The organism is Micromonospora chokoriensis, from assembly GCF_900091505.1.
GTDB classification, from domain to species: Bacteria; Actinomycetota; Actinomycetes; order Mycobacteriales; family Micromonosporaceae; genus Micromonospora; species Micromonospora chokoriensis.
On the sequence record NZ_LT607409.1, the window covers coordinates 800779 to 1030265 of the forward strand.

The following is a 229487-nucleotide window of genomic DNA, read 5'->3' on the forward strand; positions in this document are numbered from 1 at the left end:
CCATCGCGCTGGCCGCCACCGTCTTCCTCACCGCGCTGCTCGACCCGGTGCTGCTCCTGTTGCGTCGGCTGCGTCTGCCGGCGGCACTGGCCGCGCTGTGCACGGTGCTGTTGCTGCTCGGCATCCTGGTCGGTGTCGGTGCGCTGGTGTGGAACCTGACCGCGAGCCAGTTCGACCAGCTCAGCCAGGAGTTGACGCAGGGCGTCGAGCGCAGCCGGGACTTCGTGACGTCGACGCTGCCGGTCAGCGAAGCGCAGTTGGACCAGCTGGTCAGCCAGGTCCGGGAGGGGTTGAGCGGCAGCTCGCCGGACCCGGTGTCGGGTGCCCGGACGGCCACCGAGGTGTTCGGTTCCGCGCTGCTCGCCCTGGTGCTGCTCTTCTTCCTGCTGAAGGACGGCCGTTCGATGTGGCACTGGGTGCTGGCGCGGGTGTCCGGCGCGAACCAGAGTGTCGCGGCCGAGGCCGGCCGGGCCGGTTGGCAGACGTTGGGCGCGTACAGCCGGGGCACCATGCTGATCGCCGCGATCGACGCGATCGGCATCGGCCTGGCCCTGGTGGTGCTGCGGGTGCCACTCGCCCTGCCGCTGGCACTGATCACTTTCCTCGGCGGTTTCGTGCCGATCATCGGGGCGACGGTGGCCGGCGCGGTGGCGGTGCTGGTGGCCCTGGCCGCGAACGGCCCCACCACCGCACTGCTCACTCTCGCCGCGGTGATCGCGGTGCAGCAGATCGAGGGCAACCTGCTGGAACCACTGGTCATGAAGAGGCAGGTACGACTGCACCCGGCGGTGATCCTGGTGGCGGTCACCGCCGGCACGCTGATCGCGGGGATCGCTGGCGCCTTCGTCAGCGTCCCGATCACCGCCGTCCTCTGGCGCGTCATCGACACCGTCCAGCAGCGCCGGTCCGTCTCGGCCCTCGTGCCGACGGAGTGATCATCGGTTGAGGTGGGTGGTGAACCAGGCACCCGCCTGGTCGGCCACCTGCTCAAGCGTCCCGGGCTCCTCGAAGAGGTGGGTGGCACCGGGGACGATCCGCAGCTCGGCGACGTCCCCCAACTCAACCGCCGCCCGCTCGTTGAGGGAGATCACCTCCTCGTCCAGGCCACCGACCAGCAGCAACGTCGGGGTACGCACCTGGGCCAGGGCGCTCCCGGCCAGGTCCGGTCGACCGCCTCGGCTGACCACGGCACCCACCCGGTTCGCGCGCGACGACGCCGCGACGAGTGCGGCGGCGGCGCCCGTACTGGCCCCGAACAGACCGATCTTCACGTCACCGGCCGGTCGTTGCACCGCCAACCAGTCGACGATCCCGGCCAGCCGGCTGGCCAGCAGCCCGATGTCGAACCGGAGTTCGGCGGTGCGCGCGTCCACCTCGTCCTCGGCCGGGGTGAGCAGGTCCACGAGCACCGTGCCGAGCCCTCGACCGTTCAGCGCACGGGCCACCGCCACGTTGCGCGGGCTGTGTCGGGAGCTGCCGCTGCCGTGCGCGAAGAGGACCACACCAGTCGGCTCAGCCGGCAGCATCAGGTCAGCGGGCAGGTCCGCGTCCCCGACCGGAATCGTCACCGCTGCCTGTTCGTCCATGCCCCACCTCCGCGTGATCGTCGACCGCCCGCGTACCCCGCCGGCCGCGCCGCACGCCGCGTTTGCCCGCTGCGGCGTCGGGTACGCGACGAGCGACCGCAGACCGTGTCGGCGCTACCGCGCCCCGACGGATCGCGAGGATCGTCATGGCCAAGCAGCAGATCTCCGAGCAGCAGCAGAAGACCGAGCGGGCCCGGCGGGAACAGGACACCGAGCGCGACCAGGACTTCGGGGACCAGGCCGCTTCGGCGCGGCTGCCCGACGATCCCAAGGCGGCGGCACCCCGGGACGCGATCGGACGTCCGTCGACCGGCGAGCCGGTCTGAGACACACTGACCGGTGAACCGGTCTGAGACACACTGACCGGCGAGCCGGTCTGAGACACGCGACCGGTGAACCGGTCTGACAGACGGTGCGAGGCGGTCGGGGCGGTCATTCCGCCCCGACCGTCACTCTTCGTGCTCAGGCAGACGCATCAGCGGAGACCGGCCGAGTGGCTGCTCGGGCGGCGGGCCGGACGGCTCGGCCGGCGGCACCGGCACCGTCACCGGCTCGGCACACGTCACCCGGATACGTTGATCGTGGTGGCGCAACTCCACCACGTCGTCCGGGCCACCGTGGCGCAGCGAGTACGTCGTCTGGTGCGGCCGGACATCCACCCGCAGCGCCAGCCCACGCCACTGCAGGGAGAACTCCAGCCTGTTGAGTCGGCTGGAGAGCCGGGGCGCGAAGGACAGCTCACCGTCGTGGTCGCGCAGGCCGCCGAACCCACTGACCAGGGCGAGCCACGCGCCGGCCAACGACGCCATGTGCACGCCGTCGCGGGTGTTCTCGTTGAGGTCGTGCAGGTCCATCAGCGCTGCCTCACGCAGGTAGGTGTGCGCCAACTCCGGGTGGCCCACCTCGGCGGCGAGCACCGCCTGGGTGCACGCCGACAACGACGAGTCGCGGACGGTACGGCGCTCGTAGTAGAGGAAGTTGCGCAGCTTCTGTTCGCTGGTGAACGCGTCCCCCCGCCAGTGCATCGCGAGGACCAGGTCGGCCTGCTTGACCACCTGTTTGCGGTACAGCTCGAAGTACGGGTAGTGCAGCAGCAGCGGATACTTCTCCGCCGGCGTGTGCGTGAAGTCCCACTCCTGGAGCCGGGTGAAGCCCTCCACCTGCTGGTGGACGTCGAGCTCCTCGTCGTACGGGACGTGGATGGAGGTGGCGGCGTCCCGCCAGCTCGCGGCCTCCTCGTCGGTGACCCCGAGGTGGAGCGCCTCGTCCCGGTAGCGCATCACCACGTCGGCGGCGCTGAGCAGGTTCCGTTGCGCCATCAGGTTGGTGTAGGCGTTGTCGTTCTTCACGGCGGTGTACTCGTCCGGGCCGGTGACACCGTCGATGTGGAACCGCCCGTGCCGGTCGTGGTGGCCGATCGAGCGCCACAGCCGGGCGGTCTCCACCAGCAGTTCCAGGCCGATCTCCCGTTCCAGCTGAGTGTCCCCGGTGACCATCACGTAGCGGCGCAGGGCGTCGGCGATGTCGGCGGCGATGTGGAAGGCCGCGGTGCCGGCCGGCCAGTATCCGGACGATTCCGGCCCTTCGATGGTCCGCCAGGGGAAGGCCGCGCCCCTGAGGTTGAGCGTCTCGGCCCGCTCCTTCGCCGAGTCCAACGTGCTGTACCGCCACTGCAACGCGCTGCGCACCGCGCTCGGCTGGGTGTATGTGAGCACCGGCAGCACGAACATCTCGGTGTCCCAGAACGCGTGCCCGTCGTAACCGGGGCCGGTCAGTCCCTTCGCCGAGATCGGCCGCTGCTCCGCCCGTGCTCCGGCCTGCAGCACGTGGAAGAGACCGAACCGGACCGCCTGCTGCACCTCGGGGTCGCCCTCGACCAGCACGTCGGACGCGTCCCAGAACTCGTCGAGGTAGTTGCGCTGCTCCCGGTGCAGGCCGTCCCACCCGTCGAGCCGGGCGCCGGCCAGGGCCGCGCCGACCTGGTCGCGCAGCGCGGGCAGCGACCGCCGACTCGACCAGCCGTACGTCAGGTACTTGATCACCCGCAGCTTCTCACCGGGCTTGAGCACGCAGGCGATCGTCGTGCGCACCCAGTCCTGGTAGCCCTCGGACTCGATGGTGGTGTGGTCCGGGCCGTGCACCTCGTGCTCCATCGCGGCGGCGACCCGCAGCCCGGAGACCTTGGTGCGGTGGATCAACTGCCCGCCGTCCGGGGTGGTCAGCTCCTCCTCGGCCTGCAGGGGCGACTCCAGCACCGCCGCGACCCGGGGGTCGTTGCTCTGCGCCGGCAGCGACTCGTTGGCCACCAGCTCGGACTGCACGATCAGCCGCAGTGGGCCGTCGACGGCCTCCACCTCGTAGCTGATGGCGGCGACCGACCGCTGGGTGAACGAGACCAGGCGGGTGCTGCGGACCTTGACCTCCCGACCGGCCGGTGAACGCCAGTGCAGCTCCCGGTGCAGGGTGCCGGCCCGCAGGTCGAGCACCCGCTCGTGGGACAGCAGCTCCCCGTAGCGCACGTCCAGCGGCTCGTCGTCGACGAGCAGCCGGAGCAGTTTGCCGTTGGTGACGTTGACGATCGTCTGCCCGGACTCGGGGAAGCCGTAGCCCGCCTCCGCGTAGGGCAGCGGACGCAGCTCGTAGAACGAGTTGAGGTAGGTGCCGGGCAGGCCGTGCGGCTCACCCTCGTCGAGGTTGCCCCGCAGGCCGACGTGCCCGTTGGAGAGCGCGAAGACCGACTCGGACTGGGCCAGCACGTCCATGTCGAGCCGGGTCTCCCGGACGTGCCACGGCTCGACCGGATAGGCCCGCTCCCGGATCACGCGGGACCTCGTCCACCGGTGGACTGGTGGGTGGCGGTGCGGGCCGGCGACGGCGGGTCGGCGACGGCGAGCAGGTCGGCGAGGTCCCTCACCACGACGTCGGCGCCGTGCGCCAGCAACTCGTCGGCCTGCCCGACCCGGTCGACGCCGACCACGTAGCCGAAGCCACCGGCGCGGCCGGCGGCCACCCCGGACAGCGCGTCCTCGAAGACGGCGGCGTGCGTCGGGTCGACGCCGAGCAGCCTGGCCCCGGCCAGGAAGGTGTCGGGGTGCGGTTTGCCGCGCAACGACTGGGCGCGGGCGACCAGCCCGTCGACCCGGGCCTCCAGCAGTGGTTCCAGCCCGGCGGCGGCGACCACCTCACCACCGTTGGCGCTCGCGGTCACCACGGCCCGGCGTAGCCCGGCCTCGCTCGCGGCCTTCAGGTAGTGCACCGAGCCGGGGTAGACCTCGACGCCCGAGGTGCGCAGGCGCTGCAACAACAGGACGTTCTTGCGGTTGCCCACGCCGTTGACGGTGTCGGCGTCCGGCGGGTCGTCGGGGCTGCCCTCGGGCAGCACTATCCCCCGGGAGGCGAGGAACGACCGGACCCCGTCGGCGCGGGGTCTCCCGTCGACGTAGCGGTTGTAGTCCGGGCCCGGGTCGAACGGTTGGAACGGTTCACCCGAGCGGACGGCCCGCTGGTGGAGGAACTCGTCGAACGTCTGCTTCCACGCGGCGTTGTGGACGCGGGCGGTCTGCGTCAGCACACCGTCCAGATCGAAGAGACAGGCGGTCACGTGAGCAGGTAGGCCCAGCACGGTACGAATCTATCCACCCTGCTGGGCCCGCAAACCGGTTTCGCCCGGCCCGGTTCGGTTCAGTTCGGCCGTAGCGTCCAGATCACGGTCATCGCTGAGGTCGGCTTGCCGTCCTCGGTCGTGATCTCCACCTCCACGGGGAACTCCGGCCGCTGGCCGGACTCCAGTTCCTCGATCACCTCAAGCGCCGGCCGGCCCAGGCGCGCGGTGGCCAACACCGCGCCCATGGCGAGCTTGCGGTAGGCGATGTCGGCCCGGACGGCGAGCGGCACGGCCCGGTCGAGCAGCTGCCCGAACGCGGCCATCACGACCGCGCCGGAGGCTGTCTCACCGAGACTGAACATGGCACCGGCGTGGGGACCGCCGATGTGGTTGTGGGTGGCTGACGAGTCGGGCAGCCGGACGACTGCTCGTACCCCGCCCGCCGCCTCGGGTGCCACCTCGACGAACTCGAGGCCGAGCGTACGGGCGAAGGGCACCGCTTGCAGCATGCCGGCGGCCACCTGGCGGGAGTCGATGGTCATGGCCTGACGCTACTCGTCGGTAACCAGGGCGGCAACCAGCGGTTTCCCCGGTGACCGCAGGTCGTCAGAGGTTGGCGATCGTGCGCAGGATCTCCGCGTAGAAGTTGCCGTCGATGCTGCGGAAGAAGGAGAAGTCCTGGCCCGGGTCGCCGAAGAAGGGGCGCAGCGTCCAGGCCAACTGGGTGCCGACGAAACCGAAGAGCAGGATCCAGATGTAGAGCAGGGTCATGCTCGCCGGCCGCTGGGTCGGCTCGCCGCGCCGCACCGGCGGCCGCTCCCACGGGCGCTGCACCGGGCCGTAGCCGGGAGGCACCATGCCGGGCGGGAACGCGGCGACGGCCGGCTGACCGCTCGGCTGCGCCGCAACCGGCGGGGTAGCCGCGGCACCGTTCGCGGTCGACCCGGCCGCCGTGGCTCCGGCCGGCACGGCTCCGGCCGGCACGGCCACCGGCTCGGCAGCCGGAACGGCGACCGGCGCCGCAGCCGGGGCCGGGTCGGCGGGTACGGCCGCGGGCACGGCCTGGGCCGGGACGTTGACCTGGGCGTACGCGTCGGTCTGGGCCCTGGTGGCCTCCGGCGCGAGCAGGCCGTGGTCGTTGAGCACCTGCATGCCGCCGGTCAGGAACCGCAGCCCGACCAGCGCCGACAGGGTCAGGATCGCCACGTTGAGCAGCTTGAAGAACCCGTAGTCGGGTGCGGTGATGAGGAAGAAGAGGCTGATCGGTGCGAACGCCACGGCGAGCATCGAGGTGACCGTGATCGCCACCATCACCAGCGCCAAGGACTGCCGCACCGAGAGCCGGGCGCCGAAGACCAGGTTGAACAGGTAGAGCGTGGGCAGGCAGATGGCGAGCGTGACCAGGAACAGCAGTGGCAGCTTCAGCGCCGAGGTCAGCGCCATCAGCGGGCTGTGGAAGGCCCCCAGCACCGCCCCGTAGCAGGCCAGCGCGATGGCGGAGCTGGCGAGCATCCGCCCGGTCAACGCGTTGAGGTCACCCTCGGCCACGATCTGCTGCCAGATGCCCGCGCGATCTCGCAGGATGCGCTCGATGACGAGCGGACTGGGACGGTCACCCGACACGGATGCACCCCTCTCGGTGGTCTTGCACGGTGGACTAGGTGCGCAGACGGTAGGACACCGGGTGGCCGAACCGCCACCCCGTCACGGCGAGTCGTCAGCGCCAACCCACGTCGATCCGGGCGCCGCGCTCGTCGAAGAAGTGCAGCGCGTCCATCCGGACCGAGACGGCGAGCGGGTGACCGGCGCTGACCGCCGGATACGGCGCGAGCCGCACCGCCAACTCCGCCGGGCGACGGTGGTGCCGGCCCGGGTCGGGGAGCACGCTGGTCTGGGCGTCACCAACGGCGGGTGCCGGCGACTCCACCGGCTTGCCGGTGAGCCGCTGCATCACCGATCCGAACCGGCGCAGACCACGCTGGCCGACCGGCGGCGGGTCGAGCGATGTGCCCATCTCGTCGACCATGATCGCGGTCGCGCCGATGTCGAGGAACGCCAACGACTCGTGCCCGTGGTGCTCCAGGTAGCGGATCCGCCCCCGCAGCACGTCGCCAGGGCTGTCCGGGGAGACCGGAGTGAGCGCCTCGGCCCGCATACCGACCACGATCCGCTCACCGTGGTAGTGCGCCACCGCCCTGCTGCGGATGTCGTTCCACGGCAGGTAGAGCGACTGCTCACCGAGGTTCAGCGTGACGTACCGGTCGAGGTGGACGTAGACCGACGCCTCCAACAGGTTCATCCGCGGGCTGCCCAGGAAGGCGGCCACGTAGAGCGTCGCCGGCCGCCCGTACACCTGGGTGGGTGTGCCCACGTCCTGGAGCACGCCACGGCGCATGATGGCCACCCGGTCGGCCATGGTGAGCGCCTCGGCCTGGTCGTGGGTGACGTAGACGGTGGTGACGCCCAGCTCCCGGGTCAGGCCCGAGATCTCCGCGCGCAGCTCGGCGCGGAGGCCGCTGTCCAGATTCGAGAGCGGCTCGTCCATCAGGAACAGACCGGGCCGCCGGACGATCGCCCGGCCCATCGCCACCCGCTGCCGTTGGCCGCCGGAGAGTTGCCCCGGCTTGCGGGCCAGCACGTCACCGATGCCCAGGGCGCTCGCCACGTCGCTGACCCGCTCGCCCCTCGGCTCCGGCTCGACCCCGGCCAGCCGCAGCGGAAAGGCGATGTTGTCACCGACGGTCATGTGCGGGTAGAGCGCGAAGTCCTGGAAGACCATGGCGATCTTGCGGTCCCGTGGGGGCAGGTCGTTCGCCAGTTCCCCGTCGAGCATGACCGCGCCGTGGGTCGGGTCCTCCAACCCGGCGATCATCCGCAGCACCGTCGACTTGCCGCAGCCGGACGGCCCGAGGAGCACCATGAACTCGCCGTCGTTCACGTCGAGATTGATGCTGTCGACGGCCAGCGTGCCGTCCCTGAAGACCTTGCTGACATCCTTGAGCGTGACGGTGCTCACCGTCGTCCCCCCCAGCTAGTCCCTGCCGACCCAGAGACTGTGACCAGGATCATTCGGTTCGCACATCGGGTAAACGTCTCATGTTTGGTTCATGACGCTGCTATTACACGACACAAGCGATCAACAGGGCGAAGAGCGCCCGCTCGGCTCCCCCAGGAAAACCTGACGCACCACCCGTTCCGCCGCGTGCCCGTCGTCCAACGTGCAGAACCGGCTTCGGAAATGTTCGCGGGCCTTACTCGCGGCGTCCGAGCGCACCTCGCCGCTGCGGAACACATCGACCAGCTCAGCGAAGGTGGTGGCCACCGCGCCGGGCGGCTCGGCCGTCACGTCGAAGTAGACCCCCCGAGCCAACCGGTACGCCTCCCAGTCCGGGGCGTAGAGCACGATCGGCCGGTCGAGAACCGCGTAGTCGAACATCGCCGACGAATAGTCGGTCACCAACACGTCGGCGACCAGATAGAGGTCCTCCACCCGCTGATGACCGCTGACGTCGCGAACCCGTTCCCAGTCCGCCGGCCGACCGGGACGCCGCTCCCGATCGTGGAAGTAGTGGCTGCGCATCAGCAGCCGACCGGAGTCACCCAACGCCCGCACGAACCGGTCCGGGTCGAACGGCGGCCGGTAGCCGGGGAGGTGTTCACGGTGCGTCGGGGCGTACAGCACGACCTGCTCGTCGGGCCCGACGCCGAACTCGGCGCGCAGTCGGCGCACCTCGTCCGGGCCGGCCGTGACCAGGCGGTCGTTGCGGGGGTAGCCCACCTCCAACGTCGTGTACGTGGCCGGGTACGCCCGGTCCCACATCTGCGTGGAGAAGCTGTTCGCGCTGACGCTGTAGTCCCACCGGTCCACCCGGCGCAGCAGCCCGGCGAAGTCCATCCGGCCCGCGCCGATCGGGTAGCGCTGCTGGTCCAGGCCCATCACCTTGACCGGGGTGCCGTGGTGGGTCTGCACGTGCACCTGCTCGGGCCGCTTGCGCACGAAATCCGGGAAGTTGACGTTGTTGACCAGCCACCGGGCGCGGGCGAGCACCCGGTAGTACGCCGGGGTGCCGGCAACCACGTACTCCACCCCGGCCGGCACGGTATCCACCCGGTCCCGGCGCACGATCCACACCCCGCGCACCCCGGGCGCCAACCGGCGGGCGACCTCGTAGATCGCCGCCGGGTTGCAGGAGTATCCGCGGTACCAGTACGCGGCGTACACCGCGAGCGTCGGGTCGACCGGCCGACGCAACTCGGCCCGGTAGTACTCACGCAGCAGCCCGTCGCGGGTCAGCCGGGCGCCGCGCCGCGCGACCGGGCCGACCCGCCGGCGGGCGGTTCGGGCCTGCCTGCGGGCGACGTCGCGGGCCCGGCCGGCGGTCCGCAACGCGCTGAACGTGCGCCAACGGCCGGAGGCGACCAGCCGGTGCTTGAGCCCCTCCACCCCGCCCGGCACCGGATAGCCGCCGGGCGGCAGCCACCGATCGTAGTCGGCGGTGATCTGCGCGAAGAACGTCTGCCGCAGCTCCGGGGCGATCCGCTGACCGTTGCCGAGCACCGTCAGGTAGTGCCAGATCATCCGCTCGAAGACCGCCGGCCGCAGGGCGTCCGTCGCCGGCCCCCACTCGTCCATCAGGTGGAAGACCCGATGCCACTGTGGGAAGACCTCGAAATGGCGGTCACCGCGGGTCCGGGTGATCGCGCCGGCGCGGCGTTGCCGGTAGTTGACGCACACCCGGTCGAGTACGCCGATCCGCTGCGCCGCCATCAGCACCGGATAGCTGAACGAGACGTCCTCGTACCAGCCGGGGGCGAAACGCAGGCCCAGGTCGACCAGGAACTCCCGGCGCACCAGGCGGTTCCACGCGGTGTGCAGCAGGTGCATCGCCTCCGGCCGGTCCCGCAGCCGGAAGGTCTCCGGGCCGGGCGACTCCGGGAACACCTCGGCCATCGCGCTACGGGTGGCGGTGTCGTTCCAGTGGGTGCGCACGTGGTCGACGAGCAGCACGTCCGGGCGGGTCGCCCGCAACCGCTCGGCGACCTCAGTCAGACACTCCGGGGTCAGCCAGTCGTCGCCGTCGAGGAACCACACGTACTCGCCGGCGGCCCGGTCCAACCCGATGTTGCGGGCCGGACCGAGGCCGACGTTCTCCGGCAGCCGAACCGAACGGACCCGCCGGTCGCGGGCCGCGTACTCGTCGATGATGTCGCCGCCGGCGTCCGGCGAGCAGTCGTCGACGGCGATCACCTCGATGTCCGTCTCCGGCTGGCCGAGGACGGAGTCCAGGCACTCACGCAGGTATCCCTGCACGCGGAAGGCCGGCACCACGAAGCTGATCAGGGTCATCCGGCCGTCCCTCCGTCAGTGCGGCGCGGCACCTCCAGCGCCCACCGGCGTAACCGACGCCCGCGCGCTACGGGCCGGTCGCACGAACCAGGCCAGGACGACGCTCACCACGAAAACCACGAGAAGGTACGCACCGAGTGTAGCTAGACCGCTACCCGCCACGCCGACAATCGCCGTCAGGGCCAGCAGTGCCGAGCGCACCTCCCAGCCCAGCGTGGCCGCGTGCAACGGCGGTGCCGCCTGCCGCTTCTCCAACCGGGCGGTCAGGTCGTAGTGGTGCACGGTGAGCACGAAGACGTACCCGAAGATCAGCCAACCCGGCACTCCGCCGACCACCCCGACCGCGATGGCGAACAGGTACTCAGCGGCCCGCAACGCGGCGGGGACCAGCCAGTCCAGCGGACCGTTGTGCGCGGCCCCCGCACCCAGACCACCGACCAGTAGCACCAGCAGCGCCACCGGCACCGCCCAGCGCAGCCCGTCCGGCGTGTCCGTCAGCAGCGCCGCGACCAGCAGCACCGCCGGGCCGAGCGCGGCGGTCACCGCGAGGGTGAGCGGCCCCATCGGGCGGAACACCGGCAGCAGGCGGGCCAACGGGCCGTCGTCGCGGTGCAGGGTGGCGTCGACAGTGTCCAGCACCGGCACCCACATCCAGCGGGCCCGCAACGTGCGCAGCGCCCCGGTGTACGCGAACGCCAGAACCCCCCACACCAGCACCGCGATCAGGCTGACCAGCGGGTTGAACAGGGCCACGGTCAGCGCGATCAGCGCCCACCGCTCGCCGATCGGGAAGACCACGGTCCGCTTCAGCCAGTACGACAGCGAGCCGGTGTCCGCCTGCACCCTCGTCGATGCCGCGTTGAGCCGGTCACCGATCCCGCCGCCGGCACCCGTCGCCGTACGAGGTCGGCGGGCCGCCTCGTCGTGCAACACCCCGTACCAGGTGTCGGTCATGTGCCGGACGGTCTGCAGGGTCATCGCGGCGATGGCGAGGGCCCAGCCGTTGCCCAACCCGGCGTGGCTGACCCCGAACCCGAGCCCGGCGTAGACCAGGTACTCCTTGGCCCGGTCCGCCATCGTGTCCAGCCAGCCACCCCAGGCGCTGAAGTTCCGGGTGTAGCGGGCCAACTGGCCGTCCACGCAGTCCAGCACGAACCCGAGGTAGAGCAGCACCGCGCCACCGACCAGCGCGGGCCGCCCACCGATCCCGAACAACACCGCCGCGGCCAACGCGAACAGCACCGAGATCACCGTCACCCCGGTCGGGGTGAGCCGCAGCCGGGCCGCCAACCGGACCAGGTACGGCGACCAGGTGCTGACGAAGTAGGTGGAGAAGAAGTCGTCCTTCTCCTTCACCGACAGCCGCAGCTCGGCCCGGTCCTCGTCCACCGCCGTCACCGCCGCCTCGGCAGCGGTCAGCTCGTCGGCGCTCTCGACCCGGCGGGCGACGAGCAGGCGTACCCGCTGGGCGAAGATCAGGCTGCCGAGCGCCGCGAGGCCCGCGAAGAGCCGGTCCACGGCGGACCCGGGGGCACCCGCCGCGGCCCGGGCGGCGGCGGCGAGGGTCGGCAGGTCGTCCACGCCGACGCGCAGCGCGCCGCCGAACACGCCGGTGGCGTCCCCGTCGAGGGCGTCCAGCGCGCCGGCGTCGACCACCTGGCCGCGTTCCTCCCGCACGGCCGCCCGCCCGGGGACCGGTGGGTCGCCGAGCACCAGCGCCACTGTGGGCCCCACCGGGCTGGTGGCCAGGTGCCGCAGTACGGCGGTGTGCGCCACCAGGTCGGCGCCGGTGACCAGCACCGGGGCGGTGGCACCGGCGACCAGCGTGGTCACCTCGTCGAGGGTGGCCGCGAAGCGCACGTCGTCCGCCCCGGCCCGGCGCAACTGGGCGGCCAGGCGGTCGGCCAGCGGCTCCCCGGTCGCAGTGGTCAGGCCCGCCGCCGACGACCCGGCGGCGAGCACGATCGCGAGCGTCACCGCTGGACCGCGGCGTGGTACGCGTCGAGCGCCTCGGCGATGGTGCCGTCGAGCGTCAACCGGCCCGCGTCGAGGTACAACCCCCGACGACAGAACCGGGTCAGGTCCTTTTCGTTGTGTGACACCAACACGAGCGTGCGCCCCTCCCCGAGCAGACGATCAATCGTCGCGTAACACTTCTTGCGGAACTCCGCGTCGCCGACCGCGGTCACCTCGTCCATCAGCAGGATCGGGTGCGGCAGGTGCGAGATGATCGCGAAACCGAGCCGCACCTTCATGCCCGACGAGTAGTGCCGCACCGACGTGTCGATGGCCCGTTCCACCTGCTCACCGGCGAACTCGACGATCTCGTCGAAGTGCCGCTTCAGGTAGCCCGTCGACAGCCCGTGCAGCCCACCGACCAGGTGCAGGTTCTCCCGCCCGGTCAGGTCGTTGGAGAAACCGGCGGACAACTCCAGCAACGGCGCCACCGCGCCGTGCACCCGGATGTCGCCCTCGTCCGGGATGAGCACACCGGCGATCAGCCGCAGCAGGGTGCTCTTGCCGGTGCCGTTGCGGCCGATCACCCCGACGGTCTCGCCGGGCGCGACGGTGAACGACACGTCCCGCAGCGGCCAGAACTGGCCGGGCAGCGCGCCACGCTTCCCGCGATGGATGAACAACTCCCGCAGCCGCAGCTGACGGCGACGGTTACGGACGAACCGGATACCCAGCCCGTCGGCCTCGATGATCGGGGCGGCCACGTCAGAGTTCCTTGAGCACGGCGGGCTCCAACCGGCGGAACGACCACCAGCCCGCGGTCAGCACCAGCAGGCTGCCACCGACGGTGGTGGCGAGCAGCCGGGCGTCGGGAAACTCGTCCGGGTACCAGATCGCGTGGTGCAGTTGGAAGATCCCGACCAGCGGGTTCAGCTCGTACACCACCTTCAACCAGTCGGGCAGGCTGGACTCCCGGACCAGGCTGAGCGGATAGATGATCGGCGTGGCGTAGAAGAGCACCCGAATGATCAACCGCATCAACCGCTCGACGTCGCGCATCAGCACGTTCCACGCGGACAGCAGCAGGGCCAGCCCGGTCAGCAGGACGGCCTGGACCAGCACCGCCAGCGGGAGGGAGAGCAACGACCAACCGGGATGGATCCGACCGTGCGCCGCGTAGATCACCGCGATGGCGATCAGGATCGGCAGGCCGGCCGCGTACTCGGCGAACCGGCCGGTAACCCGACCGATCGGGAAGACCTGACGCGGCACGTTCATCGTGGTGATCAGCCGGGACTGGCCGGTCAGCGCGTTGGTCGCCTCACTGAGCGCGGAACTGGTCCACATCCACGCGAAGATCCCGGTGATCAGGAACAACGGGTACGACTCGGCGGCCTCGCCGAGGTGCCGCCCGGTGTCGCGGGAGTACAGCACCCCGAACACGAACCAGTAGATCGCGCCCATGCCGAGCGGCTCGATCAACGACCAGAAGTAGCCCAGCACCGACTGCTGGTACTTGACCGCCAGGTCCCGTCTGACCAGGATGCGCAGCGAGTTGCGGTGCGACCACAGGGCCGCGACGCCAGAGGTCACCGCAGCCTCCCGCCTCCTGAAACGGACGCCAGGTTAGCAGTCGGTGAACGAATGCCCCGAATCGACCGGGCTCAGCACTCGATCACGTTGACGGCCAGGCCGCCACGCGCCGTCTCCTTGTACTTGATCTTCATGTCGGCGCCCGTCTCCCGCATGGTCTTGATGACCTTGTCCAGCGACACCTTGTGCACACCGTCGCCGCGCAGCGCCAGCCGGGCGGCCGTGATCGCCTTGATGCTAGCCACCGCGTTCCGCTCGATGCAGGGAATCTGCACCAGGCCACCCACCGGGTCACAGGTCAACCCGAGGTTGTGCTCCATCCCGATCTCGGCCGCGTTCTCCACCTGCTCCGGCGTGCCGCCGAGCGCCTCGGCCAGCCCTGCCGCCGCCATCGAACACGCCGAACCGACCTCACCCTGACAGCCGACCTCCGCGCCGGAGATCGAGGCGTTCTCCTTGAACAACACGCCGATCGCGCCGGCCGTCAGCAGGAACCGCACCACGCCGTCGTCATCGGCGTTCTCCACGAAGCGGCTGTAGTAGTGCAGCACCGCCGGGATGATCCCGGCCGCGCCGTTCGTCGGCGCGGTGACCACCCGGCCGCCTGCCGCGTTCTCCTCGTTGACCGCGAGCGCGAACAGCGTCACCCAGTCCATCGCGTGCAACGGGTCGGCGGTCCCGGCGTCCGCCTCCAGGCCGCGCCGCAGCTCCGCCGCGCGCCGCCGAACCTTCAACCCCCCGGGGAGTACGCCGTCGCGCTCGCAACCGCGCTGCACGCACTCCCGCATCACCCGCCAGATCTCCAACAGGCCCGCCCGGATGTCCGCCTCGCTGCGCCAGGAACGCTCGTTGGCCAGCATCACCTCGCTGATCGACAGGCCGGTGCGGGACGTGACGTCGAGGAGCTGCGCCCCGGTCAGGAACGGGTACCGCACCTGCGTGCTGTCCGGCTTGATCCGGTCCGCGCCCGCCGCCTCTTCGTCCACCACGAAACCGCCACCGACGGAGTAGTAGGTGCGGGTCCTGACCTCCTCACCGGCCGCGTCGAAGGCCGCGAAGGTCATCCCGTTCGGGTGGTACGGCAGCGACCGGCGCCGGTGCAGCGTCAGATCCCGGTCCGGGTCGAAGTCGATCTCGTGCGCGCCGAGGATGCTGATCCGCCGCTCGGCCCGGATCCGCTCGACCCGAGGAGCGACGGTGTCGGTGTCGACAGTCTCCGGCGACTCCCCGGCCAACCCGAGCAGCACCGCCGGACCGCTGCCGTGACCGTGCCCGGTGGCCCCCAGCGACCCGAACAACTCGGCCTGCACCCGCGCGACGTCACTGAGCAACCCGTCGGCCTTCAGCCCGCCGACGAACGTACGTGCCGCCCGCATCGGCCCCACCGTGTGCGAACTGGACGGCCCGATACCGACGCTGAAGAGGTCGAAAACACTGATCATGGCTGCGCTTCCTCGCCGTCGCCCCGGCGTACGGGACCCGGCCGGGTCGTGACCACCGATCTGGCGGCCCCGATGGTGACCGTCCGGGGTATGGGGTGCCGGCCCTCCGGGGTGTGGAAGGCCGATCAGCCAGCCTACCCGCCCAGTTCACAGCCCACCCGGTCCGGGACGTGAACACCCGATCACCGTCCCCCGCCCCCGCACGCTCGCCGGCGGGTGGCGACGGTTCGGAGGCGTCAGCGGAGGGCTGCCCGGGTAAAGCACCTACGGGTCCACGGGTCGCCGCTCCTCCTCGGGACCGAGGGCGAGGTGGCCATCCCTTTCTACCGTGGATTGCAGACGCGGCGCACCGCCGCAGAGTGGGAGTACGACGATGAGTCGCAAACTGGTCCGGCCCCGCGAGGGGCGCATGATCGCCGGTGTCTGCGCCGGCCTCGGACGGCGGTTCGGCATGTCGGCCGGAATGGTCCGGCTGCTGTTCCTGCTGTCGCTGCTGCTGCCCGGCACGCAGGTGATCGTCTACCTGATCCTGTGGGTGCTGATGCCGAACGAGGACCGCTACCTCGCCTCCACCGGCCACTGATCCCGCCCCGCACACCCACGTAATCAGAGATCTTGGACAGTTTCCGTCAGCACCTGACGGAAACTGTCCAAGATTGCTCGTATCGCAGCCCCACCGGCGTCGCAGATCCAGTGGATCCGTGATCGACTTCGGCCAGGGCGGCCGCCCGGGACCGCCGGGACCCCCCCCGAGGGCGAGAACCTCAGGCGGCGGACCACCCGCGGACATCCGAAAGGCACAAGACGGAAGCGCCCGCTCCGACGGAAGTCGGGGCGGGCGCTTCCGCGTACGAGGGATCGAGTGGGTCAGGGAGCGATGTAGGTGACCGTGATCTGCTGGTAGCCGAGGGAGCGGAGCAGCCCCTCCAGCATCTTGCGGGTGTTCTCCTCGGCCCGGGCGGAGAGACCGCTGTCGCGGGCGGCGGCGGTGATCCGCTCCTCGGCGAGCTTGTAGACCTGCTGCTGCCGGTTGGGGTCGTTGCCGACCAGGTCACCGAGCCGGTTGAGCAGACCGCGCTGCTCCGCGAAGACGTAGCTCTTGTCCATGTCGAGGTTGGTCTCGCCGAGCTGCGGCGCCGGCAGTTTGATCTCGACGGACTTGCCGTCGGCCGACTGGACGATGGCGCCGTCACCGATCTTGGTGAAGTCGACGTACGCCTCGACGCTGCCGGCCCCGACGAACAGGGTGCGCTCGTTGAGCAGGAAGTCGGGGACGTTGCGCCGGTCGTTCTGGGTGTCGACCACCACCTGGAAGTTGCCCTCGGCGGCGACGTAGCGGCTGAGGTCCTGGATCGACTTCAGCAGCGGTGGCTGGCTGCGGTCGGTCTGCTCCTTGGCGAACGGGTTGCGGAACTCCGGCAGGAAACCGGTCGCCTGGATGCCGAGCAGCACCACCACGGCCAGCGCCGCGGCGCCGAGCAGCAGGAGCAGGCCTCGGGCCGCCCCACCACCGCCGCCAGGCTCCGGGCTGCCGGGGCCACCGAAGCCTCCGGAGCCGTCGCCCGGTGTGTCACTGGTCGGCTCGGGTGTCGCGGCCGACCGCTCCTTGAGGTTGTCACCGGTCGGGTAACCGGGGAACTCCCTCGTGGGCTCGTTGGTGCCAGCGTCGCGGGCCATCACGCTCACCGTCCTTGTCAGACACGTCGTCTGTCAATGACGGTACGGCCCCCGTGCGACAGTCGCGCGCCGAGCGCCCCGAAAGCACAAACGGGCAGGTCAGGCGAACGCGGAGAGCCCGGTGAGCCGCTGCCCCACGACCAGTTGGTGGATCTCGGAGGTGCCCTCGTACGTCAGCACGCTCTCCAGGTTGTTGGCGTGCCGCATGATCGGGTATTCGCCGGAGACACCGTTGGCGCCGAGGATGGTGCGGCACTGTCGCGCGATGGCCAGGGCCTCCCGGACGTTGTTCAACTTGCCCACGCTGACCTGGTCGGGCCGCAGCCGGTGGGCGTCGGCGAGCCGACCCAGGTGCAGCGCGAGCAGTTGCGCCTTCACCAGCTCGACGGCCATGTCGGCGAGCTTGGCCTGGGTGAGCTGGAACCCGGCGAGCGGACGACCGAACTGGGTGCGGGTGCCCGCGTACGCCAGTGTGGTTTCCAGACAGTCACGGGCGGCGCCGACAGCGCCCCAGACGATGCCGTACCGGGCCTCGGTGAGGCAGCTCAGCGGCGCCTTGAGCCCGGTCGCCTCGGGCAGGCGGGCGTCCGCCGGGAGCCGGACGTCGTCGAGCGCGATCTCGCCGGTGACCGACGCGCGCAGCGACATCTTCCGGCGGATCTCCCGGGCCGTGACACCGGGCGTGTCCATGGGTACGGCGAAACCGCGCACCCCTTCGTCGGTGCGCGCCCAGATCACCGCGACGTCGGCGATCGGCGCGTTGGTGATCCACATCTTGGCACCGGTGAGCACCCAGTCGTCGCCGTCGCGGCGGGCCCGGGTGGTCATCGAGGCGGGGTCGGAGCCGTGGTCCGGCTCGGTCAGACCGAAACAGCCGATCGCCTCACCGGTGGCCATCGACGGCAGCCAGCGTTGCTTCTGCTCCTCGCTGCCGTAGCGCCAGATGGCGTACATGGCGAGCGAACCCTGCACCGAGACCAGCGAGCGGAGGCCGGAGTCGCCGGCCTCCAGTTCCTGGCAGGCCAGCCCGTACGCGACGGCGGAGGCGCCGGCGCAGCCGTAGCCGGTGAGGTGCATGCCGAGCAGGCCGAGTTTGCCGAACTCCCGGGCCAGTTCGCGGGCCGGCACCTGGCCCTGCTCGTACCAGTCGGCGACGTGCGGGCGCACCCGGTCGTCGACGAGCTGGCGGACGACGTCGCGGATCTGCCGCTCTTCCTCGCTGAGCGACGGGTCCAGGTCGAGCAGGTCCAGCGGAGCGGTCATGGACGCCACCTTAACGAAGGCTCAGCGCGCGACAGAAGGGCTCGTCACTCGATCGGCTCGGAGAGCACCAGCACCCGGGCGTGGATCTGGTTGCGCTGCTGAAGGGCGGCGCGCAGCGCACGGTGCAGCCCGTCCTCCAGGTAGAGCCCACCGTTCCACTGCACGACGTGCGGGAAGAGGTCTCCGTAGAAGGTCGAGTCCTCGGCGAGCAGCTTGTCCAGCGCCAGCTCCCGCTTGGTGGTGATCATCTGGTCCAGGCGCAGTGGCCGGGGCGGGATCTCCGCCCACTGCTTGAGCGTCAGATTGTGCTCCGGATAGGGACGCCCGTCCCGGACCGCTCTGAAGATCACGACGGCACGCTCCCCTCCCCGTGGCCGGGCCGACCGACGGCGCCGAGCCGGGCCGCGGCGGGCACCGCGCGGCGCGGCACCGATGACCGTGCCAGCCTAGCCGCCCACCGCACGCTGCGTTTCGCTCCCTGATGTCAGTTTCACTACCGGTCGTCCGATCCTCAAGCGGACAAACGGGACGGCGCGCTCAGCTCCACCGGCCGCGCCGCACCACCTCGTCCATCGGACGGCGCCCCCGACGCAACGACGGTGACCTATGGTCGGCCGCCCGGTAACCGATTGTGACGGCACCGACGGGTTGGTACTCCTCCGGCACGCCGAACGCCTGCCGGTAGGTGGCCAACCGCTGCGGCGGAATGCCGAAGAAACAGGCCCCCAACCCCTCGTCCACCGCGGTGAGCAGCATCAGCAGCGCCGCGAAGCCGGTGTCCACATGCCAGTACGGCACCGGCCAGCGGTCGACGGACTGGTCCGTCCACCCCTTGTCCGGCTCCGCGTACCGCCGCAGGTAGACCGACTCGTTGGCGTGCGGCACCACGATGAGCGGCGCCCGGCGCATGCCGGTCAGCCAGCGTTCCCGACCACCACCGTCGGGGGTGGTGGCGGCCCAGAACCGTTCCCGGTCGGCGGGTTCGTCCAGGACCAGGAAACCCCAGCCCTGGGCGAAGCCGGCCGACGGTGCCCGGACCGCGTGGTCGAGCAACCGGTCCACCACGTCGGGCGGGACCGGGCGGTCCGGGTCGTAGTTGCGCACCATCCGCCGACGCCGGACGACCTCGGCGAACTCCATCAGGCCCCGGGCCGGATGCCCCAGGCACCCCGCCAGGTCGTACCGGGCTTGAGGGTCAGCAGGTCCCGGCCCGAACGGAACGCGTCCGGCGGGCAGGTCATCGGCTCGATCGCCACCGAGCGGCGGTGCCGGTCACCGACGAGGGCGTCCCCGGTGAACACCTGCCACCAGCCGAACTCGGCGTCCGCCCAGATGCTGACTCCCGCCGAACCGTCCGGCGCGGCCAGGCTCACCGACGAGCCGCCGTCGGCGTCGCGGATCACCTCGCCGAAGCACAGATCCAGCTCGGCGGCGCCGATCCGGCGCGGGCTGGTCCAGTCGTACTCCGTCCCGGTCACCGGTGTCACGCCGACCGGCAGCAACCGGCCGTCCACCAGCATCCGGGTACGGGTCGGCAGCCGCATGACCAGGTCGTCGACCGCGACCCCCGGCAGTTGCAGGTACGGGTGCACGGAGAAGCCGAACGGTGCGGCCTCCTCACCGGTGTTGGTCACCTCGTGCTCGACGCGCAGCCCGTCCGCGCCGATGCTCCACCGGCTGAGCAGCCGCAGCGGCCACGGGTAACCGGGCTGCGGCGGAAGGTCGTAGCCGACGGTCACCGCGTCCTCGGACTGCTCCAGCAGCCGCCACGGCACCCAGTTGACCAGGCCGTGGATGGCCACGTGCCGTTCCGGCTCGGTCAGCGGGAGCTGGTGCGTCCGCTCCCCGAACGAGTAGCGGCCGTCGCGGATCCGGTTCGGCCAGGGCGCCAGCACCTGCCCGGCGCAGCCCGGGCTGACCTCGTCGGTCCGGTATCCGTCGACCAGGTCGACGCCGTCGTGCCGGTACGTCCGGAGCCCGCCGCCCACCTCGACGATGACGGCCTCGTGGCCGGCGGCGGAGATGGTCCACTGGGCGCCGGAGAACGGGCGCTGATCGGGGCTTTCCATGTCGGCGACCCTAACCGGTCACGTCCGGTCGCCGCTCGACGCCGTCGCCGCCCGGTAGCGCAGCAGCGCCGGGAACGCGACAGCGAGCACCACCACGAGCACCGCCGAGGCGAGCCCGCCGGCCACCCAGGCGACCCCACCGCCGAAACCGGCCGCCATCGTGCCGGCGCGAAGGTCGCCCAGGCGTGGGCCACCGGCCACCACCACCGTGTTGACGCCCTGGAGTCGGCCACGCATCCGGTCCGGGGCGTAGACCAGCAGCATCGACTGGCGCAGCACCGCGCTGATCAGGTCGGCGGCACCGGCCACGGCGAGCAGGAGCACCATCAGCCAGAGCTGGTGGGCGAGACCGGCCGCGGCGATCGCCAGGCCCCAGCCCACCACCGCGAGCACCAGGCCGACGCCCTGCCGGCGGAGTCGGCCGATCCAGCCGGAGGTCAGGCCGCCGAGCATCGAGCCGATCGCGATGGCGCTGTAGAGCAGACCGACCGACCCGCCACCGCCGAACCGCTCGTGGGCGATCTCCGGGAAGAGCGCCCTCGGCATGGCGAGGATCATCGCGATCAGGTCCACGCCGAAGGACAGCAGCAGCACTGGTGTGCTGGCCAGGTAACGGAATCCGTCGACGACGCTGGCCAGGCCGGCCCGGCGGACCTGACCGTCCTCGGTCGGCTCGGGCGGCAGCTTGGGCAGTCGCAGCGCGGCCCAGAGCATCGCGGTGAACAGCACCGCGTCCAACCCGTAGGCGATCGGCAGGACCACGGCGGTGTCCGGCGACGCGGAGAGGATCAGACCGGCGGCGAGCGGCCCGGCCACCGAGGCGGCGGTGAACGTCGTGTAGTTCAGGGTGGTGGCGGACGCCACCAGGTCCTCCGGCACCAGGCGGGGCAGCATCGCGCTGCGGGCCGGCGAACTGATCGCGAACGCCACCGACTGCACCGCCATCAGCGCCAGCAGCAGCACCGGGCTGCCCACATCCAGCACCGCCTGGAGCAGCAGCCCGAGAGTGGATGCCCAAAGCAACAATGAACCACCGAGCAGCACGGCACGCCGGTCGCGGGCGTCGGCGACCGCGCCGCCCCAGAGCCCGAAGACCAGCAGGGGTACGAAGGCAGCGACGCCCAGCAGACCCACCCAGAACGAGTCCCGGGTCAGGGCGTACATCTCCACCGGCACCGCGACGGCGGTGAACTGGAAGCCGAACATCGCCACCGTGTTGCCGAGCCACAGCCGCCGGTACGCGGGCACCCGCAGCGGCCGTACGTCGATCGCCCAGCGGCGCGCTCCGCGCGGCCGGGCCTCCTGCACACCGGTCACGGCGCCAGCCGCTCGACGACCCAGCCACCCTCGTCGAGGCGGCGGAAGCGGAGCCGGTCGTGCAACCGGCCGGACCGGCCCTGCCAGAACTCCACCGACTCGGGGTGCACCCGCAACCCGCCCCAGTGCGGCGGGGTGGGGACCTCCGCCGTGCCGGCGAACCGCTCGGTCACCTCCCGGTACCGCTCCTCCAGCACCGACCGGCCCGACACCACCTGGGACTGTGGGCTGGCCCAGGCGCCCAGTTGGGAGCCGCGCGGCCGGCTGGCGAAGTACGCCTCGCTCGTCGCCCGGTCGACCGGCGCGATCCGCCCGGCGACCACCACCTGCCGCTGCATGGGAAACCACGGAAAGACCAGACTGGCGTACGGATTGGCGGACGCCTCGACGCCCTTGCGCGACAGATGGTTGGTGAAGAAGACGAAGCCCTCCCTGTCGTACCCCTTCAACAGCACCGTGCGGCCACTCGGCCGGCCGGCCGGGTCCGCAGTGCCCACCACCATCGCGTTCGGTTCGGGTAGCCCGAAGGCCACCGCGTCGGCGAACCACCCGTCGAACTGGGTGTGCCAGTCGGTGGCCAGGTCAGCCTCGGTCAGGCCCAGGTCCGCGGCGTACTCGTTACGCATCGCAGCCGGGGCGGGTGTGTCGCCCGTCACGTCCCCACTCCTTCTCGGCGCGCCCGCCTTCGCCCTCCCGCGCTGGCCAGCCCGCACCGCCCAGTCTCACCGAGTCCAGCGGAGATTGCGCGCCTGGGGATGTCGCGTGCAGCACAGTCGCAGCGGGTCGCGTATCCCTTACTCAGCAGGCAAGATGTTCCGAACACATCCCTGAGGGTCGCCTAAGGCGCTCGGCCGACCAGGCCGGATGAGCTGTTCGGGCGCACCGACCAGATCCAGGAGAGCGACATGGCCGACTTCAAACCCGGGCTGGAGGGCGTCGTCGCCTTCGAGACCGAGATCGCCGAACCTGACCGCGAGGGTGGCGCGCTGCGCTATCGCGGGGTCGACATCGAGGATCTGATCGGCCAGGTGTCGTTCGGCAACGTATGGGCGCTGCTGGTCGACGGTCGGTTCGGGCCGGGTCTGCCGCCGGCGGAGCCGTTCCCGGTGCCGGTGCACTCCGGTGACATCCGCGTCGACGTGCAGTCGGCGGTCGCCATGCTGGCCCCGTACTGGGGGCTGAACCAGCTGTTGGACATCTCCGACGAGCAGGCCCGCGAGGATCTGGCCCGGGTCTCGGTGACCGCGCTCTCCTTCGTCGCCCAGTCCGCCCGGGGCCTCGGCCTGCCGGCGGTGCCGCAGAAGGAGATCGACAAGGCGCAGACCATCGTCGAGCGGTTCATGAAGCGCTGGCGCGGTGAGCCCGACCCCCGGCACGTGAAGGCCGTCGACGCGTACTTCATCTCGGCCGCCGAGCACGGCCTGAACGCGTCCACGTTCACCGCTCGCATCGTCGCCTCGACCGGTGCGGACGCGGCCGCCTGCATCTCCTCCGGCATCGGCGCCCTCTCCGGTCCGCTGCACGGCGGCGCCCCGTCCCGGGTGCTCAGCATGTTGGAGGCGGTGGAGCGCAGCGGCGACGCGGAGGGCTACGTCAAGGGCGTACTCGATCGCGGCGAGCGGTTGATGGGCTTCGGCCACCGCGTCTACCGGGCCGAGGACCCGCGCGCCCGCGTGCTCCGGCGCACCGCCAAGGAGCTGGGCGCGCCGCGCTTCGAGATCGCGGAGGCACTGGAGAAGGCCGCCCTCGCCGAGTTGCAGGCCCGCCGCCCGGACCGGGTGCTGGCCACCAACGTCGAGTTCTGGTCGGCCGTGGTGCTGGACTTCGCCGAGGTGCCGGCGCACATGTTCACCTCGATGTTCACCTGCGCGCGGATGGGCGGCTGGAGCGCGCACATCCTGGAGCAGAAGCGCCTCCAGCGGCTGGTGCGCCCGTCCGCCCGCTACGTCGGCCCGGAGACCCGCAAGCCGTCCGACGTCGAGGGTTGGGGCGCGGTCCCGCACGGCGTCTGAGCTGTGCAGGGGCCTCCGGTCGACGCCTGGCGTCGACCGGAGGCCCCTCGCTTCACCACCGGGCGGAGGCGACGTCGAGGTGTGGCGAAGGCCTCAGACCTGCCCGCGGGGGCCCGGCTTCCACCGATGGGTCCGGGTGCGAGGATGAGGGCCGGCAGTGTCGCCGGGCCCGCCCTCGCCCCTGTGGAAGGATCTTGAAGACCGTGGCTGACGCACCGACCATCCGGATTCCCGATGACATCAAGCCCGCCGACGGACGTTTCGGCTGCGGCCCGTCCAAGGTCCGTCCCGCGGCGGTGTCCGCGCTGGCCGAGGTCGCGACCAGTTACCTGGGCACCTCGCACCGGCAGAAGACGGTCCGTGACCAGGTGGCCCGGCTGCGCTCCGGCATCGCCGAGTTCTTCTCGCTGCCCGAGGGCTACGAGGTCGTGATCGGCAACGGTGGCACCACCGCGTTCTGGGAGGTCGCCACCTTCGGCCTGATCCGCGACCGGGCCCAGTTCGCCAGCTTCGGCGAGTTCGGCGCCAAGTTCGCCAAGTCGGTCGCCGACGCGCCGTTCCTGGGCGAGCCCACCGTCCGCAAGGCCGAGGCGGGCAGCGCGCCGGCCCTGGTCGCCGAGTCCGGCGTGGACGCGTACGCGACGCCGCAGAACGAGACCTCGACCGGTGTGGCGGTCCCGATCAGCCGGGTGGCCGGCGCGGACGAGGGCGCGTTGCTGCTGGTCGACGCGACGTCCGGCGCGGGTGGCCTGGAGGTCAACGTCGGCGAGACCGACGTCTACTACTTCGCCCCGCAGAAGTGCTTCGGCTCCGACGGTGGCCTCTGGTTGGCCCTGATGTCGCCGGCCGCGCTGGACCGGGCCGCCGAGATCAAGGCGTCCGGGCGTTACATCCCCGCCTTTCTCGACCTGGTCACCGCGATCGACAACTCGCGGCTGGAGCAGACCTACAACACCCCGGCGCTGGCCACCATCTTCCTGGCGGCCGAGCAGACCGACTGGATGAACGCGCAGGGCGGCCTGGCCTGGGCGGCGAAGCGCACCGCCGAGAGCGCCGCCACGGTGTACGGCTGGGCGGAGCGGTCCACGGTGGCCACCCCCTTCGTGACCGACCCGGCACTGCGCTCCAACGTGGTCGCCACGATCGACTTCACCGACGGCGTGGACGCCACGGCCATCGCGAAGGCGCTGCGCGCCAACGGCATCGTCGACACCGAGCCGTACCGCAAGCTCGGCCGCAACCAGCTCCGGGTGGCGCTGTTCCCGGCCATCGAGCCGGCCGACGTCGAGGCGCTGACCGCGTCCATCGACTACGTGGTCGAGCGCCTCTGAGCTTCGTCACGGTCGGTGTCCGTCGGGGCCTCCACGGACACCGACCGTGATCATCGCCGCAGCTCAGTCACGACATGCGGGGTGTCGCTTCCCCCACCCCGAGGCAGATGCGCGTACGGTGGTCGGAGACGCCTGGGTGGCCGACTCGTGGCGTGCGGCCAGCGAAGCGGGACGGAGGCAACGCAATGCGCCCAGTACGCTTCGTCGCCCTCTCCGAGGACGGCCATGCCCTGGTTCTCGCCGACGAGGTCGGGCGGTTGCTCGCGCTGCCGATCGACGAACGGATCTCCGGCGCGCTGCACGCCGAGCCGGGCGCACCGCCGCTCGCGGTGGCGCCGACCGCGGCCGACCCGACTCCCTCACTGTCCCCTCGGGACATCCAGGCCCGCATCCGCTCCGGCGAGTCCGCCGAGGATGTGGCCCGGATCGCCGGCGTGCCGGTCGACCGGGTGCTGCGATACGCCGGCCCGGTGTTGCAGGAGCGGGCGATGCTCGCGCAGCACGCCCGCCGCACCCGCCTCAAGGGAGCGGAGAAGCCCACCCCGCTCGCCGAGGTGGTCAACGGCCGGTTGAGCCAGCACGGCATCGACACCGAGAAGATCTCGTGGGACGCATACCGGCGTGACGACGGCACCTGGCGGATCATCGCCACCTGGCCGTCCGGCAAGGCCACCGCGCAGGCCGTCTGGGATCTCGACAAGACCCGGCAGCAGGTCACCCCGCACGACGACATGGCGCAATACCTGTGCGCGGAGCGGCCCACGCCGATCCTCGGCCAGGAGCCGGCGCCTGAGCGGGGCGGGCACGGCCTGCCCGGTCCGTCGCGTGGTGAGCCGAGCCGTGGTGGGCACGGCCTGCCGGCGGCCTCCGAGCACCCGCGCCCCGGCCGGGATCCCATCCGGGCCGGCCGCGACGCGCTGCTCGCCTCGCTGGACCGTCCACTCGGCGCGTCGTCCGGCCGTGGGCTGGAGCCACGCACTCCGGCTGCTCTCGCCGGGTCGGACGCCCCCCGGCAGCGGCCGGTCGGTGGGGGCGCCGCCGCGCTGCTCGGCGGCGGCCAGGGGTCGGCCTTCGACGACGACTCGGACGCGCCCAAGGAGGTGCCGGCCGTGCCGTCGCTGGCAGTGCTACGGCCTCGCCGGACGGGCGCCGCGGCGGCGGCTGCCGGCGGTGGCGAGTCCACCGACGCGAACGGCAAGCCGCGTAAGCGGTTGCCCAGCTGGGACGACGTCCTCTTCGGCAGCGGCCCGGCAGCGCGCGAGTCCTCCTGACGCTTCGCGTTGACGGGTGGCGGTTCACCACCCGTCAACGCGGGACAGCCGGCTACACCGACTGCCGGTCGTGCTTCTGGTGCGGCGCGGCGACCTCGCGGACGGCCTCGGCAACCGCTCGGAAGTCCTTCTTGAGGATTGCGCCGTGGTTGCTGGTGACCTTCGCCGCGATGCGGATGTGCGGGTTGCGGGCGATGGTCGTGTCGAGATCGGCACGGATTTTCTCCTGCTCGTCGCCCCGGCTGCCCAGCGACGCCCCGGAGGCGACCACGTACCGCACCGGAACGGCGATGGCGTCGAGCACCGGGCCCAGCTCGCTCGCACGGGAGAGCCTGCCCAGCTCGATGTTGCTGTTCGCCATCTGTTCGGCGTTCATCCGTGGGGTCAGACCGGTCGGGCGTAGCAGCGGCATGAACAGGTTCAGCCGCCGGAACAGTTTCCTGATCCGCTGCTCTATCGCCTCGTCGAGCCAGTCGGATGGGAAAGCGCCGTCGACCAGGACCACCCCGAGCGCCCGCTCCGGGTTCCGGTTGGCCCAGTGCGCGCCGACGACCGCCCCGTACGACCAGCCCACCACCATCGCCTGGTCGACGCCCCGGGCTGCGAGGACGGCGTCGACATCCCGCACGGCGGCCTCGAACGAGTAGTCTGCCGAGCGTTTCGACTTCCTGCCGCGGGCCCGCTCGTCGTAGCTGATGTGCCGGAAATCTGCGCCCAGTTCGGCGATGACCCGCCGCCAGTAGCCCTGGGTGGCGAACTGGCCGTTGAGGTAGATCACGGGGATTCCGGGACCGCCGGTGTCGGTGACGGCCAGGGCCGTGTCGTCGACCGGCACCATGCCGGTCCAGGTCGAGCTGGTGGAGATGGTCATGTCGTACTCCTGTCGCGTTGGGGGTTCGATCGAGCTCAGCGGCTGCGGGCGGTGATGTCGCCGTACGAGGTGGTAGCCCGGATGTCGAGTGTGGTGCTCCCGTCGTTCCTGAGGGAGTTGGTGATCCGGCCGGAGCCGGTGCCCCCGTCCAGGGCGGCCGACACACCGGCGGCGGCGGTGACCGAGATGTCGCCGGACTGAGTACGCAGCACGACGGTGCCGTGCACGGCTTCGGTGATCCGGATGTCGCCCCGTGCGGTGCTGATCTCGGCGGGTCCGTTGAGCCGGCCGATCTCGACGTCGCCGTCGATCGCGGTGAGGCGGACGCTCGCCGCCTCATCGATCTTGATCTGGCGGTACGCGCCGTCGAAGGTGATGTCGGCGAGGCGTCCGACGCTACGAAGCTCGGCGGCGGCGGACGTGGCCTGGATGCGGGAGTCGGCGGGCAGCCGGACGGTGACCTGCAGGGATCCGGACGGGCCGAGGAGGGCGTTGCCGGGCGTCGCGGCCGTGATCCTCAGGACGCCGTCGGCGTACGTGACGGTGGTCCGCTCAGCGGCCCTGCTGTCACGGTTCTTGGCGGGGTCGGTGGGCAGCACCTCGACGGTGGTGTCGGAGCGGTCGGCGGCGATGACCTGAACGCGCCCGGCGGGGATGTCCAGGACGGCGGAGATCGGGGTGGGGGTGTCGAAGGTCTTCATCGGGCTCTCCCGTGTTGGCGCGTCGTTTCTGATGCTGGAAACGCTACGTTGCTTTCCATTTCAGGGCAACAAGCTTGTTGCATTCTCATGTCAAACATCCAGTTCAGAGCACCTAAATCGTTGCGTCGACCTGCCGTCTAATGCAACGACGACGCCTCACCTTGTTGCAATGGATGAGAAGTTAACGCTATGGTGGGGGCGTCTTGGACCGCCTGAAGGAGCACCGAGGGAGATCGCGATGCCGGGAGGCAGGCTCAGCCAGCAGGAACGCCAGCAGATCGCGCTGGGGCTGGGCGACAGCCTCCCCTACGCGGAGATAGCGCGGCGGATCAACCGTCCCACCTCGACGGTCACGCGGGAGGTCATGCGCAACGGCGGCCCCACCGCGTACCGCGCCGATCTGGCCCACCGCGCCACCGAACGCCGCGCCCACCGGCGCAGGCAGGTCTCCGCCGGTGCGGAGTCGGTTCTCCAACCGCGTGGACGGGACGCCGAGGCGGTTGCCGAATACGAGGAAACCTTCACCACAGTCCTCATGGCGTCGGGCCTGACCAAGATGGCGGCCCGCGTGCTGACCTGCCTGTACACCACCGACGCGGGCAGCCTCACCGCCTCCCAGCTCGCCCAGCGGCTCCAGGTCAGCCCGGCGTCGATCTCCAAAGCGATCACGTTCCTGGAAGGCCAGAGCCTGGTCCGCCGGGAACGCGACGAACGTCGCCGCGACCGCTACCTCGTCGACGACGAGCTCTTCTACCAGGCCACCATCACCAGCGCCCGCGCCAACGACCAGCTCGTGGAGACAGCGCGGCGGGGCGTCGCCCTGCTCGGCCCGCACACCCCCGCCGCGGCCCGCCTGGAGAACATCGCCCGCTTCCTCGACTTCATCAGCGAGAGCATGGTCCGCGCCGCCGAACAGGCCCGCGAGATCCTCCACACCAGAGCGGAGAGGACAACCGGCGACGCTGCCCGACCACGTCCCGGCCAGGGATGAGAATGGTCGTCAGGCCGGTCGCGTCGCGGTCAGAGCGGCCAGGCGGCGAGTCGCTCGTAGCGTGCCGGCCGCGCGTCGAGGTGGCTGCGCACCAGCAGCAGCTCGGGCACCGGCCACTCCGGGCCCTGATAGTCGTCGAGGTTCGCCCGGTCGGCCTCGACATCGGCCGGGGTCATCCGGTCGCCGGGCCGGGCGACGGTGAGGTGCGGCCGGAACGGCTTCTCGTCGTACGGCAGCCCGGCGTGCCGCAGTCGGGCCCGGATCTCCCCGGCCAGCACGTGCAGGGCCTCGACGTCACCCCGTAGGTCCACCCAGAGCACCGTGGACCGACCCTCGCCGAACCGGCCGCCGCCGCCCAGACTCAGCCGGGGCGGGGCGTCGCGGCCGTCCCGGAACCACGCGGTGGCCAGCCCGAGCGTGCTCTCCACCTCGACCAGCCGGGCGGCCTCGACCGCACCGAGGAAGGCCACTGTGACATGCAGGTGGGCCGGCTCGGCGAGCCGGACGTCGACACCGGCGGCGGCCGCCGCCGTGACGCGCAGCCCGGTCAGCCGAGCGCCGAGATGGTTGACCGCCGCAACGGACGGGTCGACCGCGACGAACAGCCGCACGCTCAGCGGTGCCGCTGCCAGTGCCCGGCCCTCGCCGCCGGCAGGCTCAGCCCGGCGGCGTGCAGCACACCCTCCACCCGGACCCGCTCGATCTCCTGGTCGACGCCGTCCAACTCGCCGAGGTGCTCGGTGATGTCGAGGGCTCGGCAGGCGAGGCGAAGACGATCGTCGTACGCCTGGAGCAGCGCGCCGTGCCAGACCATCGGTCGGCCGGGGCCACCGAGTCGCTGACCGCCCAGCCGCCGCAGATCGGCGGCGAGCTGTTCCAGGGGCCGACGGTCGATGCGGTCGAACGCGCTGAGGTCGATGTCCCGGGTCAACGCGTCGGCCTCGACGGCCCGGTCGAGGCGCTCGATGGTCCGCCTCTCCCGCCGGCGCTCACGCCACTCGGACCAGCCGCAGACCATCCGGTCGAGAATCTCGTCGTAGCAGAAGAGCAGGGCGAACACCGCCGGAAGACTGGCCATGGCGAGCAACGCCAGGGTCAGCATCAGCGCGCGTTCGACTCCCACACATCGACGCTAAGCCCCTTCGTGCCCCCTCGCCAGCGGTTTGCGCGCATCCGCGCCATCCGCCGAAGACGGCGCGGATGGCGCGGAAAGCGCGGAGCACCGGTCAGCAGTCGGCGGACGTGACGTAGAAGCGGGGCATCGGCAGCACCCGGAAACGCAGCCGGGCGCCGGAGCGGCGCAGCTGCCAGGTGAGGGCGACGAGCGCGGCGGCCAGCGAGATCAGCCCACCCATCCAGATGCTGGCGCCGGCGCCGAAGTGTTCCGCGACCCAGCCGATCAGCGGCGCGCCGACCGGGTTGGTGCCCAGGAACACCAGCACCCACAGCGCCATCACACGGCCTCGGAAGGCCGCGTCCACACCCAACTGGACCCGCTGGTTGGCGGCCTGGGCGAAGAAGACCATGAAGAAGCCGGTCGGCACCAGCAGGGCCACGACCAGCCAGTACGTCGAGGCGAGACCGACCAGGGTGCCGAAGCTGGCGCAGGCGATCGCCGCACCGAGGACCAGCCAGACCGACGGCCGGCTGCGCCGACCGGTGCCGCTCAGAGCACCGCCGAGCGCGCCAACCGCCAGCGCCGTGCTGAACAGGCCGAAGGAGGCGGCACCGGTGTGGAAGACCGTCTTCGCCAGCGCGGCCAGGGTGAGCTGGAAGTTGAACAACGACATGCCGATCACCGACATGACAGCCATCGGCAGCAGCAGGTCGGGGCGACGCCACACGTACCGCAGCCCGTCGACCACCTTCGCGGACGCCCGCTCGTCGCGCGGCAGCAGGGCCTCGCGGTGCAGGTCGGCCGTGCGCATCCGGACCACGTTGACCAGCGGCGCGACGGAACTGAGGGCGGTGAAGAGGAACACCGGGCCGACGTCGAACGCGGCGATGGCCAGGCCGGCGACGGCCGGGCCGACGATCCGCGCCGAGTTGAACACGGCCGCGTTCAGCGACAGCGCGTTGGGCAGCAGGGGCGTGCCGACGAGTTCGGAGACGAACGCCTGACGGACCGGGGTCTCCACGGCGTTGGCGGTACCGAGCAGTGCGGCGAAGGCGAAGACGTGCCAGAGCTGCACCAGGTCGGTGAGGACCAGCACGGACATGCCGAGCGCCAGCAGGCTCCAGAAGGCGTTGGCGACGAAGAGCAGCACCCGCTTGTCGTACCGGTCGGCGAGCCTGCCGGAGAACAGGGTGAGCAGCAGCACCGGTGTGAACTGACACGCGGTCACCACGCCGAGCGCGGTCGCCGAGTTGTCGGAGAGGTCGAGGACGAGCCAGTCCTGGGCGATGAACATCATCCAGACGCCGATCAGTTTGATCAGCTGCCCGGATGCGAAGAGGCGGTAGTTGCGGACCTGTAGGGACTGGAACATCGTGCTCAGCTTGGCCTGCACTCTTGGTGCGCCTCCTTCAGGGCGTACGCGTCATCGACAGGTGACGGCACGGACCCGGTGGCGCGGGCGCGGCTCAGGCGCGAGCGAGCTGCTGGAGAATCTGGGCGGCCCTCTGCAGGGTCTCCCGTTCGTCCTCGTCGAGCGCGGCCAGCCGGTGGGCCAGCCATTCGTCGCGGGCCCGCTCGAACTGGTCGAGCACGGCCTGCCCCCCTTCGGTCGCCGCGAGGATGACCTGCCGGCCGTCGGTCGGGTGGGGTGTCCGCCGCACGAGGCCGCGGTCCTCCAACTTTCCGACGATCTTGGTCATCGTCGGTGGCTGCACCCGCTCGACGTCGGCCAGTTCCCTGGGCGTCAGCGCGCCCGCCAGCCGCAGGCTGGTGAGCGCGGAGACCTGGGTGACTGTGAGGTCGCCGACCGGTCGGGCCTGGCGGACCCGCCGGTTGAGTCGGGTGATCGCATCACGCAACTGGGGAGCCAGTCGCGCCGGTGGCACGCGTTCCGCCGTCACCGTCCGCTCCATCACGTTAGTTAGCTTAACTAATGAGCCTGGCTAACGACATCTCATATGACCAGGCTCACGAGGACATTGGTGCAGTTCCGGGCGGGGAATCCCGGTCGACTCCCCGCCCGGACGACCGTCAGAGCACCAGGGACTCGATCGGCCCGCGCAGGAAGTACAGCACGAACAACGCGGCCACCCCGTACAGCAGCGGGTGGATCTCGCGGGCCTTGCCCTTCGCCAACTTGACCACCACGAAGGTGATCAGGCCGGCGCCGATCCCGTTGGAGATCGAGTACGTGAACGGCATCAACACGATGGTGAGGAACGCCGGAATGGCGATCTCGTAGTCGGACCAGTCGATCGTCCGCACCGCGGTCATCATCAGGAAACCGACCACCACCAGGGCCGTCGAGGCCGCCTCGAACGGCACGATCACCACCAGCGGCGCCAGGAACATCGCCAGCAGGAACAGCACGCCGGTGACCAGGTTGGCCACACCGGTCCGGGCGCCCTCCGCGACACCGGCGGCACTCTCGATGTACGACGTGTTGCTGGACGTGCTGGCCGCGCCACCGGCCGCAGCGGCGATCGAGTCGACGAGCAGGATCTCCTTGGCCCGAGGTGGGGTGCCCCTCTCATCGAGCAGGCCACCCTCCTGGCCGACGGCCACCATCGTGCCCATGGTGTCGAAGAAGTCCGTGATCAGCAGCGTGAAGACGAACATCAACACGACGACCCAGCCGGCCCGACCCCACGAGTCGAGCACGTTGAACGTGCCGAGCAGCGACAGGTCGGGCAGGTCCACGACCGTCTTCGGCAACTCCGGCACGTTCAGCGACCAACCCTTCGGGTTGGGTTGACCGTTGACGAACGACGGGCCGATGTTGCCGATCGCCTCCACGATCACCGCCAGCACCGTCGAGGCGAGGATGCCGATCAGGATCGCGCCCCGCACCCGGCGGACCACCAGCACCAGCGTGATCAGCAGGCCCACCACGAAGACCAGCATCGGCCAGCTCACCAGCTTGCCGCCGATGCCCAGGCCGACCGGGACGGTGGTGTTGGCCTCGTCCGGGATCCGCCGGACGAACCCCGCGTCGACCAGGCCGATGATGGTCAGGAACAGACCGATGCCCACACCGATCGCGGTCTTCATCTGGGTCGGCACCGCGCGGAACACAGCAGTCCGCAGACCGGTCAACACCAGCACCGCGATGATCACACCCTCGATCACCACCAGGCCCATCGCGTCAGCCCAGGTCATCTCGGGGGCGATCTCGTACGCCACCAACGCGTTGACACCCAGACCAGCGGCCAGCGCCAACGGGAACCGGCCGACGACACCCATCAGGATCGTCATCAGACCGGCGACCAGCGCGGTGGCGGCAGCCAGCGCGGGAATCGGGAGGGACTTGCCGTCACCGTCGACGGCACCACCCAGGATCAGCGGGTTGAGCACCACGATGTACGCCATCGTGAAGAAGGTCGCCAGGCCACCGCGTACCTCGCGGCTCATCGTCGAGCCACGGGCGGAGATCTCGAAGAACCGGTCGAAGCCATTACGCGGTTGAGCGGGGTTGGGAGGTGTGCCGTTCTCGGGCGGCGCTACTGCCATCAGGTCCTCGCAGGTGATCTTCCGGTTGTCGCGCGCATCGTCCCAGATCAGCGACGGGCAGGGGAAGTCAGTCGCGTACGCTTGCCGAATGCCGAACGAGCAGCCCCCGCGGCCCGCGCCGCTGGACCCGCCGATGGTGCCGTTCGCCCTCGCCGGGTTGATCGCGTGGGCGGTGGCCGGGCTGGTCCTGCTGATCTTCTTCCGGGGTTGGCTGACCGACAACGGTCACCAGAACTGGCTCTGGACCTGCCTCGCCGGTTTCCTGTGGGGCTTCCCGGGGCTCGCCGTCATGATGCGGCACGACGCCAACCGACGCCGACGCCGCGCGCGCTGACGATCAGGAGTGCCCGTACGGCTCCGCCGGCTCGGCGTTCTCCACCGAGCCGGGGGCACGGCTGACCGACATGGCCTCCACCGCGCTGTCGTCGTACACCGTGGGTAGTTCTTCGACGGCGGTCTCGGCCGCCTCGATGAGCGTCTCGGAGTGCGCGCCGCAACCGTGGTCGGCGCTCACCACCCGGCCGTCGTCGGGGGCGAAGAAGTTGCCGCACGCACCGAAGGCCTGCCGCATCGCACCGGCCAACGGCAGGTAGAAACCGCAACTGCCGCAACGGGCAGCGGCTGGCGCGGCGGCGGAGATCGGAGCGTCGGGGCCGTGGTCGCCGTCGTACCAGCGCTGCGCCGCCTCCATGCGGCCCTCGCGGGAGAACACCCGCGCCCGCCCGAGGCCCAACTCCCACGCGGTCTCCTCGACCGCCGGGTCGTCGGAGAGCAGGTAACCGGGGACCAGCCGGTCGTCGTCGGGCGGAGTCGGCAGCAGGTCACCTGGACCCAGGTCGCCCGGCTTGAGACGCTCCTGCCAGGGCAGCCAACCGGGCGCGAGCAGCGCGTCGGGCCCGGGCAGCAGCACCGTCTCGCAGATGGTCACCTTCTTGCTGCGCGACACCCGGGTGACGGTGACCGCCCACCGCCAACCCCGGTAACCAGCGAGGCGGCATTCGAAGTAATGGGTGACCAACCGTTCACCTTCGGCCACAACCTGCAGGTGGTCACCGACATCGTCGGCGTCGACCTCGGTGATGCCAGCACGGGCCACCTCGACGGCGGCGGCGCAGACCTGGTCGAGACGGGCGGCACGGGTGGAGGCGGGCCTGGTCACCCGACCATTGTTCCCCATGCGCCCCGCATGGGTGACAGGGACTCCCGGGGAACCTTTCCGCGCAGTGGTGTGGGCGCACTCGCACCAGATGGGCGAGGATGGTGCACATGCCGTCGTACTCCCGCTCCGAGCGATCCCTCCTCGGGCGGACGGTCGGCACCGGCATTCGCGCCGTTCGTCTGCTGTTCCGCGGTTCGGTGGGCAGCGGTCGCTGGGTGACCCGCCGGGCCGGTCGGGCCCGGGCCCGGGGCGCCGGCGGCGAGGTCGGCATGGTGCGCCTGTTCGACCTGCACGCGCTCTCCTGCGCCGGTGACACCCTGATCGCCATCGGCCTGGCCGGGACGATCTTCTTCAACGTTCCGCTGGGCGAGGCCCGCAGCAAGGTCGCGCTCTACCTGCTGGTGACCATGGTGCCGTTCGCCATGCTCGCCCCCGTGGTGGGCCCGCTGCTCGACCACTTCCGGCACGGCCGGCGGTACGCGCTGGCCGCGACGATGCTGGGCCGCGCGTTCCTGGCCTGGTTGATCTCCGACTACATCCATGGCTTCGGGCTCTATCCGGCCGCGTTCGGGGTGCTCGCGCTGTCCCGGGCGTACGGCGTGGCCCGGTCCGCGGCCGTGCCTAGGTTGCTGCCCGAAGGTCTCGGTCTGTCCCAGGTGGGAGCCCGGGCCAGTGTGTACGGCACGGTCGCGGGCGCGCTTGTCGCTCCGATCGGGTTGGCCGCGTTCTGGTTCGGGCCGCAGTGGCCGCTGCGCGTCGCGTCGGTGATCTTCCTGGTCGGCATGGTGATCTCCCTGCGCCTGCCGCCGAAGGCCGACTCGGAACCACCGGAGCGGGTTCCCCGGCCACTGCGCGCGCTGGGTCGCCACCGTGGCGACCGACCGCTGGGCCGAGGTCGGCCCAGCGGCCGCCTGGTGATCGCCACGCTGATCGGCGCCGCGACGCTCCGCGCGGTATACGGCTTCCTGCTGCTCTTCCTCGCCTTCGCAATCAAGAAGGGCGACCTGACCACTGTGGCGTTCGGCCGGGATCTGGGCGCCGAGTGGGCGTTGGGGGCGGTCGGCGGCGCACTCGCGGTCGGCACGTTCCTGGCCACCGCCATCGGCACCCGTCTGCGCATCCACCGGCCGGCCGCCATCCAGTCCAGCAGCATGATCATCGTGGCTGGCGTGGCGGTTCTCGCCGTCATCCAGTTCTCACTGGTGATGGTCGCCCTGCTCTGCCTGGTCGCGGCCCTGGTCAGCGGTATATCGAAGCTGGCCGTGGACGCCTCGATCCAGGAGCGCATCCCGGAGCGGCTGCGGGCGAGTTCCTTCGCCCATTCGGAGACGGTGCTGATGCTCGCCTTCGTCGCCGGTGGGGGGCTGGGGCTGGTCCCGTTCAACGGTCGGATGGGCATCGCGGTCGCCGCCGGGGTCGGCGTCCTGGCCGCGATCCGGGGTGTGCTGGTCGCCGCCCGACTGCGGGGCGAGAAGCTGGCCGGCCGACCACTCGGTGACGACGAGCTGACCGGGGACGAGCCGGCCGACGAGCCCGCTGATGTCGCGCCCACCTCGCCGGCCCCGACCCAGGCCACCTCGCCACGGTACGACGACCCGAGCCTCGCTCCTCCCGGCTATCACATCTACCGGCCGTCCTCGGCGGTCGGCGGCCCGGGTGGCGGGGCGGACGACGAGACCCGCCGCGAATCCCCCGGCTCCGTCTCGTGACCGGTCTGCTGGTGGTGACGGCGGTCCCCGCCGAGGCGGACGCGGTCCGCGCCGGCCTGACCGACCACACCGTGACCGTGACGCCGGTCGGCGTGGGCCCGGCTGTCGCCGGCGCCGCCACCGCCCGCCTGCTGGCGCTGGCCGAGGCCGCCGGCCGCCCGTACCGTGCGGTGATCAGCGCCGGCGTCGCCGGTGGCTTCACCGGGCGGGCCGAGGTCGGCGACACCGTGCTCGGCACCGCCAGCATCGCCGCCGATCTGGGTGCCGAGTCACCGGACGGCTTCATCCCCGTCGACGAACTGGGAATGCCGCCGGCGATGCTGGGCGTCGGCGGCGTGCTGCCGACCGACGCGAGCCTGCTGGCGGCGCTGCGGGCCGCACTCCCGGCGGCCACGACCGGGCCGGTGCTCACCGTCAGCACGGTCACCGGCACCGAAGCCAGCACCGACGAGCTACGCCGGAGGCATCCGGAGGCGGTCGCCGAGGCCATGGAGGGGTACGGGGTGGCGGTCGCCGCCGCTCAGGCCGGGGTGCCCTTCGCCGAGCTGCGGACCATCTCCAACCCGATCGGCCCGCGCGACCGAGACGCCTGGCGGCTACGCGAAGCCCTCGCCGCTCTGACCACGGCGGCGCCGGCGCTGCGCTGAGCCGGCCGACGGCTCACTCGTAGCTCTGCCGCCCGGGACGGCCCAACCGCAACGCGGCGGGACGCCGGGCCTCGATCTTGAAGCCGCACGCCAGCAGCAGGTCGATGCCCGCACCCTCGGCCAGCGCCGCCACATCCTCGACACCCGCCCCACGCATGTCGGTGAGTAGGGCCGTGACCAGCCGACGCCCGAGCCCCAGCCGCCGGTACCGGGGGTCGACGAGCACGCCGTCGAGCACCATCTCGCGCTCGGCCTCACCGGGGTGCCATTCCCCGTGCTCAAGGTGGGGACTGCGCTCATGGGCCCGCAGTTCCCCGACCAACTGCCCGTCGGGCAACTCGGCGACGTACCGCCAGCAGGTGGCCGGCAGATCGCCGACCAGTCGGCGGACCTGGGCCGTCCGACGAACCTCATCACCCCACCGCCGGTTGTCGCGGTAACGGCGGTTCAGCTCGTACGCCGCCGGTGGCAGCGGAAGCGGATACCGCTGGGGCGGCAGCCTGTACCACTCCGCCCACCAGGCACCCGGCCAGTCCCGAGGCTCGTGCACCGGCCAGACGTCCAGGTGGGCCGGGTACCGCCTCCCGGCCTTGTCCCGCATGTCGTCGTGCGGAACCGGGGTCGGCCCGGTGACGGCAGGGGCCGTCGACACGCCGACGGCAACCTCCCCACCCGCTGCCGTGACGAGCCGCTCCACCGTCCGGAAGCGGGGATCGGCAGCGCGCCCCGACTCGATCCGTGCCAGCGTCGGCTGCGGCACCCCGGACCTCTCGGCCAACTCCCGTTGGCTGAGATCGGCGCGACGGCGCAGCGCTCGGAGAGCTCGGCCGAGATCAGCCTCGCCGGTTCCATCCGGGCAGTCGGTCACCTCGGTCTCCTCGGTCACGGGTCGATGTTCCCGGCTGAGCGCGGCTCTATCAACAGCCACACCAGGGCTGTGGATAACCCTGTGGAAAAGTTCCCGGGCCGGTGGACGACACCTCACAACGCCCCTTTGGAGGTGAATCGTTTGTGGCATCACCGCGCCGACCCTCATCTCCGTGACCGCGGTTCGCGCGGCGCGGCCCATCGGCGCGGCATGGTCCCACCCGGCCCAGCCCGGCGCGGCGCGGCGCGGGTTCGGCACAGCGCGGCGCGGGTTCGGCACAGCGCGGCCGGCTCTGGAGCAGCCCCGCCCGACGCGATTCGTTTACGACATCAGCTCCAAAGGCAGCCTGAGGCACGTGCGCCGCTGGCGTCGTCGACCGTCTTCGCCACCGCCGACCGGCCAGGCCCGATTCCACCAGGCCGCGCCAAGCCCGGCCAGGCCAAGCCAAGCCAAGCCAGGCCAGGCCAAGCCTGCAAGCCGTTGCGGATCACAGTGGGCGGGGTGGGCACGGGCCTCGGGGCGGGGGCAGGGCTAACGTGAGGGGCGTGGCGCTCTCCCTGGCGATCTCGCCCTGCCCCAACGACACGTTCGTCTTCCACGCGCTGGTGCACGGACGAGTTCCCGGCGCACCGCCGGTCGAGGTGACCTACGCGGACGTGGACGTCACCAACACGGCGGCCGAGCGGGGCGCCTTCGACCTGGTCAAGGTCAGCTTCGCGGCGCTGCCCTGGCTGCTCGACGACTACCACCTGCTGCCCTGCGGTGGCGCACTCGGTCGTGGCTGTGGCCCGCTGGTGCTGACCAGGGGCGACCGCACCGACCTGACCGGCGCGACGGTGGCGGTGCCGGGCGACCGAACCACCGCGTATCTGCTGTTCCGGCTCTGGTCGGCCGGGCAGCCGCCGGCCCGGATCGAGGTGGTTCCGTTCCACGAGATCATGCCGGGCGTCGCGGCCGGGCGTTACGACGCTGGGCTGGTCATCCACGAGGCCCGGTTCACCTACCACCGGCACGGTCTGAGCGCGCTCGTCGACCTCGGCGAGTGGTGGGAGGCCGACACCGGCCTGCCCATTCCACTCGGTGCGATCCTGGCCCGACGCGGTGCGATCGACCCGGAGGCCGCAGCGGGCTGGGTCCGCGAGTCCGTCCGGCAGGCGTGGGCCGACCCGGCCGCCAGCCGGGAGTACGTGTTGGCGCACGCCCAGGAGATGGAACTCGACGTGGTGGACCGGCACATCGGCCTCTACGTCAACGAGTTCACCGCGGACCTGGGCGAGGCCGGCTTCGCCGCGGTGGCGGCACTGCTCGACCGGGCCGCCACCGCCGGCCTGGTGCCTCAGACCTCCAGCTCGCGCGCCACAGCGTGGACCAGCTGAGCGATCTTCTGGGCGGTCTTCTTGTCCGGGTACCGGCCCCGACGCAGGTCGGGCTGGACCTTCGCCTCCAGCACCTTGATCATGTCTTCGACCAGGCCGTGCAGCTCCTCGGCCGGTCGACGGCGCAACTCCGCCATCGACGGCGGCGCGTCGAGCAGCTTGACTCCCATGGCCTGTGCGCCCCGGCGGCTGTCCACCACGCTGAAGTCGACCCGTTGGCCACCCTTGAGGTCGGTGACACCCGCCGGCAACGCCCCCTTGGGCAGGAACACGTCCCCGCCCTCGTCACTCGTGACGAAGCCGTATCCCTTGGCCGTGTCGTACCACTTCACTCGACCCGTAGGCACCTGAAAACCCCTGCTTCACTTGAGCCGCTACTGCTCCAAGGCTAGCTGGATCATGCCGTCGAGTGCCGCTGGGAATTCGGTGAGCCGGTCCAGCACCACTTCCGCCCCGGCCGAGCGCAGCTCATCCCGCGAGCACGGGCCGGTCGCGACCCCGATGCCGGGCACCCCGGCCGCTGCCGCCGCCACCATGTCCGCCACATGGTCACCGACGTAGTGGGTGGCGCCGTGCTCGCGCAGGGCGGTCGCCTTCTGCTCGGCGAACAGGTCACCGGCCAACTCGTCGACCTCGAGACCGAGGTGGTCCAGGTGCAACCGGGCCAGCCGGCCGATCTTGGATGTGACGACCAGCACCCGCCCACCCCGCGCACGGATCGCGTCGATGGACTCCCGCGCGCCGGGTAGCAGGAGCGTCGGGGTGATCGCGTACGCCGGGTACAGCTCGCGGTACACGAGCACGGCCGACTCGACCTGCTCCGGTGGGAACCAGTGCGCGATCTCGGTGCGCAGCGGCGGTCCGAGGCGGGACACCGCCAGCTCGGCGTCGATCGGCACACCGGTCTTCGCGGTCAGCGCGCGGTACGCCGCGGCGATGCCGGGGCGGGAGTCGACCAGGGTCATGTCGAGATCGAATCCGACGGTCAGGGCGGGCATGCCGAAAAACGTACCCGGCGACTCCCGTCCGGCCGAACGTCCGAGGGGCGCGGAAGCCCGCTGCCGGGCTAGCGTGGAAAGACGATGACCACCTCACTCGCCGACCACCTGCGGTCGCTGCCCGACGAGTCACTGGCCGCGCTCCTTGCGCTGCGGCCCGACCTCGTCGTGCCCGTGCCGGCCGACGTCTCCGCCCTGGCCATCCGAGCCCAGTCCCGGGTCTCGGTGGCGCGCGCGCTGGACGGGCTGGACCAGTTCACCCTTCAGATCCTCGACGCCGCCCGCCTCACCCGGAACCCGGACGACGGCACCACGGCCACCGACGCCGTCCTGGCCATGGCGACCTCCGGGCCGCATCCGCCGGCTCCGACGGCCGTCCGGGCGGCGGTGGGTCGGCTGCGCGCGCTCTTTCTGCTGTACGGCCCGGAGCACGCGCTGGAGGTGGTGCCCGCCGTCGACGAAGTCGCCCCGTACCCCGCTGGGCTCGGCCGGCCGGCCGCGGAGCTGGACCCGCGCACGGCCGCGCTCTGCGCGGACCCGGCGAAACTGCGTCGGACGCTGCTCGCCGCCCCGCCGTCGGCCCGGGCGATCCTGGACCGGCTGGCTGCCGGCCCGCCGGTGGGCAGTGTGCCCCCGGGCGCGTTACAGGCACCACCGCTCGGCGCGGAGGACCCGGTGCTCTCCGACCCGACCAACGGTGGCGCACCGACCGGCTCCCCGGTGCGGTGGCTCGTCGACAACCGGCTGCTGGTCCCCGTGACCACCGGATCGTCGACGGCCGGCGGCACGGTGGAACTGCCCCGCGAGGTCGGGTTGCTGCTGCGCCGCGACAGTGGCCCTCTCGGCCCGCTGCGCACCAGCCCGCCGCCGGTCGCCGGCGCGCCACGCGAACCGAAGGCCGTCGACTCGGCCGGCGCCGGGCAGACGATGGAGGTGGTCCGGAACGCCGAAGGGCTGCTGGAGCAGCTCGCCGACGAACCCGCGCCGGTGCTGCGCTCGGGCGGCATCGGGGTACGGGACCTGCGGCGGTTGGCGCGCACCGCCGGGCTGGACGAGCCGACGACCGCCCTGCTGCTGGAGGTGGCGTACGCGGCGGGGCTCCTCGGCGAGTTGGAGACGCCGGGTGCGGCCACCGGCCGGTACGGGGTCGATCAGCAGGTGCTGCCGACCGGCGGGTACGAGGTGTGGCGGGCCGCCTCACTGGCCCAGCGCTGGGAGCAGTTGGCCCGGGCCTGGCTGACCATGACCCGGCAGGTGGGGCTGGTCGGCCGCCGGGACGACCGGGACCGACCGATCACCGCGCTGTCCTCCGAAGCCGAACGGGCGAGTGCTCCGGGCGTCCGGAGGGCCGTTCTCGGTGTGCTCGCCGACCTGGAGCCGGCCACCGCACCCACCCCCGACGAGGTGCAGGCCCTGCTCGACTGGCGGGCGCCACGACGCAGCCGGGGCCGGGACGCCGCGCACCGGGAGGTGCTGGCCGAGGCCGCGCAGTTGGGTGTCACCGGGCTGGGTGCGCTCACGTCGTACGGTCGGCTGCTGCTGGGTGACCTGACGTCGACCGACGAGCGCGGCGGGGAGGATCCGCTGGGCGTGCACGCGGACGTCGAGAGCGGCGACCCGTCGAGCACCGCCCGGGCGTTGGACGCGCTGCTGCCCGCACCGGTCGACCACTTCCTGGTGCAGGCCGACCTGACGGTGGTGGTGCCCGGCCCACCCGAACCGGCGCTCGCCGCCGAGTTGGAGGCGATGACCGAGTTGGAGTCGGCCGGCGGGGCCAGCGTGCACCGGGTCACCACGTCGAGCGTGCGGCGTGCGCTGGATACCGGCTACACGGCCGACGACCTGCACGACGTGTTCCGGCGGCGGTCGCGTACCCCGGTGCCGCAGGGCCTCACCTACCTGGTGGACGACGTGGCCCGCAAGCACGGCGGGCTGCGGGTCGGTCTGTCCGGGGCGTACCTGCGCAGCGACGACGAGACCCTGCTCAGCGAGGTGCTGGCCGACCGTCGGCTGGAGTCGTTGGCGCTGCGCCGGCTCGCGCCGACGGTGCTGTGCACGCAGTACCAGGTGGGTCGGTTGCTGGGTGCGCTGCGCGACGCCGGGTACGCCCCGGTGCAGGAGGACGGCACCGGCGGGACGGTGCTGGCCCGGCCACGGATCCGGCGGGCCCCGGCCCGGGTGTCGGTGACCACCCGGTCACTCGACCCGCTGACCGCTCCGAAGCTGCCCATGCCACGGCTGCTCGGTGTGGTGGAGCACATCCGGCGGGGTGAGGCGGCGGCGCGGGCGGCCCGGCGGGCGCCGGCGGTGGTGCGTGGCGGTGCGGCGGGGCTGGGTGGCGGTCCGGTGCCGGCACATGCGCACAGCGACGCTCTGGCGGTGCTCCAGCAGGCGGTGCGGGACAAGGCGCTGGTCTGGGTCGGTTACGTCGACGCGCACGGGGCGACCGCGTCCCGCCTGGTGAAGCCGGTCTCGATCGGCGCCGGCTACCTGCGGGCCGAGGACGAACGGACCGAGATGCTGCACACGTTCGCGCTGCACCGGATCACCGCGGCGGTGCTGGCGGACTGACCGGCTCGGGTCGGGCGACCGGCAGCGCGACGCGGGCGCTGTCGGTCAGCGGCGGCTGCGGCGGACGGTGCCGACCACCGAGATGATCAGAAGTAGCGCGAAGCCGGCGCCGGCCGACTCCCCGACCGAGTCGACGAAGCCCTGCCGCAGCACCAACCATCCGAAGAGGAACCACCCGAGGAGGAGTGTCGCCGCGACGGCGTACGCGATCACCGTCGCTCGGGACACCTCGTCGGGTGGTGCCTGCTCGTGTTCCGTCATCACGTCGCGGTCGACCGTCATGCCCAACCTCCCCGCCCGGTCCGGCCCTGGACTCCCAGGGTGACACTCGTTGGACCGGTCGGACAGGGGTTGAACCCCGATTCGCGCCCGTGTCGGTCAGGTGCCGGGGTCTGGTCTGGGTGTGACGGTGCGGGTGGGTTTGGGCTTGGGTGTGGCGGAGGTGGGTGCGACCGGCGGGAGCCGGTCGCGCTGGTCCGGACCGGGCGCGCCGCTCGCCCCCGTTGCCTTATCCGCCGCACCGGCTGGGGCGGCTCCCCCGCCACCACTCCCACCGGACTGCGGATCGAACGTGCACGCACCGGAACCGACCAGCACGACCACCAGCAGGGCGACCAGCCGGGAGGTGTTGCCGAAACGCTTCATGGCACCTCCCCAGAGAATCGCCCCTTTGCTAGACGTTCGTGAGTGCCGTCACGGTTGCACCTGGTGAGCAACTTTCTTGGGAGATCCCGCCCCGTGCAACACTGGATGGTCGGCCATCTGCGGGTATGCGACCCGCCCGAGCCGAAGACCGACCGAGGAGAGGACGCTGGCGTGAGCGGTGGACCACTGATCGTGCAGTCGGACAAGACCCTGCTGCTGGAGATCGACCACCCCGACGCGCAGGCCTGCCGGATGGCGATCGCGCCCTTCGCCGAGTTGGAGCGCTCGCCGGAGCACGTGCACACGTACCGGCTGACGCCGCTGGGTCTGTGGAACGCCCGGGCGGCGGGGCACGACGCCGAGGGTGTGGTCGACTCGTTGCTGAAGTACTCCCGCTACCCGGTGCCGCACGCGCTGCTGGTGGACGTGGCCGAGACGATGGACCGGTACGGCCGGCTCCAGCTCGCCAACGACCCGGCGCACGGGCTGGTGCTGCGGGCGCTCGACCGGCTGGTGCTGATCGAGGTGGCCAAGAGCAAGAAGCTCGCCGGAATGCTCGGCGAAAAGATCGACGACGACACCATCCGGGTGCACCCGTCCGAGCGTGGTCGGCTCAAGCAGGCGTTGCTCAAGTTGGGCTGGCCGGCGGAGGACCTGGCCGGTTATGTCGACGGTGAGGCGCACCCGATCGAGCTGGCCGAGGCCGGCAAGGACGGGCGCAAGCCGTGGACGCTGCGGTCGTACCAGCGGGAGGCCGTGGAGGCGTTCTGGGCCGGCGGGTCGGGCGTGGTGGTGCTGCCGTGTGGCGCCGGCAAGACCCTGGTCGGCGCGGCGGCGATGGCCGAGGCGAAGGCGACGACCCTGATCCTGGTCACCAACACGGTCGCCGGTCGGCAGTGGAAGCGGGAGCTGATCGCGCGCACGTCGCTGACCGAGGAGGAGATCGGGGAATACTCCGGCGAGCGCAAGGAGATCCGCCCGGTCACCATCGCCACGTACCAGGTGCTCACCTCGCGTCGCGGTGGCGCGTTCACCCACCTGGACCTGTTCGGGGCCCGCGACTGGGGCCTGGTCGTCTACGACGAGGTGCACCTGCTGCCCGCGCCGATCTTCCGGTTCACGGCGGACCTCCAGGCCCGCCGTCGGCTGGGCCTGACGGCGACCCTGGTACGCGAGGACGGCCGCGAGGGCGACGTGTTCAGCCTGATCGGCCCGAAGCGGTACGACGCACCGTGGAAGGACATCGAGTCGCAGGGCTGGATCGCTCCGGCGGAGTGCACCGAGGTCCGGGTGACCCTGACCGACGCGGAGCGCATGTCGTACGCGACGGCGGAGGCCGAGGAGCGTTACCGGATGGCGGCCACCGCCCGGACGAAGCTGCCGGTGGTCAAGGCGCTGGTCGAGCGGCACCCGGAGGACCAGGTGCTGGTGATCGGCGCGTACATCGACCAGCTGCACCAGCTCGGCGAGTATCTCGACGCGCCGATCATCCAGGGTTCGACCACCAACAAGGAGCGGGAGCGGCTCTTCGACGCGTTCCGGTCCGGCGAGCTGCGCACGTTGGTGATCTCGAAGGTCGGCAACTTCTCGATCGACCTGCCCGAGGCGGCGGTGGCGATCCAGGTGTCCGGGACGTTCGGGTCACGCCAGGAGGAGGCGCAGCGCCTGGGCCGGGTGCTGCGGCCGAAGGCCGACGGCCGGCAGGCGCACTTCTACACGGTGGTGTCCCGGGACACGATCGACACCGAGTACGCGGCACACCGGCAGCGCTTCCTCGCCGAGCAGGGGTACGCGTACACGATCGTCGACGCCGACGACGTCCTCGGCCCGAAGCTGCCGACCGTCGACTGAGCCCTCGCGCGACCTTGATCGACTCGGTTTTCAGGAAGTCGCGGTATCCGCGGCGCTGTGACGCCCCGGCTTTCTGGAACCCGAGTCGATCAGCGCGGTGGGACACTTTTCGTTACGTCTGAATAGTTACGTCTGAACTGAAACTGTCCAAGATCTCAACGATTTCGCGCGCCGGTGTGGTCCAGCAGGCAACGAGCGTCAGCGCTTGCGAGGGCTTCGCGACCAAGGCCCCGCGCCCCGGACGGCCAACGAGCACGCCCTCTTCCCGCAACCAGGTCAGCTCCGACCGGCAGCACTCAGCGGAAGGAGCGGTTGGACGAGCACCGCCAGTCGACGATCGTGGCCGGGTCGGCGGCGCCGGCCCCGCCCTTACGGCGTCGGGGGTGGGCAGCGGTCGGGGAGGGTCACCTGGCCGGGGCGGTGGTCGAAGGTGTCCATCGTGAACCACTCGTCCAGCTCGGGGTCGAAGAGGTTCTGCAGGCCGAACTGGAGCACCTGCCACCACCGGGTCGGGTCGCGCTGGTCGACGTAGATGTCACCGAGCGCGAGCGGGAACCGGAAGAACTCCCCCGGCACGGTGGATCCTCCGACGACCCCGACCCGCCAGTGGTCGACGTGCCGGTCCTTGTCCCCCTGCAGGATCTCCGGCCCGACGAAACGGGACGTCTTCAGCTTGTCGTTGAAGATCTGCCGGTTGAAGAACCCCGGGACCTTGCTGCACTCGCGCGGCGGGAACAGCGGGATGTTCGGCCACTTGTAGGTGAGCGTGTAGAGCGTGTTCTCGTAGATCAGGTTCGTGAACCAGATCGGATGCTCCGGGCCGCCGGCGACCATCTGACTGTTGCCGTCGCGGCCCTGCCAGGTGAACGGCACGTCGATGCCGAGGTCGCGCACGACGTACCGGCCGGTGCCCTGGAAGTCCGCCGGCAACTGCGGCGGGCGCGGCTCGGTCGGCGCGGGCGTCACGTCGCCGTCCGCCTGGGCCGCGCGGGGCAGTGGCGCGGCGGCCGGGCCGGGTGCGACCACGCCGAGGGCGAACAGCGCCCCAGCCACCGCCGCAACCACAACCCGAGGTGTACGCCTCGACGTCATCTGCCCTCCGCCAGTGTCGAAAGTGGCCGGCGCCCCGGCCGCGCCTGCCTCCGGCGAAGCGTAGGAGCAGGGCAAACGTGGGAACGGGCGGAACGGGTGGCCTCCACCGGACGGGTGACGCACACGTGCGGCTCTGATCGCATCGGCTCTCGGTAAGTCGCGGTATCCCGGGCACGTTGACGCCCCGGTTTCACGAAGACCGAGTCGAACTGTCGTACCCTCGCGCAGCTCCACCGCGCCGGCTACCGGCGTGCTGCCGGCCGCGACCGTGACGGCCACCGTCGCCGCGGTGCCCCAGGTGGTCGGGTTGGCGGTGACGGTCATCGTCGGGACCTGATCAACCGAGCTGTCGAGCGGCGACACACACTGCACCCACTCAGGCGGCGCGGAGCTTCCGCAGGAGACTCTGGAGGCCCAGCAGCGCCTCGACCTGCGAGGGTGCCAGCCAGGAGAGCGATGGGAACTCGGCACAGGTGGCGACGAACTCCTGGTCATCGGCCGACCAGGTGACACGGTATGTGTAGTGCGTGATCTCGGGACGGGCATCGGGGTGCATCACTGGCCTCGTTGTCGCAAGAATGGCACTAAATCCAGTACCATCGCGGTCGGCGGTCAGAGGACGCGGGTCACCCGTTCGGCGGCGACGATCGCGTCCCGCCGCGCCGGGTCGAGGTTGGCGCTGATGACCACTGACGCGCCCGCGGAGAGCGGCGCGAGCAACCACTTCAACGGCTCCTCGTGCTCGGCCGCGTCGACCAGCAGCCGGTCACCGGCACGCAGGTCCAGCACCTCGGCGATGCCCTGGGCGATGGCGCCCCACTGGCCGTAGGTGGTGCCGTCCGCGGTGGCCGGGTCCGACGGGTGGATGGCGGTGTGGTCGGGCGTGGTGTCGGGGTGGCGAAGCACCTCGGCGGACCAGTCCAGCCAGCCCAACGGCACGTCCGCCAGCGGACCGGGCCCGGTGCCGACGAGGTAGCGGTGTGGCGCGTCCGGCACGTCCTCCAACCAGTCGTCCTGCCGCTGCGGCGTCACGAGAACCGCGTCGAACGGCCGGTCACCGCCGGGCTCCAGCACCGGCAGGCCCGCCGTGGCGCGCGGCCGGAACGACACCGCCAGGCCGCAGGCCCACGCGCCCAACAACACCGCTGCGGTACGCCAGTGCGGCGGCAGCAGCACCGCTACGCGGCTGCCGGGGCCGAGCCCGCAGCCGTCCCGCAGCAGGCCGGCGCTACGCGCAGCCCAGGAACCGACCTGCTGGGCGGTCAGGTCGACGCGCTCGCCGGTCGCCTCGTCGCGGTAGCTCAGCATCGGGCTCTCGATGGCGGTGGGCGGGACCGTCAGGTCGGCCGTGACGGTTGGCTGCATCCGCGTGCTCCCGGTGGTGACGACGTCGGCACACCACCCTACGCAACGACTTTGGTCTCGGTCGTCGTCGGCCGATGGCCGTAGCGGCGGGCCGGATGGCCCCCGCACGGTACGGGTGACCCTGCCGAGCCGCCGAGGAGCGCCCGTGCCGACCGAAGCCGACCCCGCCGACCGTCCCGCCACGCCGCACACCGCCGACGCCGCCCAGGCCGACCGTCCCGCCGCGCCGGAGGCTGACGCCGGCCTCGCCGACCGGCCGCCGCTGCGGCGCAGGCTCCCGCCGGTGATCGCGTTGCTGCTGCTCGCGCCCTGGGCGGCCGAGTGCTCGTGGGGTGGATTCGCCATCGACGACTTCCTTCCGGTGCTGATCTTCCTGGGTCCGATGTACGGCGGCGCGGCGATCCTGATCCGGGAGACCGCCCGACACCTCGGCGCGGGCTGGCCGACGATCGTGCTGCTCGCCGCCGCGTTCGGGGTAGTCCAGGCCGGGCTGGTCGACCAGTCGCTGTTCAACCCCGACTTCCTCGACGACACCCAGTACGCCGACACCCGGGCCGCCGCCGAGGCGACGCTGGTGCCGGGGCTCGAATTCAGCCTCCGGCAGGCCTTCGACTACGTGGGCAACCACATCGTGCTGACGATCTGCGCGCCGATCGTGCTGATCGAGTCGTTCCTCGGGGCGGAGCGCCGGCTCCGGCCGTGGCTGGGCCGACCAGGTCTCCTCGTCGTCGGTCTGGTCTACCTGCTCGGCAGTCTGTTCATCTTCTCGGACATCAACGAGGACAAGGGCTTCCTGGCCAGCCCACTGCAAATGACCTTCGCCGCGGTGGTGGTCCTCGCACTCGTTACGACGGCTCTCCTGCCGCATTGGCGACTCCCAGGCCGCCCGGCCGGTGGTGCACGGGGGGCAGCAGAGCAAAGGGGACCACGCCGCATCCGTCGGGTGCCGCATCCGCTGTGGGTGGGCCTGTTGGTCGTCGTCGTCCGCCTCGGCAGCGACCTCACGCCGAGCTGGACGGGGGTGGCCATCGCGCTTGGGCTCGCCGCCATCGTGGCAACCACCATCGCCTACTGGTCGTCGCGCAGCGGGTGGGGGCAGCGGCATGTGCTCGCCGCCGGCTCGGCGAGCCTGGTCAGCGCCGCCGCGTTCGCGTACCTCGTGCCGCCGTACTCCCCGGCGAGCCCGGCGGCGGCCCTGGCCGGCGACATCGCGGTCACCGTCATCACGGTCACTCTGGTCGCGGGAGCGTGGTGGCGGCTACGCGCTTCGCCCGCTGTTCACGTCGGCGCAAGCTGATGCTCCCCGGCAGGTGTCAGCCTCCGTGCGGGTACGACCTAACGGAGGAAGTCCTTGACACTCAGAAGAGCATTCACCGCGCTCACCGCAGCCGGTGTCGCCGCCGCCAGCCTGACCGGGGCCACCCCCGCGTCGGCCGGAGCGCACCACCCGGGCGGGTCGCTCGCTTTCGACCGGGTCGCCACCTACCCGGTGTTCCAGAACCGCCCGGCCGGTGAGGACCCGGCGACCGCGACGGTCGCCGAGATCTCGGCGGTCAGCGAGGACGGCCGCACTCTGATCCACACCGACGCACTGGCCAAGCGGATCGGCTTCCTGGACATCTCCCGGGCCGACCGGCCGCGCGGCCTCGGCACGCTCTCCCTCGCGCAGCTCGGCGACGCCGAGGACGAGCCGACCTCGGTCGCCGTGGTCGGGAAGTACGTGCTGGTGGTGGTGAACACCAGCAGCAGCTTCACTGAGCCGTCCGGTCGCCTCGACGTGATCGAGTTGGCCGGCCGCAAGCGGGTGGCCAGCTTCGATCTGGGCGGCCAGCCCGACTCGATCGCGATCAGCGCTGACCAGCGGTACGCCGCGATAGCGATCGAGAACGAGCGCGACGAGGAGGCCACCCCGCCCGGCGGTGAGGAGGGCGACCTGCCCCAGGCGCCCGCCGGTTTCGTGCAGATCGTCGACCTGGTCGGGAAGTCCCCGGCCGGTTGGCGGCTGCGGCCGGTCGCGCTGACCGGCGCCGACGGCAGCGCGTTGCCCGCGTTGGTCCGGGCGGGCCTCGCCGCGCCCACCGACCCGGAGCCGGAGTACGTCTCGATCAACAGCCGCAACCAGCTGGCCGTGACGCTCCAGGAGAACAACGGCGTCGTCCTCGTCGACCTGCCCACCGGCCGGGTCACCCGGGTGTTCAGCGCGGGCACCGCCACGATCAGCGGGATCGACACCAGGAAGGACGGTGTCATCGACCTGACCGGCAGCATCACCGACGTGCCGCGCGAGCCGGACGCGGTGGCCTGGATCGACGACCGGTACCTCGCCACGGCCAACGAGGGTGACTGGCACGGCGGCACCCGCGGCTGGTCCGTCTTCGACAGCCACAGCGGCCGGGTCGCCTGGGACGCCGGCAACACCTTCGAGCGGCTCGCCGTCACGTACGGGCTGCACAACGAGGACCGGGCCGGCAAGAAAGGCACCGAGCCGGAGGGCGTGGCGGTCGCCTCGTACGACGGCGTGCGGTACGCGTTCGTCGGCTCGGAACGCAGCAACTTCGTCGCCGTCTACGACCTCACCGACCCCACGAGGCCGGTGTTCAAGCAGGTCCTGCCGACCACCAACGGGCCGGAAGGGCTCCTGCCGATCCCGTCGCGCGGGCTGCTCGCGGTCTCCAGCGAGGAGGACGACGCGTCGGTGAACGTCCGGGCGTCGGTGTCGCTCTTCCAGCTCGGTAAGGGCAGGCCGACGTTCCCGAGCATCGTGTCCGGCACCGATCCGGCCGGCGCACCGATCGGCTGGGGCGCGCTCGGCGCGTTGAGCGCGGCACCGGGCAAGCGGGACCAGCTCTACAGCGTCACCGACTCGGCGTACACCCAGACCCGCATCCTCACCATCGACGCGAAGCGGACGCCCGCCGTGATCACCGGCGCGCTGCCGGTGAAGGACGCGGCCGGAGCACCCGTCGGGTACGACGCGGAGGGTCTCTTCGCCCGCCCGCAGGGTGGCTTCTGGCTCGCCGTCGAGGGTGCCAAGGGCGCGGAGAACAAGCTGGTCCGGCTCGACGAGGCCGGGGTGACCCGGCAGACCGTCGCGCTGCCCGCCGAGGTCGCCGCCGGTCTCGGTAAGCAGGGTCTGGAGGGCGTCACCGCGACCACCGACCGGCAGGGCCGGGAGATCGTCTGGGTGGCCGTGCAGCGGGAGCTGGGCACCGACCCGGCCGGCGTCGTCCGGCTCGGCCGGTACGACGTCACGGCGGGCACCTGGAGCTGGTTCGGTTACCAGCTCGAGGCGACCACCGTGCCCGGCGACTGGATGGGCCTCTCCGAGATCACCGTGGTCGGCGACCGGTTGGCGGTCGTCGAGCGGGACAAGCTGAACGGCCCGGCCGCCACGGTCAAGCGGATCTACACGGTGCCGCTGCCGGGTGCGGCGGCGACCGGCCCGCTGACGGTGTTGCCGAAGACGCTCGCCGTCGACGTGTTGCCCGCGCTGCGTGCCACCAACGGCTGGACCCAGGAGAAGCTTGAGGGTCTGACCGTGGCCGGCAACGGCGAGGTGTACGCGATCACCGACAACGACGCGGTGCAGGACGCGACCGGCGAGACGGTGCTGCTGCGTCTCGGCGACAGCCGAAAGGTCTTCGGACACCGCTGATCCGCCAGGCCCGGCGTCCACCAGCGTGGACGCCGGGCCGCGCGGGACTACTCCTTGATCGGCACGACGTCGGTCGGGCGTTCGACAGTCACGGCGGTGCCGTAGTCGAACAGTTCGAGGGTCGAGTTGGACGTCCCCGTGTCGAGACGGCCCTTCGCCGTCGACTGCCAGGTGGAGGTGAGCGCCACCGTCGCGATCCGACCGTCGCGGTCCAGCGTGACGTCGCCGGTCGTGCTGCTCGACCCGTCCCTTCCGCTCTCGGCATAGCTGAAGTGCAGTGAGCCGTCCGGGTTCTCGGTGACTGTCGCGTTCGCGCGCTTCAACGCCGCGAACAGGGCGGCCGGGTCGGGTTCGGCGGCACCCAGGACCTCATTGCCGTCCCCGTAGAGGGAGAGCCGGTCGTACGTCCCCGGGTACTGGCCGTAACGGCCGTACGTCTCGCCCGGCCCCTTGTCGGCCGGCAGCGGGCTCAGGGGGCGTTCGCCACCCTGGTACCGGGTGCCGTTGATCAGCAGTTCGGTCATGACCGAGTCGTCCTGTGGCGCGCGGACGTAACCGGTGGCGGTCCTCGGGTCGAACGCGCCCTCGTAGGTCAGCCCGCCCGGGCCCGAGTTGGTCAGCCGGATCCGGTAGCTGATGTTCTCGCTGGCGGCGGCGGCCGAGACGAGCCGCATCGCCGGTGAGACGGGCTCCGGTCGCGCGGCCTCGGTGGTGACGCCGGGCCGACCCGACGGTGAGGTCGTCGGCACGGTGAGCGCGGTGCCGACGCCCAGCGCCAGCAACGCGCACGTCGAGCCGACCAGTGCTGTGGTCCGGCGTCGGCGGCCCCGCCGACCGCGCTCGATCAACGCACCCACCGGGGGTTCGGAGCCCGTTTCGCCGTCGACGATGTCGTGCAGCCGTTGGGCGAGACGGTCATCGATGCTGTTCATGACTTTCACCTGCTTACCAAGTCGAAGGATTCCTCAAGGAGGTGGCGCAGTTTGCCCAGCGCCCGGGCGTTCTGGCTCTTGACGGTGCCCAGCGAGCAACCCAGCACCTGGGCGACCTCGCGCTCGCTCAGGTCCTCGTAGTGGCGGAGCACCACCACCGCTCGCTGCTTGGCCGGCAGCGACATGAGCGCCCGGCGCAGGACCACCGCGTCCGGGCCGACGCCGTCGGCCGCGGCGGCCCTGTCGGGGACGTCCGCGAAGAGGCTCTCCCGGCGACGCCGCCGCCACGCCGACGTGTGGTTGTTGACCAGGGCCCGGCGCAGGTAGGCGTGCGGGTCGCCGAGCCGGGACAGCCGCCGCCACCGCTCGTAGACCTTGACCAGGCTGTCCTGGAGCAACTCCTCGGCCCGCCACCGGTCGCCGCTGAGCAGCATGGCCAGCCGGATATGTCGCTGCCACGCCACCTCGACGAACGCGACGTAGGACCGGTCCGCCGCGGACAGTGGTTTCTGTTGGTCGGTCACGCGCCTTACACGCCGCGGGGTCACCGAAGGTTGTCAGGCCGAGGGCAGTTCCGGGCCGCCGTCGAGCAGGGGCGCGAGCAGGTCGTCGTACTCCTCGACCCGGGCCAGGACCTCGGCGGCGGTGAACTGGCGGACGGCAGGCCTCCGGCCGCGGGCGCCGGCCTCGACCTCGTCCCAGGTCAGCGGCGTCGACACCGACGGCACCGACTGGGCCCGCAGCGAGTACGGCGCCACCGTCGTCTTCGCCGCGTTGTTCTGGCTCCAGTCGATGAAGACCTTGCCCGGGCGGAGGTTCTTCGCCATCTTCGACACGATCAGCTTCGGGTGGGCCTTCTCCAACTCCTGGGCGATCCGTCGGGCGTAGTCGGAGACCAGATCGGACGACTGGGTGCCGGCGATCGGGCAGCAGAGCTGCATGCCCTTCTTGCCGGAGGTCTTCGGGTACGACTCGATCCCGTCGTCGGCGAGCCGGTCCCGCATCAGCACCGCCACCGGGCAGCACTCGGCGAGCCCGGCCGGCGGCCCCGGGTCCAGGTCGACGACCATCATGTCCGGGTGTTCGCCCACCTTCCACTGGGGCGTGTGCAGCTCCAACGCGGCCAGGTTGGCCAACCACACCAGCGTGGGCAGGTCGTCGGCGACCACGTAGTCGAGGGTTTCCCGGCCCTTCGTCGACCCGGGCGCGGGCAGGTTCTCCACGCGCACCCAGTCCGGGGTCGCGGCCGGCGTGTTCTTCTCGAAGAACGACTTGTCGTCCACCCCGTTGGGGAAGCGGATCCGGGTCACCGGCCGGTCCCGCAGGTGCGGCAGCAGCACCGGCGAGATCCGGGTGTAGTAGTCGATCACCTCGCCCTTGGTGAAACCCGCCGCCGGGTAGAGCACCTTGTCCAGGTTGGACAGCTCCAGCGGGCGGCCCTCGACGTCCACCCGTAGCCGCTCAGCCGGCATCGTCGACCTCCTCCGGAGGTTTGTCCGGGCGCAACCGCAGCACCCGGGGGAAGCGCAGCCGACCGTCGGGGGTGCGTTGGCCGTACTTCACCTCCACCACCACCCGGGGTTCTACCCAGATGGCTCCCCGGGCATCCTCGCGCGGCACGCCGGGCGCGAACGGTGACGCGCCGGACCGCAGCGGCTCCAACGCGGCGAGGAGCTGACGCTCGATGGCCGCGCCGATCCCGCCGCCGACCCGACCTCGGTAGATCAACCTGCCGTCCGGGCCGGGCACCCCGACCAGCAGCCCGCCGATCCGGCGAGCGCCCGGTCGCCAGCCACCGACGACGAAGTCACCGGTCACCTCCAGCTTGACCTTCACCCAGTCCGGTGAGCGCACCCCCGGGCGGTAGGCGGCACCGAGCCGCTTGGCCATCACGCCCTCCAGGCCGTGCTCGCCGGCCGCCTCGTAGGTGGCCGGCCCGTCGGCGAACATCGGCGGCACCGCCCAGCGGGCGCTCCCCAGCCCCAGCCCGTCCAGGGCCTCCCGGCGGCGCTCGTACGACCAGCCGGTCAGGTCGTCGCCGTCGAGCCGCAGCAGGTCGAAGATCATGTACGTCACCGGCGTGACCGCCGCCAGCCGGGCGGCCTTGTTGCGGTCCCGCACGTGCATCCGCTCGGCCAGCGCGGTGAACGACGGCTGCCCGCCCTCGCCGAGCAGCACCACCTCGCCGTCGAGCAGCGCGTCGTCGACCTGCTCGGGCAGCGAGGCCAGCTCCGGGTACGCGGCGGTGATCTCCACGCCGGAACGGGCATACAGGTGCTGAGCACCGCCTGAGATGTCGGCGAGCGCGCGGACCCCGTCCCACTTGAACTCGTACGCCCAGCCGTCACCCGCCGGGAGCGGCCCGGTCATCGCGAGCATCGGCTTGAGCGGCGCGCCGGGCACGACCCGACTGTAGTAGCAGGCCGAACACCTCGCGTCCGGTTCTTTCGGATGCGAGCATGGTCGATACCGGGGAAGGGAGCGCAGGATGCGTGCCATCTGGAAGGGAGCCGTGTCGTTCGGGCTCGTCTCGATCGGGGTGAAGCTCTACTCCGCGACCGAGGAGAAGGACATCCGGTTCCACCAGGTGCACCGCGAGGACGGCGGGCGGATCCGCTACAAGCGCACCTGCTCGGTCTGCGGCGAGGAGGTCACCTACGACGACATCGCCAAGGGCTACGACATCGGCGGCGGCGAGATGGTGATCCTCACCGACGAGGACTTCGCCGACCTGCCGCTGACCAGTTCCCGGGCGATCGACGTGCTGGAGTTCGTGCCGGCCGAGCAGGTCGACCCGATCCTCTACAACAAGGCGTACTTCCTGGAGCCGGAGGGCGCGGCGACCAAGCCGTACGTGCTGCTGCGCGACGCGCTGATCGACTCGGAGCGGGTGGCCATCGTCAAGGTGGCGCTGCGCCAGCGGGAGCAGTTGGCCACGCTGCGGGTCCGTGAGGGTGTGCTGCTGCTCAACACGATGCTCTGGCCGGACGAGATCCGTACCCCCGACTTCGGTTTCCTCGACGAGGATCTCACGGTGCGTCCGCCGGAGCTGGCGATGGCCAGCTCCCTGATCGACTCGATGACCGGCGAGTTCGAGCCGGACGTCTTCACCGACGACTACCGGGCCGCGTTGCAGGAGGTCATCGACGCCAAGGTGGAGGGTCGCGAGGTCGTCCAGCCGGAGGAGGTCGAGGAGGCGCCGGCCGCCGCAGTGGACCTGATGGCCGCGTTGAAGGCGTCGGTGGAGCGCGCCAAGGCGGCTCGCGGTGAGCAACCCGCCCGTGGTGGCGGTGGCGGCGGTGAGCCGACGCCCATCTCGTCGGCCCGGTCCGCCCAGAAGGCGGCCGAGAAGAAGGCCGCCAAGGCCCCCGCGAAGAAGACCACGGCGAAGAAAGCCGCCGAGCCGGCGAAGAAGACCGCCGCCAAGAAGACGCCCGCGAAGAAGACGGAGGCGGCGAAGAAGACGGCCGCCCGCAAGACCACCCCCCGCAAGAGCGCCTGACCGGTACGGCAGCGGCGGCGGTGTCCGCCGGGCCGGGTACGCTCCGCCGGCCGCTGGCCACCGGAGGAGCCCCCATGCCGTACACCCCTGATCTGGACCGGTTGTTGACGCCCGGAGCCTGCTTCACCGACGAGCACGGCGGATACCTGATCGAGGTGCACCCGGTTGGTGAGATCGTGCTGCCGACCGGTCGGGTGGTCGGGTGCGACCCGCTGGTGTGCCCGGAGGCCGAGCCGTTCACGGTGACCGTGCCGCCGGGGCGGTACCCCGCCCGTGCCTGGGTGGCGGTGGTGCTCCGCGAGGACACCGAGGTGGACCGGCGGGTGGCCGCGTTCGAGCTGGTCGTCTCGGCCGAGCCGACCAGTCGGTGGGAGCCGGCCGTCGCGGGCGACCAGGACGTCGCCGCCCTCGGCGCTGACGACTATTTCGGGTACGGGGTGGACGCCGGTGCCGGCACCCTCGCCGACCCGACGGCGCTCGGTGTCCTGGAGAGCTGGGACTACGACCGGGTCGAGCAGGTCTTCATCCCCGACAAGCTGCCCTCGTCCCCGGTGCCGGGGCTGATCACCGCCGTGCTGGACGAGGCCAGTGGTGCCAACGTCGTCACGGTGGCCACCGGTTGGGGCGACGGTTGCTACGGCACCTGGATCGGCCGTACCGCCGACGGACGGGTCACCTCGTTCGTGACCGACTTCATGGTCGTCCCGGAATAACGCCCGGGAAGGTTCCGGAACCGCCTCGCTGGGCGATCCGTGGCGTGCGCGGCGGGCACGGTGGGCCGCAGTGCGGGTACCGTGTGCGTCGGCTTTCCCCCCGGCACCGGGTGCCGGCCACACTTCGCAGCAGGGAGTCGACGACGTGAGCGAGCGGACGCAGCAGAAGGGTCCGGACCAGAGCCCGGCGACCAAGTCGGGGCGCCGGTTGGCCGCCCAGTTGGCGGAGAAGAAGGCAGCCGACGCGAGGCGGAAGCGCAACGCGTGGGCCAGTGGCCTCGTCGCGGTCGTCGTGGCCGGAGGTTTGATCGGCCTCTTCGTGGCGATCGGCGGGGGCGACGACAAGCCCAAGAACCAGGCCGACGCGACCCCGTCCGCCTCCGCTCCGGCCCCCGACGCGCCCGGCGCTCCCCCCGCCCCGCAGCTCCCCGAGGGGGCCGACCCGGCGTTGGGCACCAAGCCGACAGTGACGCCGGGCACGGGTGACCTCAAGAAACTCACTGTCACCCCGTTGATCAAGGGCACTGGCCCGGCCGTGCAGAAGGGCCAGAACATCACCACCAACTACGTGGGGGTGTTCTACAAGGACGGCAAGGAGTTCGACTCGTCCTGGAAGGCCGGGCAGCCGGCCACCTTCCCGATCGGCGTCGGTCAGGTCATCCCCGGTTGGGACCAGGGTCTGGTCGGCGTGAACGTGGGCAGCCGGGTGCAGCTCGACATCCCGGGCGAGCTGGCGTACGGCAACGACGAGGCGAACGCCGGCGGACGCCCGACCGGCCCGCTGCGCTTCGTGGTGGACATTCTCGCCGCCCAGTAATCCGACCGAATCGCCCCGGTTGTCCGCTGGTCGCGATGGAGTTGTTCACATGGGGCTTCCGGCCCGTCACCCACCGGCAGTAGGTTCGGCGTCACCCCGGGCGGTTCGCCGCCCGGGGTGATCATCCGTAACCGGGACGCGGAGGTGCGTGTGACGGCGTTGGACGAGGCTGGGCGGACGGCCCGCGTGATGTGGGCGTACTTCGAGCCGGTGCACGCGGTCACCTACCTCCATCCACGGGCCCGCGCCGCGTACGAGGCGGTCGGGTTGCGCGGCTACTGGCGAGGCTACTTCGCCGGCCGCGCCGCGCCGCTGGGCGCGACCGAGGCGGCACCGGTGGTCGCCGCCTTCTTCAACTTCGCGCCGCCGATGGTGGCCCGGGCGCTGCCGGCGGTGTGGCGGCTGGCCACCCCACAGGAGGCGCTCCGCGCCCGCCTGACCGGCGCGGTGCAGGCGCTCGCCGAGCTGACCTACGAGCTGCCGGAGGCGCACCTGGCCGAGGCCGCCGACCTGCTGGAGCGGGCCGCCTCGGCGGTGGAGACCGGCGGCCGGGTGCTGGGCGCGGCCAACGCGGCGCTGCCGGTCGGGGAGTACCCGCTGGCCCGGCTCTGGCAGGCCGCCACGACGCTGCGCGAACACCGGGGGGACGGGCACGTGGCGGCGCTGGTGGCCGCCGGGCTGGACCCGGTCGAGACGTTGGCCGGACGGGTCGCGCTGGATGGTTCACCCCCGCAGTACCTGTTGGGCCGGGGCTGGTCCGAGGAGCAGTGGAAGGCCGCCCGCGAGCGGCTCGCACAGCGGGGCTGGCTGACCGGGGACGGCGCGGCCACCGACCACGCCCGGGCCGGGTTCCAGGCCGTCGAGGACGCCACCGACCGGGCCGCCGCGCACCCGTGGCAGGCGCTCGGCCCGGACGACGCGGATCGGCTCCGGGAGCTGTTGGAGCCGATCGCCAGGTCCGGCCACACGCTGCTCCCCGAGGGCAGCCCGCTCGGCCTGCCCGCGCTGCCCGGCTGACCGGGCGCCCACCGGTCGGGCAGGATGGTGCCGTGACGGATGCGGTGGTCTTCGACCTGGACGGCGTGATCGTGGATTCCGAGCCGGTGTGGGAGGAGGTCCGCCGGGCGTACGTGGCGGCGCACGGCGGGACGTGGCAGCCGGACACGCAACGTCGCCTGATGGGGATGAGCACCGGCGAGTGGGCCCACTACCTCAGCGGTGAGCTGGGCGTGGACCGCACCGCCGAGCAGGTCGCCGCCGAGGTCGTCGAGGAGATGACCCGGCGTTACCGGGACCACGTACCCCTCATCGACGGTGCCGACCTGGTCGTCCGAGGGCTGACCGGGCGCTGGCCGCTGGGGTTGGCCAGCTCGTCGCCGACCCGGCTGATCGAGGCGGCGCTGGCCGCCACCGGCCTGACCGACGCGTTCGGCGCGACCCTCTCCACCGAGCAGACCGAGCGGGGCAAGCCCGCGCCGGACGTGTACCTGAGCGTCGCGGAACGCCTCGGCGTCGACCCGGCCCGCTGCGTGGCGGTGGAGGACTCGTCCAACGGGGTTCGCTCGGCGGCTGCGGCGGGCATGCGGGTGGTGGCGGTGCCCCATGGTTCGTACCCTCTCGACCCGGACGCCGCCCGGCTGGCCACCGTGACGCTGGGCGCGATCGGTGAGCTGACCCCGGAGCTGGTGGACGGCCTGGGTTGACCGGGGCCGGGCGGGGTAGAGACCACGAATGAAGGCCATCGTGTACGAGCGCACCGGCGACCCCTCGGTGCTGGAGCTGGTCGACCGGCCGGTGCCGGAGCCGGGCGCGGGCGAGGTGCTGGTCCGGATGGCGGTCTCCGGGGTCAATCCGACGGACTGGAAGTCCCGCCGCAGCTCCGCGCCGGACGGGTGGCAGATTCCCGGGCAGGACGGCGCGGGGGTGGTGGAGGCCGTCGGCGAGGGGGTCGACCCCGATCTGATCGGTGAGCGCGTCTGGATCTGGGAGGCGGCCTGGCAGCGGCCGTGGGGCACCTCGGCGGAGTACACGCTGGTGCCGGTCCGGCAGGCGGTACGCCTCGGTGACGCCCCGTTCGAGCTGGGGGCGGCCCTGGGCATCCCGTTCCTCACCGCGCACCGCTGTCTGACCGCCGGCGAGTTCATGCCGGACACGCTGCGCGCCGGGGCGTTGGCGGACCACACGGTGCTGGTGCAGGGCGGGGCGGGCGCGGTCGGCAACGCCGCTGTCCAGCTCGCCCGCTGGGCCGACGCCACTGTCGTCGCGACGGTGAGCAGCGCGGAGAAGGCGCAGCTCGCGGCGGCGGCCGGCGCCTCCCACGTGATCAACTACCGGGAGCAGGACGTGGTCGAGGAGGTCCGCCGGATCGCCCCCGACGGGGTGCACACGATCGTGGAGGTCGCCCCGGCCCGGAACGCGGCGGTGGACGTGCAGGTGCTGCGGCACGGCGGGGCGGTCTGCGTGTACGCGGACGACGGGGGCGCCGACCTGACGATCCCGGTCCGTCCACTGATGGTGCCGAACGCGCGTTGGCAGTTCGTGCTGGTCTACACGGAGCCGAAGGCGGCCAAGGCGCAGGGTGTCAAGGACGTGGCGGCGGCGGCCGGCCAGGGCGCGCTGCGGGTCGGCGCGGAGGCCGGCCTGCCTCTGCACCACTACCCGCTGGCCGAGACGTCAGCAGCGCACCAGGCGGTGGAGGACGCGACGGTGGGCAAGGTCCTGGTGCGGACGAGCGACGCCTGATCGGGTCGCGGACCACCCGATTTCGCCGTCATCAGGACAGAGGCGAAGAACTTTCGCAACAATGACGGTGCGGGTCATCCGCGTGGAACGGGCGGCCCCGGCGCGGTGCGAACGCCGGGGCCGCCCTCCCGGGGAGGGATTGTGTTTCAGGAGTTACCCCTGCCCCAACAGGCGACAGTGCCGGGGAAAACGTTACGGGGCTGTCAGCTCCCGGACAGTCAGCTCACCCTCGGCGTACCGCGAACGGACGACCTTCTTGTCGAACTTGCCCACGCTCGTCTTGGGCACCGCGTCGATGAACGCCCAGCGCTCGGGCAGTTGCCAACGCGCCACCGAGTCGGCCAGGAAGTCCCGCAACTCCTCGGCGGTCACCGAGGCGCCCTCCCGCACCACCACGGTGGCCAGCGGTCGCTCGTCCCACCGCTCGTCCGGCACGCCCACCACGCACGCCTCCAACACCGCCGGGTGGGCCATCAGGGCATTCTCCAACTCCACCGAGGAGATCCACTCACCCCCGGACTTGATCACGTCCTTGGCGCGGTCGGTCAGCGTGATGTAGCCGTCCGGTGAGAGGGAGCCGACGTCCCCGGTACGCAGCCAGCCGTCGCGGAACTTCTCCTCGTCCGGGGCTTCGTCACCGACGTACCGTGCGGTCACCCACGGCCCCCGGACCTCCAACTCGCCCACGGCCGTGCCGTCGGCGGGCAGCGGCTCGCCCGACGGCCCGACGATCCGCGCCTGCACGCCCGCCGGCACCCGCCCCTGCGTGTAGCGGTACCGCCACGCCTGCTCCCCGGAGACCCCGGCGGGTGGACGTGAGACGGAGCCCAACGGGGACATCTCGGTCATGCCCCAGGCGTGGATGACGTCGATCCCGTGTCGCTCGTCGAACGCGTGCATCAACGCCGGCGGGCAGGCCGAGCCGCCGACGATCACCTCGGTGAGCGAGGACGTGTCCACCTCGTGGCCGTCCAGGTAGGCCAGCAGATCCGTCCAGATGGTCGGCACCGCGCCGGCCAGGGTGGGCCGCTCGGTGGCGATCATCTCGGCGATCGGCGCGGCCTGGAGGAACCGGTCCGGCATGATCAGCGACGCGCCGGAGAGGAAGGCCGCGTACGGCAGACCCCAGGACATGGCGTGGAACATCGGCACGATCGCCAGCTCCCGGTCGGTCGGCCCGAGACCGAAGCCCTCCGGCATGCAGACCTGCAACGAGTGCAGGTAGATCGAGCGGTGCGAGTAGGCCACACCCTTCGGGTTGCCGGTGGTGCCCGAGGTGTAGCAGAGCGCGGCGGCGTCGCGCTCGTCCACCTCCGGCCAGTCGTACACCTCGGGCCGGTCGGCGAGCAGCGCGTCCCAGTGGTGCACGGTGATCCGGTCGCCGGCCGCCGCCACCAGCGGCGCCGGGTCACCACCACCGACCACGACGACGTGCCGCACCGTGCTCAGCTCGCCGATCACCCGGGCCAGCAGCGGGATGAGCGTGGTGTCGACGAGCACCACCCGGTCCTCGGCGTGGTTGGCGATGTAGACGACCTGGTCGGGAAAGAGCCTGATGTTGAGCGTGTGCAGCACCGCGCCCATGCTCGGCACCGCGAAGTAGGCGACCAGGTGCTCGTTGTTGTTCCACATGAAGGTCGCGACCCGCTCGTCACCGGTCACGCCGCACTCGTCGCGCAGCGCGTGCGCCAGCCGGGCGGCGGCGCGGCCCACCTCGGCGTACGTCATCCGACGGGGTTCGGCACCGGTCCAGGTCACCACCTCGGCCGTGCCGTGCACCCCCGCGCCGTGCTCGAGGATCCGGGAGACCTGGAGAGGGGCGTCCATCATCGTGCTACGCATGGGTAACAAGCTAGTGTCGCCGGTCACACGTTGGGAACCCCCGTAAGTTGTCGCAGGTGAGCATCTCCTGGGCCGACTCGTACGTGGGGCAGTTACGCGCAATCGCCGGGGACCGGACGCTGATGTTCGTCGGCGCTCGTGCCGTGGTCAACGACAACGCCGGGCGCATCCTGCTGATCCAGCGCTCGGACAACGGCCAGTGGGCCATGCCGGCCGGCGCAATGGAACTGGGCGAGTCGATCGCCGACTGCGCCGTCCGGGAGGTCCGCGAGGAGACCGGGCTGCGCGCGTTGCGGGTCTGCGCGTTCGCCCTCTACACCGGCCCGGACCGGACCAGCACCAACATGTACGGGCACACGTACCAGGTCTTCACGACGGCGTTCAAGGTGGAGGAGTGGGACGGACAACTGGCCCGGGTCACCGACGAGACCACCGACGCGGGCTTCTTCGCCCGGGACCGGTTCCCCGCCCCGCTCTCCACCTCGGTAGCGGAGACCCTGGCCGACCTGGACGTCTTCGAGCAGACGAACCGGCTCATCCTGAAGTAGGTCGGCCCGGGTCGGGTCGCGTCACTGCGGGTGGCGCAGCCCGGCGAAGAACCCCTCCTGGATCCAGCCGCCAGCCGGCTGATCGTCATCGGCGGTGACCGCTTCCTCGCCGACCACGTCAGCACCACCACCGCCGACCCCGACACCGACGCGACAGCCGCCCGGGAGTTGGCCGCGACCTGGTGGGACGGCGCCTACCGCCGCCCGGCCTGACGCGATCAGATCATCGTCTGGGACTTGGCCTCCATGTCGGCGGCGGCCTCCTCCTTGGATTCGCGGGTCAGCGGCTTGCCGCCCGGGGCCGGCGCCTTACCGCCGAGCGGGTCGGCGCCGCCGGTGGCGCCCTGCGGACCGGCGCCGCGCAGTTGGGTGTTGGGCAGCGTCAGCGTGACCACCACCGCCAGGATCGCGATCAGACCGGCGGTCAGGAAGACCATGTCCAGCGCGTCGACGAAGGCTCCCTGGATGGCCGCGCGCACCGGTCCCGGCAGGGCCAGGATGGTCGCCGGATCGTTGATCGAGATGTTGGCGCCACCACTCGCCGCCACGGCGGCCTGCTCCTGCGGCGGGAGCTGCGCGATGGCGCCGGGCAGCCGGTCCGCGAGCCCGCCGGTCAGCCGGGACGAGAGCACCGTGCCGAGGATCGCCACCCCGAACGAACCACCCAGCGACCGGAAGAACGTCGCCGACGAGGTGCCGGCCCCCAGGTCCCGCACGGAGACCGCGTTCTGCACGGCCAGGATCAGCGACTGCATACACAGACCCAGCCCGACACCGATCACCACCATGAACCCGAAGGCCACCCAGAGCGAGGTGGTCACCTCCAGCCGGGTGAACAGGAACATGCCGGCCAGGAGGGTCACCGACCCGGCCACCGGGAACCACTTGTACCGGCCGATCCGGGTCATCGCGCGACCGGTCAGGATCGACGTGATGATGATGCCGGCCATCATCGGCAGCATCAGCAGACCACTGCGGGTCGGCGAGGCGCCCTTGACGATCTGCAGGTACAGCGGGATGAAGATGATCGAGCCGAACATCACCAGACCGATGATGAGCAGCGCCGAGTTGGCCAGGGCGAACGTCGCGCTGCGGAACAGTCGCAGCGGCAGGATCGGCTCGGCGACCCGGGCCTCCTGGAGGACGAAGAGCACCCCCAGCACCGCACCGACGACGAACAGACTGATGATCACGCCGGAACCCCAGGCGTACTCGGTGCCGCCCCAGCTCAGTGCGAGCAGCAGCGCACTCACCCCGGCGACCAACAGGCCGGCACCCAGCCAGTCGATCGAATGCTCCCGGCGCTCGAACGGGATCAACCGCATCACGTGGTAGCAGACCACGATGGCCAGGATCGCCAGCGGCACGTTGATGTAGAAGATCCACCGCCAGTCGGTCTCCGCGAAGTACCCACCGACCAGCGGCCCGGCCACCGACGAGATCCCGAAGACCGCACCGAACAGACCCTGGTAGCGCCCGCGCTCGCGGGGGGAGACCACGTCCGAGATGATGGTGAACGCGAGCGTCAGCAGTCCACCCGCGCCGAGGCCCTGGATGCCCCGGGTGACGATCAGCTGGGTCATGTTCTGGGACAGCCCGGCCAGCAACGAGCCGACCAGGAACGTGCCGATCGAGAAGAGGAAGACCGGTCTGCGCCCGTACAGGTCGGCCATCTTGCCGTACAGCGGGGTCGACGCGGTCGAGGCGAGCAGGTACGCGGTCACCACCCACGAGTAGTGGTTGATCCCGCCCAGCTCGCCCACGATGGTCGGCAGGGCCGTGCCGACGATGGTCTGGTCGAGCGCGGCCAACAGCATGCCGGTCATCAGACCGAGCATGAGCAGCCGGATCTGCTGACGGTTCAGCACCGGCGCGTCCGAGGCTTCGGTGGTCATGTGGCCTTCTATCCGGCGAGCCGAGGAACATGCCCCCAATCCCCAAAAACCCCACTCCCGTTCTCGTTGATCAAGAGGTTTGCGTCAGGAAACACCGGAATCTGACGCGAACCTCTTGATCAACCAGGGTGGGGGGTGGGGTGGGTGGGGTGGGTGGGGTTAGGCGGCGAAGGTTTGGGTGATCTTCTGGCAGAAGGCCGGGAGGTCGTCGGGGTTGCGGCTGCTGGTCAGGTTGCCGTCGGTCACGCACTCCTCGTCCACCCAGGTGGCGCCCGCGTTGGTCAGGTCGGTACGCAGGGTGGGCCAGGAGGTGATCCGGCGACCCCGCACCACGTCCGCCTCGATGAGCGTCCACGGGCCGTGGCAGATCACCCCGACGGGCTTACCCGCGTCGAAGAACGCCCGCACGAACCGCACCGCGTCCGGGTCGCCCCGCAGGAAGTCCGGGTTCGCCACGCCACCGGGCAGCACCAGCGCGTCGAAGCCGGCGGCGTCCGCCTTGTCCGCTGTCACGTCCACGTCGTACGTCGTGGACTGGTCCAGGTGGTTGAAGGACTGGATGGTGCCGGGCTTCAGCGAGACCAGCTCGACCGTCGCGCCGGCGTTCTCGACCGCCTCGCGCGGCTGGACGTACTCGACCTCCTCGACGCCGTCGGTGGCCAGGAAGGCGATCCGCTTGCCGTTCAATGCCGCTGTCATGTCGGTACATCTCCTCTCCGGGGTACCTCAATCCCCTTCCCAGCTCGGAACGCCCGAAACAGAGCGGACCGGTGACGAACCACCAAAAGGCGTACGACCAGCGGCCGGACCGACCGGCGCGCAGGTTTGGCCAGGGGGGCGGTGGGGACCCGGGGAGGCATGGCAGGAGCAGCAGCGGAACAGCGCCGGCTCGCCACCGTCGTGGAGAGCTGGCTCGGACGCCCGGTCCTGATCGTCGGTGACGCCATGTTGGACGAATGGCGGTTCGCCGAGTCCGATCGGCTCTGCCGGGAGGCACCAGCTCCGGTCCTGACCCTGCGCAGACGGATCTCCGCAGCCGGTGGTGCCGCGAACACCGCTGTCAACGTCGCCGCGCTGGGCGGCCGGGCGGTGCTGGTGGCACCGGTCGGCGCCGACGTGGCCGGCGACGAACTGCACGACTGTCTGGACCGCGCCGGCGTCTGGGACCGCACCGTCAACCAGCCGGGACGGCCCACCCCGGTCAAGCGGCGGATGCTGGCCGGTAACCAGATCCTGCTGCGCGAGGACTCCGGCGACCCGGACGACGCCCTCGACCAGGAGGGCGTGAGCCGGCTGCTCACCGCGCTGGCCTGCGCCACCGAGGAGCTGCGCGCCGCCGCCGGCGGGGAGGCGCCCACCCTGGTGGTCTGCGACTACGGCCTGGGTGCGCTGCCCGCGCCGGTCCGCGCGTGGCTGGTCGAGCAACGCGAGCGGTACGCCACCGTCGCGCTGGACGCCCACGACCTGGCCGACTGGCGGGGGCTCGCCCCGACAGTCGTCACTCCCAGCTTCGCCGAGGCGACCCGCCTGCTGGCCCGCGCCGGCGGTACGACCCGACCGACGGGCGGGACCGACCTGCACCTGGAGCACCCGGACCACGACAGGGCCGACGGTCCCTCCGAGATGACAGCGGGCTCGGCACCGGGCGCGGTACGCGCCGACGCCGACCGTCCCGGGCCGGTCGGCGAGCCGGTCCCGGCCGAGGGCCGGGTGGCGCTCACCGGCGACGGGCTCAGCGTCACCGGCACCGGCGTCACGGTGAACACCCGGGCCGGGGAGGGCGTCGACCGGGCCGTCCTGGCCGAGTCACGGCTGGCCGAGTTGCGCGCGCACACCGGCGCGGACGTGGTCGCGGTGACCCTGGACACCGAGGGCGCTGTCGTCGGCGGTGCCGACGGGGCACCACGGCGCAGCCACAGCACCCCGGTGCCGGCCAGTCACGCCGTGGGCGCCGGGGACGCGTACCTGGCGGCGATGACGTTGGCCCTGGCCGCCGACGCGCCGCTGCCCACCGCCGCCCAGCTCGCCCAGTTGGCGGCCACGATCACCGTCTCCGACACCGGCACCTGCGTGTGCCGACGGGAGGACCTGCTCACCGCGCTCGACCAACCGACCGGGAGCACGGACCGCTCGGCGCTGGTCGGCACCGACGAGTTGGACGCGATCGTCGCCGAGTACCGCGAGGCGGGACGGTCGGTGGTGTTCACCAACGGCTGCTTCGACGTGCTGCACCGCGGCCACGTGCGCTACCTGGAACAGGCCCGCGCCCTGGGCGACCTGCTGATCGTGGCGGTCAACTCGGACGGCAGCGTACGACGGTTGAAGGGCCCGGACCGCCCGGTCAACCCGGTCGAGGACCGGGGTGCCCTGCTCGCCGCGCTGGCCTGTGTGGACCACGTGGTGGTCTTCGAGGAGGACTCGCCCGCCGCGCTGATCGAGGCGGTCCGGCCGGACGTCTACGTCAAGGGCGGTGACTACCCGCCGGAGCTGGTCCCGGAGGGCCCGCTGGTGCGTCGCCTGGGCGGACAGGTGCGCACCCTCGGGTACGTGCCGGACCGGTCCACCTCCGCGATCATCGAACGGATCCGGACACACAGTCAGGACCCGGCTCCGCGCGCCTCGGACCACACGCCCGACGAGTCGCTTCGCACCCGCACCCAGGCGTCGTGAACCGCCCTCTCGACCTCGGCGATCCGGAGGAGTTCCGCACCGACCGGCTGCTCGACGTGCTGATCCCGACCCGGAACCGGCCCGCCGAACTGGCTGTCACCCTGGCCGGGCTCGCCGCCCAGGACGGGGTACCCGGCTTCGGGGTAATGGTCAGCGACCAGTCCGACGGGGATCCCGCGTACGCGCACCCCGCCGCGGCCACCATGGTCCGGGCGCTGCGCCACCGGGGTCACCCGGTGCTGTTGACCCGTCGGCTGCCCCGCCGGGGGTTGGCCGAACATCGGGCGTACCTGCTCGCCGCCTCGACCGCCCGGTACGTCCTCAACCTCGACGACGACATCTGGTTGGAGCCGGGGGCGGTGCACCGGCTGGTCACGGCGATCGGTGAGCTGGGCTGCGGGTTCGTCGGCAACGGCGTGCACGGGCTGTCGTACGCCGACGACGTGCGGCCGGAGGCGCACGGGCACTACGAGGAGTGGACCGGTCCACCGACGCCGGAACGGATCCGCCCGGACACCCCGGAGTGGAACCGCGCCCGGATCCACTCGGCGGCCAACCTGCTGCACGTCACCGAGCGGTTGGCGCTGCCGCCGGGCGCGTGGCGGGCGTACAAGGTGTCCTGGATCGGCGGGTGTGTGCTCTACGACCGGGCCAAACTCGTCGACGTCGGCGGTTTCGACTTCTGGCGTCGGGTGCAGGAGAAGCACCAGGGCGAGGACGTGGCCGCCCAGCTCGCGGTGCTGGCCCGGTACGGCGGGGCGGGCATCCTGCCCAGCGGCGCGTACCACCTGGAGTCTCCGACCACCGTCACCGACCGGGACGTCGAGGCGTGGGAGGTGGTCCTCGCCGAGGAGGACACCCCCCAACCGGCCTGACCGCCGTCACTCGGCGCTGAGCAGCTCCCGGGCCGCTTCGAGCACCTCGACCACGGGCACGTCCGCCACGAACGAGTCCCGGTGTGGGCACTCGCCGTCGCCGGGGCGGTGCGGGTAGATGCCGGGCGTGCAGTCCACCCCGCAGACCGGGCAGTGCACAGTCCAGGAACAGATCGGCCGGTGCCGGCCCCGCAACGGGTTCGCCGTGTTGATCAGGTTGCCGACCCAGAAGATGCCCACAGTGGACGTGCCCACCGCAGCGGCCACGTGCAACGGGCCGGTGTCGTTGGACACGACCAACGCGCAGTCGGCGTAGCAGCCCAGCAACCCGCCGAGGCTGAGCGTCCCGACCTGCGGCCGGACCGGAACCCCGGCCGCTGCGACGACCCGGTCCACCACGTCCTGCTCGGAGGACGTACCGGTGACCAGCACCTCGTAGCCGTCACCGTGCAGCTCACGGGCCACCTCGGCGAAGCGCTCGGCAGGCCAGCGGCGGCGGGTGTCGCTGGCTCCGGGGTGCAGTGCCACCCGGGGGCGGTTGGCCGGCCCGAGCACCTGCGCCGCTTCGGCCCGGTCGGCGTCGGTCACGGTCAGCGTCGGGGTGACGGTGGTTGCCGGCGCCCCGACCAGCGCCACCACCTCCAGGTAACGGATCACCTCGTGCTGGTAGTAGACGTAGCGGAGCCACCGGTCCAGCGGCGGCGCGTCCTCGGCGCGTAGGCCGACCGTCACCCGGGCACCCAGTCGACTCATCAGCGGGTTCGAGTTGGCGCCGCCACCGTGGATCTGCACCGCCAGGTCGAACCCCTCACCGGAGGCAGCGGCGACGAAGTCGTCCATCGACGACTCCGGCTCACCCGGGTCGGGCGTACGGATGCCGGGTGCCGGCGGCACCACCAGCACCCGGTCCACCGGGCCCGGCCGGTCGCGCCAGAGCTTCGCGTGCCACGGCGCGCCGAGCAACACGATCTCCGCCGAGGGGTACGCGGCGCGCAGCGCGTCCAGCGCCGGCAGGACGAACACGAAGTCGCCCAGGGCGTTGGCGCGGAGCACGGCGATCCGCCGCACGTCGGGTAGGGGCTCGGCGGTCGGGCCGAGCACGGACGGGGTGACCACGCAGCCCGCTACTGCCGGTCGATCTCGCCGACGGTGTCCGGGCGGTGCAACTCCCGGTCCGCGGCGGGATCGGCAGGCATCGGCGTACCCGTGGAGCCGGAGCGCGGCCCGGTGCGACCGACGGTGATGGTGCGCGGCGCGGGCCGGGTCGCCCGGGGCAGCCGGACCCGGAGCAGGCCGTGGTCCATGACCGCGTCGATGGCGTCCGGGTCGACCCGGGCCGGCAGGTTGACGCGATATTCGAAACCGCGGGTCTCGAAACCGCCGGGGATGCCCTGGTCGGCGTTGACCTCGGCCTCGGAACGGGCGCGCACGCACAGCTCGCGGTCGTCCAGCTCGACCGCCACCTCCTCCGGGGCAACCCCGGGCAGCCGGACGACGACCTCCCAGCCGTCCGAGGTCTCGGTCAGCTCGACGTCGGATCCACCGGCCCGGCCGCCGACCAGGCGGCTCAGCTCGGCGCGCAGCGACTGCAACTCGCCCATCGGATCCCAGCCCTGCTGCCGGCCGCCTCGCCAACCCCGGCCGAAGCCGCCGGTCTGCTGCTCGCTCATCACCCGTCTCCGATCCGCTGAGCGGCCGCGGGCGGCCGTAGTGAACTGGGCGCGTCCAGGTTGGCGTCGCGGTCGACACCGACACCGAGCCGGTCGACCAGTTCGCCGCCGAGCCAGGCGCTGACGCCGAGGATCGCCACGGCGACCACCTCGATGGCGATCAGCGCACCGCCGGCGGCCCGGGAGTCGGCGTTGAGGCGGACCGCCCACACGGCCGCGAAGAGCAGGACCACCGCGACGTTGGCGGCGGCGTGCAGCAGTCCCACCCGCTTGGCACGGGTGCCGGTCGGGATCGCCAGCAGGTCGAACGAGCCGGCCGCAGCGGCGAGCAGGCCGCCGATCAGACCCACAGTGATGTTCCAGTAGGCGACCTCGCCCAGGAAGTCGGGACCACCGACGGTGTCGACGACGTCGAACAGCACGGCCGTGACCAGCAGCGCGACCGGGAACGTGATCAGCATCGGATGGACTGGGTGCCCCAGCACCTTCAGTCGGCTCTCCATCTCCCGGCCTCCACTGGTCGGCGTCCTGCGGAACGGTCTCGTCGTGGCGGGCGCTCAGGTCAGGCCCTACCCCCGACAACCGGGCACAAACCTCGTGCTCGTCCGGGCGGCCTAGGCTGACGAACGGTGCCACCCGCCAACGGGTCAACGCCTGAGGGAGGAGCAACGTGACGGTGGAGATCACTTCCCACGAGGAGTTGCGCGACCTGCTCGGTACGCCGAACGCACGGGCCGCCGACAAGGAACGGCAGCGCCTGCACGAACGGGACCGCGAATGGCTCACCGCCTCCCCGTTCTGCCTGGTGGCCACGGCCGGCGCGGACGGCAGCTGCGACGTCTCCCCGAAGGGCGACCCGGCGGGCTTCGCCCTGGTGCTGGACGACACGACCATCGCGCTGCCCGAACGGCCGGGCAACAAGCGGGCCGACGGCTACCACAACATCATCGACAACCCGCACGTCGGGCTGCTCTTCATGATCCCGGGGCGGACCGACACGCTGCGGATCAACGGGAGGGCCCGCCTGGTCGGCGACGCGCCGTGGTTCGACGACATGGTGGTCAAGGGGCACCGGCCGGTGCTCGCCGTGGTGGTGGAGATCGAGCAGATCTTCTACCACTGCGCGAAGGCGTTCCTGCGATCTTCGCTGTGGAAGCCGGACACCTGGCAGCCCGACCTGCTGCCGTCCCGCGCACGCCTGATCAAGGAGGTGGAGGCGCCGGCGGAGAGCCTCGAAGACCTGGAACGGCACTACGGCCCGGAGTACGCCAAGAAGATCTACGTCTGATCGCCCGGCCAGGTCAGGCCGACCAACCGGCGCGGTTGCCGAACGACTCCCGGGAGATGCCGGAGCCGGTCTCTGGCCACGAACCGAACCGGTCGTTGTGCAGATGGGCGAAGAAGTAACACATGCTCTCGCAGTCGGCGTCCAGCAGGGCCATGGCGGGATTGGCGCGCACCGCCTCGTAGTACGCCTGGCCGAGCGCGACGATGAACCCGCGGCAGTAGAGGAAGCCGTCGTCCGACCCGTCGGTCACCTCGTGGATGTCCTCCCGATCGATGTCGTACAGCTTGCGCTCCACCACCCGGTCGAGGTCGGTCAACTCCGGCCCGGTCAGCTCGGCGCACAGGTGCCTGAGCCGGTCCAGGAACCGGTCCAGCCAGTCGTCGATCGCGTAGGACGGGCCGTCATCGTCGCTGTCGTCGCCGGCCGGGTCGCGTTCGACGAGGGCCTGCCGGAGCGCGGCAGGCTCCGCGCCCAACTCGGCCCAGGCCGACTCGATGAGCGCCCACAGTCGGGCTTCGTGGGCGGGGGTGGGCAACATGCCAGGGGCATCGGTGGTCGCGGTCACCGACGGACCATATCCATAACCACCGACGCTTTCACGAACCCGAACCGGCTGCGACGTCCACAGGCGACCGTTGGGATCGGCGAAGATCCCGCGTACCCCCAGGTTGTGCCGTCGACTCGGTGACCACGTCGGTGCCGGCGGCGACCTGCCGAGCCACCATAAGCCGTGGCAGCGTGCACCACCGCTCCTTCATGCTGTGCGGCACCAGCGCAGCCGGAAGGAGCACGCGCATGCGGAAGATCCCGACCCTGTTCCGACGTGACCCGGAGGACCTGCGCCGGGTGACGTCAGAGGTCCACCCGGACTGCCGGTGGGTGCTCGACGGCGAGGGAGTCGCCACCCGCAAGTACGACGGCACCTGCGTCAGGTACGACGGCGAACGCTGGTGGGCCCGGCGTGAGGTCAAGCCGGGCAGGGCCACGCCGCCGGGGTACCAGCCGGTCATGACCGACGACGTGACCGGCAAGACCGTCGGCTGGGAGCCGATCGAGCAGTCCGCCTTCGCCACGTTCCACGCTGAGGCCCTCGGCGCGATCGTCGACCAGTTCAGCGGCCCACAGCCCGGCGCCACCTACGAGCTGGTCGGGCCGAAGGTGAACGGCAACCCGGAGAAGGCCACCGGCCATCAGCTCGTCCGCCACGGCTTCTGCGCCCCCGGGGACGACGAGGAACTGCGCAGAGCACCGCTGGACCCCGACGGGCTGCGTGAATGGCTGCTGGGCCACCCGGGCTGGGAGGGCGTCGTCTGTCACCACCCGGACGGCCGGATGGCGAAGCTCAAGCGTCGCGACTTCCCGGCGGGGTCCGGGCCTTTCGTTGCTCGGGCCAGCTGAGGCATGAGCGTCGACGACTGGGTGTCGGACACCCGCACCTCCTACGACACTGTCGCGGTCAGTTACGCGCACCTGTTACGCGACCTCCTGGCACAGGCACCGTACGAACGGGCGGCTCTGGCGTTGTTCGCCGAACTCGTCGACACGGCCGGAGGCGGGCCGGTCGCCGACGTGGGCTGCGGAACCGGGCGCATCACCGCCCACCTGCACACGCTCGGCGTCGACGCCTTCGGCGTCGACCTCTCACCCGGGATGATCGCGGTGGCCCGCCGTGATCATCCCGGCCTGCGGTTCGAGGTCGGCTCGATGGCCGACCTCGACCTGGCCGACGGGTCGGTCACCGGCCTGATCGCCTGGTACTCACTCATCCACATCCCGGACGACCAGCTCGGCGCGGTGCTCGCGCACTTCCGCAGGGTGCTGCGTCCCGGTGGTCCGCTGCTGCTCGGCTTCCACGTGGGCGACGGGACGACCCGCAAGACGGAGGGCTACGGCGGTCACCCGATGACGGTCGACGTGCACCGTCGCCAGCCCGACCAGATGGCGGCCCGGTTGCGGACAAGCGGCTTCCGGGTCGAGTCGCAGACGACCCTCACCTCACCCGAGAGCAAACTGGGAGGGATCATCTTCGGGCGGCGCGAACCCTGAGCCGGGCAGCGGGTTGCCGCCCCGATCGGCTCGTCAGGCACCACTGCGGGCGGGCCCAGGCACCCGACCGACACGCCGGCCAAGCTGACGCCTCGGAGTGAAGGCGGGGTCGCGCTCAGTGGTTGACCTGTGGCATGGTGCGGACGTGAGCGAGACGGGGCAGTCAGATCGGGTGACGGCGGTGCCGGCGAAGCTGGATCAGTGGCATGACTTCCGCAAGAGCGTGGCGCTGGTGTCGATGGTGCTGTTCTTCTTCTGCGTGGTCGGTCTGGGCTTCCTCGTCTATCAGCTAGCGGCTTCCGGCGACGACGGGACGTTCAGCATCTGGTCCCTCGCCCGCTTCCTGTCGGTGGGGGTCCCTCTCGGCGCAGCCGCCGTGGCGGGCCTTGGTGTCTACCGCGCCTCCACCGACACGGAGTCGAAACGACGCGGCCGGATCATGGCTCTCGCGCTGCTTGCCGCCGCGATCCTGCTCGTCGTCACCGGCATCATCGGGGACCGCCTGTCATGAGTTTCTTCGTCGAACCTGCCGCCCTGGAACGCGGCGCCGACCAGCTGAACGAAGCGCACCTTGACGCGCAGGCCGCGCGCGCATACATCCTCAAGCACACCGACATGCCGTGGGACGACCAAGGGCTGCTCAACGAAGCATGGCCCGCGCACCGGAAGCTCGTCGACGAGATGACCAAGCGGCTGACGCACCTGATCGAGCTGCTCGGCAAGTCCCGTGACGCGCTCCAGGCCACCGCCGACCAGTACCGACGCACCGACAGCCGCAGCGCGGCCCGACTCGACGCCACCTACCCGACGGCCGACCGCAACGGCTACGAGCTCCCCAGCGGGCGCCCGTTGGGCGGCAACCTGCCATGAGAGAGCCGACAGCCTTCCTCGTCGAACCTGGGCAGCCCGACGCCTCAATGACCAAGGGCTTCGCCAACCCCATCGGAATCCTCGACGCACTGTCCATCTCCCACTGGGTCAACCAGATCATCAAGGACATCGCCGGCTACGACGTCATCGGCACCATCAGTAGCGCCTTTGTCGGAGACTGGGAAAGCTTCTACAAGGCCGGCGACGCCTACGGCAACCTCGGCCAGAGCCTGCAAGCCCTCGGCCAGAACGTCAGCCTGACCGCCTCCCAACTCGACCAACAGTGGGACGGCCACGCCGCCGACGCCGCGTTCGTCTACCTCCGCCAACTCGGCATGGCAGCGGTAGAACAGAACATCGTCCTGACCCAGATCGAGGAGAAGTACCACGAAGCCGGACGCGCCATCTGGCTCCTGGCAGACATGATCGGCGGCCTCATCAAGATGATGATCGACAAGGCCATCATCATCGGCGTCAGCGCCGCCGCCGGCACCGCGCTCATCGAAACAGGCGTCGGCGCAGTCGCCGGCTACGGCATCGCCGCCTGGCAAGCCCTCGAACTGGTCAAGAAAGTCAACGACGCCGCGTTGAAGATCCAAGCCGGCGGCACCCTCATCATGGGCTTCTTCAGCTTCATCAAGACCCTCGCCGAGCAGGGCGGCGAGCTGTCTCAATTCCCCCTGCCCGACCGCCCCTACACCAGCCCGGTGCGCCATGAGCCAGCCTGAATCGCATCCAGAGCGACAGTTCCTCGACCTGACCGAAGGTGATCAGGGCCTCGCCAAACTCCTCCACGCGGGCCTCACCCGCCTGCGCGACGGCGTAGCCGGCGACGACCTGCAGGAGATGGCCCGCGACGTCCTCGCCGGCCACACCGACCTCCGTCACGTCGCTGCCACCGACGCCTACGGCGGCGCGCTACTCAACCACTACCAGGACTTCCGGCAGTGGGAGCGAACCACCGACCCAGAGGAACTCCAACGCCTGGTCGACCAGACGGCTCACCTCACCGCGGACTTGAACTCTTCCGACGGCTAGCAGCGCCGACCGTGCCCACCACGTGCAGGTGAAACGGAACCTGGACCGGCTCGCACGTGACCTGCGGCAACCTGGTCGGCACGCAGGTCGCGCCTTCTCTGGGTGCCGTCGCTGATGGCTGATCGCCGACCTCTGACGGCACCTCGGGCCCCGTGCGGGCCCCGACCGGGGGGCACCGCAACCGCCGCCCCGGTGCGCTGTGGTCCGGTGAGTAGGCTGGCTGCCCGCTTGGCCGCCCGCCCTGGCGACGGACGGCAAAAGGCCCAGGTCATGATCGGCGATCAAGCCGTTGACCTGGGCCTTTCCATGGAGCCGCCTGACGGAATCGAACCGTCGACCTACGCATTACGAGTGCGTCGCTCTAGCCGACTGAGCTAAGGCGGCAACGATCAGCAAGTGTACGGCACGCCCCGACCCACCACCGAACCGGATACCTCCGCCCACCTATGAGCACCAAGCGGACATCTGGTCGTTTGCCGGACAGCAGATGATTCACGGCGGGACTACGCTGCGGCGGGTGAGCGACGAACGCGACCATCCCGGCCACCCGCACGACGCCACCGAACGCCCTGATCCGGTGCCGACCGAACGCGCCGCCCACCGGCCGAGCAGCACCGACCCGCTTGAGCTGGGCTTCACGCCCCGCAAGCCGGTGCCGTGGCTGGCACCGTTCCTGCTGATCAGCACCGGCATCCGCACGCTGCTGGCGGTGCTGTTCGGGGCGTACCTGGACAAGCGCGAGTTGCAGAACGCGTTCGACGACGGCGTCTTCCGCCAGGTGGGGCCGGACGGCGGGCTGTGGCTGGACTACGTGGCGGACCTGGGCGACGGCTTCAACGCCACCTACTCGGTGGCGTACCTGCTGGCGCAGCCCGAGCTGACGGTGGACGGGCACCGGCTGCCCCGGGCGCAGACACTGGTCATGGGTGGTGACCAGGTGTACCCGTCGGCGGCCTACGCCTCGTACGAGGACCGGTGCAAGGGGCCCTACCAGGCCGCGCTGCCGGTGTCGCCGCCGGAGAAGCCCACGCTCTTCGCGGTGCCGGGCAACCACGACTGGTACGACGGTCTGACCGCGTTCCTGCGGTTGTTCGTCCGCTCCCGGGACCGGAACTTCGCCGGGTGGCGCACCGGCCAGTCGCGGTCGTACTTCGCGGTCGAGCTGGCGGCGGGCTGGTGGCTTCTCGGTGTGGACGACCAGTCCGGCTCGTACCTGGACGACCCGCAGTTGGCCTACTTCGACGAGGTGGCCCGCCGACTCGGCCCGGAGTCGAAGGTGATCATCGCAGCGCCGGCGCCGACCTGGGTCAAGGCGGCCGACAGCCCGACGGCGTACGACTCGATCGACTACTTCATCCGGACGATCATCGATCCGACCGGGGCGCGGGTGCGGTTGCTGATCTCCGGCGACCTGCACCACTACGCCCGCTACTCCGGGCCGGACCGGCAACTGATCACGTGCGGTGGGGGCGGCGCATACCTCTACCCCACCCACAAGCTGCCCGAGCACATCGAGGTGCCACCGCGCGACACCCTGGCGCGCCGGGCCAGCTCCTCCCAGCCGTACGACCTGGTGGCCCGCTATCCGGACGCGGCCCGCTCCCGTCGCTACGGCTGGGGCATCCTCCCGCGGCTGCCGTTCCGCAATCCGGGCTTCACCACCCTGCTCGGCATCCTGCACACCCTGCTGATGCTGGCCATGGCGGGCGCGACGGCGAACTGGGCGGACAGCACGGGTCAGCGGCTGTTCAGCGTCCCACTGGTGGTGATGGTGCTCGTGACGGTGCTGGCGGCGATCCTCTTCGCCAAGCCGCCGAGCGCGGGCGGCAAGCGGCACGTACGGCACGGGATTCTCGGCGTCAGCCACGGCGTGGCGCAGGTGGCCCTCGCGGCGGCCGGCACCTGGGCGTGGTTGGCCCTGCCGTTCTACGACTGGCCGTGGCCGCTGCCGGCGGTCGCCGCGGCGGTGCTCTACGGTCCGGTGATCGGCCTGGTGGCCAGCCAGTTGGTGGCCGCGTACCTGCTGGTGGCGGGCTCGTTCGGGGTGAACGTCAACGAACTCTTCGCCGGTCAGGGCATCGAGGACTCGAAGGTGTTCCTGCGGTTGCGCATCGACCCGGACGGCACGCTGACGATCTTCCCGATCGCCGTGGACCGGGTGTCCCGGGACTGGCAGGTGAACCCGGACCAGTCCCCCACCGCAAGTTGGCTGACCCCGAAGACCACCCTGGCCCCCCGCCTGGCGGAACCCCCCACGGTCCTGTCCTGACCCGCCGAGCGCAGGTGATCAAGAGGTTTGCGTCAGGAATCGCGCCGGACATGACGCAAACCTCTTGATCACCGCCGCCGGGGGCGGGCGGGGGGTTAGGGCTTGTAGTGCTGGTCGTGGGCTTGGCGGGGGGCGCAGACGGAGGCGCGGGAGCAGGAGCAGCGGGAGCCGTCGGCGTCGAGGCGGACCGTCACCGCGTCGCGGGGGACGCTGTGGCCGACCACCCGGCCGTCGCCCTCGGGCGTGGAGACCCGGCTGCCGACCGCCGGGGCCGTCTCCTGGAAGCGCTGGTACAGCGGATGTTCGTACTTCAGGCAGCACATCAGCCGGCCGCACGCACCGGAGATGCGCAGCGGATTCAGCGGCAGGTCCTGGTCCTTCGCCATCCGGATGGTCACCGGCTCGAAGTCGGTCAGGAAGGTGGCGCAGCACAGGTCCCGACCGCAGGAGCCGATGCCGCCCTGCACGCGCGCCGAGTCACGGGCGGAGAGCTGACGCAGCTCGACCCGGCAGTGCAGGGTGGCGCCCAGGTCGCGGACCAGGGAGCGGAAGTCCACCCGGTGCGGTGCGGTGAAGTACACGGTGCTGCGCTCGCCGCCGCCCTCGGCGGAGCTGAGCACGTGGTCGACGGCCACCACCTTCATCGGCAGGCCGTGCGAGCGGATGAGCCGCTTCGCGGCCACCTTGGCCTCGGCCTTACGGCGACGCAGCGCCTCGTCCCGCCGCAGGTCGTCGTCGGCGGCCAGCCCCAGCAACCGGGGGAAACCGTCAGTCTCCTCGGTCACCCACTGCGCGGCCCACACACACTCCGCCACCTCGGGCCCGTCGTCGGTGGGCACCAGCACCTTGTCGCCGACCTGCGGGCGCAACTCACCGGGATCGAGATAGTAGAGGCGCCCGTACCGGTTGAAGCTGACCGCGCAGAGCATGCCCATCCCCCCACCCTACGACGCCTTCGCGCCGGAGAGCACCTCGGTCGATGACGACACCCCATCCATGACCGTCGAATCGACCTATTGCCGGACGGCCCGTCGTGCCGTTGCCCCTCGCCCGGACGGTTGAATCCGGGCCCAGGCAGGAGACAAGACGCACCCGACAGCGTTGAGTGAAGGCATACCTGCGGGGGGTGCAGGGGGGAAGACCACGGCGTCGCCGGGGAGCCGACTCAGGTCAGCGCCCGTGGGCGACGCCGTGGTCTGTCCGGGACCGGTGCGGCAGCGGTCGGAGAACCGGGGGCCGGCTACCAGCCGACCCGGGTGGGCTGGTCGTAGTGGGGGCGCCCCTGCACCGGCGGCCGCCACGTCGCCTCGGCGAGGCTCGGCGCCCACTGACGCAGCAGTGTCTCCGCACCGTCGTACGCCACGCAGAGCACCGCCAGCACCCGTGCGGCGATCTCGGCCGCGTCGGCCACGCCGGGGCCGACCGGCCCGGGCCGCGGCGACGCACCGCTGGCGGTGGCGGCGACCACGGCCACCGCTTCCGCGGAGCGCAGCACATCGGCCAGTGTCCGGGCCAGCGCGAGTCGGCTGCCCTCCACCCAGTCGGCGAGAGCGTCGGCGTAGCCGGCTGTGGATTCGAGCCGGCCGACGAGGCTGTCCGGCCCCTCGTCGAGGTGGTGCAGCAGTGCCGCCCGCTGCTGCCCGTACGCCGTGGCGGCCGGGCCGGACCAGAGCGCCGCGTCGGTGAGCGCGGCGGAGACGTCGTCGTACCCCCGGACGAGCCGGCGCACCGCGTGCCCGGCGTCGGCGAGCGGCGCGGGGTGCAGGTCGAGGAAGCCGCGAACCGCGTCGCCCGGCAGCACCTGCATCCGACGCAGCAACGGCCATACCCGGTGCCCCTCCGGGACTCCCGCCGCGATGAGGGAGTCCACCCGGCGCAGCAGGTCGAGGCCGGGCTCGGCGAGCCGGTCCAGGGCGTCCATCACAGCTCTCCGGCGAGCCGGCGGCGGGCGGCCCGGTCGACGTCGGCATAGCGGTCGGCCGCCTCCCGTACCGCCGCGGCGGCGGCGGCCAGTCGACCGGCGGCGGCGTGGGCCTCTCGGGCCCGGTCGTCGGTGGCGGTGGCCCACTGCCGGTGCAACGCACGACCGATCTCGCCGGGCCGACCCGGGGCGTCGGCACCGAACGCGGCCTGGGGCGGGTCGGTGGCGGTGACGGTGTGCGAGACGGCGGTGAGCGTGGCGCTCGCCTCGTCCAGTCGGGCAGAGAGCGCGCGCAGTGTGTCCATCTCAGGCTCCCGCGAGCGGTCGGTAGGCGGCGAACGTCTCGTTGTGCAGCTTTTCCCGGGCCCATTCGGCGGCGTCCGCCGCCGCGGTGACCGCAGCCTGCACGGAGCCGGCCACGTCCCGAGGGCTGCGGGTGTGCAGCGGCCCGAGGAACCGGACGTCGGTGATCCGCCCACCGGCGGTGACCACCACCTCGACCAGACCGTCCGGCGACCGGACGGTCACCTCGACGGTCGACACCGCCTGGTCGAACTCGGCCTGCAGCGACTCGATGCGACGGTAGCGCCGCACCGCCTCCTCGATCCAGGCTTCGTCGATCTCCCCCCGCGGCATGGGCCGACTCCTCCCGGGTGATCCCTCACTCAGCGTGCGCTCACCGTCACCACGGCACACGGACCGTACCGCACAGCAATCGGGCCTGTCGATGCCTGTGGACAACGGTCGGAGGGGTGCGGGTCAGCCCTTCCAGAGGGCGAGCATCATCGCCTCGACAGCGATCCGCGGTTTCACGTTCGCCTCGATGGCCGCCCGGCAGGCGAGCACGGCTTCCAGCCGGCGCAGCGCCCCCTCGGCGTCCCACTTCTGCGCGCCGGCACCGGCCAACGCGGCGGTGTCGGTGTGCACCGGGGCGACGGGCGCGCGCAACGCCATCGTGAGCGCGTCCCGGTAGAAGCCCGCCAGGTCGACGAGCGCCCGGTCCAGCGCGTCCCGCTGGGCCCGGGTGGCCCGGGACTTCTGCCGCTTCTCCAACTCCTTGAGCTGACCCGCGGCACCCCGGATCGCGCCGGACGCGCCCCGGCCGGTGCCACCCGCGCCGAGCGCGGTCTCCAGTGCCGCCCGCTCGGCCACGTCGGCCTCGGTGACCGACGCCGCTGCCTCCGCCTCGGCCGCCTCGATCAGTGCGGACGCCGCGTCGAACGCCGCGCCGACACCTGTCAACCGGCGCGGCACCGCGAGCACCGCCTCGCGCCGCTTGCGTGCCTCCGGGTCGCGGGCCAGGCGACGGGCCCGACCCACGTGCCCCTGCGCGGCCGCCGCCGCCCACTGCGCCACGTCGGGCGCGATGCCGTCCCGACGGGCCAGCACCTCGGCCACCGCGGTGGCCGGCGGCTGCCGCAGAGGTACGACCCGACAGCGCGAGCGGATGGTCACCGAGATGTCGTCCGGGTGGGTGGACGGGGCACAGAGCAGGAAGACCGTACGCGGTGGAGGTTCCTCGATCGCCTTGAGCAGCGCGTTGCCGGCGGCCTCGGTGAGCCGGTCGGCGTCCTCGATGACCACCACCTGCCAGCGCCCGCCCGAGGGGGTGCTGGCCGCCCGCAGCACCAGCGCGCGCATCTCGTTGACGCCGATGGACAGCCCTTCCGGCACCACCAGCCGGACGTCGGCGTGGGTGCCGCCCATCGTGGTGCGGCAGCCGGGGCACTCACCGCAGCCGGTGCCGTGCACGCACTGGAGCGCGGCGGCGAACGCCCGGGCGGCGACCGAGCGGCCGGAGCCGGGAGGGCCGGTGAAGATCCAGGCGTGCGTCATCCCGGCGGCCGGGTCCACCCCGCCGGGCGGGGCATCGCCGGCGGGCGCGTCGGCGTCGCCGGCGGGGATCAGCGCGGGTGCCCGGTCGACCGCGCCCGCGCGCAGCACGGCGGCCGCTGCGGCGGCGGCCCGGCGCAGCTCGGTCACCGCCTCGTCCTGACCGACCAGGTCGGCGAAGACGTCCGGCATCAGGTCTTGTGCTCCATCGTCACCAGCTCCGCGTCGGATAACTCGGGCTGCACCGAGGTGTCCGGGCCCTGCGCCGGCCGGGGGTGCACGATGCCGCCCGGGCTGCCGAGCATCTCCTCGACCCGGCGGACCACCTGCCCGGTGATCTCGTCGGCCGGTCGGGACGCGTCGAGGACCAGGTAGCGCTTCGGGTCGGCGGCGGCGAGGTCGAGGAAGGCGTACCGGACCCGCTCGTGGAAGGCGACCGACTCGGCCTCCAGCCGGTCGGTGCCGGCGTTGCGCGAGACGACCCGGGACAGGCCGGTGTGCGGCTCGACGTCCAGCAGCACCACCAGGTCGGGCTTGAGCCCACCGGTGGCCCAGGAGGAGAGCCAGGAGACCTCGTCGACGGGCAGCGTCCGGCCCGCGCCCTGGTATGCCAGGGACGAGTCGACGTACCGGTCGCTGATCACCACTCCGCCCCGGACCAGCGCGGGCCGGACCACTGTGGCCACGTGGTGCGCGCGGTCGGCGGCGTAGAGCAGCGCCTCGGCCCGCGGCGAGGGGGCCTCGTCGCCGGAAGTGTCCAGCACCAGCGACCGGATCCGCTGACCGACAGCTGTCGCTCCCGGTTCCCGGGTGACCACCACGTCACGCCCCTGGCCGCGCAGCCGCTCGGCGAGCGCGGCGAGCTGGGTGGACTTGCCGGCGCCCTCGCCGCCCTCGAACACCACGAACAGCCCGGTGGAGACGAACGGCTCGGACGGCATCAGCGGACGGCCCCGGATCGAGCCCCAGAGGTCGGCGAGGACGGGGACGCCCTTCTTGTCGTCCATCTGGCCGAACGCGCTGATCCCGGCGAAGATGCCGGCCGCACCGGCGGCGAGCAGCAGCAACCGGGTCGAGGAGATGGACACGCCCAGGTCGGCGATCTCCAGCTTGCGGGAGCCACCGACACCGGCGAGCAGGCTGCTCAGGGCGATGGCCAGGATCAGCACCAGCCGGGTGCCGATCTGCACCACGGCGAAGACCCGGCCGCGTACCTCGTCCTTGATCTCGCCACCGAGCAGTGTGGTGCCGGCCAGGAAGGCCATGCCGGCACCGGCGCCGACCAGCACCGCGCCGACGATCGCCATGGACAGGTGGATGGCGAAGGCGAGGGTCATCACGGCGGCGCTGGCCAGCACGATGCTCATGCCGAACCAGCGACGCCGGGACATCTCCTTGACGATCATCGGCCCGAGCCCGATGCCGAGCGCGAGGCCGACGAAGATGGCGCCGAAGAGCAGGGAGAACGCGGCGTCGCCGGCACCGAGTGAGCTGGCGAAGAACTTCGCGGTGCCGATGACGATGCCGCCGCCGGCGAACGCGCCCAGGATGCCGAGGACCAGCCCGCGCACCAGCGGGGTCTGTCCGATGAACTGCCAGCCCTCCTTGAACTGGCGCAGCATGCCCTGCTCCTGGCGGTCAGCCTCGGCGGTTTGCCCCTGGCTGATCTCCTTGATGCCGAACGCGACGACGAGGGCGGTTGCCAGTCGGGAGAAGGCGTTGAACCAGAGCGCCAGCTGGGCCGGCTCGGCCCAGTCCGGGAAGTTGTCGCCGGTCACGCCCCGGACGCTGCGGTCCAGGCCGGCGCTGACGGCGGCGGCGAGCACCGGGGTCAGGCCGTAGGTGGTGATGAGCGTGAGCTGGTTGGCCGCTTCGAGGCGGGCGCGCGGGATCAGGTTGGGAACCGCGGCCTCCTTGGCCGGGATCCAGATCAGTGTGATCGACTCGATGAGGAAGGTGGCGACGGTAGCCCACAGGACCACCACCGCGCCGCTGGCGCCGACGAGCGCGACCATCGGGATCGAGGCGAAGAGCACGAACCGGAGCAGGTCGCAGATGACCATCGTCCAGCGTCTGTCGAACCGGTCGGCGAGCACGCCGGCGATCGGCCCGAGCACCAGCGCGGGCAGCAGACGGATCGCGATGACGCCACCGAAGACCGCACCCTGGGCGGTGCTGCCCTCGACCTGGGAGGAGGCGAAGACCGAGGTGGCCAGCAGGCCGAGCCAGTCACCGAAGGAGGCCGCGCCGAGCACGATCCAGAGCCTGCGGAACGGCTGGATGCGCAGAACTGACCGGATGGCGGCATAGCCGGACGGATCGACCTGACCGCCGCTGGGCTGGTTGGCAGCGGCATCGGGCCGACCGCCGGAGCGCGACACGCCGGGCGACTCGCCGCTGTTCTGGCTTTCGATGGCCGTACCTCCACGTGCCGGCCCATGGCTGGGCGCCTCCGGTGGAACACTCTAGACCCGGTGGGGGGCCACCCCACCGGCGACATTCTCCTGCTCGCTGAGCCTAGGCCGCCGGAGCCACCGGCCGCAGCCCGGACGTACGCGAGGGTATTTCGCATTCGCCGTCGGACAGTTAGCGTGCACACGTGGCCATCGAAAGCGACAAACTTCGCGAGCGCCTGGATCGGGCGACCGCCCACCTCGACCCGCCCTACGCCGTGGTCGACCTCACCGCCTTCGACGCCAACTCGGCCGCCCTGGCCGAGTTGGCCGCCGGCAAACCCGTCCGCCTGGCCAGCAAGTCGGTGCGCAGCCGGGAGTTGATCAGTCGAGCCCTCGCCCGGCCCGGCTGGCAGGGGATCATGGCGTTCACAGTGCCCGAGGCGATCTGGCTGGTTCGTGCCGGTGTGAGCGACGACGTCCTGGTCGCGTACCCGAGCGCCGACCGGGCCGCAATCGCCGAGCTGGCCGCCGACCCGACCCTGGCCGCCGCGATCACCCTGATGATCGACGGCACCGGGCAGCTCGACCTGATCGACGCCGTCCGGGCCCCCGGGCAACGCGCCGAGCTACGTCTCTGCCTCGACCTGGACGCCTCCTGGCGGCCGATCCGGGGGCGGGTGCACGTCGGCGTGCGCCGCTCACCGGTGCACAGCGCACGGGCGGCCGGCGCGCTCGCCGCCACCGTCGCCGGCCGCGCCGGCTTCCGGCTGGTCGGGCTCATGTCGTACGAGGCGCAGATCGCCGGCCTGGGCGACGCGCCGCCGGGGCAGACGCTGCTGGCCGGTGCGATCAGGCTGGCCCAGCGCGGGTCGTACCGCGAGTTGCTGGCCCGCCGAGGTGCGGCGGTGGCCACGGTACGCGAACACGCCGACCTGGAGTTCGTCAACGGCGGCGGCACCGGCAGCGTGGCGGCGACCAGCGCCGATCCCGCGGTAACCGAGATCACCGCGGGATCGGGTCTGTACGGGCCGACGTTGTTCGACGCGTACCGCGCCTGGCGACCCACTCCGGCGGCCTTCTTCGCCTGCGCGGTGGTCCGCCGGCCGACGCCGGAGCTGGCGACGGTGCTCGGTGGCGGCTGGATCGCCTCCGGTCCGGCCGCCGGCAGCCGGCTACCTCGACCGTGGCTGCCGGCCGGGCTCAAGCTGGTCGGCACCGAGGGCGCCGGTGAGGTGCAGACCCCGCTGTCCGGCGCGGCGGCGGCCACCCTGCGCGTCGGCGACCGGGTGTGGTTCCGGCACGCCAAGGCCGGCGAGCTGTGTGAACGGGTCAACGAGCTGCACCTGGTCGAGGGGGACACGGTCGTGGCGAGCGTGCCCACCTACCGGGGGGAGGGGCAGGCGTTCCTCTGACCCGACGCCCGCCCCCGGGCCACGAGCACGGATCAGGCGGGCCGGGCCTGCTGGCCGACAGTGGGCCGGCCGCCGTCCTCGCCGTCGACCTGCCGGTGCAGGTACTCCCGGATCAGCGCCTTCGCCTCGAGCAGCACCCGCTCGTCACCGTCGGACTTGCGCCGGAACGCGAGCTTGATCAGCGCGTCGGCCGCCTCGACCGCGATCTCCAGGACGAAGCGCAGCTTCGGTACGTCGGTGAGCCCGAAGCGCTCGGTGAGCACCCGGGCCAACTGGTCGGCGATCACGCCGTTGTTGTCCCGCTGCTCGTCGAGCAGGTGCAGGTCGACCACGTCGCCGAAGTGCAGGGTACGGAAACCGGGGACGGTGCGGTGCATGGTGATGTACTCGTCGATCCCGGCGTCGACGCCGTCCCACCAGTGGGTCATCTCGTCGGAGGCGAACCGCTCGTCGAGGCGCTGGAGGTAGGACTCCATCGTGCGCAGGGTCAGCGCCTGCACGATCGCCCGCTTGTCCGGGAAGAACTGGTACACCGACCCGATCGCCACCTCGGCCCGCTCGGCGAGCAGGGTGGTGGTCAACCCCTCGTACCCCACCTCGTCAACGAGTTCGGCGCAGGCATCCAACATGCGCTGCACCCGCGCGACACTTCGACCCTGCACCGGTACGCGGCGCAGCGGACCGGTCGTGGCGGCTGGTGTGGACACTCTGCGCCACCCCCCTTCGACGGATGAACATATCTCCACGTCACGAGTCCGTGACTACCGGTACAACGAGCGGATCGCAATTGCGGTATTTACCAGGTACAACGTTCCTGATATGAAGTCAGTTCATATTCATGAATGAGGAGCGCGCATGGTCGGCACCGCATCGCTCACCGCTACCTGGTCCAACTGGGCCGGCAACCAGCGTGGCAGCGCCACCGCGATCCTGCGCCCCGGCTCGCCGACCGACGTCGCGGAAGCCGTCCGGGACGCCGTCGCCACCGGTGGCCGGATCCGCGTGACCGGCAGCGGCCACTCGTTCACCGCCGTCGCACTCGCCGACGACCGCCGGATGGAACTGTCCGAACTGGGGACGCCCGTCAGCGTCGACGTCGCCCACCGGCTGGTCACCGTACCGGCAGGAATGACACTGCACACGCTCAACAGCCTGCTCGCCCGGCACGGCCTCGCGCTGCCCAACCTCGGCGACATCGACGCGCAGACCGTCGCCGGGGCGATCTCCACGGGCACCCACGGCACCGGCGCCGGCTACGGGTGCCTCTCCACCTTCGTCGAGGCGATCACACTGGTCACCGGCACCGGCGAGGTGCTGCACTGCTCCGCCGACGAGAATCCCGACGTCCTCGCCGCCGCCCGGGTGTCGCTCGGCGCGCTCGGCGTCCTCGTCGAGGTGACCCTGCGCTGCGTGGACGCCTTCGTCCTGCACGCCCACGAACGCCCGGCCGAGATGGCCGATGTGCTCGGCGAACTGCCCGCGCTGATCGACCGCCACGACCACGTCGAGTTCTACTGGTTCCCGTACACGTCTCGGGTCCAGGTCAAGGCCAACGACCGGGTGCCCGCCAACGACCAGCCGCTGTCCCGCTGGCGCGGCTGGCTGGACGACGACTTCCTGTCCAACCGGGTCTTCGCCGGGGCCTGCCGACTCGGCCGGGCCGTGCCCGCCCTCGCGCCGGGGATCAGCGCGGTCTCCGCCCGCGCCCTCACCGAACGCCGGTACACCGGCCGCTCCGACCGGGTGTTCTGCACCCCACGCCGGGTCCGCTTCATGGAGATGGAGTACGGGCTGCCCCGCGAGGCACTGCCCGAGGCGCTCGCCGCGCTCCGGCGGATCGTCGACGGCCTGCCGTTCAAGGTGCTCTTCCCGGTCGAGGTGCGCTTCACCGCCGCCGACGACATCTGGCTCTCCCACGGCTACGGCCGGGACAACGCCTACATCGCCGTGCACCAGTACGTCGGCATGCCGTACGAGCCGTACTTCCGGGCCTTCGAGCAGGTGGCCGCCGGGCTGGGCGGCCGCCCGCACTGGGGCAAGATGCACTACCGCGACGCCGCGTCGCTGGCCGCCGCCTACCCCCGCTTCGCCGACTTCCAGGCCGTCCGCGACCGCCTGGACCCGAACCGCGTCTTCACCAACCCCCACCTGACCCACGTCCTCGGCGCGTAGCGGCCTTGCAGATCTTGGAAGGAACCTGCCCCTGGAGGGGCGCTTTCCTTCCAAGATCAGCCCGGCCAGCCGGCGGCTTTCAGGGCGGCGCGGAGTTGGGTCTGGACCTCGTCGGGGTGGGCGCGTACCGCCCAGGCGGGGAAGCGCAGCAGGCGGTCACCGTCGACCCAGAGCGCGTTCTGGCGGCGCATGTCCGCCCACCAGGCGCGCGGATCGACGTGCTGCCCGCCGTCGATCTCGACGTGCACTCTCCACTGCTCGAAGTAGGCGTCCAGGTAGCGACGTCGTCCGGTCGAGTCGTAGCGGATCTTCTGCCGCGCCGGCTCCGGTAGGCCCGCGCGACGGACCAGGCCGAGGAAGTCCAACTCCGCCAGGGAGTGGGCACCGCCAGCGGCATCCGCCGCCGTGGCCAGGATCAGTTGACGACGGCGGACCCGGGGCAAGGTCTCGACGATCCGGTGCAGGTCGTCGCCACCCACGAGCCGTTGTTGGAATGCGGCGGCGACGACCGCCCGTGCCTGCCGGTCATCGTCGGCCCACTGGACGGCGTCCACTATTGAACGAGCCGGCATGGTCCGTCGAGGCTGCCCGACGGCCAGCACGTCCTGATCGCGCAGCGTCCCGCTCCGGTGCGCCACGACACCGGGTGGCAGCGAGCCACGACGGCAGGGGGCGGGGAGCAGGACGTGGATCGGGCGACCGGAGAACCCCCGCAGCCCTCCGGCCTGCGCAGCGGTCAGGCCACCGAGGATCGCCCGCGGCCCCGCGGCGAGAACCGCCGTCCACCGGAACTGGTCGAGACTGACCGGCCCGTTGTGCGCGACGAACACAGCTCGGTGGACCTGTCGCCACTTTCCGGTCGCCACCCGGTGCCGGATGGCCTTGGGTGACAGGTGCCGCCGCGCCTGGTCGAGGCTCACCACATCATCCTGATGGAAGAGCAGCCAGGTCAGCTCGTCCGCGTCATCATCCGGCAGCCGACGCCCCCAGCCAGCCAACGACGTCCCCCGGAGACCCATAACCCCAAAGTCTCCAGATCGCGCCCCCTGCCGGCTGCCCCTGTGGACAACGCCGAGATCTTGGAAGGAAGTCGCCCCAGGAGGGGCACTTTCCTTCCAAGATTTCCAAAAGCAGGGGTTACTCGGTGCTGGTCGCGGCCTTACGCGGGGCGGCCTTCTTGGCCGGGGCCTTCTTCGCCGTCGTCGCCTTCGCCGTGGTGGTCTTCTTCGCGGCGGTCGACTTGCTGGCAGCGGCCGTCTTCTTCGTGGCCGCCGTCTTCTTCGCCGCGGTGGCCTTCTTCGCCGGAGCCTTCTTCGCCGCCGCCTTCTTCCGCGGCGCCGGACCCTTGGCGCGCTTCTCGGCGAGCATCTCGGAGGCTTCCTCGATGGTCAGCGCCTCCGGGGTCTGCCCACGCCGCAGGGAGGCGTTGACCTCCCCGTCGGTGACGTACGGGCCGAACCGGCCGTCCTTGATCACCAACGGCTTCTCGGTCAGCGGGTCGACACCCATCTCCCGCAGCGGCGGCGCGGCGGCCCGCCGTCCACGCGTCTTCGGAGCTGCCAGCAGGGCAAGCGCCTCGTCCAGACTGACCGTGAACATCTGCTCTTCGGACTCCAGCGAACGGAACTCCTCGCCCCGCTTCACGTACGGGCCGTAGCGACCGTTGTTCGCGAAGATCTCGACGCCGTCCGGCGCGACACCGATCAACCGGGGAAGGCTGAGCAGCTTGAGCGCCTGCTCCAGGGTCAGCGAGTCCGGTGTCTGCGTACGCAGCAGGGACGACTTGCGCTCGCCGCTGGACACGTACGGGCCGAACCGGCCGGACTTGAGCACGATCGGCTCCCCGGTGGCCGGGTCGTCGCCGAGCTTGCGCTCGCCGCCGCCGCCGAGGAACAACTCGTGGACCTTCTCCGGGGTCAGCTCGTCCGGGGCGAGACCCTCGGGGATCGGCGCGCGGTCGCCCTGGGCAGCGCCCTCCTCACCCTCGGCCGGCGTCGCCGGGGCCTCGCCGGGCACCGCCCGCTGGAGGTACGGCCCGTACCGGCCGACCCGCACGACCACCTCACGGCCCTCGTCGTCGGTGAAGAGCGGGATGGAGTTGACGCTGCGGGCGTCGATGTCGCTGAGGTTCTCGGTGACCAGCTTCTTCAGCCCACCGGAGCGGGCGATGTCCTGGTCACCGGCACCGTTGGCGCTGCCGAAGTAGAACGCGGTGAGGAAGTCGACAGCGGCGTGGTCACCGCCGGCGATCTCGTCCAGCTCGTTCTCCATCGAGGCGGTGAAGTCGTAGTCGATGAGACGGGGGTAGTGCCGCTCCATCAACCCGATCACCGCGAACGCCAGGAAGGTCGGGATCATCGCCTGGCCGCGCTTGGTGACGTACCCCCGGTCCTGGATCGTCTGCATGATCGACGCGTAGGTGGACGGGCGGCCGATGCCCAGCTCCTCCAGGGCCTTGACCAGCGACGCCTCCGTGTAGCGCGACGGCGGCTGGGTGTGGTGGCCCTGCGCGGCCAGCTCGTCGGCGGTCAGCGGCTGGTCCTTGACCAGGTTGGGCAGGCGGCGCTCGGCGTCCTCGGCCTCGGCGTTCTCGTCGTCGCTGGACTCGACGTACGCGCGCAGGAAGCCCGGGTCGGTGATCGTCTTACCGGTCGCCCCGAAGTCGGCTTCCTCCTGGGAGGTGGAGACCGCCCGGATACGCACCGAGACACTGGAACCGACAGCGTCGGTCATCTGCGAGGCGATGGTCCGCCGCCAGATCAGCTCGTAGAGCTTGAACTCCTCGGCCGACAACTCCTTGGCGACCTCGCCCGGGGTGCGGAAGTTGTCCCCCGCCGGGCGGATCGCCTCGTGCGCCTCCTGGGCGTTCTTCACCTTGCCGGTGTAACGACGCGGCTCCGGCGGCACGCTGCGCTCGCCGTACAGCTCGACGATCTGCCGGCGGGCCGCCGAGATGGCGGTCTCCGACAGGTTCACCGAGTCGGTACGCATATAGGTGATGTAGCCGTTCTCGTACAGCCGCTGGGCGAGGCGCATCGTCTGCTGCGACGACAGGCGCAGCTTGCGGGCCGCCTCCTGCTGGAGGGTCGAGGTGATGAACGGCGCGTACGGGCGGCGACGGTAGGGCTTCTCCTCGACCCGGGTGACGGTGAACGGCCGCCCGTCCAGCCGGGCCGCGAGACCCCGCGCGCCGCTCTCGTCGAGGTGCACGACGCCAGCCCCGGCCCGGACGCGACCGGTGGTCGGCTCGAAGTCCTTACCTGTCGCGATGCGGTCACCGTTGAGGGCGATCAGGGTGGCGTTGAAGTTCCGCGGGCCCTCACCGGCGTTCGCTACCGCGAGGGTGGCCAGGATGTCCCAGTACTCGGCGGTGCGGAAGGCCATCCGCTGCCGCTCCCGCTCGACCACGATGCGGGTCGCCACGGACTGCACCCGGCCGGCCGAGAGCTTCGGCATGACCTTCTTCCACAGCACCGGGGAGACCTCGTAGCCGTAGAGCCGGTCGAGGATCCGTCGTGCCTCCTGGGCGTCGACCAGGTCGCGGTCGATCTCCCGGGGGTTGGCGACGGCCGCCTGGATCGCCGGCTTGGTGATCTCGTGGAAGACCATCCGCTTGACCGGGACCTTGGGCTTGAGTGTCTCGACCAGGTGCCAGGCGATCGCCTCGCCCTCGCGGTCCTCATCCGTCGCCAGGAGGATCTCGTCGACCTCCTTGGCCAGCTTCACCAGCTTGGTGATCTGCTGCTTGCGGTCGGCGGAGACGACGTAGAGCGCGTGGAAGCCGTTGTCCACGTCCACCCCGAGCCGGGCCCAGGGCTCACCCTTGTACTTGGCCGGCACGTCGGCGGCGTTGCGCGGCAGGTCGCGGACGTGACCGAAGCTGGCCTCCACGACGTACCCCGGGCCAAGGTAGCCCGAGATCGTCTTGGCCTTCGCCGGTGACTCGACGATGACCAGACGGGTGGTTCCAGCGTTGCTAGGCACGTCTCTCCCCGACCTCACTCCTGCTCGTGGCCTGCCGGCGCCCGGGCAGCGACCGCTTTCGACCCCGCCGTCGCACCGACGGTCCGGATGTCCAACGTAACGCGCCGCCCGCGTTTCGGGTTTCGCGGGCGGTGAACCGCTTCGGCACTGCCGGACGGCGCCACCGTACACCGTGGGTAGGGCTCCGAGAGGGTCACCGTGACGATCCCGGGCCCACGACCAAGGTCCAACCCGCCCGTTCCGACCCGGATTCCGCGGCCCAATGTCCAACACCGGACACCCGGCCACCGCCCCGAACCTGGTCGATCATGGACTAGTGGTGGGGGTTTTAGCCCCGAAAGGGCAGTACATCCCCACCACAACTCCATGATCGACGCGTGCGTGGGGGTGGGGGTGGGGGTGGGGGTGGGGACTGTTAGGGGGCGGGGGCCAGGTGGTGGGGGGTGCTGCGGGTGGTGGCGCGCCGACCAGCTCGGCCAGTCGGGCCAACCGGCGGCGGCCCGTGATCCGGTACGCCGGGCCGCCCTCCCCCGGGCCGAGCAGCTCCCCCGCCAACCCTGCCGCGGCGAGCGCGACGCCGATCGGCTCCCAGCACTCCTGCTCGTCAGCGCCCAGCCGCAACCGGAAGCCGTCGGGCGGCTCCGGCGTACCGGCGGCGGCGAGCCACAGCCGCAACCTCCGGCCGGTCAGGTGAAAGGTGGCCGGCGGGCGCTTCGACGGACCGTGCAGCCAGGCGACCGCGAGAGGCTTCAGGACCCGGGTGTACGACGTACGGACGACGTGCCGCTCGCCCTCGGCCGGCTCCCAGCTCGCCGCCAACCCCCGAGCCGCCAGCTCGGCGACGAGCACGTGCACCCGCCACGCGGCGTCCACCTGCACCGAGAGACGGGCGGTGCCACCCATCCGGACCACCTCGCCCGGCCCGGCGAGCAACCCGGCCAGGTCGGCGACCGCGGGTTCGGCTGCCTCCGCGCCGAAGAAGACAAGTTGCCGGCCGGCGTCGTCACCCGGAGAGGAAGGACCGTTGCGGGCCGGGCCGCCGCGCCGTCGCGCGGGTGTGGGCGCGTCCGCCTCGGGCGCGGGGAACAGCGCCGGGGGCGGCTCCGCCTTCGGAGTGTCACCGATCCCGCTCAGCGACACTCCGGCACCTCGTCGAAGGCCTGTTTCAACTCCTCGGAGTTGAGCTTGCTGGTGTCCAGCGCGCTGGCGTCGTACTCCTTGTTGAGGGTGTCCACCGCGGCCCGCACGCCGTCATAGAAGACTGTCGGCTCACCGGTGCCCAGCCCGTCGATGGTGTCCCGCGCGCGGCCGTACGCGTCCCGCATCTTCCCCAGTGAGCTACGGAAACCCGCCGAGATCGCCTCGCCGTTGTCGGTCTCCGGGATGCCCGCCTGCTCCACCTTGCGGCGTGCGGCCTCGCTGGCCTGCTCCGCCCCACCGAAGAGCCGCACCAGGTTCTCCTTGGCCTGCGCCGGCGTGGTCTGCGCGGTCATCTGCTCGTCGGTGCTGCTGGTCAGCTTGCTGATCTCGGACCGCCAGGGAGTGAGCGCGCCGCAGACCGATGCCGCCCACGCACGCGGGCTGGGCCCGCCGCCGCAACCGGCGAGTACGACGACGATCGTGGCCAGGACCACCGTGAACCTTCCGGCGGCAGACGCCCGGCACGTACGCATGCGTTGCAGCGTACGGCCTTCCGCGGGGTGTGGCACCGGGCCGGACGGCCGGGGTCCCCGGTCGACGCGTACGTCGACCGGGGACCCCTCGCCCGTGCCAGGTCAGGCGTTGACCGTCTCCGGCCGGTGGTCGGTGCTGCCCGCGCCGGTGTTGCCGTCGGCGTCGGAGTCGGACATCGCGATGCCCTTGCGCTTGCTGAACACCACCGACGCCACGATGATCAGCGTCGCCACCAGGGCGATGCCGATCCGCAGGCCGACGTTGCGGTCGTCGCCGACGCTCCAGGCCACCACGGCGGGTGCGATCAGCAGCGAGACCAGGTTCATCACCTTGATCAGCGGGTTGATCGCCGGGCCGGCGGTGTCCTTGAACGGGTCACCGACGGTGTCGCCGATGACGGTGGCGGCGTGCGACTCGGAGCCCTTGCCGCCGTACGCGCCGTCCTCGACCAGCTTCTTGGCGTTGTCCCAGGCCCCACCGGAGTTGGACAGGAACACCGCCATCAGGGTGCCGGCACCGATCGCACCAGCCAGGTACGCGGCGAGCGCGCCCGGCCCGAGGCCGAAGCCGACAGCGATCGGCGCCAGGATGGCGAGCAGACCGGGGGTCATCAGCTCGCGCTGCGCGTCCCGGGTGCAGATGTCGACGACCTTGCCGTACTCCGGGCGCTGGGTGCGGTCCATGATGCCGGGCAGTTCACGGAACTGCCGGCGGACCTCCATCACCACGGCACCGGCCGAGCGGGACACCGCGTTGATGGCCAGACCGGAGAAGAGGAAGACCACCGCCGCACCGATGATCAGGCCGACCAGGTTGCGCGGGTTCGCCACGTTCAGCGCGTTGAGGATCTCGTTGCCGACGTCGTTCACGCCAGCCGTCGCGTACGCGCTGCTGAGCGTGTCGGTGTACGAGCCGAACAGCGCGGTCGCGGCGAGCACCGCCGTGGCGATCGCGATGCCCTTGGTGATGGCCTTGGTGGTGTTGCCCACCGCGTCCAGCTCGGTGAGGGTGCGCGCGCCGTGCTCGTCGATGTCGCCGGACATCTCGGCGACGCCCTGGGCGTTGTCGGAGATCGGCCCGAAGGTGTCCATCGCCACGATCACACCGACGGTGGTGAGCAGGCCGGTGCCCGCGAGCGCCACCGCGAACAGCGACAGCGTGATGGAGCTGCCGCCGAGCAGGAACGCGCCGAAGACGCCGGCACCGATCAGCACCGCCGAGTAGACCGCCGATTCCAGGCCGACGCTGATGCCGGCCAGGATGACGGTGGCGGCTCCGGTCTGCGAGCTCTTGCCGATGTCCTGTACCGGCCGCTTGTTGGTCTCGGTGAAGTAGCCGGTCAGCGCCTGGATCGCGGCGGCCAGCACGATACCGATCACGACCGCGCCGATGGCCACCAGTCGCGGGTTGCCGGGCGCGTCGGTCAGTCCACTGTCGAACTCGCCGAAGGTCGCCGGGAGGTACGCGTAGGCGGCGACCGCCACCAGCACCGCGGAGAGCAGCGCGGAGAGGTAGAACGCCCGGTTGATCGCGGTCAGACCATTGCGGTCGGACGCCCGCAGCCGGGTGATGAAGACGCCGACGATCGCGATCAGCACGCCGATGGTGGAGATGATCAGCGGGAAGACCAGACCCTCCTCGCCGAACGCGGCCCGGCCGAGGATCAGCGCGGCGACCAGCGTCACCGCGTACGACTCGAACAGGTCGGCGGCCATGCCGGCGCAGTCACCGACGTTGTCGCCGACGTTGTCGGCGATGGTGGCGGCGTTGCGCGGGTCGTCCTCGGGGATGCCCTGCTCGACCTTGCCGACCAGGTCGGCGCCGACGTCGGCGGCCTTGGTGAAGATGCCGCCGCCGACCCGCATGAACATCGCGAGCAGCGCGGCGCCGAAGCCGAAGCCCTCCAGCACCGTCGGCGCGTCACCCCGGTAGACGAGGACGACGAGCGCGGCGCCGAAGAGGCCGAGGCCGACGGTGAGGAAGCCGACGACACCGCCGGTCCGGAACGCGATCCTCATGGCGGCCTCGCGGCCACCTTCGCGTTCCCTCGCGGCGGCGGCGACCCGCAGGTTGGCGCGGGTGGCCAACCACATGCCGGCACCACCGATGAACGCGCTGAACAGCGCGCCCACCACGAAGAACGCCGACCGGCCGATCTTCACCGCCAGCTCGCTGCCGTCGGTGTCGTGCACCGGGAGCAGGAAGAGCAGCACCACCGCGACGACCACGAAGATCGCCAGGGTACGGAACTGGCGGAGCAGGTAGGCCGAGGCGCCCTCCTGGACCGCCCCCGAGATCTCCTGCATGGTGGCGGTGCCCTTACCGGCAGCCAGCACCGTCTTTGTGAGGGCGGCCGCGAAGGCGAGCGCCACCAGCGCGATGGCCGCGGCGATGACGACGTAGGTGACATTGCTTCCGGTAAGGGAAAGCCCGCCGCCGTCGGCGGCAAAGGTCTCGGACATCTGTGTCCTCCTGTTACCGAACACTCGCGCCGGTGAGTGGAGACGCACTGACCGACGCCTGGATGCGGACTCGCAAGCGCGCCAACCCAACCCAGCGGACCAGCGATGAACACCCATACCCGCTGGCTGCGGGATGGATCACTTGCTGACAACCCGGGTACTGTAGCCCTCCGCAGTGTCAGAGGTCACACGCAGGTCCCACCGTGTCGCGATGATCTTCGTCGCTGTGTTATGAGAAGAAGTCTGATATAGGGCCCGATCCATGCAGGAAGGCCGCACCCCCGGCAAGGGGATGCGGCCTGGAGAGCCAAACGGGTCAGCGGCCGACCGGCCACACCATCCGCACCTCGGTGCCGATGCCCTCGTCGACCGGGCGCACCTGAAGGTCCTCGACGAAGCCGGCGAGCAGCGCGAAGCCGACGCCGGTGGTCAGCGCCTCGTCGGTGAGCGACTCGTTGGCCAACTCGTCCGGCGGCAACGCGGTCAGACCGATGCCCGCCTCGATCGGCGCCCGGTCCACCACCCGCACCGCGTACGAGCCACCGTCGGACATCTCCACCAGCACCGGGTCGGCGAGGCCGTACTGGCGGTGCAGGGCCACCGCCCGGGTGCACGCCTCGCCGATGGCCAGGCGCACCTCGTCCAGCAGGTCCTCCCGGACCCCGGCACGCCGGGCGACGGCGACGCCGACCAACCGGGCGGTGCGCACGTGCACCGGGGCGGGCGAGAACGAGAGCTTGACTGTCGCCATCACGCGCCGGCGCCCGCCGGGTCGGCGCTGATCGCCGCGTCGACCGTCGGGTGCAGGGGGAACACCTGGTCCAGTGCGGTGATCCGGAAGATCTTGAGCAACGGCTCCTTGTCGCAGACCAACGCGAACGAACCGCCGGCCGAACGGAGCCGCTTGAGCGCGCCGACCAGCACGCCCAGCCCGGTGGAGTCGAGGAAGTCCACCCGACCGAGGTCGACGACCACGTGACGAGCACCACCGTCGATCAACTCGAGGAGTCGTTCGCGGAGTCGGGGCGCGGTGTAGACGTCCACCTCACCACCGACCTCGAGCACCGTGTGCTCACCCACGGTGCGCGTCGCCAGCGACAGCTCCATCGGTCCTCCTCGCCAGAGCCGTAAACTCTCGTGGGCATCTAACCACTACCGCCGGCACGGCCTGCGAACGCCAGCGGAGGCTTCCCCTTACCCCGGTGTCCGACTTTTCATCTCCGAACACCAGTGCGAGAGTGCAGGGCGTGACCACCAACGACTTCAGCGCCGCGCGTCCCACGCCGCGCCACGACCTGGAGTCGTCGTCGCCGGCCACCGTATCCGCTGGTCACGCCCCTGGGCCAGGGCCGGCCGACCTGCTGCGCCGGCTGCGCGCCCGAGGCGCCGGAGACCCGGTCACCCACGTGGAACGGGTGCCGGCCCGCCCCGGGGTGCCCGCCCCGTGGCCGTCCTGGGCGTCAGCGGAGCTGCGCGCCGCGTTCACCCGCCGTGGTGTGGTCGCGCCGTGGCAGCACCAGGCCCGGGCGGCCACCCTGGCGTACGAGGGCGACCATGTCGTCGTCGCCACCGGCACCGCGTCCGGCAAGTCGCTGGCGTACCAGCTCCCGGCTCTCGCCACGTTGCTCGCCGACCCCCGGGCCACGGTGCTCTACCTGGCACCGACCAAGGCCCTCGCCGCCGACCAGCTGCGGGCCGTCGCCGCGCTGGAACTTGAGGGGGTACGCCCCGCCTGCTACGACGGAGACACTCCGCGCGCCGAGCGGGAGTGGATCCGGCGGCACTCCCGGTTCGTACTGACCAACCCGGACATGCTGCACCACGGCATCCTGCCGGGGCACGCCCAGTGGTCCGGTTTCCTGCGCCGACTCGCGTACGTGGTGATCGACGAGTGCCACACCTACCGCGGGGTGTTCGGCTCGCACGTGGCGCACGTGCTGCGCCGGCTTCGCCGGCAGTGCGCCCGGTTCGGGGCCACCCCGGTCTTCGTGCTGGCCTCCGCCACCTCCGGTGACCCGGCCACCGCTGCCGGACGGCTGACCGGGCTGCCGGTGACGGCTGTCACCGAGGACGCATCGCCGCGCGGCGGGGTGACCTTCGCGCTCTGGGAGCCGCCGCTGCTGCCGCCCGACTCCGGCACCGCTCCCTCCGACTCCTCCTCGGTGCCCGGCCAGGCGGCCGGCGACCGCTCCTCTGCTCCGGCCCCCGGCCAGGCGGCCGGCGACCACGACGACCTCCGGCAGGTCCGCCGGTCGGCGCTGCGCGAGACCGCGGACCTGCTCGCCGACACGGTCGCCGAGGGGGTACGCACCCTCGCGTTCGTCCGTTCCCGCAAGGGCGCCGAGGTGGTGGCCGCCAACGCGCGCCGCTCGCTGGACGACGCGGTCCCGGGGCTCGGCGACCGGGTGGCCGCCTACCGGGGTGGCTACCTGCGCGAGGAGCGGCGCGAGCTGGAACGGGCGCTGCTGCACGGCGACCTCCTCGGTCTGTCCTCCACCAACGCGTTGGAGCTGGGCGTGGACCTGGTCGGGTTGGACGCGGTGCTGATCTGCGGCTACCCGGGCACCCGGGCGTCGCTGTGGCAGCAGGCGGGCCGCGCCGGGCGTTCCGGGCAGGAGGCCCTCGCGGTCCTGGTGGCCCGGGACGACCCGCTGGACACCTACCTGGTGCACCACCCGGAGGCGATCTTCGGGGCGCCGGTGGAGGCGACGGTCCTCGACCCGGCCAACCGGTACGTGCTGGCACCGCAACTCGCCTGCGCCGCTGCCGAAGCCCCGCTCACCCCAGCCGACCTGGTGCTCTTCGGGGACGGGGCGAAGGAGGCCGTCGACGAACTGGTGGCGGCCGGCGCCCTGCGGCAGCGGCCCACCGGCTGGTACTGGCGGCACCGGGAACGCCCCGAGGTGGACCTGCGCGGCGAGGGCGGCGCACCGGTCTGCGTGGTCGAGTCGGCCACCGGCCGGCTGCTGGGCACCGTCGACGGCGGTTCCTCGCACTTCCTGCTCCACCCCGGCGCGGTCTACCTCCACCAGGGCGTCTCGTACGTGGTGGACGAGCTGGACCTGGCCGACGGCTGCGCGTTGGTGCACGTCGAGGAGCCGGACTGGTCCACCCACGCCCGTGACGTCACCGACCTGTCCGTGGTGTCCGTGCGCTCGTACGTGGACGCCGGACCGGTCGGCATGTTCCTCGGCGAGGTCGACGTGACCAGCCAGGTCGTGTCGTACCAGCGGCGGCGGATCGCCACCGGCGAGGTGATCGACACCCGGCCGCTCGACCTGCCCGCCCGGGAGCTGCGCACGGTGGCGGTCTGGTTCACGCTGTCACCGCAGTCGTTGGCTCTCGCCGGAGTCCAGTCGGCCGACGTGCCGGGCGCGCTGCACGCCGCCGAACACGCCGCGATCGGGCTGCTGCCGCTGATGGCGACCTGCGACCGGTGGGACATCGGCGGGCTCTCCACCGCCGTGCACGCTGACACCGAGGCGCCGACCGTCTTCGTCTACGACGGGCACCCGGGTGGTGCCGGGTTCGCCGAGCGGGCGTACGGGACGGCGTCGGCGTGGCTGCGGGCCACCCGGGACGCGATCGCGGAGTGCGGCTGCGAGACCGGATGCCCGTCCTGCGTACAGTCGCCGAAGTGCGGAAACGGCAACAATCCGCTCTCCAAACCGGACGCGATCCGGGTGCTCGACGTGGTGTTGGCGAACCTGCCCGAGTAGCCGGTTGCATGAATCGCCTCGGCACTGGGCACAATGGCATGGGAGCGCTTCCATCGATGTCCATGCTGTGATTGCCCCCGTGCCCGAGGAGAAGCCGTGGCCGACACGATCGCCGAAACCGTCGACCTGCTCTACACCATCGACCAGGACCACCTCACCCTCGACCAGCAGATCGCGCTCGGCTCGGCGTTGGCCGCCCTGGCCCAGGCGGAACGGCTGGAGCTGATCAACGAGCGGTTGCGAGTGATCCATCAGGTGCTCAACACCTGGGCGATGCGCGCCGCAGCCACACCTGACGTTCGCTGATCCGACCCCCGCTCGTCGGCACGGGCAGCGCGGGGTGCCAGGTGGCGCTTCGACCGCTCCGCGACCGGTGATCGTCGATGGCAGGGAACGCGACGGTTGTCGAGCTGTGCGAGACTCCGGCGCACAGTCCCCCTGAGGAGATCAGATGCAGCTCGACAACTTGCAGAGTCAGCACCAGTTCCATGTTCGCCAGCGACTGCGCATGATGGTCAACCAGTACGAGGTCCGGGCCGTCGCCCCGGACGGCACCGAGGGTGAGCTGCTGGCGTTCGCGCAGCAGAAGCGTCTCGCCTTCAAGGAGCAGGTGACGATCTACACGGACGACTCCAAGCAGCAGCCCCTGCTCGGCTTCAAGGCCCGCCAGCGCCTCGACCTCGGCGCCACGTACGACGTCACCGACGCCGCCGGCAACCCGATCGGGCTGTTCCGCAAGGATTTCGCCCAGTCGCTGCTCCGTTCCACCTGGCACGTCGAGCAGGCCGGTCTTCCGCAGGTGACCGGCCAGGAGCGCAGCATGCCGGTGGCACTGCTGCGCCGCTTCGTCGATTCGCTGTCCTGGCTGCCGTACCACTTCGACTTCACCGCCGGCGGCCAGCCGGTCTTCACCGTGGTCAAGAAGTGGGGCCTGCGCGACAAGTACGTCGTCGAGGTGCAGAACCCGCAGATCGATCGCCGTCTGGTCATCGCGATGGCCGTCGCCCTCGACGCGCTCCAGGCCCGCTGACCGACGCGGCCGCGAATCTCTCGGGCTGCTGGCTGCCGAACGCCGCGGTTGCCGCGCGCCGGCCAACCCGGTGGCCGTGTTTGGCATTTCCTCAAGCGGCGGCGATGACGGGGTCGGTGACCGGTTGGGACCGGGCGGGGTGGTGGCCGCCTTTGGAGCTGATGTCGTCAACGCATCGCGCCTGATGTCGTAAACGGTTCAGCTCCACAGCGGTGCCCAAGCTGACCGGGCCCCGCGTGCGGGCGGAGCTGCCTCGGCGGCTTCCGCAGCAGCACTGCCTGCGCGGTCAGGCGCGCACCGGGCCGGCGCGGGCCGTCGATGTGGCGACCCGGGTCAGCCCGGGAAGTGGAGTGAACGCCACCTCGACGGTCACCAGCACATCCAGCCCGTCGAGGTGGCAGCCGACCATCCGACCAGCGTTGCGGGCGACGATGTCGGCAGCGGACGCGCAGGCCGTCATGTCCCCGTCGAGCGCCCGGGCGGCTCCGGCCAGCGCACCGAGATCGGCTGCCACCATCGCCCGCTGATCGGCCATCCCGGCGAGGACGATGGCAGCGCCGAACGTCCCGAACAGCACGAGCACCAACCCCAGGGCCAGTAGCAGGACAGTCGCACCGCCGCGCTGCCCGTCCGGGCTACCCTCGTGGACCAACCCGGTGGCGGGTCCACAACCGACGCGGAGTGCCGGGCACATCACGGCTGCCCATCGGCGACGCCCGGTTCCACGGCGGCGACGGCGGTTGCGACCACGGTGATCCGTGGTAGCCGACCGCCCAGTGTGCGAACGGGCGCGCGTACCGTCGCCCGCACCCGGCCGCCCTCGACGGACGCCGACACCTCCGCCCCTGGCGGTGCCGCGCGCCCCGCCGCCGCGCTGCCGTCCTCGCCGCGGGCGACAGCCAGCGCAGCCTCCCGGGCCGCGTGGAGGCAACTCGCCTGTGCGCTGACGGCGTTGACCGAGGTCAGGCCAGCCAGTAGGAGCAGGAGGAGCGCCGGCAGGCCGGCCGCCAGTTCGGCGGTGAACGACCCCCGGTCCCGGCGAGCGGCCGATTGGACGGTTCCCCACCCGCCGCGACCGGCCCGCCACGAAGGGCCAGATCGTGGACCGCGACCGGCCTGCCGGCGCCCGCTCACTTCAGGGCCCGGTCGATGACTGCGGTCAGCGCCGACTGGACGTTGCCGGAGGTCAGCACCTTCAACAGGATGCCGGCGAAGGCGACCGCCGCGAGCGTGCCGACCGCGTACTCGGCCGTGTTCATTCCGGCGTCCCCGCGCAGGCGGGCGAGCATTTTGCGCATGACTGTTCCCTTTCTCGTTGTGGTCAGAGCACGTCGCCGAGGACAGCGACGATCACCGGCACCAGGCCGGCGAGAATGAACGCCGGGAGGAAGCAGAGCCCCAGCGGCAGGACGATGAGCACCCCTGCCCGGCGTGCGGACGCCTCGGCGGCGGTGGCCCGGTCGGCACGCAGGTCGTCGGCGAGCCGGGTCATCGCCCCGGCCAGGGCTGCGCCGCTGTTGGCCGAACGCAACGCCGCTGCCGTCAAGCGGTCCGCACCAGGTATCCCGTCCAGCGCGGACCACGCCTCCGCCGGGCCACCGCCGAGCAGGAGCGTGCGGCCGACGCGGGACAGGCGACCGGCGAGTGGCCCGTCCAACGTCTCGGCTACGGCCAGAATCGAGCGGTCCACCGGGGCACCCGCGCGCATCGCCGCAGCGAGAAGATCAGCGGCGAGCGGCAGGTCAGCTGCCTCCTGGAGCCGCCGCTTGCGGGCACTGGGGGACTCGATCCGCCGCAGGAGACGATCCAGCAGGAATGCAGTCGGGACCGCACCCAGCAACCCGAACCAGCCACCGACGACGACGGCCACGGCAAGCCCTCCCAGCGCTGCCGCAAGCCGGATCGTGTCCGGCCGCAGCGTTGGGTGTGAGCTGCGCTCGCCCGCCGAGCTGCGTCGACGCGCTGCGCCGCCTTGCCTCGTCGGGCCCCTGGGCGTCATCCGGTCCGCCCTGGTGTCGCGCTCAGCCGCTCTGCCCAGAGAAGGCCCACGACCTGCAGGGCGACGGCGAGAACCGCACAGGCCCCACCGACCCTGCTGTGCAGGAGCACCCCTACCGGGTCGACGCCGATGCCGTACCCCAGTCCGATTCCTCCGACCGGCAACGCCGCCAGTAACCAGGCCGTGGCTCGGGCGCCGGCCGCCTGTGCCGCTGCGGCGGCCATACCTCGGTCGGTAGCCCGAGCGTCCGCCTCGATGCGCTCGACGAGCTCCGCGAGCGGAGCGCCGGTCCGGTCCGCCAGGCGTACCGCTGCTGAGGTCAGCTGACGCAGCCGGTCCGGCCCGCCGGCGGCGACGTCGAGCGCGTGTGGGACTGGCAGGCCGGCCCGGAGGTCCGCAGCGAGGCCACAGAGTTGGTCCAGCCCGTGTCGTCGGAGCTGTTCGGTGCTTCGATTCGTTCGCCAACGCAGCACGGCACGCACTGCCAACGTGCCGTAGCTGGCCAGCGCGACCGCGGCGACGGGACCACCGACCACGGCGCCGACACCACCGCCCAGGAGGCCGGCCATCGGCAACACACGTGCCGCCGGCCGCGAGGTCCGCGCCCTCGCGACGACGCCCGGCCCGCCGATCGTCGTGTCGGCCGTCCGCTGGTCACCGGGCTCGGGATCGCCGCCCGCCTCGGCCCCGGGCGAGCTGAACAGGGCGCTCCGGGGGCCCTCAGCCACGTCCTGCCACTCGACGTCGACCACGTCTACGGCGTCGAGCGCGACAGCTGCCACAGTCGTGCCGTCCCCACGTCCTGCGCCTGAGGTCGTGTCCTCCGGTCGGGCGGTGCCGGCTGGCCGCCGAGGATCCCGGCGGGTCGGCGGGCGCGTCGGGCCCGCCGGACCCGTCGACCTCACGGACCCGCCCGCTCCGGCCGGCCCGCCCAAGCCCCCGGGCCAGCTCGGTCTGCCGGTGGCGTCCCGGGTCGGCCAGCCGAGCGCTGTCGATTTCACGCCGGCCTGTGGCTGGTAGGCGATGCCGACCGGACGGCCCGCGGTCGGCGGGCCACCGGCGTTGTCGACAGACCCGTCCGAGGTACGGCCGAGTTCCCTGATCCACTCCACCAGTGCCTCGTCCGGGTCTGCCCCGGTCTTCCCGCGTCCCGTCTCCAACACGCGACGTCGGCGAGCGCGGATGCTCCGCCCCGGCCACGCCACCAGCGCGGCGGCTACCAGGAGCAGCGCCACCACCACCGCCCCGCCGGTCATGCCGGACCTGCCGATCCGGGCCACGGCTCGCTGAGGATCGGCGGCACCGCCACCCCGCGCTCCCGCAGCAGCGCCCCGAGCGCGCGAGCGGCCAACCCGAGGCCGCTGCCACGCATCCAGGCGGGCACCACGGTCACCAGGCGCTCGGGCCCTTCCGGCAGCAGCAGGCAGACCGACTCCAGGACGCGTCCCCGGTCACCTCGTCGCACCTGGAACACCACCTGCAGGGCGGCGGCGACCTGGGCGTGCAGCGCGGCGCGGGGCAGGCCGCCCAGCATGCCCAGGGCCTCCAGCCGGGCCGGCACGTCGGACGGGGTGTTGGCGTGCAACGTGCCGGCGCCCCCGTCGTGGCCGGTGTTGAGGGCACCCAGCAGGTCGACCACCTCACCACCCCGGCACTCCCCGACCACCAGGCGGTCCGGCCGCATCCGCAGGGCCTGCCGGACCAGGTCGCCCAGACCGACGACGCCCGTTCCCTCCACATTGGCGGTACGCGCCTGGAGCCCCACCACGTGCGGATGACCTGGCCGCAGCTCGGCGGCGTCCTCCACCAGCACGATGCGCTCGGTGGCTGGCACCATGCCCAGCAACGTGTTGAGCAGGGTCGTCTTGCCGGACCCCGTTCCACCGGTCACCAGGTACGCCAGGCGGGCCGCGACGACGGCGGCGAGCAGCGGTGCCACGGGTCGCGGCACCGTCCCCTGACGTACCAGCTCGTCGAGGGTGAACGGTCGGTGGCGGAAGGTTCGCAGGGACAGGTACGGACCTTCGGTCGCTACCGGTGGCAGCACGGCGTGCAGCCGAGTGCCGTCAGGGAGCCGGGCATCCGCGTACGGAGATCCGTCGTCCAGCCTCCGGCCGGCGCTGGCGATCAGCCGCTGTGCCAGCCGGCGTACGTCCTCGACCGAGCCCACCGGCACCGCGACCTGCTGCAGCCCCGAACCACGATCGACCCACACCCGCGTCCCGTTGACCAGGACGTCGGTCACCTCCGCGTCGGCGAGCAGCGGGGCCAGCGGCCCGGCGCCCACGAGGTCGTCGCGCACCCGGTCGGCGATCCGCAGCACTGCGGTGTCGCCGAGCACCGCGGCGTTGGGCTCGGCCCGCACGGCGGACACGATCGCCGCCGGCGTCACGGGAGTGGTGGCGGCGGCGATGCGCTGCCGTACGCGACGGGCGAGGGTGCCGTCCTCCGGCCTGCCGCTCATGCCGCACCTGCCGACGGCACGCCGGTGAGGTCGGCGACGATCCGTTGGCAGAGCGCGGCAAGGGGTCCCTTGCCCGCGGCGGCGGGTGCCTCACCTCGTTCCAGCCCGCGGCACAGCCCCGGCTCGGGACGCAGCGTGCCCGCCAGTGGGAGGCCGAGAGCCCGTGCGACCTCGGCCGCGCGTAGCCGACCGGGGGCCGGCCCGCGCACCACCACCGAGAGCACCGCGCAGTGCGGGGCGGCAGCGGCCACGACCCGCGCCGCCGCTGCGGTGGCGCGCAGCTCGGCCGGGACGACGACGAACGCCTGGTCGGTCGACTGCAACGCCACCACTGCCGCGTCGTCCAACTGTCGGGGCAGGTCGACCACGACGAAGTCCCGCCCGCGCCGGGCGGCGTCGACGGTCGCCGCCATCGCCGCCGCCGGCAGCGCCAGCATCTCGCCGCGATCCCAGGAGAGCACCACCAGGTCACCTCGACTGGGCAGGGCCTGCACCAGCGCCGGGGCGTCCACCCGCCCGTCCGCGCCGGTGAGCGACGGCCACCGCAGCCCTTCCACCTGTTCCCAGCCCAGCACGAGGTCGAGGCCACCACCGAGGGGATCGGCGTCGACCAGCAGAGTGCGTAACCGGGCCCGCGCGGCGGTCACGGCGAGGCCACCGGCCAGGACGCTCGCCCCGGCACCGCCCCGACCGCCGAAGACCGCCACGATCCGGGCCCCGACGCCGTCCGGAGCGCCCGCGTCCTGCTCGGCGAACCGGTCGACCAGCCATGATTCCGCGGCGGGCAGCATGGCGACGTACTCGGCCCCGACCAGCTCGGCGATCTGCCAACCGGGGTCGGGCTGACCGGCCCGACCGACCAGCACCAGCCGGGATCGCTGCGGCATCCGGGCACGCAGACATGCCTGCGCCTGATCGATGCCGAGTATCACCAGCGGTGCGGGAACCCATCGGGTACGCGCGGCCGCCAGGTCGCGGGCGAGTTCCACCTCGGTCCCGCCTGCGGCGGCGAGCCGGAGCACGTCATCGAGCAGTTCGTCGTCGCCGGTGACGACGAGTGGGAGCCGGCGGATCGGCGGGACGGAGGTACGGGGTGGCATCGCGGCCTCCAGCGGTCGGGCTCTGGTATGCCGCCGACCCTGCTCCGAATCCGCCCCGCATTCGATCCCGATGTGGTCGCCTGTGGACAACCTGGCGGGCTGTGGAAAACGCCCGCTGAGCCAGTTGATCTGCTACGGGCGCAGGCGATTCCCCAGCTAGTGCTGCTGAGCAAAAGACAGCGGGGCCGCTCCGAGAAGGAGCGGCCCCGCAAGTCGGCGGTCAGCCGACCCGGTCGGTCCAGGCGGCGTCGAGGATGACCTTGTACGAGCTGATCCGCACGGGCGACAGCGTCAACCGCTCATGGGCAAGCAGTTCGCCCGTCTTCGGATCGAAGATGAGAAGAGACTGCGCGTCGTGCTCGCGGTCGTCGAAGGTGACGGCGACTCCATGTCGGCCGGCCCGGTCGATGACCTGCCCCCGCCAGCGGAAGCCGGGCACGTCGGCCAGGACCCGCAGGACCGCCGCTCGGATCGCGCGCGGCACGACATACTGCCCGTAGAGGGTGCTGACCTCCTTGCTCGCCGCCCCCGGCCCGTATTCGACCTTCAGTAGCTGCCGTAGCTCGGACGGGTCAGCCGGCAGCGGCCTGATCTCCATGGGCGGCAGCGGAATGAGGCTCGGTGCGGGGGTGCCGGTGGCTGCTGGTCGTCCGATGCTTTCTCGCTGCCAGTAATCCCGAGACTCCTGGTCGGGGTACTGCGGCTCCAGTTGGATGTTGGCCTGGTTGCCGGTCCCGTCGGTGGCCTGCCAGAGCTTCGTCTCGCTGGCGTATGCCACATGGTGGCGGCCGTCGGCGGACGTCATCACCGGATCGCCCCACACCTTCGTGTGGTGGTACATGTAGCGCCCGCTCTGATGGTCGTACGCCGCATCTTTGATCTTGTCGGCCAGCATGCGTAGCTGCGGGCCGGCCGGCGGCGGATTCGCGTCGAACTGGTACGCGACAGGCACGAGCACCAGTCCCGCTGCCGCCGGCAGCTCGCCCGGAGGATCCGGTGTGCCCTCGCCGAACGGCTGGAGGACCGCCACGGCACCGGCCGCGACCGCCAGCGTCCCGGCCGTCAGGACCAGCCGGCGGGTCGGGCGTACGCGCCGACGCCCGGCCACCGGCTCGGTAGCGCCGGCGCGGTCGATCAGCTCGCGCGCCGAGACCAGCGGTGGCCGGACGTCGGCGTTCCGGGCTGGGTCGGCGGGGCCGAGAAGAGTACGGGTCCGCTCTACTCCGGACATCACAGATCCTCTCGAATGGTCACCAAGACCGGACGACGCCGGGACTGAGTGGGCCGGTCCGCCATCGCCTCGACGAGACGTCGGCGGGCGCGGTGCAGGCGCACCGCAGCGGTTGCCCGGGTACAGCCCAGGACCTTCGCCGCCTCGGACACCGTCAACTCCTCCCAGCCGACCAACCGGAGGATTTCCTGGTCGATCTCGGCGAGGGTGGCCAGGGCTGCCCGGAGGTCGGCGACCCCGACTGTGGTGTCCGCACCGGACGAACCGCCCAGCCGGGCCAGCTCGACGTCGCTGATCGGCAGGAGGTCCGGGGCGCCACGTCGCGTCCGCCACTGGTTGGCCAGGAGGCGCCGGGCCACCCCGTACAGCCAGGGCAGGCCACGGTCGGGCACCTCGACGCGACGACGCCAGGCAACGACGAAGACCTCCTGTGCCAGTTCCACCGCGGCGTCCCCGTCGGCGAGCCGGCGCAGGCCGTATCGGACGATGTGCGCGTACTCGGCGGCGTAGAGGCTGGTGAACCACCCCTCGTCGCGCTCTGCTGGTGGACCCACCCGAACCCCCACTGCCTCGGCGTCTCTCACCCTGACTTGTGTCGCAGAGGGCCTGAGGATTACCGCGTGGCCGATGATCAATGGTCGAGTGGTCAGCCGACCTCGCGGACCAGGCGATACAGGTCGTGGCGGACCGTCGGCCAGTCATCGCCAACCGCATGCCGGACGGCACTCACCGCGTCGAGCGCTGCCAACCCGCTACCTGTCGCCGCGTACAGGGCGTGGACGGCCGAGGAACCGCTGCGCACGTCGACGTCCTGCACTGTGAGGCGGTGGACGACCCTCAATCGGGCCTCCTCGTCCAGGCTCACGCCCTGCTCGACGGCGTCCGCCACCTGCCGCACGAGGTCGTCGTCGCTGAACCTGAACCGGGTGGTGACCGCCCGCACGGCAAGCGCCAGCGCCGTCCGCCGTACCTCTTCCGGCGCGGCCCGCAGCCGCGCGTCGAGGTCGGGCTCGTCGTACCCGAAGTTCGAGGGCGGCCTCGGATCGGGCGGGATCGAGCCGAGGCGTACCGTCACCCATGGACCGGCCTGCGGATCGGCGCCCTCGTCGCCGACCCACTCGGCGGGCAGCCGTACGCCGGTCCGCCGCTCGACGAACGCCATCGCCGCGGCAGTCACCTGGCCGGTGCCCCGCGCGGCGCGCACGTCGGCCAGGTCGTCGTCGAACGCCGCCGGGTCATCCCCGTGCCGCCGGTCCGGGTCGTTCATGTCCATCCAGGCGAGCACCTTGCCGTACACCGCGTAGGTGAGGCCGCCATTGCCGTTGACGGTCCAGTCGACCGTGTGCACCCGCAGGCCGTCGCTGGCCCAACGCAGCACCTCAGGTCGGCTCAGCGCACAGCCGTTGTCCTGGAAAATCACCACGTTCGGGCCGATCTGGGCCAGGTCGGCGAGCTCGCCCGACTGGCTGTCACCCGGCTCCACGCGCCTGGCCCGAAGGCGCGCGATGACACCGTCGACGGTGGCCTCGGCGCTCGCCGGCTGCACGACGGCCCAGGTCAACCCCTCGGCGAGCCAATCACGATCGGCCAGGAAGTCGTCGTAGTAACGCACCATGTCCGACACCATCCGAACACGCTACGACGGTCATGATTCCTGTGGGCCCCCACGAGCTAGCAGGCGGGTTCGGCGGTACGACAGGCCGACGCGCTCCGATGCGTAGCGACCCTAGGCTGACGCCCATGTCGTGGAGCATGCGGGTGATCGACCTGGACGAGCGCGATCACCAGCCGGCGGAGTCGAACCACCCTGCCCAAGGCCACCCCGTGACCAGACGGAAGATGGTTCTGGGGCTCGTCGCCGTCTTCGTCGTCGGCGCTCTGATCGGGGGCTTCGCTGTTCAACGACGAGCGTCGCATGAGCAGCGGGAACGGAACTCGGTGGTGGCACTCGTGGCCTTCCCTCAATCGGCCAGTCTGGGAAGCTCCACCTTCCAGACAGCCAGCCTGGACGCAGGCAGCGGCGCCCCCCAGGTCAAGATGACCGGGCATCTGATGGTGGTCAACGCCGGCCCCGCGCCGATCACCGTCAGACAGGCTGCCGCGGATAGGCCGGGCCTGGTGTCAGCCAGCACCGGGCGACCCCGGCTGTCACCCCTCGGTGGCACCGGTGAGCTCGTGGTCGAGCTGTTGTTCGAGTGCTCGGCCGCGTTCTTCCGGGAGCCGCTGTCCCTGGACTTCGAGGTCGAGACCGAGGACAAGCACGTTCGAGAGGTCAGCTACCGGGTCACCCTCGCAGGAAGCGACTGGCAGCGCGTCGCCCCGGCCACTTGCGGGAGTGCATAGACCCGGCGGGCCTATTACCAGGCGGTGGCTCGGTTCAACGCCCGTCAGCACGAGCCGCCACGTCGCCCGCCACGTCGCCCGCCGCTTCCCACCGAGACGGGTCTGCGACGATCCCCGGATGGTCAACGTTCGAACCCCGCGACCACCGGTCTCGCGGAACGGCCTACCGAACGCCGGGGTAGGCGCGATGCTGGAACCGAACGGCAGTCCATCGGCTGACACGTGCGGAGGCGGCAACGCATGCCCGACGATCCCCGGTACCAGCAGGCCCTCGACACTGCGGAGCGCCTCCTCGGCCAACCGTTGACCCTGCCGCTGGCCGATGGGGAACCCGCGGTCGGTCAGGACTTCCGGCGGCTGGCGACCGAGCACACGTTCGGCGACTCGTGGCCGCGACCGGGCCTGGACCTGCGGAGCCGCTGCCTGATCTCGGTGGCCGTCGCGGCGGCGTTGGGCACCCACGAGCCGCTGCGGGGGCAGTTGCGCATCGCGCTGACGTCCGGTGTGACCAAGGAGGAGATCGTCGAGCTCTTCATCCACTTGGAGGCGTACGCCGGGGCGGCCCGGGCGTTCGACAGCTACCAGGTGGCCGCGGCGGTCTTCGGCGAGCACCGCTGACGACGCCGCCGCCATCCCGTCTGCCGTCGATCCACCCTCCTGGGGAGCGGGCCGCCGCCCGGCCCGCCACGTCAAGCGGACCTTGACGGCTCGCACGGACGGCGGGTTGGGCCGCGTCCCGAGTCCTGGCTGCTTCTGACTGCTCTGCTGCCTCCGACGCTCGAGACACCCCCAAAGGCGGCGTGGACGACGACGAGGAGGGCCTGTCACCTGCGGCGGAGTAGCGCTCCCAGAAAGGGACGACCCCCGTCGGGGGGAGACGGGGGTCGTCGAAGGTTCGGCTCCGGGGGGGTCGAGCCGAACCACTCAGCGGTCACGGGGGGTGCAACCGCCGAGCGTCTGCCTGTTTTCGGGTATGTGAAAGCTCGTCGTACGGACAAGTTTGCCTGAGCGCGCCCGTCACGTCGAGTGGTGCTTGCTCCACTCACCGCGAAAATCTCCTCGCAGAGTGTGAGCGCGATCACGCGGAGCGGAGAAGGTGGTGCCTGCCCGCAGGTGTGAGGGGTGGCCTGACCCCGGGCACCCGCCGACGATAGACCATCCGGCTAGACTTTCGCGCCGTGGGCCGAAGTGCCGCTTTCTTCGATCTGGACAAGACCGTCATCGCCAAGTCGAGCGCCCTGGCGTTCGGTCGGCCGTTCTACCGGGACGGGCTGATCACCCGGCGTGACGTGGTCAAGTCGGCGTACGCGCAGCTGATGTTCCGGCTGGGCGGCACCGACGAGCAGACCATGGCCCGAACACGGGACTACCTGGCTGCGCTCTGCAAGGGCTGGCAGGTGGAACAGGTCCGCCAGATCGTCGCGGAGACACTCCACGAGCTGATCAACCCTTACGTGTACGCCGAGGCCGCCGTCCTGATCGCGGAGCACCAGGCGGCGGGGCGGGACGTGGTGCTGGTGTCGGCGTCGGGCGAGGAGATGGTCCGGCCGATCGGCGAGTTGCTCGGGGTGACCGACGTGATCGCCACCCGGATGACGGTCCGCGACGGCCGGTACAGCGGTGAGGTCGAGTTCTACGCGGCCGGCCCGCGCAAGGTCGAGGCGGTCAACGAGCTGGCGGCGGCCCGGGACTACGACCTGGCCGACTCGTACGCCTACTCCGACTCGTACAGCGACCGCCCCCTGCTGGAGTGCGTCGGCCACCCGAGTGTGGTCAACCCGGACCGGCAGTTGCGCAAGCTGGCCTCGGAGAACGCGTGGCCGGTGCTGGAGTTCCGGCACCCGATCCCGCTGGGTCGCCGCCTGCGGGAGCGACCCGCGGTGCCGGTGGCAGCGGCGGCGCTCGGCGTCGGCGTGGGCGTGGCCATCGGCATCGCCTGGTACGGCCGGCACCGTCGCACCCGCGCGGCCACGACCACCGCCTGACGAGGTCCACCCCGCCGCTCCGGGTCTCCGTCACCGTCTGACAGGGCCCGCTGGGTGGTGCGTGCGTTGCCACCCGCGCTCTTCCGCAGCATTCCACGCGGCGTCGAGTGTCATCTATCCGACCAAGCGCGTCATCCCGGCCCACGTGCGGGATTGAGCGAGCGCTCAAATAGTCGTACCCTCGAATTGAGCGAACGCTCAAGGCGGGGGAAGAGCGCATGACTGATGACGTCGATCCGACACCACGCACGGCCGGTGCACGATGGATCCTGGCCGGGCTGATCACGCTCCTCGGGGCGGCCCTCTTCGCCGGGGTGGTCAACCAGGGCCGCGCGGACAGCGCGGTTCTCTTCGTGGCGCTGCCGGTGCTGCTGGCCGCCGGCCTCACGCTCACACCCCACCGAACAGCCCACGGCCGGGTCTTCGCAGCCACGACGATCGCACTGTTGCTGGCGGCGGTGGCACTGCACGAGGGTGCCGTCTGCGTCCTCCTGGCCGCTCCGCTGGTCTACGCGGTCGCCCACGGCACCACCGCGCTGATCCGCGCCCTGCGGGACGCCAACCGCCCGTATGTCATGGTGGCCGTGCCTCTGCTGCTCCTGCCCGGCCTGGAGGGCAGCGGCATCGCTCCCCGGGTCGCTCCGGAGCAGACGGTCGAGGTGACCCGGGTCGTCGGGCTTCCGGTGGACCGGGTGGGCGAGCGTCTCGCCACTGGCCCCCGCCCCACCGCTGTCCGATCGGTGCCGCTGCGCCTCCTGGGCGTGCCCACACCCGGGCGGGTCACCGGCGACGGGCTCGACGTCGGCGACAGGTGGATGTTCGGCTACCACGGCAGCGCGCACGGACCGGGCGGCCACCTGCTCGCCGAGGTGGAGAGCGCCGCCCCCGGGCGGGTCGGCTTCCGCTTCGTCGAGGACAGCTCCATCACCGCGCGCTGGTTCACCTGGCGGCACGCGGAGCTGAGCTGGCGGGCTGTCGACCCCGCGCACACCGAGGTCCGGGTCCGGGTCGACTACACGCGGGGCCTGGACCCGTCCTGGTACTTCGGTCCGCTGCAGCAGGTGCTGCTCGGTGCCGGGGTCGGGCACCTTCTCGACATGCTGGCGTTGGAGTGACTGTCGCCCGCCGGCTGACCCTGGCACTGCCGCTGGCCGCCGTGCTGGCCGTCGGCGCTCGGGAGCGGGACCGGTCCGTCCGGGCCGCGGGGCTGCTGGCGTTCCTGACCGCCGGGATCGGCATCGCCGCGCTGCACGAGGTCGCCCGCCTGGCCGGCTGGTGCGCCTTCGCTCCCGTCGACGGCGCGTACCGGGGGATGCCGGTGGACCTGTGGATCGGTTGGGCGGCCCTCTGGGGCCCGCTGCCCGTGCTGCTGCGCCGGGTGCTGCCGCTGCCGATCGCGCTGGGTCTGCTGCTCTGGGTCGACGCGGTGGCAATGCCGGCGCTGCACCCGCTGGTCAACCTCGGCCCGTACTGGCTCGTCGGGGAGGTGGTGGGCCTGCTCGTGGTGGCGCTGCCCGCCCAACTGCTCGGGCGGTTCAGCGCCGACCGCCGGCACCTGGGCACTCGGACGGCACTCCAGGTGGGAGTCTTCGCCGCTCTGCTGCTCTGGTTCGTCCCCAGCCTGGCCTTCGAGGTCGGCGGCGGGTCGTGGGCCGGGCTGACCGGGCTGGACCGCACCGGGATACTCCTCGTCGCGCAGCTGGCCCTGCTGGTGGCCGTGCCCGCGCTGGCCGCCGTCGCGGAGTTCGCCGTGCGGGGTGGCGGCACGCCGTACCCGTGGGATCTGCCGCGCCGCCTGGTCACCACCGGCCCGTACGCGTACCTGGCCAACCCGATGCAGCTCGCCGCCGTGGTGCTGCTGCTGGTCACCGCGGCGGTCACGCGGAGCGTCGCAGTGGTTCTGGCGGCGGTGTCGGCAGCGGCGCTCGGCGCGGCGGTGGCCGGGCCACACGAGCACCACGACCTGCTGACGCGGTACGGCGACTCCTGGCGGTCCTACCGCAGGCAGGTACGCGACTGGTGGCCCCGCTGGCGGCCGTACCCCTCCGAGCCGTCGGCGGTGCTCTGGCTGGACGACGACTGCGGGCCCTGCGCGGCCCTCTGGCGGATGGTGGCCCGGCGGCACCCGGTCGGCTTACGGATCCGGCCGGCCCGGGAGCACGAGCACGTGCTGTGGCGGGCGGAGTACGTGGGCGGCGACGGTCACACGGAACGGGGGGTGGCCGCCGTCGCCCGCGGACTCGAACACGTCCACCTCGGTTGGGCGTTCGTCGGTTGGACGCTACGACTGCCCGGGGCCACCTGGCTGGTCCAGCTGGTGACCGATGCGATGATCGCACCGCCGCATCCGGCGCGCCCGAGAGGAGAGCCATGTCCGACACCAAGCAGCGTCTCCTCGACGGCGCCATCGCCGCCGTCCGTGAGCACGGCATCGCCGGTGTCTCCGCCCGGACCATCGGCGCCGCGGCCGGAGTGAACCAGGCCCTGGTCTTCTACCACTTCGGCACGGTGGACGACCTGCTCACGGCGGCCTGCCGGGCCAGCACAGCGGAACGGGTCGAGCGATGGTCGGAGCGGTTGGCCTCGGCCGGGTCGCTGCGCGAACTGCTCGCCGTCGGGCGGGCGCTGCACGAGGAGGAACGCCAGCTCGGCAACGTCACCTTCCTGGCCCAGATGTTGGCCGGGGCACAGGCGGACCAGCGCCTGGCCGCCCCCACCGCCGGTGCGCTCCAGCTGTGGGTGGACGAGATCGAGGTGGTCCTGCGGAGACTGCTCGCCGGCTCTCCGTTCGCCGAGGTCGCCGACGTGCCCGGCCTGGCCCGCGCGGTCTCCGCCGCGTTCATCGGGCTGGAACTCTACGACGGGGTGGACCCGGCGGGCGCCGATCAGGCGATGGCGGCGCTCGACCAGCTCGCGCTCCTCATGGAGATCGTCGACGATCTCGGGCCGATCGCCCGCCGCGCGCTGCAGGCGAAGGTCAGCCGGGCGACGCGGCGGGACTGATCGCCGCTCAGGCGGCCGGGACCAATCGCCGCTCAGGCGGCGGGGCCCAATCGCCGCTCAGGCGGCCGGGACCAATCGCCGCTCAGGCGGCGGCGAGGACCTCGTCACCGATGGCGGTGAGCTGGTCGGCGCCCACCTCGACGGCCGCCATGTAGTGGCGTAGCCAGGAACGCAGCCCGTCCGGGGTGCCGGTGGCGAACGCCCCCGCCGAGCCGACGTACTCGGGCTCCCGCTCACGGTGCCCGACGTCGACGGCGAGCAGGCCACGCGGGTCGAGGCCGCTGGCGAGCAGGACCAGCCGGGCGGCCCCCCGGGCCACCACGCCGGACGGCCCGGCGAACGGGCGCAGGTTCAACAACTCCCCGTGTACGACGGCGGCGAGCACCAGTGGGGAGACCTTCGTGCCGCCGGCGACCAGCCCGGCCAGCCCGTCCAGCCGGGTGGCGACCACGGGGTCCGCCACCGGGCGGCCCAGTTCCGCTTCCGGCACCACATCCCGGGCGGCGAGAACGTGCAGCTTCGCGAGTGCCTGCCGGGGTGCTCTGGGCCAGAGCTCGCTCAGGCCGGGTAGCGCTCCGGCGACCCGCAGCGCCCCCTGCAGCACCGGGTCGGTGACGGTGCCGGCGCGGACCGCCTCCCGTTCGTGCACGGCCCCTTCGAGGGCGGCGCTGGCTACCGCGGAGCGGAGGCTGACCTCGGCCGCGACCTGACCACCGTGTCGGCGCAGCGCGCGGTGTCCGAGCGCCCGGTCGAACCGCGCGCGGGCCTGCTCGACGGCGGCGGTGATGTCGGCGAGCGCGAGCAGCGGGGCGAGCGGGTCGGTGGTCACCCCGTCACGCTAGCGACCCGTCCCGGCCCGGCGAGCCACACCCGGCCGCAACGCGAGCCGTACCACCCGCACCGGCCCAGTCGCGCGGCCTTCCACCCCTCCCGGCGCGCGCCAGGCCAGCCCGCCAGCCCGCCGGGCCGCCGGGCCACCGGGCCGGGCCGGGCCGGGCCGGGCCGGGCCGGGCCGCAACGTCATGATCGACACGAGTTCGGCGATAACGCGGTGTCCGAGCGTCCGCGACACCCCCATATCGGTGAACTCGTGTCGATCATGGCCAGGCCCACGACGTGCGACGTGGGACCGGCCAGGCCCACGACGTGCGGCGTGGGGCCGCGCAGGCCCACGACGTGCCGCATGGGACCGGCCAGGCCCACGACGGGCGGCGTGGGACCGGCCACGCCCACGACGTACGGCATGGGACCGCGCGCGGCGGGCTGCGGCCGGTACGCGTCCCACCGCCGGGCGCGTGGCGAGGGCCGCTCGGCGCGACGAGGCGGGCAGCCCTCGCTGGCCGAGGGCCCGCCGACTACCCTCGTGGCCAGCGAGACCCAGGTCACCCGAGCGACGAGGAGTCACGGCATGAGCGAGGCATTGGCCAATCTGCTGAACGAGACGCGCCAGTTCCCCCCGCCGGCCGAACTCGCCGCGCACGCCAACGTGACCATCGACGCGTACGCCGAGGCGGAGGCCGACCGGCTCGCGTTCTGGGCGAAGCAGGCCGATCGCCTGGCGTGGTCGAAGACGTGGGACGAGGTTCTCGACTGGTCGAACCCACCGTTCGCGAAGTGGTTCGTGGGCGGCCAGCTCAACGTGGCGTACAACTGCCTCGACCGGCACGTCGAGGCGGGGCGCGGGGACAAGGTCGCCATCCACTGGGAGGGCGAGCCGGGCGACACCCGCACGCTGACGTACTCCGACCTGCACGAGCTGACCTGCAAGGCGGCGAACGCGCTCACCGACCTGGGGGTGACCGCCGGCGACCGGGTGGCCATCTACCTGCCGATGATCCCGGAGGCGGCGGTGGCCATGCTGGCGTGCGCCCGGGTCGGTGCCGCGCACAGCGTGGTCTTCGGCGGCTTCTCGGCCGACTCGCTGAGCAACCGGATCCAGGACGCCAGCGCCAAGGTGGTCATCACCGCCGATGGTGGTTACCGGCGGGGTAAGCCGTCGGCGCTGAAGCCGACTGTGGACGAGGCGGTAGCGAGCTGCCCGTCGGTGGAGCACGTGCTGGTCGTCCGCCGCACCGGCGAGGACGTGGCGTGGTCGGACAAGGACCACTGGTGGCACGAGACGGTGGAGACCGCGTCGGCCGAGCACACCGCGCAGCCGTTCGACTCCGAGCACCCGCTGTTCATCCTCTACACCAGCGGCACCACGGCCCGCCCGAAGGGCATCCTGCACACCACCGGCGGCTACCTCACGCAGGCGTCGTACACGACGCACGCGGTCTTCGACCTGAAGCCGGAGACCGACGTCTACTGGTGCACCGCGGACATCGGCTGGGTCACCGGGCACTCGTACATCGTGTACGGCCCGCTCTCCAACGGCGCGACCCAGGTGATGTACGAGGGCACCCCGGACACCCCGCACAAGGGGCGGTTCTGGGAGATCGTCGACAGGTACAAGGTGAGCATCCTGTACACCGCTCCCACCCTGATCCGGACGATGATGAAGTGGGGCGAGGACATCCCGGCCGGCTTCGACCTGTCGTCGCTGCGCCTGCTGGGCAGCGTCGGTGAGCCGATCAACCCGGAGGCGTGGATCTGGTACAGGCAGCACGTCGGCCGGGGTGAGTTGCCGGTCGTGGACACCTGGTGGCAGACCGAGACAGGCGCCATCATGATCTCCCCGTTGCCGGGGGTCACCGCGGCGAAGCCGGGTTCGGCGATGACCCCGTTGCCGGGCATCGTGGCCGACGTGGTGGACGACCAGGGCCAGTCGGTGCCGAACGGTGGTGGCGGCTACCTGGTGCTGCGTGAGCCGTGGCCGTCGATGCTGCGCACCATCTGGGGTGACGACGACCGGTTCATCGAGACGTACTGGTCGCGGTTCCAGGGCATGTACTTCGCCGGTGACGGGGCGAAGAAGGACGACGACGGGCACATCTGGCTGCTCGGTCGGGTGGACGACGTGATGCTGGTGTCGGGGCACAACATCTCGACGACCGAGGTGGAGTCGGCGTTGGTGTCGCACCCGTCGGTGGCCGAGGCGGCGGTCGTCGGCGCGACCGACCCGACGACCGGTCAGGCGATCGTCGCGTTCGCCATTCCGCGCGGCAGCACGGACATCAGTGGCGACGCGGGTGAGCAGCTCATCGCCGACCTGCGCAACCACGTGTCGAAGACGCTCGGGCCGATCGCCAAGCCGCGCCAGATCATGCTGGTGCCGGAGCTGCCGAAGACCCGCTCCGGCAAGATCATGCGCCGGTTGCTGCGGGACGTGGCGGAGAACCGGTCGTTGGGCGACGTGACGACGTTGCAGGACTCCTCGGTGATGGAGTTGATCTCCTCTGGGATGAGTGGCGCGAAGTCCGACGAGGACTGACGACCAGGCGTACCCCTGCGGTGGGTGGCGGTCCGGACGGACCGTCACCCACCGTTGTCTTTTGTGGAGGTACGACGGGCAGCGCTCCCGCCGAACGGGTAACGCATCGATCACGATCCTGTCGCACGGCTTGTTCGTCATTTAGTTTCACGCTCGTCGGCCGGTCTCGACGCGCCCCGGCGCACGGGCCCCACCGACGTCCTCTGCCCGAGAAACGGAGTGGCATGAACAGAAACTCCCGTCCGGGGTCACGCCGACGACTACTCGTCGCGTTGCCCGTCATCGCCCTCGCGGCCACGTCACTGACCGTGACCGGCAGCGCGGCCGCCCAGTCGTCGTCCCCCACCCCCAGGGCGGTGATCGGGGCCGACGAGCACTACATCAACTACGCCGAGCCCGAGGTGCAGCCGGACACCAACGGTCGTGAGGTCAAGGGCAAGGGCGGCGTCTACACCCCTGCCGCCGAGTCGGCGCGCGCGTTCGACCGGAAGCACGCCCGGGGCAACCCGGTGGCGGCCCGGCAGTTGGCCAAGGCCGAGGCCCAGTCACTCAAGACGGGCCAGAACCCCCGCAAGTTCAAGAAGGCGCCGACCACGCAGACGGCGAAGCTGCTGACGCTGCTTGTCGAGTTCAACGACAAGGCCAACGACGACTTCACCGACGTGATGGTGCCGAAGACGGTGTTCGAGGACCGGACCTGCGTCCCCGGCACCGTCCAGAACGGCCCGAAGCACAACAAGATCCCGGACCCGGCGCGACTGCCGCACGAGGACAACAACTCGATGTGGGTGCCGGACTTCTCGCCGCAGCACTACAACAAGATGCTGTACAGCAAGAAGGGCATCACCGAGCGGGTCCGCACCGACCTCAAGGGCCCGGACGGCAAGAAGGGCATCGACCTGTCCGGTCGCACGATGCACAACATGTACCTGGAGATGTCCAAGAACGCGTACACGGTGGACGGGCAGGCCAGCCCGTGGATCACCGTGCCGCACTCGGAGGGCTGGTACGCCGCCAACCGCTGCTTCCAGGACGAGACCGGCGCCTGGGTTCCCGGCCGTGAGCAGTCGATGAACGGCCACCCGGACAACCCGGCCGGCGCGGGCCGCCTGGCGACCGACGCGATCGACGCGCTCGTCGCGAAGGACCCGGACTTCCCGTGGGCCGACTACGACATCGAGGACCAGGCCGACCGCGACGGTGACGGCAACCTCTTCGAGCCGGACGGCGTGATCGACCACCTGGTGCTGGTGCACGCCGGTCAGGGCAAGTCGCGTGGCGGCGGCGACCAGGGCGTGTACGCCGTCTGGGCGCACTCCTCCACGGTTGCCGGCGGTTACACCATCCCGGGCACCAACATCAAGGCGTCGAACTACATCGTGCAGCCGGAGGACGCCGGTGTCGGTGTCTTCGCCCACGAGTTCGGTCACGACCTGGGCCTGCCGGACCTCTACGACACGTCCGGTAACGCCGACTCCGATGTGGACTTCTGGGACCTGATGGCCTCCGGTTCGCACTCGGGCGAGATCTTCCAGGCGCTGCCGACGCACATGGGCATCTGGGACAAGTGGGTGCTCGGTTGGGCCGACCCGCTGACCATCCGTCCCGGATCGAACCCCCGCGAGGTCAAGCTGGGCCAGACGTCGCGTACCCCGATCGACTCCGAGGACGGCATCAAGGTCGACCTGCCGGACAAGGTGACGACGCTGGCCACCCCGCACAGCGGCACGAAGATGTGGCACAGCAACAACGACCAGGAGTGGGCGGACGTCAAGCTGAGCCGCTCGGTCGACGTGCCGGCGGCAGCCGACTCGAAGTTCTGGATGTGGAACAACTACATCATCGAGGAGGACTGGGACTACGGCTTCGTCGAGCTCTCCACCGACGGCGGTACGACCTGGACCGAGCAGAAGGTGTACGACGAGTCCGGCGCCGTGGTCACCACCCCGGACGGCTACGCCGACCCGAACGGTCGGATGAACGACTTCGGTGGCAAGAAGTACGGCCTGACCGGCAGCACCGACGGCTGGCGGCACGACTACGTCGACCTGTCGGCGTACGCCGGGACGACCGTCCAGGTGCGGCTGCGGCTGGCCACCGACGAGGCGTTCGAGGAGCGCAACTGGTTCGTCGACGACTTCTCGGTCACCGGCGGCGGCGCGACCACCTGGAGTGACGACGTCGAGGGCGGCGACAACGGCTGGACGGCCACCGGCGGCACCTTCGTCGACACCACCGGCGGGGGCTGGAAGGTCTCCACCGGCACCGAGGTGCACGCCCAGTACTACCTGGCGGAGTGGCGCAACTTCGACGGTTTCGACAAGGGCCTCCAGTACGCCTACGACACCATCTACTCGCACGAGGCGTGGAAGGTCGACCGGATCTCCTACAACGCCCCGGGCATGCTGGTCTGGTACCGGGACACCGCGCTCGGCGACGTCAACCACGTCACCGGGCAGATGACCGCCCTGCCCAGCTACGGCGCGAAGGGCGGGTTGCTCATCGTCGACTCGCACTTCGACCCGCTGCGCCGCACCGGCGAGGCGGCCGTGAAGGACCCGTCGGTGACGGACAACCTGCCGAGCCGTCCGCAGTCGTCGAACGCGGCGTTCTCGCTGAACCGGACGTACCCCTTCACGGAGTGCCTGGAGGCGGCGGACGAGCCGTACAGCGCGTACTGCACGAAGTTCAAGGGGTTGCCGCCGGTCAAGTCGTTCACCGACGCCAAGGGCTGGTACCCGGGCATCGAGATGCGCGACGGTGCCGCGTACGCCCGGGACAACGACGCGTCGGTGGTGCTGCCGTCGCGGGACAACGCGCCGTACACCACCCGGGTCACCAACCCGGACGGTAGCCCGGCGCCGGAGTTCTACGGCGTCACCCTGGGCGGCGGGGCGATCGTGCTGGGCACCGGCAACCCGGGCGACCAGGGCGTGAACTACGGCGTCTCGCTGACGATCAAGAAGGCGGCGAGCGACAACTCGTCGGCTCAGATCTTCGTCACCCCGGCGAAGAAGTAACGGTTTTCCGGTTCGACAACTGACGGTGGGGCCGGTGACGGAGACGTCACCGGCCCCACTGTCGTACATCGATCACATTGATCGAAATGGGTCGCTGTGAAGCAGGCCGGGCCCATCGTCGCTGGTCAGCGTGGCTGATGAAGCCCTGGTGTGTGACGGTGAAAAGCATTCCCAACAAAATCTTGCAACAAATCGACGCGTTCGTCTTCCCACCCGTCCCGGCAGTGTCTATGTTCACCAATGGTCCCACTAGTGGGATCGATCTCCCACCGGCCCGTACCCCCGTTGGGCCGGTTCCCTCACACCGGAGGTACCACGTGCGCAAAGTCGCAGTGGGTCTGCTCGGGCTTTCACTGACGGCGACAGGCCTGGCGATCGGCCCGTCCGCCTCGGCGGCCCCGCAGCCCAAACTGCCGGCAGCAGCACCGGCCGCTGCCGAACCACAGGCGCTGAAGGATGAGCTCCCCGACAAGCTTGAGGACAAGCGCCGCGCGCTGCGTCAGCAGGGTCTCGCCGACGTGCTGACCGGTCGCAGCAAGCCGATCGAGCGCAACGGAAGCACTGTCGTCAAGGTCGGCGAGGTCGGCAAGGCGGGCAGCAACGCCCGCGCCCGCACCGCCGGCGGCGGCCAGGAGACCAGGGACCAGTACGTCGAGCTCAAGCGTGAGCGGACCGACAAGATCTTCGTGATTCTGGCCGAGTTCGGTGACGAACGGCACCCGTCCTACCCGGACAAGGACATGAACCCGGACATCGCCGGACCGGCGACGTTCGACGGCCCGCTGCACAACAAGATCCCCGAGCCCAACCGGGCTGTGGACAACTCCACCATCTGGCAGCCGGACTTCAGCCCGGAGCACTTCCGCCAGCTCTACTTCGGCACCAACCCGGGCGACGAGTCGCTCAAGCAGTACTACGAGGCGCAGTCCTCGGGTCGTTACACCGTCGAGGGTGAGGTGACCGACTGGGTCAAGGTCCGGTACAACGAGGCCCGCTACGGTCGCTCCGACGACCCGAAGGCCGACGACGACCCGACCGGCGACCCCGCCGTCTGCGGCGACAACGTCTGCTCGAACACCTGGTACCTGATCCGCGACGCCGCCAACCAGTGGGTCGCCGACCAGAAGGCCAAGGGTCGGACGGACGCGGAGATCGCCGCGGAGATGAAGTCCTTCGACCAGTGGGACCGCTTCGACTACGACGGCGACGGCGACTTCAACGAGTCGGACGGCTACATCGACCACTTCCAGATCGTCCACTCCGGCGGCGACCAGGCCGATGGCGACCCGCAGCAGGGTGAGGACGCGATCTGGAGCCACCGTTGGTCGGCGTTCAACAGCTCGCCCGTGGGCCCGCCGAACTTCCCGATCGGCGGCACCCAGATCGGCAACACCGGCGTCTGGATCCGCGACTACACGATCCAGCCGGAAAACGGCGGTCGCAGCGTCTTCTACCACGAGTACGGCCACGACCTCGGCCTGCCGGACGACTACGGTCCCGCCGACAACAGCAACGAGCACTGGACCCTGATGGCCCAGAGCCGGCTCGGTGCCAAGAACGACGCCGGTATCGGCGACCGGGGCGGCGACCTCGGCGCCTGGAACAAGTTCCAGCTCGGCTGGCTCGACTACGAGGTGGTCGTGGCGGGGCAGAAGCGCACCATGGAGCTCGGCCCGCAGGAATACAACTCCAAGAAGGCACAGGCCGTCATCGTCGTGCTGCCACCACGGGAGTACACCTTCAACTACGGCGCTCCGTTCGAGGGCTCGAAGCAGTACTTCTCTGGCAACAGGGACAACCTCGACGGCACCATGACGAGGACGTTCGACCTGACCGGCAAGTCCTCGGCGGCGATGTCGCTGAAGGGCAAGTACAGCATCGAGGCGGGCTACGACTACCTCTACTTCGAGGCGTCGACGGACGGCGGTCAGACCTGGACCGACCTGGACGGCACCGTCAACGGCCAGCCGATCGGCGTGGACGGCGCGGGCCGCCCGGCCCTCGACGGCACCAGCAACGGCGCGTGGGCCGACATCAACATCCCGCTGACCTCGCTCGCCGGCAAGGTGGCGCAGGTCCGCCTGCACTACGTCACCGACGGCGGCGTGTCCGAGGGCGGCTTCTTCGGTGACGCGATCACCGTGACCGCCGACGGTCAGACCGTGTTCAGCGACGGTGCCGAGACCGACGCGGGTTGGGCGCTCAGCGAGTGGGAGGCCGTCGGTGCCACCTACACCGACGAGTTCGACAACTTCTACATCGCCGGCAACCGGTCCTACGTGTCCTACGACAAGTACCTGAAGACCGGCCCGTACTTCTTCGGCTACGCGAACACCCGCCCGGACTGGGTGGACCACTACGCGTACCAGGAGGGCCTGCTCATCTCGTACTGGAACACCCGCTGGGAGGACAACAACACCGCCCCGGCCTCGCCGACCAACCCGGGTGGTCACCCGGGTGAGGGTCGCAACCTGTACATCGACGCGCACCCGCGCCCGATCTACAACCTGACCGGTGCCCCGTGGCGCGCCCGCATCCAGATGTACGACGCGCCGTTCAGCCTGAACAAGGCCGACTCGTTCACCCTGCACCTCAACAGCCAGCCGCAGTACATCCGTGGCCAGGATGCCGAGCCGCTGTTCGACGACACCAAGAAGTACTTCTACGAGGAGCTGCCGAACCACGGCGTCAAGCTCCCCGCCACCGGTGTCAAGATCAAGGTTCTGGAGCAGGACGGCACCTCGATGAAGATCCGGATCAGCTGACCACTGGTCCACCAGCACCAAGCGACGCCCGGGCAGGCCACCTGCCCGGGCGTCGCCCGTTGTCCGGCCGGACCCTGGCACCGCTCCGGGTCAAACCCGGGGCTTTCCCCTGTTCAACGCGACCACCAGGGTCGTCGGCGGCAGCCGGGCCCTAGGCTGTCTGCCATGACCGACCAGCGCGGCGGGGCCGTCGACGAGTCCTGTGTCCTCACCGAAGGGCCGTGGACGCACCGCTTCGTCGGCGCCAACGGCAGCCGGTTCCACGTGGTCGAGGCCGGCACCGGGCCGATGGTGCTGTTCCTGCACGGCTTCCCGGAGTACTGGTGGGCGTGGCACCAGATGCTGCCGGCCGTCGCCGACGCCGGGTTCCGGGCGGTCGCCGTCGACCTGCGCGGTTACGGCGCCAGCGACAAACCACCCCGGGGGTACGACGGCTACACCCTGGCCGCCGACATCGCCGGGCTGATCCGTGCGCTCGGTGAGCGGTCGGCGACGATCGTCGGCAGTGGCCTCGGCGGCATGGTGGCGTGGACGGTGGCCTCGTTCCACCCGTCGCTGGTCCGTCGACTCGTGGTGCTGGGTGCGCCGCACCCGCTGCGACTGCGCGCCGCCATCTTCGCCGACCCGCGCGGGCAGTTCGCCGCCTCCACACCGGCGTTGAAATTCCAGCTACCCCGCTACGAACACGTGCTGACCCGGGACGGCGCGGCGGGCGTCGACGAGATCCTGCGCCGCTGGGGCGGGCCGCGCTGGGTGGCGGGCCCGGAGTTCGCGGCGTACAGCGAGCGGTGCCGGGAGGCGATGCGCATCCCGCAGGCCGCGTTCTGCGCCCTGGAGGGCTACCGGTGGGCGTTCCGTTCGCTGTTGCGGCTGCACGGCTACCGGTTCGTCCGCCTGATGCAGAAGCCGCTGTCCACCCCGACCCTGCAACTGCACGGGGCGCTGGATGCCGCCTCGCTGCCGCGGACCGCCCTGGGCTCCGGCCGCTACGTCGTCGCGCCCTACGAGTGGCGACTGCTCGACGGGGTGGGGCACTTCCCGCACCTGGAGACGCCCGATCTGGTGCTCGGCGAGATCCTGCGCTGGGCCAAGAGCTGACCGCTCAGACCCGTTGCTCCCGCAGGTCGGTGACCTCGGCGGCCGGCGCCCACCCCTGGTAGACGCCGAAGTCGAAGACCTCCAGCCGCATCGCCTCCGCCACCGGCCAGCGGCCACCCGTGTATTCCACCCGCAGCCAGGCGTCGTGTTCGCCGAGCACGATGAACGGCTGCCCCTGCCAGGTGCAGGTGGTCCGCACGTACGCCAGGTCCTCGATCTCGCTCGCCGGCAGCACCCGGACGTACCGGCCCGCGCGGACCTCCTCGAAGCCCTCGCCCGGCTCCGGCTGGTAGAGGCGAATGTTGTCGCCGTCCGGGCTGGCCTGGTATTCCCGGCCCTGCCAACGGGCCACGTAGCCGTCGCGCTTCACGCCTCACCGACCCGTCGCCAGACCACCGTGTCGGTGTCGAGTTCCGCCACCACCCGCTCGGTGCCGTCCACGCCGATCCGCCACAGCTGCGCGCCGTGCGGGAGGCGTGCGCTGTCCACCTTGAACTCCGCCACCACGTCGCTGCTCTCACCCGGGGCGAAGCCGTTGCCGCGGAACGGGGGACGCTCGATGACCCAGCCCTCCATGGCTCGCATCGCCGGCTCGTTCTGACCGCCGTACGGGATGCGGTAGAGGCTCGGCCGGTGCGCCGGCCAGCGCAGCACGTAGATCTCCTCGGCGTCGCGGGAGAACGGCGAGCCGGGGTAGCTGAGGCCGAGCGCGTCGTGCACCTGCGCCGGCGTGGTCAGGTGCGCCAACTCACCGGCCCGGTGCACGAAGCCGGAGACCCGGTCGTACCCCCGGTCGAGGTAGTAGGCGAGCTGGGAGGGGGCGATCGCCTTCTGCATGACAGTCGGTCGGGTCGGGTCGACCGCGGCCGGAGCGTACCGGGGGCGGGCGGTGGGCTCCGCCGCGACCGGGGCTTCCTCCGGGTCGACCTCCAGGTCGTCACCGAGCCCCACCTCGGCGGCCCAGTTGGCCAACGCGACGATCTGCTCCCCGGGCAACTTGGCACCGACAGGTGTGCCCGGGTTGACGGCGAACGACCAGTCCTCGTCCGGCCAACGTCGGATCAGTTGGGCGAACTTCACCCGGACCGTGTCGACGTCACCCTCGAAGTGGTCGGCGAGGCGCTCGGGGGACGTGTAGACCACCACGTACGTCTCGCCGTCGAGTTGCGCCGTACGCCAGACGAAGCCCGCATCCCCGGGGCGGCTTCCGCGCAGCGACTCCGGTGCCGCCGGCAGCAGGACCCGGGCCAGCAGCAGTGTGGACAGGAAGGTGTCGGTGCTGCCCGAGCCGGCGGCGCCGAGAAGGTCCTCCTCGACCGTGTTGGCCGGCTCGAAGTCGACCGCCGCCGGGTCGTCGGCCGGCGGGCGCTGCCCGTCGCCGTCCGCGGTGTGGCTCTCGCCACCGACGGGCAGATCGGTGCTCGGCACGCCGTCCGACGGGCTGCCGAGGTCGGACGGAGCGCCACCGACCGGGCTGTCGACGCGGGCGGCTGTGGTCTCCGTCGCAACGGTGGGTCCCGCGACGGACGGGCTCGGCACCCGCTGGGCCGGGGTGAACGACGGCGGGGCCGGGCTGAACGACGACGGGGCGAACATGCTCGGCCCGGAGGACGTCGACCCGAACGGCGGCGGTGCGGCATCGGCAGGGTCGCTGGTCTCGACCGCGGCGGTGAGATCGCGGGACTCGATGATGGTGCCCTCGATGACGATGGGCGTGAAGCCGCGGCGCGGCGCGGGCGGGCCGGACACCGGCTCCGCAGCCGACGTCGACAGCTCCTCCACCGGCGGGTACGGGCTCGGCCGGTCGCGCGGGATCGCCTGGGTCTCCTCCGCCGGAGGGCTGGGCCGCTCCGACCCTCGGGTCAGCGGCGGCTCGCCGGTCATCCGGAAGGCGCGGGTGGGCTCCTCCGCCAGTAGGTCGGGCCGGCGTGGAGGCAGCGGCTGGGTGACCTCCTCGGCGGGTGCCGGTGCGCGTACCCCTCGGGGTGCGCCGAGGTCTGACACCGGCTGCCGGAACGGCCGGGTGGCGTCCGGGTCGCCCATCGGGAAGGCCCGGGTGGCGGTCTCGTCGGCCGGAGCATCGGCCGGACGGCGACGGGGGAAGGGTTGACTGCCACGCCCGAAGCGCGTCGGCGGGGCGGCCCGGTCACCTGGACGGCCTCCGCTCGTGCTCGGGTCGGGGCCGCGATCCCGGGCGGTGCTGGGTTCGAAGAAGGAGCGACGGGGAGCCTGCGGCCCACCGTTGCCGCCGAGCGGACCGTCGTCGCCCGGCCGGGCCGCCGCGGGCCAGCCCGCGCCGGACCTCGACTGGTCGGCACCGGGGTGGTCGGCAGGCGTCAGCGGTGCGAACCGGGACGGTCGACCGGTACGGGGCAGGGCGCTCGGTCGGGGCGGCTCGGTCGGTGGTCGCTGACCGGCGGGCAGGTCCTCCGCACCGGGTCGGCGCGACGGCTCGGCCGGGGTGGGCGTGCGGGACGCCGGGCCCGGCACCGAGGGGGCACCCACCCGCGGCTGCGCATCCCTCGCGGGCCCGCGAGGAGGGACCGGGGCAGGCGGAACGGGGGGAGGCGGAACAGCGGCAGGGGGAACGGGAGCAGGCGGAACCGGCGGCGGAGGAGTCGGAGCGAGCACCGTCGCGTCCGAGCCGGGCGACGACGCACGGGCCGCCGACTGTCGACCAGCGGCCGGCGTCGCGTCCCGACCGGGAGACCCGCTCCGGGTGCGGGCGAGGGTCTCCGCCCGTTCCAGGCGGGCGCGGGCACCCATGGCACGGCCGGGGAGACGGACGTCCCCCCGCGAGAGTTGGGCGACGAACCAGGCCGGCAGGTAACCCTCGACCGGAAGGCCGGGGTTGACGGCGAGCCACCACTCCTGATTGGGCCAGCCGACCGCGAGGTCCGCGAAGGGGACGCGTCGGTTGCTGCCCGGATGCTCACCGAGGCACGCCCGCAGTGCGGCAGCGGAGGTGAAGGCCAGGACGTGCGTCCGACCACCGGTGGTCCAGGTGCCCCAGCCGGCGGGTGGCTGGCCGGGCTGTGTCGGGGCGGAGACCGGCAACAGCAGGTCGGTGCGGGACAGAAGCCGGAAGTAGAGCTCCTGGTCATTGGCGTGCAGCGCGTCGCGCATCGCCACCTCGGCCTCCGTGGCCGGCTCCCATTCGGTCACGGCCACCTCCCCTTCCGAGAACAGGCCACAGGTATCGCGTACAACCTACAAGGTGGTACCAAGATCACAATGGCTGACCGTCGGCGGCCTGCCGGGGCGTGGGTGAGGCGATAACATCCCGTTCCGGACCCGACACGATACGGAGGCCGTCGATGTCTCGACCGATCACGCGCCCGGTCGTCGCAGGTCTGACAGCCGGCCTCCTGACCGTACCGGCCCTCCCGACCGTCGCCGCCACCGCCGGGCTGCGCGTGGTGCCGGCCTGCGCGACCTCGGCCACCCCGGCTCGGCCGGTCACGGCCGCACCATGGCCGCAGCGACGGTACGACCCGACCCGGCTCGCCCCCCTGGCCACCGGCGCAGGGGTGACCGTCGCGGTGGTCGACTCCGGGGTGGATCGGGCGCACCCCCAGCTGGCCGAGCGGGTGCTGACCGGCACCGACCTGCTCGACCTCGGCGGCGACGGCAGCCGGGACTGCGCCGGGCACGGCACCGGCGTGGCGAGCATCATCGCGGCGGCGCCCCGCCCCGGGGTCGCCTTCCACGGCCTCGCACCGGATGCCCGGATCCTGCCGGTGCGGGTGAGTGAACAGCAGGTGGTGCAGGGTCGGGAGTCGGGTCGTACGGTCACCGCCGACGAGTTCGCCCGGGCGATCCGCTGGGCCGTCGACCACGACGCCGACGTGGTCAACCTGTCCGTCGTGTTGTACGCGGACGACCCGGAGGTGCGTTCGGCGGTGCGGTACGCGGTCGACCGGGACGTGGTGCTGGTGGCCGCCGCCGGCAACCTGCACGACAGTGGCGACCCGCAGCCCTTCCCCGCCGGTTACGACGGGGTGATCGGCGTGGGGGCGATCGGGGCGGACGGGGTGCGGGCCGCCTTCTCCCAGAGCGGCCCGTACGTCGACCTGGTGGCACCCGGCAGCGAGGTGCTGACCGCCGCACCCGGAGCCGGCCACCATCAGGTCGAGGGCACCAGTTACGCGGCGCCCTTCGTGGCCGCCACCGCCGCGTTGCTGCGCGAGTATCGGCCGGAGCTGACCGCTGCCCAGGTGGCCGAACGGATCATCGCCACCGCCGACCCGGCTCCGGGAGTCGGCCGGGGTGGCGGGTACGGAGCCGGCGTGCTGAACCCTTACCGGGCGGTCACCGAGACCGGCGGCAGCCGTGCGGCCGGCCCCTGGCAGGTCACCGCTCTCGCCGACGACCGAGCCGACCCGGCGACGCTCGCCCGCCAGGCCCGGCGCGCGTCGGCACGGGACCGGGCCCTGCTGGTCGGCGTGGTGGTCGGCCTGACGGCCGTCACCGTGGTGCTGCTCGCCCTGGTGCTGCCCCGTGGGGCCCGCCGACGCTGGCGTCCAGCCGGCGAGGCCTGACCTCGCAGACCGAGCGCTCCGCACACCGCCCCGACCGCTGCGGCGCAGCGGCCGGGGCGCCGACCTGGACATGGTCAGCGCTCCCGGCTCACCGCGCTCACTGGAACAACCCGGTGTTCTTCTTCTCGGTGTCCAGATAGTCGGAGGCGGAGTCGCCCACCGCCACCTTGATGTCCCGCAGCATCGCCTGGAGATCCTGCGAGGCGGACCTCCACCGCGCCTGCCGCTGCTCGTAGGCCTGGCGGGCCTCGCCCGTCCAGCTCGCCACCAGCGGAGCGGCGTCGCGTTCGAGTTGACCGAGTTGCGAGTCGAGCCTGTTCAACGCCTTCTGGATGTCCGCGCCAGCTTGCTGGAGCGCGGCGAAGTTGACGACCAGCACACCGTGGTCCATCGGATTTCCTCCCCGGGCGGGTTCAGAGCGGCAGTTGGATGCCGCCGCGATTGGTGCCGGCTACCCGGCTGGCGGCCTCGTCGTCGGAGACGTCGTACTGCCGGCCGGCGGTGCGGATCGCGCCGGCGGTCTCCCGCAGCGCCCGGTGCAGTGCCGCCTGATCCTGCGACCACTGCTGCTTGACCTGCTCGAACGATCGCCCACCGGCGCCACGCCAGGCCTGCTGCAACACCTCCAGCTCGGCCAGCAGGCCGGTCAGCATGGATTGCAAGGACTGGTCCACCTGCTCGAACTTCGCGGCTGTCTGCTGCATCACCGCGGCTTCTGCCTGCGTCTGGGACACCCGGACGTCACCTCGTCTCTCTGCTCGCACCTGGCTCTCGACGCGCCCACCCTGGGGGCGCGTCGGCCGCTCGGCCCGGCCGTCGAGCACTGAGACACGGGTCAGCGACGAACTTTCGTGGCTGACGGTAGCGACCTCGTAGCAGTTCTGCTACCCCCTGCGGCTCCCCTGTGGACAACCACGGCAGCCATCGGTCACTTACGATGTGCTGCAACCACGTCGCGGCGTGTGACGGCCGGTCGGCCGCCGGCCCGACACGGTCCCCACAGGTCGAGGAGGCGCGGTGCCGGCGATCACCACTGGAGGACCGCACCGGGCGACACCAGCCCGGTTTGGGCCGGCGACCGGGTCACCGACGGTCGGCCCGCCCACCGACCGCGGGCCGGGGCTGGCCGATCAGCAGGCACCACCTCGCCGGTCACCGTTCGCGCGGGGCACCGATGCCGGCGTCCGGGCCGGTCAACTGGTCACCGTGCAGGTCGCGGCGGCGCTCGTCCTCATCACCCTCGGTCGGCCGGCACCGCTCACCGTCGCGGCGACGCTCGTCGCCGTACTGCTGGTGGCGGTGGCCGTGGTCCGGATCCGGGGCCGGTGGCTCTTCGAGTGGTTGGGCACGGCCGCCGAGCACCTGACCCGTCGCCGGGAGTTGACCGGGCCGGCCGACGCGGCCGACCTGCTCGAACTGGTCGCTCCGGGCACTGTCGTCCAGTCCACCGAGCTGACCGGTGGACCTGCCGCGGTGCTGGAGGACACCGCGGGCATGGTGGTGCTGCTGGAGCTCGGCGACCCCGGCGACCTGCTCGGCGACGCCTCCCGGGCCATCCCCGCGCCGTCCGCGTTGCTGCCGCCGGCCGGGACGGATGTTCCCCCGCTACGGGTCCAACTGCTGCTCAGCGGGGCGCCGGCGCCGGTGCCCTCGGCGGCCGGGACGGTCGGCACGTCGTACCGGCAGCTCACCGACGGGCGGCTCGCCGGTCGGGAGCGGGCGGTGGTGGCGGTGCGGGTGCTGCGGGTGGACGGCTGGACCGGAGAGGATCTGCGCCGGGTGCTCGCCGGCACGGTGCGCCGGATCGTCCGCCGGCTCGGGCCGTTGACCGCTCGGCCGCTGGGCGTGCCCGCGGCCCTGCGTGTGCTCGGCGAGTTGGCCCATCACGACGGGCAGCCGGTCCGGGAGGCCTGGTTCGCGCTTCGGTCCGGCACTCTGCACCAGGCCACCTTCCGGCTGGTCCGCTGGCCCGACGGCACCGGTGGACGGCGACTGGTGCCCCGGCTGCTCGCGCTACCGGTGACCGCGACGACCGTGTCGATCTCCACCGGCCCGACCCCGGCCGCCTCCGCCCCCGGGATGCCGACCGTGCTGACCGTACGCCTGGCCGCCGGCACGGCGACCGAGCTGGCCGTCGCCGCCGAGGCGTTGACGCGCCTGGTGGCCGACCTGGGAGGGGAGCTGCGGCGGCTCGACGGCGCGCACCTGAGCGGGCTCGGCGCGACACTGCCGTTGGCGCTGACCATCGACGAAGCGCCTGCCCGCCCCGCGTTGGACGACTGGGAGCTCACGGTGGGCGACGCGGGGATGATGGTCGGCAGGAACCGGCACGGCGGGGCTGTCACCGTACGACTGTTCCGGCCGGAGAGCACAAGGGTGTTGCTGGTCGGCGGCGTGCGCGCGGCCCAGTTGGTGGCCCTGCGCGCCCTGGCCCTCGGTGCGCTGGTGGTGGTGCAGACGTCCCGGCCGCGCGCCTGGGAACCGTTCGTCCGGGGTGTGGGCGCGCCGGGCGGGACGATCCCGTTGATCCCGCCCGGCCGCCCGGTGGCCGACGGGGTGGGCAGTGCGCTGCGCCCGTTGCTGCTGGTCGTCGACGCGGGGCCGGTGCCGGCCGACGCCGAGCCGGGCCCGCCGTGGCGGGCCACCCTGGTGGTACGCGACGAGCTGACGCCGGCGGACGTGGACACGTTGAGCCGCGCCGACCTGGCGTTGCTGCAACCGTTGAACGCCGCCGAGGCCGCGTTGGCCGGCACCGCGCTCGGGCTCGGTGGGTCGGCCGAGTGGTTGACCCGGATCCGGGACGACATGGTGGCCGTGGTCAACCGCAGGGCGCTGCGCTGGGCGCTGCTCTCCCCCACTCCGATCGAGTCACAACTGATCGGACGACCGGCGCGGGGTTGATCCCCGCAGGATGGTCAACTGCCGGGTTACGCGGGTGCGTGGTCCGTGGCACGATCCCCGCCATGGGTTTTCTGAAGGGTCTGCTGATTCGGCTGGCCAGCACAGCGCTGGCTTTCTGGCTGGCCACACTCCTCATTCCGGGCATCTCTCTGGACTCGAACTCGGCAGTCGAGACGGTGACCACGCTGCTCCTGGTGGCGGTGATCTTCGGCGTGGTCAACGCGGTTCTCCAGCCGATCATCAAGACGGTCGGCTGCGGCTTCTACCTGCTGACCCTGGGTCTCATCGCGCTCGTGGTTAACGGGCTGCTGTTCCTTCTCACCAGTTGGATCGCCGACCAGGCCGGGCTGCCGTTCACGGTGGACGGTTTCTGGCCGGCCGCCGTACTCGGCGCCCTCTTCGTGAGCATCGTGACCTGGATCCTGGGCGCCGTCCTCGACCGGGACTGACCGCCGACCAGATCGGCCCGCCCCGGCTCTCCGTCGGGGCGGGCCGCTGACCACCTACTGGGAATTGGCCACCGTGGGCGCCCATCCCGGCGGTTAGCGTCACGTGGTGTTCTCACTGACCAGCGCCGACGGCCACCTGCTCAGCACCGATCCTGCCCGGCTCGATCTGGAGTTGGTGCACCACTGGTTGTCGACCGACGCGTACTGGGCACTCGGGCGCGACCGCGCCGTCACCGACCGGGCGTTCGCCGGCTCGCTGCCGTTCGGCGTCTACCGGCCCGAGGACGGCCGTCAGGTGGCGGTGGCCCGGGTGGTCACCGACGGCGCCACCTTCGCCTGGCTCTGCGACGTGTACGTCGACCGGGTCGCCCGGGGTCGCGGGCTGGGTGGGTGGATGGTCGGCGCAGCCCGGGACCACCTGGCCGAGCTGGGCGTGCTCCGGATCCTGCTGATCACGAACGACGCCCACCAGGTGTACGCGCGGGAGGGCTTCACGCCCTTGGACGCCCCGGAGCGGTGGATGATTCTCGACCGCCGTCCGCCGGTGACCCCGATCACCGGAAAGGAACAAAACAGCGGAACGCCCCTTACGGTGGAGGCGTGACGCCTCTCCGCCTGGGATATCTCTACGGCCTCGGCGCGTACCTGCTCTGGGGTTTCTTCCCGCTCTACCTCAAGCTGCTGCGGCCGGCCGGCGCGCTGGAGATCCTGGCCCACCGGGTCGTCTGGTCGGTGGTGTTCGTGGCGCTGCTGCTGGGCGCGCTGCGCAATGTCGGCTTCCTGCGGGCGCTGCTGCGCCGCCCCTGGGCGATGGCCGGGATGGTCGCCGCCGCGGCGCTGATCGCCGTCAACTGGGGCACCTACATCTACGGGGTCAACTCCGGCCGGGTGGTGGAGACCGCGCTGGGTTACTTCATCAACCCGCTGGTCGTGGTGCTGCTCGGTGTGACGGTGCTGCGGGAGCGGCTACGACCGGCGCAGTGGGTGGCGTTGGGCATCGGCGCGTCGGCGGTCGTGGTGCTCACCGTCGACTACGGCCGGCTGCCCTGGCTGGCGTTGACCCTGGCGTTCAGCTTCGCCGGCTACGGGCTGGTGAAGAAGCGGATGGGGCTGCCACCGGCGGAAGGGCTCTTCGTCGAGTCCGCGGTGCTGGCGCTACCGGCGTTGGGTTACCTCGCCTGGCTGACCGCGCGGGCCGAATCGACCTTCGGACACGTCTCGGCCGGGCACACCGCGCTGCTCGTGCTCGCCGGAGCGGCCACGGCGACCCCACTGCTGATGTTCGCCGGGGCGGCCAACCGGCTGCCGCTGAGCAGCCTCGGCATGGTCCAGTACCTGGCGCCGATCCTGCAGCTCGGCTGCGGTGTGCTGATCTTCCACGAGCCGATGCCGCCGGCCCGCCTCGCCGGCTTCGGGCTGGTCTGGCTGGCCCTGATCGTGTTCACCACCGACGCCGTCCGGACCTCCCGCAGAGCCCGGTCCCGCCACTCCGAACCCACCGTCGATCATGGAGTGGTGGTGCCCGCCCGGCCCTAGTTCGGCCCCGCGCCCCGCGCCCCGCGCCCCGCGCCAAGATCCGGGGCGGGGGGCGGGGCGGGGTTATGGGACGGCGTAGGTGAGCAGGGGGGTGCCGTCGGCTTTCTGGAGCTCCACGCTGGCCAGCTCGGCGTCGGTGAACCTCGTGTTGCCGGTGAAGCTGAGGTCGTCACCGGGGGCCGCCAGCCAGGAGCCGATCTGCTCGGTGGCGCCGTTCGGGCCGCGCGCCACCAGCCGGAACGGGTACGCCTTGCCGTAGCTGGTCCGCGCGTCGTAGCCGCACCGCATGGTCACCCGGGTGCCCCACTTGGTGCCGACCAGTCCGATGTCGGCGTGCACCGGCCCGGCCTGGGCCACCGGCCGCATGGCGACCATCGACACCTGCGGGCCCGGGGTGCTCTGCGCCGCGGGCGGCGGTGCCGCCGGTCGGGGCAGGACCGCGGCCGTGCCGACACCCACGACCAGGGCCAGCCCGGCGGCGGCGAGGGTGGTCAGCGCGTACCGTCGCCGGTCCGCGGAGCGTTGCCGACGCCGGCGACGCCGCGCCTCGTCGAGCAGAGCGGGCACCCGGGGCGGGGCCGGCGGGGGCAGGATCTGCTCCAGTCCCGCCGGGTCGAGGCGCCCGAGCAGCCCGGGCAGCACGGCGATCTCGGCGACCGACTCGCGGCAGGAGGCGCAGCCAGAGAGGTGCCGCTCGTACGCCGCCCGTTCGGCGGGGGCCAGGGCACCCAGCACGTACGCGCCGTCGTCGTACGCGAACTCGCACCGGGTCATCCCGTCACCCCCATCTCGGCCAGGACCAACCGTAGAGACCGCAACGCGTAGTGGGTGCGGGACTTCACGGTCCCCGGCGGTACGCCCAGGCGGGACGCCGCCTCGGCCACCGACCGCCCCTGGTAGAAGCATTCGACGAGCACTTCCCGGTGGGTAGGGCTCAGTCGGTTCAGCGCCTCGGCGACGGTCCACGCCTCCACCGCCCGCTCCGCCTCGTCGATCACCTCGGGCGGTTCGGGAAGGTCGTCGGTGAACACCTCGCCCACCCGGGTGGACCGTCGCCGCCAGGCGTCGATGGCCAGGTTGCGGGCGGTGGTGAACAGCCACGACCGCACCGAACCGCGTTTCGGGTCGAGGGACTCCGGGTGTCGCCAGGCCCGCAGCAGGGTCTCCTGCACCAGGTCCTCGGCGCGCTGCCGGTCCCCGTTGACCAGCCGCAGGGCATGGGCGTACAGCGCCTCCGCGTGCTCGTCGTGCAGCGCGCGCAGCAGTTGGGCGTCGTGGTCGCTGATGGCGGTCTCCTCGCTTCCTGCGCGCGTCCGGCGGTGCGTCCGCCCGTGAGTACGTGCGGTGACGCCGAACGGTTCAGCCCGAGGTCAGACGGTTGTCGTCCAGAGAGGTGTTCATGCCCGGTTCACATCGCGGCTGACGAGCGCTCACCGCGTCCTCCTAGCGTCCGGCGGGTACGCCGCCTGTCGTGCCACCGACTCCCTGGAGGCTTCCCCCATGAGCGACCGCCCCCGGCTGCTCCCCCTGTTGACCGGCAACCGCCATGGCACCCGTGACGCCATGACCTGTCTGTACCGGTGCGGAAACGCCTGCGACCACCCGGTCCCGAACACCTCCGACAACGCGTACTTCGGTGACGTGGTGAACGCGGAGGTCTCGCGGCGCGGCGTGGTCCGGGCCGGCGCTGTCGGCGCCCTGGTCCTCGGGTTCGGCGGCGCGGCGGCCGGTGCGCTCGCCGGCGCGGCACCCGCCGTGGCCGCCCCCACCACCCCGGATGGTCCGGAGGCCTTCGGCTTCGGCCGTCCCGGCACCGGTGTCGGCAACGGCGCGCTGACCTTCAAGCCGATCCCGCCGAACAAGCTGGACACCCTCGTCGTGCCGAACGGGTACGACCACGCTGTCGTGATCAAGTGGGGTGACCCGGTGCTGCCGGGCGCGCCCGAGTTCAACCTGCACCACCAGACCGCCGCGGCGCAGTCCAAGCAGTTCGGTTACAACAACGACTTCGTGGGCGTGCTGCCGCTGGACAAGCAGGGCAAGCGTGCGCTGCTCGTGGTCAACCACGAGTACACCAACGAGGACCTCATGTTCCCGGGCTTCCCCGGCCTGGACGGGCTCTCCGTGGAGCAGTTGCGCACCGCCATGGCCGCGCACGGCATGTCGGTGGTGGAGGTGGAGCGGGTCGCGGGCACCGGGCAGTGGAAGCCGGTCGGCAAGGGCCCCCGCGCGTACAACCGGCGGATCACCGCGCTGAGCACCAAGTTCGACCTGACCGGCCCGGCGGCCGGCTCCGCCTGGCTGCGGACCGCCGCCGACCCCAGGGGTCGTACGGTCGTCGGCACCCTGAACAACTGCGCCGGTGGCGTGACCCCGTGGGGCACTGTGCTCTCCGGTGAGGAGAACTTCAACCAGTACTTCGTGGGCGCCGACGCGGCACCGGCCGAGCTGAAGCCGAAGCTGGACCGCTACGGCATCAGCACCGCCAGCCGCTACCCCAGCGGCAGCCGCAAGTGGGAGCGCGCCGACGAGCGCTTCGACCTGGCGAAGCACCCCAACGAGGCGCACCGGTTCGGCTGGATCGTCGAGATCGACCCGTTCGACCCGGAGAGCCGCCCGCGCAAGCACACCGCGATGGGCCGGTTCAAGCACGAGGGCGCGAACGTGATCGTCGCCAAGGACGGCCACGTGGTCGCGTACATGGGTGACGACGAGCGGTTCGACTACCTCTACAAGTTCGTCTCGGACCAGAAGTTCATGAAGGGCAACTCCTGGGCCGCCCGCAAGCACAACCTGACCCTGCTGGAGTCCGGCACGCTCTACGTGGCGCGGCTGGACCAGACCAGCGCGGCCGAGATCGACGGCTCGGGCAAGCTGCCCACCGACGGCGCGTTCAACGGCCGGGGTCGCTGGATCAAGCTGGTCAGCGGCAACCGCTCGTTCGTCGACGGGATGACCGCCGCGGACGTGCTCACCTTCACCCGGCTCGCCGGTGACAAGGTCGGCGCGACCAAGATGGACCGCCCCGAGGACGTCGAGCCGAGCCTGCTCACCGGCAAGGTGTACGTGGCGCTGACCAACAACACCAACCGTGGGGTCGGCAGCAACCCGAAGCCGGACGAGGCCAACCCGCGCAACGCCAACAAGCACGGGCAGATCCTGGAGCTGGTGGAGGACCGGGGCGACAACACCTCGGAGACCTTCGCCTGGTCGTTGCCGATCGTCTGTGGCGACCCGACCGACGCGTCGACCTTCTTCGCCGGGTACGACAAGACGAGGGTCTCCCCGATCTCCTGCCCGGACAACGTCGCCTTCGACGCCACCGGCAACCTGTGGATCTCCACCGACGGCAACGCTCTGGGCAGCAACGACGGCCTGTTCGCCACCGCTGTGGAGGGCCCGGAGCGGGGGCACCTGAAGCAGTTCCTGACCGTGCCGCTCGGCGCGGAGACCTGCGGCCCGTTCATCACCGGTGACAACCGTTCGGTGTTCGTCGCGGTGCAGCACCCCGGTGAGATCACCGGCGCCTCGGTGGAGAACCCGGCCTCGAACTGGCCGGACGGCGACTTCGCCAAGCCGGGCGTGGTGGTCGCCTGGCGTCTGGACGGCGGCCCGATCGGCAGCTGACGTTGCGCAGGCGGTCGGGGCTGGACCGCCCCCGGAGGCCCTCTCCCAGCCGGGGAGAGGGCCTCTGGCGTTGCCGAGTCAGGTGTCGGAGGCGATGCCGTCGGCGACGCTGCGGGCCACGGTGAGCAGCTTGGCGCGGACCACCCGGGCGGAGGTCATCATCTCACTGGCCGGCAACGCGCACGCCAGCACGACGCGGCGTTCCATGTCCTTGTCCGGGGCGACGAGCACCGCCGCGCAGGCGACCCCCTGACGGAACTGCCCCATCTCCAGCTGCATGCCGCGCCGGTCGCCGGCCGCCAGGTCGGCCTCGAACGTCTCGGTGGTGGTCAGCGTGGCGGTGGTGAACGGGCGCATGCCGTACTCGCGCAGGTAGCGGTGGCGCTGGTCGACGCTGAGGGTGGCGAGCAGCGCCTTGCCGAGGGCCGTCGCGTGCGCCCCCTCGTCGAAGCCGGGGACCAGATCCTCCAGGTACGGCGAGCGGTGCCCCTCGGCGACCGCGGTGAGGGCCACCTGACCGCCGACGAAGCGACCGAGGTAGTGGCTGTAGCCGGTGTCCAGGGCGGCCCGCCGTAGGGTCTCACCGACCGCTGGAGGGCCCCGGAACGCGGTCACCAGCTCCCGGTACCGGTCGGCCACCTCCAACCCCACGATGTACGTGCCGTCCTCGCGACGGATCACGTAGCCCTCGTAGGCGAGTGTGCGGACCAGGTGGTAGGTGGTGGCCACGGTCAGCTCGCACCGCCGGGCTATCTGCTTGACGGTCAGGCCCTTGGGGGCGCGACCGACCGACTCCAGCACCCGCAGTGCTCGGGACACGCTGCGGATCAGGTCCGAAGGTTCTGCCAAGGGGTCGCGCACAACCACCTCCGCCGCCGGGGACTTACACCATATGAAAAACAGGCCCGGTGCGAAATGCCTGTTCGGGTCGAGGATGCCAGATCACCATCCACAGCTCGTGGTCCGACCGTCACGGCGAGTGGTCTGAGACGGATTCACGTAGGTTTGCCGGACGATGACCAACACCGCCATCACCCCCGAGCCGACCGCCGCCCGATCCCACCCGATCCGGGCCAGCGCCGGCGCAGTCGCCACCACAGTGGCCTGCGTACTCCCCGTGTTCCTGCTCGGTGGCCTCGCCGTGCAGATGGGCAGCGACCTCCGCTTCTCCCCGGCCGGCCTCGGCCTGGCCGTATCCGTCTACTTCGGCGTCAGCGCGCTGGCGTCGGTGCCCTCCGGCCGCCTGGTCGAGCGGTACGGCCCGGCCCGGGTGGCCCGCTGCGGCATCGCGCTCGCCGCCGTGTCGATGCTGGCCGTGGCGGCTGCCGCCCGGTCGTACCCGGTGCTGGTCGGGTTGCTGGCCCTCAGCGCCGCCGCGAACGCCCTCGGCCAGTTGGCCAGCAACACGGCCCTGGCCCAGCACGTGCCGGCCCGACGGCAGGGGCTGTCGTTCGGTGTGAAGCAGGCCGCCATCCCGATCTCGACCCTGCTGGCCGGCGCAGCGGTGCCCGTCATCGCGCTCACCGTCGGCTGGCGGTGGGCGTTCGTGGCGGCGGCGGTGGTCGCGATGACGACGCTGCCCGCCGTACCCCGGGACATACCTGGTCCGCCGCGACGGGCCGGCGCGACGCGCGCCGGCCGAGCGACGGCCGCGCTGGTGGTGGTCGGCGCGGCGGCGACGTTGGCAGCGGTGGCGGCCAACGCGCTGGGCACCTTCCTGGTGGACTCCGCCGCAGCCCGGGGGATGTCGCCGGGCCTGGCGGGCCTGACGCTGACGTTGGGCAGCGCGGTCTGCGTCGCGGCCCGGGTGGGTACCGGCTGGCTGGCCGATCGGCGTGCCACCGGGCACGTCGCCCTCATCGCCGCGATGCTCGTCGTCGGCGCGGTCGGGCTGGGCCTCCTCGCGCTGACCGGCCCGGTGCCGCTGGTGGTCGGCGTGGTGCTCGGCTTCGGTCTGGGGTGGGCGTGGCCCGGCCTGATGACCTTCGCGGTGGTCCGGCTCCACCCGCAGTCACCGGCCGCCGCCACCTCGATCACCCAGACCGGGGTGTACGCGGGCGGTTGTCTCGGCCCGCTGAGTCTGGGCCCGCTCGCCGCCCACCTCGGCTATCCGGCCATGTGGACCACCGCGGCGGCGGCCATGCTGCTGGCCGCCGTCCTCATGCTCGGCGGCGGCCGCCTGCTGGGCCGTGCCGCCGCCGTCGAGAGCCGGGGCGAAGGTCAGCTGGTGCGGTCGGCGATGTAGTCGCAGAGCGATTCGAGCGCCTGCCGCGACGGGCCCTCCGGAAGGGGGGCCAGACTCGCGCGGGCGTCCTCGGCGTAACTGCGCACGGTCTCCCGGGCGCGCTTGAGCGCCGGGCTTTCCCGGAGCAGCCCCAGCGCCTCGGCGTGCAGCGCGTCGTCGGTCAGCGGGCCGGTCGCGAGAATCTCCCGCAGACGCACCGAGGCGGCGTCCGAGTCGTCCGACTGGCGCGCGTAGAGCACCGGCAGCGTCGGAACGCCCTCGCGCAGGTCCGTGCCGGGCGTCTTGCCCGACTGCACCGACTCGGAGGCGATGTCGAGCAGGTCGTCGGTGAGCTGGAAGGCGACGCCGATCGTCTCGCCGTAACCGGCGAGGGCCTCCACGTGCTCCGGGGCGGCGCCACCGAACATGCCGCCGAACCGGATCGACGTGGCGATCAGCGAGCCGGTCTTGTCGGCGATCACGTTCAGGTAGTGGGTCACCGGGTCGTCGTCCGCGCGCGGCCCCACGGTCTCCGCGATCTGGCCGTGCACCAGCCGGGCGAAGGTGCGCGCCTGCAACCGGACCGCCTCCGGGCCCAGGTCGGCGGCGATGTCCGCCGCGCGGGCGAAGAGGTAGTCGCCGACCAGGATGGCGAGCGAGTTGGTCCAGCGGGAGTTCGCGCTCGCCGCGCCCCGGCGGACGACGGCCTCGTCCATCACGTCGTCGTGGTAGAGGGTGGCCAGGTGGGTGAGCTCCATCACCACTGCGGCCGGGACCACCTGCGGGCCGGTGGGGTCACCGAACTGTGCGCCGAGGGCCACCAGAAGCGGCCGGAAACGCTTCCCGCCCGCCTCCAGAAGGTGCCGGGCGGCCTCGGTGACGAACGGGTCCGCGCTGGACACACTGGCCCGCAACTCGACCTCGACCGTGTCCAGAACCGCCAGCACGGACGCCTCGACCCGCGGATCGGCAAGGTGGAGGCCGATCGCGCCGAACTGACTCGTGCTCGCCCGACCCCGCCGACCGGCGGAGCCGGAGGCACCTGAACGCTCACCCGCCGGATTCACCACGCTATCAACCATGCCACACCCGTTCGACCTGCTCCGGGTCGGGGATACGCACCGGGGGCCGGCACGTGAACACGCGCCGACCCCCGGTGATCGATCTTTCCGTCATCGAACGAATTCGGCAGCTCCGCTGGCCAGATCGAGCAGCGGCGCCGGGGCGACACCCAGGACCAGGGTGGCCAGCACACCGATCGTCAACGCGGCGGCGGTGAGCCCGCCGGGCACCGTGACGGTCGGGGTGGACTCGCCCGGCTCGGAGAGCCACATCATCACCACGACCCGCAGGTACGGGAACGCCAGCACCATGCTGGTCAGCACACCGGCGATCACCAGCCAGGCCTGACCGCCGTCGAGCGCCGGCCCGAAGATGGCGAACTTGCTGGTGAAACCACTGGTCAGTGGGATACCCGCGAAGGCCAGCAGGATGAAGGTGAACAGCGCGGCGAAGAACGGCGACCGCCGACCCAACCCGGCCCAGCGGGACAGGTGGGTGGCCTCCCCGTCGGAGTCCCGCACCAGGGTCACCACCGCGAACGCGGCCAGCACCGAGAAGCCGTACGCGACCAGGTAGAACATCGTGCCGGAGAGCCCGTCGCGGCTCGGCGCCAGCACACCGACCAGCAGGTAGCCGGCGTTGGCGATCGAGGAGTACGCGAGCAACCGCTTGATGTCGGTCTGGGTGACCGCGAGCACCGCGCCGACCAGCATGGTCAGCACCGCCACCGCGCCGAGGACCGGGGTGAAGTCCCAGCTGGCGTCGGCGAACGCTACGTGGAAGACCCGCAGCAGGGCACCGAACGCGGCGACCTTGGTGCAGGCCGCCATGAAGCCGGTGACCGGGGTCGGTGCGCCCTGGTAGACGTCCGGCGTCCAGACGTGGAACGGTGCCGCCGCCGCCTTGAAGAGCAGGCCGATCGAGAGCAACGCCATGCCGGCGAAGAGGAGCACCGGGCTGGCCGGGGACTCGCTCACCGCCGCGTCGATCGTGGCGAAGTCGACGCCGGCCGGCCGGCCCGGGATGCCGGAGGTGAAGCCGTAGATCAGCGCCACCCCGAACAGGAAGAACGCGGAGGCGTACGCGCCGAGCAGGAAGTACTTCATCGCCGCCTCCTGGCTCAGCAGCCGCCGGCGACGGGCCAGCGCGCAGAGCAGGTAGAGCGGCAGGGAGAAGACCTCCAGCGCGATGAACATGGTCAGCAGGTCGTTCGCCGCCACGAAGATCAGCATGCCGCCGATCGCGAACGTGGTGAGCGGGTAGACCTCGGTGAGGCCGTTGCGCCCCTCGGCCTGCCGCCGGTCGTCGGCCGACTCGGCGGTCACCGCGGCCTGGGCGACGAACGCCCCGCCGCGCTCGACCGAGCGGTCACCGATCAACAGCAGCGCCATCGCGGCCAGCACCAGGATCGCGCCCTGGAGGAACAGCGTCGGCCCGTCGATCGCGAGGGCCCGGCCGGCGGTGACGATCCGCTCGTCGGCGCTGAGGACCACCATGGTCAGCGCCGCGAGCACGGCCAGCAGCGCCAGCGTCAGCTGCACCACGTGCCGCCAGCGCCGGGGCACGAGAGCCTCGACCAGCACGCCGAGCAACGCGGCGCCCAGCATGATCAGGATCGGGGAGAGCGCCGCGTAGTCGATCGACGGCAGTTTCAACTCGGTCACTGTGCCGACCTTTCGTTCGCGCCTGCGCCACACCTTGCCCGCGACTGCGGGGCTCGCTTCGCTCTCTCCTCGCGCGGCCGGATGGGGCTCGCGAGCTCACTCCTCGCGCTCACCGGCCTGCCTCCTGGACGGTGCCCACCGACGGGGCCGGGTCGGTTCTACCGATGTCGTCCATGGTCGCCTGGACGGCCGGGTTGATCACGTCAGTGACCGGCTTGGGGAAGAAGCCGAGCAGCACGATCAGTGCGATCAGTGGGGCGACCACGACCTTCTCGCGCAGGTTGAGGTCCTTGCGCATCCCGTCGACCTCGGTCAGCGCCGGGTTGAGGGTGCCCTGGGTGGTGCGCTGCACCATCCACAGCACGTACGCGGCGGCCAGGATGATGCCGAGCGTGGCGATGATCGCGACCGGCTTGTTCACCGTGAAGGTGCCGATCAGCACCAGGAACTCGGAGATGAACGGCGCCGTGCCCGGTAGCGCGAGCGAGGCGAGACCGGCGAAGAACAGCACCCCGGCGAGCACCGGGACCAGCTTGCCGGCACCACCGAAGTCGCTGATCAGCGCCGAGCCACGCCGGGCGACCAGCATGCCCACCACGAGGAACAGCAGGCCGGTGGCCAGGCCGTGGTTGAGCATGTAGAGCACCGCGCCGGTGCCGGCCTGGGTGGTGAAGGCGAAGATGCCCACACCGATGAAACCGAAGTGCGCGATCGAGGTGTACGACACCAGCCGCTTGAGGTCGTTCTGGCCGACCGCCAGCAGCGCTGCGTAGATGATGCCGATCACGCCCAACGCCAACGCCCAGGGCGCGAACCACTTCGACGCCTCGGGGAACAGCGGCAGGCAGTAACGCAGGATGCCGAACGTGCCGACCTTGTCCAGCACACCGACCAGCAGCGCCGCGGCACCCGCGGGGGCCGCGCCACCGGCGTCCGGCAGCCAGGTGTGGAACGGGAAGAACGGCGCCTTGATCGCGAACGCGAGGAAGAAGCCGAGGAACAGCCACCGCTCGGTGCCGGTGCTGATGTCCACCTGCGACAGCGCCTGCCAGTCGAAGGTCTTGCCGCCGACCACCCACAGGCCGATCACGGCGGCCAGCATGAACAGACCGCCGACCAGCGAGTAGAGGAAGAACTTCACCGCCGCGTACTGCCGCTGGTGGCCGCCGTAGCTGCCGATGAGGAAGTACATCGGGACGAGCATGACCTCGAAGAACACGTAGAACAGGAAGACGTCGGCGGCCGCGAAGACACCGATCATCGTGCATTCGAGAACCAGCAGCAGCGCGAAGTAGACGGGCACCGACCGCTTCGACGACTCGGCGTCGTGCCACGACGCCAGGATCACCAGCGGGACCAGCACCGCGATCAGCATCAGCATCACCAGCGCGATGCCGTCGGCCGCGAAGGTGAAGCTGACACCCCAGTTCGGGATCCACGAGTACGACTCGCGGAACTGGAAGCGGTCACCGCCGGTCTTGAAGCTGACCCACATCACCACCGAGAGCACCAACACGAGCAGCGACCAGGCGAACGCCACCTGCTTGGCCAGCTCCGGCCGGTGGCGCGGCAGGAAGGCCACCACCAGGGCGCCCACCAGCGGCGCCACGGTGAGCACCGAGAGGAACGGGAAGTTGGACATTATGCGGCCTTACCTCCGTCGTCACTGCGTGGTCCGCCGGCGGGGGCGGCCGGGAAGAGGTCGATCACGCCAGCCACCCCGCCTGCACCGCCAGGAACGCCGCCATCACCAGCAGCGCACCGGCCAGGATCGAGGTGGCGTACGAGCGGACGAAGCCGGTCTGCATCCGCCGGAGGCGGCCCGAGCCACCGCCGACCGCGGCGGCGAGCCCATTGACGAGCCCGTCGATGCCCCGGTTGTCGAGGAACACCAGCGCCCGGGTGAGGAAGATGCCCGGCTTCTCGAAGACCGCCTCGTTGAACGCGTCGGTGTAGAGGTTGCGCCGGGCGGCGGTGACCAACACACCGGCCGGCTGCGGCGCGGTGGCCGTGCCGGCCCGGAACAGGAACCAGGCGAGCCCGGCACCGAGCACGGTGACCAGCAGCGACAGGATCGTGATCACGAGGTGCGAGAGGACCGGCTTGTGCTCCGCGTGCTCACCGCCGAGCCCAGCGGTGGCCGCCAGCCAGTCCGGCACCGAGGTGGAGAGCAGGTAGCCGGCTCCGACCGAACCGACCGCCAGCAGGATCAGCGGGATCGTCATCAGCTTGGGCGACTCGTGCGGGTGCTCGATGTCCTCGGTCCACCGCTTCGGTCCGTGGAACGTGAGCACGAACAGTCGCGTCATGTAGAACGCGGTCAGCCCGGCGCCGAGCAGCGCCGCGCCGCCGAAGAGCCAGGCGGTCCAGTCCTCCCGCTCGAAGGCGGCCACGATGATCGGCTCCTTCGAGAAGAACCCGGAGAACGGGAACATGCCGATGATGGCCAGCCAGCCCATCATGAAGGTCAACCAGGTGATCTTCATGTGCTTCGAGAGGCCACCGAAGCGGCGGATGTCGACCTGGTCCTTCATGCCGTGCATCACCGAGCCGGCGCCGAGGAACATGTTGGCCTTGAAGAAGCCGTGCGCCAGCAGGTGGATGATCGCCAGCGCGTACGCGCCACCACCCAGGCCGACGCCGACGAACATGTAGCCGATCTGGCTGACCGTCGACCAGGCGAGCACCCGCTTGATGTCGTCCTTGGCCGCGCCGATGACGCAGCCGATCAGCAGGGTGAGCGCACCGACACTGACCACGACGAGTTGCAACGTCGAGTTCGCGGAGAAGACCGGGTTGGACCGGGCGATCAGGTAGACGCCGGCGGTGACCATGGTGGCCGCGTGGATGAGCGCCGACACCGGGGTCGGACCCTCCATCGCGTCCGGCAACCAGGCCTGGAGGGGGAACTGGCCCGACTTGCCGGCCGCGCCGAGCAGCAGCAGCAGACCGAGGACCAGCACCGTCGCGCCGGTCAGCGAGCCGACACCGTTGAACACCTCGTCGTACTGGGTGGTGCCGAGGGTGGCGAACATGATGAAGATGCCGATGGCCAGGCCGGCGTCGCCGACCCGGTTCATCAGGAACGCCTTCTTACCGGCGGTGGCCGCGCTCGGACGCTCGGTCCAGAACGAGATCAGCAGGTACGACGCCAGGCCGACGCCCTCCCAGCCGAAGTACAACATCACGTAGTTGTTGCCGAGCACCAGCAGCAGCATCGCCGCGACGAACAGGTTGAAGTACGCGAAGAACCGGCGACGACCCGCGTCGTGCGCCATGTACTCCACCGCGTACAGGTGGATCAGGAAGCCCACCCCGGTGATCAGCAGCACGAAGACCGCAGCCAGCGGGTCGAACAGCAGGCCGAAGTCGACGCGCAGGTCACCGACCGCGATGAAGTCCCAGAGGCTCAGCTCGACCGACTTGTTCTCCAGGCCACGCAGCTGGAAGAAGAAGGACAGGCCGAGCACGAACGCGGCACCGATGGCCGCCACACCCAACCAGTGCCCCCAGCGGTCGGCCCGCCGGCCGAGCAGCAGCAGGACGGCCGCGCTCAGCAGCGGGATCGCCACCAGCAGCCACACGCCCCCGAGCAGCCCCGTGGCCTGGGCGTATTCCACAGTCTCTTCCACCGGTGGACCCCTCAGTACTTCAGCAGGTTGGCGTCGTCGACGCTCGCCGAGCGTCGCGTCCGGAAGATGGCCATGATGATCGCGAGCCCGACCACGACCTCGGCCGCCGCCACCACCATCACGAAGAACGCCATGATCTGGCCGTTGAGGTCACCGTTGATCCGGCTGAAGGTGACCAGCGTCAGGTTGGCCGCGTTGAGCATCAGCTCCACGCACATGAACAGCACGATCGCGTTGCGCCGGATCAGCACCCCGGCGGCGCCGATGGTGAACAGCACCGCGGCGAGGACGAGGTAGTAGTTCGGCTCGACCGAGAAGAACGATTCCATTACTTGGTCTGCCTTCCGTTCGCGACTGCGGGGCTCCGCTTCGCTGCACTCCTCGCGCTCACCGGGCCTGCCTTTCGTTCGCGACTGCGGGGCTCCGCTTCGCTGCACTCCTCGCGCTCACCGGTCCGTCCCCTTCAGCGAGGTCTCCTCGGCGGTCAGCTCGCGCTGCGGAAGGATCGCCGGGGTGCTCCGGTCGGTCAGGCGGCCGTCGGGCAGCCGGGCCGGGGTGGCCACCGAGGAGGAGGTCGCGAAGACACCGGGGCCGGGCTTCGGACCGGGGTAGTTACCCGGGGCGAAGCGCGCCTTCATGGTCGACACCTGGTCGACCTTGTCCTGCTTGCGCCGCTCCACGTGGGCCAGCACCATGGCGCCGACCGCCGCGGTGATCAGCAGCGCCGAGGTCAGCTCGAACGCGAAGACGTACTTGGTGAACAGCAGCCGGGCGATGCCCTGCACGTTGCCCTCGGCGTTGGCCTGGTCCAGACCGACCGCGGTGGTCCGGTCCAGCGCCTGGTAGACGCCGGTGCCGACCAGGCCGGCGAAGCCCACGCCGAGCACGATCGCGGCGACCCGCTGACCGCGTAGCGTCTCGATCAGCGAGTCCGTGGAGTCGCGACCGACAAGCATCAGCACGAACAGGAACAGCATCATGATCGCGCCGGTGTAGACGATGATCTGCACCATGCCGATGAACGGGCCGGCCTGGAGCACGTAGAACACGCCCAGGCAGAGCATGGTCAGCACCAGCCACAGCGCCGAGTGCACGGCGTTGCGCGCGGCCACCATCCCGATCCCGCCGAGCAGGGCGAGCGGGGCGAGGATCCAGAAGGTGACCGCCTCGCCGCCGGAGACCGAGCCCGCCGCGGCGAGCACCGTAGACGTGGTCATGCCTTCTCTCCCTTGCCGGCTGCCACGCGCTGGGCGGCCTGCTCGGCACCCGGGAACGTCACGCCGGGGTGTTCCTCGACCTGGTAGCGGCCGGGGCCCATCGGGGACGTCTCGGCACCGGCGGACGTGCCCGGGTTGTCCAGCGCGCCGACGTAGTAGTCCTTCTCGCTGTCACCCAGCCGCATCGGGTGCGGCGGCTGCTCCATGCCCTCGAGCAGCGGAGCGAGCAACTGCTCCTTGGTGAAGATCAGGTCCTGCCGGTTGTCCCGGGCCAGCTCGTACTCGTTGCTCATGGTGAGCGACCGGGTCGGGCAGGCCTCGATGCACAGCCCGCAGAAGATGCACCGGGCATAGTTGATCTGGTAGATGCTGGCGTACCGCTCACCCGGCGAGAAGCGCTGCTCGTCGGTGTTGTCGCCACCCTCGACGTAGATGGCGTCCGCCGGGCAGGCCCAGGCGCACAGCTCACAGCCGATGCACTTCTCCAGGCCGTCCGGGTGCCGGTTGAGGATGTGCCGCCCGTGGTAGCGCGGCGCCGACACCGGCGGCTTGAACGGGTAGTCGGTGGTGACGACCTTCCTGAACATGTGCGAGAAGGTGACACCGAATCCCTTGAACGTTCCGGTGATCGAGCCCACGTCACACCTCCCTGGAGTCCGAGCCGGCGACGATGTTGGCCGGCTCCCGCTCGGCGACCACGCGCGTGATACGCGGGCTCGGTGGTACCTGTAGATCCATCGGCGGCAGCGGGAAGCTCCCGTACGGCCGGTTGTCGACCTGTTCCTGCGTCGTCGGTTTCGGCTGCGGCTTGCGGCTGGGCCAGAAGAGCGTGGCGATCAGCAGGATGCCGGCCGGGATGCTGACGGCGATGACCTTGCCGCGCGTGTCCCAGTCCTCGATGGAGCGCAGGCCCGACAGGACCAGGATCCAGACCAGGTTGATCGGCAGCAGCACCTTCCAGCCGAGGCGCATGAACTGGTCGTAGCGCAGCCGGGGCAGCGTGCCGCGCAGCCACACGAACACGAAGACCAGCGCGATCACCTTGCCGAAGAACCAGAGCATCGGCCACCAACCGGAGTTGGCGCCCTCCCAGAGGGTGATCGGCCAGGGTGCCCGCCAACCGCCCAGGAACAGCGTGGTGGTGACCGCGGACATGGTCACCATCGCGACGTACTCGCTGAGCATGAAGAGCGCGAACTTCAGCGAGCTGTATTCGGTCATGAAGCCGGCGACCAGCTCGGACTCGGCCTCGGGGAGGTCGAACGGTGCCCGGTTGGTCTCACCCACCGTGGCGATGAAGAAGATGATGAAGCTGGGCAGCAACAGGATCGCGTACCAGCCCGGCGCGGGGATCGTCTGGCCGAAGATGGACAGCTGGGTGGCGTCGCCCTGGGCGGCGACGATCCCGCTGGTGCTCATCGTGCCGGCGGTCATGAAGACCGCCACGATGGAGAGCCCCATGGCGACCTCGTAGGAGATCATCTGGGCGCTCGACCGCAGACCACCGAGGAGCGGGTACGTCGAGCCGGAGGCCCAACCGCCCAGCACGATGCCGTAGACGCCCATCGAGGAGCAGGCGAGCAGCAGCAGCACCGCCACCGGCACGTCGGTGACCTGCAACGGCGTCTGGTGGCCGAAGATGCTCACCATCGGGCCGAACGGGATCACCGACAGGGCGGTGACCGCGCAGATCACCGAGATCGTCGGGGCGAAGAAGTAGACGACCTTGTCGGCCGCCTTCGGGAGGATGTCCTCCTTGAAGGCCATCTTGAGACCGTCGGCGAGGGTCTGCAGCAGGCCGAACGGGCCGACCTGGTTGGGGCCGGGCCGCACCTGCATGTAGCCCACGACGCGCCGCTCGAACCAGACACCGAGCAGGGTGGCCAGCAGACCGAACGCGAACGCAAAGACGATCTTGCCGAGGACCAGCCACCACGGATCCCGGCCGAAGTCGGCCAGCGTCGGATCCTGGGCCAGGTAGATCGGGTTCACTGGTTACCCCCAGAACTGAGGAGCGGACCCGGGAGGCCGGTCTCGTCGGCCGCCACGCGCCCGGCCGGGACGGCCGCGCTCGGTGCGGGGACGGAGATCCGGACGACCGCGCCGGACGTCGCCCCGAGGCTGCGTCGCACTGTCGAACCGGGTGAGTTGGTCGGCAACCAGACCACGCCGTCCGGCATCTCGGTGATCTCGGCCGGCAGGGTCAGCGCGCCCCGGTCGGTGCCGACCGTGACCGCGTCGCCGTCGACCACACCGAGCGCCTCGGCGGTGCCCTTGCCCAGCCGGACGACCGGCGGGCGGGCGGTGCCGGCGAGGTGCTCGTCGCCGTCGGTCAGGGTGCCCAGGTCGACCAGCTGGTGCCAGGTCGCCAGCACGGCCTCCCCGGCGCCCGGGTGCGGCACCCGGCCCGGCGCCACCGACGGGGCGGTGGGCCGGGACGTCCGGGTCGCCGGCAGCGAGCCCAGCTCACGGCGGACGCTCGGCACGTCGGCCGTGCCCAGCCGCACGTCGAGCAGCGCGGCCAGGGCGTCGAGCACCCGACCGTCGGTCATCGCGGAGGTGTTCAGCACCGCCTCGAACGGACGCAGCCGGCCCTCCCAGTCGAGGAAGCTGCCGGACTTCTCGACCACCGGGGCGACCGGCAGCACCACGTTCGCCCGTCGGGTGACCGCGCTGGCGCGCAGCTCCAGACTGACCAGGAACGGCACCGCGTCCAGGGCGGCCTCGGCCAGCCGGGGGTCGGCCAGGTCAGCCGGGTCGACACCACCGACGACCAGGGCACCGAGCTGCCCGTTGGCAGCGGCGGCGAGGATGCCGTCGGTGTCCCGACCGGCCTGGCTCGGGATCACACCGGCCGGGATGTCCCACGCCTCACCCAGCTCGGCCCGCGCGGCCGGCTCGGTCACCAGGCGGCCACCGGGGAGCAGGTTGGGCAGGCAGCCCGCGTCGACAGCGCCGCGGTCACCAGCGCGCCGCGGCACCCAGACCAGCTTCGCTCCGGTACGCCGGGCCACGTCCGCGGCGGCGGAGAGCCCACCCGGCACGGTGGCCAGCCGCTCACCCACGATCAGGATCGCGCCCGGCGCGCTCAGCGCCTCGGCGACCGTGGCGTGCTCGGCGAGCACGCTGGCCTCCTCGCCCGGCACCACTCGGGCCAGCTTGGCACCGAGCTTCTCCAGGCCGCGGGTCGCGAACGGCGCCAGCGCGTACACCGTCAGGGTCTTCTTCAGGTACGCCTTGCGCAGTCGCAGGAAGAGGATGGGGCACTCCTCCTCCGGCTCCAGGCCGACCAGCACCACCGCCGGCGCGTTCTCCACGTCGGTGTAGGTGACGTCGGTGACGCCGGCGACCGAGCTGGCCAGGAAGTCGGCCTCCTCGCGGGAGACCGGCCGGGCCCGGAAGTCGATGTCGTTGGTGTTCAGCGCGACCCGGGCGAACTTCGCGTACGCGTAGGCGTCCTCGACGGTCAGCCGGCCGCCGGTGAGCACCGCGGTGCCCTGTCCGCTCTCCCGTGCCGTGTGCAGCCCCTCGGCGGCCACGGTGAGCGCCTCACTCCAGGACGCCTCCCGCAGCTCACCGGTGCGCTCGTCACGGACCAGCGGGGTGGTCAGCCGGTCGGTGGCCCGGGTGTACTGGAAGCCCCAGCGACCCTTGTCGCAGTTCCACTCCTCGTTGACCTCCGGCTCGTCGCCGGCCAGCCGGCGCAGCACCTTGCCGCGCCGCCAGTCGGTGCGCTGCCCGCAGCCGGCCGAGCAGTGCTCGCAGACGCTCGGGCTGGACACCAGGTCGAACGGGCGGGCCCGGAAACGGTACTGGGCACCGGTCAGGGCACCCACCGGGCAGATCTGCACGGTGTTGCCGGAGAAGTAGGAGTTGAACGGCACATCACCGGCGTCGCCTTCCTCGCCGTACGCGTCGTCCCGGTAGATGTTGATCTCCTCGGCGGACGACCGGCCCATCAGGTCGATGAACTTGTCGCCGGCGATCTCCTCGGAGAACCGGGTGCACCGCTGGCAGAGCACGCAACGCTCGCGGTCCAGCAGCACCTGGCTGCTGATCGCCATCGGCTTCTCGTACTCCCGCTTGTGCTCGTGGAAGCGCGAGTCGGTGCGGCCGGTGGACATGGCCTGGTTCTGGAGCGGGCACTCACCGCCCTTGTCACACATCGGGCAGTCCAGCGGGTGGTTGAGCAGCAGCAGCTCCATCACCCCCTCCTGCGCCTTCTTGGCCACCGGGGAGGTGATCTGGGTCCGCACGACCATGCCGTCGGCGACGGTCTGGGTGCAGGAGGCCACCGGCTTGCGCTGGCCCTCCACCTCGACCAGGCACTGCCGGCACGCGCCGGCCGGGGCCAGCAGCGGGTGGTCGCAGAACCGGGGGATCTCGGTGCCCATCTGCTCGGCGACCCGGATCAGCAGCGTCCCCTTGGGGGCGGTGACCTCGACGCCGTCGATGGTGAGGGTGACCATGTCGGTCTGCTTGGCTACGTCCGTCACAGTGCTTGCCTTTCGCTCGCGACTGCGGGGCTCGCTCCGCTCACTCCTCGCGCTCGCATCAGTGGGCCCCCACTAGCTGCTTGTCGGAGAGCTTCGGCGCGGTCCGTCCCTCGATGTAGTCGAGGTAGTCCTGCTTGAAGTACTGCAGCGACGAGGTCACCGAACTGGTCGCGCCGTCACCCAGGCCGCAGAACGAACGGCCGAGGATGTTGTCGCAGGTGTCCAGAAGGGTTTCCAGGTCCTCGTGGGTGCCCTGACCGGCGAGGATCCGCCGGTAGACCCGAACCATCCAGTAGTTGCCCTCGCGACACGGGGTGCACTTGCCGCACGACTCGTGGTGGTAGAACTCCAGCCACCGGTACGTCGCGTAGACCGGGCAGTCCTGGTCGGAGAAGATCTGCGTGGCGGTGGTGCCGAGGATCGAGCCGGCCGCCGCCACCCCCTCGAAGTCCAGGGGCACGTCCAGGTGCTCGGCGGCGAGCAGCGGCGTGGACGAGCCACCCGGGGTCCAGAACCGCAGGTTGTGGCCGGGCTGCATCCCGCCCGCCAACTCCAGCAGCTCGCGCAGGGTGACACCCATCGAGCACTCGTACTGGCCCGGGTTGGCCACCCGGCCGGACAGCGAGTAGATCATCGGCCCGGAGGACTTCTCGGTGCCCATGCTCTTCCACCAGTCGGCGCCGCCGAGCACGATCGGCGGCACGCTGGCGATGGTGCCGACGTTGTTCACCACCGTCGGGCTCGCGTACAGGCCGTGGGTGGCCGGGAACGGCGGGCGCAGCCGGGGCTGACCCCGGAACCCCTCCAGGGAGTCCAGCAGCGCCGTCTCCTCACCGCAGATGTACGCCCCGGCGCCGGAGTGCACCACCAGCTCCAGGTCGTAGCCGCTGCGTAGGATGTTGCGGCCGAGGTAGCCCTTGTCGTACGCCTCCTGGACGGCGTTGCGCAGCCGGCGCGCGGCGTGCACCGCCTCGCCCCGGATGTAGATGTAGGCGCGGCTGGCCCGGATCGCGTACGACGCGATGATCACGCCTTCGACCAGCGCGTGCGGGTCGTGGGTCATGAGCGGCAGGTCCTTGCAGGTGCCCGGCTCGCCCTCGTCGGCGTTGACCACCAGGTAGTGCGGCTTGCCGTCGCCCTGCGGGATGAAGCCCCACTTGAGACCGGTCGGGAAGCCCGCGCCACCCCGGCCCCGCAACCCGGAGTCCTTGATCAGCTGGATCAGGTCGTCCGGGTGGGCCTTGAGCGCCTTGCGTAGTGCGGCGTAACCGTCGAGCTGCTCGTACGTGCCGATGCGCCAGGCGTCCGGCGACAGCCAGCGCTTGGTCAACACCGGCGTCAGCTTGGCCAGCGTCTCCGGGCGGGGAGTGGTCACTTCTGGGCCCCCGTTTCGCTCGCGTCCGCCGGTCCGGCGCCGTCGGCGTCCGTGCCAGCCTTCGCTTCGGTGAGGTTGCGCTCCTGCGCCCCGGCCTCGTCGCCGGCGGGCTTACCGTCGCCGGCCGGCGCATTGGCGGCGATGCCGGCGGCCTCGGCCGACCGCGCGTCACCAGCCGCGGGCGCGGTGCCGGTGCCGTCCGTCGGGACCTTCGTGCCCGGGGCGTCCGGCACTGCCGTGCTCGCGTCCGGCTGCCGGGTCTCGGCGGTACGCACCTGCGGCGACTTGTCGTCGGGTGCCTTGACGTCACGCGTGGTGCTGCCGCTGGCGTCTCCCGGCTTCGCCGGCTCAGTAGCCTCTGCCGGCTTCGCCAGCCCGGTGGCCTCTGCCGGCTTCGCCGGCCCGGCGACACCGGTCGGGGCGGATGCCCCGTCGCCACCCTTGACCGGCGCGGCGCTGGCCTCGGCGGGCGCCGGCTTGGCGGCCTCCGCCTTCGCCTTCGCCTCGGCGGCGGCCTTCTCCTGCTTCGCCTTCGCCTCGGCGGCGGCCTTGTCCGCTTCCGCCTTGCTGCGGATCGGGGTGTTCGGGTCGAAGCCCGGCACCGAGACGCCGTGCTGCTGGGCCAGCCGCAGCCCGCGCAGGGTGGGCTCACCCGGCCCACCGTCGGCGACCGCGCCGTCGCGCTCGTCGGCGAAGCCGGCGAGCTGGACAGCCATCTCCTTGAGGGTGCAGAGCCGGGCGCCGCGGGTCGGCATCGGCCGCCCGCCCGCCCGCAACTCGTCGACGACACCCACGGCGGTGGACGGGTCCACGCCGTCGAAGAAGTCGTAGTTGACGGTCATCACCGGGCCGTAGTCGCAGGCCGCCAGGCACTCGGCGTGCTCCAGCGTGATGGTGCCGTCGGCGGTGGTCTCGTCGTGCCCCACGCCCAGGTGCTCGGAGAGGGTGTCGTAGACCTCCTGGCCGCCGAGCACGTTGCACATGGTGTTGGTGCAGACGCTGACCAGGAAGTCGCCGGTCGGCTTGCGCTTGTACATTGTGTAGAAGGTCGCCACCGCTCCGACCTGGGCCTTGTTCAGCCCCAGCACCTCGGCGCAGAACGCGACCCCGGCCGGGGAGACGTACCCCTCCTCGGCCTGGACCAGGTGCAGCAGCGGCAGCAGTGCCGAGCGGGACCGGTCCGCCGGGTAACGGGCGATGATCTCGCGCGCCCGCTCCCGGGTCTCGTCAGTGAAAGTCGTCATCGGTCACAACCACCCATCACGGGGTCCAACGAGGCGCCGCCGGCGATCACGTCGGCGATCAGACCGCCCTCGGCCATCGCCGGGAGGGCCTGGAGGTTGACGAAGCTGGGCTCCCGGTAGTGCACCCGGTACGGCCGGGTGCCACCGTCGGACACGGCGTGCACGCCCAGCTCGCCTCGGGGTGCCTCGATGGCGACGTACACCTGGCCGGGCGGCACCCGGAAGCCCTCGGTCACCAGCTTGAAGTGGTGGATCAGCGACTCCATCGACTGACCCATGATCTTCGCGACGTGCTCCAGCGAGTTGCCCATGCCGTCAACACCGATGGCCAGCTGCGCCGGCCAGGCGATCTTGCGGTCGGCGACCATCACCGGACCCGGCTTGAGCCGGTCCAGGGCCTGCTCGACAAGCTTCATCGACTCCCGGATCTCGGCGAGCCGGACCTGGTAGCGGCCCCACACGTCGCCGTCGGGGTGGGTCGGCACGTCGAACTCGTACGTCTCGTAGCCGCAGTACGGCATGGTCTTGCGCAGGTCCCAGGCGAGACCGGCCGAGCGCAGCACCGGGCCGGTGATGCCGAGCGCCACACAGCCGGTCACGTCCAGCACCGCAACGTTCTTCGTCCGCTCGGTCCAGATCGGCTGGCCGGAGAGCAGGTCCTCGTACTCCTTGAGCTTCTTCGGCATCATCTTGAGGAACTCGCGGATCTTGCGGACGGCGTCGTCCGGCACGTCCTGCGCGACCCCACCCGGCCGGACGTACGCGTGGTTCATGCGCAGACCGGTGATGGTCTCGAAGATGTCGAGGATGTACTCCCGCTCACGGAAGCCGTACAGCATGATCGAGATCGCGCCCAGCTCCATGCCGGTGGTGGCCAGCCAGACCAGGTGCGAAGAGATCCGGTTGAGCTCCATCATCAGCACGCGGATGGTGGTCGCCCGCTCGGTGATGTCGTCGGTGATGCCCAACAACTTCTCGACCGCCAGCGCGTACGCCGTCTCGTTGAAGATCGGGGCGAGGTAGTCCATCCGGGTCACGAACGTCGAGCCCTGAACCCAGTTGCGGTATTCGAGGTTCTTCTCGATGCCGGTGTGCAGGTAGCCGACGACGGATCGGGCCTCGCGGACCGTCTCGCCCTCCAGCTCCAGGATCAGCCGCAGCACCCCGTGCGTGGACGGGTGCTGCGGACCCATGTTGACGACGATCCGCTCGTCGTTGATCGGGTCGGTGCCCGAGACGATCGTGTCCCAGTCCCCACCGGTGACGGTGAAGACCCGACCCTCGTCGGTCTCGTGCTCGCTGGCGTAGTTCGACGTCGTCACTGGTACGACCTCCGCTCGTTCGGCGGCTGGATCTCCGCACCCTTGTACTCGACGGGCACGCCGCCGAGCGGGTAGTCCTTGCGCTGCGGGTGACCCTCCCAGTCGTCCGGCATGAGGATCCGGGTCAGGTTGGGGTGGCCGTCGAAGACGATGCCGAACATGTCGTACGCCTCCCGCTCCTGCCAGTCGGCGGTCGGGTAGACGGCGGTCACGCTGGGCAGGTGCGGCGCCTCGGCGGAGACCGCTGCCTCCAGCCGGACCCGCCGCCGGTACGTCATCGAGGTGAGCAGGTAGACCACGTGCAGCCGGCGTTCGTCCGCGCCCAGGTAGTCCACGCCGGACACCGACGAGCACAGCTCGAACCGCAGGGCCAGGTCGTCCCGCATCACCTGGCACACCTCGGCGATCCGCTCCGGGCGTACGTGCAGGGTCAGCTCACCCCGGTCGACCACGACCTTCTCGATCGCGTCGCCGAAGGCCGGGTACGCCTCCTCCAGCGCGTCGCGGACCTCGTCGAAGTAGCCCCCGTACGGCCGGGACGCCTCCTCGACGGGCTGGCGCGGGCGGACCAGGCCGCCGTAGCCGGACACGTCGCCGGTGCCCTGGTTGCCGAACATGCCGCGCCCCGCCGGACTGGCCGGCGGGTACTCGGCGGGGGCGGTGCTGCTGGCGCCGACCGGCGTGACCGGTACCGGCACACCGCCGTCGTTGGGCTTGTCCGTGGGTGACGTCATTTCGGGCCTACCTGCGGGTGGAGGTGGTTCTGAGCGTTCATCCAGTTCTCGATCCGCAGCTGCTCCTCGCGCCCCTCGCGGACCGCCCTGGTCCACTCGGCACGCCGGGCCTTGTCGCTGCGGTACGAGGAGGGCATGGAGCCGTAGGGCACGACGGGGACGTCGCCGCGCTCCTGGCGGGCCGCCAGCATCTTGCGGCCGTTCGGGCCCAGCGGCTCATACATGATCTTCTCGCGGAGCTTGAGGATCGCGTCGATGAGCATCTCCGGCCGCGGCGGGCAGCCGGGCAGGTACATGTCGACCGGCACCACGTGGTCGACGCCCTGCACGATCGCGTAGTTGTTGAACATGCCGCCGCTGCTCGCGCAGACGCCCATCGAGAGCACCCAGCGTGGCTCGGCCATCTGGTCGTAGATCTGGCGCAGCACCGGGGCCATCTTCTGACTCACCCGGCCGGCGACGATCATCAGGTCGGCCTGCCGGGGCGACGCCCGGAAGACCTCCATGCCCCAGCGGCCCATGTCGTAGTGCGGACCACCGGCGGCCATCATCTCGATGGCGCAGCAGGCCAGGCCGAAGGTCGCGCCCCACACGGACGACTTCCGGGACCAGTTGACCAGCTTCTCCACCGAGGTGAGCAGGACGCCGGCGGGAAGCTTCTCCTCGATGCCCATCTGACGTTCCTTCCTCAGTCCCAGTCCAGGCCGCCGCGCCGCCACACGTAGGCGTACGCAACGAAGACCGCGACGATGAACAGGACCATCTCCACGAAGCCGAAGATCGGCAGAGCGTCGAACGAGACCGCCCAGGGGTAGAGGAAGATGATCTCGATGTCGAAGACGATGAAGAGCATCGCCGTCAGGTAGAACTTGATCGGGAACCGCCCGCCGCCGACCGGCTGCGGGCTGGGCTCGATGCCGCACTCGTAAGCCTCGAGTTTGGCCTTGTTGTAGCGACGGGGACCGGCGAAGCGGGCGGCGCCGACGGAAAACAGCGAGAACGCCGCGGCGAGGGCGAACAGCCCGATGATCGGTGCGTAAGGCGAGAGCGACATCGTTTTCTCCTGCTCGTCCTTCCCTGCCCTCGGTGCTTGACGAAAATCACACTATTCACGTCCCTCGCAGTGGCAGTCGGCGGGGGTCGATCTTTGTCGGCGTCGGGGCTGTGACCAGCACCGATGCCGTCCTACTTACACAGCCGGGGCTGCCTTCGTCATCGCGTTGATGACCCGGTCCATCGCGTCCCCGCCACGGGGATCGGTCAGGTTGGCCAACAGCTTGAGCACGAAACGCATCAGCGTCGGGTGCGGCATGCCGTGTTTGGTGGCGATGCGCATGATCTCCGGACGGCCGATCAGTTTCACGAAGATGCCGCCCAGCCGGTAGTAGCCGCCGAGCCGTGCCTTCAGCTCGTTCGGGTACGCCATCAGCGCCCGTTCCCGCTCCGGACCGGCCGGCCGCGCGAGAGCCTGGACCACGACCTCCGCCGCCAGCTCGCCGGACTCCATCGCGTACGCGATGCCCTCGCCGTTGAACGGGTTGACCATGCCGCCCGAGTCACCGACCAGCAGCACGCCACGGGTGTAGTGCGGCACCCGGTTGAAGCCCATCGGCAGCGCGGCGCCCAGGATCGGGCCGTCGGCGTTGGCCTCGTCGGTCATCCCCCAGTCTTCCGGGGTGTTGGCGAGCCAGTCGGTGAGCAGCCGGCGGTAGTTGGTCTTGCCGAACGCGGACGACGAGTTGAGCACGCCGAGGCCGACGTTGACCCGACCGTCACCGAGGCCGAAGATCCAGCCGTACCCGGGCAGCAGGTTGTCGCCGCTGTCCTTGCTGCGCAGCTCCAACCAGGATTCGAGGTAGTTGTCCTCGTGCTTGGCCGGCGAGCGGTAGTAGCGGCGGACGGCCACGCCGATCGGCCGGTCCTCCCGCTTGGCCAGCCCGAGCGCGAGCGGGAAACGGCCAGAGACCCCGTCCGCCGCGACGACCAGCGGGGCGTGGAAGGTGGCGGGCTCCTTGCCCGGGCCGACCTCCGCCTCGACGCCGGTGACGCGGCCGTCGCCGTCGAGCACCGGGCCGAGCACATTGACATTGGTACGCAGCTTCGCGCCGGCTGCCACCGCCCGCTGGGCGAGCAGGTCGTCGAAGTCCAACCTGGTGCGCACCAGGCCGTAGTTGGGGAAGCTGGCGAGCTCCGGCCAGTCCAGTTCGAGGCGTACGCCGCCACCGATGACCCGCAGACCGCGGTTGTGTAGCCAGCCCGCCTCGGGCGAGGTGTCCACGCCCATCCGGATGAGCTGGCGCACGGCGCGCGGGGTCAACCCGTCGCCGCAGACCTTCTCGCGCGGGAACTCGGTCTTCTCCAGCAACAGCACCCGTACGCCGTGCCGGGCCAGGTGGTACGCAGTCGCTGACCCACCGGGACCGGCGCCCACGACGATGACGTCGGCATCGTGTTCCACCGCGGTCATTCGCGCCTCCTCCCGCACGCTCGTGAAATGCTTCACAAGCCAGACGGGACGAGTGTATGACCGGCGTCATACCAGCGCAGGATCAGGGGTACCTAACTCGCCGATGTGACAGTCCACGACCGTCCACACCAGGCAGGTGTCAGGCCGGGCTGGGCGCGTCCAGCCCCGCATCGACCCGGATGGTCTCCGGCAGATGCTCACGGAGCGCCCCACCCGCCGCCCGGTCGAGTGCCGCCAACACCTCGGCGACGACCTGCCGGACCTCCACCGGATCGGCGCCGGCCAACGCCCGCAACTGCGCGATGAGTTCGGCCGCGTCGTCGTCGGTGGCGGCCACCGGGCCCGCCGGGTCTGCTCCGGTCATGCGATCCAGCGTACGGGGCAAAGTGGACTATAAACCGATATTCACGGAACCTGAACAATATCCGCCCTGTTCCGTGCGGGTGCCACCCGCTACTCGCGGACGCCCCGGTGCAGAGCCACCACGCCGCCGGTCAGGTTGCGCCACGCCACCCGTCCCCACCCGGCCGCGGCGACCCGCCCGGCCAGCGCGGCCTGGTCCGGCCAGGCCCGGACGGACTCGGCGAGGTAGACGTACGCCTCGGGGTTGCTCGACACCGCACGGGCGACCGCCGGCAGCGACCGCATCAGGTACGACAGGTAGACGGTCCGGAAGACCGGGTTGACCGGGGTGCTGAACTCGCACACCGTCAGCCGCCCACCCGGCCGGGTCACCCGTGCCAACTCCCGCAGGGCGGCGTCGGTGTCGTTGACGTTGCGCAGCGCGAAGGAGATGGTCACCGCGTCGAAGCTGGCATCGGCGAACGGCAGTCGCAGCGCGTCCCCGGCCAGCAGCGGCACCTCGGGCCGGGCCCGCTTGCCGGCGTACAGCATGCCCAGCGACAGGTCGACCCCGACCGCGTACGCCCCCGACTGGGCCAGCTCACGGGTCGAGACGCCGGTGCCGGCCCCCACGTCCAGCACACGCTCGCCCGGACGCAGACCGAGCGCCGCCCGGGTGGCCCGGCGCCAGGAGCGGTCCTGACCCAGCGAAATCACCGTGTTGGTCAGGTCGTAGCGCTCGGCCACGCCGTCGAACATCGCGGCGACCTCGTGCGGCTGCTTGTCCAGGCTGGCGCGCTGGCCCTGCGGATTACGGCTCACCCCACCACTCTGCCAGCCGTCCATCGACCGACGCTCGCAGGGTGGCGTGGCCGCGCCGGGAACGTGAAACGGCACGGCGGCGTGGCCCGCCCCGGGCACGCGAAAGGCACGGTGGCCTGGCCCGCGCCCCGGGCACGCGCAAGGGCGGGGTGGTCGCCCACCCCGCCCTCTCGTCATGCCGGTCTGCCGCCGCTCTCACCCGTGCGGCCCGGGAGCGGATTCGTCAGTCGGTCGACTTCTCGTCGCCGGGGGCGACCAGGACGACCTTGCGCCGGCGGGAGAGCACCAGCAGGGCGCCGCCAGCGAGCAGGATCAGCGCGCCGATGCCACCGATCAGACCGGCCTGCACACCGGTGACCGGCAACCCACCGCCGCCGCCACCGCCACCGGCAGCCGGCGAGGTGGTGGTGCCCGGGGTGGACGTGCCGGACGGCGTGGGCGTACCGGTCGGCGTCGCCGTGGGAGTGGGAGTGGGAGTGGCGGTCGGCGTGGGAGTCGGCGTCGGCGTCGGCGAGGCGGTCAGGTCAACGAACGCCTCGAAGGTGGTGTGGTTGTCCATCACGTCGACCTCGGTGAACGCCTTGCGCTGCGCCTGGCTCGCCACCTCCGGCTCCTCCTCGGGCTGCCCGGCGGCACCGTCCAGTCCGTACGCGAAGAGGTCACCCTCGTGCAGCACCGGCTCGGTCACGTCGTCGCCGACGGTCACCTGGACGTCGGAGGTGTAGTACTGCCCCGGCTTCACCACCGCGCCGGCGTCCTCGCAGAACAGTTGCTGCTTGCCCTGGAACACCTGCTCGAGGCAGCCCTCCGGCTTCTGCGCGAAGGTGACGCCCACCGGCAGGGTCAGGCCGTAGAAGATGCCAGTCGCCTTGCGACTGCCGTCGTTGTAGACCGCCCAGTCCAGTGGCACCGTCTCGCCCCGTCGCACCGGGCGCAGGTTGGGATCGTCGCCCTTGACGCCGTTCACCACGACGTTGGCCTGGACGTCCTGCACCCAGCTGGTCAGGTCGTAGCCGGGCTTGGCGACGGTGATGGCGTGCTCGACCTTGTTGTCGCCGCGCTTGGGGTCGACGGTGGTCGACTTGATGGTGACCACCAGCGTGCCCGCGTCGCCACGACCACCGGTGGAGAACAGCGGGATGCCGAATTCCTCGCTGGTGCCGGCCGGCAGATCGCCGAGCTGGCAGGTGAACGTCTTGCCCTTCACCTGGCAACCGTCGGGCACCACGAAGCCGACCATGTTCTTGTCCAACTGGCTGACGTTGGCGGTGTAGCTGACGCCCTTGGCGTCGACCGTGCTCCGGCTGTTGTCGACCCGGAACTTGAACGGCTTGGCCTTGGCCGCCTTGACACCCTTGGCCAGCTCGTAGCTGAGCGGCACCAGGGCCAGGTCGGCCTGGTCGGCGGCCTGCGCGGGGGCGGCAACGGTGGCCAGGCCACCGGCCGCGAGCAGAGCCACGACACCGGCGCGGGCCAGGGCCGAGCGGTGGAACGCTGTCATCAGTCCCCCGGGGGTAGGGAAGAAAGAGTGGTTGCGGAACGAGCGGACGCTATCGGAGGTCGATCTCCCACGCCAGCGGGCGCACGCGATTTCATCCGTCCGGCCCGACCTGCGCAGACGGTACGGGCGGGATGGTCACCCATCCCGCCCGTACCGCCGTGCGTTATATGAACGACCCGCAACGGGCCGATGGAGGACGAACCCACGACGAGGACCGCCGGACCACCCGCCACCAGCACGATCACACCGATCTCGGCAACCGACGGTGGCAGTGGATACGAGCCGCGACGCTAGCCGTCGGCGATCATCTCCACCACCCCCACACCGGGCAGCCTGACGAAGCGGCGACGGGGACCACCCGTACCGCCGGGGCGTTCCGGCGGGAGCATGAGCAGTGGTCAGCCGAACGGCCGGGCGTCGATGGGCGTCAGTTGACCTCGACCAGCGGCAGGGACTTGCCCGCGCCGCCGCCGGGCAACGCGATCGAGGAGAAGTGCGAGACCACCCGCTCGTCGGTCGGGTCGTCGGCCGGCGTGTGGTGCACGGCGAGCCGGTTGTAGAGGGTGTCCCGCTGCGCGGGGATCCGGTCCGCCGAGCGGATCATGCCGATCAGCTCGTGCAGGTTGGAGCGGTGCCGCGCACCGGCGGAGGAGATGACGTTCTCCTCCAGCATGATCGAGCCGAGGTCGTCCACGCCCATGTGCAACGCGAGCTGGCCGACGTCCTTACCGGTGGTCAGCCAGGACGCCTGCAGGTGCGGAACGGTTTCGAAGAAGAGCCGGGCCACCGCCACCAGCCGCAGGTATTCCAGCGTGGTCGCCTGGGTGCGGCCCTTGAGGTGGTTGTTCTCCGGCTGGTACGTCCACGGGATGAAGGACCGGAAGCCGCGGGTGCGGTCCTGCACGTCCCGGATCATGCGCAGGTGCTCGATCCGCTCGGCGTGCGTCTCGCCGGTGCCCATCATCATGGTGGCGGTCGACTCGATGCCCTGCCGGTGGGCCAGCTCCATGACCTCCAGCCAGCGCTCGCCCGACTCCTTGAGCGGCGCGATGGCCTTCCGCGGCCGCTCGGGCAGCATCTCCGCACCGGCGCCGGCGATCGAGTCCAGGCCGGCGGTCTTGATCCGGGCGATGGCCTCGTCCAGGCTCACCCCGGACACCTTCGCCATGTGCAGGATCTCGCTCGGGCCGATCGAGTGGATGACCAACTGCGGGTAGGCCTGCTTGACCGAGGAGAACAGCTCCTCGTAGTACTCCACGCCGTAGTCCGGGTGGTGCCCGCCCTGGAGCATCACCTGGGTCGCGCCCAGCTCGACCGCCTCGCCGCACCGGCGAAGGATCTCCTCGGTCGGGTGGGTCCACCCTTCCTGGTGCTTGGGCGCGCGGTAGAAAGCGCAGAACTTGCACGCCGTCACGCAGACGTTCGTGTAGTTGATGTTGCGGTCGATCAGATAGGTGACGACGTTGTCCGGGTAGCGCCGCCGGCGCACCGCGTCCGCCGCCTCGCCCAACGCGTGGAAGGGCGCCTCGGTGTAGAGCAGCAACGCCTCCTCGGGCGTGATCCGCCCGCCGTCCGCACCGCGCTGCAGGATGTCGTCGATCTCCCGGCTCACCGTCACAGTCCGAGCCTACGTCGCCCTCTTCCGGGCTGGCACTCCGCTCTGCCTCCCGTGACGCGCGCCCCAAGCAGCATTCAGGGCGCTGAGCTGTCCACCGGCTAGATCTTGGACACTTCCCGTTTTGTGCTAACGGAAAGTGTCCAAGATCTGTGCGAGTCTTCATCCCTTTCGCGCCAACCCGGGTGCCAGCGCATTCCGTCACTCCGCCTGGCTCGGACGCCCCGTTCCGGAGACGAAACGGCACCAGCCTCACCTACTGGACGGCGCACGTCCGCCCCGCCGACTGCCGCCGGGCTGCCGGGGGTCAGGCGTCGTAGTCGACAGTGAGCTTGTCGGTGGTCGGGCTCGACTGGCAGGTGAGCACGTACCCGGCGGCCAACTCGTCGGGCTCCAGCGCGTAGTTGCGGGCCATCGTGACCGCGCCGTCCACGACCTTCGCCTTGCAGGTCGAGCAGACGCCACCCTTGCAGGCGTACGGCAGCTCGCCGCGTACCTTCAGCGCGGCGTCCAGCACCCGCTCCTCACGCCCCATGGTGAAACTGGACGATCGACCGTCCAGCACGATCGTCACCTCGGCTCCGGCGCCGACCTGGTCGACGGGACGGCGGACCGGCTCCGGCGGCGCGTCGACGTGGAACAACTCGGTGTGCACCGCCGAGTCGGGCAGCCCTCGACCGGTCAGCACGTCCCGGACGTCGACCACCATGCCGTACGGGCCGCAGAGGAACCACTCCTCGATCAGGTCGCCCGGCACGATGCTGCCGAGCAACCGACCCAACCGCTCCGCGTCGATCCGACCGGAGAGCAGCGGAGACTCGCCCTGCTCCCGGGACAGCACGTGCACCAGGTGCAGCCGGGTGGGATAGCGGTCCTTCAGGTCGGCCAACTCCTCGGCGAACATCACGGTGTTCGCCGTGCGGTTGCCGTACACCAGTGTGAAGGTGCTGGCCGGCTCGACGGCCAGGGCGGTCGCGACCAGGCCGAGCACCGGGGTGATGCCGGAGCCCGCGACGACCGCGCCGTAGTGCCGCACCCGGTCCGGCGCGAACGCCGTGGTGAACGTGCCCAGCGGCGGCAGCACCTCGACCGTGTCGCCGCTGCGCAACGCCCCGCAGGCGAACGCCGAGAACGCGCCCCCGGGAACCTCCCGCACCCCGATCCGCAACCGGCCGCGCCGGGCCAGGTCGTCGGGGGTCGAGCAGATCGAGTACGACCGGCGCACGTCAGTGCCGTCCTCGGCCACGCGACGGACGGTGAGGTGTTGGCCCGCGCGGAAGGCGAAGGTCTCCCGCAGTTCCTCGGGTACGGCGAAGGTCACCGCAACAGAGTCGTCGGTGAGCCGGTCGACGGCGGCGACCGACAACCTGTGGAAGACCGGCCGCCGGCGGACCGGACGGGTGATGGTGACAGTCACAGCGCCTTCAGGTGGTCGAAGGGTTCGGAGCAGGAACGGCACCGCCACAGCGCCTTGCATGCGGTGGAGCCGAACCGGCTGACCTGCTCGGTCTCCGGCGAGCCGCACAGCGGGCAGCGCACCGCGAGGGTCAGCGCCACGACACCCGGAGCGGACACCCGGGCCGGCGGGGCGATCCCGGCGGCGGCAAGCTTGGCCCGCCCGGCCTCGGAGATCCAGTCGGTGCTCCACGGTGGGCTGTAGACGGTCTCGACCTCCGCGTCCGGGTGACCGGCGGCGGCCAGCGCGCGACGGATGTCGGCCCGGATCACGTCCATCGCCGGGCAGCCGGTGTAGGTCGGGGTGATGGTGACGGTGACCCGGCCACTGGCCGGGTCCTCCTCGACCGCCCGCAGGATGCCCAACTCGTCGATGGTGACGACGCGGATCTCCGGGTCCACCACCGACGCGGCCGCCGCCCTGGGGTTTACCACTGCGCCCCGGGGTGGGCGCGGTGCAGCACCTGCATCTCGGCGAGCAGGTAGGCCAGGTGCTCGGTGTGCACACCGGTCCGTCCGCCGCCCGGCGCCCAGCCGCTCTCCGGCCGGTTGAGCGTCGCCTCGGCCAGCACCGCGCCGACGGTCTGGTCGAACGCCGGCCGCAGCGTGGCCGGGTCGACCGGCGCCGCCGGGTCCGCGATGAACAGCTCATGGGTGTACGGCCACACCTGGTCGACCGCCGCCTGCATGCGACGGTGCGACTCCTCGGTGCCGTCGCCGAGCCGCTTCAGCCACAGCGCGCCGTGGTCCAGGTGGTACGCCGACTCCTTGCGCGCCTTCGCGCCGATCGCGGCCAGCCGCTCGTCCGCGCAGTCGACCAGAGCGGTGTACAGCGGCACCTGGTACGCCGCCAGGAAGAACAGCTTCGCCATCGTCACCGCGAAGTCGCCGTTGGGCAGCTCGACCAGCAACGCGTTGCGGAACTCCCGGTCGTCGCGCAGGTACGCCAGGGCGTCCTCGTCCCGGCCCGCGCCCTCCAACTCACCCGCGTACGACAACAGCAGTCGGGCCGCGCCGAGCTGGTCGAGAGCGATGTTGGCCAGCGCGATGTCCTCTTCCATCTCCGGCGCGCGGGTGGTCCACTCGGCCAACCGCTGCGCCGCGATCAACGCGTCGTCGGCGAGGCCGAGAGTGAAGTCGAAGGGCCCGTTCACAGGTGGGCCACCCCGTCCGGCACCTCGTAGAAGGTGGGGTGGCGGTAGACCTTGTCGGCGGCCGGGTCGAAGAAGGCGTCCTTCTCGTCCGGGCTGGACGCGGTGATCGCGCCGGCCGGCACCACCCAGATCGAGACACCCTCCTGGCGGCGGGTGTAGAGGTCCCGGGCGTTGCGCAGGGCCAGCTCGGCGTCGGGGGCGTGCAGGCTGCCGACGTGGGTGTGCGACAGCCCGCGTCGGGCGCGCACGAAGACCTCCCACAGTGGCGAATGATCCGTCATGCCGCTACCTTCTCCCGCTGCTCTGCCCGCTTCGCGGCGTACGCCGCGGCGGCCTCGCGTACCCATGCGCCGTCGGCGTGCGCGGCCCGGCGGTGGGCGATCCGTTCCCGGTTGCACGGCCCGTCGCCGGAGATGACCCGCATCAGCTCGTCGTAGTCCGGCTGGGTGTAGTCGTACGCCTGCCGCTCCTCGCTCCACCGCAGGTCCGGGTCGGGGATGCGGAGCCCGAGGATCTCGGCCTGCTGCACGCACATGTCGACGAAACGCTGCCGCAGGTCGTCGTTGGAGAAGCGCTTGATCTTCCAGGCCATCGACCGGGCGGAGTGGGTGGAGTCGCCGTCCGGCGGGCCGAACATGGCCAGCGACGGGTACCACCAGCGGTCCACCGCGTCCTGGGCCATCGCCTGCTGCCCGGGGGTGCCGTGCGCCAGGGTGTGCAGGATCTCGTAGCCCTGCCGCTGGTGGAAGGACTCCTCCTTGCAGACGCGGATCATCGCGCGGGCGTACGGGCCGTACGAGCAGCGGCACAGCGGCACCTGGTTGACGATCGCCGCGCCGTCCACCAGCCAACCGATCGCGCCCACGTCGGCCCAGCTCAGAGTGGGGTAGTTGAAGATCGAGCTGTATTTCTGCTTACCGTCGAGCAGCAGCTGGACCAGCTCGTCGCGGCTGATGCCGAGGGTCTCGGCGGCGGCGTAGAGGTAGAGGCCGTGGCCCGCCTCGTCCTGCACCTTGGCCAGCAGGATGGCCTTGCGCTTGAGCGACGGGGCACGGCTGATCCAGTTGCCCTCCGGCTGCATTCCGATGATCTCGGAGTGGGCGTGCTGGGCGATCTGCCGGATCAACGTCCGCCGGTACGCGTCGGGCATCCAGTCCCGGGGCTCGATCTTCTGTTCCGCGTCGACGACCTCGGCGAAGTACGCGGCGAGGTCGTCGTCGGGGGTGGGGCCGCCGCGCCGACCGCGCGCTGCCGCCGCGCGCAGCTCGGCCTCGGCGGCCTCGACCTCGCCCAGCAGGCCGCCGCCGGGCACCTCGTCCGGGGCACCGTCCGGGACGGAGAAGTCGTTGCCATACATAGGGCTAAGTGTTACAGCTTGCACCACGATGCGCCAGGGGGTGTAACAGAATTCCGAGGATCCCATCCGTAACGGAATGCACGCTTTACGTCACCCCGGCCGACCATCCCTCGACGTGACCTGGGCCACGGAACGAAGATGAATCGCCTCAATAGGCGCAAACTGGTCTCATATCCCGCCTTTATCGCAGGTTGCCTAGTGTCGAGGTCTGTCGGGTCCGACAACCGGACGTAGACTTTCGCCGTCACACCGATCGGCTTCAGACGATTGCCGCGAACGACAGAGGCCACCTCCCCCGGCCTCGGCGATCAGCCGATCCGTCCGGACAACAGCCGGTCCCCCCGGCCCTGACACCTGGAGCTCACCCACTCATGCGATCTCGCGTGACCATGGTGCTCGCCATAGCGGCGGTCCTGCTCGGCGGCGTCCTCCTGGTCCCCGCCGCGTACGCCCGGCTCTCCGACGGCGACAGCAGCGGAGGCGGAGGCGGCGCCGCCTCGACCGTCGCCGCGCCCGCGCCCGCCCCACCCCCGCCGCCCACGCTGGCGGCCGGCCCGGTGTCGGTGAGCTTCAACGGTGACTTCTTCTCCTGGGCACTGCTGGACCGGGGGACGGGCAAGATCACCGGGTCACCCAACATGACAGCGACCAGCTCCACCGAGTCGATGATCAAAGTGTGGATCGTCTCCGACTACCTGCGGCAGCTCGGCGACAAGGAGCCGACGGCCGCACTCAAGGAGGCGGCACGGGCCGCCATCATCGACAGCAACGACCCTGCGGCGAACAAGGTCTACGCCGCCGCGGGCGGCTCGTACCGTGTGCTGCCGAACGGGCAGATCGGGCCGGTGATGCAGCGAGCCATCAAGATCTGCGGGCTGACCGACACGAAGCGCGGCAACGTGCCGAAGTACGAGGGCTGGTGGAGCTTCACTCGGATGTCGCCCCGTGACGCGGTCCGGATCGGCGACTGCATCGCCGACGGTCGCGCTGCCGGCCCAAAGTGGACCAAGTGGGTGCTGGAACAGATGGCCAAGGTCAGAGGCACCACCGCGGCGAAGGACCAGCGGCGCGACTCCGGCGGCGGACGCTGGGGCATCATCGACGGCCTCCCCAAGTCGATCACCGCCCAGGGCCCGGTCGGCATCAAGAACGGCTGGACCCCAATCAACTACGACGGCAACTGGCACGTCAACTGCCTGGCCGTCAACGACAAGTGGAGCCTCGCGGTGATGCTGCGTTACCCGCAGAGAAGCGGTCTGGACTACGGCGCGAAGGTCTGCGCGAGCGTGGCCACCCAGTTGGTCACCCCGCAGCCCGGTGCCGCGCTCAAGGTGCCGCAGCAGCCGGTCGGGAAGCTCTGATGGCCGGCAGTCGTCGGTCCGGTCGGCGCCAGGGCGCTGACGCGTCCCCACTTCGGCTGGTCGCCATCGCGGTCATCCTGATCGGGTTGGTCCTGGTCTCACTGCGGCTGCTGCCCGGGTCACCGTTCGAGTCCGCCGCCGCCGCCAAGTGGGGCGACGCCGGCACGACGACAAACGACCGGTCCACGGGTTCGACCACCGATCGCAGCGCCCGCCAACCGGGTCCACCGTCACCGAGCCCCAGCCCCTCGCTGGAGCCGCTGCCGTTCGTGGCCAAGGATCTCGACCTGGACATCCAGGGTTGGTATTCCTGGAGCGTGCTGGACCGCCGGACCGGGCAGATCATCGGTTCCAAGAACATGGGCGAGACCAGCACGACCGCCTCGTTGATCAAGTCTTGGATCGTCGCCGACTACCTACGACGGACAGCCGACGCCGGGCAGACGCCGAGCGACGCGAAGCTCGCCGACGCGACGCGGATCATCCGCGACAGCGACAACACCAGGGCCGAGCAGTTCTACAACCAGGTCGGCCGGGACGCCTCGATCAAGCGGCTGATCTCCATGTGCAAGCTGACCGACAGCAGCGTCGCCCCCGACAAGGGCTGGTCCCGGACGGCACTCTCCCCCCGGGACACCGCCCGACTGGGCAACTGCATCGCCACCGGCACCGCCGCCGGGCCGAAGTGGACCAAGTGGCTGCTCAACGAGATGAAGCTGGTGCGGGGCGCCGGCGACTTCGGCATCCGCAAGGCCTTCCCGGCCGCCGAGCAGAAGCAGATCGCCATCAAGAACGGGTGGATCGACCGGACCAAGGAGCAGGAGATGCACATCAACTGCCTGGCCATCGGCGACACCTGGACGATGGGCGTGATGGTCAGGTACCCGATCGACCTGGGCTACGACTACGGCATGAAGAACTGCGAGAAGATCACCGAGGCGTTGCTGCGCGCCGGCGTCTGAGCCCCGCGCGCCTGCGCGTGCTCGGCTCCCGACTCTCTCAGCCGGCGAAGAATTCCGGGCCGCCGTCCGGGAGCGCGGGGGCCTCGCCGATCGCGGTGGCCCGCCGGGCCCACTCGCGCAGGCCCGCGACCTGGCGGTCACCGAGGGAGAAGTCCAGGGCCCGGAAGTACGTGGCAAGCGTCGCCGCGTCGAACGTCTCCCAGCGGGCCGCCGCCTCGGCGACCTGGTCCAACTCGGCCAGGCAGAGGTCCCGCGAACGCAGGAACGCCTCGTGCACCTCCTTGACCATGCCCGGGTGGGCGGCGGCGAAGTCGCGGCGGACCGCCCAGACCGCGAAGACCATCGGCAGCCCGGTCCACTCCCGCCACGCCTGCCCGAGGTCGGTGACGGTGAGGCCCCGCTGCGGCGCCTCGTAGTACGCCCGCAGCGCCACGTCCCCGATCAGCACCGCGGCGTCGGCCTCCAGCAGCATCTGGGTCAGGTCCGGCGGGCAGCGGAAGTAGTCGGGTCGGACGCCGTACTGCTCGGCGAGCAGCAGCTGCGCCGTCATCACCCCGGTCCGGGAGGTCGAGCCGAGCGCGACCCGGGCACCGTCCAGCTCGCCCAGAGGTCGGGTGGAGACCATGTTGACCGAGAGCACCGGCCCGTCACTGCCCACCGCGAGATCCGGCAGGAGCAGCAGCTCGTCGGCGTGCCTCAGGTACTCCAGCAGCGTGATCGGGCCGATGTCGAGGTCACCGGCGACCAGCGCCGCGCTCAGCCGGTCCGGCGAATCCTTGTGCAGGTCGACGTCGAGCAGGGCTCCGGAGCGCATCAGACCCCAGTAGATCGGCAGGCAGTTCAGGAACTGGATGTGCCCGACCCGCGGGCGTGCGATGCGCTCAGCCATGACCCGACCGTATCCCCGGCCTCCGGTTCCGGCTCGGCGGGCCGGCTCGGAGTGGCCAACCCCGCACCGTGTCGTCCGTCGGCCTCGCCCGACGACGGTCGTCGTACCGCGCGGGCGACGACCGGCGCGAAGGCCGACACCACCAGGAGACCGGCCAGGCCCGCTCCGGCGATCAGTGGGCGGGGCGAGACAGCCGTGAGCAGCACACCGCCGAGGAGGTAGCCGGCCATCGAGCCGCCCTGCACCGCGGCGCCATAGCCGGCGTACGCCCGACCACGCATCGCCTCCGGCACCCGGCGGGTGATGAGCAGGTTGGCGAAGACGTTCTCGCCGCCGTTCGCCGCGCCGGCCACCAACCAGAGCGGCACCAGCAGGCCGGCCGTCGGCACCCCTGCCGCGAGCAGCACCAGCAGACTGCACACGGCCAGGCTCGCCAACACCCCACGGATGAGGGCCGTGTCGTCGTCGAACCGGCGGGCGAGTCGTGCGGCGAGCCAGCTGCCGGGCAGCATGCCGGCCATCCAGGCCGCGCCCACCAGGCCGTAGGTGGTCGCCGAACCACCCAGCGTCTCCCGGATGAAGAAGACCTCGATCACGTTGATGCCACCGATCGCCGCGATCACCACCGCGGTGCTCACCACCATGACCAGCATCAGCGGATCACGGCGCAGCCGCCAGCCCAGGTCCGTACCCCGGTGGTCTTCTCCGCGCGCGGGCCCCGGCGCTGCGGTGGCGGGTTGGCGACCCCCACGCCGGGTCCGCAGCAGCAGGCCCGCGACCACCAGCGCCAGGTAGGTCACGGCGTCGAGAAGCAGGGGTACGCGAGTGCCGAACTGCCCCACCAGCAGGCCGGCCAGCACCGGCCCGCCGAGCGCGCCGATGGAGACGGCGTTCTGACTGATCGCACTGGCCCGGGGCAGGTCAGCGGGGCGGACCATCGCCGGCAACAGCGCGGCCAGGCAGGGCTGGGTCACGGCGAGCCCGCAGGCGAGCAGCGCGACGAGACCCACGACCACCATCGGGTGCTCGGCCACGGCGAGCAGTGCGCAGATCACCGCCTGCGCCAGGCCGACGGTCACCAGCAGCGTACGGCTGTCCACCCGGTCGACGAGCCGACCGGTGAGCGGGGCGAGCACCACCAGAGGCAGTGTGGCCGCGAGCAGGAGCCCCGAGACGGCAAGTCCTCCCGCACCGGCACCCTGCAACGCCAGCGCGAGCGCGGTGGCGGCGAGGAAGTCGCCGCAGATCGTCGTGCCACGTGCGGTAGCGGCGAGCCAGACGTCAGACCAACGCGACGAACCAGCTGTGAAGGACATACTTCGAAAATAATCCTTCACAACTGGCACGCGCAAGGGGTGTCACGCCAGCGGCACCGCCCGGTACTGCACAGCAACCGAACGCGCCCCCGACGGCGGGTCGGCCTGCCGCCGCCGCGCCTGGTACGGCCGGAGCAGCGCCATGACCGCGTCGTTCAGCCCACTCAACTCCTCGGCGGTCAGCAGCAGCAACGTGTCGGTGAACAGCGCCGTGTCGTACCACTCCGCAGGCTCGTCCCCGGCGCGCCGCAACCAGTCCCGGGCCCGCTCCATGCCCCGGACCGCATGTGCCTCCACCAGCGCCTGCTCCGCCGCGCGGGCCTCCGGCCCGGCATCACGACCGGCCTCCACCAACACACTCGAACTCGACACCCGCCACAACCGCTCACGCGCATCCCCACGGCTCGGCGCCTGCTCAACCAGACCGAACTTCGCCAACGCCCGCAGGTGGTAGCTGGTGGCGCTCGGCGACAGCCCGACGATCTCGGCGCACTCGGTGGCGGTCCCGCCGCCCTCGCGGCTGTTCAGATACTCCATGATCGCGATCCGGGCCGGATGAGCCATCGCCCGCATCACCTGCGGGTCACTGATCGTCATCCGACGTGCATCGGGGCGGGCCTCGGTCATGACCCCATGATCCCGGCCGGCACGGCGACCCGCCAACACCCCGCTTTCACCAGCCTCAACCTCTTCGTCCGCCGCCCGGCTTCGCCAACGGCCTGAGCTTCGAGCACGACGCGGACCGCATGGACGGCGAGCAGGCGGGTGGCTGACGTGCTGGCGGGGCGGCGCGGGGCAGCGCGGGGCGGCGCGGGCAGCGCGGGGCGGCGCGGGGCAGCGCGGGGCGGCGCGGGGCGGCGCGGGGCAGCGCGGGGCAGCGCGGGGCAGCGCGGGCAGCGCGGGCAGCGCGGGCAGCGCGGGCAGCGCGGGCAGCGCGGGCAGCGCGGGCAGCGCGGGCAGCGCGGGCAGCGCGGGCAGCGCGGGCAGCGCGGGCAGCGCGGGCAGCGCGGGCAGCGCGGGCAGCGCGGGCAGCGCGGGCAGCGCGGGCAGCGCGGGCAGCGCGGGCAGCGCGGGCAGCGCGGGCAGCGCCAGTCAAGTCGAACTGGCCTCGGATGCGCCATGCTCGCGCGCCGCTCGCCCTGGCCTGCACACGGAGTCCGTCACGGCCGACCGCGCGGCCGTCTCGCCCTGCGCCTCGCCCACCGCAGACCCTGCCGCCTCGCCACCTTCCGGCAGCCTCCGATGATTCGACATGGCATGCACCCAGCATTGATCAATACGGATCGAAAGTGTCGTACGTACGTTCTATTCTGTCTTCATGTTGAGGGCGTTGGCGCAGGCAGGAGATGCCGTCGACGACTGCGCCCAAGCGTCATCGTGGGCGCTCTCCGACAGCGAGTTGCTCGCGTCTCTCGACGCGACGCACGTGTTGGCGCAGCAGCTTGCCGCTGTCCAGCTCGGCTTGGTGCGTGAGTTGGACAGCCGTGGCCTGGCAGCCGCCCAGGGCGCCTCGTCCACCGCCATCTGGCTGCGGGAGCGGCTCCGCCTCACCAGCCGTTCCGCCCGCCAACTGGTCCAGCTCGCCAGCACCATCGACGCTGCCCCACCGGCAGTGCGTGACGCGCTGTTCAGCGGCGCGATGTCCGTCGAGCAGGGCCGGGTGGTGGCGGAAACGATCGCCGCGCTTCCCCCGGAGGCCGGCCCGGAGGTGGCGGACAAGGCCACCCAACTGCTGGTCGACTGGGCCGACCGCTTCGATCCGACGGTGCTGAGCCGGCTCGGGGAACGCGTCCTCACGCATGTCGCACCGGACTTGGCCGACAAGGCTGAGCTCGCTGCCCTCAAGCGGGCCACCGACCGTGCCGAGGCCCGCCGGCACGTCACGCTCTCCGCGCAGCACAACGGGGAGGTACGCCTCAGCGGCAGCCTCGACACCGAAACTGCGAGCCTGCTCCGCGAGGCGATCGATCCGCTCTGCGCTCCGACCGGTGAGCACGACGACCGCAGCCCCGGCCAGCGGCGAGCAGACGCACTCGGCGAGGTCTGCCGGCTCGCGCTGCGCACCGGCGAGCTGCCCGACAACGGCGGCGACCGGCCACAGCTCATAGTGACCGTCTCGTTGGACGAGCTGGTCAACGGCGTACGCGCCGGCACCCTGGAGACCGGAGAACCTCTCACGCCCGGCGCGATCCGGCGTCTCGCCTGTGACGCGAGCGTGCTGCCCGCGGTGCTCGGAGGCAACAGTCAGGTCCTGGACGTCGGACGCCAGCGTCGGCTCTTCAACGGCCCGTTGCGCCGTGCGCTGGTGCTGCGCGACGGCGGTTGCGCCTTCCCTGGCTGTGATCGACCGTCCCGATGGTGCGATGGTCACCACGTGCGGCACTGGGCCGACGGTGGTGAGACCGCACTCAGCAACGCTGTGCTGCTCTGCGGCTACCACCACCGGCTGATTCACCGCGGAGACTGGACGATCCGCATCGCACCAGACGGCCGACCTGACTTCCTCCCGCCCAGTTGGCTCAACCCGCTGCGCACGCCACGACGCAACGTCTACCACCGGCGCTGCTGATACCGGCAAACATGCCACCGCCACCCGGGCACCGGGCACCAGGCACCAGGCACCAGGCACCGGGCACCGGGCACCGGGCACCGGGCACCGGGCACCCTCCCCGACCCCGACCCCCGGGGCCACCACACCGGCGCACCCTTACCGAGCTCGCGCCTGTGCAGCCCTTGCCGCCGCGCCCATGCCACCGCGTCCGCGCGGCCCCGTCCGCCCGCGGCCCCGCCCGAGCCCGACCCGCCCGCCGGTCGCCCGCACCCATCCGCGCAGGCCCGTCCGCGCAGGCCAACTGCCTGCCCGCGCCCGCCCCGCGCGCGTCCGTTCGCGCACGCCCTCCCGCGCACACGGCCAACCGCCCGCCCGCTCCGGTCCGCACACACCAATCCGCGCCCGTCCGTCCGCCCGCCAACCCGCCCGCCCGCCCGAGCCCATCCGCGCCAGCCCTCGGCCCGCCTGTCCGTCCGCCCGAGCCCGCCCGTGCCCGCGCACGCCTGCCAGCCGCTCGCACTTATCGTCCACGCCGGCCTCTGGCCCCCGCCGGCCCGGCCGGCCGCCCGCCCGCACCCATCCGCGCACGCCTGCCAGCCGCCCGCCACAACCGCACACGCGCAGCCCTCGTCAACCTCCAGCACGACGCGCACCACGCACACCACGTGCACCATGCGCACCACGCACACCACGGCGCACCACGAGCACCACCGCACCCGGCACCCCCGCATCGACAGCACCCAGCGACACGCCATCTCGTACGGGTGGCCACGTGGGTAATTCGGTGGTGGGAACCGCAGCGGGAGCGTAAGGTTGCAGCCCGCTTGACGGCCGAGGTGAGCTGCACCGGAACGGACGTCTTCGCGCCGGGAGGCCGGCCATCCGCCCCCGGACACGCGAGCGCGCAGCAGATGTGAACGATGGGACGTCAGCATGCCCGCACTTGACCTCGACACTCACCTCGACACGGATCTGTCCGCCGAACGCGCGCACCTCGCAACCTCGCGGGCAGCGCTACGGCGGATGCGGGAGCGGGCCGAGGCTCTCTTCGCCAGCGGCGACCAGGTTGCCGGCGATGCGTACGCGGCCGAGACACTCGGTCGGACCCTGGCCCGCCGGGTGGCCGAGTTGGCGGATGACCCCACCACACCGCTGTTCTTCGGTCGCCTCGACTTCGCGGGAACGGTGAGTCCCGAGGCCACCGACAACGACGCCACAGCCAGCCAGACAACCGGCAGCGCAACCACCAACACCGCAACCACCAACACCGCAACCACCGGCAACACAACCACCGACACCGCAACCACTGGCAACACGACCGCCGAGCCAACCAGCACCAGCACCAGCACCAGCACCAGCACCAGCGGTGACCATGACGGCCGCCGGTACCACGTGGGACGTCGGCACGTCACCGACGAGCGTGGCGAGCCGTTGGTGCTGGACTGGCGGGCGCCGGTATCCCGGTCGTTCTACCGAGCCAGCGCGCGAGATCCGCAGGGGGTGGGGGTTCGGCGGCGGTTCGGGTTCAGCAACGGGGTGCTGACCAGCTTCGAGGATGAGCGGTTGGATCGGGGCGAGGAACTCGGTACGACCAGTCGGATCCTCACCGCCGAAATCGAGCGGCCGCGCGTCGGGCCGATGCGGGACATCGTCGCCACGATCCAGCCGGAGCAGGACGAGCTGGTTCGGGCCGACCTGGCCGACTCGATCTGCGTGCAGGGCGCGCCGGGCACCGGAAAGACGGCGGTCGGGCTGCACCGGGCCGCGTACCTGCTCTATCTGCACCGGGAGCGGTTGCGGCGGGCGGGAGTGCTGATCGTTGGGCCCAACCGGGCGTTCCTGTCGTACATCGCGGCGGTCCTGCCGGCGCTCGGCGAGGTCGAGGTCGAGCAGGCCACAGTGGAGGAGCTGATCTCCCGGGTGCCGGTGCGGGCCGTCGAGGCGCCGGCGGTCGCCGCGCTGAAGCACGACGTACGCATGGCGAGCGTGCTACAGCGTGCGGTGCGGGCGCAGATCGGTGCACCGACCGAGTCGATCACCGTGTCGGACGGTTCGTTCCGGTGGCGGATCGGGTTGGAGCCGTTGCACCGGATCGTCGAGGAAACCCGTCGGGAAGGGCTGCCGTACGGCACCGGCCGGGAACGGGTTCGGGCCCGGGTGGTGAGCCTGCTGCAACGGCAGGCCGAGGCCCGCCGGGCCGAGTCGCCGAGTGACGCCTGGTTGCGTCGGATGGGCCGCTGCCGGCCGGTCACCGACTTCCTGGACGCGGTGTGGCCGGCGCTCACCCCGGAAGGGCTGGTGCACGGCCTGCTCTCCGACCCGGCACGACTCGCCGCGGCGGCGGACGGGCTGTTCGACGACACCGAGCAGGCCCTGCTCCGATGGGAGAAGCCGGCGCGGACCCCGAAGGCGACCCGCTGGACCGCCGCCGACACGGTGTTGATCGACGAGGCGGCCGGGCTGCTCGAACGGCCCTCCGGGTTCGGGCACGTGGTGGTGGACGAGGCGCAGGACCTCTCCCCCATGCAGTGTCGGGCCATTGCCCGCCGCAGCGAGCACGGCTCGATCACCCTCCTCGGTGACCTCGCCCAGGGCACCGCGCCGTGGGCGGCCACGGACTGGAAGGAGTCGCTTGCCCATCTGGGCAAACCGGACGCTGTGGTGGTTCCGTTGACGATCGGATTCCGGGTGCCCGCCGCGGTGGTCGCGTTCGCGAACCTGCTCCTTCCGGCGCTCGCTGTGGACGTACCCGCCGCCGAGTCGCTGCGGCACGACGGCGGCCTGGATGTGCGTACCGTGACCGACCTGACCGCAGCGACGGTGGCGGAGGTGCGCGCGGCGCTCGACCACGACGGCTCGGTGGGTGTGATCGCGGCGGACGACGCCGTCGATGGGCTGCGCGCGGCGTTGGCCGATGCCGGCGTCGAGACCGCGACCGCCGACGACGTGTCGGCCGCGGAGCGGGTCACCGTGGTGCCCGCGACGCTGGTCAAAGGCCTGGAGTACGACCACGTGGTGGTGGTCGAGCCGGCCGCGATCGTCGCGGCCGAACCGCGCGGGCTGCACCGGCTGTACGTGGTGCTGACCCGGGCGGTGTCCCGGCTGGCGGTGCTGCACCACGAGCCGCTGCCCGCCCCGCTGTCCATCGCGCAGCCGTGACCACGGCACGGCACCGACCACAGCGCGGCACTGACCATCGCGCGGCACTGACCACGGCACGGCACCGTCCACGACACGGCACACACCACCGCCCTGCAATGACCGGGCGCCCAGCACAGACGAGGCGGGCAGCACAGACCGGGCGAGCAACCGATGCGGGGCGCTGCCCGGCGGGGGTCAGCGGTCGGTGAGGGCTGCGGCGATGTCGCGCAACGGCTTGCCGGACTCGGCGATGGGCACGATGAACGCCAACCAGGAGCCGTCGGTGAACCTGATCCGGAGTCGCTTGGGGTTGAGGCGGTGCCAGCCGACCCATGCGTTGGCCACGGCGGTACGCGGCGTCGACCAGACCACCCGGGTCTCGGCTGCCGCCCTCTCGTCGTCGGCCTGGCTGGACCACAGCTTCATCGGACCGGAGGCGCACACCAGCAACCGCCGGTCGGTGACGGCAAGGATGGTGTCCTCGGTCGTGGTCGCCGGGGGCACCGGACGTCGGGCGTGTTGCAGGGTGGACGCGGCCGAACCCGCAGCCCCCCGACCGGCCACTCCATAGAAGATGTGGTCGACGAGCCGGTCCCCAGCCGAGAAGGAGACCAGCGGCGAGATCAGGCTGAGCAGCCCGCTGGCGAGGATGCCGCCACGACCGCCGCTGGACGGCTCCGGGCTCTCAGGAGCTGGCATCTCTGCCGGCCGGGCACCCTGGGCGATCTCGGTCTTCGCGATGGCGAGCACACGTTCGCCCGGCTCGACGAGCTGGCTCAGACGTTCCTGGTAGTTCATGGGCTCAGTACCAATCAGGACGGTCGTCGGGCAGCTGGCTGCCGGCTGCCGGTCGGCCACCGCCAGGCCCGTCGCCCCTCACCCCACCGCCGCCGGGCGCGTCGCCCCTCACCCCACCGCCGCCGGGCGCGTCGGCCCTCACCCCACCGCCGCCGGGCGCGCCGGCCATCACCTCGCCGACCAGTTCGCGGACCCGCGCGGCGGCTGCCTCCTGGGCGCGCTTGGCGGCGGCGGTGAACTCCTCGGCCAGGGTGTACGAGTCGAGGCGCATCGCCCGGGCGTTCACCTCGGTCGAGACGATCGTGCCGTCCGCCGCGGCGGTGACCCGGACCAGGCCGGAGTCGCTCATGCCCTCGGCGCTGCTGTCTTCCAGCTCGGTCATCTTGCCGGCCAGCTCGCGCTGCCAGCTGTCCAGGTTGCGGGCCAACGCCTCGATGCGGTCCAGACCGGGAAAGGTCATGGCGGTCCCCTCAGGTCAGGATGGAGTCGAAGACATTCTGCACGCCCTTGGTGTAGGGGCCCAGATCCTCGCGGTACGTGCCGTCCACCAGGTAGTTGCGGTCCTTCGTGCCGTCGGAGATGTCGTGCATGCCGACGCCGGTGTCCAGCAGGGCGCCACCGAGGCCGGGGATGTTGACCGGGGACGCCTGGTTGATCAGGAACTTGCCCGGGAAGAGCGTCTTGAACTTCTCGATCTGGAACGCCCTGGCCTCGGCCGTCCAGCCGGACTTGTTCCAGGCCCGGTACGCCTTCTTCGCCTTGCGGATCTCCAGGACCGCGCGACGGTACTTCATCAGCAGCTCGGCGACCTTCTGCATCTTGGCGGCCAGCTTCGTCAGGATCTCGGCGAACCGAGCGACGATCTTGACCATCCGCCCGACGGTGGTGGCGAGTCGCGCCAGCACCCGGACCACAGTCGCCGCGAGGGAGATGCCGGCACTCAGCGCCGCCGCCACCGCCGCGATGATCACCTCGGTGAGGAACCAGAGCAGGAACTCGAGGATCAGCTCGACCAGCAGGTTGAACGCGTCGACGGCGGCGTTGGCGGCGTCGACCAGCACCTCCTTGGTGCCGTCCAACCCCTTCGCCAGCTCCTCGATGGCCTCCTCCACCGACTCCATGGAGGCGTGGAAGCTCTCGGCGGCGTCACCCGACCAGGCGCCCCGCAGGCGAGCCCGGTGCTGGATCTGCTCACCGGCGATCTCGCGGACCGCCGCGCCGGTGTCGAGGCAGAGCTGAGCGGCGCGCATCAGGTCGTCGGGCTCGCCCGCGACGAGTTCGAGGAGTTGCTCGAACGGCCAGAGCACCGCGTTGGACAGCGGCTTGAACGGGTCGGGGGTGCCGGACACGATCTGCTCGAAGTAGGTCTTGTTCCGCGTCAGCGCCTCGGTGCTCATGCCGGCACCGCCCCGGTGGTGCCGCCGGGGGACGAGGCGCCCGGCGACCAGGGACCGGGTGCGATGACGTCGGGAGCGGCCGGGCGGCCGGGCACGAACATGTCGGTGTTGGCCACGTCGGTGCCGGTGTAGGCGCCCGCGGTGTCGTTGAGCCCTTCGGCGATGTCCGCCATCACCTCGGCGCCGTCGGCCAGCCCTTGCAGGCACGCCTCGAACTGCTCGGCGTACGCGGCGGCGAGGCTGAACGACGCCGGCATCACCCCGAAAGCGTGTCGCGGCACGTGCCCTTCGCCGAACGAGCGGTGCAGCTCACGAAAGCGCGCCGCCCGGTCGGTGGACGCCTTGGCGAACGCCGTCAGCGCCTCCGGTTGGACCTCCAGCTCTCTGCTCGGGCTCGACACGGACCCTCCCCTGTGTCCTGTGCGACGGGTCAGCCGCCACGACTCCCCACCATAGGCACTGCTCGCCGCGATCGGTGACCCGGCCGCGACGTCGGGGTGACACGGTCCTTGACTTTGTGGCGTAAAGTAGTTTGCGTGGACCACGACGACGACCTTCCACCCACCGACGCCGCGGCCGCGCTCCGACTCATCGAGGACGAGCGGTCCGCGACAGCGCGTCAGATCGACCCCGATGCCCGCCTGCTCTACTGGCCGTGGGGAATCGCCTGGCTGGTCGGCTTCGGGCTCTTCTTCCTGCGGTTCCCTCCGGGCGAGGAGGAGCTGCTCCGACTGCCGGGCTGGCTGCCGCTGACCGTCCTCTTCGCGCTGCTCCTGGCCGCGGCGGCGGTCCAGGCGGTGGCCAGCGTCCGGGCCTACGGCCAGGTGAGCGGAGAGTCCGCACGGCGTGGTCGCTGGTACGGGTGCGCCTGGGCCCTCGGTCCGGTGAGCGTCTACGCGGGGCTCGGCCAGGTCTCCGAGCACCTGCCGCACGACCTGGCGGCGCTGCTCTGGTCGGCGACGGCCGTCGGGCTGACCGGCGCGTTGCACATGGCCGGCGGGGCGATCTGGCTCGACCGGGACCTGTTCCGGCTGGGCGTCTGGATCAGTGTGCTCAACCTGGTCGGCGTCTTCGCCGGGCCCGGCTGGCACGCACTCGTCGTGTCGGTGGCCGGCGGCGGCGGGATGCTGGTGGCCGGCGCGGTCGCCCGGCGGCAACAGCGACAGCGACAGCAGCCGTGACCGAACTGGATCCGGTCATCCACGCCCAGGCCCGACTGCGGGTGGTGGCCAGCCTCTCCGCCCTGAACGTCGGCGACAAGATCGCGTTTCCGCGTCTGCAGGAGTTGCTCGGGATGACCGCCGGCAACCTCTCGGTGCACCTGCGCAAGCTTGAGGACGCCGGCTACGTGGAGGTCACCAAGACCCATCGTGGACGCACCCCGGCGACCCTGGTCGGGCTCAGTCGACGAGGCCGGTTGGCGTTCGAGGAGTACACCGAAGCGATCCGCGCCCTGCTCGACCCCATCCCGTCGAAGGAGCAGTCATGACCCTCGCCCGCGCCGAGGCGGCCAGCCGCCGGTACGGCGACGTCCTCGCCCTCGACCGCGTCGACCTCGACGTCCGGGCCGGTGAGCTGGTCGGCCTCCTCGGCCCGAACGGCGCCGGCAAGAGCACCCTGATGAACCTGCTTGTCGGCCTGCGTCGCCCCAGCTCGGGGCGGGTCGAACTGTTCGGTGGCGACCCCCGCGACCCGGCGAGCCGGCGACAGGTCGGGGTCACCCCGCAGGAGACCGGCCTGCCGGGCACGCTGCGGGTCGGCGAGGTCGTCGACTTCGTCTCCGCGCACTACCCGGACCCGGTGCCCCGCGGCGAGTTGCTCGACCGGTTCGGCCTGGGCGACCTCCACCGACGGCAGACCGGCGGGCTCTCCGGAGGGCAGCGCCGTCGACTCGCGGTGGCGTTGGCGTTCGTCGGCCGCCCCCGGCTGGTGCTCCTCGACGAGCCGACCACCGGCCTGGACGTGGCCGCCCGGCACACCCTGTGGGGAGCGATCCGCGCGTTCCACTCCGACGGCGGCACCGTGCTGCTGAGCAGCCACTACCTGGAGGAGGTGGAGGCGCTGGCCCACCGGGTGGTGGTGATCGGGCAGGGTCGGGTGCTCGCCGACGACACGGTGGACGCGGTGCGCGGCATCGTCGGCGTACGCCGGGTCAGCCTCGTCGCCGACCACCTGCCCGACCTGCCCGGGGTGGTGCGCACCGAACGGGTCGACGGCCGGCTGCACCTGCTCACCACCGACGCCGACGAACTGGTCCGTGCGCTCGTCACGGCCGGAGCGGCCTTCACCGACCTGGAGGTACGACCGACCTCGCTGGAGGAGGCGTTCCTCGCCATCACCAGCGGGGACGGGTCCACCCCGGAGCAGAGCACCGCGGAGGACCGACAGGCCACCGCCGAGGATCGACCCGCCACCGCCGTTCCCGGCGGCCGACCTACCACCGTCTGAGGAGGCCGCCGTGCAGCTCGCCCTGGTCCACGCCCGATACCAACTCCTGGAGATCATCCGGATCCCGGTGGCGATCGTCGGGAGCGCCTTCTTCCCGGCCGCCGCCATGATCTTCTTCGTGGTGCCGTTCGCCGGTGACGACTCGGTCGGCGCCACCCTCGCCACCGCGTCGATGGTCACCTTCTCGGTGATGAGCGCCAACATCTTCCAGTACGGCGTCGGCGTCGCCGAGGACCGCGACCAGCCGTGGAACCCGTACACGCGGACCCTGCCGGCCGGCCCGGCACCCCGGTTCGCGGGCCGCGTCCTGGCCGGCCTGGCACTGACGTACCTCTCGCTGATCCCGGTCGTGGTGATCGGCGCGACGCTGACCGCAGCCGAGATCACCCCGGCGGCGTCTCTGCTGGCCCTGGGCACCGTGGCCGTGGTCTCGGTGCCGTTCACGCTGATGGGCCTGGCCATCGGCTACTCGCTGCCGAGCAAGGCGGCGATCGTCGTCGCACAGATCGTCTTCCTGCCGCTCGCGTTCGGCGGCGGGCTGCTGTCCGCGCCGGGCGACGCACCCGGGTTCATCGAGACGATCGCCCCGTTCCTGCCCACCCGGGGGGCGGCAGAGCTGATGTGGGCGGCGGTCAGTGACTACCGCGTCCAACCACTGGCGCTGGTCATGCTCGGTGTCTGGGTGGTGCTGCTCGCCACGCTCGCCGGCTGGGCGTACCGACGGGACGAGGGTCGCCGGTTCAGCTGACGATTCGTCCGTTTCCGCCCCGAGGCGCGGCGGGACGGTGCCAGGATTCCCGCAGGGGGCCGCCGTGGTCGCCCCGGGGTGAGAGGGGTCCTGACGTGAGCACCGTCCCGCCGGGCACGCCCTGCTGGGCCGACCTGGCCACCCCGGAGCTGGACGACGCGCGGCGCTTCTACCCGGAGCTGTTCGGTTGGACCGGTCGGGTGACACCCGAACCCGAGGCGGGTGGCTACACGGTCTTCCTGCTCGACGGGAAGCCGGTCGCCGGGGCCGGGCCGCCGGCGATCCCCGACCAGGTGCCGATCTGGTCGACGTACGTCGCCACCGACGACGCGGAGCTGGTCGCCGGCCGGGTCGAACGGGCCGGCGGGCAGGTCGTCGTGCCGCCGTTCGAGGTGTTCGACCGCGGCTGGATGGCCGTCTTCGCCGATCCGTCCGGTGCCACCTTCAGCGTCTGGCAGCCGCTGACGATGAGCGGTGCCGAGGTGTTCAACGTGCCGGGCGCGATGAGCTGGAACGAACTGGTCACCCCCGACCCGGAGGGCGCGAAGGTCTTCTACGAGCTGGTGTTCGGCTGGCAGCCGGACGACCAGGCGGTGGGTCCGATGACGTACACCGGTTGGCGGCTCGGGACCCAGATCGTCGCCGGGATGATGCCGCCGCTGGCCGACGACTTCCCGGCCGACCTGCCCGCGTACTGGACCGTGTACTTCGCGGTGACCGACGCGGACGCCGCCGCGGCCCGCGCCGCAGAGCTGGGCGGGACGATCCTGGTGCCCCCCCGCGACATCCCGTCGGGCCGGTTCGCCGCGCTACGCGACCCCCAGGGCGCCCTCTTCTCCGTCATCGACCTGGGCCCCTGACCCGCGAACCCCGAGCGGGTCGGGTCGGGTGGGACGGACGGGGACCACCAGGGGGCCGTGGGTGCCGGGGACCACCCGGACGCTGGCCCGGTAGTGGGTGGCGAGCAGGTGCTCGGTCAGCACGTCGGCGGGGGCCCCGGCGGCCACCACCTGACCGCCGGCGAGCATCACCATGCGGTCGGCGTACTCGCCGGCCAGGGAGAGGTCGTGCATCGTGGCGAGGACGGTCAGGCCGTGCTCACGACGTAGCTGGTCGACGACTTCCAGGACCTCCTGCTGGTGACCGATGTCGAGGGCGCTGGTCGGCTCGTCGAGCAGCAGCAGCGTCGCGCCCTGGGCGAGCGCCCGGGCGAGGAACACGCGCTGCCGTTCGCCGCCGGAGAGGGTGGCCAGCTCGCGGTGGTGGAAGCCGGTGAGGTCCAGCCGCCCGAGCACCTCGTGGACGGCGTCCAGGTCGGCGGTCGACTCCCGCCCCAGCGTCGGGATGTACGGGGTCCGACCGAGCAGCACGTAGTCCAGCACCGACATGCCGGCCGGCACCACCGGGGACTGTGCCACGGTGGCCACCACCCGGGCGCGGTCCCGGCGGCGCAGCGCCGTGCTCGGCGTACCGAAGAGGGTGATCGCCCCCGGCGCGGGCAGCAGGCCGCCGACGGCGCGCAACAGGGTCGACTTGCCGGCGCCGTTGGGGCCGATCACGGTGACCCACTCGCCGGCGGCGACGGTGAGGTCGACGCCGGTCAGGATCGGCGTGCCGCCGAGGCCGACGTGCAGGCCACGAACCTCGACGGCCGGCACGTCGTCGGAAACACCGGCAACAGACGGGCCGGCAGCGGAATCGCGGCTCACGTGAGCACCCGCCGGGCGGTGCGCAGCACGATTACGAAGAACGGGCCGCCCAGCAGGGCGGTCACCACCCCGATCGGCACCTCGGCCGGGGCGGCGGCGGTGCGGGCCACCACGTCGGTCAGGGCCAGGAACGCACCGCCGAACAGCAGTGACAACGGCAGGATCACCCGGTAGCTCGACCCGGCGAGCAGCCGCACGGTGTGCGGCACGATGATGCCGACGAAGCCGATCAGGCCGGTGGCGGAGACCGCCGCCGCGGTGCCCAGGGACGCGGCGGCGATCAACAGGTAGCGGGTGCGCTGCGGGTGCAGGCCCAGACTTTTCGCCTCGTCGTCGCCCACCGCGAGGACGTCCAGCTCGCGGCGGTGCAGCAGCACCACAACCGTGGTCAGCGCGGCGTACGGCAGCACCAGCAGCACGTCGTGCCAACCGGCGGTGGCGAGCCGACCCAGCAGCCAGGAGTAGACCGGCTGGATGCTGTCGGCGTGCTTCTGCAGCAGGTACGTCTGCCCGGCGGAGAGGAACGCGGAGACCGCCACCCCGGCCAGGATCAGCATCGCCGGAGAGTGGCTGCGCCCACCGGCCGCGCCGAGCACGTAGGTCATCGTCACGGCGAGCAGCGACCCGGCGAACGCGGCCAACGGGATGGTCATCGGCAGCCCGGAGATCGCGCCCTCCCGGCCGGCGCCGCCCAGGGCGATGGCCGCGGTGACCGCGAGGCCGGCGCCGGCGGCCACCCCCAGGAGGTACGGGTCGGCGAGCGGGTTGCGGAAGACGCCCTGGTAGCAGCCTCCGGCGAGGGCGAGCAGACCCCCGACGAGCAGGGCCAGCACCACCCGGGGCAGCCGCAACTCGGTGACGATCGCGATCTCCCGCTCGGACAGGCCACTGTCGAGGTGCACACCCGGGATCAGGTTGAGCAGCTCGGCGGCGACGCTGCCGGCGGGCAGGCTGACCGGGCCGAGCGACACCCCGGCGACGAGCGCGACGAGCACCGCGAACACCCCGGCGACCAGCCAACGGGTGCGCAGCCCGGCGGGCCGGGCCACCGGTGGTGACCCGGCGGACCGGGCCACCGACAGCGGTTTGGTCACTGACGGGTCGCTGTCACGCGGGCACCTTGGCGACCGCGTCGATGATGACCCGGAGGAGGTCGACGACGCGCGGGCCCCAGCGGGAGGCGATGTCGTCGTCGAGTGCGATCACCTGGTTGTTCTTGACCGCGGTGAGCCCGGCCCAGCCGCTGCGGGCCTTGACCGAGTCGGCGTTCTGCTGGCAGCACTTGGAGTCGGCCAGGAAGACGAAGTCCGGGTTGGCCTTGACGACGAACTCCTGGGACAGCTGCGGGTAGCCGCCGTTCTTGCCGTCCGCGTCGGCCGGGTCGGCGATGTTGGTCAGCCCGACCTGGCTGTAGAGCGAGCCGATGAAGGTCTTGCTGGTGGCGCTGTACAGCTCCGGGCCCAGCTCGTGGAAGTAGGTGAGCTTCGCGGAGCGCTGCGGCAGGTCCTTGACCAGCTTGGCGATGTCGTCCTTCATCCGGGTGGCGACGTCGCTGGCCTGGTCGGCGTGCCCGGTGAGCGTGCCCAGCTCGGTGATCTGTCGGTACGAGTCGTCGAGTGTGGTCGCCGCCGGGATGAGGTAGACCGGGATCTTCAGCGAGGTGAGCTGGTCGACGATCTTGTTGGTGTCGTTGGAGAGCACCACCAGGTCGGGACTCTTGCCCGCGATGGCCTCGGCGTTGGGCTGGAAGCCGGAGAGGTCGGTCTTGGGCGCGTCGGCCGGGTGGTTGGACTGGTCGTCGACGGCCGCCACCTGCTGACCGGCCCCGATGGCGAAGAGCATCTCGGTGGCGGTGGGCGACAGCGAGACGATCTTCTCGGGACGCTTGTCGAGGGTGAGCTTGCCGACCGTGACCGGGTAGGCGGCGGCTGCGGTGCCGGCGCTCGGCTTGTCGTCGGCCTTCTCGGCGCAGGCGCCGAGGGCGAGCGCGGCGACCGCGAGGGTCGCGGCGAAGAGCCGAGGGGTACGTCTGTTCATGGGGGCCTCCTGTCGGTCGAGGAGTGTGGTGCTTCGCCGACAGGGACTTTCGTACGCCCGCCCACGAGGCGCCCTTCCTCGAGAGCGCGTATCGCGACCGATCCGTAGGCGACCTGGCTCATCCCCACCGGGGTGGGGCATCACAGTTGCGGGACAGCGCCGGGTTTCGCACCGGCTTCGCTGCGGACTGGTCGGTAAGACGGTAGCGCACCGCCACGACGTGCCGGATCGATCAAGGGTCGATCAGCGTCGGACGATCACCGAAGCCATGACGCACGAGGGATATGTCCCGGATAGGGAGGCTCGGGAGCGGGTGGTGGGGCCCCGCCGGGCGGAGCGGGGCCCCACCCGATCAGGAGGACGTGATGGTGACGTTGTCCACAGCCGCCTCTACCAGACTGGCGCCGGAGGCGTCCGCCGCCTCGACGAGGATGCGCACCGACTGACCGGCGTACGGGCTGAGGTTGAGGCTGGCCACCGCCCAGCTCCCGTTGCGGTTGGTGGCCGCGCCGGTCTGGGTGAGCAGCGCGGTGGTTCCGCCGTTGTGCACCACGCTCACCCGCAGGTAGTCCGCCGACGAGGCGTTCGAGCCGTGCGCCAGGTACCAGGCCAGCGAGAGCGTCAGCGTGCCGGACGACGGCAGGGTCACCGCCGGGGACCGGGCGCTGGTCACCCCGCCGTCGACGTCGTAGTCACCGGCCGCCGATCCGGCGAGCCGACCGGTGACCAGGTCGTTGGAGCCGGCGTACGGGGTCAGCTGCTTGGCGCCGGAGGACGTGGTCGCCTGGGCGGCACCCCGTTCGAACGCGCCCGCCGTGGCGGTGTCGGTGCCCGACGGGTTGATGGTCCAGCCGGTGGCCGTCTCGAACGTGTCCGACCAGACCGTGGTGCCGCCACCGCCGCCGCAGTACTGCGCCTGCTTGCCGATCGCCCGGTACGGGCAGTCGGCGTACTCGCTGAGCATCAGCACCGCCTCCCGGTTGCGCGAGGTCTGCGCGGGGATCACCTCGTCGGGCGGGTAGAAGCCGCCGCCGCCGGACGAGCCGGGATACATCTCGAAGGTGTACGCCCAGATGTTGTGGGTGGCCCACATCCAGTCGATGCTGTCCCCGTCGGTGATGTAGAGGTCGCTGGACTGCTGCGGTGTGTAGTTGTTGGTGGCCGCCATCTGCTGCCCGATGGTGGCGAAGGTGTTGTACTGGTCCGCGCTCATGCCGGCCGCGGTGTTCGCCGTGGTGTAGCCGTACGGCCAGAGCACCAGCTGCGAGTAGGTGTGGAAGTCGATGTTCGCCTTGATCTGCTGCACACCACCGACCACCCGACCGTTGACGAAGTTGCGCAGCGCCTGCGTCTCCGGGGCGGAGAACGCCGACGGGCCCCGGTAGGTCTCCGACGAGGTGCTGCCGGACGAGCCGCCGCAGCAACCCCAGTTGTAGGACCAGTTGCGGTTGAGGTCGGTGCCCACGTTGGACGATCCGCTGTTGGGCTGTCGGTTCTTGCGCCAGGACCGGTACGACCCGGTGGCGATGTCGTACTCGCTGCCGTCCGGGTTGACCGTCGGCACGATCCAGATCTCCCGGCCGTTGACGATGTTGGTGATCCGGGAGTCACTGCCGTAGCTGTCGGTGAAGAGGTTGAGCAGGTAGATCGCCATCTCGACGGTCAGATGCTCGCGGGCGTGCTGCTGGGCGTTGAACAGGATCTCCGGCTCGCTCTCGTCGGTGCCGACGTTGTCGGAGATCTTCACGGCCATCAGGTCGCGGCCCTCGTACGACGAACCGATGCTGATCTTGCGGGCGATCGCCGGATGGTCGGCGACGACCTGGTTCACGACGGCGGTCAGTTCCGCGTAGTCGTGGTAGTTGGAGTCGGCGGGTGGGAAGGCCAGCGCGCCGATCTCGCCGGCGCCGCGCTCGGCGTTGGGCGGTGGGGCGAGCGGTTCCAGCCGGAAGCCGAGCTTGCCGATCGCGGCGGCCTCGGCGGCGGTGGCCGAGATGTGCAGCACGCCGTGCTCGGAGTAGTCGATGGCGGCACCGGTGCGGGCCACCGCGTTGCGGTCGGCGAGGGTCCGGGGCCCGAGCACCCGGTAGCTGGCGGACGCCGACTCGGCGGTCCGGTCCGGCGCCGGTCGGGCGGCGACCGGACCGGCGGCGACGGTGACGATTCCCAGCCCGGTGACGACGGCGAGCACCAGGACGCGGCGGAGAGGGATGGGCGTGCGGAGGGCCATGGACTACCTCCTCGATGGGCGGGAGATCCCCGCTCGGTGAAGGACACTTCACCACCTGTCACATGGTCATATCAATATTGATCGCTGCCTTGAGCATCCCGAGTCGATCATCCCGGCGGCAATGATTTTCTAGGTGCGAACATCTGGCGAAACTTCTCTCCAAGCGGGAAACTGACCAGCGACGATGCCCCTCTCGACACCGCGGAGCACCCATGGCCAGATCCCGCCTGCACGCGGCCGCCCTCGCCGGCGTCACCGCGCTCACAGTGCTCGCCACCGTCGCGCCCGCGACGGCGGCCCGCCCACCCGTCGTCGACCACGACGAGCAGATCACCTTCCAGGACTGGTCCGGGCCCGCCGACTGGCACCGGGGCGACCGGGCCGGCACCCGCGTCGTGCCCGGCGCCCGAGCCGGCCTCACCCTGGCCCGCCCGACCGGCACGACGGAGTACGCCGACCCGCACACCGGCGTCACAGGCACCTGGGAGTACGGCACCTGGACCTCACCGGTGACCCGGATCGGGTTCGACGCCACCGAGCTGATCGCCTCGTGGAACGCGGAGACCCCCGCCGGCACCTGGATCCAGGTGGAGATGCAGGGCAGTTACACCAGCGGCGACCAGACCCCGTGGTACGTCATGGGTCGCTGGGCGTCCGGCGACACCGACATCAAGCGGACCAGCGTCAACCGGCAGGGTGACCCCTGGTCGACGATCTGGACCGACACCTTCAGCATCGACGACGCCACCGCCGGGGTGCTGCTGCGGTCGTACCAACTGCGGCTGACCCTCTACCGGGCACCCGGGCAGACCGCCGCGCCGGTGGTCCGGATGCTCGGCGCGATGAGCTCCACGGTGCCGGACCGGTTCACTGTGACCCCGAGCGCCGGGCACATCGCCTGGGGCGTCGAGCTGCCGGTGCCGCGCTACTCGCAGAACGTGCACTCCGGGCACTACCCCGAGTACGACGGCGGCGGCGAGGCGTGGTGCTCACCGACCTCCACCGAGATGGTGGTCGAGTACTGGGGTCGCCGGCCGTCGGCGGCCGACACCTCCTGGGTGGACCCGACCTACCCCGACCCGACGGTCAACCACGCGGCCCGGATGACCTTCGACTACGCGTACGACGGCGCGGGCAACTGGCCGTTCAACACCGCGTACGCGGCCAGCTTCCCCGGCCTGGAGGGTCGCGTCACCCGACTGCACTCGCTGGACGAACTGGAGCGGTTCATCGCCGCCGGCATCCCGGTCGTGACCAGCCAGTCCTTCCTCGCCAGCGAGCTGGACGGCGCAAACTACGGCACCTCCGGGCACCTCTTCGTGGTGGTCGGGTTCACCGCCGAGGGGGACGTGATCGTCAACGACCCCGCCTCGTCCAGCAACGACGTGGTGCGCAACGTCTACAAGCGCGCGCAGTTCGAACAGATCTGGCTGCGGACCAAGCGCACCAACGCCAGCGGCGGCGTCTCCGGCGGCTCCGGTGGCATCGCGTACCTGATCAAGCCAGAGTCCAAGCCCTGGCCCAAGGTGCAAGGCTCCACCAACTGGTAGAGGCCCACCCCCGCCCCTTGGGCGGGTGATCAAGAGGTTTGCGTCACGGATCCAGTCTCCGGTGACGCAAACCTCTTGATCAACGTGACGGGTCGGTGGGCGGGTCGGCGGGGCGGTTCTGGTCTTCGCCGGCCAGGGCCGAGCGGAGGCGTTCCTTCTCCGCACGGCGGCGCTCGGTCGCGTCGGCCATCTCGCCGGCCATCTCGTCCCGCCAGCCGCGCAGCAGGAAGAAGGAGAGCGCGGCGGAGAACACCAACGCCAACATCAGCTTCACGAACACGTTCATGTCGATCAGCCAGAGACCCGCCAGCACGGCGACGAACAGCCCGATCCGGCCCAGCGTGTACTTGAGCGCGGCGCTCACCCGCACCACTCCGTTCTCTCCGTCGCCCGCCGATGCCGGCGGAAGGTTCGATCCGCCCGGTGGGCGGTAGCGGTCAGCCGGTCCGGCGGGCCAGCCAGCGGACGCCCGGGAACCAGACCACCGCGTACGCCACTGTGAACGTCGCCGCCGCCAACACCCCGGAGAGCAGCGGCGGCAACCCCGCGCCCAACCCGGCGACCAGCAGCCCGGCGAACACGCCCACGGCCGCGGCGACCACCGCCGCCAGCACCCGGGCCGCACCGAAGTCCCAGGCCCGGAAGTCGTCCCAGAACAGCCACGCCGGCAGGATCACCGCGAGCCAGCCGTTGGTGTGCCCGAAGTCACCGGCGCCGATCGAGGCGAACGCCCAGTCGAACAACACCAACGCCAACGCGCCGATGACGACCCCCGACAGACACACCCCGAGCAGATCGCCCAGGGTGGCGACCCGCCCCTCGTCGTCCCGGCGGGGAAACCCGCCCTGCTGCTCGGAACCGCTCTTCTCGGTCATCGACTGCGAGGGTACGTGGTTGACTCAGGCCCAGACCTGCTGCGGCTCGGCGCGCCGCTGCGCCAGCGACGGGGCCCGGTCGTACTCCCGGACCACGTTGTAGCGGGTGTCGCGCTCGACCGGCTGGAAGCCGGCGTCCCAGATCAGGTGCAGCAGGTCCTCGCGGTGCATGGTGTTCGGGGTGCCGTACGAGTCGGCGTCGTGCGTGATCTTGTATTCGACGACCGAGCCGTCCAGGTCGTCCACGCCGAAGTTCAGCGAGAGCTGGGCCACCGACAGCCCGTGCATCACCCAGAAGTTCTTCAGGTGCGGCACGTTGTCGAACAGCAACCGGGAGACGGCGAACGTCTTCAGCGACTCGGCCGGCGACGCCATCGTGGTGCGCGCCTGGATCCGGTTACGGATCTTGCCGTCCGCCGAGTCGACGAAGTCGTGCTGGTAGCGCAGCGGGATGAAGACCGCGAAACCACCGGTCTCGTCCTGGAGCTCACGCAGCCGCAGCACGTGGTCGACCCGGTGCCGGGGCTCCTCGATGTGGCCGTACAGCATCGTCGCCGGGGTCTTCATGCCCTTGCGGTGCGCCAGGGCGTGGATGCGTGACCAGTCCTCCCAGTGGCAGGCGTGGTCGACGATGTGCTGGCGGACCTCCCAGTCGAAGATCTCCGCGCCACCACCGGTCAGCGACTCCAGGCCGGCGTCCATCAGCTCGTCGAGGATCTCGTCGGCGCTCAGACCGCTGATCTTCTCGAACCACTGCACCTCGGTCGCCGTGAAGCACTTGAGCTTGACGTTCGGCAGCGCCGCCTTCAGCTCACGCAGCACCTTCGGGTAGTAGCGCCAGGGCAGCGTCGGGTGCAGACCGTTGACGATGTGCAACTCGGTGAGCTGCTCGTCCTCCATCTCCTTGGCCTTGCGGACCGCCTCGTCGATGCGCATCGTGTACGCGTCCTTCTCGCCCGGCTTGCGCTGGAACGAGCAGTACGCACAGGACGCCGAGCAGACGTTGGTCAGGTTGAGGTGCCGGTTGACGTTGAACATCACCCGCTCACCGTTCAGCTCGGTGCGCTTGTGGTGCGCGAGCCGCCCCAACCAGGTCAGGTCGTCGCTCTCGTAGAGGGCGACCCCGTCCTCGCGGGTCAGCCGCTCACCGGCGTACACCTTCGCTTCGAGCTCACGCTTGAGTCCGGCGTCCATGGCACGTCCCTTCCACCTGCGGTCCCGGTCGAGCGTACGTCGGGACGCCGACAGCCCCGGCGGCACGGTCGCCGGCAGCGACCCACTTCACCGAACTCTCAGCCTCCCGTAACCCGCCCACGCATCGACAAGGTTGGCGAGGTGCGGTAGTAACAAGGTGGGGCGGAACACACACACTGGTACCGTCCCGGCGGCCGCGCCCACCGTGCGCGGCGAGGAGCAGCGGGACGAGGAGCGGCATGATCTACAGCGGGCGCGGGCGACGGCAGCGACGACGGAGCCCGGTGATCTCGCCGGTGCTGCGTCCGAAGCTCTGGGCCGCCCTGCTCGGCGCGATCGCCGCCGCTGTGCTGGCCACCCCCGCGTACGCCGAGCCCGGACTACCCACGACGGTGCCCGACACCGGCGCACGGCCTCCGGCGATCGGCACGGTCCAACTGCCCGGCGGCCCGCCCGTCTCCGGCGTCCCGGCGCCGCCGGTGGCCACCATCGGCGCCGGCCCGCTGGCCGCGCAGATCTATGCCGGCGAAGCCCAGGTCGGCACACTCGGCGAAGCGCTCCTGACGATCAAACAGAAGCAGTCCACCGCGAAAGCCCAGGTGGAGTCTGCCGCCAAGGTGCTCGCGAGCGCGCAGGACGCCCTGCTCCGGGCTCAGCAGGAAGCCGACGCGGCCGCCGCTGACGCCGTCAAGGCAGCCGCCGCGCTGCCGCCCGGCGACCTCGCCGAGGACATCCGGGAGCTGAGCCGCCTCCAGCAGATCACCAGGGGCGAGAAGGTCGACGGCGGCACCACTGGCGTGGCCGGTGGGCTGTCCCGGGCCCGCGCGGGTGAGCAGGAGGCGTACCAGAAGCACGCCGAAGCCAAGACCCAGCTCGCCGCCGCCGACGCGGAGTTCACCGCCGGCGAGAAGGCGCTGCGCACGGCCGAGGCGAGCCTGCTCAAGCTGCGCCGTGACAACGCGGCTCAGCTGATCGAGATCGAACGTCAGCAGGAGGCCGCCGAGCAGCAGTACGGCACCGGCTACGTCGCCAACCAGAGCATCAGCGGCATGGCCGCCCACCCCCGGGCGCTGGCCGCGGTCCGCTACGCGCTCGCCCAGCTCGGTGACCCGTACAAGTGGTCCGAGGAGGGGCCGGACGAGTTCGACTGCTCCGGTCTGATGTGGGCTGCGTACCGGTCTCGCGGCGCCGACTACTTCGACCTGCCCCGGGTCGCCCGCGACCAGTACGCCGCCACCCGGGGGCGGACCGTGCCGCAGAGCGCGTTGCTCCCCGGCGACCTGCTCTTCTTCGCCTCCGGCAGCAGTTGGACGACCATCCACCACGTCGGCATGTACATCGGCAACGGCAAGATGGTGCAGGCACCCACCACCGGTGACGTCGTCAAGATCTCGGTCGTCCGCTGGACCCGGCTGTACGCCGCGACCCGGGTGATCGGCGCGGTGCCGGCACCGATCGTGTCCGTGCCGACCCCGCCGGTCACGCCGCCCACGCCGACGCCGACGCCGACGAAGTCCGCCACCCCGACGCCCACGCCCACCAAGTCCGCCACCCCGACGCCCACGCCGACGAAGTCCGCCACCCCGACGCCGACGCCGACCGGCAGCGCGACGCCCACCCCGACGCCCACGCCCACCAAGACCACCCCGAGCAACACCCCGACCACGCTGCCCTCGGCGCCCACCAGCGCACCGAACACGACGTCGCCGGCGACCACGCCGAAGGCCACCACGAGCGTGACGGGCGACGGCAGCCCGTCAGGCAGCGCCAGCAACGCTGGTTGATCCGCCACGACCCGCTCCGGCTGTCCGCTCGGGGCGATCTGTGGCACGGTGACAACCAGGCACATCCGGCTCGACGTCACGGGTCCGGGTGCGAGCATGGCGCGGAGGGCGGAAATGGCCGAGCAGAGAGATCCGGCGGAGACTGTCGACCCCGTGGTCGACCGAGCCGACCCGCCACGGCTCGACACCGCCGACCCGGTGTCGACCACCGACGCCGACCCGGTCGCCCCGGGCGCTGACCAGGGATCCAGCGCCCCGTCCGCGTCCGCGTCCGACGGGACCGCGCCCTCCGACAACGGTGCGGCCTCCGACGCAACCGCGCCCTCCGACAACGGTGCGGCCTCGGACGGGACCGCGCCCTCCGACGGCGGCTCAGCGCCCTCCGACGGCAGCTCAGCTGACGTCGTCGCCGCCGACACCGACGACACGGACACCCGCGTGGCCGGGTCGGACGCTCCCGCCGCCGACACCGACGCTCCCGCCGCCGGTGCGGGCCTCCTCGCCGGCACGAACGCTCCCGCCAGGGCCGTGGGGAAGGCCACGGCGGCCGTGGCCGTCGGGCACACCAGGCCTGTCGAGGCCATCCCGGAGCAGCCCGCCGCGCCGGTACGGGCCCGCGCCAGCGTCGCGACCGCCGGGGCGTCCCGCAGCGACCTGCCGGCCAGCGCCCCGGTCACCGCAACCACCTACCGCGCGACCGGCTCGGCCGACGTTCCGGTGCCCGGGCAGCGCAACGACTCGACCGCTCCGGCCCGGGCCAGCGCCACCGTCCCCACCAGCAGCCGGGTCACGGCCGGTGCGATCGGCACGCCGGACTCCCGGGGCAGCACGCCGACCGTCTACGGAGCCGGGCCGGTGAACACCGAGCCGCCCGAGCCGGCGCAACCGCCGCAGCCTGCCCAGCCGCCGGAGCCGTCGACTCCGGAGCCGAGGCCGGAGCCCACGCCGCCCGGACCCGGGCCGGCCCAGCCCGCACCACCCGAGCCGGAACCTGCGCCAGCCCCGGGTCCGTACCCACCCGGCCCGATGCCGACGCCACAGCCCCGGCCCACGCCACCGCCCGGCCCGGTACCGCCCGTTCCGGGTCCGCCCGTACCGCCGCCCTCGCCGGTGCCGCCGGTCCCGGGTCCACCGGTGCCGCCCGTCCCGGGCCCGCCCGTTCCACCACCCGTGCCGCCGGTGCCCGCCCCGCCCGGTCCGATGCCGGCGCCGCCGTTTCCACCGCCGCCGGCGGTGATCGACACGCCCGGTGTACGCGCGACCGCTCCGGCCTCCGCACCGCCGGCCGGATGGCCGGCCGCCGGCGGGACGACCCGCCCGACGTCGGGCGGCGGGTGGGCCGAGGCACCCGTCTCCGCACCTCCGGTGGTGCCCGCTCCCGCGCTGCCCAGTTGGCCGCCGTCGAGCGTCGGCGCTCCCCCCTCGCCGGCGAGCGGCTCCGGAAACTCCCGGCCGACCGGGCCGACCGGGCCGACCACCAGTCCGGCGGTCACCTCCACACCGACTGCGGCAGGTGCTCGTGATGGGCGACGCGGCGGTGGCTCCGACCTGGCCGGCACCGTCTACGGCAGCGGTGAGGGGCCCGGTTTCACCACGATCGCGATGCCCACCAACGCGGTGGAGACGTCCGGCTCGCTGACCGGTCACATCCTGGCCCAGGGCTGGGCGGACACCCCGGCCGAGCGCTCCCGTAACGCCCGGGTGGTGATCGTTCTGGCCGCTGCTCTGGGGCTGCTGGTCGCGATCAGCGTCATGATCGTCCTGCTCGCCGGTGACGCGCTGGACGGTCTGGTGGGCGGCGTGCTCAACGGGTGAGCCGTCGAGTGGACGCGATGGTGAGTCCGCCCACTACGGTCGGGCAACCGGCTGGCGGGTTCGCCGGACCGCCGTACACTGGCTTAGATCACTGACCCGGCGCGCGTGGTGCGCGCCCCTGGGCGATCTTGCGGGCGATCCGGCGGCACAGCCGCGGCAGGCCATCGCGAAGATGCGCCCCGCTCGAAAGGCTTTTGTTGACCACCTCTGCTGACTCCAGCACCGTCACGTCCGTTTTCGACCCCACCCCGGCGGCCGACACCGCCGAATCCATCGACTTCGCCGCGCTCGGCCTCCCCGAGCCGCTGGTTCGCGCGTTGGCGCGGCAGGGCATCACCAGCCCGTTCGAGATCCAGCGGGCCACCGTCCCGGACGCGCTCGCCGGCCGGGACGTCCTGGGCCGTGGGCAGACCGGTTCGGGCAAGACCCTGGCCTTCGGTCTGCCCCTGCTGGCCCGGGTCGCCGCCGCCGAGCCGGCCCGTCCGATGCGCCCGCGCGCCCTCGTCCTGGTCCCGACCCGGGAGTTGGCCATGCAGGTCAACGACGCACTGTTGCCGCTGGGCAAGGCGCTCAACGTGTTCCTGAAGACCGCCGTCGGCGGTGTCCCGTACGACCGTCAGATCGACGCGCTGCGGCGCGGCGTGGAGATCATCGTGGCCACCCCCGGCCGGCTCGGCGACCTCATCGAGCGGGGCATCTGCCAGCTCGACGACGTCGAGGTCACGGTGCTCGACGAGGCCGACCAGATGGCCGACATGGGCTTCCTGCCCGAGGTGACCGAACTGCTGGCGAAGACGCCCGCGAACGGTCAGCGGCTGCTCTTCTCGGCGACCCTGGACGGTGACGTCGACGCGCTGGTCAAGCGGTTCATGAACGACCCGGTGACCCACTCCACGGCACCCTCCACCGCCTCGGTGTCCACCATGGACCACCACATGCTGTTGATCCCGCCGCACGAGAAGTTCCCGGTGGCGGCGTCGATCGCGGCCCGGGACGGCCGGACGATGGTCTTCGCCCGTACGCAGCTCGGGGTGGACCGGCTGGTCGAGCAACTCGCCGCGGTCGGCGTACGCGCCGGTGGTCTGCACGGCGGCAAGACCCAGCGGATGCGCACCAAGACCCTCGCGGAGTTCCGGGAGGGCCGGATGAACGTGCTGGTCGCCACGGACGTGGCGGCGCGGGGCATCCACGTCGACGGGGTCACCCTGGTGCTGCACGTCGACCCGCCGAAGGACCCGAAGGACTACCTGCACCGGGCCGGGCGCACCGCCCGGGCGGGCGAGTCGGGCGCAGTCGCCACGCTGGTGCTGCCCAAGCAGCGCCGCACCACGCTGGCGATGATGGAGAAGGCCGGTGTCGCGCCGGCCGAGACCCGGGTCCGGGTCGGCGACCAGGCGTTGGCCGAGTTGGTCGGCGCGCGGGAGCCCAGCGGTGTCCCGGTGCGCGTCGAGGCGGAGCCGCGCGGCTACGGCGACCGTTCCGGCGGCCCGCGCCGGTTCGGCGACCGCCCGCAGGGTGAGCGGCGCTACGGCGACCGGCCCACCGGCGAGCGCCGCTACGGCGACCGCCCGCAGGGTGAGCGGCGCTACGGCGACCGGCCCACCGGCGAGCGCCGCTACGGCGACCGCCCGCAGGGCGACCGGCAGTACGGCGACCGGCCGCAGGGCGAGCGTCGCTACGGCGACCGACCTGCCGGCGACCGGGGCTACGGCGACCGGCCGCAGGGCGAGCGTCGGTTCGGCGACCGGCAGTACGGCGACCGGCCCACCGGCGAGCGCCGCTACGGCGACCGCCCGCAGCGCGACCGGCAGTACGGCGACCGCCCGCAGGGCGAGCGTCGCTACGGCGACCGGCCTACCGGCGACCGGGGCTACGGTGACCGGCCGCAGGGTGAGCGTCGGTACGCCGATCGGGATTCCCGGGGCTACGGCGACCGGCCGCAGGGCGAGCGTCGGTTCGAGGACCGGCCACGGTTCGGTGACCGGGACTCTCGGGGCGACCGTCTGCAGGGCGAGCGGCGCTTCGGTGACCGGGACTCTCGGGGTGGTTTCCGCCCGGAGAGCCGTGGTCGGGACGACCGGGCCCGCGAGGACCGGGCCCGCGACGACCGTCCGCGCGACGACCGGCGGGGTTTCGGCGGGCGACCGCCGGCGCGTACCCACTGATCCTCTGATCCACCGAACGCCGTCGCGGAGCACATGCTTCGCGGCGGCGTTCGCGCATGCCCTGCCGAGGCAGGCCGGGTCGCGTAACGTCCGGCTCATGCCGACCATGCCGCAGTCAATCTTCTGGTCCCGGACGGACACCGCCGGCAGCGAGCAGGTCCTCTTCGACGACAGCCGCGGCTTGGCGGCCCGGGGCACCCTGCTCGCCGTGGACCCGATCCCCTGGACCGCCCGCTACCAGCTGACCACCGCAGCGGACTGGTCCACGACCCGGGTCGAGGTCGAGGTCGAAGGGCTGGGCTGGCAGCGCAGGGTGACCCTGGAGCGGGCGACGGACCGGTGGCGGGTGACCACCGCGGAACAGGGCGACCTGGACCGGGCTCTGGTCGACGCCGGTCATCCCCGGGCCGGGCTGCCGGGCACCGACGACCCGGACCGGCTGGCCGACGCGCTCGACGTCGACCTGAGCGGCTCACCGCTGTTCAACACCCTGCCGGTCCACCGGCTCGGGCTGTCCGCCGAGCCGGCCGACATCGCCCACCGGATCACCGTCGCGTGGGTGCTGCTGCCCGGTCTGGAGGTGGTGCCGGCCGAGCAGATCTACACCGGGCTCGGGCCGGGCCGGGTGCGCTTCGCCAGCGGCACCTTCACCGCCGACATCGACCTGGACGACAGCGGCTACGTGGTGCGCTATCCCGGGCTGGCGGAGCGGATCGACCCGCGCTGAGCAGGTGCCCAGCCGGGCAGGCCCAGCGAAAGCGGTTCAGCCGGGCCAGGTGCCGCTCGCCAGGAAGCGTTCGACAGTGGCCAGGTGCGGCGACAGGTCGAGGCCCTGGGCGGCCACCCAGTCGTCGGAGTAGTAGGTGTCGGCGTACCGGTCACCCGGGTCGCAGATGAGGGTGACCACCGAGCCGGTCCGGCCCTCGGCGAGCATCCCGGCGATCAGGCCGAACGCGCCCCACAGGTTGGTGCCGGTGGAGCCGCCCACCCGGCGGCCGAGCACGGCCGAGCCGGCACGCATGGCGGCCAGTGACGCCGCGTCCGGCACCTGGACCATCCGGTCCACCACCGAGGGCAGGAACGAGGCCTCCACTGTCGGACGGCCGATCCCCTCGATCCGGGAGCCCTTTCCGGTCCGCACCGACCAGTCGGCGGCCACCCACGCCGGGTAGAACGCCGAGTTCTCCGGGTCGACCACGCAGAGTTTGGTGGCGAGTCGGCGGTACCTGGCGTACCGGCCGATGGTCGCGCTGGTGCCACCGGTGCCGGCGCCCACCACCACCCAGGCGGGAATCGGGTGCCGCTCCAGTTCGAGCTGGGCGTAGATCGACTCGGCGATGTTGTTGTTGCCCCGCCAGTCGGTCGCCCGCTCGGCGTAGGTGAACTGGTCCATGAAGTGCCCGCCGGAGTCCTCGGCCAGCCACCGGGCCTCGACCACCACGCCGGCGGGGTCGTCGACCAGATGACACCGGCCGCCCTGGAACTCGATCTGCGCGATCTTCTCGGGCGAGGTGGAGGCGGGCATCACCGCGATGAAGGGCAAGCCGAGCATCCGGGCGAAGTACGCCTCGGAGACCGCCGTGGAGCCCGACGACGCCTCGACGATGGTGGTGCGCGGCCCGATCCAGCCGTTGCAGAGCCCGTAGAGGAACAGTGAGCGGGCCAGCCGGTGCTTCAGCGAGCCGGTGGGATGTGACGACTCGTCCTTGAGATAGAGGTCGATCCCCCAGGCTCGGGGCAGCGGGAACGGCAGCAGGTGGGTGTCGGCCGAGCGGTTCGCGTCCGCCTCGACGGCGGCGATCGCCTCCGTCACCCAGGTTCGGCTGGCCTCGTCGCACCGGTCGAGATGAGTCACGCCGGAAACGTAGCAAGCAGGTCGAGAGGTGGTCAGCGCCGGTCCGGACGGGTGCTCCGGCGGTGTTGCCGGCGCTGGCCGGCGCGGCCGGCGGCCTGGACCAGCGGGGTCAGCGCGACGGCCAGCCGGGGCAGGGCGTCCAGCAGGCGCACCTGCGCTCCCCGCCAGCGGGGCAGGCTGACCACCGGACGGGGTCGGTGGGCCAACCGGACCGCCCGGGCGGCCACCTGCCGCGCCGTCAACATCGACCCGGTGAACGACGCCACCGCGCCCGGATCGTCCAGCCGGTCGTGCAGCATCGGGGTCCAGATGCCGTCCGGGCAGAGGCAGGAGACGTGCACCCGGCGGTAGCCGGCCATCCGCAGGTCGGACAGGGTGCCGAGGCTGAACGCCAGCAGGGCGTGCTTGCTGGCCGCGTACACCGTCTCGCCGGGCGCGGCGATCAGCCCGGCCAGCGAGACGACGTTGAGCACGTGGCCGTGGCCCTGCCCGCGCATCACGGCCAGCGCGGCGAGGGTGCCGTTCATGGCGCCGAGGGTGTTGACGTCGAACAGCCGGCGGCGGGTCGGCCCGTCGTGCTCCCACGACGGGCCGGTGGTGAGGACGCCGGCGTTGTTGACCCAGAGCGCGAGGTCGCCACGGTCCGCGGCGCGCGCGGCGACGGCGGCGCAGGCGTCCTCGTCGCGGACGTCCAGGGCCGCCGACCAACCCCCGAGCGGCGCTGCGGCGGCGGCCACCGCCGCCGGGTCGAGGTCGGTGAGGAGCACCGACCAGCCGTCGGCGTGCAGCGCGGTGGCAATGGCGCGGCCGAGGCCGCCGGCAGCGCCGGTCACCACTGCCACGCGACGTCCCGGCGGGGTCATCGGCGCACGCTACCGCCGGCCGACCGGGCGACACCAGGGGTACGCGGCGGTCAGGTCGCGGGCGGGCCGACCGGCTGCGGGCGGTTCTCCCACTTGGTGGAGAGCGCGATGGCGGTACGGGTGGAGGCCACCCCCGGGGTCCGGTTCAATCGCACGATCAACTGCTCCAACTCGGCGATCGTGCCGACCCGGGCCTTCAGCAGGAACGACTCGACACCCGCCATGAAGTAGCAGGACTCGATCTCGGGCAGCACCCGCAGCGACTCCAACATGTCGTCGGTGTCTGCCCCGGAGTCCTCGACGATGCCGATCAAGGCGGTGACGCCCAGCCCGATCGACTCCGGTGCCACGTCCGCGCGGTAGCCCCGAACGACGCCGCTGCTCTCCAACTTGCCGACCCGTTCGTGCACGGCCGGGGCCGAGAGACCCACCTGTCGGGCCAGCTCGGCGTACGAGAGACGGGCGTTGCCACGCAGCAGGTCGACGAGGTTCAGGTCGATGGCGTCCACAGAGAGTGACCCTAGCCGCTCAGGCATAACGTGCGGGCTTCGGCGTCCGTTGGACTGAGTGGTGAGTCACTGTTGATAAACCGCCGTGAGGGCGGAGGTCGCACAAGTACCATTACTAACTCCTCACTCAGTGCATTTTTCGCGTTTGGGCGGACAGCTCATGTCCGCGGTGCTGTAATTGCCATACGTCCCTCATGACGGCTCTGGGCTACGCACCAGCCGGGGGCAGTGTGTTCAGCCGGGGGCTTCGTCGACGCGAGGAGGGGGCTGTGGACACTGGAGATCGCCTGCTGACACCGGGTGAGGTCGCCGCGCTGTTTCGGGTAGACCCGAAAACTGTGACGAGATGGGCGGCGGCCGGCCGGATAGGAAGCATCCGGACTCCAGGCGGGCATCGCCGGTTTCGGGAATCCGAGGTGCGGGCCCTGCTTGAGGGGGAGGGCATGCTGGACGAGGTGGACGAGGTCGGAAAGCCACGCAATGTGGGGCCGGCCGCATCCACGGGGCCGGGTCCGGCCAACGCCGGCATGTATTGAACTGGTGCGGACATCGCTACGCGGACCGGACTTCGGCCCGGTCCGCGTCCCGCTTCGGCCGACCATCGGGTGGCCTCGCGGCGCGTGACAGGTGTGTTCGGCGCTCAGCTTCGGGCTGCGCCGAGCTGGCCGGACCACCGCCGGAACAGGGTGTGTGGGACGCCGAGCGCGTCGAGCACCTTGCCGGCCACGAAGTCGACCAACTGCTGGGCGCTGGCAGCCGCGCCGGCTCCGTAGAAGCCGGGGCTGGCGGGCAACACGACAGCGCCTGAGTCGTGCAGGGCGATCAGGTGCTCCAGGTGACTGCGGGTCACCGGTGTTTCCCGAGGGACGACCACCAGCGGGCGGCGTTCCTTGAGGTTGACCTCGGCGGCGCGCTGCAGGAGGTCCTTGGAGAGCCCGATCGAGATGCCGGCGCAGGCTGCCGTGCTGGCCGGGACCACGGCCATGCCGCGTACCCGGTAGGAGCCGCTGCTCGGGCCGGCGGCCAGGTCACCGGCCGGCCAGTGCCGTACGTCGGCACCGGTCAGGTCCCGGTCGAGCCAGGCGGCGAGATCCTCGGCCCAGTGCCCGTCGCGGAACGGTCGGCCGGTCTCGTCGAGCACCGTCAGTCGTGCCGCGCGGGACACGATCAGGTCGACCGGCTCGCCCGCGTCGAGGAGTCCTCCGATGACGGCCGCCGCGTACGGCGTCCCCGACGCTCCGGAGACCCCGACCACCCATGGTTCCCGCATGCCCCCAGCCTGCCTGGTCCGGCTGGGCCGTTGGTGAGCACCCCCGGAACAGGCCGCTCCGGCATGCCCGGCGGGAGGCGTTCCGTCGACCTGACATGCTGCCGCTGGGGATTCGCATCGGATCATCTCGCGCAGGAGGCATCGGTGACGACCGGCGAGGCCCTTCGGACACTGCGTGCCGAATGCCCGATCCCGTCCCGGTGCACCATCGACTGGACCTTGGAGAGCGCCCGGTACCCCACCGGGGAGGACGAGCCGGTGGCCAGCCGGTCAGGGCCGTAGGTCGAGCCGGATCACCAGGTCGAGCAGCGCGAAGACGAACAGCGCGATGCCCACGAACCCGTTGGCGGTGAAGAACGCCCGGTTGACCTTGCTCAGGTCGGTCGGGCTGACCACCAGGTGCTGATAGGCGAACGCGACGGCGGTGAGCGCGAGCCCGATCCACCAGAGCCAGCCGAGGCCGATCAACGTGCCGAACCAGACGAACAGCGCGAAGGTCACCACGTGCGCGATCGTGGAGGCGTGCAGCGCGAAACGCCGGCCGTACCGGGCGGGCACGCTGTGCACGCCGATCTCCTGGTCGATCTCGGAGTCCTGGCAGGCGTAGATCAGGTCGAACCCGCCGATCCACAGCCCGACCGCCGCTCCGAGCACCCAGGCCGGCCCGGAGCCGTCCAGGGTGCCGGTGACCGCCAGCCAGGCGCCCACCGGACCGACCATCTGGGCGATCCCCAGGATGGCGTGCGGCCAGTTGGTGAACCGCTTGCCGTAGGGGTAGACGACCAGCGGCACCACCGCGAGCGGCGCGAGCACCAGACAGAGCGGGTTGAGCAGGGCCGCGGCGGCGAGGAAGACCACCAGCGCGACAGCCGCGCCGGTCCAGGCCGTCCGCACGCTCACCGCACCGGTGACCAGTTCCCGCCCGGCGGTACGCGGATTCCGCGCGTCGATCCGCCGATCGAGGATCCGGTTGGCGGCCATCGCGAACGTCCGTGCCCCGACCATCGCCACGGTGATCAACAGCAGGTCGAGCCAGCGCACCCGCCCACCGTTGACCTGCATGGCGCTCAACGCCGACAGGTACGCGAAGGGCAGCGCGAACACCGAGTGCTCGATCGCGACGAGCTTGAGGAAGGACTTGACCCGGCCCGGCTTCTCGGCGGGAGCTTCGAGGACGGCCATCAGATCCCGTACTCCTTCCAGCGCTTGTCGACCAGGGCCGAGACCTCCGGGCTCATGCGCATCTCCTCCGGCCAACCGCGGGTGTAACCCTCGGTGGGGAGTTTGCGGGTCGCGTCGACGCCCGCCTTGCCACCCCAGAACTGCTGGTACGAGGCGTGGTCGAGGTGATCCACCGGCCCCTCGGTGAGCAGCAGGTCGCGCGCGTAGTCGACGTTGCCGAAGGCGCGGAAGGCGACCTCGTTGTAGTCGTGCACGTCGCAGTCCTCGTCCACGATCACGATCAGCTTGGTCAGCGACATCATGTGCGCGCCCCAGATCGCGTTCATGACCTTCTGCGCGTGCTTCGGGTAGCGCTTGCGGATCGACACGATCGCGCAGTTGTGGAAGACCCCGGCTGCCGGAAGGTTGTAGTCGACGATGTCCGGGATCAGGAAGCGCAGCAGCGGCGCGAAGATCCGCTCGGTGGCCTTGCCGAGGCCGTGGTCCTCCTGCGGCGGCTGGGACGTGACGATCGAGTGGTAGACCGGATCACGCTGCATGGTCATGCACTCGATGTGCATCACCGGGAACGGCTCCACCGGTGTGTAGAAGCCGGTGTGGTCGCCGAACGGCCCCTCCGGCATCCGCTCGCCCGGCTCGATGTAGCCCTCCAGCACGATCTGCGCGTGCGCCGGCACCTGCAACGGGACGGTCAGGCAGTCCACCATCTCGACCCGCTCACCCCGCAGGAAGCCGGCGAACAGGTACTCGTCGATCTCGGCGGGCAGCGGCGCGCTCGCCGAGTAGGCGACCGCCGGGTCGGCGCCGATGGCGATGGCCACCGGCAGCCGCTGCCCGAGCCGCTCGGCGACCGCGTGGTGCGCCGTCGAGTTCTTGTGGATCTGCCAGTGCATGCCGATCGTGTTGTGCGAGTGCTGCTGGAGCCGGTACAGCCCGAGGTTGCGCTTGCCGGTCTGCGGGTCCTTCGTGTGGGTCAGCCCGAAGTTGTGGAAGATCCCACCGTCGCCCGGCCAGACCTGCAACCCGGGCAGCCGGTTGAGGTCGACGTCGTCGCCGCGGTAGACGACCTGCTGGCACGGGGCCGTCTTGACCTTCTTCGGCGGCATCGACTTGAGCTGCATGACCTTGCCCAGGCCGCCCATCATGCCCGAGAAGCCCTGCGGCAGCTCCGGCTTGAGCATCTCGCCGATCCGCTCGCCGATCTCGTCGAGGCGTTCCACCCCGAGCGCCATGGCCATGCGCTTCTCGGTGCCGAACAGGTTGATCGCCACCGGCATCTCGCCCCGGGTCGGACGCTCGAAGAGCAGCGCCGGCCCGCCGGCCCGCACCGTGCGGGTGACCACCTCGCTGATCTCCAGGGTGGGGTCTACCGGGACGTCGACCCGGCGCAACTCCCCCGCGCGCTCCAGCGCCGCGAGAAAGTCCTTGAGATCGGTGTACGGGAAGCCACGAGCCGCCATACCCGCCAGTCTCCCGCACCGGGTGCGGTGTGGCCCAAGCCGGGTGCTGTGACACCGGCGACGACCCCGTGCGCGCCCACCATGCCCGCCGCCCCCGGGCTTGATCCACACGGGTTTCCGGAAGTCGGGGTGTCCAGCGGCCAGGGACAGCCCGACTTCCTGAAGAGGGAGTCGATCAATGTTCGAGCGCGGAGCCCGCAGGCATGGCTCTCGGTCGAGCGGGTAGCCGGGCAGCACGCGGACGGAGGCGGCGAATGGGTGGGGATCGGGTACCGGCAGGGTTCACCGAGCAGCGAGCACGGGTCGGACAGATCACCATGAACTACGTCCGTGGCGGCAGCGGCCCGCCGCTGGTGCTGCTGCACGGATATCCGCAGTGCTGGTACATGTGGCGGCACCTGCTGCCCGAGTTGGGGCGCTCCTTCGACGTGGTCGCGCCCGACCTGCGCGGGTTCGGGGGCAGCGACGCCCCCGCCGACGGGTACGACAAGAAGACCGTCGCCGCCGACCTGCACGGACTACTCGACCAGCTCGGCCTGGTCAGTGACCTCCGGCTGGTCGGGCACGACCTGGGGACCATGGTGGCGTACGCGTACGCTGCCGCCCATCCGCGGCGGGTGAGCCGACTGGTGCTCACCGAGGCGCCGATCCCCGACGAGAGCCTCTACACGTTCCCCGCGCTCACCCCGGCTGGGCCCGGGGTGTGGAACTTCGGCTACTTCTCCATCGGCAACGGCCTTCCCGAGGCGTTGGTCGACGGGCGGGAGTCGCTCTGGGTCGACAAGTTCACCGACGCACTGATGGTGCGCAAGGGAAGCATCGCCGCGCCGGACATCGAGGAGTTCGCCGGTCATCTGCGCGACCCGGCGCATCTGCGAGCGAGCTTCGCCTACTTCCGGGCGTTCGATCGGGACATCGCCGACAACGCGACGTACCGGACCACGAAGCTGACCATGCCGGTGCTGGCCGTCGGAGCGGCGGCAAGCCTCGGCGGGCAGGTCGCCCAGCAGGTTCGTCAGTACGCCGACGCGGTCCGCAGCGAGGTGATCGAGGACTGCGGCCACTGGCTGTACGAGGAACGCCCGGACGAGATGCTCGCCCTGCTGCGCGACTTCCTCGGGGCGGCCTGAGTGCCGCATCCCGCTCTCGGTTCGATCCACTCGGGTTCCGGGACGTTGCGGTCATGCGTGACTGGTGGAGACCGTCAGGATGACCACCTCCCGCTCCAGCGGGGCGAGGTCGGTCTGCTCGGAGCCCGCACTGGCGGTGAGGAAGCCGGTGAGCATCTGCGGCGAGTCGGCTATCAGCGCCACCGCGCTGGGCAGCCAGCCGAACCGGCCACGTACGCCCTCACCAGGCGAGGCCCTCGCGTAGGACGATCACCGCACGTTCGGCCCATCGAAAACTGTCACAGGTGATCTCTAGGATCACTGGTGCCGGTCGGGGCCGGGGGGCATTGATCCTGGCTTCTTCCGATCGGCTCATCCCTCACCAAGGAGATCGATGAGATCTGTGCACGTTACGCGTGGCAGGCTCCTGCGCGGCCTCACCGCGCTGGTCGTGGGCACCGCGACGGTCGGCATGGCGGCCGGTCCGGCCGTGGCGCAGGACGACCCGGGCTGGGTCAACGCCTGGCTGGAAGACGTCACGGTCGGCGGGCCGGGCGCCCCCGGCCGCACGGTCCCGCTGACCCTGACCAGCACCGGTGCCACCCAACCTCGGGTGACAGTCGACCTGACCGGCCTGGCCGGCGTGGTCACCGCCACCTTCCCTGATTTCTGCGTCACCGAGGGCACCTCGGTCACCTGCCCGATGCCGCCGACCGCCGTCGACGAGTTCGGCACGCTGACCGGCACCGTGCCGGTGGTGTTCCGGGCCGCGTCCGGCGCGACCGACGGCGCGACCGGCACCTTCACCTACACGGCGCTGGGCGAGCAGACCGAGCCGTCCACCCAGCAGGCGACGATCACCGTGCGATCGGGGCCCGATCTGCTCGACCTCGTCGACGGGTCCGTCTCCGGTGTCGCGGTCGGTGACAGCCTGCCTGTGCCGGTGGCCGTGGTGAACGCGGGTGACCAGCCGGTCGTGGACCTTCGGCTCACCATGAGCTTCCCGGTGGGTCTGATCCCGGCCAGCTACCGCAACTGCCGGTACGGCACCAACACGTCGCTCGCCACTGTGGTGGTCTGCACCGTTCGGGGCACGTTCGCCCCCGGCCAGCGGCACAAGCTGCGGCAGAAGCTGGCCACCACTGTCGGCCCGGCCACTCTGGGCAGCAAGCGGATCACCCAGTTCGTGGAGCCGCTGGCCGGCGCCGGTCCACTTCCGCGCGGCGTGAAGCTCACACACCGCGAGGCCGAGCAGGGGCTGCGGCTGCGGCCGGTGGGCAACCCGCTCGACGTGATCCCGGCGGGGGTGACCGGTGCCGGAGGCGGGCTTTATCTGCGCTCGGTGCAGGGGTCCTTCGACGTCGTCGCCCAGGGCGCATCCGTCACCGGAGCCGTCGGTGACACCGTGCGGGTCACCGTGGGCCTGCGCAACGAGGGCCCGGGTGTTCCGGACGCCACCCTCTCCGGCGGCGGCGTCGGCAGCTTCCTCTTCGTGCCGCCGGCCGGCACCACGGTGGTCGGCAACCCGTCGAGCTGCTGGCTCAACGGGGACGAGGAGTCTGCCGGAGACACCCCGACGACCTGGTACTGCGGCGGGCCGGGGGGCGTGTTCCCGGCCGGTCTGACCCACACCGCGGCGTTCGACCTGCGGATCGACAGCCTCTCCGGGACGCCGGGCGAGGTCCAGCAGTACGAGCGCTACCCGCGGGTGGACGACAACCCGGGCAACGACGTCGCCCCGGTGACGGTGGGCTGATCCGGCACGCCACAACCGCGGTGACGGTGGGCTGACCCGGCACGCCACGACGACGCGGGCCGGTCACGGACGCATCCGTGGCCGGCCCGCACGCCGTTCTCCAGTCAGTCCAGCCCACCATACGAGTGCAGGCCGGTGAAGAAGATGTTCACGCCGAACAGGTTCATCAGCACGGTGAGGAAGCCGAGCACCGCGAGCCAGGTCGCCACGTTGCGGCGCACGCTGGGCGTGGCCCGGGCGTGCAGGTAGCCGGCGTACACGACCCAGGAGATGAACGCCCAGGTCTCCTTCGGGTCCCAGCCCCACGGGCGGCCCCACGCCGCCTCGGCCCAGATGGCGCCGGCGATCACCGCGAAGGTGAAGATGGGGAACGCGAACGCGTGCAGCGCGAAGGTCAGCCGCTCCAGGCCGGCCGCGCCGGGCAGCCGCTTCGCCAGGGTGTACGGGAAGCTCCGCTTGCCCTTCTCGTACCCGTTGCGCATCAGGAAGCCGACCGCGGGCACCGCACCGAGCAGGAAGATGCCGGACGCGAACACGATGGTCGAGACGTGGATGATGAACCAGTACGAGTTCAGTGCCGGCACCAACGGCACGATCGGCACGTACAGGACCAGCTCGGCGGTGGCCACGAGCAGCACCATCACCAGGGTGAGGAACAGCCCGAGCAAGCGCTGCGACGGTCGCTTCCAGAGCACCACCAGCCAGGCGGTGACCCCGATGAACGTCACGGTGAGCACGAACTCGTACATGTTGCCCCAGGGCATCCGGTCGGCCGCGAGGCCACGGGTGACCAGGGCCGCCAGGTGCAGCGCGGCGGCGACAGCGGTCGCGCCGACCGCGATCAGACCCCCGAGGCGGGCACGCCGCGCGGACCGATCCACGGGCGGCGCAGGCACCGGCGCGGGTGGCTCCTCGACGACGCCACCGCCGGCACCGACCAACTCGCGAACCGGGGCCTGCGTGGCGACCCGGGTACGGGCGTTGCCCAGCGCGTACTCGACGGCGTGGCCGATCATCGCGATCAGGTACGCCAGGATCGCGAACGTGACCAGATTGTCGGAGAGTGCGGACATCACTCGGCTCCTTCTCGCACACCGGCCGGTTCGGCCGCTGGGTCGTCACCCTTGACCGCAGCGATGAGCTGGGTGAACTCGTCGGCGAAACCCGGGTAGTCGGTGCGCGGCAACCCACCGGCCTCCACCAAACTACTACCGCCCGTCGGAGATCCTTCCCCGGGGTTGGCCGGCACCACCCGGAAGAACACCCGGCGACGCCGCCCGAACAGCGAACCCATCAGCCCGACCAGCAGGACACCGCAGCTGATCAGCAGCGGCGTCGCACCGGGGTCGTGTCGGACGGAAAGGGTGACGTACCGCTCGGTGCCCAGGAACTCGACGGTGGTGCCGTCAGCCAGGGTCCAGGTCTCGCCCTTCTTGAGCAGCTTGGTGCCGACCTCCTTGACCTTGCCGGCGCGCACCTGCCGCTGGTCGAGCTGGTAGACCGAGCCGGGGATGCCGGCGTCCATGCCGAGGTTGCCCTGGTAGGCGACCAGGTTCAGCACCGGGTTGCGCTCGGTCGGGTACTGCGAGCGGACGAACGGCCCCTGCTCGGGCGCGGTGGGCAGGTAGATGCCGGTGAAGGCCATCTGCCCGTCCGGGCTGCGCCGGCCGGTGGCCGGGTCGACATTCGCGTCCGGGAACGCGGCCAGGCCCTCACTGGTCAGGCCCATGTCGCCGGTGGTCAGGAACGGCTCGTCGCTGACCTGGCTGTTGCCGAACCGGTCGGTGTAGCGGATCACCGGGGCGTACCCGTGGCCGAGCAGGTAGACGTTCGCGTCGGCCAGGCGCAGCGGCGAGTTCACCGAGAAGTCGGCGCTGCGGGTCGGCTCGTCCGGGCCGTCGACGGTGACCGTGGCGTTGAAGAACTCCGGCTGACCGGACGGCAGGAAACGCGCCTCGAAGTCGTCCAGCCGCAGGCAGAAGCGCGGTAGGTCGGCGCTGTCCACCCGGGGGCCGAGCTTCGCCTCGGCGTACTGCTGGCGGGTGTTGCAGAACGCGTTGTCCGCGCCCGCCACCAGCAGCCGGTTGCCGCTCCAGCCGTACCACGAGCCGAGCGCGACGCCGATCAGCACCGCGATGAGCGACGTGTGGAACAGCAGGTTGCCGGTCTCCTTGAGGTAGCCCTTCTCGGCGGAGACCTCGTCGCCGCGCACCTCCACCCGCCAGCGGCGCTTGCGCAGCACGTCGGCGATGGCCGCGACGCCACCAGCCGGGGCGGGCAGCACGGTGTGCTGCGGCAGCCGGCTCATCCGCTTCGGCGCGGCCGGCGGCCGGGACCGCAACGCCCGGATGTGGTCACGCAGCCGGGGCGTGATGCAACCGATCAGCGAGGTGAACAACAGCAGGTAGATCGCGGAGAACCAGACCGACCCGAAGACCTCGAACGCGCCGATCCGGTCCAGTCGGGGGGCCCAGTCCGGGTGGTCGACGAAGTACTCGTTGACCTTCTCCGGGCTGATCCCGCGCTGCGGCAGCACCGAACCGGGAATGGCGGCGACAGCGAGCAGGAAGAGCAGGATCAGGGCGGTACGCATGCTGGTCAGCTGCCGCCACGAGTTACGCAGCAGCGCCAGCAACCGGTTGGGCCGACGGCGTGGCGCCGGTGCCACGGTCTCCGGCCGGTCGTCGACGACCGTCATCAGATGCTCACCTCGCCCACCCCGACGGTGGTCTGCAACCAGATCACGAAGCTCTGCCATCCGCCGGTGACCAGCGCCAGGCCGATCAGGATGAGCAGAGCGCCGCCGACCCGGGTGACCCAGCGGCTGTTGCGCCGGACGGCGCGGAAGACCCCGAGCAGGCGTTCGAAGCCCAGCCCGAAGACCACGAACGGTATCCCCAGCCCGAGGCAGTACGCCACGGCGAGCACCACCGCGCGGTCGCTCTGGCCGCTCGTTGCCGCCATCCCCATCACCGCACCGAGCGTCGGGCCGGTGCAGGGCACCCAACTGAGCGCGAAGACCGCGCCGACGACCGGTGCGCCGAGCAGCCCGGCCGACGGCAGCCGGGAGATCCGGAACTCCCGTTGCAGGGCGGGGATCATCCCGAGGTAGCCGAACCCGAGCACGATGATCAGCACGCCGACGACGATTTCGAGCTGCCGCTCGTACTCGAAGAAGACCCGACCGATACCGGCGAACAGGATGGCGGTCGCGACGAAGACGATGGTGAAGCCGGCGATGAAGAGCAACGTGCCCGCGAGCACCCGGCCCTTGACGGCGACCGTGGCGGCCCGCTCACGGACCGCAACCCCGCCGTCGCCGTCGGGTGCCGGGTCCGCCGGGGTCCGGCGGCCTTCGAGGTCCGCCCCGGCGAGGCCGGTGACGTACGACAGGTAGCCGGGGACGAGCGGGAGCACGCACGGGGAGAGGAAACTGACCAGACCGGCGAGCGCCGCCGCGCCGATGGCGAGCAGCAGCGGCCCGCTGAGGGCCAGCTCCTTGAAGGTCTCACCCATCAGTTCGGCGCCGGCTTCTCGGCCGCGATCCGCTCGACGATCGGTTGCAGGCCCTCCTGCTTGACGGCGGCCCGGATCACCGAGGCGATCCGCCCCTCCCGGTCGAGAACCACCGTCGCGGGGACGGTGTTCGGCGGGATGTCCAGGTTGAGCGCCAGCCGGCTGGCCGGGTCGAACAGGCTCGGGTAGGTGACCCGGCCCTGCTCGAACGCCTTGGCCTTGTCCCGCGAATCCTGCACGTTGATGCCGAGGAAGCTCACCCCGGAACCCTTGGTGGCCTGGTAGACGGCTTCCAGGTCGTCCGCCTCGGCGCGGCACGGCGCGCACCAGGAGCCCCAGAAGTTGACCACGACGACCTGGCCCCGGGCCTGGGTGACGTCATAGGTGCCGCCGAGGAGCAACTCCCCGGCGAGTTTCGGAGGAGCCGAGCGCTGGTCCGGGGCGCACTCGAAGATCCCGTCGGTGGTGGCCGTGCAGGTCTTCTCCTGCCCCTTCGACGACGTGCAGCCGACCAGCGCCACCGCGGCGACTCCTGCGAGCAGGCCGGCGGTCCACCTCCGGGCGTTCATCAGGCCCCCTTGGCCGTCCGGGCTGTCGCGGAGAGGGCGATCAGGTGCGCGGCCGGCTCGCTGTAGCCGATGCCCACCACCTTCGCGCCGTCGAAGTGGAACGAGGTGAGGCTCGCCAGCCCGCACTGCCGCTTGCGCGGGTCGTGCCAGAGCCGCTTGCGTTCGACGTGGCGACGCAGCGTCCAGATCGGCAACTGGTGCGACACCAGCACCGCCTCGCGCCCCTCGGCGGCGACCCGGGCGGCCTGCACGGCGGCGAACATCCGCTCGGCGATCACCCGGTACGCCTCACCCCAGGACGGGGTCACCGGGTCGCGCAGCACCCACCAGTTGCGCGGGTCACGGAACGACCCGTCGCCCGGGGACACCTTCTTGCCCTCGAACCAGTTGGCGCTCTCGATCAGCCGCTCGTCCACCCCGACCGGCAGCCCGAACTGGGCGGCGATCGGCTCGGCGGTCTGCTGGGCGCGTTCCAGCGGGCTGGCCACCACGTGCACGATCTCCCGCTCGGCCAGGCCCTGCGCGGCGGCCTTGGCCATCTGCACACCCAGCTCGGAGAGGCGGAAACCGGGCAACCGCCCGTAGAGAATCTGATCCGGGTTGTGCACCTCGCCGTGCCGCAGCACGTGGACCACCGTCTTACTCACGTTGACTACCCCCCGTGACCGGACGCCGCCGCCGCGTTCGCCGCCGTCGGCAGCGCGTCGGCGATGTGCTCCAGGGCGGCGTCGTCCAGCGCCGCCGACACGAACCACGACTCGAACGCGCTCGGCGGCAGGTAGACGCCGGCGGCGAGCATCGCGTGGAAGAACGCCTTGAACGCCGGCACCTGCTGGGTGCGCGCGCTGTCGTAGTCGACCACGTCGGCGTCCGTGAAGAAGATCGAGAACATGCTGCCCGCGTACGACAGGCGGTGCGGGACCCCGGCGGCGGCCAGCGCGTCGGAGGCCAGCTTGCCCACGACGGCGGCCGTGTCGTCGAGCTTGCGGTACAGCGCGTCGTCGGCGAGCCGCAGCGTGGCCAGGCCCGCGGCGCAGGCCAGCGGGTTACCGGAGAGCGTGCCGGCCTGGTAGACCGGCCCGGCCGGGGCGAGTCGCGCCATGATGTCCGCCCGCCCGCCGAAGGCCGCGGCGGGCAGGCCACCACCCATGACCTTGCCGTACGTCCACAGGTCGGCGTCGGAGGCGTCGAGGCCGTGCCACCCGGCGCGGGACACCCGGAACCCGGTCATCACCTCGTCCATGACCAGCAGGGCACCGTGGGCGTGGGCGATCCGGGCGAGCTGCTGGTTGAAGCCGTCGCGAGGGGCGACCACACCCATGTTGCCGGCGGCCGCCTCGGTGATCACCGCCGCGATGTGCGGGCCCTCGGCGGCGAACGCCTCCTCGACGGCCCGGATGTCGTTGTACGGCAACACGATCGTCTCGCTGGCTGCCGCGCCGGTCACGCCCGGCGAATCGGGCAGGCCCAGGGTGGCCACGCCGGACCCGGCGGAGGCGAGCAGCGCGTCGACGTGCCCGTGGTAGCAGCCGGCGAACTTGACGATCTTCGAGCGGCCGGTGTAGCCGCGGGCCAGCCGGATCGCCGACATGGTGGCCTCGGTGCCCGAGTTGACCAGGCGGACCTGCTCCATCGGAGTCCGGTCGACCAACTCGGCGGCCAACTCCACCTCGCCCGGGGTCGGAGTGCCGAAGCTGGTGCCCCGGGCGGCGGCGGCCTGAACGGCGTCCACCACCTGCGGGTGGGCGTGCCCGAGGATCAGCGGACCCCAGGAGCAGACCAGGTCGACGTAGCGGCGGTCGTCGGCGTCGTACAGCCACGCGCCCTCGCCACGGACCATGAAACGTGGAGCGCCGCCGACCGCCTGGAAGGCGCGCACAGGAGAGTTGACCCCGCCCGGCACGATGGCGCGGGCGCGGTCGAACAGGGCCTCGGAGGCCGGCGCTTCGGCCGGGTAGCGGCCGGATCCGGCGGAAAAGATGTCGGTCACGATGCCGCCATTGTGTCAGCGGCAAGCGGCTCACCAGCAGCCACCCCGCAGTCGGGTTACCAGGCTCACCCCCGGCCGGTGCCCGCCGGCAACGCCGACAGGGGGGCGCGCGGTGTGGGTCGCGACCGCTCACGACCTGGGCGGCTCTCGCTCACGACCTGCACGGCGGTGGCCCAGGACCCGCACGGCGACGGCCCACGGCCTCGACAGGCCGGACCGGCCGGATCGCGCTAGGCTGACCGAGTGGATCGTGCCGAACTGTCCATCACGCTACACCGGACGGGCGACGAAGCTGTGCTTCGCCTGGCCGGTGAGATCGACATGCTCACGGCCGCGCAGCTCTCGACGGTGGTCAACGAGGTGCTGTCCGACCCGCCGCCGAAGATCGTCCTCGACCTCGGCGGCGTCACCTTCTGCGACTCACAGGGCCTGGGCACCCTCGTGGTGCTCAGCCGCAAGGCCAGCCACGCGCAGAGCCTGCTGATGCTGACCCACGTGGGCGACTTCCTCATCCGGGTCCTGGACATCACCGGCCTCCGCAGCGCCCTGATGATCCGCAACGACCAGCCCACCGGCTGACCGCGTCAGGCGGTGTTGCCCCAACGGGCCTGCTCCAGCATGCGTACCGCCCGCTCCCGGGCCTCCCCGTCGTCGGAGCGCAGCACTGTCGTCGCCTCGTCGACCGCGTCGGTGAGCCGCCGCCACTGCGTGTCGCGCTCCCGGACCAGGTCCGACTGGGCGGCCAACTGCCGGGTCTTCACCCACAGCTCGACGAAGACCGACACCTTGGCCCGCAGCACCCACGGGTCGAACGGCTTGGTCAGGTAGTCCACAGCGCCCACCTGGTAACCCCGCAGGGCGAGCTGGGCGTCCCGGTCGGCGGCCGTCAGGAAGATGATCGGCACGTGTCGGGTCCGCTCGCGGCGCTTGATGTGACTCGCCGTCTCGAAACCGTCCATGTCCGGCATCTGCGCGTCCAGCAGGATCACCGCGAAGTCGTCCACCAGAAGCTGCTTGAGCGCCGCCTCGCCACTCTCCACAGCGACGGACTGGACCGGCAGGCCCTGGAGGATGGCCTCCAGGGCCGTCAGGTTCTGCCGCCGGTCGTCCACGAGCAGCGCCTTGGCCATCTGGGTCACGAAGTCTCCTCGGTGCGGCTGCCGTTGATCCAGGACGACATCAACTCGATCAGATCGTCCAGGTCGACCGGCTTGGTGATGTAGTCGCTGCCCCCGGCAGCGAGCGCCGACTCACGATCACCAGGCATGGCCTTGGCGGTCAGGAAGACCACCGGCAGGTCGGCGAAGCGGTGGTTGCGGCGAATCTGGCGCGTGGTCTCGTAACCGTCCTGGTCGGGCATCATGGCGTCCATCAGCACGATGTCCACCTCCGGATGCTCGGCCAGCAGGCGGACACCGTCCGCCCCGTTGTCCGAGTACAGCACGGTCATCCCGTGCAGCTCCAACGCGCTGGTCAAGGCGAAGACGTTCCGGACGTCGTCGTCCACGATCAGCACTGTGGCGCCGTCCAGTTGCCGGGTGGCCGGCGCCTCCGGCCGCTCCGGCAGCAGCTCCAGCGGCGGCATGAGCAGCGACGACGGCAGGCCGGCCCGCTGCGGAGACGGCGGCTGGGGCGCGACCACCGCGTCCGGAGCCAGCACCTGCGGCACGAACAGCGTGAACGTCGAACCCTGGCCGGGCGCGGACGACACGGTGATGGTGCCGCCGATCAACCGGGCCAGGTCCCGGCTGATCGACAGACCCAGGCCGGTGCCGCCGTAGCGGCGGCTGGTCGTGCCGTCCGCCTGCTGGAACGCCTCGAAGATGATCGACAACTTGTCGTCGGAGATGCCGATCCCGGTGTCGATCACGGTGAACGCGATCACCTGCTGGGCATTGGTCAGCGCCGGAACGTCGAACACCGCATTTTCCGCCGCCGGGGCGATCCGCAGCGTCACCGCACCGTTGTCGGTGAACTTCACCGCGTTGGAGAGCAGGTTGCGCAGGATCTGCTGCAACCGCTGCGCGTCGGTCACCAACGCCGGCGGCAGATCCTTGCTCACCCGTACCTGGAAGTCCAGGTTCTTCTCCTCGGCCTGCGGCGCGAACGCCTGCTCGACGAAGCCCCGCAGCTCGGTGAAGCGGATCTCGGTCGGCTCGACGTCCATCCGACCCGCCTCGATCTTGGACAGGTCGAGGATGTCGTCGATCAGACGCAGCAGGTCGGAGCCGGATCCGTGGATGGTCCGGGCGAACTCGATCTGCTTCGGGCTGAGGTTCTGCTCCGAGTTCTCCGCCAACAGACGGGCCAGCAGCAGCAACGAGTTCAGCGGCGTACGCAGCTCGTGGCTCATGTTGGCCAGGAACTCGGACTTGTAGGCCGACGCCCGGGTCAGCTGCTGGGCCTTCTCCTCCAGGCCCAGCCGGGCCAGCTCGATCTCCCGGTTCTTCGTCTCGATGTTGCCCTTCTGCTCGGAGAGCAGCGTGGCCTTCTCCTCCAACTCGGCGTTGGTGCGCTGCAACTCCGCCGACTGCTCCTGCATCTCGTGCGCCAGGCGCTGCGACTGGGCCAGCAGCTCCTCCGTACGCCGGTTGGCCTGGATGGTGTTGACAGCGATGCCGATGGTGAGCACCAACCGCTCCAGGAACGCGAGGTGCAGCTCGGAGAACGCCGACACACTGGCGAACTCGATCACCCCGAGCAGCTCGCCCTCGAACAGGACGGGGAGCACCACCAGGTCGGACGGGGGTGTCTCGGCCAGGCCGGACCGCAGGGTGAGTCGGCTGTTCGGGGAGGCGCTGACCCGGATCGTGCGGCGGGACAACGCGGTCTGCCCGACCAGCCCCTCACCCGGGCCGAAGGTGACGTCGGTGCCCCGTGCCACGTACCCGTAGGAGGAGGTCAGCCGCAGTCGCATGCTGCCGTCGGTGTCGTCGGCGAGGAAGAAGGCGCCGAGTTGGGCGTCGACCAGCGGCGTCACCTCCGTCATGATCATGCGGCAGACCTCGCCGAGGTCGCGCTGGCCCTGCAACAGGCCGCCGATCCGGGCCAGGTTGGAGTCCAGCCAGCCCTGCTCGGCGTTCTTCTTCGTCGTCTCCCGGAGGGTGACGATCATCTGGTTGATGTTGTCCTTCAGCTCGGCGACCTCGCCCTGCGCCTTGACGGCGATCCGCTGGGTCAGGTCGCCCCTGGTCACCGAGGTGGACACCTGGGCGATGGCCCGCAGCTGCGTGGTCAACGTCGAGGCGAGCTGGTTGACGTTCTCGGTGAGGTCCCGCCACGTGCCGGACACGCCCTTCACCTGGGCCTGGCCACCGAGCTTGCCCTCGATGCCGACCTCACGGGCCACCCGGGTCACCTCGTCGGCGAACGACGACAGCTGGTCGACCATCGTGTTGACTGTCGACTTCAGCTCCAGGATCTCGCCCTGGGCGTCCACCGTGATCTTCTGGCTCAGGTCGCCCTTCGCCACCGCCGTGGTGACCGAGGCGATGTTGCGGACCTGGCTGGTCAGGTTCGACGCCATCGAGTTCACGTTGTCGGTCAGGTCCCGCCAGGTGCCGGACACGCCCTTCACCTGCGCCTGACCACCCAGCTTGCCCTCGGTGCCCACCTCACGCGCCACCCGGGTCACCTCGTCGGCGAACGACGACAACTGGTCCACCATCGTGTTGACAGTCGACTTCAGCTCCAGGATCTCGCCCCGCGCGTCCACCGTGATCTTCTGCGACAGGTCACCCTTCGCCACCGCCGTGGAGACCTGGGCGATGTTGCGGACCTGGGCGGTCAGGTTCGACGCCATCGAGTTCACGTTGTCGGTCAGGTCCCGCCACGTGCCGGCGACGCCGCGCACCTGGGCCTGACCGCCCAGCTTGCCCTCGGTGCCCACCTCACGCGCCACCCGGGTCACCTCGTCGGCGAACGACGACAACTGGTCCACCATCGTGTTGACAGTGGACTTCAACTCCAGGATCTCGCCCCGCGCGTCCACCGTGATCTTCTGCGACAGGTCACCCTTCGCCACCGCCGTGGTCACCGACGCGATGTTGCGGACCTGGCTGGTCAGGTTCGACGCCATCGAGTTCACGTTGTCGGTCAGGTCCCGCCACGTGCCCGAGACGCCCTTCACCTGCGCCTGACCACCCAGGTTGCCCTCCGTGCCCACCTCACGGGCCACCCGGGTCACCTCGTCGGCGAACGACGACAACTGGTCCACCATCGTGTTGACGGTGTTCTTCAGCTCCAGGATCTCGCCCTGCGCGTCCACCGTGATCTTCTGCGACAGGTCACCCTTCGCCACCGCCGTGGAGACCTGGGAGATGTTGCGGACCTGGCTGGTCAGGTTGCCGGCGAGCTGGTTGACGTTCTCGGTGAGGTCCCGCCACGTCCCGGACACGCCGCGCACCTGGGCCTGACCACCGAGCTTGCCCTCGATGCCCACCTCACGGGCCACCCGGGTCACCTCGTCGGCGAACGACGACAACTGATCCACCATCGTGTTGACGGTGTCCTTCAGCTCCAGGATCTCGCCCTGCGCGGCCACCGTGATCTTCTGCGACAGGTCGCCGCGCGCCACCGCCGTGGACACCTGCGCGATGTTGCGGACCTGGGCGGTCAGGTTCGACGCCATCGAGTTGACGCTGTCGGTCAGGTCCTTCCAGGTGCCGGCCACGTTCGGCACCTCGGCCTGACCACCGAGCTTGCCCTCGGTGCCCACCTCGCGGGCCACCCGGGTCACCTGCTCGGCGAAGAGCCGCAGCGTGTCGGTGAGGTAGTTCATCGTGGCGGCCAGCTCGGCGACCTCGCCCCGCGCGCCGACAGTGATCTTCTGCGACAGGTCGCCCTTGGCCACCGCCGTCGCCACCTGCGAGATCGACCGCACCTGGCCGGTCAGGTTCGACGCCATGGTGTTCACCGAGTCGGTGAGGTCCTTCCAGGTGCCCGCGACACCCCGGACGTCCGCCTGACCGCCCAGCTTGCCCTCGGTGCCCACCTCACGGGCCACCCGGGTCACCTCGTTGGAGAACGAGGACAGCTGGTCCACCATCGTGTTCACGGTGCGCCCGATGCGCAGGTACTCACCGCGCAGCGGCCGACCGTCGATCTCCAACGCCATGTGCTGCGACAGGTCGCCGTCCGCGACCGCCACGATGACCCGGGCGATCTCGGTGGTCGGTCGGCCCAGGTCGTCGATCAGCGAGTTGATCGCCCGCTGCCCCTCCGCCCAGGAGCCGTCCAGCCCCTCGTCGTCCAGCCGCTCGGTGAGCCGGCCGTCGCGGCCGACGATCCGGCTGATCCGGCGCAGGTCCAGGTACTGCCGCTCCTGGAGCGAGACCACCTCGTTGAAGGCGTCCGCCACCTCACCGGCGGCGCCCGCGCGGCGGGGAAGCCGGACCTTCAGGTCGCCGCGACCGATCCGCCGCAGTGCCTCGGTCAACTCGCCGAGGAGCGCCTCGTGGTCGGGCGCGGACGGATCCGCCACCGACTGCTTCGCCGTGGTCATCATTCCTCGCTCAACTCGGGGGCACCGGTCCGTGCGACACACCGGCACCCCATATTGTGCCCGCGCGAGCCGTAGTGCCAGGGTGCGCGACCCGCCAGGCGGCCGGGAGCACCACCGGGACCGTCTCGATGACGCTGGATCGGGCACGGCCCGCCGCAGACCTCGCAGGCGTGACCACCAGGCCCGCAATGCCCGTCTCGTGCGGGCGCTCGCGTCGAGGCGGAGTCCGGACACCGTTCGACTGCCCGCTCCACCCGCCGGAAGGCTCGCGAGGGTGATCGGCTTGGCACCCGGCAGGGGGACGGTAGAGGATACGGGGGTGTCAGCCGAGACGGGGACGGCGGCGACCGGGGCCCGGGACGGGGCGGTCCGGCGTGTCCGGTTGCCCGCAGATCGCCGTACGCCAGCCGCCGCCCGCGCCGTGGTCCGCTCGGTGTTGACCGAGTCACACCTGGACGAACTGGCCAACGAGGCGCTCCTGCTCACCACCGAGCTGACCACGAACGCCGTGGAGCACGCCCGCACCGAGCTGGACATCGAGGTCGTCGCCGACGAGATCGGGCTGACCGTCACCGTCTCGGACTTCGCCCCCGGCTCCGGCGACGAGCTGACCGTCGGCGCCCGCAACGACTCCACCGAGATCAACGAGGTCTCCGAGCGGGGTCGGGGCCTCCTGCTGGTCGACCACTTCGCCAGCCGCTGGGGCACGACGTACCTGCCCACCGGGAAGGGCGTCTGGTTCCGGCTGGACCGCCCCGGCACCGAGACGTCGGCCGAGGCCCTCGCCGGTGGCACGTCGGCGCCGACCAGCGCCGGCCCGGGTACGACAGCGGACAAGTCCGCGCCGAGCGCCAGCGCGATGAGCGAACTCATGCAGACCGCGCCCGACCTGTACGCGGACGACCCGCTGCCCGACTTCGCCACCAGTCTCCTCAGCCGGGTCGCCGAGATGGTGGGCGCGGCCGGCGGCACGATCCGCCTGGACCGGGGCGACGGGCAGGGCCGCCAGGTGTTGGCCCGCTTCGGCCGACCGCCCCGCCCGGGCAGTGAGCTGCTCCGGGTGCCGCTGACCGTGCACCGCCCGTACACCGGTGAGCTGGAGTTGGACGCCGCGCCGTCGGCGTACGCCCGGCCGTTGGCGGTGCTGACCGCCGAGCGACTGTCGCTGCACCTGGAGAACGACCGGCTGCGCCGGGCCGACGTCCGCCGGCAGGTGTGGCTGACGTTCCTCGCCGAGGCGAGTGAGCTGCTCGCCCAGTCGTTGGACGTCGACCTGACCATGGCCCTGGTGCCGCAGTTGGTGGTGCCCCGGCTTGGTCAGTGGTGCGCGGTGCACACCACCGACGAGTGGGGCCGGCTGCGGCTGGCAGCGGCCAGCCACGCCGACGAGTCGACGCTCCCGCAACTGCACAAGGTGTTGGCGGAGACCGGGCCGGATTCGATCCAGGCCCGTCTGCGCGAGGCGTCGCGCAGCGCGGCGCAGATCCCCCTGGGCGGGCCGATGGAAGGTTTCGCGGTCCCGCTGATCGCCCGTGGCCAGCGGCTCGGCACCCTGGCGGTGGGGCGGCACCAGCGGCACCGGCACGACCCGGACGAGGTGGCCGTGCTGGAGGACGTGGCCCGGCGGGCGGCGCTGGCCATCGAGAACGCGCGGATCCACGCCGAGCGCCGCCGCGTGGCGCAGACGCTTCAGCAGTCCCTGCTACCGCCGGTGCTTCCCGTCGTGGACGGGATCGGTTTCGCCGCCGAGTACGTGCCGACCGGCGACGACGCCGAGGTGGGGGGTGACTTCTACGACGTGGTGCCGCTGCCCGACGGGCGTTGGCTGGTGGTGATCGGTGACGTCTCGGGCAAGGGTGTCCAGGCCGCCGCGGTGACCGGGTTGGTCCGGGATGTGATCCGGGTGCTGGTCGGGGACGGTAAACCGTTGCCGGAGGTGTTGGCGCGGCTCAACGAGACGCTCGTCGAGCGGGGCGGCGGGCGATACTGCACGTTGGCGCTGGCGGCGGTGGGGCCCGGCGAGGGCGACACGCTCGACGTGTCACTGCACCTGGCCGGGCACGACCGTCCGGTGCTGCTGTCGGCAGCGGGCGGTGCCGGGTTCTTCGGCACCGGTGGCACCGCGCTCGGCCTGCTCGACACGATCACCTCACCGACGGCGCAGATCGCGCTCGCCCCCGGCGACTCGCTGATCTTCTACACCGATGGCGTCACCGAGCGGCGACGGGGCCGGGAGCTGTTCGGCACCGACCGTCTGCGGGATGCCGCAGCGCCTCTGGCCGGTTATTCGGCCGACGTGGTGGCCGCCCGGCTGCGCTCCGCCGCGATCAACTTCTCGGCCGAGCCGCCCCGGGACGACATCGCCGTCCTGGTGCTGCGCAACGACGCCACCTGACCGCCGCACGCGGCCCACGAAGTCCGGGGCCGCTCGGTAGATTGACGCTCATGTCGATCGCCGCGCAGGCCACGTCGTACCCCCGGCGGGCGGTTCGTGCCCTGGTCACCGCGCAGCTGGCGACCATCGGCGCGTTCCTCGCCGTGCTGCTGCTCTATCTGGGTCGGATGGCGACCGCCGGTGTCGGCCCGACCGAGATGCTGACCGGGGCCTACGACCCGAAGGACATGATTCCCTTCGGGATGGACGGGGTGAACCCGTTCCTCTGGCTCTACGCCGTGGTCGGGATGCTCTACCTGGCCGGCGCGGTGCTCGGATTGCCGTTGGCCATCGCCGCGGTGGCGGTGGTCGCCCGGGAGCGCGAAGCCCTGCCCCGGGTGACGCGGACGCTGCTGCTGACCGGGGCGGTCGGCGGCCTGCTGGTGCTGGTGGCCCGCTTCACCCCACCGCTGCTGGACATGCACAGCTGGTGGATGGACTGACCGGTCACAGACCGCCCGGGAGACGCCCGGGCGCGAGCCGGTGCTCCGGATCGAGGTGCGCCTTGGCCGCCCGCAGGTGGGTCAGGCCGGCCAGCTCGCCCCAGAGGTCGACGGCACGCCGCACCGCCGTCGGGGCGGAGACCACCACGCAGCGGCCCTGCCGGGCCAGCAGCACACCTCGGACGGCTGCCAGGATGGACGCCACCCGGTCGGGGGCCAGCGCTCCGGGCAGTGCCGCGTGCACCACGCCCAGGCCGGCGGACCCGCGCACCGGCACCGGCGCGCCGGCCGCGTCGCGCAACGCGTAGACGGCGGCGTGCAGGTCGCCGATCGGCACCTCGAGCCGTAGTGCGGTGTCGCCGGGGGCGAACGGGTACCGACGCCACCACGTCGGCGCGGAGTGGGCGATCGTCGCCTCCCCGTGCAGCAGACCGACCAGGCGCTCGGCGCGTTCGGTGACGTCGGCGGGACCGCCCTCCAACAGCACCACCAGACTGCCGGCCCGCGACGGCGCACCGGCCCGGCCGGACATCGACGGGTGGCGCTCCCGGGCGGTGGCGGCCGGGTGACCCGGCGGGTACGGATGACGCGGTCGGGGCGTGCCTCCGGGCAGGTCCAGCTCGACGGCCGCGGGCTCCAGTCGGGCGGCGAGGATCGTCCGGACCAGGTCGTGCACCTCCAACGGCGTCCACACCGGACGGGACACCCACACCCGGCTCGCCGGAACGGGCTGCACCCGCAGTGTCGCCGAGACCAGCACGCCGAGCGCGCCCTGGGAGCCACAGAGCAGCCGGGCCAGGTCGAGCCCGGGTGCGCCACCTCCGGCGCTCACCAACTCACCGTCGGCGGCGAGGTAGCGGACACCGAGCAGTTGGTCGCACGGGCTGCCGTGGCGGTGACTGAGCGGGCCCGCCTCGCCCGCGGCGAGCACCCCACCGACTGTCGCACCGGGCGAGGGGGCGTCCATCGCCAGCCGCTGCCCGGTGCGCTCCAACGTGGCCTGCACGGCTCGCAGCGGGGTGCCGGCGCCCACCTCGGCGACCAGCGCGCCGACCGGCTCGTGACCGATGCCGGCCAGCCGGCCGGTGTCGAGCATGATGTCCACCTGCACCGGCGTGGCACCCCAGTCGATCTTGGTGCCGGCACCCCTGGGCACGACTGCCAGGTCGTGCGCGGCGGCCAACCGCAGCACCTCGGCCGCGGCGTGCGGGCCGCCCGGCACCGCCACCCAACGCGCCGGCCGCCCGGCGACCTCGTCAGCCGGCCCACCCAGCCGGGAGAACGGTGGACCACAGATGGCCGCCAGTCGTCGGGTGATGTCGAGGGCTCCGGACCGGCCGAGGGAACTCGCTGCTGCCGCCATGGCGGCTATCGTACATGTGTTCGAAAGGCGTGGTGAGAGCTGTCAGGATGCCGCTGGTCCGGCAAACGACCGGTGGCTGCCGGTAACGTGGCCGCCGTGACCACCGAGACTGCCCCGCCCGCGGCGAAGCGGGTGCCCACCGAGCGCACCCACCACGGCGACACCGTCATCGACGAGTACGCCTGGCTCGCCGCCAAGGACGATCCGGAGACGATCGCTTACCTGACCGCCGAGAACGAATACACCGACGCGCGGACGGCACACCTGACCGACCTACGCGCCACGCTGTTCGAGGAGACCCGGCAACGCACCCGGGAGACCGACCTGTCCGTGCCGACCCGCAAGGGCGGGCACTGGTACTACACCCGGACGGTCGAGGGGCAGCAGTACGGGGTGCACTGCCGTCGCGCGGTCCGCGACGGTGAGATCGACCCGCCGGTCAGCGCCGACGGCGCCCCGCTCGACGGTGAGGAGGTGCTGCTCGACGGCAACCTGCTGGCCGAGGGGCACGACTTCTTCTCGCTGGGCGCGTTCGACGTCAGCCCGGATGGTCGTTGGCTGGCCTACTCCACCGACTTCTCCGGCGACGAGCGGTTCACCCTGCGCATCAAGGACCTGACCACCGGCGAGTTGCTGCCCGACGAGGTGCCCGACACCTTCTACGGCACCGCCTGGTCGTCCGACGCCTCGGTGCTGTTCTACGTGACGGTGGACGACGCCTGGCGGCCGAACCGGGTGTGGCGGCACACCGTCGGCTCGGCCGCCGCCGACGACGTGGTGGTCCACCAGGAGGACGACGAGCGGTTCTGGGTCGGCGTGGAGCTGACCCGCTCGGAGAAGTTCATCCTGATCGACATCCACAGCAAGGTCACCAGCGAGGTGCTGGTGATCCCCGCCGGCAACCCGACCGGCGCCCCGGCCGTGATCGCACCCCGGCGCCAGGGCGTCGAGTACGCGGTGGAGCACCACGGTCACCGTTTCCTGATCCTGCACAACGACGGCGCGGAGGACTTCGCGCTGGCGTTCACCTCGGCGGACGCGCCGGGCGACTGGGTGCCGGTGATCGAGCACACCCCCGGCACCCGGCTGGAGTCCGTCGACGCCTTCGCCAACCACCTGGTGGTGTCGCTGCGCACCGACGGTCTCACCGGGCTGCGGGTGTTGCCGGTCGGCAGCGACGACTCGTACGACATCGACTTCCCGGAGCCGCTCTACAGTGTCGGGCTGGACGCCAACCCGGAGTACCGCACCGGGCAGGTCCGTCTCCGCTACTCCTCCCTGGTCACCCCCGACTCGGTGTACGACTACGACCTGGTCACCCGGCAGATGGTGCTGCGTAAGCAGAAGCCGGTGCTGCCCGGGCCGGACGGCCGGCCGTACGACCCCGCCGAGTACGAGCAGCACCGCGACTGGGCGCTCGCCGACGACGGCACCCGCGTACCGGTCTCCCTGGTCTGCCGCGTCGGTACGCCCCGGGACGGCTCGGCCCCCTGCGAGCTGTACGGCTACGGCTCGTACGAGGCCAGCATGGACCCGTGGTTCTCGGTGGCCCGGCTGTCCCTGCTGGACCGGGGTGTGGTCTTCGCCGTGGCACACACCCGGGGTGGCGGTGAGCTGGGCAGGCGCTGGTACGACCAGGGCAAGCTGCTGGCCAAGAAGAACACCTTCACCGACTTCGTCGCCTGCGCCCGACACCTGGTCAAGGCCGGCTGGACGGCCAGCGACCGGTTGGTCGCCCGGGGCGCCTCGGCCGGTGGCCTGCTGATGGGCGCGGTCGCCAACATCGCACCGGACGCGTTCGCCGGGGTCGTGGCGCAGGTGCCGTTCGTGGACGCCCTCACGTCGATCCTCGACCCGTCGCTGCCGCTGACCGTCACCGAGTGGGAGGAGTGGGGCAACCCACTGGAGGACCCCGAGGTGTACGCGTACATGAAGTCCTACACGCCATACGAGAACGTCGTCGCCGTCGACTACCCGGCGATCCTCGCGGTCACCAGCCTCAACGACACGCGGGTGCTCTACTCCGAGCCGGCGAAGTGGATCGCCCGGTTGCGGGCGGTCTCCCCGGGCGGTGACTACCTGCTCAAGACCGAGATGGGTGCCGGGCACGGCGGCCCGAGCGGTCGCTACGACGCCTGGCGCGAGGAGGCGTTCATCAACGCCTGGATCCTGGACCGGCTCGGCCGCGCCTGACCGTGGTGGTGGTCTCCCCCTCGGAGACCACCACCTTCCGGTGGCTGTCGACCCGCAGCCGCCGAGGTGCGGGTGTCGGGGCGGCCAGGTGGGCCACCTCGCGCTCGCGGGCCAGCAGTGCCGCCCCGCGCGGCGGCCGACCGGGTCGGCTCCGCCCGGCGTAAGGGAGCCAGCCGGGCGTTACCGGGGCCGACACGGGGGTCGGGGCCTACACTTCCCCGGTGACCGGGGCTACGGATGGTGAAGGCGGAGCCGACGAGGGCGTCCGCCGGCCGAGCTTGGCGGCGGTGGCACGGGACCGCCGGGTCTGGTTGATCCTCGCGATCGTGGCCGGCCTCATCGTCTGCTGCTGCTCGGCCGTGGTCGGGGCGCTCATCGCGCTCTCCTCCGGTCTCCTCACCGCCTGACCCCGTCGCACCGGAGGAACGCTCAGGTCGTGCGCAGCTCGTCCAGCGCGGTGCTGGCGCGGAGGAAGAGCAGGCCGACGCCGACCGTCACCAGCACCGCGACCACCCCGCCGGCACCGAGCCAGGCCAGGTGCTCCAGGGGTACGGGAACGTCTCGGTGCACGGCGGGGAAGTGCACGATCCGGGTGTACTGCCCACTGGCGGCAGGGTCGGCACAGAGCGCCGCTGTGGCCTCACAGACCGATGCCGACCCACCTCCCGCTGACACCTCCGTGACAAGCCCACGGCCGAGCAGGGTGCCCACGGTGAGCGCGAGCAGGATCGCCGGCACCGCCGGGGCGAACGCCTGCCAGGCCACCGATCGGCTCAGCGTGGCTCGGGGCACCCCGGTGGCGACCAACGCGGCGTACGCCCGCCGACGGGCGACGATCCCCTCGACCAGCGCCACGATCAGGCCGCCGGCCGCGATCAGGATGGCCACCCCCACCGCCAGGTCGACGAGATCCATCGTGGACAGGTAGAACGAGTCGGGGACCTCAGCCACGCCGACGAGCTGGCTCTGCTCCCGGTCGAGCTGGTCCTTTGTGGCGAAGTAGGCACGCTGGACGGCCGCACCACCGCCGAAGATCAGCGCAGCGAGCAGCGCCGCGAACGTGCGGCTGCCCGCCCACGGGTCGGCCATCAGCCGGCCCGCCGCGAGCAGGGCCGGAGGCCGACGGGCGTATCGCCGCATCAGCTTCCCGCAGTGGTACGAGATCCAGCCCGTGCCGATCACCACACCGATCATCGCCGCGAGGGCGCTCACCGCGAACATCAACGGGAGCAGCCGGCCGAGCACCACTGCGTTGTCGCCGACCCGCTCGTACATCGGGCGGATCGCCGCGAACGACACCACGCCGAGCCCGATCAGATAGCCCGCCCACGGCCTCGGGCCGCGCTCGCGGGCGGCCTTGCGGCTCACGCCGAGCGGGCTGGTGGTGACCGTACGGAGCATCAGTGCGGTGACCAGCGCGGCGATGACCGGCAGACCGAGCACCACGGCAGTCACCGCCCCGGACGACGGCAGCACATCGGTGGGCAGGGCCAGTTGGCCGCGCGCGTCCGGCCGGTGCAGCACCTCGCGACCGCCCAGGTAGACGCCCAGCCCGGCCAACGTGCCGAGCAGGGCGGCCAGACCGGTCTCCAGCACGGCCAGCCGGGTGACCTGGCCGGGGGTGGCGCCGGCGAGCCGGATCGCGGCCAGCCGACGGTCCCGCGCCGGCGCTCCGAGCCGGGCACACTGACCGGCCAGCGCCAGCACCGGAACCATCAGCATGAGCAGCGCGAACGTCGTGCCGCCACGCAGCCCCGGTTCGCTCAACAGGGCGTTGTGGTACTGCTCGGACAACCTGTTCGGATTCTCGTCCGTCGCCGCCGGAGTGCGGATGGCCAGCACGGTCAGCGCCGCGAGCCCGGCCAGGGTAGCCAGCAGGGCGCTGAGTGCGGTCAGCGCGACCCGGGCGACGTCGGTGCGACTCCCGGCGAGCGCTAGACGCACCAGCGTCGCCGCTCTCACCGGGTGCCGCCGACCATCGGCACGTCGAGCCCCAGGCCCGTGTGGTCCACCAGGCCGTCACGCAGCACGACCTCCCGATCGGCGTACGCGGCGATCCGCGGCTCGTGCGTCACCAGCACGACGGCGGTGCGCTGCTCACGGGCGAGCCGGACCAGTTGGGTGAGGACCTGCTCGCCGGTGAGCGTGTCCAGCGCGCCGGTCGGCTCGTCGGCGAAGAGCACCCGTGGCTCGGTCACCAGCGCCCGCGCCGTGGCGCAACGTTGCTGTTGACCGCCGGACATCTCACCCGGGCGCACGTCGGCCACCTCGGTCACCCCGAACCGGTCCAGCCAGGTGAGCGCCGCCGTCCGTGCCTCTCGCCGCCCCGTGCCGGCGAGGAGCAGGGGAAGAGCGACGTTCTCCGCCGCGGTCAACTCGGCCACCAACTGGCCGAACTGGAACAGCACCCCGAACTCGGTGCGCCGCAGCCGGGACCGGGCCGCCTCCGACCAGGTGTCGATGCGCTGGCCGCGCCAGGCGACCTCGCCGGCGTCCGGGCGGAGGATCCCGGCCAGGCAGTGCAGCAGGGTCGACTTGCCGCAGCCGCTCGGGCCGGTGACGGCGACGATCTCACCCTCGGCCACGTCGAGCGTCACGCCGCGCAGCGCGGGTGTCGGGCCGTACGCCCGAACCACGCCGCGCGCCTGGAGTTGTGTCACGGGTGCACCTCCCGGTGCCAGTCGGCGACCCGGCCCAGGGTGGTGTGCAACCACCGCAGGTCCGCGTCGAGATGGGAGATCGCGAAGTCCGCCGCGACCACGTCGCTGAGGGTGGCGGTCGGGTCGGCCTTGACGGTGGTCAGCTCACGCAGCCGCGCGGTGTGCGCGGCGCGCTGGGCGATCAGGTAGGACCGGGCCCGGTCGACGTCGGCGACCAGGAGCGCCACGACGACCTTGGCGAAGAGCGTGCTGGCCACGTACGGCATGGGTGGTTCCACAGTGGTGAGCCAGTGGTCCAGCGTGGTCCGCCCGTGGTCGGTCAGCGCGTAGGCAGTGCGATCCGGACCGCCCGCGCGATCCTGCCCGGCGGCGGCCACCAGGCCGTCGCGTTCGAGGCGACCGAGAGTGGCGTAGACCTGCCCGAAGGCCAACGGCCGAGCCCTCGGCAGCCGCTCGTCGTGCGCACGCTTCAGCTCGTAACCGTGCCGGCTGCCAGCAGCCAACAACCCGAGCAGAACATGCGGCGTGGACACGCGTCCACTATTCACCCAGCGAATACCTACGTCAACAACCCCACCAAAGGCGCGCCGCACACGCCTCCACCCCGACCCCTCCATCCCTGCACCCCCACCCCGGCCCCTCCGTCCCTACACCCCCACCCCGGGCCCCTCCGTCCCTGCACCCCACCCCGGCCCCTCCACCCCCGGTGATCAAGAGGTTTGCGTCACGAACGCGCCGCGATCTTACGCAAACCTCTTGATCACCGGCGCGAGGGGCCGGGGTGGGGGTCGGGGTGGGAGGGCCGGGGGG

General features: G+C 71.4%; 212 protein-coding genes and 1 tRNA gene (1 of these 213 running past the window's edge). 77 read left to right on the forward strand and 136 right to left on the reverse strand.

Going from position 1 to position 229487, the window contains the following annotated elements; genetic code table 11:
- Positions 1-935, forward strand: partial view of an AI-2E family transporter gene (locus tag GA0070612_RS03715; protein ID WP_088986642.1) — the 3' portion only. It extends 169 nt beyond the left edge of the window; the window shows 935 of its 1104 coding nt (coding positions 170-1104); the start codon falls outside the window, past its left edge; the stop codon is at positions 933-935.
- Here the strand turns inward: GA0070612_RS03715 and GA0070612_RS03720 are convergent, their stop codons facing one another.
- The gene (locus GA0070612_RS03720) at positions 936-1586 is read right to left on the reverse strand and encodes a dienelactone hydrolase family protein (protein WP_088986643.1); all 651 of its coding nucleotides are present in this window, start codon (positions 1584-1586) and stop codon (positions 936-938) included.
- A gap of 146 nt (positions 1587-1732) precedes the next feature.
- On the opposite strand from GA0070612_RS03720, the gene GA0070612_RS03725 reads away from it, so the two are divergent.
- On the forward strand, positions 1733-1912 hold the full coding sequence (locus GA0070612_RS03725; protein ID WP_088986644.1) for a hypothetical protein: 180 nt from the start codon (positions 1733-1735) through the stop codon (positions 1910-1912).
- A 123-nt stretch (positions 1913-2035) separates the two neighbouring features.
- Here the strand turns inward: GA0070612_RS03725 and GA0070612_RS03730 are convergent, their stop codons facing one another.
- From GA0070612_RS03730 to GA0070612_RS03775, 10 genes are all read right to left on the reverse strand, one after another.
- Positions 2036-4408: a glycoside hydrolase family 65 protein gene (locus GA0070612_RS03730; protein WP_088986645.1), complete on the reverse strand. Its 2373-nt coding sequence runs from the start codon at positions 4406-4408 to the stop codon at positions 2036-2038.
- A complete protein-coding gene (locus tag GA0070612_RS03735; RefSeq protein ID WP_088986646.1) occupies positions 4405-5208 on the reverse strand; it encodes an HAD family hydrolase in 804 nt (267 codons plus the stop codon). Before GA0070612_RS03735 ends, GA0070612_RS03730 begins: the two co-directional genes overlap by 4 nt.
- Before the next feature lie 59 nt (positions 5209-5267).
- Positions 5268-5732: a DUF4442 domain-containing protein gene (locus tag GA0070612_RS03740; protein ID WP_088986647.1), complete on the reverse strand. Its 465-nt coding sequence runs from the start codon at positions 5730-5732 to the stop codon at positions 5268-5270.
- 64 nt (positions 5733-5796) lie between these two features.
- The gene (locus GA0070612_RS03745; protein ID WP_088986648.1) at positions 5797-6813 is read right to left on the reverse strand and encodes a hypothetical protein; all 1017 of its coding nucleotides are present in this window, start codon (positions 6811-6813) and stop codon (positions 5797-5799) included.
- Between the two features lie 94 nt (positions 6814-6907).
- A complete protein-coding gene (locus GA0070612_RS03750; protein WP_088986649.1) occupies positions 6908-8206 on the reverse strand; it encodes an ABC transporter ATP-binding protein in 1299 nt (432 codons plus the stop codon).
- Between the two features lie 120 nt (positions 8207-8326).
- Positions 8327-10537 carry a bifunctional glycosyltransferase/CDP-glycerol:glycerophosphate glycerophosphotransferase gene (locus GA0070612_RS03755; RefSeq protein WP_088986650.1) on the reverse strand — a complete coding sequence of 737 codons (2211 nt, stop codon included), beginning with the start codon at positions 10535-10537 and terminating at the stop codon, positions 8327-8329.
- A 15-nt stretch (positions 10538-10552) separates the two neighbouring features.
- Entirely contained in the window at positions 10553-12514 is a 1962-nt protein-coding gene (locus GA0070612_RS03760; protein ID WP_157742420.1) for a DUF5941 domain-containing protein, read from the reverse strand.
- The gene (locus GA0070612_RS03765) at positions 12511-13257 is read right to left on the reverse strand and encodes an ABC transporter ATP-binding protein (protein ID WP_088986651.1); all 747 of its coding nucleotides are present in this window, start codon (positions 13255-13257) and stop codon (positions 12511-12513) included. Before GA0070612_RS03765 ends, GA0070612_RS03760 begins: the two co-directional genes overlap by 4 nt.
- 1 nt (position 13258) lies before the next feature.
- On the reverse strand, positions 13259-14086 hold the full coding sequence (locus tag GA0070612_RS03770; RefSeq protein WP_088986652.1) for an ABC transporter permease: 828 nt from the start codon (positions 14084-14086) through the stop codon (positions 13259-13261).
- A 71-nt stretch (positions 14087-14157) separates the two neighbouring features.
- Positions 14158-15528, reverse strand: coding sequence for an L-serine ammonia-lyase (locus GA0070612_RS03775; RefSeq protein ID WP_088986653.1), 1371 nt, complete (start codon positions 15526-15528; stop codon positions 14158-14160).
- A 373-nt stretch (positions 15529-15901) separates the two neighbouring features.
- Here GA0070612_RS03775 and GA0070612_RS03780 point away from each other — a divergent pair, with 373 nt between their 5' ends.
- A complete protein-coding gene (locus GA0070612_RS03780) occupies positions 15902-16111 on the forward strand; it encodes a PspC domain-containing protein (RefSeq protein WP_030486383.1) in 210 nt (69 codons plus the stop codon).
- A 284-nt stretch (positions 16112-16395) separates the two neighbouring features.
- Here GA0070612_RS03780 and GA0070612_RS03785 read toward each other — a convergent pair whose 3' ends face one another.
- The 7 genes from GA0070612_RS03785 to pdxH all read right to left on the reverse strand — a co-directional run bounded on the left by GA0070612_RS03785 (position 16396) and on the right by pdxH (position 22480).
- Positions 16396-17205 (reverse strand): DUF4230 domain-containing protein, encoded by an 810-nt coding sequence (locus GA0070612_RS03785; protein ID WP_088986654.1) that lies wholly within the window; start codon positions 17203-17205, stop codon positions 16396-16398.
- A gap of 99 nt (positions 17206-17304) precedes the next feature.
- Positions 17305-18468 (reverse strand): acyl-CoA dehydrogenase family protein, encoded by a 1164-nt coding sequence (locus GA0070612_RS03790; protein ID WP_088986655.1) that lies wholly within the window; start codon positions 18466-18468, stop codon positions 17305-17307.
- Between the two features lie 44 nt (positions 18469-18512).
- On the reverse strand, positions 18513-18818 hold the full coding sequence (locus tag GA0070612_RS03795) for a type II toxin-antitoxin system VapB family antitoxin (protein WP_030329612.1): 306 nt from the start codon (positions 18816-18818) through the stop codon (positions 18513-18515).
- 187 nt (positions 18819-19005) lie between these two features.
- A complete protein-coding gene (locus GA0070612_RS03800) occupies positions 19006-19608 on the reverse strand; it encodes a nitroreductase family protein (RefSeq protein ID WP_088986656.1) in 603 nt (200 codons plus the stop codon).
- On the reverse strand, positions 19608-20537 hold the full coding sequence (locus GA0070612_RS03805) for an aldose 1-epimerase family protein (RefSeq protein WP_088986657.1): 930 nt from the start codon (positions 20535-20537) through the stop codon (positions 19608-19610). The genes GA0070612_RS03800 and GA0070612_RS03805 overlap by 1 nt, the downstream gene beginning before the upstream one ends.
- Before the next feature lie 18 nt (positions 20538-20555).
- Positions 20556-21854: an MFS transporter gene (locus GA0070612_RS03810; RefSeq protein ID WP_088986658.1), complete on the reverse strand. Its 1299-nt coding sequence runs from the start codon at positions 21852-21854 to the stop codon at positions 20556-20558.
- Entirely contained in the window at positions 21851-22480 is a 630-nt protein-coding gene (gene pdxH, locus GA0070612_RS03815; RefSeq protein ID WP_088991250.1) for a pyridoxamine 5'-phosphate oxidase, read from the reverse strand. The genes GA0070612_RS03810 and pdxH overlap by 4 nt, the downstream gene beginning before the upstream one ends.
- A gap of 279 nt (positions 22481-22759) precedes the next feature.
- Between pdxH and GA0070612_RS03820 the strand changes: the two genes are divergently transcribed.
- From GA0070612_RS03820 to sepH, 3 genes are all read left to right on the forward strand, one after another.
- Positions 22760-23866 carry a citrate synthase 2 gene (locus GA0070612_RS03820; protein WP_088986659.1) on the forward strand — a complete coding sequence of 369 codons (1107 nt, stop codon included), beginning with the start codon at positions 22760-22762 and terminating at the stop codon, positions 23864-23866.
- 203 nt (positions 23867-24069) lie between these two features.
- On the forward strand, positions 24070-25197 hold the full coding sequence (serC, locus tag GA0070612_RS03825; RefSeq protein ID WP_088986660.1) for a phosphoserine transaminase: 1128 nt from the start codon (positions 24070-24072) through the stop codon (positions 25195-25197).
- Positions 25198-25382: 185 nt separating this feature from the next.
- Positions 25383-26468: a septation protein SepH gene (sepH, locus tag GA0070612_RS03830; protein WP_088986661.1), complete on the forward strand. Its 1086-nt coding sequence runs from the start codon at positions 25383-25385 to the stop codon at positions 26466-26468.
- A gap of 52 nt (positions 26469-26520) precedes the next feature.
- Here sepH and GA0070612_RS03835 read toward each other — a convergent pair whose 3' ends face one another.
- A complete protein-coding gene (locus GA0070612_RS03835) occupies positions 26521-27339 on the reverse strand; it encodes an alpha/beta hydrolase (protein ID WP_088986662.1) in 819 nt (272 codons plus the stop codon).
- A 35-nt stretch (positions 27340-27374) separates the two neighbouring features.
- Positions 27375-28040, reverse strand: coding sequence for a DUF4097 family beta strand repeat-containing protein (locus GA0070612_RS03840; RefSeq protein WP_088986663.1), 666 nt, complete (start codon positions 28038-28040; stop codon positions 27375-27377).
- A 238-nt stretch (positions 28041-28278) separates the two neighbouring features.
- Between GA0070612_RS03840 and GA0070612_RS03845 the strand changes: the two genes are divergently transcribed.
- Positions 28279-29031: a helix-turn-helix domain-containing protein gene (locus GA0070612_RS03845; protein ID WP_088986664.1), complete on the forward strand. Its 753-nt coding sequence runs from the start codon at positions 28279-28281 to the stop codon at positions 29029-29031.
- A gap of 29 nt (positions 29032-29060) precedes the next feature.
- Here the strand turns inward: GA0070612_RS03845 and thpR are convergent, their stop codons facing one another.
- The 5 genes from thpR to GA0070612_RS03870 form a co-directional block, all read right to left on the reverse strand.
- A complete protein-coding gene (thpR, locus tag GA0070612_RS03850) occupies positions 29061-29642 on the reverse strand; it encodes an RNA 2',3'-cyclic phosphodiesterase (protein WP_088986665.1) in 582 nt (193 codons plus the stop codon).
- A 2-nt stretch (positions 29643-29644) separates the two neighbouring features.
- Positions 29645-30154 (reverse strand): hypothetical protein, encoded by a 510-nt coding sequence (locus GA0070612_RS03855; RefSeq protein ID WP_088986666.1) that lies wholly within the window; start codon positions 30152-30154, stop codon positions 29645-29647.
- Positions 30155-30257: 103 nt separating this feature from the next.
- A complete protein-coding gene (locus GA0070612_RS03860; RefSeq protein ID WP_088986667.1) occupies positions 30258-31541 on the reverse strand; it encodes an MFS transporter in 1284 nt (427 codons plus the stop codon).
- A 73-nt stretch (positions 31542-31614) separates the two neighbouring features.
- Positions 31615-32064, reverse strand: a complete 450-nt coding sequence (locus GA0070612_RS03865) for a MarR family winged helix-turn-helix transcriptional regulator (protein ID WP_197699303.1) — start codon at positions 32062-32064, stop codon at positions 31615-31617.
- Between the two features lie 115 nt (positions 32065-32179).
- Complete coding sequence (locus GA0070612_RS03870; protein WP_088986668.1) at positions 32180-33658, reverse strand: NCS2 family permease; 1479 nt, start codon at positions 33656-33658, stop codon at positions 32180-32182.
- 88 nt (positions 33659-33746) lie between these two features.
- Between GA0070612_RS03870 and GA0070612_RS03875 the strand changes: the two genes are divergently transcribed.
- On the forward strand, positions 33747-33992 hold the full coding sequence (locus GA0070612_RS03875) for a DUF2530 domain-containing protein (protein WP_088986669.1): 246 nt from the start codon (positions 33747-33749) through the stop codon (positions 33990-33992).
- A gap of 3 nt (positions 33993-33995) precedes the next feature.
- Here GA0070612_RS03875 and GA0070612_RS03880 read toward each other — a convergent pair whose 3' ends face one another.
- A complete protein-coding gene (locus tag GA0070612_RS03880; RefSeq protein WP_088986670.1) occupies positions 33996-34835 on the reverse strand; it encodes a DUF3027 domain-containing protein in 840 nt (279 codons plus the stop codon).
- 89 nt (positions 34836-34924) lie between these two features.
- Here GA0070612_RS03880 and GA0070612_RS03885 point away from each other — a divergent pair, with 89 nt between their 5' ends.
- Both GA0070612_RS03885 and GA0070612_RS03890 read left to right on the forward strand, forming a co-directional pair.
- Positions 34925-36526 (forward strand): MFS transporter, encoded by a 1602-nt coding sequence (locus GA0070612_RS03885; protein ID WP_088986671.1) that lies wholly within the window; start codon positions 34925-34927, stop codon positions 36524-36526.
- Entirely contained in the window at positions 36523-37173 is a 651-nt protein-coding gene (locus GA0070612_RS03890) for a futalosine hydrolase (RefSeq protein WP_088986672.1), read from the forward strand. Before GA0070612_RS03885 ends, GA0070612_RS03890 begins: the two co-directional genes overlap by 4 nt.
- A 13-nt stretch (positions 37174-37186) precedes the next feature.
- Here the strand turns inward: GA0070612_RS03890 and GA0070612_RS03895 are convergent, their stop codons facing one another.
- Complete coding sequence (locus GA0070612_RS03895) at positions 37187-38059, reverse strand: helix-turn-helix domain-containing protein (RefSeq protein ID WP_231924459.1); 873 nt, start codon at positions 38057-38059, stop codon at positions 37187-37189.
- 527 nt (positions 38060-38586) lie between these two features.
- Here GA0070612_RS03895 and GA0070612_RS03905 point away from each other — a divergent pair.
- Positions 38587-39417, forward strand: coding sequence for a 1,4-dihydroxy-6-naphthoate synthase (locus tag GA0070612_RS03905; protein WP_088986675.1), 831 nt, complete (start codon positions 38587-38589; stop codon positions 39415-39417).
- Here the strand turns inward: GA0070612_RS03905 and GA0070612_RS03910 are convergent.
- Both GA0070612_RS03910 and GA0070612_RS03915 read right to left on the reverse strand, forming a co-directional pair.
- Positions 39378-39764: a cold-shock protein gene (locus GA0070612_RS03910; RefSeq protein ID WP_088986676.1), complete on the reverse strand. Its 387-nt coding sequence runs from the start codon at positions 39762-39764 to the stop codon at positions 39378-39380. The genes GA0070612_RS03905 and GA0070612_RS03910 overlap by 40 nt on opposite strands.
- Before the next feature lie 27 nt (positions 39765-39791).
- A complete protein-coding gene (locus GA0070612_RS03915; RefSeq protein WP_088986677.1) occupies positions 39792-40415 on the reverse strand; it encodes an HAD family hydrolase in 624 nt (207 codons plus the stop codon).
- Between the two features lie 84 nt (positions 40416-40499).
- Between GA0070612_RS03915 and GA0070612_RS03920 the strand changes: the two genes are divergently transcribed.
- Complete coding sequence (locus GA0070612_RS03920; protein WP_088986678.1) at positions 40500-42986, forward strand: helicase-associated domain-containing protein; 2487 nt, start codon at positions 40500-40502, stop codon at positions 42984-42986.
- Positions 42987-43031: 45 nt separating this feature from the next.
- Here GA0070612_RS03920 and GA0070612_RS03925 read toward each other — a convergent pair whose 3' ends face one another.
- Together GA0070612_RS03925 and GA0070612_RS03930 are read right to left on the reverse strand one after the other, a co-directional pair.
- A complete protein-coding gene (locus GA0070612_RS03925; protein ID WP_088986679.1) occupies positions 43032-43268 on the reverse strand; it encodes a hypothetical protein in 237 nt (78 codons plus the stop codon).
- A gap of 96 nt (positions 43269-43364) precedes the next feature.
- On the reverse strand, positions 43365-43631 hold the full coding sequence (locus tag GA0070612_RS03930; protein WP_197699304.1) for a hypothetical protein: 267 nt from the start codon (positions 43629-43631) through the stop codon (positions 43365-43367).
- Positions 43632-43802: 171 nt separating this feature from the next.
- On the opposite strand from GA0070612_RS03930, the gene GA0070612_RS03935 reads away from it, so the two are divergent.
- Entirely contained in the window at positions 43803-45482 is a 1680-nt protein-coding gene (locus GA0070612_RS03935) for a DNA repair helicase XPB (protein ID WP_088986680.1), read from the forward strand.
- A 369-nt stretch (positions 45483-45851) separates the two neighbouring features.
- Here the strand turns inward: GA0070612_RS03935 and GA0070612_RS03940 are convergent, their stop codons facing one another.
- The 3 genes from GA0070612_RS03940 to GA0070612_RS03950 all read right to left on the reverse strand — a co-directional run bounded on the left by GA0070612_RS03940 (position 45852) and on the right by GA0070612_RS03950 (position 47939).
- Positions 45852-46535 (reverse strand): hypothetical protein, encoded by a 684-nt coding sequence (locus GA0070612_RS03940; protein ID WP_088986681.1) that lies wholly within the window; start codon positions 46533-46535, stop codon positions 45852-45854.
- A gap of 415 nt (positions 46536-46950) precedes the next feature.
- Positions 46951-47130: a hypothetical protein gene (locus GA0070612_RS03945; RefSeq protein ID WP_231924460.1), complete on the reverse strand. Its 180-nt coding sequence runs from the start codon at positions 47128-47130 to the stop codon at positions 46951-46953.
- Between the two features lie 56 nt (positions 47131-47186).
- On the reverse strand, positions 47187-47939 hold the full coding sequence (locus GA0070612_RS03950; RefSeq protein ID WP_088986682.1) for a TIGR03089 family protein: 753 nt from the start codon (positions 47937-47939) through the stop codon (positions 47187-47189).
- Between the two features lie 145 nt (positions 47940-48084).
- Here GA0070612_RS03950 and GA0070612_RS03955 point away from each other — a divergent pair, with 145 nt between their 5' ends.
- Together GA0070612_RS03955 and GA0070612_RS03960 are read left to right on the forward strand one after the other, a co-directional pair.
- Positions 48085-49236 (forward strand): hypothetical protein, encoded by a 1152-nt coding sequence (locus GA0070612_RS03955; RefSeq protein WP_231924461.1) that lies wholly within the window; start codon positions 48085-48087, stop codon positions 49234-49236.
- Positions 49237-49290: 54 nt separating this feature from the next.
- Positions 49291-51594, forward strand: coding sequence for an esterase-like activity of phytase family protein (locus GA0070612_RS03960; protein ID WP_088986683.1), 2304 nt, complete (start codon positions 49291-49293; stop codon positions 51592-51594).
- A gap of 47 nt (positions 51595-51641) precedes the next feature.
- On the opposite strand, the gene GA0070612_RS03965 is transcribed toward GA0070612_RS03960, so the two are convergent.
- Genes GA0070612_RS03965 through ligD (GA0070612_RS03980) form a run of 4 tightly spaced genes read right to left on the reverse strand, consistent with a single transcriptional unit; the run spans position 51642 to position 54929 of the window.
- Entirely contained in the window at positions 51642-52526 is an 885-nt protein-coding gene (locus GA0070612_RS03965) for a hypothetical protein (protein ID WP_088986684.1), read from the reverse strand.
- A gap of 5 nt (positions 52527-52531) precedes the next feature.
- Positions 52532-53050, reverse strand: coding sequence for a SigE family RNA polymerase sigma factor (locus GA0070612_RS03970; RefSeq protein WP_231924462.1), 519 nt, complete (start codon positions 53048-53050; stop codon positions 52532-52534).
- A 33-nt stretch (positions 53051-53083) separates the two neighbouring features.
- The gene (ligD, locus tag GA0070612_RS03975; RefSeq protein ID WP_088986685.1) at positions 53084-53998 is read right to left on the reverse strand and encodes a non-homologous end-joining DNA ligase; all 915 of its coding nucleotides are present in this window, start codon (positions 53996-53998) and stop codon (positions 53084-53086) included.
- Positions 53988-54929, reverse strand: coding sequence for a non-homologous end-joining DNA ligase (ligD, locus tag GA0070612_RS03980; protein ID WP_088986686.1), 942 nt, complete (start codon positions 54927-54929; stop codon positions 53988-53990). Before ligD (GA0070612_RS03980) ends, ligD (GA0070612_RS03975) begins: the two co-directional genes overlap by 11 nt.
- A gap of 85 nt (positions 54930-55014) precedes the next feature.
- Between ligD (GA0070612_RS03980) and ku the strand changes: the two genes are divergently transcribed.
- The 6 genes from ku (at position 55015) to GA0070612_RS04010 (ending at position 60300) form a co-directional block, all read left to right on the forward strand.
- Positions 55015-56028, forward strand: coding sequence for a non-homologous end joining protein Ku (ku, locus tag GA0070612_RS03985; RefSeq protein ID WP_088986687.1), 1014 nt, complete (start codon positions 55015-55017; stop codon positions 56026-56028).
- 74 nt (positions 56029-56102) lie between these two features.
- Complete coding sequence (locus GA0070612_RS03990; RefSeq protein ID WP_088986688.1) at positions 56103-56741, forward strand: DUF4241 domain-containing protein; 639 nt, start codon at positions 56103-56105, stop codon at positions 56739-56741.
- Between the two features lie 145 nt (positions 56742-56886).
- Positions 56887-57558, forward strand: a complete 672-nt coding sequence (locus GA0070612_RS03995; protein WP_088986689.1) for an FKBP-type peptidyl-prolyl cis-trans isomerase — start codon at positions 56887-56889, stop codon at positions 57556-57558.
- 189 nt (positions 57559-57747) lie between these two features.
- The gene (locus GA0070612_RS04000) at positions 57748-58575 is read left to right on the forward strand and encodes an SCO6745 family protein (protein WP_088991254.1); all 828 of its coding nucleotides are present in this window, start codon (positions 57748-57750) and stop codon (positions 58573-58575) included.
- Positions 58572-59261 carry an HAD family hydrolase gene (locus GA0070612_RS04005; RefSeq protein ID WP_408630556.1) on the forward strand — a complete coding sequence of 230 codons (690 nt, stop codon included), beginning with the start codon at positions 58572-58574 and terminating at the stop codon, positions 59259-59261. Before GA0070612_RS04000 ends, GA0070612_RS04005 begins: the two co-directional genes overlap by 4 nt.
- Positions 59262-59289: 28 nt before the next feature.
- Complete coding sequence (locus GA0070612_RS04010) at positions 59290-60300, forward strand: NADPH:quinone reductase (protein WP_088986691.1); 1011 nt, start codon at positions 59290-59292, stop codon at positions 60298-60300.
- Positions 60301-60492: 192 nt separating this feature from the next.
- On the opposite strand, the gene GA0070612_RS04015 is transcribed toward GA0070612_RS04010, so the two are convergent.
- Positions 60493-62127: a fatty acid--CoA ligase gene (locus tag GA0070612_RS04015; protein ID WP_197699404.1), complete on the reverse strand. Its 1635-nt coding sequence runs from the start codon at positions 62125-62127 to the stop codon at positions 60493-60495.
- Positions 62128-62198: 71 nt separating this feature from the next.
- On the opposite strand from GA0070612_RS04015, the gene GA0070612_RS04020 reads away from it, so the two are divergent.
- Together GA0070612_RS04020 and GA0070612_RS04025 are read left to right on the forward strand one after the other, a co-directional pair.
- Entirely contained in the window at positions 62199-62690 is a 492-nt protein-coding gene (locus GA0070612_RS04020; protein WP_088986693.1) for an NUDIX domain-containing protein, read from the forward strand.
- Positions 62691-62720: 30 nt separating this feature from the next.
- Positions 62721-62903 (forward strand): hypothetical protein, encoded by a 183-nt coding sequence (locus tag GA0070612_RS04025; protein WP_088986694.1) that lies wholly within the window; start codon positions 62721-62723, stop codon positions 62901-62903.
- A gap of 5 nt (positions 62904-62908) precedes the next feature.
- Here GA0070612_RS04025 and GA0070612_RS04030 read toward each other — a convergent pair whose 3' ends face one another.
- Both GA0070612_RS04030 and GA0070612_RS04035 read right to left on the reverse strand, forming a co-directional pair.
- A complete protein-coding gene (locus tag GA0070612_RS04030) occupies positions 62909-64585 on the reverse strand; it encodes an MDR family MFS transporter (RefSeq protein WP_088986695.1) in 1677 nt (558 codons plus the stop codon).
- A gap of 159 nt (positions 64586-64744) precedes the next feature.
- Complete coding sequence (locus GA0070612_RS04035) at positions 64745-65284, reverse strand: type 1 glutamine amidotransferase domain-containing protein (RefSeq protein WP_088986696.1); 540 nt, start codon at positions 65282-65284, stop codon at positions 64745-64747.
- A 159-nt stretch (positions 65285-65443) separates the two neighbouring features.
- Between GA0070612_RS04035 and rfaE2 the strand changes: the two genes are divergently transcribed.
- Entirely contained in the window at positions 65444-67255 is a 1812-nt protein-coding gene (gene rfaE2 / locus GA0070612_RS04040) for a D-glycero-beta-D-manno-heptose 1-phosphate adenylyltransferase (protein WP_088986697.1), read from the forward strand.
- Positions 67252-68130 carry a glycosyltransferase family 2 protein gene (locus GA0070612_RS04045; RefSeq protein WP_088986698.1) on the forward strand — a complete coding sequence of 293 codons (879 nt, stop codon included), beginning with the start codon at positions 67252-67254 and terminating at the stop codon, positions 68128-68130. The genes rfaE2 and GA0070612_RS04045 overlap by 4 nt, the downstream gene beginning before the upstream one ends.
- A 6-nt stretch (positions 68131-68136) precedes the next feature.
- On the opposite strand, the gene GA0070612_RS04050 is transcribed toward GA0070612_RS04045, so the two are convergent.
- Genes GA0070612_RS04050 through GA0070612_RS04060 form a run of 3 tightly spaced genes read right to left on the reverse strand, consistent with a single transcriptional unit; the run spans position 68137 to position 70303 of the window.
- Entirely contained in the window at positions 68137-69246 is a 1110-nt protein-coding gene (locus GA0070612_RS04050) for a glycosyltransferase family 9 protein (protein ID WP_088986699.1), read from the reverse strand.
- An 8-nt stretch (positions 69247-69254) separates the two neighbouring features.
- Positions 69255-69800: an Hsp20/alpha crystallin family protein gene (locus tag GA0070612_RS04055; RefSeq protein ID WP_088986700.1), complete on the reverse strand. Its 546-nt coding sequence runs from the start codon at positions 69798-69800 to the stop codon at positions 69255-69257.
- Positions 69800-70303 (reverse strand): DUF2231 domain-containing protein, encoded by a 504-nt coding sequence (locus GA0070612_RS04060; RefSeq protein ID WP_088986701.1) that lies wholly within the window; start codon positions 70301-70303, stop codon positions 69800-69802. The genes GA0070612_RS04055 and GA0070612_RS04060 overlap by 1 nt, the downstream gene beginning before the upstream one ends.
- A gap of 167 nt (positions 70304-70470) precedes the next feature.
- Between GA0070612_RS04060 and GA0070612_RS04065 the strand changes: the two genes are divergently transcribed.
- Positions 70471-71088: a pyridoxamine 5'-phosphate oxidase family protein gene (locus tag GA0070612_RS04065; RefSeq protein WP_088986702.1), complete on the forward strand. Its 618-nt coding sequence runs from the start codon at positions 70471-70473 to the stop codon at positions 71086-71088.
- A 13-nt stretch (positions 71089-71101) separates the two neighbouring features.
- On the opposite strand, the gene GA0070612_RS04070 is transcribed toward GA0070612_RS04065, so the two are convergent.
- The gene (locus GA0070612_RS04070; RefSeq protein WP_231924463.1) at positions 71102-71653 is read right to left on the reverse strand and encodes a DUF4240 domain-containing protein; all 552 of its coding nucleotides are present in this window, start codon (positions 71651-71653) and stop codon (positions 71102-71104) included.
- A 230-nt stretch (positions 71654-71883) separates the two neighbouring features.
- On the opposite strand from GA0070612_RS04070, the gene GA0070612_RS04075 reads away from it, so the two are divergent.
- The 6 genes from GA0070612_RS04075 (at position 71884) to GA0070612_RS04100 (ending at position 75042) form a co-directional block, all read left to right on the forward strand.
- Positions 71884-72486 carry a hypothetical protein gene (locus GA0070612_RS04075; RefSeq protein WP_088986703.1) on the forward strand — a complete coding sequence of 201 codons (603 nt, stop codon included), beginning with the start codon at positions 71884-71886 and terminating at the stop codon, positions 72484-72486.
- 3 nt (positions 72487-72489) lie between these two features.
- Complete coding sequence (locus tag GA0070612_RS04080; protein ID WP_088986704.1) at positions 72490-73134, forward strand: class I SAM-dependent DNA methyltransferase; 645 nt, start codon at positions 72490-72492, stop codon at positions 73132-73134.
- Positions 73135-73279: 145 nt separating this feature from the next.
- Complete coding sequence (locus GA0070612_RS04085; protein WP_231924464.1) at positions 73280-73645, forward strand: hypothetical protein; 366 nt, start codon at positions 73280-73282, stop codon at positions 73643-73645.
- A complete protein-coding gene (locus GA0070612_RS04090) occupies positions 73642-74004 on the forward strand; it encodes a hypothetical protein (RefSeq protein ID WP_088986705.1) in 363 nt (120 codons plus the stop codon). Before GA0070612_RS04085 ends, GA0070612_RS04090 begins: the two co-directional genes overlap by 4 nt.
- Entirely contained in the window at positions 74001-74732 is a 732-nt protein-coding gene (locus tag GA0070612_RS04095) for a hypothetical protein (protein ID WP_157742421.1), read from the forward strand. Before GA0070612_RS04090 ends, GA0070612_RS04095 begins: the two co-directional genes overlap by 4 nt.
- Complete coding sequence (locus GA0070612_RS04100) at positions 74719-75042, forward strand: hypothetical protein (RefSeq protein WP_088986707.1); 324 nt, start codon at positions 74719-74721, stop codon at positions 75040-75042. The genes GA0070612_RS04095 and GA0070612_RS04100 overlap by 14 nt, the downstream gene beginning before the upstream one ends.
- 307 nt (positions 75043-75349) lie before the next feature.
- Here the strand turns inward: GA0070612_RS04100 and GA0070612_RS04105 are convergent.
- A tRNA-Thr gene (locus GA0070612_RS04105) sits at positions 75350-75426 on the reverse strand.
- A gap of 103 nt (positions 75427-75529) precedes the next feature.
- Here GA0070612_RS04105 and GA0070612_RS04110 point away from each other — a divergent pair.
- Positions 75530-77311, forward strand: a complete 1782-nt coding sequence (locus tag GA0070612_RS04110) for a metallophosphoesterase family protein (protein WP_408630530.1) — start codon at positions 75530-75532, stop codon at positions 77309-77311.
- A gap of 95 nt (positions 77312-77406) precedes the next feature.
- On the opposite strand, the gene GA0070612_RS04115 is transcribed toward GA0070612_RS04110, so the two are convergent.
- The 6 genes from GA0070612_RS04115 to tmk all read right to left on the reverse strand — a co-directional run bounded on the left by GA0070612_RS04115 (position 77407) and on the right by tmk (position 83320).
- Positions 77407-78246, reverse strand: coding sequence for a PSP1 domain-containing protein (locus GA0070612_RS04115; RefSeq protein ID WP_088986709.1), 840 nt, complete (start codon positions 78244-78246; stop codon positions 77407-77409).
- A gap of 305 nt (positions 78247-78551) precedes the next feature.
- Positions 78552-79232 carry a hypothetical protein gene (locus tag GA0070612_RS04120; protein WP_088991257.1) on the reverse strand — a complete coding sequence of 227 codons (681 nt, stop codon included), beginning with the start codon at positions 79230-79232 and terminating at the stop codon, positions 78552-78554.
- A complete protein-coding gene (locus GA0070612_RS04125) occupies positions 79232-79537 on the reverse strand; it encodes a hypothetical protein (RefSeq protein ID WP_088986710.1) in 306 nt (101 codons plus the stop codon). The genes GA0070612_RS04120 and GA0070612_RS04125 overlap by 1 nt, the downstream gene beginning before the upstream one ends.
- A gap of 1 nt (position 79538) precedes the next feature.
- On the reverse strand, positions 79539-79868 hold the full coding sequence (locus GA0070612_RS04130; protein WP_007454690.1) for a YbaB/EbfC family nucleoid-associated protein: 330 nt from the start codon (positions 79866-79868) through the stop codon (positions 79539-79541).
- A 123-nt stretch (positions 79869-79991) separates the two neighbouring features.
- Positions 79992-81257 carry a DNA polymerase III subunit delta' gene (locus tag GA0070612_RS04135; protein WP_088986711.1) on the reverse strand — a complete coding sequence of 422 codons (1266 nt, stop codon included), beginning with the start codon at positions 81255-81257 and terminating at the stop codon, positions 79992-79994.
- The gene (gene tmk / locus GA0070612_RS04140) at positions 81257-83320 is read right to left on the reverse strand and encodes a dTMP kinase (RefSeq protein WP_088991258.1); all 2064 of its coding nucleotides are present in this window, start codon (positions 83318-83320) and stop codon (positions 81257-81259) included. The genes GA0070612_RS04135 and tmk overlap by 1 nt, the downstream gene beginning before the upstream one ends.
- A 344-nt stretch (positions 83321-83664) precedes the next feature.
- On the opposite strand from tmk, the gene GA0070612_RS04145 reads away from it, so the two are divergent.
- Positions 83665-84873 carry an amino acid deaminase/aldolase gene (locus GA0070612_RS04145; protein ID WP_088986712.1) on the forward strand — a complete coding sequence of 403 codons (1209 nt, stop codon included), beginning with the start codon at positions 83665-83667 and terminating at the stop codon, positions 84871-84873.
- 32 nt (positions 84874-84905) lie between these two features.
- Here the strand turns inward: GA0070612_RS04145 and GA0070612_RS04150 are convergent, their stop codons facing one another.
- Positions 84906-85502: a TetR family transcriptional regulator gene (locus GA0070612_RS04150; RefSeq protein WP_088991259.1), complete on the reverse strand. Its 597-nt coding sequence runs from the start codon at positions 85500-85502 to the stop codon at positions 84906-84908.
- Between the two features lie 226 nt (positions 85503-85728).
- Here GA0070612_RS04150 and GA0070612_RS04155 point away from each other — a divergent pair, with 226 nt between their 5' ends.
- Positions 85729-87045: a D-arabinono-1,4-lactone oxidase gene (locus GA0070612_RS04155; protein WP_088986713.1), complete on the forward strand. Its 1317-nt coding sequence runs from the start codon at positions 85729-85731 to the stop codon at positions 87043-87045.
- A gap of 56 nt (positions 87046-87101) precedes the next feature.
- Here the strand turns inward: GA0070612_RS04155 and GA0070612_RS04160 are convergent, their stop codons facing one another.
- From GA0070612_RS04160 to GA0070612_RS04190, 7 genes are all read right to left on the reverse strand, one after another.
- Positions 87102-88064 carry a DUF559 domain-containing protein gene (locus GA0070612_RS04160; RefSeq protein WP_088986714.1) on the reverse strand — a complete coding sequence of 321 codons (963 nt, stop codon included), beginning with the start codon at positions 88062-88064 and terminating at the stop codon, positions 87102-87104.
- Between the two features lie 118 nt (positions 88065-88182).
- Positions 88183-91029 (reverse strand): type I DNA topoisomerase, encoded by a 2847-nt coding sequence (gene topA, locus GA0070612_RS04165; RefSeq protein WP_088986715.1) that lies wholly within the window; start codon positions 91027-91029, stop codon positions 88183-88185.
- 306 nt (positions 91030-91335) lie between these two features.
- Entirely contained in the window at positions 91336-92169 is an 834-nt protein-coding gene (locus GA0070612_RS04170; RefSeq protein ID WP_231924465.1) for a hypothetical protein, read from the reverse strand.
- Positions 92160-92702: a hypothetical protein gene (locus tag GA0070612_RS04175; RefSeq protein WP_088986716.1), complete on the reverse strand. Its 543-nt coding sequence runs from the start codon at positions 92700-92702 to the stop codon at positions 92160-92162. Before GA0070612_RS04175 ends, GA0070612_RS04170 begins: the two co-directional genes overlap by 10 nt.
- A gap of 102 nt (positions 92703-92804) precedes the next feature.
- Positions 92805-95165, reverse strand: coding sequence for a sodium-translocating pyrophosphatase (locus tag GA0070612_RS04180; protein WP_088986717.1), 2361 nt, complete (start codon positions 95163-95165; stop codon positions 92805-92807).
- Between the two features lie 316 nt (positions 95166-95481).
- Positions 95482-95919: an ATP-binding protein gene (locus GA0070612_RS04185; protein WP_030334228.1), complete on the reverse strand. Its 438-nt coding sequence runs from the start codon at positions 95917-95919 to the stop codon at positions 95482-95484.
- Complete coding sequence (locus tag GA0070612_RS04190) at positions 95916-96272, reverse strand: STAS domain-containing protein (RefSeq protein WP_088986718.1); 357 nt, start codon at positions 96270-96272, stop codon at positions 95916-95918. The genes GA0070612_RS04185 and GA0070612_RS04190 overlap by 4 nt, the downstream gene beginning before the upstream one ends.
- 188 nt (positions 96273-96460) lie before the next feature.
- Here GA0070612_RS04190 and GA0070612_RS04195 point away from each other — a divergent pair, with 188 nt between their 5' ends.
- From GA0070612_RS04195 to GA0070612_RS04205, 3 genes are all read left to right on the forward strand, one after another.
- Positions 96461-98884 carry a DEAD/DEAH box helicase gene (locus GA0070612_RS04195; protein ID WP_408630557.1) on the forward strand — a complete coding sequence of 808 codons (2424 nt, stop codon included), beginning with the start codon at positions 96461-96463 and terminating at the stop codon, positions 98882-98884.
- 96 nt (positions 98885-98980) lie between these two features.
- The gene (locus GA0070612_RS04200; protein ID WP_088986720.1) at positions 98981-99190 is read left to right on the forward strand and encodes a hypothetical protein; all 210 of its coding nucleotides are present in this window, start codon (positions 98981-98983) and stop codon (positions 99188-99190) included.
- 145 nt (positions 99191-99335) lie between these two features.
- On the forward strand, positions 99336-99914 hold the full coding sequence (locus GA0070612_RS04205; protein WP_088986721.1) for an LURP-one-related/scramblase family protein: 579 nt from the start codon (positions 99336-99338) through the stop codon (positions 99912-99914).
- Between the two features lie 286 nt (positions 99915-100200).
- Here GA0070612_RS04205 and GA0070612_RS04210 read toward each other — a convergent pair whose 3' ends face one another.
- The 10 genes from GA0070612_RS04210 to GA0070612_RS04255 all read right to left on the reverse strand — a co-directional run bounded on the left by GA0070612_RS04210 (position 100201) and on the right by GA0070612_RS04255 (position 108335).
- Complete coding sequence (locus tag GA0070612_RS04210) at positions 100201-100608, reverse strand: Rv3654c family TadE-like protein (protein WP_088986722.1); 408 nt, start codon at positions 100606-100608, stop codon at positions 100201-100203.
- A complete protein-coding gene (locus GA0070612_RS32385) occupies positions 100608-100925 on the reverse strand; it encodes a TadE family type IV pilus minor pilin (RefSeq protein WP_088991260.1) in 318 nt (105 codons plus the stop codon). The genes GA0070612_RS04210 and GA0070612_RS32385 overlap by 1 nt, the downstream gene beginning before the upstream one ends.
- A 119-nt stretch (positions 100926-101044) precedes the next feature.
- Entirely contained in the window at positions 101045-101212 is a 168-nt protein-coding gene (locus GA0070612_RS04220; RefSeq protein WP_088986723.1) for a DUF4244 domain-containing protein, read from the reverse strand.
- 23 nt (positions 101213-101235) lie between these two features.
- Positions 101236-101913 carry a type II secretion system F family protein gene (locus GA0070612_RS04225; protein ID WP_088986724.1) on the reverse strand — a complete coding sequence of 226 codons (678 nt, stop codon included), beginning with the start codon at positions 101911-101913 and terminating at the stop codon, positions 101236-101238.
- Positions 101910-102695 (reverse strand): type II secretion system F family protein, encoded by a 786-nt coding sequence (locus tag GA0070612_RS32390; protein WP_408630531.1) that lies wholly within the window; start codon positions 102693-102695, stop codon positions 101910-101912. Before GA0070612_RS32390 ends, GA0070612_RS04225 begins: the two co-directional genes overlap by 4 nt.
- Positions 102696-103165: 470 nt before the next feature.
- Positions 103166-104377, reverse strand: a complete 1212-nt coding sequence (locus tag GA0070612_RS04235) for a TadA family conjugal transfer-associated ATPase (RefSeq protein WP_088986725.1) — start codon at positions 104375-104377, stop codon at positions 103166-103168.
- On the reverse strand, positions 104374-105477 hold the full coding sequence (ssd, locus tag GA0070612_RS04240; protein WP_088986726.1) for a septum site-determining protein Ssd: 1104 nt from the start codon (positions 105475-105477) through the stop codon (positions 104374-104376). Before ssd ends, GA0070612_RS04235 begins: the two co-directional genes overlap by 4 nt.
- A gap of 220 nt (positions 105478-105697) precedes the next feature.
- Entirely contained in the window at positions 105698-106708 is a 1011-nt protein-coding gene (locus GA0070612_RS04245) for a CU044_5270 family protein (protein WP_088986727.1), read from the reverse strand.
- Positions 106708-107262 carry an RNA polymerase sigma factor gene (locus GA0070612_RS04250; protein ID WP_167393601.1) on the reverse strand — a complete coding sequence of 185 codons (555 nt, stop codon included), beginning with the start codon at positions 107260-107262 and terminating at the stop codon, positions 106708-106710. Before GA0070612_RS04250 ends, GA0070612_RS04245 begins: the two co-directional genes overlap by 1 nt.
- Before the next feature lie 92 nt (positions 107263-107354).
- Positions 107355-108335 carry a DUF6461 domain-containing protein gene (locus tag GA0070612_RS04255; RefSeq protein ID WP_088986729.1) on the reverse strand — a complete coding sequence of 327 codons (981 nt, stop codon included), beginning with the start codon at positions 108333-108335 and terminating at the stop codon, positions 107355-107357.
- A gap of 113 nt (positions 108336-108448) precedes the next feature.
- Between GA0070612_RS04255 and GA0070612_RS04260 the strand changes: the two genes are divergently transcribed.
- The 6 genes from GA0070612_RS04260 to GA0070612_RS04285 all read left to right on the forward strand — a co-directional run bounded on the left by GA0070612_RS04260 (position 108449) and on the right by GA0070612_RS04285 (position 114039).
- Positions 108449-109051, forward strand: coding sequence for a hypothetical protein (locus GA0070612_RS04260; RefSeq protein WP_157742423.1), 603 nt, complete (start codon positions 108449-108451; stop codon positions 109049-109051).
- Positions 109052-109291: 240 nt separating this feature from the next.
- Positions 109292-109669, forward strand: a complete 378-nt coding sequence (locus GA0070612_RS04265; protein ID WP_088986731.1) for a carboxymuconolactone decarboxylase family protein — start codon at positions 109292-109294, stop codon at positions 109667-109669.
- A gap of 560 nt (positions 109670-110229) precedes the next feature.
- A complete protein-coding gene (locus GA0070612_RS04270; protein ID WP_088986732.1) occupies positions 110230-111036 on the forward strand; it encodes an HAD family hydrolase in 807 nt (268 codons plus the stop codon).
- A gap of 218 nt (positions 111037-111254) precedes the next feature.
- Entirely contained in the window at positions 111255-112151 is an 897-nt protein-coding gene (locus tag GA0070612_RS04275; protein WP_088986733.1) for a hypothetical protein, read from the forward strand.
- Complete coding sequence (locus GA0070612_RS04280; protein ID WP_088986734.1) at positions 112148-113512, forward strand: methyltransferase family protein; 1365 nt, start codon at positions 112148-112150, stop codon at positions 113510-113512. The genes GA0070612_RS04275 and GA0070612_RS04280 overlap by 4 nt, the downstream gene beginning before the upstream one ends.
- On the forward strand, positions 113407-114039 hold the full coding sequence (locus GA0070612_RS04285; protein ID WP_088986735.1) for a TetR/AcrR family transcriptional regulator: 633 nt from the start codon (positions 113407-113409) through the stop codon (positions 114037-114039). The genes GA0070612_RS04280 and GA0070612_RS04285 overlap by 106 nt, the downstream gene beginning before the upstream one ends.
- An 82-nt stretch (positions 114040-114121) precedes the next feature.
- Here the strand turns inward: GA0070612_RS04285 and GA0070612_RS04290 are convergent, their stop codons facing one another.
- Complete coding sequence (locus tag GA0070612_RS04290; RefSeq protein WP_088986736.1) at positions 114122-114868, reverse strand: Fic family protein; 747 nt, start codon at positions 114866-114868, stop codon at positions 114122-114124.
- Between the two features lie 579 nt (positions 114869-115447).
- Here GA0070612_RS04290 and acs point away from each other — a divergent pair.
- The 4 genes from acs to GA0070612_RS04310 all read left to right on the forward strand — a co-directional run bounded on the left by acs (position 115448) and on the right by GA0070612_RS04310 (position 124295).
- Positions 115448-117412 carry an acetate--CoA ligase gene (gene acs / locus GA0070612_RS04295; RefSeq protein ID WP_088986737.1) on the forward strand — a complete coding sequence of 655 codons (1965 nt, stop codon included), beginning with the start codon at positions 115448-115450 and terminating at the stop codon, positions 117410-117412.
- A gap of 224 nt (positions 117413-117636) precedes the next feature.
- A complete protein-coding gene (locus GA0070612_RS04300) occupies positions 117637-120432 on the forward strand; it encodes an immune inhibitor A domain-containing protein (protein WP_088986738.1) in 2796 nt (931 codons plus the stop codon).
- A 332-nt stretch (positions 120433-120764) separates the two neighbouring features.
- Complete coding sequence (locus tag GA0070612_RS04305; protein ID WP_088986739.1) at positions 120765-123197, forward strand: immune inhibitor A domain-containing protein; 2433 nt, start codon at positions 120765-120767, stop codon at positions 123195-123197.
- Between the two features lie 165 nt (positions 123198-123362).
- Positions 123363-124295 carry an alpha/beta fold hydrolase gene (locus tag GA0070612_RS04310; RefSeq protein ID WP_088986740.1) on the forward strand — a complete coding sequence of 311 codons (933 nt, stop codon included), beginning with the start codon at positions 123363-123365 and terminating at the stop codon, positions 124293-124295.
- Between the two features lie 4 nt (positions 124296-124299).
- Here the strand turns inward: GA0070612_RS04310 and GA0070612_RS04315 are convergent, their stop codons facing one another.
- A complete protein-coding gene (locus GA0070612_RS04315; protein WP_088986741.1) occupies positions 124300-124665 on the reverse strand; it encodes a hypothetical protein in 366 nt (121 codons plus the stop codon).
- A complete protein-coding gene (locus GA0070612_RS04320) occupies positions 124662-127460 on the reverse strand; it encodes an SseB family protein (protein ID WP_088991262.1) in 2799 nt (932 codons plus the stop codon). The genes GA0070612_RS04315 and GA0070612_RS04320 overlap by 4 nt, the downstream gene beginning before the upstream one ends.
- A 152-nt stretch (positions 127461-127612) precedes the next feature.
- Here GA0070612_RS04320 and mycP point away from each other — a divergent pair, with 152 nt between their 5' ends.
- Entirely contained in the window at positions 127613-128836 is a 1224-nt protein-coding gene (gene mycP, locus GA0070612_RS04325) for a type VII secretion-associated serine protease mycosin (protein WP_088986742.1), read from the forward strand.
- A gap of 97 nt (positions 128837-128933) precedes the next feature.
- Here the strand turns inward: mycP and GA0070612_RS04330 are convergent, their stop codons facing one another.
- Positions 128934-129227: a WXG100 family type VII secretion target gene (locus GA0070612_RS04330; protein ID WP_088986743.1), complete on the reverse strand. Its 294-nt coding sequence runs from the start codon at positions 129225-129227 to the stop codon at positions 128934-128936.
- 22 nt (positions 129228-129249) lie between these two features.
- Positions 129250-129570 carry a WXG100 family type VII secretion target gene (locus GA0070612_RS04335; RefSeq protein WP_088986744.1) on the reverse strand — a complete coding sequence of 107 codons (321 nt, stop codon included), beginning with the start codon at positions 129568-129570 and terminating at the stop codon, positions 129250-129252.
- Between the two features lie 283 nt (positions 129571-129853).
- On the opposite strand from GA0070612_RS04335, the gene eccE reads away from it, so the two are divergent.
- The 4 genes from eccE (at position 129854) to rarD (ending at position 133722) form a co-directional block, all read left to right on the forward strand.
- Positions 129854-131737 carry a type VII secretion protein EccE gene (gene eccE / locus GA0070612_RS04340; protein ID WP_197699305.1) on the forward strand — a complete coding sequence of 628 codons (1884 nt, stop codon included), beginning with the start codon at positions 129854-129856 and terminating at the stop codon, positions 131735-131737.
- Between the two features lie 62 nt (positions 131738-131799).
- Complete coding sequence (locus tag GA0070612_RS04345) at positions 131800-132186, forward strand: phage holin family protein (RefSeq protein WP_088986745.1); 387 nt, start codon at positions 131800-131802, stop codon at positions 132184-132186.
- A gap of 106 nt (positions 132187-132292) precedes the next feature.
- Positions 132293-132790 (forward strand): GNAT family N-acetyltransferase, encoded by a 498-nt coding sequence (locus tag GA0070612_RS04350; RefSeq protein WP_088991264.1) that lies wholly within the window; start codon positions 132293-132295, stop codon positions 132788-132790.
- Positions 132787-133722: an EamA family transporter RarD gene (gene rarD / locus GA0070612_RS04355; RefSeq protein ID WP_088986746.1), complete on the forward strand. Its 936-nt coding sequence runs from the start codon at positions 132787-132789 to the stop codon at positions 133720-133722. The genes GA0070612_RS04350 and rarD overlap by 4 nt, the downstream gene beginning before the upstream one ends.
- A gap of 63 nt (positions 133723-133785) precedes the next feature.
- Here the strand turns inward: rarD and GA0070612_RS04360 are convergent, their stop codons facing one another.
- A complete protein-coding gene (locus tag GA0070612_RS04360) occupies positions 133786-134496 on the reverse strand; it encodes an anti-sigma factor family protein (protein WP_088986747.1) in 711 nt (236 codons plus the stop codon).
- Positions 134493-134987, reverse strand: a complete 495-nt coding sequence (locus tag GA0070612_RS04365; RefSeq protein WP_231924593.1) for a sigma-70 family RNA polymerase sigma factor — start codon at positions 134985-134987, stop codon at positions 134493-134495. Before GA0070612_RS04365 ends, GA0070612_RS04360 begins: the two co-directional genes overlap by 4 nt.
- Positions 134988-135222: 235 nt before the next feature.
- Here GA0070612_RS04365 and GA0070612_RS04370 point away from each other — a divergent pair, with 235 nt between their 5' ends.
- Positions 135223-137349, forward strand: a complete 2127-nt coding sequence (locus GA0070612_RS04370; protein WP_088986749.1) for a PhoX family protein — start codon at positions 135223-135225, stop codon at positions 137347-137349.
- A 78-nt stretch (positions 137350-137427) separates the two neighbouring features.
- Here GA0070612_RS04370 and GA0070612_RS04375 read toward each other — a convergent pair whose 3' ends face one another.
- A complete protein-coding gene (locus tag GA0070612_RS04375) occupies positions 137428-138210 on the reverse strand; it encodes an IclR family transcriptional regulator (RefSeq protein ID WP_088986750.1) in 783 nt (260 codons plus the stop codon).
- Between the two features lie 154 nt (positions 138211-138364).
- On the opposite strand from GA0070612_RS04375, the gene GA0070612_RS04380 reads away from it, so the two are divergent.
- Positions 138365-139594, forward strand: coding sequence for an MFS transporter (locus GA0070612_RS04380; protein WP_088986751.1), 1230 nt, complete (start codon positions 138365-138367; stop codon positions 139592-139594).
- Here the strand turns inward: GA0070612_RS04380 and GA0070612_RS04385 are convergent.
- The 25 genes from GA0070612_RS04385 to paaA form a co-directional block, all read right to left on the reverse strand.
- Complete coding sequence (locus tag GA0070612_RS04385) at positions 139570-140655, reverse strand: polyprenyl synthetase family protein (RefSeq protein ID WP_088986752.1); 1086 nt, start codon at positions 140653-140655, stop codon at positions 139570-139572. The two genes, GA0070612_RS04380 and GA0070612_RS04385, sit on opposite strands and share 25 nt — an antisense overlap.
- Positions 140656-140745: 90 nt before the next feature.
- Positions 140746-142299 (reverse strand): NADH-quinone oxidoreductase subunit NuoN, encoded by a 1554-nt coding sequence (gene nuoN / locus GA0070612_RS04390; RefSeq protein ID WP_088986753.1) that lies wholly within the window; start codon positions 142297-142299, stop codon positions 140746-140748.
- A gap of 109 nt (positions 142300-142408) precedes the next feature.
- Complete coding sequence (locus GA0070612_RS04395; RefSeq protein WP_088986754.1) at positions 142409-143941, reverse strand: NADH-quinone oxidoreductase subunit M; 1533 nt, start codon at positions 143939-143941, stop codon at positions 142409-142411.
- Positions 143942-144005: 64 nt separating this feature from the next.
- Entirely contained in the window at positions 144006-145931 is a 1926-nt protein-coding gene (gene nuoL / locus GA0070612_RS04400; RefSeq protein WP_197699306.1) for an NADH-quinone oxidoreductase subunit L, read from the reverse strand.
- 11 nt (positions 145932-145942) lie between these two features.
- Positions 145943-146260 carry an NADH-quinone oxidoreductase subunit NuoK gene (nuoK, locus tag GA0070612_RS04405; protein WP_088986756.1) on the reverse strand — a complete coding sequence of 106 codons (318 nt, stop codon included), beginning with the start codon at positions 146258-146260 and terminating at the stop codon, positions 145943-145945.
- A gap of 117 nt (positions 146261-146377) precedes the next feature.
- Positions 146378-147148 (reverse strand): NADH-quinone oxidoreductase subunit J, encoded by a 771-nt coding sequence (locus GA0070612_RS04410; RefSeq protein ID WP_088986757.1) that lies wholly within the window; start codon positions 147146-147148, stop codon positions 146378-146380.
- Complete coding sequence (gene nuoI, locus GA0070612_RS04415) at positions 147145-147786, reverse strand: NADH-quinone oxidoreductase subunit NuoI (protein WP_088986758.1); 642 nt, start codon at positions 147784-147786, stop codon at positions 147145-147147. Before nuoI ends, GA0070612_RS04410 begins: the two co-directional genes overlap by 4 nt.
- A gap of 1 nt (position 147787) precedes the next feature.
- Positions 147788-149140: an NADH-quinone oxidoreductase subunit NuoH gene (gene nuoH, locus GA0070612_RS04420; RefSeq protein WP_088986759.1), complete on the reverse strand. Its 1353-nt coding sequence runs from the start codon at positions 149138-149140 to the stop codon at positions 147788-147790.
- A complete protein-coding gene (locus GA0070612_RS04425; protein ID WP_088986760.1) occupies positions 149137-151644 on the reverse strand; it encodes an NADH-quinone oxidoreductase subunit G in 2508 nt (835 codons plus the stop codon). Before GA0070612_RS04425 ends, nuoH begins: the two co-directional genes overlap by 4 nt.
- 58 nt (positions 151645-151702) lie before the next feature.
- Complete coding sequence (gene nuoF, locus GA0070612_RS04430) at positions 151703-153019, reverse strand: NADH-quinone oxidoreductase subunit NuoF (RefSeq protein ID WP_088986761.1); 1317 nt, start codon at positions 153017-153019, stop codon at positions 151703-151705.
- Positions 153016-154263: an NADH-quinone oxidoreductase subunit NuoE gene (gene nuoE, locus GA0070612_RS04435; protein WP_088986762.1), complete on the reverse strand. Its 1248-nt coding sequence runs from the start codon at positions 154261-154263 to the stop codon at positions 153016-153018. The genes nuoF and nuoE overlap by 4 nt, the downstream gene beginning before the upstream one ends.
- A complete protein-coding gene (locus GA0070612_RS04440) occupies positions 154260-155585 on the reverse strand; it encodes an NADH-quinone oxidoreductase subunit D (RefSeq protein WP_088986763.1) in 1326 nt (441 codons plus the stop codon). The genes nuoE and GA0070612_RS04440 overlap by 4 nt, the downstream gene beginning before the upstream one ends.
- Positions 155582-156319, reverse strand: coding sequence for an NADH-quinone oxidoreductase subunit C (locus tag GA0070612_RS04445; protein WP_088986764.1), 738 nt, complete (start codon positions 156317-156319; stop codon positions 155582-155584). The genes GA0070612_RS04440 and GA0070612_RS04445 overlap by 4 nt, the downstream gene beginning before the upstream one ends.
- A complete protein-coding gene (locus GA0070612_RS04450; protein WP_088986765.1) occupies positions 156316-156993 on the reverse strand; it encodes a NuoB/complex I 20 kDa subunit family protein in 678 nt (225 codons plus the stop codon). Before GA0070612_RS04450 ends, GA0070612_RS04445 begins: the two co-directional genes overlap by 4 nt.
- Before the next feature lie 14 nt (positions 156994-157007).
- Positions 157008-157373 (reverse strand): NADH-quinone oxidoreductase subunit A, encoded by a 366-nt coding sequence (locus tag GA0070612_RS04455; protein WP_007454588.1) that lies wholly within the window; start codon positions 157371-157373, stop codon positions 157008-157010.
- Positions 157374-157508: 135 nt separating this feature from the next.
- The gene (locus GA0070612_RS04460) at positions 157509-158786 is read right to left on the reverse strand and encodes a geranylgeranyl reductase family protein (RefSeq protein WP_088986766.1); all 1278 of its coding nucleotides are present in this window, start codon (positions 158784-158786) and stop codon (positions 157509-157511) included.
- A 139-nt stretch (positions 158787-158925) separates the two neighbouring features.
- Positions 158926-159150, reverse strand: a complete 225-nt coding sequence (locus tag GA0070612_RS04465) for a hypothetical protein (RefSeq protein WP_088986767.1) — start codon at positions 159148-159150, stop codon at positions 158926-158928.
- Between the two features lie 89 nt (positions 159151-159239).
- On the reverse strand, positions 159240-159974 hold the full coding sequence (locus GA0070612_RS04470; protein ID WP_088986768.1) for a demethylmenaquinone methyltransferase: 735 nt from the start codon (positions 159972-159974) through the stop codon (positions 159240-159242).
- A gap of 199 nt (positions 159975-160173) precedes the next feature.
- Positions 160174-161451, reverse strand: coding sequence for a cell wall anchor protein (locus GA0070612_RS04475; protein ID WP_088986769.1), 1278 nt, complete (start codon positions 161449-161451; stop codon positions 160174-160176).
- Positions 161452-161878: 427 nt separating this feature from the next.
- Positions 161879-163069, reverse strand: a complete 1191-nt coding sequence (gene mqnC / locus GA0070612_RS04480) for a cyclic dehypoxanthinyl futalosine synthase (protein ID WP_088986770.1) — start codon at positions 163067-163069, stop codon at positions 161879-161881.
- A gap of 304 nt (positions 163070-163373) precedes the next feature.
- Positions 163374-164483 (reverse strand): 1,2-phenylacetyl-CoA epoxidase subunit PaaE, encoded by a 1110-nt coding sequence (gene paaE, locus GA0070612_RS04485; RefSeq protein ID WP_088986771.1) that lies wholly within the window; start codon positions 164481-164483, stop codon positions 163374-163376.
- Positions 164480-164956: a 1,2-phenylacetyl-CoA epoxidase subunit PaaD gene (gene paaD / locus GA0070612_RS04490; RefSeq protein WP_088986772.1), complete on the reverse strand. Its 477-nt coding sequence runs from the start codon at positions 164954-164956 to the stop codon at positions 164480-164482. The genes paaE and paaD overlap by 4 nt, the downstream gene beginning before the upstream one ends.
- A complete protein-coding gene (gene paaC, locus GA0070612_RS04495) occupies positions 164950-165675 on the reverse strand; it encodes a 1,2-phenylacetyl-CoA epoxidase subunit PaaC (protein WP_088986773.1) in 726 nt (241 codons plus the stop codon). Before paaC ends, paaD begins: the two co-directional genes overlap by 7 nt.
- A complete protein-coding gene (gene paaB / locus GA0070612_RS04500; protein ID WP_088951115.1) occupies positions 165672-165956 on the reverse strand; it encodes a 1,2-phenylacetyl-CoA epoxidase subunit PaaB in 285 nt (94 codons plus the stop codon). Before paaB ends, paaC begins: the two co-directional genes overlap by 4 nt.
- Positions 165953-167032, reverse strand: coding sequence for a 1,2-phenylacetyl-CoA epoxidase subunit PaaA (gene paaA, locus GA0070612_RS04505; protein WP_088986774.1), 1080 nt, complete (start codon positions 167030-167032; stop codon positions 165953-165955). Before paaA ends, paaB begins: the two co-directional genes overlap by 4 nt.
- Before the next feature lie 371 nt (positions 167033-167403).
- Here paaA and GA0070612_RS04510 point away from each other — a divergent pair, with 371 nt between their 5' ends.
- Both GA0070612_RS04510 and GA0070612_RS04515 read left to right on the forward strand, forming a co-directional pair.
- Positions 167404-168393: a hypothetical protein gene (locus tag GA0070612_RS04510; RefSeq protein ID WP_088986775.1), complete on the forward strand. Its 990-nt coding sequence runs from the start codon at positions 167404-167406 to the stop codon at positions 168391-168393.
- On the forward strand, positions 168393-169355 hold the full coding sequence (locus GA0070612_RS04515) for a serine hydrolase (RefSeq protein WP_088986776.1): 963 nt from the start codon (positions 168393-168395) through the stop codon (positions 169353-169355). Before GA0070612_RS04510 ends, GA0070612_RS04515 begins: the two co-directional genes overlap by 1 nt.
- A gap of 37 nt (positions 169356-169392) precedes the next feature.
- Here GA0070612_RS04515 and GA0070612_RS04520 read toward each other — a convergent pair whose 3' ends face one another.
- Genes GA0070612_RS04520 through GA0070612_RS04530 form a run of 3 tightly spaced genes read right to left on the reverse strand, consistent with a single transcriptional unit; the run spans position 169393 to position 172187 of the window.
- Entirely contained in the window at positions 169393-170244 is an 852-nt protein-coding gene (locus tag GA0070612_RS04520; protein WP_088986777.1) for a menaquinone biosynthetic enzyme MqnA/MqnD family protein, read from the reverse strand.
- Positions 170196-171560 carry an MFS transporter gene (locus GA0070612_RS04525; RefSeq protein WP_088986778.1) on the reverse strand — a complete coding sequence of 455 codons (1365 nt, stop codon included), beginning with the start codon at positions 171558-171560 and terminating at the stop codon, positions 170196-170198. Before GA0070612_RS04525 ends, GA0070612_RS04520 begins: the two co-directional genes overlap by 49 nt.
- Before the next feature lie 42 nt (positions 171561-171602).
- Positions 171603-172187: an ArsR/SmtB family transcription factor gene (locus GA0070612_RS04530; protein ID WP_088986779.1), complete on the reverse strand. Its 585-nt coding sequence runs from the start codon at positions 172185-172187 to the stop codon at positions 171603-171605.
- 691 nt (positions 172188-172878) lie between these two features.
- Here GA0070612_RS04530 and GA0070612_RS04540 point away from each other — a divergent pair.
- Together GA0070612_RS04540 and GA0070612_RS04545 are read left to right on the forward strand one after the other, a co-directional pair.
- Positions 172879-174129 carry an HNH endonuclease signature motif containing protein gene (locus GA0070612_RS04540; RefSeq protein ID WP_088986780.1) on the forward strand — a complete coding sequence of 417 codons (1251 nt, stop codon included), beginning with the start codon at positions 172879-172881 and terminating at the stop codon, positions 174127-174129.
- A gap of 915 nt (positions 174130-175044) precedes the next feature.
- Positions 175045-177270, forward strand: coding sequence for a HelD family protein (locus tag GA0070612_RS04545; protein ID WP_231924467.1), 2226 nt, complete (start codon positions 175045-175047; stop codon positions 177268-177270).
- Between the two features lie 177 nt (positions 177271-177447).
- Here GA0070612_RS04545 and GA0070612_RS04550 read toward each other — a convergent pair whose 3' ends face one another.
- Genes GA0070612_RS04550 through GA0070612_RS04565 form a run of 4 tightly spaced genes read right to left on the reverse strand, consistent with a single transcriptional unit; the run spans position 177448 to position 179848 of the window.
- Positions 177448-178050: a hypothetical protein gene (locus GA0070612_RS04550; protein ID WP_088986781.1), complete on the reverse strand. Its 603-nt coding sequence runs from the start codon at positions 178048-178050 to the stop codon at positions 177448-177450.
- Between the two features lie 4 nt (positions 178051-178054).
- Positions 178055-178510: a YbaB/EbfC family nucleoid-associated protein gene (locus GA0070612_RS04555; protein WP_088986782.1), complete on the reverse strand. Its 456-nt coding sequence runs from the start codon at positions 178508-178510 to the stop codon at positions 178055-178057.
- A gap of 10 nt (positions 178511-178520) precedes the next feature.
- Positions 178521-179447, reverse strand: coding sequence for a WXG100 family type VII secretion target (locus tag GA0070612_RS04560; protein ID WP_088986783.1), 927 nt, complete (start codon positions 179445-179447; stop codon positions 178521-178523).
- Positions 179444-179848: a WXG100 family type VII secretion target gene (locus GA0070612_RS04565; protein ID WP_088986784.1), complete on the reverse strand. Its 405-nt coding sequence runs from the start codon at positions 179846-179848 to the stop codon at positions 179444-179446. The genes GA0070612_RS04560 and GA0070612_RS04565 overlap by 4 nt, the downstream gene beginning before the upstream one ends.
- Positions 179849-179983: 135 nt before the next feature.
- On the opposite strand from GA0070612_RS04565, the gene GA0070612_RS04570 reads away from it, so the two are divergent.
- From GA0070612_RS04570 to GA0070612_RS04590, 5 genes are all read left to right on the forward strand, one after another.
- Positions 179984-180628, forward strand: coding sequence for a transporter (locus GA0070612_RS04570; RefSeq protein ID WP_088986785.1), 645 nt, complete (start codon positions 179984-179986; stop codon positions 180626-180628).
- A complete protein-coding gene (locus tag GA0070612_RS04575; protein WP_088986786.1) occupies positions 180625-180936 on the forward strand; it encodes a transcriptional regulator in 312 nt (103 codons plus the stop codon). Before GA0070612_RS04570 ends, GA0070612_RS04575 begins: the two co-directional genes overlap by 4 nt.
- Positions 180933-181895, forward strand: a complete 963-nt coding sequence (locus tag GA0070612_RS04580) for an ABC transporter ATP-binding protein (RefSeq protein ID WP_088986787.1) — start codon at positions 180933-180935, stop codon at positions 181893-181895. Before GA0070612_RS04575 ends, GA0070612_RS04580 begins: the two co-directional genes overlap by 4 nt.
- Positions 181896-181905: 10 nt before the next feature.
- Positions 181906-182643, forward strand: a complete 738-nt coding sequence (locus GA0070612_RS04585; protein WP_088986788.1) for an ABC transporter permease — start codon at positions 181906-181908, stop codon at positions 182641-182643.
- A gap of 95 nt (positions 182644-182738) precedes the next feature.
- Complete coding sequence (locus GA0070612_RS04590; RefSeq protein WP_088986789.1) at positions 182739-183503, forward strand: VOC family protein; 765 nt, start codon at positions 182739-182741, stop codon at positions 183501-183503.
- Here GA0070612_RS04590 and GA0070612_RS04595 read toward each other — a convergent pair.
- The 4 genes from GA0070612_RS04595 to GA0070612_RS04610 form a co-directional block, all read right to left on the reverse strand.
- Complete coding sequence (locus tag GA0070612_RS04595; protein WP_231924594.1) at positions 183453-184301, reverse strand: ABC transporter ATP-binding protein; 849 nt, start codon at positions 184299-184301, stop codon at positions 183453-183455. The two genes, GA0070612_RS04590 and GA0070612_RS04595, sit on opposite strands and share 51 nt — an antisense overlap.
- Positions 184302-184348: 47 nt before the next feature.
- On the reverse strand, positions 184349-185446 hold the full coding sequence (locus GA0070612_RS04600) for a FecCD family ABC transporter permease (RefSeq protein ID WP_231924468.1): 1098 nt from the start codon (positions 185444-185446) through the stop codon (positions 184349-184351).
- Between the two features lie 13 nt (positions 185447-185459).
- Positions 185460-186389, reverse strand: a complete 930-nt coding sequence (locus tag GA0070612_RS04605; protein WP_088986790.1) for an ABC transporter substrate-binding protein — start codon at positions 186387-186389, stop codon at positions 185460-185462.
- 352 nt (positions 186390-186741) lie between these two features.
- Entirely contained in the window at positions 186742-188619 is a 1878-nt protein-coding gene (locus tag GA0070612_RS04610) for a M14 family zinc carboxypeptidase (RefSeq protein ID WP_088986791.1), read from the reverse strand.
- A gap of 212 nt (positions 188620-188831) precedes the next feature.
- Here GA0070612_RS04610 and GA0070612_RS04615 point away from each other — a divergent pair, with 212 nt between their 5' ends.
- Positions 188832-190169, forward strand: coding sequence for a C39 family peptidase (locus GA0070612_RS04615; RefSeq protein ID WP_088986792.1), 1338 nt, complete (start codon positions 188832-188834; stop codon positions 190167-190169).
- 79 nt (positions 190170-190248) lie between these two features.
- Here GA0070612_RS04615 and GA0070612_RS04620 read toward each other — a convergent pair whose 3' ends face one another.
- From GA0070612_RS04620 to mqnE, 3 genes are all read right to left on the reverse strand, one after another.
- Positions 190249-190533: a DUF4229 domain-containing protein gene (locus tag GA0070612_RS04620; protein WP_088991267.1), complete on the reverse strand. Its 285-nt coding sequence runs from the start codon at positions 190531-190533 to the stop codon at positions 190249-190251.
- Positions 190534-190606: 73 nt separating this feature from the next.
- Positions 190607-191044, reverse strand: coding sequence for a hypothetical protein (locus GA0070612_RS04625; protein WP_088986793.1), 438 nt, complete (start codon positions 191042-191044; stop codon positions 190607-190609).
- Between the two features lie 24 nt (positions 191045-191068).
- Complete coding sequence (gene mqnE / locus GA0070612_RS04630) at positions 191069-192238, reverse strand: aminofutalosine synthase MqnE (RefSeq protein WP_088986794.1); 1170 nt, start codon at positions 192236-192238, stop codon at positions 191069-191071.
- Positions 192239-192477: 239 nt separating this feature from the next.
- On the opposite strand from mqnE, the gene GA0070612_RS04635 reads away from it, so the two are divergent.
- The 4 genes from GA0070612_RS04635 (at position 192478) to GA0070612_RS04650 (ending at position 198729) form a co-directional block, all read left to right on the forward strand.
- Entirely contained in the window at positions 192478-194022 is a 1545-nt protein-coding gene (locus GA0070612_RS04635; protein WP_088986795.1) for an NlpC/P60 family protein, read from the forward strand.
- Positions 194023-194136: 114 nt separating this feature from the next.
- Positions 194137-195837: a hypothetical protein gene (locus GA0070612_RS04640; RefSeq protein WP_088986796.1), complete on the forward strand. Its 1701-nt coding sequence runs from the start codon at positions 194137-194139 to the stop codon at positions 195835-195837.
- Between the two features lie 197 nt (positions 195838-196034).
- On the forward strand, positions 196035-198002 hold the full coding sequence (locus GA0070612_RS04645; protein ID WP_088991268.1) for a DEAD/DEAH box helicase: 1968 nt from the start codon (positions 196035-196037) through the stop codon (positions 198000-198002).
- A gap of 106 nt (positions 198003-198108) precedes the next feature.
- On the forward strand, positions 198109-198729 hold the full coding sequence (locus GA0070612_RS04650; RefSeq protein ID WP_088991269.1) for a putative glycolipid-binding domain-containing protein: 621 nt from the start codon (positions 198109-198111) through the stop codon (positions 198727-198729).
- Between the two features lie 36 nt (positions 198730-198765).
- Here the strand turns inward: GA0070612_RS04650 and cds1 are convergent, their stop codons facing one another.
- The 3 genes from cds1 to GA0070612_RS04665 are packed head-to-tail and all read right to left on the reverse strand — an operon-like array spanning position 198766 to position 201229.
- Positions 198766-199857, reverse strand: coding sequence for an L-cysteine desulfhydrase Cds1 (gene cds1, locus GA0070612_RS04655; RefSeq protein ID WP_088986797.1), 1092 nt, complete (start codon positions 199855-199857; stop codon positions 198766-198768).
- A 32-nt stretch (positions 199858-199889) separates the two neighbouring features.
- The gene (locus GA0070612_RS04660) at positions 199890-200720 is read right to left on the reverse strand and encodes an SDR family NAD(P)-dependent oxidoreductase (RefSeq protein WP_088986798.1); all 831 of its coding nucleotides are present in this window, start codon (positions 200718-200720) and stop codon (positions 199890-199892) included.
- Between the two features lie 50 nt (positions 200721-200770).
- On the reverse strand, positions 200771-201229 hold the full coding sequence (locus GA0070612_RS04665) for an Lrp/AsnC family transcriptional regulator (RefSeq protein ID WP_088986799.1): 459 nt from the start codon (positions 201227-201229) through the stop codon (positions 200771-200773).
- A gap of 269 nt (positions 201230-201498) precedes the next feature.
- Here GA0070612_RS04665 and GA0070612_RS04670 point away from each other — a divergent pair, with 269 nt between their 5' ends.
- Positions 201499-201765, forward strand: coding sequence for a BldC family transcriptional regulator (locus GA0070612_RS04670; protein WP_007454516.1), 267 nt, complete (start codon positions 201499-201501; stop codon positions 201763-201765).
- Between the two features lie 104 nt (positions 201766-201869).
- Here GA0070612_RS04670 and GA0070612_RS04675 read toward each other — a convergent pair whose 3' ends face one another.
- From GA0070612_RS04675 to GA0070612_RS04685, 3 genes are all read right to left on the reverse strand, one after another.
- On the reverse strand, positions 201870-202499 hold the full coding sequence (locus GA0070612_RS04675) for a UbiX family flavin prenyltransferase (protein ID WP_088986800.1): 630 nt from the start codon (positions 202497-202499) through the stop codon (positions 201870-201872).
- A gap of 270 nt (positions 202500-202769) precedes the next feature.
- Positions 202770-203681: a menaquinone biosynthesis prenyltransferase MqnP gene (gene mqnP / locus GA0070612_RS04680; protein ID WP_088986801.1), complete on the reverse strand. Its 912-nt coding sequence runs from the start codon at positions 203679-203681 to the stop codon at positions 202770-202772.
- Positions 203681-205141, reverse strand: a complete 1461-nt coding sequence (locus tag GA0070612_RS04685) for a menaquinone biosynthesis decarboxylase (protein WP_088986802.1) — start codon at positions 205139-205141, stop codon at positions 203681-203683. The genes mqnP and GA0070612_RS04685 overlap by 1 nt, the downstream gene beginning before the upstream one ends.
- A gap of 254 nt (positions 205142-205395) precedes the next feature.
- Here GA0070612_RS04685 and GA0070612_RS04690 point away from each other — a divergent pair, with 254 nt between their 5' ends.
- Positions 205396-206271 (forward strand): alpha/beta fold hydrolase, encoded by an 876-nt coding sequence (locus tag GA0070612_RS04690; protein WP_088986803.1) that lies wholly within the window; start codon positions 205396-205398, stop codon positions 206269-206271.
- A 51-nt stretch (positions 206272-206322) separates the two neighbouring features.
- On the opposite strand, the gene GA0070612_RS32785 is transcribed toward GA0070612_RS04690, so the two are convergent.
- Positions 206323-206454 carry a hypothetical protein gene (locus tag GA0070612_RS32785; RefSeq protein ID WP_269458279.1) on the reverse strand — a complete coding sequence of 44 codons (132 nt, stop codon included), beginning with the start codon at positions 206452-206454 and terminating at the stop codon, positions 206323-206325.
- Between the two features lie 190 nt (positions 206455-206644).
- Here GA0070612_RS32785 and GA0070612_RS04700 point away from each other — a divergent pair, with 190 nt between their 5' ends.
- A complete protein-coding gene (locus tag GA0070612_RS04700) occupies positions 206645-208006 on the forward strand; it encodes a COG1361 family protein (RefSeq protein ID WP_157742425.1) in 1362 nt (453 codons plus the stop codon).
- A gap of 104 nt (positions 208007-208110) precedes the next feature.
- Here the strand turns inward: GA0070612_RS04700 and ccsB are convergent, their stop codons facing one another.
- From ccsB to hemL, 6 genes are read right to left on the reverse strand one after another with little or no spacing between them, the layout of a single operon-like run.
- Complete coding sequence (ccsB, locus tag GA0070612_RS04705; protein ID WP_088986805.1) at positions 208111-209079, reverse strand: c-type cytochrome biogenesis protein CcsB; 969 nt, start codon at positions 209077-209079, stop codon at positions 208111-208113.
- A complete protein-coding gene (resB, locus tag GA0070612_RS04710; RefSeq protein ID WP_088986806.1) occupies positions 209079-210704 on the reverse strand; it encodes a cytochrome c biogenesis protein ResB in 1626 nt (541 codons plus the stop codon). The genes ccsB and resB overlap by 1 nt, the downstream gene beginning before the upstream one ends.
- Entirely contained in the window at positions 210704-211522 is an 819-nt protein-coding gene (locus GA0070612_RS04715) for a cytochrome c biogenesis CcdA family protein (protein WP_088986807.1), read from the reverse strand. Before GA0070612_RS04715 ends, resB begins: the two co-directional genes overlap by 1 nt.
- Positions 211522-212091 (reverse strand): TlpA family protein disulfide reductase, encoded by a 570-nt coding sequence (locus GA0070612_RS04720; RefSeq protein WP_088986808.1) that lies wholly within the window; start codon positions 212089-212091, stop codon positions 211522-211524. Before GA0070612_RS04720 ends, GA0070612_RS04715 begins: the two co-directional genes overlap by 1 nt.
- The gene (locus GA0070612_RS04725) at positions 212091-212738 is read right to left on the reverse strand and encodes a histidine phosphatase family protein (protein ID WP_088986809.1); all 648 of its coding nucleotides are present in this window, start codon (positions 212736-212738) and stop codon (positions 212091-212093) included. The genes GA0070612_RS04720 and GA0070612_RS04725 overlap by 1 nt, the downstream gene beginning before the upstream one ends.
- Positions 212739-212743: 5 nt before the next feature.
- Positions 212744-214081, reverse strand: a complete 1338-nt coding sequence (gene hemL, locus GA0070612_RS04730) for a glutamate-1-semialdehyde 2,1-aminomutase (RefSeq protein ID WP_088986810.1) — start codon at positions 214079-214081, stop codon at positions 212744-212746.
- A 243-nt stretch (positions 214082-214324) separates the two neighbouring features.
- On the opposite strand from hemL, the gene GA0070612_RS04735 reads away from it, so the two are divergent.
- Entirely contained in the window at positions 214325-214660 is a 336-nt protein-coding gene (locus GA0070612_RS04735; RefSeq protein ID WP_088986811.1) for an STAS domain-containing protein, read from the forward strand.
- Between the two features lie 5 nt (positions 214661-214665).
- Here GA0070612_RS04735 and GA0070612_RS04740 read toward each other — a convergent pair whose 3' ends face one another.
- Together GA0070612_RS04740 and GA0070612_RS04745 are read right to left on the reverse strand one after the other, a co-directional pair.
- Positions 214666-215220, reverse strand: a complete 555-nt coding sequence (locus GA0070612_RS04740; RefSeq protein ID WP_088986812.1) for a response regulator — start codon at positions 215218-215220, stop codon at positions 214666-214668.
- The gene (locus GA0070612_RS04745) at positions 215217-219584 is read right to left on the reverse strand and encodes a HAMP domain-containing protein (protein WP_088991270.1); all 4368 of its coding nucleotides are present in this window, start codon (positions 219582-219584) and stop codon (positions 215217-215219) included. The genes GA0070612_RS04740 and GA0070612_RS04745 overlap by 4 nt, the downstream gene beginning before the upstream one ends.
- A 319-nt stretch (positions 219585-219903) precedes the next feature.
- On the opposite strand from GA0070612_RS04745, the gene GA0070612_RS04750 reads away from it, so the two are divergent.
- Entirely contained in the window at positions 219904-221979 is a 2076-nt protein-coding gene (locus GA0070612_RS04750; RefSeq protein ID WP_088986813.1) for a SpoIIE family protein phosphatase, read from the forward strand.
- Positions 221980-222029: 50 nt separating this feature from the next.
- Positions 222030-222461 carry a hypothetical protein gene (locus GA0070612_RS04755; protein ID WP_088986814.1) on the forward strand — a complete coding sequence of 144 codons (432 nt, stop codon included), beginning with the start codon at positions 222030-222032 and terminating at the stop codon, positions 222459-222461.
- A 4-nt stretch (positions 222462-222465) separates the two neighbouring features.
- Here the strand turns inward: GA0070612_RS04755 and GA0070612_RS04760 are convergent, their stop codons facing one another.
- Positions 222466-223824, reverse strand: a complete 1359-nt coding sequence (locus tag GA0070612_RS04760) for an FAD-binding oxidoreductase (RefSeq protein WP_088986815.1) — start codon at positions 223822-223824, stop codon at positions 222466-222468.
- 96 nt (positions 223825-223920) lie between these two features.
- On the opposite strand from GA0070612_RS04760, the gene GA0070612_RS04765 reads away from it, so the two are divergent.
- Both GA0070612_RS04765 and GA0070612_RS04770 read left to right on the forward strand, forming a co-directional pair.
- Complete coding sequence (locus tag GA0070612_RS04765; protein WP_088991271.1) at positions 223921-226017, forward strand: S9 family peptidase; 2097 nt, start codon at positions 223921-223923, stop codon at positions 226015-226017.
- 221 nt (positions 226018-226238) lie between these two features.
- On the forward strand, positions 226239-226424 hold the full coding sequence (locus GA0070612_RS04770) for a hypothetical protein (protein WP_088986816.1): 186 nt from the start codon (positions 226239-226241) through the stop codon (positions 226422-226424).
- Positions 226425-226446: 22 nt separating this feature from the next.
- Here GA0070612_RS04770 and GA0070612_RS04775 read toward each other — a convergent pair whose 3' ends face one another.
- The 3 genes from GA0070612_RS04775 to GA0070612_RS04785 are packed head-to-tail and all read right to left on the reverse strand — an operon-like array spanning position 226447 to position 229210.
- Positions 226447-227961 (reverse strand): FtsX-like permease family protein, encoded by a 1515-nt coding sequence (locus GA0070612_RS04775; protein WP_456299242.1) that lies wholly within the window; start codon positions 227959-227961, stop codon positions 226447-226449.
- Between the two features lie 14 nt (positions 227962-227975).
- Positions 227976-228677, reverse strand: coding sequence for an ABC transporter ATP-binding protein (locus GA0070612_RS04780; protein ID WP_088986818.1), 702 nt, complete (start codon positions 228675-228677; stop codon positions 227976-227978).
- Positions 228674-229210, reverse strand: a complete 537-nt coding sequence (locus GA0070612_RS04785) for a PadR family transcriptional regulator (protein WP_088986819.1) — start codon at positions 229208-229210, stop codon at positions 228674-228676. The genes GA0070612_RS04780 and GA0070612_RS04785 overlap by 4 nt, the downstream gene beginning before the upstream one ends.
- Positions 229211-229487 lie beyond the last annotated feature (277 nt).

What these genes read in the sequence shown, in the direction of transcription:
- GA0070612_RS03720 (WP_088986643.1), bottom strand. Translation starts at nt 1,586, where the DNA reads ATGGACGAACAGGCAGCGGTGACGATTCCGGTCGGGGACGCGGACCTG.
- GA0070612_RS03725 (WP_088986644.1), top strand. Translation starts at nt 1,733, where the DNA reads ATGGCCAAGCAGCAGATCTCCGAGCAGCAGCAGAAGACCGAGCGGGCC.
- GA0070612_RS03740 (WP_088986647.1), bottom strand. Translation starts at nt 5,732, where the DNA reads ATGACCATCGACTCCCGCCAGGTGGCCGCCGGCATGCTGCAAGCGGTG.
- GA0070612_RS03755 (WP_088986650.1), bottom strand. Translation starts at nt 10,537, where the DNA reads ATGACCCTGATCAGCTTCGTGGTGCCGGCCTTCCGCGTGCAGGGATAC.
- GA0070612_RS03775 (WP_088986653.1), bottom strand. Translation starts at nt 15,528, where the DNA reads ATGATCAGTGTTTTCGACCTCTTCAGCGTCGGTATCGGGCCGTCCAGT.
- GA0070612_RS03780 (WP_030486383.1), top strand. Translation starts at nt 15,902, where the DNA reads ATGAGTCGCAAACTGGTCCGGCCCCGCGAGGGGCGCATGATCGCCGGT.
- GA0070612_RS03785 (WP_088986654.1), bottom strand. Translation starts at nt 17,205, where the DNA reads ATGGCCCGCGACGCTGGCACCAACGAGCCCACGAGGGAGTTCCCCGGT.
- GA0070612_RS03790 (WP_088986655.1), bottom strand. Translation starts at nt 18,468, where the DNA reads ATGACCGCTCCGCTGGACCTGCTCGACCTGGACCCGTCGCTCAGCGAG.
- GA0070612_RS03800 (WP_088986656.1), bottom strand. Translation starts at nt 19,608, where the DNA reads ATGGAGTTCGCCGAGGTCGTCCGGCGTCGGCGGATGGTGCGCAACTAC.
- GA0070612_RS03805 (WP_088986657.1), bottom strand. Translation starts at nt 20,537, where the DNA reads ATGGAAAGCCCCGATCAGCGCCCGTTCTCCGGCGCCCAGTGGACCATC.
- pdxH (WP_088991250.1), bottom strand. Translation starts at nt 22,480, where the DNA reads ATGCGTAACGAGTACGCCGCGGACCTGGGCCTGACCGAGGCTGACCTG.
- GA0070612_RS03820 (WP_088986659.1), top strand. Translation starts at nt 22,760, where the DNA reads ATGGCCGACTTCAAACCCGGGCTGGAGGGCGTCGTCGCCTTCGAGACC.
- sepH (WP_088986661.1), top strand. Translation starts at nt 25,383, where the DNA reads ATGCGCCCAGTACGCTTCGTCGCCCTCTCCGAGGACGGCCATGCCCTG.
- GA0070612_RS03835 (WP_088986662.1), bottom strand. Translation starts at nt 27,339, where the DNA reads ATGACCATCTCCACCAGCTCGACCTGGACCGGCATGGTGCCGGTCGAC.
- GA0070612_RS03840 (WP_088986663.1), bottom strand. Translation starts at nt 28,040, where the DNA reads ATGAAGACCTTCGACACCCCCACCCCGATCTCCGCCGTCCTGGACATC.
- GA0070612_RS03845 (WP_088986664.1), top strand. Translation starts at nt 28,279, where the DNA reads ATGCCGGGAGGCAGGCTCAGCCAGCAGGAACGCCAGCAGATCGCGCTG.
- GA0070612_RS03870 (WP_088986668.1), bottom strand. Translation starts at nt 33,658, where the DNA reads ATGGCAGTAGCGCCGCCCGAGAACGGCACACCTCCCAACCCCGCTCAA.
- GA0070612_RS03875 (WP_088986669.1), top strand. Translation starts at nt 33,747, where the DNA reads ATGCCGAACGAGCAGCCCCCGCGGCCCGCGCCGCTGGACCCGCCGATG.
- GA0070612_RS03880 (WP_088986670.1), bottom strand. Translation starts at nt 34,835, where the DNA reads ATGGGGAACAATGGTCGGGTGACCAGGCCCGCCTCCACCCGTGCCGCC.
- GA0070612_RS03885 (WP_088986671.1), top strand. Translation starts at nt 34,925, where the DNA reads ATGCCGTCGTACTCCCGCTCCGAGCGATCCCTCCTCGGGCGGACGGTC.
- GA0070612_RS03915 (WP_088986677.1), bottom strand. Translation starts at nt 40,415, where the DNA reads ATGCCCGCCCTGACCGTCGGATTCGATCTCGACATGACCCTGGTCGAC.
- GA0070612_RS03920 (WP_088986678.1), top strand. Translation starts at nt 40,500, where the DNA reads ATGACCACCTCACTCGCCGACCACCTGCGGTCGCTGCCCGACGAGTCA.
- GA0070612_RS03925 (WP_088986679.1), bottom strand. Translation starts at nt 43,268, where the DNA reads ATGACGGTCGACCGCGACGTGATGACGGAACACGAGCAGGCACCACCC.
- GA0070612_RS03930 (WP_197699304.1), bottom strand. Translation starts at nt 43,631, where the DNA reads ATGAAGCGTTTCGGCAACACCTCCCGGCTGGTCGCCCTGCTGGTGGTC.
- GA0070612_RS03945 (WP_231924460.1), bottom strand. Translation starts at nt 47,130, where the DNA reads ATGCACCCCGATGCCCGTCCCGAGATCACGCACTACACATACCGTGTC.
- GA0070612_RS03950 (WP_088986682.1), bottom strand. Translation starts at nt 47,939, where the DNA reads ATGCAGCCAACCGTCACGGCCGACCTGACGGTCCCGCCCACCGCCATC.
- GA0070612_RS03965 (WP_088986684.1), bottom strand. Translation starts at nt 52,526, where the DNA reads ATGAACAGCATCGATGACCGTCTCGCCCAACGGCTGCACGACATCGTC.
- ligD (WP_088986685.1), bottom strand. Translation starts at nt 53,998, where the DNA reads ATGCCGGCTGAGCGGCTACGGGTGGACGTCGAGGGCCGCCCGCTGGAG.
- ku (WP_088986687.1), top strand. Translation starts at nt 55,015, where the DNA reads ATGCGTGCCATCTGGAAGGGAGCCGTGTCGTTCGGGCTCGTCTCGATC.
- GA0070612_RS03990 (WP_088986688.1), top strand. Translation starts at nt 56,103, where the DNA reads ATGCCGTACACCCCTGATCTGGACCGGTTGTTGACGCCCGGAGCCTGC.
- GA0070612_RS04000 (WP_088991254.1), top strand. Translation starts at nt 57,748, where the DNA reads ATGTGGGCGTACTTCGAGCCGGTGCACGCGGTCACCTACCTCCATCCA.
- GA0070612_RS04010 (WP_088986691.1), top strand. Translation starts at nt 59,290, where the DNA reads ATGAAGGCCATCGTGTACGAGCGCACCGGCGACCCCTCGGTGCTGGAG.
- GA0070612_RS04015 (WP_197699404.1), bottom strand. Translation starts at nt 62,127, where the DNA reads ATGGACGCCCCTCTCCAGGTCTCCCGGATCCTCGAGCACGGCGCGGGG.
- GA0070612_RS04030 (WP_088986695.1), bottom strand. Translation starts at nt 64,585, where the DNA reads ATGACCACCGAAGCCTCGGACGCGCCGGTGCTGAACCGTCAGCAGATC.
- GA0070612_RS04035 (WP_088986696.1), bottom strand. Translation starts at nt 65,284, where the DNA reads ATGACAGCGGCATTGAACGGCAAGCGGATCGCCTTCCTGGCCACCGAC.
- rfaE2 (WP_088986697.1), top strand. Translation starts at nt 65,444, where the DNA reads ATGGCAGGAGCAGCAGCGGAACAGCGCCGGCTCGCCACCGTCGTGGAG.
- GA0070612_RS04055 (WP_088986700.1), bottom strand. Translation starts at nt 69,800, where the DNA reads ATGAGCGAGCAGCAGACCGGCGGCTTCGGCCGGGGTTGGCGAGGCGGC.
- GA0070612_RS04060 (WP_088986701.1), bottom strand. Translation starts at nt 70,303, where the DNA reads ATGGAGAGCCGACTGAAGGTGCTGGGGCACCCAGTCCATCCGATGCTG.
- GA0070612_RS04075 (WP_088986703.1), top strand. Translation starts at nt 71,884, where the DNA reads ATGCGGAAGATCCCGACCCTGTTCCGACGTGACCCGGAGGACCTGCGC.
- GA0070612_RS04080 (WP_088986704.1), top strand. Translation starts at nt 72,490, where the DNA reads ATGAGCGTCGACGACTGGGTGTCGGACACCCGCACCTCCTACGACACT.
- GA0070612_RS04090 (WP_088986705.1), top strand. Translation starts at nt 73,642, where the DNA reads ATGAGTTTCTTCGTCGAACCTGCCGCCCTGGAACGCGGCGCCGACCAG.
- GA0070612_RS04095 (WP_157742421.1), top strand. Translation starts at nt 74,001, where the DNA reads ATGAGAGAGCCGACAGCCTTCCTCGTCGAACCTGGGCAGCCCGACGCC.
- GA0070612_RS04100 (WP_088986707.1), top strand. Translation starts at nt 74,719, where the DNA reads ATGAGCCAGCCTGAATCGCATCCAGAGCGACAGTTCCTCGACCTGACC.
- GA0070612_RS04110 (WP_408630530.1), top strand. Translation starts at nt 75,530, where the DNA reads ATGATTCACGGCGGGACTACGCTGCGGCGGGTGAGCGACGAACGCGAC.
- GA0070612_RS04115 (WP_088986709.1), bottom strand. Translation starts at nt 78,246, where the DNA reads ATGGGCATGCTCTGCGCGGTCAGCTTCAACCGGTACGGGCGCCTCTAC.
- GA0070612_RS04120 (WP_088991257.1), bottom strand. Translation starts at nt 79,232, where the DNA reads ATGGACGCCCTGGACCGGCTCGCCGAGCCCGGCCTCGACCTGCTGCGC.
- GA0070612_RS04125 (WP_088986710.1), bottom strand. Translation starts at nt 79,537, where the DNA reads ATGGACACACTGCGCGCGCTCTCTGCCCGACTGGACGAGGCGAGCGCC.
- GA0070612_RS04130 (WP_007454690.1), bottom strand. Translation starts at nt 79,868, where the DNA reads ATGCCGCGGGGGGAGATCGACGAAGCCTGGATCGAGGAGGCGGTGCGG.
- GA0070612_RS04135 (WP_088986711.1), bottom strand. Translation starts at nt 81,257, where the DNA reads ATGCCGGACGTCTTCGCCGACCTGGTCGGTCAGGACGAGGCGGTGACC.
- GA0070612_RS04150 (WP_088991259.1), bottom strand. Translation starts at nt 85,502, where the DNA reads ATGTTGGATGCCTGCGCCGAACTCGTTGACGAGGTGGGGTACGAGGGG.
- GA0070612_RS04155 (WP_088986713.1), top strand. Translation starts at nt 85,729, where the DNA reads ATGGTCGGCACCGCATCGCTCACCGCTACCTGGTCCAACTGGGCCGGC.
- GA0070612_RS04160 (WP_088986714.1), bottom strand. Translation starts at nt 88,064, where the DNA reads ATGGGTCTCCGGGGGACGTCGTTGGCTGGCTGGGGGCGTCGGCTGCCG.
- GA0070612_RS04175 (WP_088986716.1), bottom strand. Translation starts at nt 92,702, where the DNA reads ATGCGTACGTGCCGGGCGTCTGCCGCCGGAAGGTTCACGGTGGTCCTG.
- GA0070612_RS04180 (WP_088986717.1), bottom strand. Translation starts at nt 95,165, where the DNA reads ATGTCCGAGACCTTTGCCGCCGACGGCGGCGGGCTTTCCCTTACCGGA.
- GA0070612_RS04190 (WP_088986718.1), bottom strand. Translation starts at nt 96,272, where the DNA reads ATGGAGCTGTCGCTGGCGACGCGCACCGTGGGTGAGCACACGGTGCTC.
- GA0070612_RS04205 (WP_088986721.1), top strand. Translation starts at nt 99,336, where the DNA reads ATGCAGCTCGACAACTTGCAGAGTCAGCACCAGTTCCATGTTCGCCAG.
- GA0070612_RS04210 (WP_088986722.1), bottom strand. Translation starts at nt 100,608, where the DNA reads ATGTGCCCGGCACTCCGCGTCGGTTGTGGACCCGCCACCGGGTTGGTC.
- GA0070612_RS04220 (WP_088986723.1), bottom strand. Translation starts at nt 101,212, where the DNA reads ATGCGCAAAATGCTCGCCCGCCTGCGCGGGGACGCCGGAATGAACACG.
- GA0070612_RS04225 (WP_088986724.1), bottom strand. Translation starts at nt 101,913, where the DNA reads ATGACGCCCAGGGGCCCGACGAGGCAAGGCGGCGCAGCGCGTCGACGC.
- GA0070612_RS04235 (WP_088986725.1), bottom strand. Translation starts at nt 104,377, where the DNA reads ATGAGCGGCAGGCCGGAGGACGGCACCCTCGCCCGTCGCGTACGGCAG.
- ssd (WP_088986726.1), bottom strand. Translation starts at nt 105,477, where the DNA reads ATGCCACCCCGTACCTCCGTCCCGCCGATCCGCCGGCTCCCACTCGTC.
- GA0070612_RS04245 (WP_088986727.1), bottom strand. Translation starts at nt 106,708, where the DNA reads ATGTCCGGAGTAGAGCGGACCCGTACTCTTCTCGGCCCCGCCGACCCA.
- GA0070612_RS04255 (WP_088986729.1), bottom strand. Translation starts at nt 108,335, where the DNA reads ATGGTGTCGGACATGGTGCGTTACTACGACGACTTCCTGGCCGATCGT.
- GA0070612_RS04260 (WP_157742423.1), top strand. Translation starts at nt 108,449, where the DNA reads ATGTCGTGGAGCATGCGGGTGATCGACCTGGACGAGCGCGATCACCAG.
- GA0070612_RS04265 (WP_088986731.1), top strand. Translation starts at nt 109,292, where the DNA reads ATGCCCGACGATCCCCGGTACCAGCAGGCCCTCGACACTGCGGAGCGC.
- GA0070612_RS04275 (WP_088986733.1), top strand. Translation starts at nt 111,255, where the DNA reads ATGACTGATGACGTCGATCCGACACCACGCACGGCCGGTGCACGATGG.
- GA0070612_RS04285 (WP_088986735.1), top strand. Translation starts at nt 113,407, where the DNA reads ATGTCCGACACCAAGCAGCGTCTCCTCGACGGCGCCATCGCCGCCGTC.
- acs (WP_088986737.1), top strand. Translation starts at nt 115,448, where the DNA reads ATGAGCGAGGCATTGGCCAATCTGCTGAACGAGACGCGCCAGTTCCCC.
- GA0070612_RS04300 (WP_088986738.1), top strand. Translation starts at nt 117,637, where the DNA reads ATGAACAGAAACTCCCGTCCGGGGTCACGCCGACGACTACTCGTCGCG.
- GA0070612_RS04310 (WP_088986740.1), top strand. Translation starts at nt 123,363, where the DNA reads ATGACCGACCAGCGCGGCGGGGCCGTCGACGAGTCCTGTGTCCTCACC.
- mycP (WP_088986742.1), top strand. Translation starts at nt 127,613, where the DNA reads ATGTCTCGACCGATCACGCGCCCGGTCGTCGCAGGTCTGACAGCCGGC.
- GA0070612_RS04330 (WP_088986743.1), bottom strand. Translation starts at nt 129,227, where the DNA reads ATGGACCACGGTGTGCTGGTCGTCAACTTCGCCGCGCTCCAGCAAGCT.
- GA0070612_RS04345 (WP_088986745.1), top strand. Translation starts at nt 131,800, where the DNA reads ATGGGTTTTCTGAAGGGTCTGCTGATTCGGCTGGCCAGCACAGCGCTG.
- GA0070612_RS04360 (WP_088986747.1), bottom strand. Translation starts at nt 134,496, where the DNA reads ATGACCCGGTGCGAGTTCGCGTACGACGACGGCGCGTACGTGCTGGGT.
- GA0070612_RS04370 (WP_088986749.1), top strand. Translation starts at nt 135,223, where the DNA reads ATGAGCGACCGCCCCCGGCTGCTCCCCCTGTTGACCGGCAACCGCCAT.
- GA0070612_RS04380 (WP_088986751.1), top strand. Translation starts at nt 138,365, where the DNA reads ATGACCAACACCGCCATCACCCCCGAGCCGACCGCCGCCCGATCCCAC.
- GA0070612_RS04385 (WP_088986752.1), bottom strand. Translation starts at nt 140,655, where the DNA reads ATGGTTGATAGCGTGGTGAATCCGGCGGGTGAGCGTTCAGGTGCCTCC.
- GA0070612_RS04395 (WP_088986754.1), bottom strand. Translation starts at nt 143,941, where the DNA reads ATGTCCAACTTCCCGTTCCTCTCGGTGCTCACCGTGGCGCCGCTGGTG.
- nuoK (WP_088986756.1), bottom strand. Translation starts at nt 146,260, where the DNA reads ATGGAATCGTTCTTCTCGGTCGAGCCGAACTACTACCTCGTCCTCGCC.
- GA0070612_RS04410 (WP_088986757.1), bottom strand. Translation starts at nt 147,148, where the DNA reads ATGACCACGTCTACGGTGCTCGCCGCGGCGGGCTCGGTCTCCGGCGGC.
- nuoE (WP_088986762.1), bottom strand. Translation starts at nt 154,263, where the DNA reads ATGACGACTTTCACTGACGAGACCCGGGAGCGGGCGCGCGAGATCATC.
- GA0070612_RS04445 (WP_088986764.1), bottom strand. Translation starts at nt 156,319, where the DNA reads ATGACGTCACCCACGGACAAGCCCAACGACGGCGGTGTGCCGGTACCG.
- GA0070612_RS04450 (WP_088986765.1), bottom strand. Translation starts at nt 156,993, where the DNA reads ATGGGCATCGAGGAGAAGCTTCCCGCCGGCGTCCTGCTCACCTCGGTG.
- GA0070612_RS04455 (WP_007454588.1), bottom strand. Translation starts at nt 157,373, where the DNA reads ATGTCGCTCTCGCCTTACGCACCGATCATCGGGCTGTTCGCCCTCGCC.
- GA0070612_RS04460 (WP_088986766.1), bottom strand. Translation starts at nt 158,786, where the DNA reads ATGACCGCGGTGGAACACGATGCCGACGTCATCGTCGTGGGCGCCGGT.
- GA0070612_RS04465 (WP_088986767.1), bottom strand. Translation starts at nt 159,150, where the DNA reads ATGACCGGAGCAGACCCGGCGGGCCCGGTGGCCGCCACCGACGACGAC.
- GA0070612_RS04470 (WP_088986768.1), bottom strand. Translation starts at nt 159,974, where the DNA reads ATGGACGGCTGGCAGAGTGGTGGGGTGAGCCGTAATCCGCAGGGCCAG.
- GA0070612_RS04475 (WP_088986769.1), bottom strand. Translation starts at nt 161,451, where the DNA reads ATGACAGCGTTCCACCGCTCGGCCCTGGCCCGCGCCGGTGTCGTGGCT.
- paaB (WP_088951115.1), bottom strand. Translation starts at nt 165,956, where the DNA reads ATGACGGATCATTCGCCACTGTGGGAGGTCTTCGTGCGCGCCCGACGC.
- paaA (WP_088986774.1), bottom strand. Translation starts at nt 167,032, where the DNA reads ATGTATGGCAACGACTTCTCCGTCCCGGACGGTGCCCCGGACGAGGTG.
- GA0070612_RS04510 (WP_088986775.1), top strand. Translation starts at nt 167,404, where the DNA reads ATGCGATCTCGCGTGACCATGGTGCTCGCCATAGCGGCGGTCCTGCTC.
- GA0070612_RS04515 (WP_088986776.1), top strand. Translation starts at nt 168,393, where the DNA reads ATGGCCGGCAGTCGTCGGTCCGGTCGGCGCCAGGGCGCTGACGCGTCC.
- GA0070612_RS04520 (WP_088986777.1), bottom strand. Translation starts at nt 170,244, where the DNA reads ATGGCTGAGCGCATCGCACGCCCGCGGGTCGGGCACATCCAGTTCCTG.
- GA0070612_RS04525 (WP_088986778.1), bottom strand. Translation starts at nt 171,560, where the DNA reads ATGTCCTTCACAGCTGGTTCGTCGCGTTGGTCTGACGTCTGGCTCGCC.
- GA0070612_RS04530 (WP_088986779.1), bottom strand. Translation starts at nt 172,187, where the DNA reads ATGACCGAGGCCCGCCCCGATGCACGTCGGATGACGATCAGTGACCCG.
- GA0070612_RS04540 (WP_088986780.1), top strand. Translation starts at nt 172,879, where the DNA reads ATGTTGAGGGCGTTGGCGCAGGCAGGAGATGCCGTCGACGACTGCGCC.
- GA0070612_RS04545 (WP_231924467.1), top strand. Translation starts at nt 175,045, where the DNA reads ATGCCCGCACTTGACCTCGACACTCACCTCGACACGGATCTGTCCGCC.
- GA0070612_RS04550 (WP_088986781.1), bottom strand. Translation starts at nt 178,050, where the DNA reads ATGAACTACCAGGAACGTCTGAGCCAGCTCGTCGAGCCGGGCGAACGT.
- GA0070612_RS04555 (WP_088986782.1), bottom strand. Translation starts at nt 178,510, where the DNA reads ATGACCTTTCCCGGTCTGGACCGCATCGAGGCGTTGGCCCGCAACCTG.
- GA0070612_RS04560 (WP_088986783.1), bottom strand. Translation starts at nt 179,447, where the DNA reads ATGAGCACCGAGGCGCTGACGCGGAACAAGACCTACTTCGAGCAGATC.
- GA0070612_RS04580 (WP_088986787.1), top strand. Translation starts at nt 180,933, where the DNA reads ATGACCCTCGCCCGCGCCGAGGCGGCCAGCCGCCGGTACGGCGACGTC.
- GA0070612_RS04605 (WP_088986790.1), bottom strand. Translation starts at nt 186,389, where the DNA reads ATGAACAGACGTACCCCTCGGCTCTTCGCCGCGACCCTCGCGGTCGCC.
- GA0070612_RS04610 (WP_088986791.1), bottom strand. Translation starts at nt 188,619, where the DNA reads ATGGCCCTCCGCACGCCCATCCCTCTCCGCCGCGTCCTGGTGCTCGCC.
- GA0070612_RS04615 (WP_088986792.1), top strand. Translation starts at nt 188,832, where the DNA reads ATGGCCAGATCCCGCCTGCACGCGGCCGCCCTCGCCGGCGTCACCGCG.
- GA0070612_RS04625 (WP_088986793.1), bottom strand. Translation starts at nt 191,044, where the DNA reads ATGACCGAGAAGAGCGGTTCCGAGCAGCAGGGCGGGTTTCCCCGCCGG.
- mqnE (WP_088986794.1), bottom strand. Translation starts at nt 192,238, where the DNA reads ATGGACGCCGGACTCAAGCGTGAGCTCGAAGCGAAGGTGTACGCCGGT.
- GA0070612_RS04635 (WP_088986795.1), top strand. Translation starts at nt 192,478, where the DNA reads ATGATCTACAGCGGGCGCGGGCGACGGCAGCGACGACGGAGCCCGGTG.
- GA0070612_RS04640 (WP_088986796.1), top strand. Translation starts at nt 194,137, where the DNA reads ATGGCCGAGCAGAGAGATCCGGCGGAGACTGTCGACCCCGTGGTCGAC.
- GA0070612_RS04650 (WP_088991269.1), top strand. Translation starts at nt 198,109, where the DNA reads ATGCCGCAGTCAATCTTCTGGTCCCGGACGGACACCGCCGGCAGCGAG.
- GA0070612_RS04660 (WP_088986798.1), bottom strand. Translation starts at nt 200,720, where the DNA reads ATGACCCCGCCGGGACGTCGCGTGGCAGTGGTGACCGGCGCTGCCGGC.
- GA0070612_RS04675 (WP_088986800.1), bottom strand. Translation starts at nt 202,499, where the DNA reads ATGCGGGAACCATGGGTGGTCGGGGTCTCCGGAGCGTCGGGGACGCCG.
- mqnP (WP_088986801.1), bottom strand. Translation starts at nt 203,681, where the DNA reads ATGGCCGTCCTCGAAGCTCCCGCCGAGAAGCCGGGCCGGGTCAAGTCC.
- GA0070612_RS04685 (WP_088986802.1), bottom strand. Translation starts at nt 205,141, where the DNA reads ATGGCGGCTCGTGGCTTCCCGTACACCGATCTCAAGGACTTTCTCGCG.
- GA0070612_RS04690 (WP_088986803.1), top strand. Translation starts at nt 205,396, where the DNA reads ATGGGTGGGGATCGGGTACCGGCAGGGTTCACCGAGCAGCGAGCACGG.
- GA0070612_RS04700 (WP_157742425.1), top strand. Translation starts at nt 206,645, where the DNA reads ATGAGATCTGTGCACGTTACGCGTGGCAGGCTCCTGCGCGGCCTCACC.
- ccsB (WP_088986805.1), bottom strand. Translation starts at nt 209,079, where the DNA reads ATGTCCGCACTCTCCGACAATCTGGTCACGTTCGCGATCCTGGCGTAC.
- resB (WP_088986806.1), bottom strand. Translation starts at nt 210,704, where the DNA reads ATGACGGTCGTCGACGACCGGCCGGAGACCGTGGCACCGGCGCCACGC.
- GA0070612_RS04715 (WP_088986807.1), bottom strand. Translation starts at nt 211,522, where the DNA reads ATGGGTGAGACCTTCAAGGAGCTGGCCCTCAGCGGGCCGCTGCTGCTC.
- GA0070612_RS04720 (WP_088986808.1), bottom strand. Translation starts at nt 212,091, where the DNA reads ATGAACGCCCGGAGGTGGACCGCCGGCCTGCTCGCAGGAGTCGCCGCG.
- GA0070612_RS04745 (WP_088991270.1), bottom strand. Translation starts at nt 219,584, where the DNA reads ATGACCACGGCGAAGCAGTCGGTGGCGGATCCGTCCGCGCCCGACCAC.
- GA0070612_RS04755 (WP_088986814.1), top strand. Translation starts at nt 222,030, where the DNA reads ATGTCGATCGCCGCGCAGGCCACGTCGTACCCCCGGCGGGCGGTTCGT.
- GA0070612_RS04760 (WP_088986815.1), bottom strand. Translation starts at nt 223,824, where the DNA reads ATGGCGGCAGCAGCGAGTTCCCTCGGCCGGTCCGGAGCCCTCGACATC.